This window comes from Hymenobacter jejuensis (assembly GCF_006337165.1).
GTDB classification, from domain to species: Bacteria; Bacteroidota; Bacteroidia; order Cytophagales; family Hymenobacteraceae; genus Hymenobacter; species Hymenobacter jejuensis.
Map to the genome: position 1 here is coordinate 2,420,469 of NZ_CP040896.1, position 229,376 is coordinate 2,649,844.

Annotated in this window: 206 protein-coding genes, 3 tRNA genes and 1 pseudogene (2 of these 210 cut by a window edge); 101 read left to right on the forward strand and 109 right to left on the reverse strand. The window is 56.7% G+C overall.

What is annotated here, in order from left to right; all coding sequences use genetic code 11:
* Together cdaA and folP are read right to left on the reverse strand one after the other, a co-directional pair.
* Positions 1-414, reverse strand: partial view of a diadenylate cyclase CdaA gene (gene cdaA / locus FHG12_RS09920; RefSeq protein WP_139515583.1) — the beginning only. Its footprint begins 423 nt before the window's first position; the window shows 414 of its 837 coding nt (coding positions 1-414); the start codon lies at positions 412-414; its stop codon lies off the left edge, out of view.
* A complete protein-coding gene (folP, locus tag FHG12_RS09925; RefSeq protein WP_139515584.1) occupies positions 411-1,298 on the reverse strand; it encodes a dihydropteroate synthase in 888 nt (295 codons plus the stop codon). The genes cdaA and folP overlap by 4 nt, the downstream gene beginning before the upstream one ends.
* A 155-nt stretch (positions 1,299-1,453) precedes the next feature.
* On the opposite strand from folP, the gene FHG12_RS09930 reads away from it, so the two are divergent.
* From FHG12_RS09930 to FHG12_RS09950, 5 genes are all read left to right on the forward strand, one after another.
* Positions 1,454-2,038, forward strand: coding sequence for a DUF1599 domain-containing protein (locus tag FHG12_RS09930; RefSeq protein WP_139515585.1), 585 nt, complete (start codon positions 1,454-1,456; stop codon positions 2,036-2,038).
* A 6-nt stretch (positions 2,039-2,044) separates the two neighbouring features.
* A complete protein-coding gene (locus tag FHG12_RS09935; RefSeq protein ID WP_139515586.1) occupies positions 2,045-3,145 on the forward strand; it encodes a BT_3928 family protein in 1,101 nt (366 codons plus the stop codon).
* A gap of 105 nt (positions 3,146-3,250) precedes the next feature.
* Positions 3,251-4,306 carry an ABC transporter permease gene (locus FHG12_RS09940; protein ID WP_139515587.1) on the forward strand — a complete coding sequence of 352 codons (1,056 nt, stop codon included), beginning with the start codon at positions 3,251-3,253 and terminating at the stop codon, positions 4,304-4,306.
* A 118-nt stretch (positions 4,307-4,424) separates the two neighbouring features.
* Positions 4,425-4,943, forward strand: coding sequence for a shikimate kinase (locus tag FHG12_RS09945; RefSeq protein WP_139515588.1), 519 nt, complete (start codon positions 4,425-4,427; stop codon positions 4,941-4,943).
* A 76-nt stretch (positions 4,944-5,019) separates the two neighbouring features.
* Positions 5,020-5,691 carry a sterol desaturase family protein gene (locus tag FHG12_RS09950; protein ID WP_139515589.1) on the forward strand — a complete coding sequence of 224 codons (672 nt, stop codon included), beginning with the start codon at positions 5,020-5,022 and terminating at the stop codon, positions 5,689-5,691.
* A 94-nt stretch (positions 5,692-5,785) separates the two neighbouring features.
* Here the strand turns inward: FHG12_RS09950 and FHG12_RS21000 are convergent, their stop codons facing one another.
* Positions 5,786-5,956, reverse strand: coding sequence for a hypothetical protein (locus FHG12_RS21000; protein WP_165699362.1), 171 nt, complete (start codon positions 5,954-5,956; stop codon positions 5,786-5,788).
* Positions 5,957-6,146: 190 nt separating this feature from the next.
* Between FHG12_RS21000 and FHG12_RS09955 the strand changes: the two genes are divergently transcribed.
* The 7 genes from FHG12_RS09955 (at position 6,147) to FHG12_RS09985 (ending at position 17,737) form a co-directional block, all read left to right on the forward strand.
* Complete coding sequence (locus FHG12_RS09955) at positions 6,147-7,067, forward strand: bestrophin family protein (RefSeq protein ID WP_139515590.1); 921 nt, start codon at positions 6,147-6,149, stop codon at positions 7,065-7,067.
* Between the two features lie 199 nt (positions 7,068-7,266).
* The gene (locus tag FHG12_RS09960) at positions 7,267-7,869 is read left to right on the forward strand and encodes an RNA polymerase sigma factor (RefSeq protein WP_139515591.1); all 603 of its coding nucleotides are present in this window, start codon (positions 7,267-7,269) and stop codon (positions 7,867-7,869) included.
* Between the two features lie 103 nt (positions 7,870-7,972).
* Positions 7,973-8,992: a FecR family protein gene (locus tag FHG12_RS09965; protein WP_139515592.1), complete on the forward strand. Its 1,020-nt coding sequence runs from the start codon at positions 7,973-7,975 to the stop codon at positions 8,990-8,992.
* A gap of 154 nt (positions 8,993-9,146) precedes the next feature.
* The gene (locus FHG12_RS09970; RefSeq protein WP_139515593.1) at positions 9,147-12,581 is read left to right on the forward strand and encodes a SusC/RagA family TonB-linked outer membrane protein; all 3,435 of its coding nucleotides are present in this window, start codon (positions 9,147-9,149) and stop codon (positions 12,579-12,581) included.
* A 21-nt stretch (positions 12,582-12,602) separates the two neighbouring features.
* Positions 12,603-14,240: a RagB/SusD family nutrient uptake outer membrane protein gene (locus tag FHG12_RS09975; protein ID WP_139515594.1), complete on the forward strand. Its 1,638-nt coding sequence runs from the start codon at positions 12,603-12,605 to the stop codon at positions 14,238-14,240.
* A 135-nt stretch (positions 14,241-14,375) separates the two neighbouring features.
* Positions 14,376-15,635 carry a YdcF family protein gene (locus FHG12_RS09980; RefSeq protein ID WP_165699363.1) on the forward strand — a complete coding sequence of 420 codons (1,260 nt, stop codon included), beginning with the start codon at positions 14,376-14,378 and terminating at the stop codon, positions 15,633-15,635.
* Positions 15,636-15,664: 29 nt separating this feature from the next.
* A complete protein-coding gene (locus FHG12_RS09985; RefSeq protein WP_139515596.1) occupies positions 15,665-17,737 on the forward strand; it encodes a glycoside hydrolase domain-containing protein in 2,073 nt (690 codons plus the stop codon).
* 40 nt (positions 17,738-17,777) lie between these two features.
* Here FHG12_RS09985 and FHG12_RS09990 read toward each other — a convergent pair whose 3' ends face one another.
* The 9 genes and pseudogenes from FHG12_RS09990 to pheS form a co-directional block, all read right to left on the reverse strand.
* Entirely contained in the window at positions 17,778-18,821 is a 1,044-nt protein-coding gene (locus tag FHG12_RS09990; protein WP_139515597.1) for a DUF1259 domain-containing protein, read from the reverse strand.
* A 47-nt stretch (positions 18,822-18,868) separates the two neighbouring features.
* Positions 18,869-19,504, reverse strand: a complete 636-nt coding sequence (locus FHG12_RS09995; RefSeq protein ID WP_165699364.1) for a chromate transporter — start codon at positions 19,502-19,504, stop codon at positions 18,869-18,871.
* An 83-nt stretch (positions 19,505-19,587) separates the two neighbouring features.
* Complete coding sequence (locus FHG12_RS10000) at positions 19,588-20,208, reverse strand: chromate transporter (RefSeq protein WP_139515598.1); 621 nt, start codon at positions 20,206-20,208, stop codon at positions 19,588-19,590.
* The gene (locus FHG12_RS21135) at positions 20,165-20,566 is read right to left on the reverse strand and encodes a helix-turn-helix transcriptional regulator (protein WP_230471392.1); all 402 of its coding nucleotides are present in this window, start codon (positions 20,564-20,566) and stop codon (positions 20,165-20,167) included. The genes FHG12_RS10000 and FHG12_RS21135 overlap by 44 nt, the downstream gene beginning before the upstream one ends.
* A 182-nt stretch (positions 20,567-20,748) precedes the next feature.
* Positions 20,749-20,940, reverse strand: a pseudogene (locus tag FHG12_RS21275) (chromate resistance protein ChrB domain-containing protein); the annotation flags it as partial.
* Positions 20,941-21,057: 117 nt separating this feature from the next.
* Positions 21,058-21,131 (reverse strand) — tRNA-Asn (locus FHG12_RS10010).
* Between the two features lie 95 nt (positions 21,132-21,226).
* Positions 21,227-21,670 (reverse strand): hypothetical protein, encoded by a 444-nt coding sequence (locus FHG12_RS10015; RefSeq protein WP_139515599.1) that lies wholly within the window; start codon positions 21,668-21,670, stop codon positions 21,227-21,229.
* Positions 21,657-22,529, reverse strand: coding sequence for a 3-hydroxyacyl-CoA dehydrogenase NAD-binding domain-containing protein (locus tag FHG12_RS10020; protein ID WP_139515600.1), 873 nt, complete (start codon positions 22,527-22,529; stop codon positions 21,657-21,659). Before FHG12_RS10020 ends, FHG12_RS10015 begins: the two co-directional genes overlap by 14 nt.
* A 188-nt stretch (positions 22,530-22,717) precedes the next feature.
* Positions 22,718-23,761, reverse strand: coding sequence for a phenylalanine--tRNA ligase subunit alpha (pheS, locus tag FHG12_RS10025; protein WP_139515601.1), 1,044 nt, complete (start codon positions 23,759-23,761; stop codon positions 22,718-22,720).
* 210 nt (positions 23,762-23,971) lie between these two features.
* Between pheS and FHG12_RS10030 the strand changes: the two genes are divergently transcribed.
* The 3 genes from FHG12_RS10030 (at position 23,972) to FHG12_RS10040 (ending at position 25,651) form a co-directional block, all read left to right on the forward strand.
* A complete protein-coding gene (locus FHG12_RS10030; protein WP_139515602.1) occupies positions 23,972-24,454 on the forward strand; it encodes a hypothetical protein in 483 nt (160 codons plus the stop codon).
* Positions 24,455-24,588: 134 nt separating this feature from the next.
* The gene (locus FHG12_RS10035) at positions 24,589-24,942 is read left to right on the forward strand and encodes a hypothetical protein (RefSeq protein ID WP_139515603.1); all 354 of its coding nucleotides are present in this window, start codon (positions 24,589-24,591) and stop codon (positions 24,940-24,942) included.
* A 136-nt stretch (positions 24,943-25,078) separates the two neighbouring features.
* On the forward strand, positions 25,079-25,651 hold the full coding sequence (locus FHG12_RS10040) for a hypothetical protein (protein ID WP_139515604.1): 573 nt from the start codon (positions 25,079-25,081) through the stop codon (positions 25,649-25,651).
* Between the two features lie 81 nt (positions 25,652-25,732).
* Here the strand turns inward: FHG12_RS10040 and FHG12_RS10045 are convergent, their stop codons facing one another.
* Complete coding sequence (locus tag FHG12_RS10045; RefSeq protein WP_139515605.1) at positions 25,733-27,013, reverse strand: M16 family metallopeptidase; 1,281 nt, start codon at positions 27,011-27,013, stop codon at positions 25,733-25,735.
* A 185-nt stretch (positions 27,014-27,198) separates the two neighbouring features.
* Here FHG12_RS10045 and FHG12_RS10050 point away from each other — a divergent pair, with 185 nt between their 5' ends.
* The 6 genes from FHG12_RS10050 to lipA all read left to right on the forward strand — a co-directional run bounded on the left by FHG12_RS10050 (position 27,199) and on the right by lipA (position 32,686).
* A complete protein-coding gene (locus FHG12_RS10050; RefSeq protein ID WP_139515606.1) occupies positions 27,199-29,181 on the forward strand; it encodes an alpha-ketoacid dehydrogenase subunit alpha/beta in 1,983 nt (660 codons plus the stop codon).
* A gap of 117 nt (positions 29,182-29,298) precedes the next feature.
* Entirely contained in the window at positions 29,299-29,613 is a 315-nt protein-coding gene (locus tag FHG12_RS10055; protein ID WP_165699365.1) for a hypothetical protein, read from the forward strand.
* An 85-nt stretch (positions 29,614-29,698) separates the two neighbouring features.
* On the forward strand, positions 29,699-30,019 hold the full coding sequence (locus FHG12_RS10060) for a hypothetical protein (protein ID WP_139515608.1): 321 nt from the start codon (positions 29,699-29,701) through the stop codon (positions 30,017-30,019).
* 8 nt (positions 30,020-30,027) lie between these two features.
* Positions 30,028-30,372 carry a bacillithiol system redox-active protein YtxJ gene (gene ytxJ, locus FHG12_RS10065; protein ID WP_139515609.1) on the forward strand — a complete coding sequence of 115 codons (345 nt, stop codon included), beginning with the start codon at positions 30,028-30,030 and terminating at the stop codon, positions 30,370-30,372.
* 373 nt (positions 30,373-30,745) lie between these two features.
* Complete coding sequence (locus FHG12_RS10070; RefSeq protein ID WP_139515610.1) at positions 30,746-31,534, forward strand: hypothetical protein; 789 nt, start codon at positions 30,746-30,748, stop codon at positions 31,532-31,534.
* A gap of 249 nt (positions 31,535-31,783) precedes the next feature.
* Positions 31,784-32,686, forward strand: a complete 903-nt coding sequence (lipA, locus tag FHG12_RS10075) for a lipoyl synthase (protein ID WP_222940546.1) — start codon at positions 31,784-31,786, stop codon at positions 32,684-32,686.
* A gap of 75 nt (positions 32,687-32,761) precedes the next feature.
* Here lipA and FHG12_RS10080 read toward each other — a convergent pair whose 3' ends face one another.
* Entirely contained in the window at positions 32,762-33,355 is a 594-nt protein-coding gene (locus tag FHG12_RS10080; protein ID WP_165699366.1) for a DUF4136 domain-containing protein, read from the reverse strand.
* A 210-nt stretch (positions 33,356-33,565) separates the two neighbouring features.
* On the opposite strand from FHG12_RS10080, the gene FHG12_RS10085 reads away from it, so the two are divergent.
* On the forward strand, positions 33,566-33,862 hold the full coding sequence (locus FHG12_RS10085) for a hypothetical protein (RefSeq protein ID WP_139515612.1): 297 nt from the start codon (positions 33,566-33,568) through the stop codon (positions 33,860-33,862).
* A gap of 156 nt (positions 33,863-34,018) precedes the next feature.
* Here FHG12_RS10085 and gcvP read toward each other — a convergent pair whose 3' ends face one another.
* Positions 34,019-36,940 carry an aminomethyl-transferring glycine dehydrogenase gene (gene gcvP, locus FHG12_RS10090; protein WP_139515613.1) on the reverse strand — a complete coding sequence of 974 codons (2,922 nt, stop codon included), beginning with the start codon at positions 36,938-36,940 and terminating at the stop codon, positions 34,019-34,021.
* A 133-nt stretch (positions 36,941-37,073) separates the two neighbouring features.
* Between gcvP and FHG12_RS10095 the strand changes: the two genes are divergently transcribed.
* Positions 37,074-38,288, forward strand: coding sequence for an NAD(P)-dependent oxidoreductase (locus FHG12_RS10095; RefSeq protein WP_139515614.1), 1,215 nt, complete (start codon positions 37,074-37,076; stop codon positions 38,286-38,288).
* Positions 38,289-38,344: 56 nt separating this feature from the next.
* Here the strand turns inward: FHG12_RS10095 and FHG12_RS10100 are convergent, their stop codons facing one another.
* The 5 genes from FHG12_RS10100 to FHG12_RS10120 all read right to left on the reverse strand — a co-directional run bounded on the left by FHG12_RS10100 (position 38,345) and on the right by FHG12_RS10120 (position 41,497).
* Positions 38,345-38,926: a DNA-binding protein gene (locus FHG12_RS10100; RefSeq protein WP_139515615.1), complete on the reverse strand. Its 582-nt coding sequence runs from the start codon at positions 38,924-38,926 to the stop codon at positions 38,345-38,347.
* Positions 38,927-39,068: 142 nt separating this feature from the next.
* Entirely contained in the window at positions 39,069-39,287 is a 219-nt protein-coding gene (locus FHG12_RS10105) for a CsbD family protein (RefSeq protein ID WP_139515616.1), read from the reverse strand.
* Between the two features lie 110 nt (positions 39,288-39,397).
* On the reverse strand, positions 39,398-40,015 hold the full coding sequence (locus FHG12_RS10110) for a hypothetical protein (protein ID WP_139515617.1): 618 nt from the start codon (positions 40,013-40,015) through the stop codon (positions 39,398-39,400).
* A gap of 84 nt (positions 40,016-40,099) precedes the next feature.
* On the reverse strand, positions 40,100-40,708 hold the full coding sequence (locus FHG12_RS10115; protein WP_139515618.1) for a hypothetical protein: 609 nt from the start codon (positions 40,706-40,708) through the stop codon (positions 40,100-40,102).
* A gap of 33 nt (positions 40,709-40,741) precedes the next feature.
* Complete coding sequence (locus tag FHG12_RS10120) at positions 40,742-41,497, reverse strand: hypothetical protein (RefSeq protein WP_139515619.1); 756 nt, start codon at positions 41,495-41,497, stop codon at positions 40,742-40,744.
* A 188-nt stretch (positions 41,498-41,685) separates the two neighbouring features.
* Between FHG12_RS10120 and FHG12_RS10125 the strand changes: the two genes are divergently transcribed.
* Complete coding sequence (locus tag FHG12_RS10125) at positions 41,686-43,203, forward strand: hypothetical protein (protein ID WP_139515620.1); 1,518 nt, start codon at positions 41,686-41,688, stop codon at positions 43,201-43,203.
* An 86-nt stretch (positions 43,204-43,289) separates the two neighbouring features.
* Here the strand turns inward: FHG12_RS10125 and FHG12_RS10130 are convergent, their stop codons facing one another.
* Positions 43,290-43,532, reverse strand: coding sequence for a hypothetical protein (locus tag FHG12_RS10130; RefSeq protein WP_139515621.1), 243 nt, complete (start codon positions 43,530-43,532; stop codon positions 43,290-43,292).
* 141 nt (positions 43,533-43,673) lie between these two features.
* Between FHG12_RS10130 and FHG12_RS10135 the strand changes: the two genes are divergently transcribed.
* A complete protein-coding gene (locus tag FHG12_RS10135; RefSeq protein ID WP_139515622.1) occupies positions 43,674-44,129 on the forward strand; it encodes a DUF6799 domain-containing protein in 456 nt (151 codons plus the stop codon).
* A 14-nt stretch (positions 44,130-44,143) separates the two neighbouring features.
* Here FHG12_RS10135 and FHG12_RS10140 read toward each other — a convergent pair whose 3' ends face one another.
* Entirely contained in the window at positions 44,144-45,970 is a 1,827-nt protein-coding gene (locus FHG12_RS10140) for a WG repeat-containing protein (RefSeq protein ID WP_139515623.1), read from the reverse strand.
* A gap of 139 nt (positions 45,971-46,109) precedes the next feature.
* On the opposite strand from FHG12_RS10140, the gene FHG12_RS10145 reads away from it, so the two are divergent.
* Both FHG12_RS10145 and FHG12_RS10150 read left to right on the forward strand, forming a co-directional pair.
* Positions 46,110-46,511 carry a hypothetical protein gene (locus FHG12_RS10145; RefSeq protein WP_139515624.1) on the forward strand — a complete coding sequence of 134 codons (402 nt, stop codon included), beginning with the start codon at positions 46,110-46,112 and terminating at the stop codon, positions 46,509-46,511.
* 154 nt (positions 46,512-46,665) lie between these two features.
* The gene (locus FHG12_RS10150; RefSeq protein ID WP_230471355.1) at positions 46,666-47,670 is read left to right on the forward strand and encodes a hypothetical protein; all 1,005 of its coding nucleotides are present in this window, start codon (positions 46,666-46,668) and stop codon (positions 47,668-47,670) included.
* A gap of 24 nt (positions 47,671-47,694) precedes the next feature.
* Here the strand turns inward: FHG12_RS10150 and FHG12_RS10155 are convergent, their stop codons facing one another.
* The gene (locus FHG12_RS10155) at positions 47,695-48,234 is read right to left on the reverse strand and encodes an RlpA-like double-psi beta-barrel domain-containing protein (protein WP_139515625.1); all 540 of its coding nucleotides are present in this window, start codon (positions 48,232-48,234) and stop codon (positions 47,695-47,697) included.
* 580 nt (positions 48,235-48,814) lie between these two features.
* On the opposite strand from FHG12_RS10155, the gene FHG12_RS10160 reads away from it, so the two are divergent.
* From FHG12_RS10160 to odhB, 3 genes are all read left to right on the forward strand, one after another.
* Positions 48,815-50,020, forward strand: coding sequence for an L-dopachrome tautomerase-related protein (locus FHG12_RS10160; protein ID WP_139515626.1), 1,206 nt, complete (start codon positions 48,815-48,817; stop codon positions 50,018-50,020).
* A 210-nt stretch (positions 50,021-50,230) separates the two neighbouring features.
* Positions 50,231-53,158 (forward strand): 2-oxoglutarate dehydrogenase E1 component, encoded by a 2,928-nt coding sequence (locus FHG12_RS10165; protein ID WP_139515627.1) that lies wholly within the window; start codon positions 50,231-50,233, stop codon positions 53,156-53,158.
* Positions 53,159-53,194: 36 nt separating this feature from the next.
* Positions 53,195-54,883, forward strand: a complete 1,689-nt coding sequence (gene odhB / locus FHG12_RS10170; protein ID WP_139515628.1) for a 2-oxoglutarate dehydrogenase complex dihydrolipoyllysine-residue succinyltransferase — start codon at positions 53,195-53,197, stop codon at positions 54,881-54,883.
* Positions 54,884-54,977: 94 nt separating this feature from the next.
* Here odhB and FHG12_RS10175 read toward each other — a convergent pair whose 3' ends face one another.
* The 3 genes from FHG12_RS10175 to FHG12_RS10185 all read right to left on the reverse strand — a co-directional run bounded on the left by FHG12_RS10175 (position 54,978) and on the right by FHG12_RS10185 (position 57,567).
* Positions 54,978-55,364, reverse strand: a complete 387-nt coding sequence (locus FHG12_RS10175; protein WP_139515629.1) for a group III truncated hemoglobin — start codon at positions 55,362-55,364, stop codon at positions 54,978-54,980.
* Between the two features lie 34 nt (positions 55,365-55,398).
* Positions 55,399-55,899 carry a hypothetical protein gene (locus tag FHG12_RS10180; protein WP_174805795.1) on the reverse strand — a complete coding sequence of 167 codons (501 nt, stop codon included), beginning with the start codon at positions 55,897-55,899 and terminating at the stop codon, positions 55,399-55,401.
* 180 nt (positions 55,900-56,079) lie between these two features.
* Positions 56,080-57,567: a DUF5723 family protein gene (locus FHG12_RS10185; protein ID WP_139515630.1), complete on the reverse strand. Its 1,488-nt coding sequence runs from the start codon at positions 57,565-57,567 to the stop codon at positions 56,080-56,082.
* A gap of 363 nt (positions 57,568-57,930) precedes the next feature.
* Between FHG12_RS10185 and proC the strand changes: the two genes are divergently transcribed.
* Complete coding sequence (gene proC / locus FHG12_RS10190) at positions 57,931-58,749, forward strand: pyrroline-5-carboxylate reductase (protein ID WP_139515631.1); 819 nt, start codon at positions 57,931-57,933, stop codon at positions 58,747-58,749.
* Positions 58,750-58,962: 213 nt separating this feature from the next.
* Here the strand turns inward: proC and FHG12_RS10195 are convergent, their stop codons facing one another.
* On the reverse strand, positions 58,963-59,913 hold the full coding sequence (locus FHG12_RS10195) for an EamA family transporter (RefSeq protein WP_139515632.1): 951 nt from the start codon (positions 59,911-59,913) through the stop codon (positions 58,963-58,965).
* A gap of 104 nt (positions 59,914-60,017) precedes the next feature.
* Entirely contained in the window at positions 60,018-62,027 is a 2,010-nt protein-coding gene (locus FHG12_RS10200; RefSeq protein WP_139515633.1) for a sialate O-acetylesterase, read from the reverse strand.
* Positions 62,028-62,206: 179 nt separating this feature from the next.
* Between FHG12_RS10200 and FHG12_RS10205 the strand changes: the two genes are divergently transcribed.
* From FHG12_RS10205 to FHG12_RS10225, 5 genes are all read left to right on the forward strand, one after another.
* Entirely contained in the window at positions 62,207-63,862 is a 1,656-nt protein-coding gene (locus tag FHG12_RS10205) for a M1 family metallopeptidase (protein ID WP_139515634.1), read from the forward strand.
* A 99-nt stretch (positions 63,863-63,961) separates the two neighbouring features.
* Positions 63,962-64,336 carry an endonuclease domain-containing protein gene (locus FHG12_RS10210; protein WP_139515635.1) on the forward strand — a complete coding sequence of 125 codons (375 nt, stop codon included), beginning with the start codon at positions 63,962-63,964 and terminating at the stop codon, positions 64,334-64,336.
* Between the two features lie 167 nt (positions 64,337-64,503).
* Entirely contained in the window at positions 64,504-65,910 is a 1,407-nt protein-coding gene (lpdA, locus tag FHG12_RS10215) for a dihydrolipoyl dehydrogenase (protein ID WP_139515636.1), read from the forward strand.
* Positions 65,911-66,007: 97 nt separating this feature from the next.
* Positions 66,008-66,400, forward strand: a complete 393-nt coding sequence (locus FHG12_RS10220) for a HEPN domain-containing protein (RefSeq protein WP_139515637.1) — start codon at positions 66,008-66,010, stop codon at positions 66,398-66,400.
* Positions 66,376-66,693 (forward strand): nucleotidyltransferase domain-containing protein, encoded by a 318-nt coding sequence (locus FHG12_RS10225; RefSeq protein ID WP_139515638.1) that lies wholly within the window; start codon positions 66,376-66,378, stop codon positions 66,691-66,693. Before FHG12_RS10220 ends, FHG12_RS10225 begins: the two co-directional genes overlap by 25 nt.
* Positions 66,694-66,883: 190 nt before the next feature.
* Here the strand turns inward: FHG12_RS10225 and FHG12_RS10230 are convergent, their stop codons facing one another.
* Complete coding sequence (locus tag FHG12_RS10230) at positions 66,884-68,494, reverse strand: RNA-directed DNA polymerase (protein WP_139515639.1); 1,611 nt, start codon at positions 68,492-68,494, stop codon at positions 66,884-66,886.
* Positions 68,495-69,034: 540 nt separating this feature from the next.
* Here FHG12_RS10230 and lepB point away from each other — a divergent pair.
* Complete coding sequence (gene lepB / locus FHG12_RS10235) at positions 69,035-70,183, forward strand: signal peptidase I (RefSeq protein ID WP_139515640.1); 1,149 nt, start codon at positions 69,035-69,037, stop codon at positions 70,181-70,183.
* 80 nt (positions 70,184-70,263) lie between these two features.
* On the opposite strand, the gene FHG12_RS10240 is transcribed toward lepB, so the two are convergent.
* From FHG12_RS10240 to FHG12_RS10250, 3 genes are all read right to left on the reverse strand, one after another.
* Positions 70,264-70,761 carry a hypothetical protein gene (locus FHG12_RS10240; protein ID WP_139515641.1) on the reverse strand — a complete coding sequence of 166 codons (498 nt, stop codon included), beginning with the start codon at positions 70,759-70,761 and terminating at the stop codon, positions 70,264-70,266.
* A gap of 181 nt (positions 70,762-70,942) precedes the next feature.
* Positions 70,943-71,932 carry a 23S rRNA (adenine(1618)-N(6))-methyltransferase RlmF gene (rlmF, locus tag FHG12_RS10245; protein WP_139515642.1) on the reverse strand — a complete coding sequence of 330 codons (990 nt, stop codon included), beginning with the start codon at positions 71,930-71,932 and terminating at the stop codon, positions 70,943-70,945.
* Between the two features lie 406 nt (positions 71,933-72,338).
* Entirely contained in the window at positions 72,339-73,496 is a 1,158-nt protein-coding gene (locus FHG12_RS10250; RefSeq protein WP_139515643.1) for an MGH1-like glycoside hydrolase domain-containing protein, read from the reverse strand.
* Between the two features lie 296 nt (positions 73,497-73,792).
* Here FHG12_RS10250 and FHG12_RS10255 point away from each other — a divergent pair, with 296 nt between their 5' ends.
* Positions 73,793-74,926 carry a putative sensor domain DACNV-containing protein gene (locus tag FHG12_RS10255; RefSeq protein ID WP_139515644.1) on the forward strand — a complete coding sequence of 378 codons (1,134 nt, stop codon included), beginning with the start codon at positions 73,793-73,795 and terminating at the stop codon, positions 74,924-74,926.
* 35 nt (positions 74,927-74,961) lie between these two features.
* Here the strand turns inward: FHG12_RS10255 and FHG12_RS10260 are convergent, their stop codons facing one another.
* From FHG12_RS10260 to FHG12_RS10280, 5 genes are all read right to left on the reverse strand, one after another.
* Entirely contained in the window at positions 74,962-75,516 is a 555-nt protein-coding gene (locus tag FHG12_RS10260; protein WP_139515645.1) for a cupin domain-containing protein, read from the reverse strand.
* A 210-nt stretch (positions 75,517-75,726) separates the two neighbouring features.
* Positions 75,727-75,936, reverse strand: coding sequence for an alkylphosphonate utilization protein (locus FHG12_RS10265; RefSeq protein WP_139515646.1), 210 nt, complete (start codon positions 75,934-75,936; stop codon positions 75,727-75,729).
* Positions 75,937-76,188: 252 nt separating this feature from the next.
* Entirely contained in the window at positions 76,189-76,644 is a 456-nt protein-coding gene (locus tag FHG12_RS10270; protein WP_139515647.1) for a cold-shock protein, read from the reverse strand.
* 220 nt (positions 76,645-76,864) lie between these two features.
* Entirely contained in the window at positions 76,865-77,449 is a 585-nt protein-coding gene (locus tag FHG12_RS10275; protein ID WP_230471356.1) for a pseudouridine synthase, read from the reverse strand.
* 153 nt (positions 77,450-77,602) lie between these two features.
* Positions 77,603-78,592 carry an aldo/keto reductase gene (locus tag FHG12_RS10280; RefSeq protein ID WP_139515648.1) on the reverse strand — a complete coding sequence of 330 codons (990 nt, stop codon included), beginning with the start codon at positions 78,590-78,592 and terminating at the stop codon, positions 77,603-77,605.
* Between the two features lie 255 nt (positions 78,593-78,847).
* Between FHG12_RS10280 and FHG12_RS10285 the strand changes: the two genes are divergently transcribed.
* Both FHG12_RS10285 and FHG12_RS10290 read left to right on the forward strand, forming a co-directional pair.
* Positions 78,848-79,453 carry a T-complex 10 C-terminal domain-containing protein gene (locus FHG12_RS10285; RefSeq protein ID WP_139515649.1) on the forward strand — a complete coding sequence of 202 codons (606 nt, stop codon included), beginning with the start codon at positions 78,848-78,850 and terminating at the stop codon, positions 79,451-79,453.
* A gap of 108 nt (positions 79,454-79,561) precedes the next feature.
* Positions 79,562-80,092: a GreA/GreB family elongation factor gene (locus FHG12_RS10290; RefSeq protein ID WP_139515650.1), complete on the forward strand. Its 531-nt coding sequence runs from the start codon at positions 79,562-79,564 to the stop codon at positions 80,090-80,092.
* Positions 80,093-80,122: 30 nt separating this feature from the next.
* Here FHG12_RS10290 and FHG12_RS10295 read toward each other — a convergent pair whose 3' ends face one another.
* Complete coding sequence (locus FHG12_RS10295) at positions 80,123-80,545, reverse strand: VOC family protein (RefSeq protein WP_139515651.1); 423 nt, start codon at positions 80,543-80,545, stop codon at positions 80,123-80,125.
* A 433-nt stretch (positions 80,546-80,978) separates the two neighbouring features.
* Between FHG12_RS10295 and FHG12_RS10300 the strand changes: the two genes are divergently transcribed.
* Entirely contained in the window at positions 80,979-82,478 is a 1,500-nt protein-coding gene (locus FHG12_RS10300) for a pectate lyase family protein (RefSeq protein ID WP_230471357.1), read from the forward strand.
* A 15-nt stretch (positions 82,479-82,493) separates the two neighbouring features.
* On the opposite strand, the gene FHG12_RS10305 is transcribed toward FHG12_RS10300, so the two are convergent.
* From FHG12_RS10305 to allB, 9 genes are all read right to left on the reverse strand, one after another.
* Positions 82,494-83,648 carry an MFS transporter gene (locus FHG12_RS10305; RefSeq protein WP_139515652.1) on the reverse strand — a complete coding sequence of 385 codons (1,155 nt, stop codon included), beginning with the start codon at positions 83,646-83,648 and terminating at the stop codon, positions 82,494-82,496.
* Between the two features lie 270 nt (positions 83,649-83,918).
* On the reverse strand, positions 83,919-84,593 hold the full coding sequence (locus FHG12_RS10310) for a head GIN domain-containing protein (RefSeq protein ID WP_139515653.1): 675 nt from the start codon (positions 84,591-84,593) through the stop codon (positions 83,919-83,921).
* Between the two features lie 304 nt (positions 84,594-84,897).
* Positions 84,898-85,857, reverse strand: coding sequence for a TIR domain-containing protein (locus tag FHG12_RS10315; RefSeq protein ID WP_230471358.1), 960 nt, complete (start codon positions 85,855-85,857; stop codon positions 84,898-84,900).
* 174 nt (positions 85,858-86,031) lie between these two features.
* Entirely contained in the window at positions 86,032-87,474 is a 1,443-nt protein-coding gene (locus FHG12_RS10320) for a DUF6986 family protein (protein ID WP_139515654.1), read from the reverse strand.
* A 217-nt stretch (positions 87,475-87,691) separates the two neighbouring features.
* The gene (gene uraH, locus FHG12_RS10325; protein WP_139515655.1) at positions 87,692-88,030 is read right to left on the reverse strand and encodes a hydroxyisourate hydrolase; all 339 of its coding nucleotides are present in this window, start codon (positions 88,028-88,030) and stop codon (positions 87,692-87,694) included.
* A complete protein-coding gene (gene uraD, locus FHG12_RS10330) occupies positions 88,027-88,533 on the reverse strand; it encodes a 2-oxo-4-hydroxy-4-carboxy-5-ureidoimidazoline decarboxylase (protein WP_139515656.1) in 507 nt (168 codons plus the stop codon). Before uraD ends, uraH begins: the two co-directional genes overlap by 4 nt.
* A gap of 107 nt (positions 88,534-88,640) precedes the next feature.
* On the reverse strand, positions 88,641-89,387 hold the full coding sequence (gene allE, locus FHG12_RS10335; protein WP_139515657.1) for a (S)-ureidoglycine aminohydrolase: 747 nt from the start codon (positions 89,385-89,387) through the stop codon (positions 88,641-88,643).
* On the reverse strand, positions 89,388-90,638 hold the full coding sequence (locus FHG12_RS10340) for an allantoate amidohydrolase (protein ID WP_139515658.1): 1,251 nt from the start codon (positions 90,636-90,638) through the stop codon (positions 89,388-89,390).
* A 4-nt stretch (positions 90,639-90,642) separates the two neighbouring features.
* Positions 90,643-91,977, reverse strand: coding sequence for an allantoinase AllB (gene allB, locus FHG12_RS10345; RefSeq protein WP_139515659.1), 1,335 nt, complete (start codon positions 91,975-91,977; stop codon positions 90,643-90,645).
* 59 nt (positions 91,978-92,036) lie between these two features.
* On the opposite strand from allB, the gene pucL reads away from it, so the two are divergent.
* Positions 92,037-92,879 carry a factor-independent urate hydroxylase gene (pucL, locus tag FHG12_RS10350; protein WP_139515660.1) on the forward strand — a complete coding sequence of 281 codons (843 nt, stop codon included), beginning with the start codon at positions 92,037-92,039 and terminating at the stop codon, positions 92,877-92,879.
* 185 nt (positions 92,880-93,064) lie between these two features.
* On the opposite strand, the gene FHG12_RS10355 is transcribed toward pucL, so the two are convergent.
* The 3 genes from FHG12_RS10355 to FHG12_RS10365 all read right to left on the reverse strand — a co-directional run bounded on the left by FHG12_RS10355 (position 93,065) and on the right by FHG12_RS10365 (position 97,879).
* Entirely contained in the window at positions 93,065-94,036 is a 972-nt protein-coding gene (locus FHG12_RS10355; protein ID WP_139515661.1) for an XdhC family protein, read from the reverse strand.
* Complete coding sequence (locus tag FHG12_RS10360; protein ID WP_139515662.1) at positions 94,002-96,308, reverse strand: xanthine dehydrogenase molybdopterin binding subunit; 2,307 nt, start codon at positions 96,306-96,308, stop codon at positions 94,002-94,004. The genes FHG12_RS10355 and FHG12_RS10360 overlap by 35 nt, the downstream gene beginning before the upstream one ends.
* Before the next feature lie 158 nt (positions 96,309-96,466).
* Complete coding sequence (locus FHG12_RS10365) at positions 96,467-97,879, reverse strand: FAD binding domain-containing protein (RefSeq protein ID WP_139515663.1); 1,413 nt, start codon at positions 97,877-97,879, stop codon at positions 96,467-96,469.
* Between the two features lie 416 nt (positions 97,880-98,295).
* Between FHG12_RS10365 and FHG12_RS10370 the strand changes: the two genes are divergently transcribed.
* The 3 genes from FHG12_RS10370 to FHG12_RS10380 all read left to right on the forward strand — a co-directional run bounded on the left by FHG12_RS10370 (position 98,296) and on the right by FHG12_RS10380 (position 102,758).
* The gene (locus FHG12_RS10370; RefSeq protein WP_139515664.1) at positions 98,296-99,747 is read left to right on the forward strand and encodes an aldehyde dehydrogenase family protein; all 1,452 of its coding nucleotides are present in this window, start codon (positions 98,296-98,298) and stop codon (positions 99,745-99,747) included.
* 332 nt (positions 99,748-100,079) lie between these two features.
* A complete protein-coding gene (locus tag FHG12_RS10375; RefSeq protein WP_165699367.1) occupies positions 100,080-102,125 on the forward strand; it encodes a GMC family oxidoreductase N-terminal domain-containing protein in 2,046 nt (681 codons plus the stop codon).
* 207 nt (positions 102,126-102,332) lie between these two features.
* Positions 102,333-102,758: a hypothetical protein gene (locus FHG12_RS10380; RefSeq protein ID WP_139515666.1), complete on the forward strand. Its 426-nt coding sequence runs from the start codon at positions 102,333-102,335 to the stop codon at positions 102,756-102,758.
* Positions 102,759-102,782: 24 nt separating this feature from the next.
* On the opposite strand, the gene FHG12_RS10385 is transcribed toward FHG12_RS10380, so the two are convergent.
* Entirely contained in the window at positions 102,783-103,571 is a 789-nt protein-coding gene (locus FHG12_RS10385; RefSeq protein ID WP_139515667.1) for an SDR family oxidoreductase, read from the reverse strand.
* Positions 103,572-103,862: 291 nt separating this feature from the next.
* Between FHG12_RS10385 and FHG12_RS10390 the strand changes: the two genes are divergently transcribed.
* The 7 genes from FHG12_RS10390 to FHG12_RS10420 all read left to right on the forward strand — a co-directional run bounded on the left by FHG12_RS10390 (position 103,863) and on the right by FHG12_RS10420 (position 110,465).
* Positions 103,863-104,555, forward strand: a complete 693-nt coding sequence (locus FHG12_RS10390) for an ABC transporter ATP-binding protein (RefSeq protein WP_139515668.1) — start codon at positions 103,863-103,865, stop codon at positions 104,553-104,555.
* Positions 104,556-104,676: 121 nt separating this feature from the next.
* Positions 104,677-105,186 (forward strand): hypothetical protein, encoded by a 510-nt coding sequence (locus FHG12_RS10395; protein ID WP_139515669.1) that lies wholly within the window; start codon positions 104,677-104,679, stop codon positions 105,184-105,186.
* Between the two features lie 42 nt (positions 105,187-105,228).
* On the forward strand, positions 105,229-106,470 hold the full coding sequence (locus tag FHG12_RS10400; RefSeq protein WP_139515670.1) for an ABC transporter permease: 1,242 nt from the start codon (positions 105,229-105,231) through the stop codon (positions 106,468-106,470).
* Between the two features lie 65 nt (positions 106,471-106,535).
* On the forward strand, positions 106,536-107,777 hold the full coding sequence (locus tag FHG12_RS10405) for an ABC transporter permease (RefSeq protein ID WP_139515671.1): 1,242 nt from the start codon (positions 106,536-106,538) through the stop codon (positions 107,775-107,777).
* Positions 107,778-107,827: 50 nt separating this feature from the next.
* Positions 107,828-109,057 carry an efflux RND transporter periplasmic adaptor subunit gene (locus FHG12_RS10410; RefSeq protein WP_222940514.1) on the forward strand — a complete coding sequence of 410 codons (1,230 nt, stop codon included), beginning with the start codon at positions 107,828-107,830 and terminating at the stop codon, positions 109,055-109,057.
* Between the two features lie 195 nt (positions 109,058-109,252).
* Complete coding sequence (locus FHG12_RS10415) at positions 109,253-109,783, forward strand: acyl-CoA thioesterase (RefSeq protein WP_139515672.1); 531 nt, start codon at positions 109,253-109,255, stop codon at positions 109,781-109,783.
* A gap of 103 nt (positions 109,784-109,886) precedes the next feature.
* Positions 109,887-110,465 carry a type 1 glutamine amidotransferase domain-containing protein gene (locus FHG12_RS10420; protein WP_139515673.1) on the forward strand — a complete coding sequence of 193 codons (579 nt, stop codon included), beginning with the start codon at positions 109,887-109,889 and terminating at the stop codon, positions 110,463-110,465.
* A 68-nt stretch (positions 110,466-110,533) separates the two neighbouring features.
* On the opposite strand, the gene FHG12_RS10425 is transcribed toward FHG12_RS10420, so the two are convergent.
* Positions 110,534-111,058, reverse strand: coding sequence for a DUF6992 family protein (locus tag FHG12_RS10425; RefSeq protein ID WP_139515674.1), 525 nt, complete (start codon positions 111,056-111,058; stop codon positions 110,534-110,536).
* 84 nt (positions 111,059-111,142) lie between these two features.
* Positions 111,143-111,829, reverse strand: a complete 687-nt coding sequence (locus tag FHG12_RS10430) for a porin family protein (protein WP_139515675.1) — start codon at positions 111,827-111,829, stop codon at positions 111,143-111,145.
* A gap of 198 nt (positions 111,830-112,027) precedes the next feature.
* Between FHG12_RS10430 and FHG12_RS10435 the strand changes: the two genes are divergently transcribed.
* Positions 112,028-112,102, forward strand: a tRNA-Val gene (locus FHG12_RS10435).
* A gap of 222 nt (positions 112,103-112,324) precedes the next feature.
* Here FHG12_RS10435 and FHG12_RS10440 read toward each other — a convergent pair.
* The gene (locus tag FHG12_RS10440; protein ID WP_139515676.1) at positions 112,325-112,603 is read right to left on the reverse strand and encodes a hypothetical protein; all 279 of its coding nucleotides are present in this window, start codon (positions 112,601-112,603) and stop codon (positions 112,325-112,327) included.
* 324 nt (positions 112,604-112,927) lie between these two features.
* Here FHG12_RS10440 and FHG12_RS10445 point away from each other — a divergent pair, with 324 nt between their 5' ends.
* Positions 112,928-113,833 (forward strand): histone deacetylase family protein, encoded by a 906-nt coding sequence (locus FHG12_RS10445; RefSeq protein WP_139515677.1) that lies wholly within the window; start codon positions 112,928-112,930, stop codon positions 113,831-113,833.
* A 6-nt stretch (positions 113,834-113,839) separates the two neighbouring features.
* On the opposite strand, the gene FHG12_RS10450 is transcribed toward FHG12_RS10445, so the two are convergent.
* The 3 genes from FHG12_RS10450 to FHG12_RS10460 form a co-directional block, all read right to left on the reverse strand.
* On the reverse strand, positions 113,840-114,547 hold the full coding sequence (locus FHG12_RS10450; protein WP_230471359.1) for a methyltransferase domain-containing protein: 708 nt from the start codon (positions 114,545-114,547) through the stop codon (positions 113,840-113,842).
* A 39-nt stretch (positions 114,548-114,586) separates the two neighbouring features.
* Complete coding sequence (locus FHG12_RS10455; RefSeq protein ID WP_139515678.1) at positions 114,587-115,768, reverse strand: type III polyketide synthase; 1,182 nt, start codon at positions 115,766-115,768, stop codon at positions 114,587-114,589.
* Positions 115,769-115,829: 61 nt separating this feature from the next.
* The gene (locus tag FHG12_RS10460; RefSeq protein ID WP_139515679.1) at positions 115,830-116,945 is read right to left on the reverse strand and encodes an NAD(P)/FAD-dependent oxidoreductase; all 1,116 of its coding nucleotides are present in this window, start codon (positions 116,943-116,945) and stop codon (positions 115,830-115,832) included.
* 259 nt (positions 116,946-117,204) lie between these two features.
* Here FHG12_RS10460 and FHG12_RS10465 point away from each other — a divergent pair, with 259 nt between their 5' ends.
* Positions 117,205-117,495, forward strand: coding sequence for a T9SS type A sorting domain-containing protein (locus tag FHG12_RS10465; RefSeq protein WP_165699368.1), 291 nt, complete (start codon positions 117,205-117,207; stop codon positions 117,493-117,495).
* A 367-nt stretch (positions 117,496-117,862) separates the two neighbouring features.
* Here FHG12_RS10465 and FHG12_RS10470 read toward each other — a convergent pair whose 3' ends face one another.
* Positions 117,863-118,927, reverse strand: a complete 1,065-nt coding sequence (locus tag FHG12_RS10470; protein ID WP_139515681.1) for a flavin-containing monooxygenase — start codon at positions 118,925-118,927, stop codon at positions 117,863-117,865.
* A gap of 216 nt (positions 118,928-119,143) precedes the next feature.
* Here FHG12_RS10470 and FHG12_RS10475 point away from each other — a divergent pair, with 216 nt between their 5' ends.
* Positions 119,144-120,025 carry a DNA/RNA non-specific endonuclease gene (locus tag FHG12_RS10475; RefSeq protein ID WP_139515682.1) on the forward strand — a complete coding sequence of 294 codons (882 nt, stop codon included), beginning with the start codon at positions 119,144-119,146 and terminating at the stop codon, positions 120,023-120,025.
* 410 nt (positions 120,026-120,435) lie between these two features.
* Here FHG12_RS10475 and FHG12_RS10480 read toward each other — a convergent pair whose 3' ends face one another.
* Positions 120,436-121,014: a DUF4468 domain-containing protein gene (locus tag FHG12_RS10480; RefSeq protein ID WP_139515683.1), complete on the reverse strand. Its 579-nt coding sequence runs from the start codon at positions 121,012-121,014 to the stop codon at positions 120,436-120,438.
* Positions 121,015-121,721: 707 nt separating this feature from the next.
* On the opposite strand from FHG12_RS10480, the gene FHG12_RS10485 reads away from it, so the two are divergent.
* From FHG12_RS10485 to FHG12_RS10540, 12 genes are all read left to right on the forward strand, one after another.
* Entirely contained in the window at positions 121,722-122,297 is a 576-nt protein-coding gene (locus tag FHG12_RS10485; protein ID WP_139515684.1) for an amino acid--tRNA ligase-related protein, read from the forward strand.
* A gap of 105 nt (positions 122,298-122,402) precedes the next feature.
* A complete protein-coding gene (locus tag FHG12_RS10490; protein WP_139515685.1) occupies positions 122,403-123,260 on the forward strand; it encodes a dihydroorotate dehydrogenase in 858 nt (285 codons plus the stop codon).
* Positions 123,248-124,009 carry an orotidine-5'-phosphate decarboxylase gene (gene pyrF, locus FHG12_RS10495; RefSeq protein ID WP_165699369.1) on the forward strand — a complete coding sequence of 254 codons (762 nt, stop codon included), beginning with the start codon at positions 123,248-123,250 and terminating at the stop codon, positions 124,007-124,009. The genes FHG12_RS10490 and pyrF overlap by 13 nt, the downstream gene beginning before the upstream one ends.
* A gap of 44 nt (positions 124,010-124,053) precedes the next feature.
* Entirely contained in the window at positions 124,054-124,653 is a 600-nt protein-coding gene (gene pyrE / locus FHG12_RS10500; RefSeq protein WP_139515687.1) for an orotate phosphoribosyltransferase, read from the forward strand.
* Between the two features lie 125 nt (positions 124,654-124,778).
* A complete protein-coding gene (locus FHG12_RS10505; RefSeq protein WP_139515688.1) occupies positions 124,779-127,811 on the forward strand; it encodes a phosphoribosylformylglycinamidine synthase subunit PurL in 3,033 nt (1,010 codons plus the stop codon).
* Positions 127,812-127,831: 20 nt separating this feature from the next.
* Entirely contained in the window at positions 127,832-128,722 is an 891-nt protein-coding gene (locus tag FHG12_RS10510) for a phosphoribosylformylglycinamidine synthase subunit PurQ (RefSeq protein WP_139515689.1), read from the forward strand.
* A 48-nt stretch (positions 128,723-128,770) separates the two neighbouring features.
* On the forward strand, positions 128,771-130,171 hold the full coding sequence (locus FHG12_RS10515) for a phosphoribosylaminoimidazolesuccinocarboxamide synthase (RefSeq protein ID WP_139515690.1): 1,401 nt from the start codon (positions 128,771-128,773) through the stop codon (positions 130,169-130,171).
* A gap of 12 nt (positions 130,172-130,183) precedes the next feature.
* Positions 130,184-130,567, forward strand: coding sequence for a nuclear transport factor 2 family protein (locus tag FHG12_RS10520; protein WP_139515691.1), 384 nt, complete (start codon positions 130,184-130,186; stop codon positions 130,565-130,567).
* 30 nt (positions 130,568-130,597) lie between these two features.
* Positions 130,598-131,881 carry a phosphoribosylamine--glycine ligase gene (gene purD / locus FHG12_RS10525; protein WP_230471083.1) on the forward strand — a complete coding sequence of 428 codons (1,284 nt, stop codon included), beginning with the start codon at positions 130,598-130,600 and terminating at the stop codon, positions 131,879-131,881.
* On the forward strand, positions 131,820-132,494 hold the full coding sequence (gene purN, locus FHG12_RS10530) for a phosphoribosylglycinamide formyltransferase (RefSeq protein ID WP_139515692.1): 675 nt from the start codon (positions 131,820-131,822) through the stop codon (positions 132,492-132,494). Before purD ends, purN begins: the two co-directional genes overlap by 62 nt.
* Positions 132,495-132,505: 11 nt before the next feature.
* A complete protein-coding gene (gene purF, locus FHG12_RS10535) occupies positions 132,506-133,996 on the forward strand; it encodes an amidophosphoribosyltransferase (RefSeq protein ID WP_139515693.1) in 1,491 nt (496 codons plus the stop codon).
* 193 nt (positions 133,997-134,189) lie between these two features.
* A complete protein-coding gene (locus tag FHG12_RS10540) occupies positions 134,190-135,302 on the forward strand; it encodes an AIR synthase-related protein (protein WP_139515694.1) in 1,113 nt (370 codons plus the stop codon).
* Positions 135,303-135,394: 92 nt separating this feature from the next.
* On the opposite strand, the gene FHG12_RS10545 is transcribed toward FHG12_RS10540, so the two are convergent.
* From FHG12_RS10545 to FHG12_RS10565, 5 genes are all read right to left on the reverse strand, one after another.
* A complete protein-coding gene (locus FHG12_RS10545) occupies positions 135,395-135,604 on the reverse strand; it encodes a heavy-metal-associated domain-containing protein (protein ID WP_139515695.1) in 210 nt (69 codons plus the stop codon).
* 216 nt (positions 135,605-135,820) lie between these two features.
* On the reverse strand, positions 135,821-137,977 hold the full coding sequence (locus FHG12_RS10550; RefSeq protein WP_139515696.1) for an ATP-binding protein: 2,157 nt from the start codon (positions 137,975-137,977) through the stop codon (positions 135,821-135,823).
* A gap of 49 nt (positions 137,978-138,026) precedes the next feature.
* Positions 138,027-138,545 carry a VOC family protein gene (locus FHG12_RS10555; protein ID WP_230471084.1) on the reverse strand — a complete coding sequence of 173 codons (519 nt, stop codon included), beginning with the start codon at positions 138,543-138,545 and terminating at the stop codon, positions 138,027-138,029.
* A gap of 107 nt (positions 138,546-138,652) precedes the next feature.
* Positions 138,653-139,240, reverse strand: coding sequence for a VOC family protein (locus FHG12_RS10560; protein WP_139515698.1), 588 nt, complete (start codon positions 139,238-139,240; stop codon positions 138,653-138,655).
* Between the two features lie 209 nt (positions 139,241-139,449).
* Positions 139,450-140,952 (reverse strand): nicotinate phosphoribosyltransferase, encoded by a 1,503-nt coding sequence (locus FHG12_RS10565; protein WP_139515699.1) that lies wholly within the window; start codon positions 140,950-140,952, stop codon positions 139,450-139,452.
* A gap of 105 nt (positions 140,953-141,057) precedes the next feature.
* Here FHG12_RS10565 and FHG12_RS10570 point away from each other — a divergent pair, with 105 nt between their 5' ends.
* Positions 141,058-141,744 carry a DUF1345 domain-containing protein gene (locus tag FHG12_RS10570; protein ID WP_139515700.1) on the forward strand — a complete coding sequence of 229 codons (687 nt, stop codon included), beginning with the start codon at positions 141,058-141,060 and terminating at the stop codon, positions 141,742-141,744.
* Between the two features lie 87 nt (positions 141,745-141,831).
* Here the strand turns inward: FHG12_RS10570 and FHG12_RS10575 are convergent, their stop codons facing one another.
* Together FHG12_RS10575 and FHG12_RS10580 are read right to left on the reverse strand one after the other, a co-directional pair.
* Positions 141,832-142,203, reverse strand: a complete 372-nt coding sequence (locus FHG12_RS10575) for an STAS domain-containing protein (protein WP_139515701.1) — start codon at positions 142,201-142,203, stop codon at positions 141,832-141,834.
* 884 nt (positions 142,204-143,087) lie between these two features.
* Positions 143,088-143,756, reverse strand: a complete 669-nt coding sequence (locus FHG12_RS10580; RefSeq protein ID WP_139515702.1) for a response regulator — start codon at positions 143,754-143,756, stop codon at positions 143,088-143,090.
* Positions 143,757-144,382: 626 nt separating this feature from the next.
* Between FHG12_RS10580 and FHG12_RS10585 the strand changes: the two genes are divergently transcribed.
* The 4 genes from FHG12_RS10585 (at position 144,383) to FHG12_RS10600 (ending at position 146,464) form a co-directional block, all read left to right on the forward strand.
* Positions 144,383-145,030: a response regulator gene (locus tag FHG12_RS10585; protein WP_139515703.1), complete on the forward strand. Its 648-nt coding sequence runs from the start codon at positions 144,383-144,385 to the stop codon at positions 145,028-145,030.
* A 205-nt stretch (positions 145,031-145,235) separates the two neighbouring features.
* The gene (locus FHG12_RS10590; protein ID WP_139515704.1) at positions 145,236-145,655 is read left to right on the forward strand and encodes a hypothetical protein; all 420 of its coding nucleotides are present in this window, start codon (positions 145,236-145,238) and stop codon (positions 145,653-145,655) included.
* 158 nt (positions 145,656-145,813) lie between these two features.
* Positions 145,814-146,134, forward strand: a complete 321-nt coding sequence (locus FHG12_RS10595) for a hypothetical protein (protein ID WP_139515705.1) — start codon at positions 145,814-145,816, stop codon at positions 146,132-146,134.
* A 57-nt stretch (positions 146,135-146,191) separates the two neighbouring features.
* The gene (locus FHG12_RS10600; protein WP_139515706.1) at positions 146,192-146,464 is read left to right on the forward strand and encodes a hypothetical protein; all 273 of its coding nucleotides are present in this window, start codon (positions 146,192-146,194) and stop codon (positions 146,462-146,464) included.
* Positions 146,465-146,572: 108 nt separating this feature from the next.
* Here the strand turns inward: FHG12_RS10600 and FHG12_RS10605 are convergent, their stop codons facing one another.
* From FHG12_RS10605 to FHG12_RS10620, 4 genes are all read right to left on the reverse strand, one after another.
* Entirely contained in the window at positions 146,573-147,877 is a 1,305-nt protein-coding gene (locus tag FHG12_RS10605; protein ID WP_139515707.1) for a cation:proton antiporter, read from the reverse strand.
* 199 nt (positions 147,878-148,076) lie between these two features.
* Positions 148,077-149,060: a YitT family protein gene (locus tag FHG12_RS10610; protein ID WP_139515708.1), complete on the reverse strand. Its 984-nt coding sequence runs from the start codon at positions 149,058-149,060 to the stop codon at positions 148,077-148,079.
* 189 nt (positions 149,061-149,249) lie between these two features.
* Entirely contained in the window at positions 149,250-149,603 is a 354-nt protein-coding gene (locus FHG12_RS10615) for a hypothetical protein (protein WP_139515709.1), read from the reverse strand.
* A gap of 197 nt (positions 149,604-149,800) precedes the next feature.
* A tRNA-Arg gene (locus tag FHG12_RS10620) sits at positions 149,801-149,872 on the reverse strand.
* Positions 149,873-150,005: 133 nt separating this feature from the next.
* On the opposite strand from FHG12_RS10620, the gene FHG12_RS10625 reads away from it, so the two are divergent.
* Positions 150,006-151,187, forward strand: coding sequence for a DUF2652 domain-containing protein (locus FHG12_RS10625; protein ID WP_139515710.1), 1,182 nt, complete (start codon positions 150,006-150,008; stop codon positions 151,185-151,187).
* Positions 151,188-151,231: 44 nt separating this feature from the next.
* Here FHG12_RS10625 and FHG12_RS10630 read toward each other — a convergent pair whose 3' ends face one another.
* From FHG12_RS10630 to FHG12_RS10660, 7 genes are all read right to left on the reverse strand, one after another.
* Complete coding sequence (locus FHG12_RS10630) at positions 151,232-153,406, reverse strand: bifunctional alpha,alpha-trehalose-phosphate synthase (UDP-forming)/trehalose-phosphatase (RefSeq protein WP_139515711.1); 2,175 nt, start codon at positions 153,404-153,406, stop codon at positions 151,232-151,234.
* Positions 153,407-153,703: 297 nt separating this feature from the next.
* A complete protein-coding gene (locus FHG12_RS10635) occupies positions 153,704-154,126 on the reverse strand; it encodes a response regulator (RefSeq protein ID WP_139515712.1) in 423 nt (140 codons plus the stop codon).
* 58 nt (positions 154,127-154,184) lie between these two features.
* Entirely contained in the window at positions 154,185-155,900 is a 1,716-nt protein-coding gene (locus FHG12_RS10640) for an ATP-binding protein (protein WP_165699370.1), read from the reverse strand.
* A complete protein-coding gene (locus tag FHG12_RS10645) occupies positions 155,893-156,231 on the reverse strand; it encodes a circadian clock KaiB family protein (protein ID WP_139515714.1) in 339 nt (112 codons plus the stop codon). Before FHG12_RS10645 ends, FHG12_RS10640 begins: the two co-directional genes overlap by 8 nt.
* A gap of 9 nt (positions 156,232-156,240) precedes the next feature.
* Positions 156,241-156,567 carry a circadian clock KaiB family protein gene (locus FHG12_RS10650; RefSeq protein ID WP_230471085.1) on the reverse strand — a complete coding sequence of 109 codons (327 nt, stop codon included), beginning with the start codon at positions 156,565-156,567 and terminating at the stop codon, positions 156,241-156,243.
* 4 nt (positions 156,568-156,571) lie between these two features.
* On the reverse strand, positions 156,572-158,317 hold the full coding sequence (gene kaiC / locus FHG12_RS10655; protein WP_139515715.1) for a circadian clock protein KaiC: 1,746 nt from the start codon (positions 158,315-158,317) through the stop codon (positions 156,572-156,574).
* A gap of 257 nt (positions 158,318-158,574) precedes the next feature.
* Complete coding sequence (locus tag FHG12_RS10660; RefSeq protein WP_139515716.1) at positions 158,575-159,813, reverse strand: Pycsar system effector family protein; 1,239 nt, start codon at positions 159,811-159,813, stop codon at positions 158,575-158,577.
* A 273-nt stretch (positions 159,814-160,086) separates the two neighbouring features.
* On the opposite strand from FHG12_RS10660, the gene FHG12_RS10665 reads away from it, so the two are divergent.
* The 3 genes from FHG12_RS10665 to FHG12_RS10675 all read left to right on the forward strand — a co-directional run bounded on the left by FHG12_RS10665 (position 160,087) and on the right by FHG12_RS10675 (position 166,811).
* The gene (locus tag FHG12_RS10665) at positions 160,087-163,992 is read left to right on the forward strand and encodes a metallophosphoesterase (protein ID WP_139515717.1); all 3,906 of its coding nucleotides are present in this window, start codon (positions 160,087-160,089) and stop codon (positions 163,990-163,992) included.
* A 138-nt stretch (positions 163,993-164,130) separates the two neighbouring features.
* The gene (locus tag FHG12_RS10670; RefSeq protein WP_139515718.1) at positions 164,131-165,273 is read left to right on the forward strand and encodes a DUF6268 family outer membrane beta-barrel protein; all 1,143 of its coding nucleotides are present in this window, start codon (positions 164,131-164,133) and stop codon (positions 165,271-165,273) included.
* A 299-nt stretch (positions 165,274-165,572) separates the two neighbouring features.
* Positions 165,573-166,811: a hypothetical protein gene (locus tag FHG12_RS10675; protein ID WP_139515719.1), complete on the forward strand. Its 1,239-nt coding sequence runs from the start codon at positions 165,573-165,575 to the stop codon at positions 166,809-166,811.
* Between the two features lie 162 nt (positions 166,812-166,973).
* Here FHG12_RS10675 and hmpA read toward each other — a convergent pair whose 3' ends face one another.
* Positions 166,974-168,182, reverse strand: a complete 1,209-nt coding sequence (hmpA, locus tag FHG12_RS10680) for an NO-inducible flavohemoprotein (protein ID WP_139515720.1) — start codon at positions 168,180-168,182, stop codon at positions 166,974-166,976.
* A gap of 161 nt (positions 168,183-168,343) precedes the next feature.
* On the opposite strand from hmpA, the gene FHG12_RS10685 reads away from it, so the two are divergent.
* A complete protein-coding gene (locus FHG12_RS10685) occupies positions 168,344-168,748 on the forward strand; it encodes a cupin domain-containing protein (protein ID WP_139515721.1) in 405 nt (134 codons plus the stop codon).
* Positions 168,749-168,857: 109 nt separating this feature from the next.
* Here the strand turns inward: FHG12_RS10685 and ppk1 are convergent, their stop codons facing one another.
* From ppk1 to FHG12_RS10710, 5 genes are all read right to left on the reverse strand, one after another.
* Positions 168,858-170,987 carry a polyphosphate kinase 1 gene (ppk1, locus tag FHG12_RS10690; protein WP_139515722.1) on the reverse strand — a complete coding sequence of 710 codons (2,130 nt, stop codon included), beginning with the start codon at positions 170,985-170,987 and terminating at the stop codon, positions 168,858-168,860.
* Between the two features lie 90 nt (positions 170,988-171,077).
* Entirely contained in the window at positions 171,078-171,572 is a 495-nt protein-coding gene (locus FHG12_RS10695; RefSeq protein WP_139515723.1) for a SixA phosphatase family protein, read from the reverse strand.
* Positions 171,573-171,747: 175 nt separating this feature from the next.
* A complete protein-coding gene (locus FHG12_RS10700; protein ID WP_139515724.1) occupies positions 171,748-173,010 on the reverse strand; it encodes a M43 family zinc metalloprotease in 1,263 nt (420 codons plus the stop codon).
* A 703-nt stretch (positions 173,011-173,713) separates the two neighbouring features.
* Complete coding sequence (hflX, locus tag FHG12_RS10705) at positions 173,714-175,042, reverse strand: GTPase HflX (protein ID WP_139515725.1); 1,329 nt, start codon at positions 175,040-175,042, stop codon at positions 173,714-173,716.
* 65 nt (positions 175,043-175,107) lie between these two features.
* Positions 175,108-175,500 (reverse strand): c-type cytochrome, encoded by a 393-nt coding sequence (locus FHG12_RS10710; protein WP_139515726.1) that lies wholly within the window; start codon positions 175,498-175,500, stop codon positions 175,108-175,110.
* 129 nt (positions 175,501-175,629) lie between these two features.
* Between FHG12_RS10710 and FHG12_RS10715 the strand changes: the two genes are divergently transcribed.
* Positions 175,630-176,769 carry a glycosyltransferase family 4 protein gene (locus FHG12_RS10715; RefSeq protein WP_139515727.1) on the forward strand — a complete coding sequence of 380 codons (1,140 nt, stop codon included), beginning with the start codon at positions 175,630-175,632 and terminating at the stop codon, positions 176,767-176,769.
* Positions 176,770-176,819: 50 nt separating this feature from the next.
* Positions 176,820-177,362 (forward strand): dTDP-4-dehydrorhamnose 3,5-epimerase, encoded by a 543-nt coding sequence (gene rfbC, locus FHG12_RS10720; protein WP_139515728.1) that lies wholly within the window; start codon positions 176,820-176,822, stop codon positions 177,360-177,362.
* A 206-nt stretch (positions 177,363-177,568) separates the two neighbouring features.
* On the opposite strand, the gene FHG12_RS10725 is transcribed toward rfbC, so the two are convergent.
* A complete protein-coding gene (locus FHG12_RS10725; protein ID WP_139515729.1) occupies positions 177,569-178,870 on the reverse strand; it encodes a UDP-N-acetylmuramoyl-tripeptide--D-alanyl-D-alanine ligase in 1,302 nt (433 codons plus the stop codon).
* A 92-nt stretch (positions 178,871-178,962) separates the two neighbouring features.
* Here FHG12_RS10725 and FHG12_RS10730 point away from each other — a divergent pair, with 92 nt between their 5' ends.
* Complete coding sequence (locus tag FHG12_RS10730; protein WP_165699372.1) at positions 178,963-181,212, forward strand: T9SS type A sorting domain-containing protein; 2,250 nt, start codon at positions 178,963-178,965, stop codon at positions 181,210-181,212.
* A gap of 22 nt (positions 181,213-181,234) precedes the next feature.
* Here the strand turns inward: FHG12_RS10730 and FHG12_RS10735 are convergent, their stop codons facing one another.
* The 5 genes from FHG12_RS10735 to FHG12_RS10755 form a co-directional block, all read right to left on the reverse strand.
* Positions 181,235-182,044: an amidohydrolase gene (locus FHG12_RS10735; RefSeq protein ID WP_139515731.1), complete on the reverse strand. Its 810-nt coding sequence runs from the start codon at positions 182,042-182,044 to the stop codon at positions 181,235-181,237.
* A 107-nt stretch (positions 182,045-182,151) separates the two neighbouring features.
* The gene (locus FHG12_RS10740; protein WP_139515732.1) at positions 182,152-183,312 is read right to left on the reverse strand and encodes a methionine aminotransferase; all 1,161 of its coding nucleotides are present in this window, start codon (positions 183,310-183,312) and stop codon (positions 182,152-182,154) included.
* A 60-nt stretch (positions 183,313-183,372) separates the two neighbouring features.
* Complete coding sequence (locus FHG12_RS10745; protein WP_139515733.1) at positions 183,373-186,114, reverse strand: PAS domain-containing protein; 2,742 nt, start codon at positions 186,112-186,114, stop codon at positions 183,373-183,375.
* A gap of 259 nt (positions 186,115-186,373) precedes the next feature.
* Positions 186,374-187,039 carry a peptide-methionine (S)-S-oxide reductase MsrA gene (gene msrA / locus FHG12_RS10750; protein WP_139517766.1) on the reverse strand — a complete coding sequence of 222 codons (666 nt, stop codon included), beginning with the start codon at positions 187,037-187,039 and terminating at the stop codon, positions 186,374-186,376.
* A 248-nt stretch (positions 187,040-187,287) separates the two neighbouring features.
* Positions 187,288-188,286: an aldo/keto reductase gene (locus FHG12_RS10755; protein ID WP_139515734.1), complete on the reverse strand. Its 999-nt coding sequence runs from the start codon at positions 188,284-188,286 to the stop codon at positions 187,288-187,290.
* 132 nt (positions 188,287-188,418) lie between these two features.
* Here FHG12_RS10755 and FHG12_RS10760 point away from each other — a divergent pair, with 132 nt between their 5' ends.
* Positions 188,419-191,397, forward strand: coding sequence for a TolB family protein (locus FHG12_RS10760; RefSeq protein WP_317129664.1), 2,979 nt, complete (start codon positions 188,419-188,421; stop codon positions 191,395-191,397).
* Between the two features lie 161 nt (positions 191,398-191,558).
* Entirely contained in the window at positions 191,559-191,993 is a 435-nt protein-coding gene (locus tag FHG12_RS10765) for a hypothetical protein (protein WP_139515735.1), read from the forward strand.
* Positions 191,994-192,091: 98 nt separating this feature from the next.
* Here the strand turns inward: FHG12_RS10765 and FHG12_RS10770 are convergent, their stop codons facing one another.
* Positions 192,092-192,448 (reverse strand): hypothetical protein, encoded by a 357-nt coding sequence (locus FHG12_RS10770; RefSeq protein ID WP_139515736.1) that lies wholly within the window; start codon positions 192,446-192,448, stop codon positions 192,092-192,094.
* A gap of 333 nt (positions 192,449-192,781) precedes the next feature.
* On the opposite strand from FHG12_RS10770, the gene FHG12_RS10775 reads away from it, so the two are divergent.
* Positions 192,782-193,198 carry a hypothetical protein gene (locus tag FHG12_RS10775; RefSeq protein WP_139515737.1) on the forward strand — a complete coding sequence of 139 codons (417 nt, stop codon included), beginning with the start codon at positions 192,782-192,784 and terminating at the stop codon, positions 193,196-193,198.
* Positions 193,199-193,289: 91 nt separating this feature from the next.
* On the forward strand, positions 193,290-193,700 hold the full coding sequence (locus FHG12_RS10780; RefSeq protein ID WP_139515738.1) for a hypothetical protein: 411 nt from the start codon (positions 193,290-193,292) through the stop codon (positions 193,698-193,700).
* Here FHG12_RS10780 and FHG12_RS10785 read toward each other — a convergent pair whose 3' ends face one another.
* From FHG12_RS10785 to FHG12_RS10800, 4 genes are all read right to left on the reverse strand, one after another.
* On the reverse strand, positions 193,701-194,447 hold the full coding sequence (locus FHG12_RS10785) for a hypothetical protein (protein ID WP_139515739.1): 747 nt from the start codon (positions 194,445-194,447) through the stop codon (positions 193,701-193,703).
* 158 nt (positions 194,448-194,605) lie between these two features.
* On the reverse strand, positions 194,606-195,052 hold the full coding sequence (locus FHG12_RS10790; protein WP_165699373.1) for an META domain-containing protein: 447 nt from the start codon (positions 195,050-195,052) through the stop codon (positions 194,606-194,608).
* Positions 195,053-195,229: 177 nt separating this feature from the next.
* Positions 195,230-196,246, reverse strand: a complete 1,017-nt coding sequence (locus tag FHG12_RS10795) for a YsnF/AvaK domain-containing protein (protein WP_139515741.1) — start codon at positions 196,244-196,246, stop codon at positions 195,230-195,232.
* Between the two features lie 62 nt (positions 196,247-196,308).
* Positions 196,309-196,782, reverse strand: coding sequence for a YsnF/AvaK domain-containing protein (locus FHG12_RS10800; protein WP_139515742.1), 474 nt, complete (start codon positions 196,780-196,782; stop codon positions 196,309-196,311).
* A 212-nt stretch (positions 196,783-196,994) separates the two neighbouring features.
* On the opposite strand from FHG12_RS10800, the gene FHG12_RS10805 reads away from it, so the two are divergent.
* Entirely contained in the window at positions 196,995-199,493 is a 2,499-nt protein-coding gene (locus FHG12_RS10805; protein ID WP_139515743.1) for a TonB-dependent receptor plug domain-containing protein, read from the forward strand.
* A 22-nt stretch (positions 199,494-199,515) separates the two neighbouring features.
* Complete coding sequence (locus tag FHG12_RS10810; RefSeq protein ID WP_230471086.1) at positions 199,516-200,334, forward strand: alpha/beta fold hydrolase; 819 nt, start codon at positions 199,516-199,518, stop codon at positions 200,332-200,334.
* Positions 200,335-200,354: 20 nt separating this feature from the next.
* Here the strand turns inward: FHG12_RS10810 and FHG12_RS10815 are convergent, their stop codons facing one another.
* On the reverse strand, positions 200,355-200,798 hold the full coding sequence (locus tag FHG12_RS10815) for an META domain-containing protein (RefSeq protein WP_139515744.1): 444 nt from the start codon (positions 200,796-200,798) through the stop codon (positions 200,355-200,357).
* 575 nt (positions 200,799-201,373) lie between these two features.
* Between FHG12_RS10815 and FHG12_RS10820 the strand changes: the two genes are divergently transcribed.
* Entirely contained in the window at positions 201,374-202,288 is a 915-nt protein-coding gene (locus FHG12_RS10820; RefSeq protein ID WP_230471087.1) for a glycoside hydrolase family 43 protein, read from the forward strand.
* A 67-nt stretch (positions 202,289-202,355) separates the two neighbouring features.
* Positions 202,356-203,045, forward strand: a complete 690-nt coding sequence (locus FHG12_RS10825) for a DsbA family oxidoreductase (RefSeq protein WP_139515745.1) — start codon at positions 202,356-202,358, stop codon at positions 203,043-203,045.
* A gap of 107 nt (positions 203,046-203,152) precedes the next feature.
* Here FHG12_RS10825 and FHG12_RS10830 read toward each other — a convergent pair whose 3' ends face one another.
* The 4 genes from FHG12_RS10830 to FHG12_RS10845 all read right to left on the reverse strand — a co-directional run bounded on the left by FHG12_RS10830 (position 203,153) and on the right by FHG12_RS10845 (position 207,563).
* Positions 203,153-203,770, reverse strand: a complete 618-nt coding sequence (locus FHG12_RS10830; RefSeq protein WP_139515746.1) for an HAD family hydrolase — start codon at positions 203,768-203,770, stop codon at positions 203,153-203,155.
* Between the two features lie 4 nt (positions 203,771-203,774).
* Positions 203,775-205,676, reverse strand: a complete 1,902-nt coding sequence (locus FHG12_RS10835; protein ID WP_139515747.1) for a M1 family metallopeptidase — start codon at positions 205,674-205,676, stop codon at positions 203,775-203,777.
* Between the two features lie 126 nt (positions 205,677-205,802).
* Complete coding sequence (locus tag FHG12_RS10840; RefSeq protein WP_139515748.1) at positions 205,803-206,300, reverse strand: YdeI/OmpD-associated family protein; 498 nt, start codon at positions 206,298-206,300, stop codon at positions 205,803-205,805.
* 3 nt (positions 206,301-206,303) lie between these two features.
* Positions 206,304-207,563: a dipeptidase gene (locus FHG12_RS10845; protein ID WP_139515749.1), complete on the reverse strand. Its 1,260-nt coding sequence runs from the start codon at positions 207,561-207,563 to the stop codon at positions 206,304-206,306.
* 140 nt (positions 207,564-207,703) lie between these two features.
* Here FHG12_RS10845 and FHG12_RS10850 point away from each other — a divergent pair, with 140 nt between their 5' ends.
* The 4 genes from FHG12_RS10850 to FHG12_RS10865 all read left to right on the forward strand — a co-directional run bounded on the left by FHG12_RS10850 (position 207,704) and on the right by FHG12_RS10865 (position 212,116).
* Positions 207,704-208,567, forward strand: a complete 864-nt coding sequence (locus FHG12_RS10850; RefSeq protein WP_139515750.1) for an aminotransferase class IV — start codon at positions 207,704-207,706, stop codon at positions 208,565-208,567.
* A 143-nt stretch (positions 208,568-208,710) separates the two neighbouring features.
* Complete coding sequence (locus tag FHG12_RS10855) at positions 208,711-209,712, forward strand: fatty acid desaturase (RefSeq protein ID WP_139515751.1); 1,002 nt, start codon at positions 208,711-208,713, stop codon at positions 209,710-209,712.
* Between the two features lie 204 nt (positions 209,713-209,916).
* The gene (locus tag FHG12_RS10860; protein ID WP_139517770.1) at positions 209,917-211,833 is read left to right on the forward strand and encodes a glycoside hydrolase family 13 protein; all 1,917 of its coding nucleotides are present in this window, start codon (positions 209,917-209,919) and stop codon (positions 211,831-211,833) included.
* Positions 211,834-211,840: 7 nt separating this feature from the next.
* The gene (locus FHG12_RS10865) at positions 211,841-212,116 is read left to right on the forward strand and encodes a S8 family serine peptidase (protein WP_317129665.1); all 276 of its coding nucleotides are present in this window, start codon (positions 211,841-211,843) and stop codon (positions 212,114-212,116) included.
* 118 nt (positions 212,117-212,234) lie between these two features.
* On the opposite strand, the gene FHG12_RS10870 is transcribed toward FHG12_RS10865, so the two are convergent.
* The 3 genes from FHG12_RS10870 to FHG12_RS10880 form a co-directional block, all read right to left on the reverse strand.
* Positions 212,235-212,750 (reverse strand): dihydrofolate reductase family protein, encoded by a 516-nt coding sequence (locus tag FHG12_RS10870; protein WP_230471088.1) that lies wholly within the window; start codon positions 212,748-212,750, stop codon positions 212,235-212,237.
* Positions 212,751-212,827: 77 nt separating this feature from the next.
* Positions 212,828-213,286, reverse strand: a complete 459-nt coding sequence (locus tag FHG12_RS10875) for a VOC family protein (RefSeq protein WP_139515753.1) — start codon at positions 213,284-213,286, stop codon at positions 212,828-212,830.
* A 180-nt stretch (positions 213,287-213,466) separates the two neighbouring features.
* Entirely contained in the window at positions 213,467-214,015 is a 549-nt protein-coding gene (locus tag FHG12_RS10880; protein WP_139515754.1) for a GNAT family N-acetyltransferase, read from the reverse strand.
* A 217-nt stretch (positions 214,016-214,232) separates the two neighbouring features.
* Here FHG12_RS10880 and FHG12_RS10885 point away from each other — a divergent pair, with 217 nt between their 5' ends.
* A complete protein-coding gene (locus FHG12_RS10885) occupies positions 214,233-215,021 on the forward strand; it encodes a nuclear transport factor 2 family protein (protein ID WP_139515755.1) in 789 nt (262 codons plus the stop codon).
* 38 nt (positions 215,022-215,059) lie between these two features.
* Here the strand turns inward: FHG12_RS10885 and FHG12_RS10890 are convergent, their stop codons facing one another.
* Positions 215,060-215,254, reverse strand: a complete 195-nt coding sequence (locus FHG12_RS10890; protein ID WP_139515756.1) for a hypothetical protein — start codon at positions 215,252-215,254, stop codon at positions 215,060-215,062.
* Between the two features lie 539 nt (positions 215,255-215,793).
* Between FHG12_RS10890 and FHG12_RS10895 the strand changes: the two genes are divergently transcribed.
* Together FHG12_RS10895 and FHG12_RS10900 are read left to right on the forward strand one after the other, a co-directional pair.
* Positions 215,794-217,191, forward strand: coding sequence for an FAD-binding oxidoreductase (locus tag FHG12_RS10895; protein ID WP_139515757.1), 1,398 nt, complete (start codon positions 215,794-215,796; stop codon positions 217,189-217,191).
* Between the two features lie 234 nt (positions 217,192-217,425).
* Positions 217,426-218,445, forward strand: a complete 1,020-nt coding sequence (locus FHG12_RS10900) for an aldo/keto reductase (protein WP_139515758.1) — start codon at positions 217,426-217,428, stop codon at positions 218,443-218,445.
* Between the two features lie 108 nt (positions 218,446-218,553).
* Here the strand turns inward: FHG12_RS10900 and mfd are convergent, their stop codons facing one another.
* Complete coding sequence (gene mfd / locus FHG12_RS10905; RefSeq protein WP_139515759.1) at positions 218,554-221,991, reverse strand: transcription-repair coupling factor; 3,438 nt, start codon at positions 221,989-221,991, stop codon at positions 218,554-218,556.
* 265 nt (positions 221,992-222,256) lie between these two features.
* On the opposite strand from mfd, the gene FHG12_RS10910 reads away from it, so the two are divergent.
* Together FHG12_RS10910 and FHG12_RS10915 are read left to right on the forward strand one after the other, a co-directional pair.
* On the forward strand, positions 222,257-222,997 hold the full coding sequence (locus tag FHG12_RS10910; protein WP_139515760.1) for a metal-dependent hydrolase: 741 nt from the start codon (positions 222,257-222,259) through the stop codon (positions 222,995-222,997).
* 556 nt (positions 222,998-223,553) lie between these two features.
* On the forward strand, positions 223,554-224,567 hold the full coding sequence (locus FHG12_RS10915) for an NYN domain-containing protein (protein WP_139515761.1): 1,014 nt from the start codon (positions 223,554-223,556) through the stop codon (positions 224,565-224,567).
* Positions 224,568-224,676: 109 nt separating this feature from the next.
* Here FHG12_RS10915 and FHG12_RS10920 read toward each other — a convergent pair whose 3' ends face one another.
* On the reverse strand, positions 224,677-225,147 hold the full coding sequence (locus FHG12_RS10920; RefSeq protein ID WP_139515762.1) for a PaaI family thioesterase: 471 nt from the start codon (positions 225,145-225,147) through the stop codon (positions 224,677-224,679).
* A 145-nt stretch (positions 225,148-225,292) separates the two neighbouring features.
* Here FHG12_RS10920 and FHG12_RS10925 point away from each other — a divergent pair, with 145 nt between their 5' ends.
* A complete protein-coding gene (locus FHG12_RS10925) occupies positions 225,293-225,523 on the forward strand; it encodes a DUF962 domain-containing protein (protein ID WP_230471089.1) in 231 nt (76 codons plus the stop codon).
* 71 nt (positions 225,524-225,594) lie between these two features.
* On the opposite strand, the gene FHG12_RS10930 is transcribed toward FHG12_RS10925, so the two are convergent.
* Positions 225,595-226,032, reverse strand: coding sequence for a GNAT family N-acetyltransferase (locus FHG12_RS10930; protein WP_139515763.1), 438 nt, complete (start codon positions 226,030-226,032; stop codon positions 225,595-225,597).
* Between the two features lie 213 nt (positions 226,033-226,245).
* Here FHG12_RS10930 and FHG12_RS10935 point away from each other — a divergent pair, with 213 nt between their 5' ends.
* Both FHG12_RS10935 and FHG12_RS10940 read left to right on the forward strand, forming a co-directional pair.
* Positions 226,246-226,737 (forward strand): YajQ family cyclic di-GMP-binding protein, encoded by a 492-nt coding sequence (locus FHG12_RS10935; protein ID WP_139515764.1) that lies wholly within the window; start codon positions 226,246-226,248, stop codon positions 226,735-226,737.
* Between the two features lie 116 nt (positions 226,738-226,853).
* Positions 226,854-227,618, forward strand: a complete 765-nt coding sequence (locus FHG12_RS10940; protein WP_230471090.1) for a TerC family protein — start codon at positions 226,854-226,856, stop codon at positions 227,616-227,618.
* Between the two features lie 86 nt (positions 227,619-227,704).
* On the opposite strand, the gene FHG12_RS10945 is transcribed toward FHG12_RS10940, so the two are convergent.
* The 3 genes from FHG12_RS10945 to FHG12_RS10955 all read right to left on the reverse strand — a co-directional run.
* Positions 227,705-228,526 (reverse strand): J domain-containing protein, encoded by an 822-nt coding sequence (locus FHG12_RS10945; RefSeq protein ID WP_139515765.1) that lies wholly within the window; start codon positions 228,524-228,526, stop codon positions 227,705-227,707.
* Between the two features lie 5 nt (positions 228,527-228,531).
* Positions 228,532-228,963: a hypothetical protein gene (locus tag FHG12_RS10950; RefSeq protein ID WP_139515766.1), complete on the reverse strand. Its 432-nt coding sequence runs from the start codon at positions 228,961-228,963 to the stop codon at positions 228,532-228,534.
* A 96-nt stretch (positions 228,964-229,059) separates the two neighbouring features.
* Positions 229,060-229,376: the 3' end of a T9SS-dependent M36 family metallopeptidase gene (locus tag FHG12_RS10955; protein ID WP_139515767.1), read on the reverse strand. It continues 2,326 nt past the right edge of the window; only the last 317 of its 2,643 coding nucleotides appear in the window; the start codon falls outside the window, past its right edge — the gene reads right to left on this strand; its stop codon occupies positions 229,060-229,062.

Consider the following 229,376-nt stretch of genomic DNA (forward strand, 5'->3'; position numbering starts at 1 on the left):
GATGAGTGCGCCGGTGTTTTTGCCCGCCAAGCTTTTGGCGGCCTCCACAAACGGCGTCACGCTCATACGCTCGGAGGGCGTGTCGCGGCGCCATGGAAACACCCGCACCCGGTCGAAGGCCGTAACCTTACCAATGTTGAGCAGGAAGCGGCGAATTTCCTGCTGAAACAGAATGATGCCGGCCAACACCCCTACGCTCATAAATTGGCCTAAGATGCTGGTTAAGAGTTCCATGCCGGCCGCTTTCACCACCAGATAGAACAGGTAAATGGACATGAAGCCCAGGAAAATCTTCAGCGCAACGCTTCCCGTCAGCAGCTTATACAGCTGATAAAATAGCACCGTGACGAGCAGCACGTCTGCCACGTCAATCCAGCCGATGCGCAGGAAGCCGATGGAGAAGGAGCCGATCACGAGGAAGAGGGACTGAAAGTGTTGGAAACAAGCCGGATGGTTTGCACCGCTTCGGCTACATCATGTACGCGCAACAAGCGGGCCCCGTTGAGCAAGGCCATGGTATTGACGGCGATGGTACCCGTCAGGGCTGCATCCGGCGCCAATCCTAAGGGCTTGTATACCATCGATTTGCGCGAAAGCCCGGCCAGAATGGGCCAGCCCAGCACTTGCAACTCATCGAGGCGCCGCAAAATTTCGTGGCCCTGAGTTGGCGTTTTGGCAAAGCCGAAGCCGGGGTCGAGTATCACGTCGGTGATGCCGGCTCGGTGCAGGGCAGTGATTTTGTCGCGGAAGTAACGCACGAGCTCCGTAACGATGTCGCCTTCGTACTTCGTGTGTTGCGTCATGGTTTGGGGCGTGCCGCGCATGTGCATGAGCACATACGGCACCCGGAGGCGGCCCACCGTTTCAAACATATCGGCATCCAGTTCGCCACCGCCGATGTCGTTGATGATGTCGGCACCCGCCGCTACCGTTTCGGCGGCTACGCCAGCCCGGAAGGTATCAATGGAGAGTAATGCTTCCGGGAATGTTTGCCGCACTGCAGCCACAGCGGGCAGCAAGCGGCGCTTTTCTTCCGCTTCGGAGATGTGTTCGGCACCGGGGCGCGACGAGTAGCCGCCTAAGTCCAGCACGGCGGCACCCGCCGCGAGCATGGCTTCGGCGCGGCGCAGCAACTCGGCCGTATCGGTGCCCAAGCGGCTATCGGCGTAGAAGGAGTCGGGGGTAAGATTGAGGATGCCCATCACCTGCGGCCGGCGCAAATCCAGCACGCGGCCACCGGGGCAAAGCAGCGTTTGCCTCGGAGAAAAACACGTATCTTTCGCGGCCTGGGTTACCATGGGAGTTGGGGGCTTAAGGACTCGGGAACCTGGTTTTTCCACCCTGAAACAGCCCTGCTGACGCAAGCCAAATGAAGGAGCAACAGCCTGCTCTAGCAGCGCCAATTCCCTACGTTCCCACGTTTCTAAGTCCTCAACAAAGTAGGCTGAAAATTTTGAGTAACCAAACCCAGCACGAGTACAACCGGGTTATCCAGCACTGCCGGACGCTGTTTCTGGCCAAAACCCACGACTACGGCACGGCCTGGCGCATCATGCGGCTGCCCTCGGTCACCGACCAGATTTACATCAAGGCCCAGCGCATTCGCTCCATTCAGGAGAAAGGCACGCAGCTCGTCGCCGATGGGATCAACGAAGAGTTTGTGGCCATCATCAATTACTGTGTTATCGCATTGATGCAGAGTCGATTAGCTGCGGATGCTCCGCATGATCTTCCCGCCGACGAAGTAGCCGCTGCCTACGACCGCGAGATCGAGGAAAACCGCCAGTTGCTCTTTGCCAAAAACCACGATTACGGCGAAGCTTGGCGGCAAATGCGCGTGGAGAGCATCACCGATATCATCCTGATGAAGCTGCACCGCACCAAGCAAATCGAAGACCTGGCCGGCCAGACCTACGTATCGGAAGGCGTGGAAGCCAATTACCGCGATATGCTCAATTACGCCGTATTTGCCCTGATTAAGCGCGGCCTTGCCAACGAGCCCGTGGCCGCGCAACCCGATTCAGAATCAGCTGTTTAAGGCACTATGAAACTCGTTACCCGTATCTGCTGGGCGCTGCTTGGCATCTTGTTTATCTTTTCGGGGCTAATCAAGCTCAACGATCCCGTCGGGACGGCCCTGAAGCTGGAAGAATACTTCGAAGTATTTGCCACCGATTTTGGGAGCTTCTTTCTGTATTTCAAGGGAATAGCCCGTACGCTTTCCATTGTACTAAGCTCTCTGGAAGTGATATTGGGCGTAGCGCTGCTGCTGCGCTGGCACCTGCGCAAAACGCTTTGGACGCTGCTGGCGCTGCTCATCTTCTTCACCTTCCTGACGTTCTACTCAGCAGCTTTCAACAAAGTAACTGACTGCGGTTGCTTCGGCGATTTTATCAAGCTCAATCCTTGGACGTCTTTCGCTAAAGATCTGTTTCTGTTGGGGTTATGGGGCGTGGTATTCACCAATCAACGCTACTTGCGGCGGGTATTTGCCAAAGGCCAACTGGGCGTGATGTACATCACGGTCGCGGCGGCCGTGGCCATTGGCATCGGGGTGTATGCGCTGGGGCACTTGCCGTACTTCGACTTCCTGCCTTACAAAGTCGGTAATGACATTGGCAAGCTCATGAAGCCCTCAGAACCACTGCGTTACAAATACATCATGGAGCGCAACGGCACGAGCCAGGAGTTTACCGAATACCCCACGGACACTACCTGGAAGTTCAAACAGATGGTGCCGCTTAACCCCAACGCCGGGCCCAAAATCACCGATTTCAAGGTCTGGAACGACGAGGGCGACTACACGCAGCAACTCCTGCAAGGCAACAAGCTGGTACTCATTATCCAGAACACCGACAAAGCCGATCGCGACCGCTTCACGCAGATTAACAGCCTGTTGCAGTCGGCCGACTCGTCGCAGAAGAAGATTATGCCGTTGGTCATTACCAGCACTAGCCCGGCCGAGTTTGATGCATTTCGGCACGAGGTAAACCTGTCGGCGCCTTTCTATTACGCCGACGCGACGGTGCTCAAATCCATGATCCGTTCCAATCCCGGCTTTATTCTCCTCAAAGACGGCGTGGTGAAAGGCAAGTTCCATTACCACGACATCCCAACCCGCGCCACCATCGAGGAGCTTCTGTAAAGGCACTGTGCCCACGCCGTCGACTAGTCGGCGGACCGGATTACGGAGAAACTTAAAGTGCTGTACCTTGATTCTGGAGCGGCAGCAAGCTGCTTCTAACTTCCAATGATTCAATTCGTTCTGCGCCGCCTGTTGCAAGGCCTACTCATTTTGGTGGGTGTGGCGCTCACGGTTTTCTTTCTGTTCAACGTGCTGCCCGGCGACCCGGTGGCGCTGCTCGCCGGGCAGCGCAGCGATCTGGCCACCCGTGCCGCCATCGCCGCCGATCTGGGCCTCGATCAGCCGGTACCACTGCAACTCGTTGGCTATCTGAATGATGTGTCGCCACTGGGTGTGCACGGTCGCGACTCGGCTAGTGTGGCCAAATACGGCGGCATCGCCCTGCTGCCCTTGGGGCAAAAGGCTCTGGTGCTCAAAAAGCCCTACCTGCGCCGCTCGTTTCAGACGAACAAAGACGTGCTCAGCATCCTCTCCGATCATTTCACCGGCACGCTGTGGCTGGCCTTGGCGGCGATGCTGCTGGCGGCGGTATTTGGCATTTTGTTTGGCATCGTGGCGGCGCTGCGCCCGCATTCGTGGCTCGACAGAAGCTTGATAACTATCTCAGTATTAGGTATTTCGGTGCCTTCTTTTGTGGCGGGTATTCTCATTGCCATCACGTTCGGCTTTTACTGGAGCTCCTGGACCGGTCTGAACCTGACGGGGCAGCTCTACGAAACCGACCCGTTTACGGGCACCCATTTGGTCCTGCGCAACCTGCTGTTGCCGGCTTTCGCGCTGGGCATCCGGCCGCTGGCCATCATTACCCAGCTCACCCGCAGCTCCATGCTCGACGTGATGAGCCAAGATTACATTCGCACGGCGCGGGCCAAGGGATTATCTGGGTATGATACGGTGATGGGGCACGCGCTCAAAAACGCACTCAATCCAGTTATTACCGCTGTTTCGGGCTGGCTGGCTTCGCTGATGGCAGGGGCATTTTTCATCGAGTATATTTTCAACTGGAAAGGCTTGGGCACCGTGACGCTGCGGGCCGTGGAAACCCTGGATTTTCCGGTGGTGATGGGCGCCACCATCTTCATCGCCTTCCTGTTTGTAGTCATCAACATTGCGGTCGATGTGCTGTACGCCGTTCTCGACCCGCGGGTAAAGCTATCCTAGATAGTTGTTGTTTTTTATATAAGTATTTGATATATAAGTACTTGTAAGTTATGTCGGCGTTGCTTTATAAGCTTTTGTAATCCGTACTTCAGCTTCCTCAATTTCTCAATCAGCTCGAATGCGTCTTTATCTCATTGGCATGCCCGGAGCCGGCAAAACCACTCTGGGTCGGGCCTTGGCTACGGCTTATCAGGTGCCATTTTTCGATCTGGATACCGAGATTGTGCGCCGCGAACGGCGTAGCATTACCGATATTTTTGCCGCTGAGGGTGAGGCGTATTTTCGGGAGCAGGAAGCGGCCATGTTGCGAGAGGTGGTGCAGGCCCAACCGGAAATGGTGCTGGCTACCGGCGGCGGTACGCCCTGCTTTCACCAAAACCTTGACATTCTGCTCTCTACCGGGCTTACTCTGTACCTGGAAGTACCCCTTGACGAGCTGGTGCAACGACTACAGCGCTCCGCCGCCAACCGGCCGCTGTTGGCGCAACTCTCCGACCCGGCTGCGCTGGCTGTGCGCATGCACGAAACCTTCGCGGCCCGGCAACAGTTTTACGAGCGCGCGCCGCTGCGCACCCCACCGACCAAATCGGTTGAGGCCGTGCGCCGGCTGATAGATCGCTACCAAACTACCAGTTAGGCTGATTGCCTACAGTTTGGTGCGTGATTTGCGCGCTGCTGCGTACTTTTGCTCCTTGAATCTGACGCCTGTTCATATGAATCCTGCTCCCGTACCCGACGTAAAACCAACGCCGGCCAAAACGCCCGATGCAATAAAACCCAAGCACAAAGGGTCGGCCCGGTTGTTTGAAAATCCTATGCTTGAGCGCTTGTCGCACACGCATATTGCCCTGCCCGTGGGCATTTTTCTGATCACGGCCGTCGTGAGCCTGTATTATGGCCTGACCCGTGGCTTGGTGACGGGGCTTTCGGCTTTCGGCCTGTTTCTGATAGGGTGGTTTTTGTTCACGTTCGTCGAGTACTTGGTGCACCGCTACGTGTACCACATTCCGGCTACATCGCCCGGCCGGGCCAAGTTTCAATACACCATGCACGGCGTGCATCACGAGTACCCCAAAGACAAGACGCGCCTGGCCATGCCGCCCATCATCACGGTATTTGTGGCGTCGCTGTTGTTCTTTATTTTCCGCTTCACGTTTGGCAATGCTTCTTTCGGCATTCTGGCGGGCTTCGTGTTTGGCTACGCGCTGTATCTGTTTGTGCACTACGCCATTCACGTGTATGCGCCGCCGAAAAACTTTTTGAAAGTATGGTGGCATCACCATGCGCAGCACCACTATCGGCAGGACGAGATTGCCTTCGGTGTGTCGTCTACGCTCTGGGATCACATCATCGGCACCATGCCCGACCGCGTCGCCAAGAAGTAAACGACCTTATTTCCTATCCAACAAAAAGCCCGACCTGTTGCAGGTCGGGCTTTTTGTTGGATAGAGTAGCCTATGAATGAGGCAGGCGCGCAGGCTAGCGACGCATTTTGCCCACGATCCACCACAGCAGCAGGACCACCAGGAAAATGCCAATGACGGCCGTCCAGGCGCCAGCTTTGAAAATATCAGCAATGGCCGCGCAGCTGCTCATGGAAAACGTCAGCAGCAACAGGCAAAAAAACAGAGGTAAACGGAAGGTTTTCATGGTGAGGTCGGCATGAGATGGGAGAGAGAAACGCCGCCAAGCAGCGCCATTGCCTGTTGATACTTGCCTAATTGAAAAAAGGTTGGCTTTGTGGGCCTCAGGTCAGGCGCCCCGGAAACACGAGGTCCTGTAGACTGCCTTTGTGCGGCGTCGGGCCGGAAGCTGCGTATAGGTAACTTTTGCTCGACTCATGATTATTCGGGACAAGAATAACTGGCTGCGGTTGCTGTTTGTGTGGCAAGGTTCGGTGCTGCCCCAGATTCTGCCGCGGCTAGTGGTATTGGTGCTGTTGTCGGTGGGTGTGGTATATGCTCACGGCAACCTGCTGAGCTACAAAGTCCCGCTGAATGCGGCGCCATTTACATTGTTTGGAGTTACGCTGGCCATCTTTTTGGGCTTTTACAACAACGCCAGCTACGACCGTTTCTGGGAAGGCCGTAAGCTGTGGGGTGCTCTGCTAAACACCACGCGCTCGCTGGCACGCCAAGCCCTTACCATGAGCAGCCACTCAGTTGATGCCCAACGGACCGCGTATTTCGTGCGGTTGCTGATCGCGTTTACGTACGCGCTCAAACACCAGCTTCGGCGTACCGATGCCGCTCCGGATCTGGTGCGGCTGCTGCCGGCAGCAGTGGCGCAGACCGTGCAAAAGGGTACTTACAAACCCATGTTGCTGCTCCTGGAAATGGGACGCTGGGTGCAGCAAAGCAAAGAGGCGGCGCAGCTCGACACGACTACGCAACTGGCTTTCGACCACAACTTCAACCAACTTTCCGACATCGTGGGTGGCTGCGAGCGCCTGGCCGGCACCCCGATTCCGTACACCTACAGCGTGATGCTGCACCGCACGGTGTATCTCTATTGCTTTCTGCTGCCGTTCGGACTCGTCGATAGCATTGGCTGGATGACGCCGCTGATTGTGGCTTTCATCGGCTACACGTTTATGGCTCTCGATGCCATCGTGCGCGAGTTGGAAGCGCCTTTTGGACTGGAACCCAACGATTTGGCGCTGAACACCATGAGCCATATGATCGAATCTACGTTGCTGGAAATGATCGGCGAACCGGTGCCCGAAGCGCCCCCGCGCCGCAGCCGCTACCTTCTCGATTAGGGGGCGACTCAAGCCGTGTGATGTTTTTGTTTTGACATGATTCTTATTAAGTGATTGATAGTCAATAGATTATAGCATATGAAAAACTGACCACACCAGCTCAGCACGTCAAAAGTCAATTTTTGCCGCTAATTGGTAATAATTCGATAACTAGTAGCACTGTACAAGCCAAGTACTTTTAGGCAAACGCAATTCGTGTATGAGTACTGAACCAGATGAAAGGGCATTGCTTCAGGCCGTAGCGGCGGGCAATCGGGTGGCTTTCACGTGTTTGTACAGCGCCCACCTGAACGATTTGTTTCGCTACGCTACTTTGTTTGTCGGCTCGACGGAAGAAGCCGAAGAGATAATCCAGGAGGTTTTTGTGCGCATCTGGGACCGGCGCGAGACGTTGCCGCACTTGGCTTCCTTCAAAGCGTATGCCTATCAGGTGGCCAAAAACCTAGTAGTCGATTACTGGCGCCAGCAAAAAAGACAGGTCACGGCCCACAAACGGTTGCAGGCGTTCACAACCGCCCCGGAATTTGCCGATGCCGCCCTGATTTACCAGCAAGATTACCAGATGGCGCAGCAGGCCATTGCACAACTGCCCCTCAAGCGCAAGCAGATTTTTTTGATGCGGACGCAGGAGGAGCTTTCGCTGGATGAGATTGCCCAGCAGCTTTCCATTTCGAAGTCCGTAGTCAAAAAGCAATTGTACGCCGCCACCGCCTTCGTAAAAGCCTACCTGCACCAGCACAGCGACTTGTCTGTCGGCGCCTTGTGCGTACTCACGCTGCTGGAAACGGTGAATCTGAACTAAGCCTTTATTTATAAATAACTGTACATCAATTAGTTGTAAATAAATTAATTTTCAGAGGGGTCCTTTCCCGCGGCGAGTGCGTCATAGGCGCGAACTCCCCGTTATGACACCCTCCGAGCGCCGCCTGTTTCTGGAAAAATTCGCTGCCGAACAGCACACGGCGGCCGAGCACCGAGCGTTTGTGCAGTGGCTCCGGCAGGCATCGGCCCAGGAAATGACGGCGGCGCTGGAAGACTACGAGCGGCAGTACAGTCCGAAGCGCCCGGCCGCGCCGACGCCGCAGCTGATGGCCAAAATCGAAGCCCGGCTCGACCAGTCTGCGCCCCGTGCTGCCACTTCCGTGCCCGTAACAAGGCCGCTCTGGCCGCGGATTTTTGCTGCCGCAGCCGCCGTCGTAGCGCTTTTGGTGTTGCTGGGAGGTAATTTCCTCGCCCGAACCAAGTCGTTTAAGGCGGTGCCGCTGGTGTATTTGCACAAGCGCGTGCCGGCGGGCCACACCGATTCGCTCACCCTGGCCGATGGCAGCGTCGTGGTGCTCAACGAGCGCAGCACGTTTACATATCCGGCGCAGTTTGCGGCCCATCGCCGCGATGTGTACCTCGAAGGCGAAGCCTATTTTCGGGTTACCAAGAACTCTAGGCGGCCCTTCGTGATCCATACTGGCTCGTTGCAAACGCGCGTGGTGGGCACCAGCTTCAACGTGTACGCCTATCCGCGGGCCGCGCGGCAGGAGGTGACGGTACTGACCGGCAAAGTAGTAATTTCCCATCCTTTTGATAACCAAAAGGTTACCTTGCTGCCTGCGCAGCACGCCGTCTTCGATCGGGCCAGCCGATCCCTGCGTGCTGCCGTCGTAGGCAATCCGGCCCTGAGCCTGGCTTGGCGCCGGGGGCAGCTGCGGTTTGAAGACGCGCCTTTGGATGAAGTGCTCGATAAGGTCTCGATTCGCTACGGCGTGGCGATTCGGGCGCGGGCGCCGCGGCTGCACCGATGCCGCGTCACCGTACGCTTCGGCACGGAGTCGGTGGCGGAAGTGGTGCAGGTGCTGGCCGCCCTCACGCACAGCCGCCCCCGCACCGATTCGCAACACACCATCTGGCTCGAAGGTCCTGGTAGTTCTTGAAATCTGCTGTAATTCAGATACTTAGCTTATCAATAATCCGGTGGCGCCCACTTGTCGGGCGCTCATTTAGTACCTGAAAGAAGTCGGACGCGCACCGGCGTACCCGGTCGCTCAGGCTTCACCGCATCCGCCTAACCCACTCATCCTCAACTGTATGCAAAACAAGTATTCTCCTTTTGCACAGGTGGTCCGTTGCCTGCGCCGGCCCGTGCCGGGCCTGCTGCTGACTACGCTGCTCACAGCCGCCTGGATTTCGCCCGATCTGCCGCAAGGTGCTCTGCAGAAACGCATTAGCTTTCAGGCAGAAAACGCAACGCTCCGACAGGTACTCCAAGACCTCAGCACGAAAGCTGCCGTGCCCATCGCGTTCACCAGCGATTTGCCTTTGGACGAAAAAACCAGTGTGCGGGCCAGCCACGAGGCGCTCGACGACGTGCTGTTGCGCCTGTTACGCCCTCTGGGCCTGAATTACCGGGTAGTGGCCGGGCAGGTGATCATCGAAAAGCAGGCCCCGACTTCTACCCTCAGCAGCCCCACGAGCAACGTGGCAATCGAGGTGAAAGGCGTGGTGCGCGATGCCGCCACGGGCGAGCCGCTGCCCGGCGCCACGGTTTTGGTCAAGGGCACGACTACCGGCACTTCTACCAGCGATGCGGGCGCGTTTACGCTGCAAGTGCCTGACGAAGATGCAGTTCTGGTGGTTAACTTCATCGGTTACGATGCCCAGGAAATTCGCGTCGGCAGCCAGCGTACGCTCAACATCGCCCTGAAAACCAATGCCACCTCGCTCGACCAGGTGGTGGTAGTGGGCTACACCACCCAGGAAGCCAAGGACGTGACCGGCGCCGTGGGCATTCTGCCGCTGGATCGGGTAAAAAACTTCCCGGTTGCCAGTGTCGATAAGCTGCTGCAAGGGCAGGTAGCGGGTGTGCAGGTCAGCAACGACGGCGCTCCGGGCGGCAACAGCGTGGTGCGGGTGCGCGGCCTGGGTACGCTCGGCGACAACGACCCGCTCTACATCATCGACGGCGTGCCGACCAAGGCGGGCCTTAATCAGCTCAACCCCAACGACATCGAGTCGATGCAGGTGCTGAAGGATGCTTCCTCGACGGCCATTTACGGCGCGCGGGCCTCCAACGGCGTCGTGGTGATTACGACCAAGCAGGGCAAGGCGGGCAAAACCCAGCTGAGCTTCGACTCTTACTACGGCGTGCAGTCGGTGTATAACCTGCCACATATGGTGTCGCCGGCACAACTCGCTCAGGTTGAGTTTGATGCGCAGCGCAACAGCGGCCAGACACCCAGTCACCCGCAGTACGGTAACGGCGCGCAGCCGGTGCTGCCGGAGTTTTTGCAACGCAACCCCGATGTGCGCGCTAATCAGTCGGGCACCAACTGGTTCAAAACGATTTTCCGGCCGGCTCCAATCCAGAACTACTCCCTGGGGTTGTCGGGAGGCAGCGAAAGCAGCCGCCACGCCATCAACCTGACCTATTTTGACCAAGATGGCATCTTGAAATACACGGGGTTCAAGCGCGTTTCGCTGCGCGCCAACACCGAGTACACGATATTAAAACGCCTGAAAGTAGGGGAGAACTTCACGGCTAGCTACGGCCGCTCGACGCAGGCTTCTTCCAATGCCGTAAACGGCGGCGTGGTGTTCGATGCCTTCCGGATGCCTTCCATTGTGCCCGTGCGTGATGAAGCGGGCAACTTTGCCGGTCCGGCCGCCGGTTTGGGCGACGCCAGCAACCCGCTGCGGGTGCTTTACAATGCGCGCGACAACCCCACCCGAACCATCCGGGCGTTGGGTAATGCTTATGCCGAATTAGAACTGGTTGATAATCTGTTTGTTAGGTCGTCCATTGGCGTCGATTATCTCTCGACCAATTTTCGGGGGTTCTCGCCTAGTTTCACCGAAGGCATTGCCACCAACCCTACGGCCAGCCTCACCAACAACAACGCTTACACCATCAACTGGACCTGGACCAACATTGCGCGCTACAGCCGCGATTTTGGGCAGCACAACGTGGCGGCGGTGATCGGTACGGAAGCCATTCAGAACACCGACGAAGGCTTCACGGCCTACCGGGAAAACTTCCTGATCAATAACCTCGATTTCCGCTACCTCGACGCCGGGCAGGGCCTGCAAACCAACGGCGGCACCGGGTCGGCGTGGGCGCTGTTTTCGCTGTTTGGTCGCCTCGACTACAACTACGCCGGCAAGTATCTGTTCTCGGCCTCAGTACGCCGCGACGGGTCCAGCCGCTTCCCCAGCGACAACCGCTACGCCGTGTTTCCGGCTTTCTCGGCGGGCTGGCGGCTTTCGGAAGAGTCTTTCTTTAAGGAGATTAGCTGGCTGAGCAACCTGAAGCTGCGGGCTTCGTGGGGACAAAGCGGCAACCAGGAAATCGGTAACTACCCGGCGTTCGACATCTACGGCATCAGCCCCACGAACACCAACTACCCCATTACCGGCAGCAACGGTACCGTGCAGACGGGCTACACGGCCCGGGCCATTGGCAACCCCAGGCTGAAGTGGGAAACCACTACCCAAACCGACATCGGCATTGACTTTGGCGTGATCCGCAACCGCCTGAACCTCAGCGTGGATGTGTTCGACAAAACGACCAAAGACGTGCTGGTGCGCGTGCCGCGCCCGGCCTTGGCGGGTGAGGTGCTGGTCCCTTACGAAAACGCCGGTCGCATCCGCAACCGCGGGCTGGAGTTTTTAATCAATTACCAGAGCGACGCCGCCAAAGATTTCCACTGGGGCGTGTCGGCCAACGGATCGATTGTGCGCAACAAGGTCTTGTCGTTGGGTGGAGGAAGTTTGTATATCCCTGGTTATGTGAGCAATAACCTCACACGCGGGCTGTCGCTTTCGCGCACCGAAGTCGGCAAGCCGGTAGCGTATTTCTACGGCTACGTCGTGGACGGTATTTTCCAAAACCAGAACGAAGTAGACGCCGCCGCCGCCCAGAAAGGCAAGGCCGTGGGCCGGTGGCGCTACAAAGACCTGAACGGCGACGGCACCGTCAACGAGCAGGACCAGCAGCAGATTGGCAAGCCAGAACCCGATTTTACGTACGGCGTGAACCTGAATGTGGCCTACAAAAACTTCGACCTCAGCGGCTTTATCCAAGGGGTGCAAGGGATCAGCATCTACAACTTCAGCAAGTACCACACGGACTTCGCCTTCGACCCCTTCAACAAGAGCACGCGCATTTTGGATTCCTGGACGCCTCAGAATACCGACGCCAAGCTGCCCCAGCTCAGCAAGACCAACGTCAACGACGAGCTGCGGCCTTCGACGTACTTCGTGGAAAACGGCTCCTATGCCCGCCTGAAAAACCTACAATTGGGGTATACGCTGCCACTGGCCTGGACCTCAGCCATTAAGGCCAGCAGCTTGCGGGTGTATGTACAGGCCCAAAACCTGTTTACGATCACCAAATACTCGGGCATGGACCCGGAGGTGAACCTGCAAAACTACAACTCCGCTGACCGCAACCTCGACCAGAACATCGACCGCGGCTATTATCCGCAGCCGCGGGCCGTGCTCTTTGGCGTCAACGCCCGGTTTTAACTTCCAACGCTCTTTCGCATCATGAAAAATAAGATTCTGCTGTTGGTTCTGGCCGCTACGTTTGCCAGCTGCAACAAAGACTTTCTCGACGAACAACCCAAAGCCAGCCTCTCGTCGACGGACCTAAACAACCTGGCGGCGGTGGAAGCCCTCATCACGGCTGCGTACGCCCCGCTGGGTGGCCAGATCGACGATGCCAACAACGCCTTCAACTCGCCCGGCACCAACTGGACGTTTGGCGATGTCGTGTCGGACGACGCGTACAAAGGCGGTGGCGGCGTGGGTGACCAGAACGGCATGCACCTGATGGAAATCTTTCTCACCAACGCCAACATCATCGATGTAGAGCGGAAGTGGCGGGCCTGCTACGAAGGCATTGCCCGCGTGAACCGCGCCATCCAGGCCGTCAACGGCTTTGCGGGCATGACCGACGCGCAGCGCACGACGCGGCTGGGCGAGCTGCACTTGCTGCGTGGCCACTATTACTTCGACCTCAAAAAGATCTACAACCACATTCCGTGGGTGGACGAAACGCCGCGCGCCGTCACCGAGTACGACATCCCCAACAACCTGTCGGATGCGGAATTGTGGAAAAACATTGAAAACGAGTTTCTGCTGGCACAGGCCAACCTGCCGGCCAAGCAAACCGACCTGGGGCGCGTAACCAAAGGCGCTGCCACGGCTTACCTAGCCAAGCTGTACCTCTACACCAAGGATTATCCGAAGGTGATCACGACTGTGGATGCTTTGCTGGCCACGGGCCTCTACCGCCTCAACGACAACTACCACGACAACTTCGACCCGACCAAGGAACACGGCCCGGAGAGCCTGTTTGCCATCGAGCGCTCGATCCGCGACGGTACGCCCAACAACTTCCGCGGTAGCCTCGACGAGCGTCTGCTGAACCCTGGCGGTCCTTACTACCCCGTCTACGGCTTCGATATGCCCAGCCAGGATTTGGTAAATGCTTTTAAAACGACGGCCGCTGGCCTGCCCCAAACCGACAAATCGGATGTGGGCGCCACGGATTTTGTCGATCCGCGGCTCGACCATACGGTGGGCCGGCCGGGGGTTCAGTTTCTGGATCTGGCACCGTACGCCGCTACCTGGGCCCGCGATGCCGGCACTTACGGCGTATTTGCCTTCAAGAAGCGCATGGTTAGCTCTCGTTCGGCGCTCTATCTCAATCAGTTTCCGTGGGTGAGTGCCCTGAACTACGACATTATTCGGCTGGCCGATGTGTTGTTGTTCAAAGCCGAAGCCCAAGCCGAAACCGGCAACCTGGAAGGCGCCCGCACCATCGTCAACCAGATTCGGCGTCGGGCGGCTAACGATCAGGTACTCAATGCCAACGGCACGCCCGCGGCCAACTACAAAGTGGCCGAGTACGCCGCCCCTTTTGCCAACCAGGAAGCCGCCCGGCAAGCCGTACGCACCGAGCGCCGCCTCGAAATGGCCCTGGAAGGCCAGCGCTTTTTCGACCTAGTGCGCTGGGGCATCGCCGACCAAGTGATGAACGAGCACTTCGCCCGCGAAAAAACCAAGCGCACGTACCTCGCTACGGCCCGCTTCGTCAAAGGCACCCATGAGTATTTTCCCATTCCGCAGTCGCAGCTCAACCTGAGCAAAGGCCTGTTGAAGCAAAACGCAGGGTATTAATTAGTTAACAACCAGCGCCGTGGTAAGTAGCCCTCGACCGAGGGTGTTGCCACGGCGCTGTTGTGTGGGTACTGCTGCCCCGCGCTTTCTTCCCGGCGAATGGGAAGCCACTGTCCGCACCATTCTCTCCCACTTATGTCTTGGCGATATCTTTTTAGGCTGACGGCGCTCCTGTGTTGCGTGCCAATTTTGGGCTCGGCGCAACCGGTGCTTCCCCGGCTGTCGGCCGCGCGTACCGATTCGGTAATCGTCGCCAAAACCTTTCCGCTGCTGTCGCTCTTCGAAACGCACCCCGCGCTTCGCCGCGCCTTGCAAACCGATCCGGAATTGCAGCGCATCAGCCGCCGACAGGCCGAACGCACGTACCAAGCGTTGCGCAAAGGCCCACCCGAGCCGCAGCGCTACGCCGATTCGTTGGCGTGGAACCCGCAGGAAATACAAGTTGTAGGTAAGTATTTGGTTAATAAATACTTACATAACAATGAATTGCATGCCGCGCTAGCTCCCGTATTGGCCAAAACCGGCCGCTACCCCGTGTATGCCGATAGGCCCGATACGGCGGTGCTGCGGTTGGCTTGGCGCGATGCAGCGCTTGGCCTCAACCGCATTGTGCGGGTGTATTTTGGTAATGCTGTGCCACGCTACCCGGCCATTGATTCCAGTAGCTTCCGGCGCCACGATGCAGCCTTTGCGAAGCAGGTGCGCGCTGATTTACGGCCGCTCAGCCGCAAAGCCCGGCGCCATTCAGATGGCTATTATACCTTGCCTCTGCAAGCTGCGCTGCTGGCCCTGCGCCTCAACCAGCGCGACGAAGCCGCCCGTTACGAGCCGCTGGAAGCGGGTCTGAATCAGGCCCCGCGTGCGGCTGTGGCCACCACAGCATGGGTGCGTTATCCTTACAGCCTGATTCTGGTGCCGGGGCACGGGCCCGAAGAAACCGGGGTGGCCCTCGACACGCTGGGTGCTTACCGTTGCCGGCTGGCGGCGGCCAGCTTCCGCAAAGGGCAAGCACCGTTCATCATGGTTTCGGGCGGCCATGTGCATCCTAACAAGACGCCGTACTGCGAAGCGGTCGAAATGAAAAGATACTTGGTCGAAAAGCTCGGTTTGCCCGATGCGGCGGTGCTCATCGAGCCCCATGCCCGCCACACAACCACCAACCTGCGCAACGCCGTCCGGATGCTCTACAATTTCGGCATGCCCACCGACCGGCCTGTGCTCACTGTCACCGACGCGGCGCAGAGCCGCAGCATTGTAGCCATGGCCGAGCGCTGCAAACAGGAGTTCGGCTACGTGCCGTATCGCGACATGCAACGGCTGTCGGATGAAGAAAGCGTCTGCTTTCCCGTTCCCGAAGCCCGTCAGCCCGACCCCTACGATCCGCTTGATCCATAGGGACTTGATCCATAGAGAGTTATAGACGCATGAAATACTTTTGGTGGGTATGGCTGGTTTTGCTGCCGCGGCTTGGCGGCGCTCAGTCCCTGACACCCGCGGAGCAGGTTAATGTGTTTTTGGGCTCCTCCGGCGACCACGGCCAACTGTCGCCGGCCGCTTCGTACCCATTCAGCATGGTCAGCCTGGGGCCGCAAACCTACCCGAATACGCACACGGGCTACGAGCACTTGGCGCGTAAATTCTTGGGTTTCACGCACAACCGCTTCGAGGGCGTGGGGTGCCAAGGCAGCGGCGGCAACTTGTTGGTGAAGCCATTTATGGGCGCTAACCCCGCGCAGACCGAACTGCTGAAAACCGCCGAACAAGCCGAACCGGGCTATTATAGCGTCGCATTCAAAAATGGCCAAAAGGCCGAGCTAACCGTCGCCCAGAAGGTTGGCCTGCACCGTTATTACTTTCCGGCCGGGGAGCGCGGCCTGTTTTTCGACCTGAGCCACTCCTTCGTCAACCGATTTAGGCAGGAGCAGCATACCACACAAGGCGCGACGCTGAGTGGCTGGATAGAGGCGGCAACTACTTGTGATGCAGGGGTTTATAAAATATATTATTACCTCGAAATCACGCAGTCGGTGCAGTGGGAAACCACGGACCTGCACCAGTTGATTGCTCGGTTGCCGGCTGGTGCAGCGGGCGAGGTGGAGATGCGGGTGGCTTTTTCTTCCGTCAGCGTCGAGCATGCCCGCGCGGCGCTGGCGGCCCGGCGCACGGCTACTTTTGAGGCCCTTCGGCAGGAGAGCCGGCAAGCCTGGAATGCGTTACTGACTCACGTGCAGGTGAAAGGCGAGCCGGCGCGCGAAAAGCTCTTTTACTCGTTGCTCTACCGCACGTTGCAATCGCCCTACGTGGTGTCGGAGCCGGATGGTACTTACCGGGCAATCGATGGCTCCCTGCAGAAAGCGCCGCGTCCCGTGTACAACGGCTGGGCCGTGTGGGATAACTACCATACCCAGCTGCCCTTGTTATCGTTGGTGTATCCTTCTGAATATCAAAATATTGCGTTTTCGCTTGCTAATCTGTATCGCTTTGGCAAGAAAGACTTTGCGACGGCCCACGAGCCTTCGCCCACGGTCCGGACCGAGCACACCATCGTGGTGTTGCTCGACGCTTACCGAAAGGGTTACGCCGTAGATCTGCGCGGCATCCGCGACTCGCTCCTCAGCGAAGTCAATCGGTTGGACTACTCGCACCCCGACAAGGCGCTGGAATCGTCCTACGATGCCTGGGCCTTGGCTGAAATTCTGGGGGAGTTGAAAGAGAAAAAACTGAGTGCGCAGTATCGTCGGAAGGCATTGCAGTACAAAGAGTTATGGCAAAAGGATTTTCAGGATTTGACCAAGCCCGATGTCGATAAGCTGCCGGCGCGGGGCATGTACCAAGGCACGATTTGGCAATACCGGTGGGCCGTTCCCTTCGACGTGAAAGGCCTGATGGAATTGATGGGCGGCGAGCCGGTTTTTCGGACCCAGCTCGATGCATTTTTTGGCGGCGATTATTATAACCACGCCAACGAAACCGATTTGCAGGCTCCTGCGCTCTACAACGCTACCCGCGAGCCCTGGAAATCGCAGGCCCTAATGCACCAGCTAGCCGTCGATACGGTAGTGCAGCACTACTTCAACGACAACAGCCGGGGCATCGACCCTTACATCGGCCGTATTTACCAGAACCAGCCGCAAGCCTACGTGCGCACCATGGACGACGATGCCGGCGCCATGTCGGCGTGGTACGTATGGTCGGCTTGTGGGCTGATGCCGGCCTGCGTAGGCTCGCCAGTGTACTACCTCACGTTGCCGCTTTTTCAGGAACTTACGCTCCAGGTTGCCGCGAAAAAACGTTTGGTCATACGGGTGGAAAACTATGCTCCGGCGCGGCGCTACATCCAGGCGGCGCGCCTGAACGGAAAAGCCATTGATCGCAATTGGCTTACGCACAAAGAGTTATCAGCTGGTGGCGAGCTTATGCTTGTGGCATCCGATACGCCCAACACCCAGTGGGGCCTGCAACACCCTTGGGTTACGGATGGGCAGGGAGCCAACTAGCGAGAAGGTGTAGTTGCAAAAATTGCTGATAACCAGCGTTTTAATGCTTCATGCCATCCATCGCGGGCATGGTGCGGGGCTTGCCTAGCTGGTCTAGCGCCGCCCGAAATCCGGTGGCCAGCTGCGCAGCAGGGCCTTGCCCATAGTAGTGCAGAAACATCATGCGCGGCTGGTCGAAGAGCATGTGGTTGTGCACGGCCACGACTTCGAGGTTGTGGGCACGAAGCGCCTTGATGACGGGGTTTACTTCGTGCTCCAGCATGGCAATGTCGCCGGCAATGTGAGCCGCCGCTGCCGCGCCCGCAAACGAAGCCCACGAGTTTAGGCCGATGGCGGCCGTCATCTCCGTATTCATCATTACTACCTGCAAATCATCGCGGCCGATGGTGTATTTGTAGGTAGGTCCGTTTACGGTGCCTGAGTATCCTACTATCTTATCCAAGGCAGGCAGGTCGAAAAGCTCTTTGCCCGTGGGCGTTGCTCCGGCCGCCGAGGTCGCCGTGTTGCCCGCTTGGGCAGCCGGGGCTGCTGGGCTCGGCGGTTGGTTGGCGGGCAACAGCTTGGAGTCTTTGAGGGTGGTGGCAAATTTGCGGGCCAAGTCGGCCGGAGTGCCCATGCCGTGAAGATGCATATAGAAGATGCGGGGCTCTTCGTAGAAGAAATGGTTGTGTACCGCCCCGATTTCCAGCCCATTAGCCAGCGCGGCCGACATTAGGGGCGCAACTTCTTCCTGCAGCAGCACCATGTCGCTCATGAGCATGGCCGATTTGCCGTCCAGCGTATGCTTAATGGCTACCCAGCCCCCAAAGCCAAACGGAATGGGTACGGGCTCACCTTTGATGCGCATCTTCAAATCGTTGCGCGGCAACGCGGTGTTGTGGGTCGCCTGTGCCTCGGCGTAGGTGCCTTTCTTGCCCAGGGCGGCCTCAATGCTGGCAATTTCGGCGGTCGTCAAGGCAGGCGTCTTGCCCTTGGCAAAGCCAGCGCTGGTGGCCGCCTCAATGGAACCGACGCGAAGCAGGGAAGACGCCCCCACAAGCGCCGTAGCCCGCAGAGCGTCGCGCCGAGAAATACAATGACTCATAACCCCAGAATTTACAAGAATGGAATGCTTATGTAATATACTTATAATCAAATGTTTATAGAGGTGCCCAGATAATAAAGCAACCCTGCTAACGCGCTCACGCCAATCCAGAGGATCATGTTGACCTTCATGCGATACAATGCCACAAGGGAAAGCAAAATCCACAGCAAGCTGGGCCAGTGCAGCGCACCGAGGCGCAACAACCCCGACGGAAAGAGCACGGCCTGCCCCAAATACACCGCCAAATTCAATATCACCCCAACTACGGCGGCAGTAATGATGCTCAGCACGGCCTTCAGGGGTAGGTTATGCTGGGTGCGCTCAATGAGCGGGGCCCCGACCAGAATAAAAACGAAGCAGGGCAGGAAGGTATAGTAAGTGGTGGTCAGCAACCCCAGCGACCCGGCTGCCAGCGAACCTCCGAAATGCGTGTAGCCGCCCATAAAACCCACGAAGGCCAATACCATAATGAGGGGGCCGGGTGTGGTTTCGCCCAAGGCAAGGCCATCGAGCATCTGGCCCTGCGTAAGCCAATGCAGGTTTTCTACGCTCACCTGCGCTACATAAGGGAGCACGGCATAGGCACTGCCAAAGGTTACCAGCGCCGCCTGCGTGAAAAACAGGGTGAGGGTGCGCCAGAACGAAAAATCAGTAGAAATGAGCGCCAGCAGCCCCAGCGGCAAAACCCAAAGCCCCAGTGCAACAGCCAGTTGACGCAGCAGGCGCGGCAGCGAAAAACCTGTACCCGGTATTGCCGAGCGAGTTGTCAGGAAATACCCTTCCTCCGCCTGCGCGGCTCGGGCTTGGCTCGCAGCCGTCGCAACGGGCGGCGAAAAAAACTGCGGGCCAGCAGGGCAATCACGCCGGCGCCAATGATGAGCAGCGGAAACGGCACATTCAGACAGAAGATGCCTACGAAGCTGGCCGCCGCAACTACGTAGTGCAATGGGCTCAGCAGCGACTTTTGCCCAATCTTCACCATGACCAGCACAATGATGGCCACCACGGCGGGCTTCAACCCCAAAAACACTCCCTGTAAGGCGGGCAACGTTCCTATCGTGACGTAGAAAAGGCTCAGTGCCAACAGAATAAATACTGAAGGCAGCACAAACAGAATGCCTGCCACCAAGCCGCCACGCGTGCCGTGCAGCAGCCAGCCGATATACGTGGCCAACTGCTGGGCTTCGGGGCCGGGCAGCAACATGCAATAGTTCAGGGCGTGCAGAAATTTGGCATCGGAAATCCAGCGCTTCTCCTCCACTAACACCGTGTGCATAATGGCAATCTGCCCGGCTGGGCCGCCGAAGCTGATGAAGCCCAGCTTAAGCCAGAAGCGTACCGCCTCAGCAAATGTAGGCTTGGCTATTGGAGTAATGGATTGATTCATAGATATATAGCCTCGGAGGTAAGTTGTGCTGCCGGGCCTTATCGATGCGCAGCTTGCGGATGTACTCGCCAAAGGAGAGGTTGTCGAAGTAGCGCGCAAACTCGCGGGAAAGATAAGTGGGATTGACCTTCAGCGTCTCGGCCACATCGGTCAGGCGCAGACTCAGGTTCGTATCCAGATTGTCCTGAATCAGATCACGCAGTTGCCCAGCCCATGCCGACGGCGGACTGCTTCGGTCTTTGTTGCGCTGCAAATAGGCAGTATATACTTGCACCAGCAGTTGCTCTTCGGGCTGCTGCGTAGGGGGCTGCCCTTGCAGGTGCTGCGCCCAGCTATAGAGCGCGTCATAAAGTACCAACCCCTGCTGTAGTAGCTGGTGGTCGTCGCGAATGTTATAAGCAAGCCCCGCCGAGATGGCCCAAAGTCCAGCCGCCTACTGCGCCAGCGCACGGTTATCCGTATCTGCTCCGCGCACGATGGGGTCAAGGCATGCAAGGCCGGGTCGGTGAGCTGGTATTTGCGCAGGAAGTAATCGAAGGTGCAGTCGGTGCCGTAATGCGTAAATTCTACCTCCGGCACATCGAAGGGGATAGCCCCTGTTTGGGCGGCCGTGGGCATAACCTCGGCAGCCGGTACATACAGGATTTGCGCCGCCGGGTCTATAAACCGTAGAATCAGCCACGGACAAGCCAGCCGATCAATCTTGGGACGTTCGCGGGTGATCCACTGCATCGTTCAAGTTGGGGTTTAACCTTTGTCACCGGCAATCAGGCACATCCAGCTCAATACCGTGGACAAAGAGAAAGCCCGCTAACATACTAATAAATAGTGCGTTAGCGGGCTTGTCTGCGCTCCCTCCTGGGCTCGAACCAGGGACCCTCTGATTAACAGTCAGATGCTCTAACCGGCTGAGCTAAGGAAGCGGTTATGGCGGCGTTTTTATGCCGTTGCGGGTGCAATATTAGGGCAAAGACTCGCGATGTGCAAGAACTTTTCTGAAAATTTGATGCAAAAACTGTTAGTTAATGATTGTCAGGATGTTGCCAGAGAGGGAAGTGGTGTACTGCCGCAGCGGCCTATTAGCGGGGCCACCTTGCACCTGGCCCTGCAAATTGAACACCGATCCGCAGCAGGAATCTGCCAAAAATAGCCGTGAAGCATCGATGTGAACGCGGGCGCAAGCGTCGTAAGGCTTGTAAGAGCAGTTACGGTCGAAGGCAAGGTAGCTGGACGCATTCTGGCGCACAATGACCAAGCCACGCACCCCGCCAGCGTGGTAGGCAACGCCGTTGTTGAAGCGCAGCGCTGAGTATTCCTGGTTCGTTAAGTTAAGCTGCTCGTTGAAGGCGACAAACGGAATCGCGGGCTCGGCGTTGTTGTCGGAGCCGCAACCAGCCAACCCGAGCTGGCTGCCGAACAAAGCAAGTACGGCGAAAGCGCGCAGCGTATTAAGAGTAGTCATAAAAGCCTTTGCCGGTTTTGCGGCCGTGATGGCCGGCGTCTACCTTTTGCTGTTGAATACGACTGGGTCGAAACTTTGGGTCGTAATGAAACGCCTCAAACATGGCGCTGGTGACCGAAAAGTTTGTGTCGACGCCAATCAAATCCATCAACCGGAACGGGCCCATTTTAAATCCGGTGGCCTCCAGCAATTCGTCCACGACAGTGAACGGTGCCACCTGCTCTTCCACAATTTTGAGGCTCTCGACATAAAAATGCCGGGCCACGCGGTTCACAATGAACCCGGGGGCATCGGCCGCGCGCACGGGTTTTTTGCCCAATTGCACGGCCAAATTAAAGACGGCCTCAGCCACTGCCGGAGCTGTTGCGGCCCCACTAATCACCTCCACCAGAGCCATAACGGGCGCCGGATTGAAAAAATGCATCCCTACCACTCGCTCTGGATGCGGCACGGGTGCGGCCAAGCGTGTGATGGGCAACGAAGAGGTGTTAGAGGCCAGAATGGTAGTGGCGGAGTTTAGGCCCGCCAATTCCTGAAACAGCTGGTGCTTCACAGTAAGCTTTTCTACCACAGCCTCAATAATCAGGTCGGCTTGTACCATCACTAGGTCTGTGGTAGGGTGCAAGAGGGCCAAAGCGGCATCTCGTGCTTCGGCCGTGAGCTTGCCTTTTTCGACCCCTTTCGCCAACCCGGCAGCTATGGCCTGCTGCGCTTTTTCGAGGATAGTAGGGTTAAGGTCGAACAGAATCGTTGGAAACCCGTGCTGTACGCAAATCTGAGCGATACCCAAGCCCATCGTGCCCGCCCCCACCACGGCAATGGTTCGGATGTCGATGACCGGGGGCTGGGTGGTTTCCATAGATTGTTTTGTAAATATTTGATTATAAGGAAATTAGTACAAATACTTTTGTCATCAGGAACGTAGTGAAGTATGTCTACCGCTTTGCTGCTACGCTACTTACTTAAAAGGAGTTAGCGCTCATGTAGCGTTCTTCCCTGCGTTCGTGCTGACGGGCGCAGGGGTAAAGGATAAAGGAATATATTTCCTTACTGCACGCTCTCAAACTGGCGCAGGAAGCGCATGTCGTTCTCGGTGAACAAGCGCAGGTCTTTGATCTGGTATTTGAGCATTGTGATGCGCTCGATGCCCATGCCCCAAGCGTAACCCGAGTAGCGTTCGGGGTCGATGCCGCTCTTCTCCAGCACGTTGGGGTCGACCATGCCGCAGCCGCCGATTTCAACCCACCCCGTGTATTTGCAGATGTTGCAACCCGTGCCTTTGCAAATCAGGCAGGTGATGTCGATTTCGGCGCTGGGCTCGGTGAACGGGAAGAACGACGGCCGGAAACGAATCTGGATATCCTGTCCGAACATCTCCTGCACGAAGTAATACACGGTTTGCTTCAGGTCGGCGAAGCTGACGCCTTCGTCGATGAAAATGCCTTCCACCTGATGAAACATCATGTGGGCGCGGGCCGAAATGGCTTCGTTGCGGAACACGCGGCCAGGCATAATGCTGCGGATCGGCGGCTTCTGCGATTCCATCACCCGCACCTGCACGGTGCTGGTGTGCGTGCGCAGCAGGTGGTCGTTGCCGGGATTGGCGGGGTCGCGGGTCACGAAGAACGTATCCTGCATGTCGCGGGCCGGGTGGTTTTCGGGGAAGTTGAGGGCCGTGAAGTTGTGCCAATCGTCCTCAATCTCAGGGCCTTCGGCGACGTTGAAGCCGATGCGGGAGAATATCCGCACCATTTCCTCGCGCACCAGCGACAGCGGGTGGCGCGTGCCCAAGGCATTGGGCACAACGGGCAGCGTATAGTCGAAATACGGGTCGGCGGGGGCATTTTGCGCGGCGGCTTCCAACTCCTGCTGGCGGGCGTTGAACTTGTCCAGCGCTTGCTGCTTGAGCTGGTTAAGCTCCTGGCCCACAGCGCGGCGCTGCTCCTGCGGCACCGTCTTGAGCTGGTCGAACAAATCGGCTAGCTGGCCTTTGCGGCCGGTGAAGGCGATGCGGAACTGGTCGAGCTGTTCCGGGGAAGTAACATCGTAGGCTTCGATTTCGGCCCGTAGTTGCGTGATATTCTCCTGCATAGTAAGGCAAAGGTACGGTTCGTAGGCCAACAAAACGCACGCCAGCCGGCCCATAAGCGGTAACGAGCCCGGAATAGGAAATTGGTACGATTGCTGTATTAAGTAGCACTACCAGCCGCGAAACAGATGGAAAGAGGAGGCGCCCCACACTCTATCGGAAGCACGTCGGCATGCTTAGTTCCTTTCTATCACGTTGATTTACTTCTTGTTATGAATCGCCTTCTTTCTTCCTTGTTGATACTGGCCGCGCTGTTTGTAAGTGCTGGCGCCAAAGCGCAGTCTGCTTCTTCAACGGTTGCTCAACCCGCCGCGGTTGACCCATGGGCCACGGCTGCACCTGCCTCCGAAGAGGCTTCTAAAGACTACAACACGGGTTGGATGAGTGCGCCCGGCATGAGCCTAAGCCTGCACGATAAACCCAGCACCGATTACAATGGCCGCCCCATCAAAGCGAAAGCTAAGGCGCGGCGCGCTAGAACTAACGTTGGAGAAATGCCCACCGAGGAAATGCCTGCTTATTACTCGGGCATCATGGTTGCGCCGGGCATGAGCATGACGGCCAACGAGCGGCCCAGCACCGATTACTGGGGTCGCCCACTGCGCCAGCCGGTGCGCCGCAGCAACTCCACGCTGGGCACCCAGCCTACCTCCCTGGAGCCAGTCGGAGCATCTGCCAGCGCCGATTCTTGGTAGGCTAAATCGCCTCTGCTACCGAAGCCGGGCCACCTTTCGTGGCCCGGCTTCGGTTGGAATAATCCATGGGCTGCGTTTCGCCGTATACCCCCTTACCGAGCGTCATTGTATTTCCTCTAGTCCGTCTTCTTCCCATGAGAAAGTTCCTCTTACTTGCGTCGTGCGCCTGCCTACTGGTCGGACTTAGTGAAACCCAAGCCCTGGCTCAACAAACCAAGACCAAGGTAAAGGGCGGTTACCACGGCACCAGCGCTTCGGGTACGCGCCGGGCGCGGTCGGGGGCGTATATGGCGTATAATCGGGCCAACCGCCGCAACGAAGAAGACATGAAGCTTGCTCCGGGAATGCGCATCAACATGCCAGCGCCTCCCACTACCGACTACATGGGGCGTCCGCTGAAGAAGAAAACAAAACCAGTATTGGGCGCAACGTCTATCTCTTCGGAAGTGCCGACCAAAACGTCTACTACTACCTCAAAACGCCGCTAACAGCTGTTTTCTGAGTTTTTCGAAACTCATCTTAGCATTTGCACTGATCGGAGAATCGGTTTGCAGAAGGCACTTTTAAAGACGCTCGTGCGTATAAAGCAGTAACGACCTCTCACTGCTAATGCACACCTTCTATATGTCACGTTTCTTCTTTCCGTGTTTATTGGCGGTAGCTACCCTCAGCAGCTCGGCTGCGCTGGCCCAGCAAACCACTACCACCGTGCCGGCTCAGCCTGCCGCCGCACCGGCAACTACCTCTACTAAGCCCGATGCTGCTTCTCAGTGGGCAACGCCGGCTGCCTCAGACAACGATTCCGACCCCATGTGGCGGTCAGAAGGTCAGATAACCGCACCCGGCTTCACGTCGTCGCCTCCGATGCGCGTGCGCTACGACTATCGGGGCCGCCCTATGGGTGGTCGTCCGGTAAATCGGCCTACGGTAAGATCAACTGCGCCTGCGCTATCGCCCGTGCAGAACGCTGCCGCCGCTACGGCGACTACGCCTGCTGCCGGAGCCGTTGCTCCTGAGGCAACTCCGACGGCTGCACCCGCAACTGCTGCTCCGGTAGCGGCACCTCAACCTACATCTACTGCTTCTAGCTTAAAGGCAACGCCCGCCACGCGCAAGCCAGCAGCTGCGCCGGCTAAAAAACCAGCACCCAAAAAGGTGACCAACGATGGTTGGGGCAATAGCAACAGCGGCTGGTAATCTGGCTTCCAGTATTCTAATTACCCCAACAAAAAGCCCCCCTGCTCAGCAGGGGGGCTTTTTGTTGGGGTAAAATTTGAGTTACTCGGCCTCCGCAGCCAGCAATAAGGTTTCAGCGGGAGCCTTAGGCTCGGCCCGGTAATACAAGGTGCTACTGTTCTCGGGGCGCAATACGTCCTGCGCGGCAGCTAATATCGCCTCCGGGGTAACTGCTTGAATATTAGCACTTTCCTGATTTACAAGATTGGCGTCGCCCATCAGCTTGCAGTAGGCGAGGTTCATGGCTCGGTTGAGCAGCTCAATCTCTCCGAAAACGATGCTGGACTCTGCCTGATTCTTGACCTTTTCCAGTTCTTCGGCTGGCACCAGCTCCGAGCGCAGCTCTTCTATTACTTCCTGCACGGCAGCATCGGCCTGCTCAAGCGTTACGCCAGCGTTGGGTTTGCCGCTGATGACCACCAGACCCGGCTCCAGCGAGCCCGTTACGGAAGCCGAAATGGAGTTGAACAAGGGCCGATCTTTCACCAAACGTTGGTACAGCCGCGACGATTTGCCCCGACCCAATACGTCGCTGAGCAGGTCTACGGTGTAGTAGTTGGGATCTTGGCGGCTGGGCATGTGGTACACTTTGTAGAGCGCGCTCAGCGGCACATCGGCAGTTGTTTCGAGGAAGCGCGGCTCGGTCTGGCGCGGCTCTACGGGGAGCTGGCGCTCGTACTTGGTGCCCCCCGGAATCGGGCCGAACCACTTCTCAGCCAAGCGCTTGGCTTCGGCCAGCGTAACGGCGCCGGCCACCACCAAAATCGCGTTGGCCGGTGAGTAATGCTTTGCAAAAAACGCTCGTACGTCGTCCATTACGGCGTTCTCGATGTGGCTGACTTCTTTGCCGATGGTGGCCCAGTTGTAGGGGTGTTTTTGATACGCGAGCGGCCGCAGCTTCAGCCACACATCGCCATAGGGCTGGTTGAGGTAGTTCTGCTTAAACTCTTCGACCACCACTTTGCGCTGCACTTCGAGGCCATTCTCGGAGAACGCCAAACTCAGCATCCGGTCCGACTCCAGCCAGAAGCCGGTTTCGATGTTGTTGGCGGGCAGCGTGAGGTAGTAGTTGGTAATGTCGGGGGAGGTGAAGGCATTGTTCTCGCCGCCCACCATCTGCAACGGTTCGTCGTAGCTCGGGATATTAACCGAGCCGCTAAACATCAGGTGCTCAAATAGATGTGCAAAGCCCGTGTGTTCCGGGTCTTCGTCGCGCGAGCCGACGTTGTAGAGCACGTTGAGCACGGCAATGGGCGTGGTATGGTCTTCGTGCACAATGCAGCGCAGACCGTTAGCGAGGGTGAATTCTTCGAAATGAATCATGAGGGCAAAACAGGGGTCAGGCTATAATAACTCGGCAGCAGCACCGAAGTTCCTGAAACGCAAAGGCAAGTTGAGAAGATATGCGTCGAATCAAAACCCTGCCGTCACTTGCTCTGAAATCAGAGTGGGCTACCTTTCTCCCAAACCCGTACTTTTGGCACCGCCAATCTTTCCACCCGCCCGCTATGGTCTTCAACCGTAAAGAGTACTCCCAAGATGTGCTGCTGCACCTCTACCAAAACCTGCTCAAACCGCGCCTGATTGAGGAAAAAATGCTCATTCTGCTTCGGCAGGGGAAGGTAAGTAAGTGGTTTTCAGGCATTGGGCAGGAAGCCATCTCGGTAGGCAGCACGCTGGCCCTGGAAGCCGATGAATACATTTTGCCGCTGCACCGCAACTTGGGCGTGTTTACGGGCCGCAACGTACCGCTCGACCGGCTGTTTGCGCAGTGGCAGGGCAAAACCCACGGTTTTACCAAAGGCCGCGACCGCTCCTTTCATTTCGGTACCAACGAGCACCACATCGTGGGCATGATCTCGCATTTGGGGCCGCAACTCGCTGTGGCTGATGGCATTGCGCTGGCTGATCTGCTGGATAAAAAGCAGAAGGTGACGCTGGTGTACAGCGGCGACGGCGGCGCTTCGGAAGGCGATTTCCACGAGGCGCTGAACGTGGCAGCCGTGTGGCAGCTGCCGGTCATCTTCATGATCGAAAACAACGGTTACGGCCTGAGTACGCCCAGCAACGAGCAGTTCCGGTTCAAGTCGTTTACCGACAAAGGTCCCGCTTACGGCATGGAGGCCGTGCAGATTGACGGCAATAATGTGCTGGAAGTGTACGACACGGTGCGCCGCCTCGCCGAAGACCTCCGCCAAAACCCGCGGCCTATCCTGCTCGAAGCCCTGACCTTCCGGATGCGCGGCCACGAGGAGGCCTCCGGTACCAAGTACGTGCCGCAGGAGCTGTTTGAGGAATGGGCTCAGAAAGACCCGGTCGAAACCTACGAAAAGTGGCTGCTCGACGAAAATCTGCTGGATCAGGAAGCCCGCATGCGCTTCCGCGAAACCATCAAGCGCGAAATTGAGGAAGGCCTGAAGGTGGCAGATGCGCTGCCTATGCCCGTAGCCGATGCGGCCACCGAAATAGCCGACATGTACCAGCCCTTCGAGCCAGCCAGCTCGGAACAACCCGCTGCCGACGCATCCACCACCGAAAAACGCTATGTAGACGCCATTTCCGACGGCCTGCGCCAGAGCATGGAGCGCTACCCCGAACTGGTGCTCATGGGCCAAGACATTGCCGAGTACGGCGGCGTGTTCAAAATTACGGACGGCTTCGTAGCGCAGTTTGGCAAGGAGCGCGTGCGCAACACTCCACTGTGCGAATCGGCCATTCTGGGTGCAGGCCTAGGGCTGAGCATCCGGGGCAAAAAGGCGATGGTCGAGATGCAGTTTGCCGACTTTGTAACTTGTGGCTTCAATCAGATTGTCAACAACTTAGCCAAGAGCTATTACCGTTGGGGACAACACGCCGACGTAGTAGTGCGCATGCCTACCGGTGCTGGCTCGGCGGCGGGGCCGTTTCACTCGCAAAGCAACGAAGCGTGGTTTACCCACACGCCGGGCCTGAAGGTGGTGTTTCCTTCTAACCCTCACGATGCCAAGGGGTTACTGAACGCTGCCATCGAAGATCCCAACCCCGTCATGTACTTCGAGCACAAGCTGCTCTACCGCTCCATTAGCGGCCCCGTGCCGGATGCTTATTATACCACGCCCATCGGCAAAGCGGCCCTGGTGCGCGAAGGGGAGGAAATGAGCATCATCACCTACGGCATAGGCGTGCATTGGGCCACACAACTGGCCGACGAGCTCAACCTTTCGGCTGATATTTTGGATCTGCGCACCCTATTGCCCTGGGACGAAGAGGCTGTGCGAAAGACAGTTAGCAAAACTGGTCGCGTAATCCTGCTGCACGAAGACACCCTTACAGGTGGCCTTGGCGGCGAAATTGCAGCCTGGATTGCGGAGCATTGTTTTCAGTACCTCGATGCGCCGGTGCAGCGCGTGGCCTCGCTGGATACCGCCGTGCCGTTTGCGCCGCCGCTGGAAAAGATTTTCCTACCGCAGCAGCGCCTGCGCGAGCGCGTCGAGAAGCTATTGGCTTATTAAGAAGTGATATTCATTAACTATTTGATTGACAAGTATTTGTGAATTATTGTTTAGGATTCTTCCGGAGTCGTTATCTTTCTGCTTGATTTCGTGCTTACTAACGTGCCAGTTGGCGTCATGAGTTTGAGTATTTCGCGTGTGTTGCGCCGGAGCGTAGGGTTTGTTTTGTTGAGCGTGTTGCTTCTCGGGGCGTGTCGGCCTTATCGGCTGCCTACTCCCACCGGGCCGCCTCAGCCTAAGGTGAAGGCCAGCAAAGTTCCGGCTGACCAAGCCGCCGACGGCCGAACTCTAGGCGGCCCGGCCACCGAAATCAAGCCCCAGAAAAACAGCTACGACAAGCACGGGCTGTTGAAAAAAAGCAAGTACGAGCGGCGGCGTCTGAAGCACAAAGTTGGTCAGCGCAAATTCCTGGGTATCACGCTGCCTTTCTAGTTATCGCGTTAGCCTGGGCGTGTCGTTTTGCGTACAACGAAAGGCTGCTACCCTCTCAATCCCCGTTTTTTTAGTGTATCCGTCTATGCGTCTGTTCTTGGTTGCGGCTGTGTTGTTCTGTGGTATGTCGGCTGCGGCGGCTCAAACAAAATCCATTTCGCCGGGCAAGCAACGGTCCGAAAACCGCAAGGCGCTGCGCGATGCTCGCCGTTCGTCTGCCGAATACAAAGACTCACATTTGGCCGTCAACAAAGCCACCTTCAAGCGGGGCGCCAGCGGCCGCCAAGTCACCCAGAGCGACGGCCGCGATAAGTTTAAGTTCGATAACAGCGGTATGCCGCGCGTAAGCGAACCATCGCATGTGAGTTTGCGTCTTCGTAAGAAGAAATCCACGCCACAAAACTGACTTTCCCCATGATATCTTGGCAACCACTCACCCAGCCCGAACAACTAACCGATATCGTACGCGAGTCGCACGAGCAGCCGGTCATGATTTTTAAGCACAGCACGAGTTGCTCCATTAGCGCGGCGGCCAAAAGCAAACTGGAGCGCCAGTGGGACGAAGCGGGCCTGCAAGAAGCAAAAATCTATTACCTCGACCTGCTCCGCTACCGCCCAATTTCGGCCGAAATCGCGCAGCAGTTTGGCGTTCGGCACGAATCGCCGCAACTGCTGCTGATCCAAGACGGCGAGTGCCGTTACGATGCTTCCCACATGGGAATTCGGTTGAGCGACATAAAAAACCAACTAGCGCAATAATCAGCCAATCAGTTAGTTATACATCGTAGCTGCCATGCTTCGCCGAATCCTTTTTCGCGCCGCATGGCAGCTATTTTATTCGGTTTGCAGCCGGCAGGAAAACTGAACCTGCTGCCGGCTTTGCGGGTTCAGAATAAGCGCCAGCGGGCACGTCCGGGCGATGTTTTTAAGCAAAGCCTAGTCTTACTCTAGCCAACCATCGGGCCTGGGCACGGCTTTGGGGCGCCGACTGGCCGCTACAGCGAGCAGCAGTGCAATTTGTAGTTCAAAAGATGACGATACGATGGCTATAAATTTACGTACTTTCGATAGCGTTGGACCTAACACGCCGCGCCCTTATTGGTTCTATTCCTTTCAAGCTTCGTTGTTAGCTGTGCGCACTTATCTCACTTCCGGATTCTTCCTGCTTGCTACTTTGGGCGCCGGTACGGTGGCGCGGGCGCAGGGTACTACTTCTTCCGACGAGCCCTCGTACCGGAAGGAATTCACGTACGGTGTGAATTTCAATACGCAAGGTGGCCTCATCGGTGGCGTAGCGGTGCGCTCGACCCACGTTCTGTCGCAGGACTGGGCGCGGTTCTGGAGCATTGAAGGCGTGGAAGTGAAGCACCCTAAGGAGCAGAAAGTGGTGAACCCCAATACCGGCGGCACCTTCGTGATCGGCAAGAGCAACTACCTGTTTGTGTTGCGGCCTTCCTTTGGTGCTCAGCGGGTTATCTTCCGCAAAGCTCCCGAATCGGGCGTGCAGGTGAATGCCTTGGCGGGGGCGGGCCCTTCCATTGGCTTGCTGATGCCTTATTACATCTACTACGATTATACCCAGCGCGACCCCAACGGGCGGCCCCTGACCTCCGAAGACATCCGGGCCGAGCAATACGATCCGTTTAAGCATTCCAATGGCAGCCTGATCGTTGATCGTGCGCCGTTGTTTTCGGGGGCGGGCGAATTCAAGGCCAACATTGGGGCGCATGTGCGCGGCGCGCTCAGCTTCGAGTACGGCCGCTACCGCGACGCTGTGGCGGGTATCGAAACGGGCTTTTTGTTTGAGATGTATCCTAACCGTCTCACCATTCTGCGCGCTAACACCGTGCCCGATAGCAAGCTCAACAACCGCTTCTTCCCTTCAGTATACCTGACTTTATATTTGGGTCACAGGAGTTAACTACATGATGTACAGATAATTATAAAATAATCTGTATTGTGCTGGCCTTGTCACGCTGAACGGAGCTTTGGCTCTTTGTTCGCGACGGACAAGGCCTTTTGCTTTTCTACACGAAGACGACGAACGCTCAATAGTGAAAACCGCAGCACAAAACGGCGGCTCTCTTTGTTGAGGGGAAAATAACTTCTCCCCGGGCCGGGTAACTGGCAACCGGCAACTGATAACTACCTTTGCAGCATGGACGAATTGTTGCTGACCCTGCCCATCATTCAGCCCGAAGCGGCTGCTCCGGCCGCTCCTGCCAAACCACGCAAGCCTGACTGGCTCCGCGTGAAGCTTCCCGTAGGCCCGGCCTACGCCAACGTTCGCCGCCTAGTGGACGAACACAAACTGCATACCATCTGCGAAAGCGGAAATTGTCCTAATATGGGCGAGTGCTGGGGTGCCGGCACGGCCACCTTTATGATTCTGGGTAACGTGTGCACGCGTTCGTGCTCGTTTTGTGCTGTGGCCACGGGCCGCCCGAACGAATACGATACCGACGAGCCCCGCCGCGTAGCCGAAGCCATTCAGCTGATGGGCGTGAAGCACGCCGTGATTACCTCTGTTAACCGCGACGAGCTCAAAGACCGCGGAGCCAGCATCTGGCTCGAAACGGTGGTGCGCGTGAAAGAACTTTCGCCTTCCACGACCATTGAAACGCTCATTCCCGACGTGAAAGCCAACTGGGAAGCGCTGGACACAATGATCGCTGGCGGACAGGAAGTCGTGTCGCACAACATCGAAACGGTGGGCAGTCTCTATCGTTTGGTGCGTCCGCAGGCCAAATACGATCGCTCGCTGGAGCAAATCCGGCGCACGAAAGCAGCTGGCAAGCGCACCAAATCGGGTATCATGCTGGGCTTGGGCGAGCAGAAAGACGAGCTGTACAAAGCCATGGACGACTTAGTCGAAAACGGCCTCGACATCCTGACGCTTGGCCAGTACCTGCAACCTACCAAGCGCCACCTGGAGGTAGCCGAATTTATTCATCCTGATCTCTTTGCCCATTACCGCGAAGAAGGCTTGCGCCGCGGCCTGAAGTACGTAGAGTCCGGTCCGTTGGTGCGCAGCAGCTACCATGCTGAGCGCCATGTAAACGTGCCGATTTAGCGCAGTGGAATTCATCAAAACAAAAGCCCGGTTGCACTGCAACCGGGCTTTTGTTTTGATAATCAGATCGTTGTATTAACGACGGGCTTGGTTGTCTTGGGGCGGATACGTGCCCAAGATGCCACCGACGATGCGGTACACTTCTTCCTGCGAAATGGTCTGGTTGTCTACCTGCGCCTGACCTTGACCGCGCCATGCTAGTTCTTTGCGCTTGGCGTCCACTAAGTCAATGATCACAGTGCCGGCTCGGTAGTTGGTAACCGGCGTGTAGCCACGGTAGCCATAGCCATATCCATAATAAGGATAGCCTAAGCCGTTGTAGTAAGGCGAGATTTGTTGCTTATCTTCTACTTTGGCATTGTAAGCGACGTACAAATCAGGGTTCGAATCGACGCGTGTCAGGCCTTTGCGCGACATCTCGGCCTCCACGGCAGAACGCAGGCGCTGATCCAAGAACGATTGGTAGCCTTTAGCAGGGCCGCCTTCTGCGTCCGTGACTTGTTGCGGATACCAAGCCCAGGTTTTGTAGTTCCGGAAGTTCACGCTGTGGTCAAAATCCGAGGTGACGCCAACGCGCGACGAAGTGCAACTGGAGGCGCCCAACAACAACGACAGACCAACCGCAGCCAGAGCGGCCGGGCGGGCAAAGAAACGGGTGAGACGGTTCATATAAGCTGGTTGCATGATTAGGTGAGGGGCTTACTTTGGCCGCTTCCGAAACTCGGAAAAAGGTGGCTTTTCGGCTTGTCTTATAAACGTTGCAGTATAGACCAACGTTCCCAGAATGCAAAAGTCGGCTGCTCTATTACACGTTAAATTTTCCTGAATATTGCTGGCTGAGCTTGATATTTTGCTATCTTACCCGCATAAACCTATCATATGACTTCACGCCTACTACTCCTGTTATCTCTTGCTGCACTTGCTTCGTGCAGCGCCGCCAACAACGAAAGCAGCAGCAACCGCAAAAATCAAGGTCCGGTGGCCCACAACACGGTAGTCGAGTGTATACTATACGACGGTATGACCAAGCAGTCGGCCCAACTCTCCACCATCGATTCTGGAGCAGAAGTGCAGGTTATGGATACGGTAGATTCGTATTTTGTCAAAGCCCGCGTCTCAAAAGACGGCAAGGTGCTGAACGGGTACATGTACCGCACTTGCTTCCCGCAGCGCTAGCCCGTTTGGGAGCAGTTCTCGGCAAGGTTTCTTTCTGAAAGTTGAGCTTCGCCTAACTGCTTATAATACAATAACATAGAAAGCGCCCGGCTTGTATAAGCCGGGCGCTTTCTATGTAGGATAATCAACTGCTGTTTGGCAGCCAAACCTTTGCTGCTAGTACGAAGGGCCTTTGTCGGTAGCGACCAGTTGCTCCTCCTGATCAACGTAGTCTTCCAACGGCGTGCAAGAGCAGATGAGGTTGCGGTCGCCGTAAGCCGAGTCGATGCGGCTCACCGAAGGCCAGAACTTGGCGCTGCGGGTATACTCGGTGGGGTACACCGCCTGTTCACGGGAATACGGCCGGGTCCATTCGTGCGTGAGGGCGGTAGCTGCCGTGTGGGGCGCGTGCTTCAAGACGTTTTCCTTGGCATCAGCACGGCCTTCTTCTACGTCGCGGATCTCTTTGCGAATCGAAATCATCGCCTCGCAGAAACGGTCAAGCTCTTCTTTGCTTTCGCTTTCGGTCGGCTCAATCATCAGCGTGCCCGCCACCGGAAACGACACGGTCGGGGCATGAAATCCGTAGTCCATCAGGCGCTTAGCAATGTCCTCGACTTCAATACCGGCCTTTTTGAATTGACGGCAGTCCAGGATCATCTCGTGGGCACAACGGCCTTTAGAGCCCGTGTACAGCACCGGATAATGCTCTTCCAAGCGGGCCTTGATGTAGTTTGCATTCAGAATAGCCGTTTGCGTGGCCGCTTTCAAGCCCTCACCGCCCATCATGGAGATGTAAGCGTAGGAGATAGGCAGAATGCTGGCCGAGCCCCAAGGTGCTGCCGAAACCGCACCCGTTGCTTTCTCATGGCCTACTTCGATCACTACGTGGCCGGGCAGGTACGGCGCTAAGTCGGCGACTACACCGATCGGGCCTACGCCCGGACCGCCGCCGCCATGCGGAATGCAGAAGGTTTTGTGCAGGTTCAGGTGGCACACATCGGCACCGATAGTGGCGGGCGACGTCAGGCCAACCTGCGCATTCATGTTGGCGCCGTCCATGTACACGCGGCCGCCGTGCTGGTGAATGGTCTGGCAGATGTCGATGATCGTTTCCTCGTACACGCCGTGCGTGCTGGGGTAAGTTACCATCAGGCACGAAAGGTTAGCAGCGTGCTGCTCAGCCTTTTGCTTGAGGTCGGCGACGTCGATGTTGCCATCTTCGGTGCTTTTCACTACCACTACCTGCATGCCGGCCATCACGGCCGAAGCCGGGTTGGTGCCGTGAGCCGAAGCCGGAATCAGGGCGATGTTGCGGTGCAGATCGCCGCGTGATTCGTGATACGCCCGGATTACGAGCAGGCCAGCGTATTCGCCCTGCGCACCGGAGTTGGGCTGCAAGCTAACGGCTGCAAAGCCGGTTACTTCGCACAACCAAGCCTCTAAGTCATTGAAAATCTGGGTGTAACCCTTGGCTTGCTCACGTGGGGCGAAAGGATGCAGGCTTCCGATTTCAGGCCACGTCACCGGAATCATCTCGGCGGTGGCGTTGAGCTTCATGGTACACGAACCCAAAGCAATCATGGAGTGCGCAAGGCTCAAATCCTTGTTTTCCAGCTGCTTCATGTAGCGCAGCATCTCGTGCTCGCTGTGGTGCATGTTGAAGACGGGGTGCGTGAGGTATTCGCTTTCCCGCACCAGGCCGGCAGGCCACGTCAACTCTACCTCTTCGGGCAATTCCACGCTTCCGGATGCCGTTTTGCCCAGTACTTTGGCAAACACCGCCACGATCTCGGCCACGTCGCTGGCTTCCGTATTCTGGTGCAGCGAAATGCCGACGCGGGCGTCGTCGAAATAGCGGAAGTTGATGCCAGCAGCTTCGGCTTCCCGCTTCACGGCTTGTTGCAACTCCGCGCTTTCCAGACGAATATTGAGCGTGTCGAAATACGCTGCATTGGTTTGCTCGGCGCCTAAGCTGGCAAGTTGCTTTTCCAGCAACTGCGTGTGCGCGTGAATGTTAGTGGCAAATTGCTTAAGGCGCTGTGGCCCATGGTATACGGCGTACATGCCCGCCAGCACCGACAGCAGTACCTGCGCCGTGCAGATGTTGCTTGTGGCCTTTTCGCGGCGGATGTGCTGCTCGCGGGTTTGCAGGGCCATGCGGTAGGCTTTGTTGCCCGCCGCGTCCACGCTTTGCCCAATGATGCGGCCCGGAATAACGCGCTTGAAGGCGTCCTTCGTGGCAAAGAAGCCGGCGTGCGGTCCGCCGTAGCCCATTGGCACCCCGAAGCGCTGCGAGTTGCCTACGCAGGCATCGGCGCCCATTTCGCCGGGCGAAGTGAGCAGCGTCAGCGACAAAAGATCGGTTGCCACTACCACAAACAAGTTATGGTCGTGTGCTTCTTTTATAAAATCTTGATAATCAAATACTTGGCCATCGGCGGCTGGGTATTGCAGGATGGCGCCAAACAGCGCTTCATCCGACAGATCAGCGGTGCGGTGGTCGCCGACTACCAGTTCGATGCCGAGCGGCGTAGCGCGCGTGCGCAGCACGTCGATGGTTTGGGGCAACACCAAGTCCGATACGAAGAACTTGGTCGCGTTCTTCTTTTTCGACTGGCTGTGAAACATGTGCATTGCCTCGGCCGCCGCCGTGCCCTCGTCGAGCAGGGAAGCGTTAGCGATTTCGAGGCCCGTCAGATCAATAATTACCGTCTGGAAGTTGATCAGCGCTTCGAGGCGACCTTGGGCAATCTCGGCCTGGTAAGGCGTGTAGGCCGTGTACCAACCCGGATTTTCCAGAATGTTGCGCTGGATCACGGCCGGCATTTGGGTATCGTGGTAGCCCAGGCCGATGTAGTTTTTGAAAATGCGGTTCTGACCGGCAATCTGCTTGAACTTGGCCAGGAACGCGCGCTCAGTGAGCGCGGTCGGGAGGTTGAGTTCGCGCTTGAGGCGGATGGCCGCCGGCACAGTTTCGTCGATAAGCTGATCCAGCGAGTCCACGCCGATGGTACGCAGCATGTCGGCTACCGCCGCAGCATCGGGTCCGTTATGACGGTCCACAAACACGTCGGCGGGCTTGGTCTTCAAAAGCATAAAAAGAAGCTAGAGGGTGGCGACAGAAAGAGGCCTACGGGGCCGAGTCCTAGACAAAGGTAAGGCGAAAACCCGACGCGGCATTGCCGTGAGAACGTGTAGTTTTGCCCACCACCCTCCCAACCCATAACCGATGCAAAAAGTTAAAATCGGCCTGATTCGCGAAGGAAAAATTCCCGCCGACCGCCGCGTGCCGCTTACTCCCAAAAAGTGCGTCGAAGTGCAAACCACCTTTCCCAACGTGCAGATTGTGGTGCAGGAAAGCCCGGTTCGAAGTTACTCCGATCAGGAGTACCGCGACCTCGGCATCGCAGTGCGGGCCGATATTTCCGATTGCGACATTCTGATGGGTGTGAAAGAAGTGCCTGTAGATCAGCTGATTGCCAATAAAACCTATTTGTTCTTTTCGCACACTGTCAAGAAGCAGCCGGCCAACCGGGAACTGCTGCGGCAGGTGTTGAAAAAGAACATTACGCTGGTCGACTACGAGTTGCTCACCAACGACCGCGAGGAGCGCATCGTGGCGTTTGGGCGCTACGCCGGCATCGTGGGGGCGTACAACGGCTTGCTCACGTACGGCCGCAAATTCAACCTCTACGAACTCAAGCCCGCTTGGCAATGCGTGGACATGGACGACATGCAGGAAGAGTTTTTCAAGGTGAAAAAGCTGCCGCCCATCAAGATGGCCGTGACGGGTTCGGGGCGGGTGGCGCAGGGCGCGCTCGAAGTGCTCGACCGCATGGGCATTCGGCGGGTGAGCGTGTACGATTATTTGTACCTAGATTTTCGGGAGCCGGTGTACGCGCAGTTGCGTTCTTCCGACTACAACGCCCGCCTCGACGGCCGCGTGTGGGATACGCCGGACTTTCATCACAACCCCCATCTCTACAAATCGACGTTTGATAAGTTCTTGCCCGTCACGGACTTACTGATTGCGTGTGCCTACTGGCACCCAACGGCGCCGAAGCTTTTTACGGAAGAAGACACGCGCCGCGCCGGCTTCCGCATCACCACCATTGCTGACGTGACCTGCGATGTAAATGGCTCGATTCCGTGCACCAAGCGAGCCAGCAGCATTGCGGATCCGGCCTTCGACTACAACCCCCAGACCGGCCAGCTCGAAGCGCCTTATTCGCGACCCGATAACATCACGGTGATGGCCGTCGATAACCTGCCGTGCGAGCTGCCGCGCAATGCTTCGCGCGATTTTGGCCGGCAGCTTATCGACAATGTATTTCCGCATCTGGTTGGCAGCCAATCGGATGAGGTTATCGAGCGGGCAACCATCGCCCGCAACGGCAAGCTGACGGAGCGCTATCAGTACTTAAGCGATTACGTCGCTGAGTGATAGTTTAGCCATTCATATAATCAATTGACATTCAGATATTTATAAGGATACATTGCTCAGTAATTCGGCTTGTCTGTGTCGCGGCCGAAGACGCCGTTAGGCTGCAAGGCTAGGAACGCGCCGCTGCGCAGGCGATCGCGGTTTTCGGGAATGTTGAGGGTGTAGACGGGCTTGTTCTGGGCGCTTGGGCTGAGCAGGAGGTGCTCCAGCGTACCGCCGGGGGTGACGTAGGGCACAAAGAACTTATCGGCTAGCTGCGCAATAAGTTGGTTGCGGATGTCGGCGGTTTCGGGGGTTACGGTCGTGGTATCGGACTCGAAGGGCGACACGAACAGCAGGCGCCCGGCGTCAATTTCAGGACCGTATTCAAACCGCAGCTTGGGCTGAATGCCCCGCCCCAACACGTACACAATTGGTTGGGCGGCGCCTTGCAGCAGATACCGAAATACCGACTGCTCGAGCTGCGAATGAAAGCCCGAAATGATGCAGTGGCCGCGGTAGCGCTGCTCCAACGCCCACAAATACGTGCCGCGCTCGGCGCAGGTAGGGTAAACGCGCGAACAGAAAAAAGCTGTTTTAGGCAGCTGAAGCAAGGCAGTGTTGCCCAAAGTGCGCAGTTCCTCCGGAGCAATGGTCATGCACAAATCTCAGTAACTCCCCATGCTGGCTGAAGCCAAGCACAAGTACAAAACAAACCTGACGTAAAAAAGCCCCGGGCTGGCGCAGGGCGCACGGCTCGGGGCTTTTTTAACCCGGAGTTATACTTAACTCCTTGAGGATTTAGAAGTTGCGGTGAAACCAATCTTTGATTTCGTCCACAGTATGACCGGTTTTCTGTTGTAGGCGGCCGAACCATTCGTCCTGCTGACCTTCCTTATATTCGAGGTCATCGTCGGTGAGGTTGCCCCACTGTTGTTTGGCTTTGCCTTTTACTTCATTCCAGCCGCCGCGGGCGCGCAATTCCGTTTGGTCATTGACATTATTGTTATTCAAGTCCATGGCAGTAAGGGTTTGGGTGGAAAGAAATGTATTTCTACCCCATACGATAAGCCTGGCTGTAAGGTTGAGGTAAGCAGTCCTTAAAGGCGACGCTATTGCCCCGGAATATCTCAACTAAAGCCGTCGCGAAGCAGATAAGCCAAGATGGCCACTGCCACTGCCCCAGTTCCTAGCGCAGCACCAAATCCGCCAATGGCGCTACCGGCCTTCTTGCGGCGTGCCTGCTTGCGGTAGGCAGCCATGTAGCTAGGATTGGCGCGCAGTTCGGGCGAGAGGATTTCAAAGTTTTTTTCGCTGGGTCGCACGCTGGCCAAGGTGGCGACCACGCCCACGCCAAGCACCGGGCCGACTACCGGAGCCCGGGAGCGCAGGGCTAGCAGAGGCACTGCAATTGTGGCGCCGTAAGCCCCCCAAAAGGTGCCGACGGTGGAGTAGTTGCGTTTAGCGTCCTCGCGGCCTTTGGTAGCCAGCTCGGCATCGGTGAGCGCAGGGGCCACTGTGCTATTGCCGGGCAGGGCGGGGTTGTGCAGAATGTGCTTTTTGCCGTCGGCGTACCGGATAAGGAAAACTACATCTGTATTCAAGTGCAGGGTGTCGGTGCTGCCCGCGGGCGTTTCAGGGAGGTACACTACTTCGGCCGGAGTCACCCGTACCACCTTGCCCAGCACCTCCACGCCGTCGGTGCGCGTAATGCGGTCCTGGGCGGAGGCGGTGGAAAGTGAAAACAAGCAAAGCAGGGTGGTTAGAAAAGCAATAAGCCGAGAGCAGACCATGTATTCAGTTGTGATAGAGTTAGTTATAGGATAATCAAATCAATGTGCGTTGAACAAGGCGGCTATAATCATCATTGTCACGAGCACGCCCGCTCCCATACCCGCACCGTAGCCGGCAGCGGCTTGGCCCAGCTTTTTGTTTTGGGCCTGCTTGCGGTAGCCGCTTACATAATCGGCATTGGTCAGCAGCCGGGCATCTGGCACCACGAATCGGGTCGCTGGAGGAGCGGTAGAGCCCACCACGGCCCCGGTCACGATGCCTCCCAGGCCGTAAGCCGGCAGCGTGACGAGCGTAGTGCCAAACGTGCCCCAGAACGCGGCCGGTGATTTGTAATATTTGCGGGCATCGAGGCGGCCCTGCTCGTACGCCTGGGCGCTTGTCAGAGTTGGCCCTTCCGAAGCAGTGGGCGCGGCCGGGTCGTGCAACACTTCCTTCGTGCCGTTGGCGTAGCGAATCAGAAATACCGAAGCGGCCGCCAGCTGGAGCGTATCGGTTTTGCCGGCTTCGCCGGAAACGTAGGTTACTTGCTCGGGGCTGATAGCCAGGACTTTGCCCTTGGTTTCTTCGCCGTTGGTCTGCAAAATTACGTCCTGCCCTTGGCTTAGCAGCGGCACAAAAAACAAAATCAGAAAATAGAAGTGTCGCATGGGGATTAAGTTAATCAATTGATAATCAAATGGTTAATTTCGCTTCGAGTTGAAGCCGAAAAGCAGGCTGAAGCGGGCCCCGCCGTTGCCCGGAACCACAGCAAAGTTGACCGGAAAGTTGACCCCGTTGGCGTGGAAAGAAGTGCCCACGGCCAAGGCAATGTTGGCCGACACCGGCGTCAGGTTGGGGCCCAGGCCAAACTCAAAGCCTTTGGGCCCGCGTATGCCAATCAAGCCGTTGATGCTCGGAATAAACTTACCTTGCTCAAGTCCGCCAATCAGCGGTACGATCTCAAACAAGCCCGCAGTGCCGTTGGGCATTCGAAAAATGCGGGTTTCAAACTGCCAGCCAAACTGCGTCAGAAACGGGTTGAGGTTGTGGTAGCCATCAATTCCCCGCGCTTTATTCAGCATGCCGCCCGTGAGCACGGTGAAGCCCAGGCGCGGCCCGCCCAGCTTGATGTGCTCGAAAGCCGGCTCTTCGTCGCCGGGCACTACCGGGCCGGTGATAGGCGCGGGGGCGCTACCCACGGAAGGCTGCGCGCCGGCGGGAAGCTGGCTCAGGATTTCCTTCGTGCCATTGGCGTAGCGAATCATAAACACCTCCGACTTGCGCACCGAAATCAGGGGGCCGTCGGGGTTGTCGGTGCGCTTATACTTGACTTCAGTGGGCGAAATCTCCAGCACTTTCACTTGGAGTTCGTCGCCGTTTTGTTTGGTAAGTACGTCCTGCGCCCACGCCGGGGCCGTCAGCAGGAAGGTCAACAGAAAGAGTAATGCGTGTCGCATGGGGGAGGGGGTTAAGAACGACACGAAGATGCAGAACCGGGACTGCGAAAATCTAACGGATATTTTGTTTATTTAGACATTGGAATCCAATACTATGTATTGATAACTCTCTTATAATAAGATAGTTATCTGAATAATATTAGACTTTCTAAATTGTTTTTTAGTCTGATTAATATTTCTTAGCCCCAATGGATGATTTGCGAACTACGCTCGCTACTTTTTCGCCCGACGACCGCAAGGATTTTGGGCGCTTCATCCAGCGGCAGGGCAAAAAGCAAAAGGATCGGCTAGACCTGCAACTCTATGAGCTGCTGCTCCAGCAGCGTGCCTACACCACCGAGCAACTCGTGAGCCGCCTCTACCCTGGCGAAGCCAATGCCGTGGCTTACTACGCGTTACGCAAACGGCTCATGCGCCACCTCACCGATTTTCTGCTGCTGCGCCAGCGCCAACAAGACCCTACGGCGGCCTCTTCGGTGCGCGGCTTTTTGTCGCTGGCGCAGTATCTGTTCGACGTAGGCGTACCGCGGTTGGCTTGGAACATGCTGCGCAAAGCCGAAAAACTGGCCAGCCAAAACGAACAATACGAGCTGCTGAACACCGTCTACAACCTCCAGATTGCACAGGCCAACAGCGAGCACGCCGACGAGCTGGCCGACATCATCCGTCGGCGCAACCAAAACAAGAAAGCTGCCGACGAAGAGGAGCGCGCCGGCATTGCCGATAGCCTCATCCGCCAGCGCCTGCGGCAAGCACGGATAAAGGGCCGCGCCGGCGAGTCATTCGACGCTATTTTGCAGGAAGTGCTGCGCGAGTACGATTTGCAGGAAGCCTTTGCCCGCCGTCCGGCGCTGCTGTACCGGCTCATGTCCATCACGCGCAGTGCCATGCTCGTGCGTCGCGATTTTGCTTCGTTTGCGCCGTTTGTGATGCGCTGCTACCACCTCATGGAAAAGCGCCACGGCTTCCAGCCCGCCCACCGCTACTACCAGCTAGGCCTGCTTTACATGGTGGCGCACGCCCTGTACCGCCTGCGTCGCTTCGACGAATCGGTGGCGTATCTGGAAAAACTTCGGGTGGTTCTGCACTCGGGGCCGCGCAGCAACTACGCCGAATTTCTGCCCAAGCACACGTTTCTGCTGGCAGCTAACTACGCTTTTCAAAGACGCAATGGTGAGAGTATCAAGCTGTTAGTAGAAGTGATCAAGGGCGCTGAAGGCACACTTTCACCCCGCGACCAACTCACGGCGCGCCTCGGCTTGGGCTTTCATTATTTTGCCGAAGGACAGTTTGCCAAAACCAACCAAGTGCTTATCGGCATCGGCCGCTCCGACCATTGGTGCGAGCAGCAAATGGGCATCGAGTGGGTACTCAACAAAAACCTGGGCGAAATGCTGACCCAACTCGAAATGGGCAACCCCGACCTTGCCTACAACCGACTGCGGGCCATCGAGCGAGTGCTTCGCGAGCAGTTTGCCGAAGGCGGCCCGTATCGTTACGTGCTGAGCTACTTGGCCTTGGTGCGCGAAATCATCGACGACCCTGCCGCCGCTACGCGTCCCGAGTTTGCCGAGCGCGTCGATCAGTTGCCTTCGTTTCAGCCCCTGGAGCGCGAAGATATCCACGCCATCAGTTTCTATGCCTGGTTACGGGCCCGCATGTTGCAGCGCCCCTATTACGACGTACTAATGGAGCTTGCAAGTTAAGTATTTGACAGTAAGATGATTGTGTATAAAAAAAGACCCGCTCCTGATTCAGGAGCGGGTCTTTTTTTATAAGCAGCAAGCAGAAATTACTTCTTCTCAGGAGTTTCTTCTACCAACTTATCAGCTTCCTTGTTCTGAACCACAGCTGTGTCGCCGGGCTCGGTTGCCATGTCAGCTTTCGCGCTATCAACGGCGTTGCCAGCGGCATCAGCCGTGTTGTTAGCGGCGTTTTCGGTAGCATTAGCAGCTTTGTTAGCATCACCACACGAAGTCATAGCAAACGTAGAGAAAGCAGCAGCAACGAACAGGGTCTTGAAGGAGATTTTCATGGCAGAAATAAAATGATGGAAATTCAACTTTAACTTTCCTTAATACCAGAATTCGGAAAAGGTAACCCGCGTTTCTTCGTACGCTCAGGTTGTGGTGCAGTTTCTGTACGCCATTGCCTTCCCTGATTTCCTTCTGTAAATATGGTTTTATATCGTATGCGCCTGATTGTCATCGTATTGTTGCTTGTGGCGTACGGTCAGCGCGCGGCGGCCCAAAAAACCGCCAACGACGGTTTTCTGCGGCTCAACGGGACCATGTACATCCTGCGCAACGGTGACAAACTGCCCATGGAACACGATGTGCACCTGCCCAACGGGCGCACTGTCACTCACGACGGCTTTGTGGTAAACGCCGAAGGCAACCGTACAGAATTATCTGAGGGACAAGGCTGTACGCTGTCAGGCTTGCCTTCTCGCGTGGTCACGAGCAGCGACGGGCAGCTGGCGTTGCAGACCAGTGGCGCAGGCACTCCGCAGATGCTGGCATTTCCGGCCGGCACGGGTCAAGTTCCCGAATACGAGGTTCGGGAAGGGCACCGGGGCCGCGGCTACTACAAAAAGCACGGCAAACAAAAGCATAAAAAACACGACGACTAAGCTGCAACGCGCAGTTAGTCAATGCGTTTGCCGTGGGTGTCGATGAAAAACGTGCGGCCTTTTTGCGTAACGCGGGCGCGGTGATCAGCAAAATCGCTGGCATGGGCATAGCGGCCGAACGGGGCGGTTCCTTCGCTGGGGTCGTCCAGATAATCTTCCGTGATAAAGGTGTACGCGCCCGCCAGTTTCACGCGGGCCAGCCCCTCATGGAAAGAGTAAGCTTCCTGAAAAAGGATCGGCTCAGCAGTAGTCTCGTCGTTGCCGGAAATATAAAACCAGCCCCGTCGATCGAGTACAGCGGCATGGCCTTCGGAAAAGTCTAACGCGTTGTAATAGTACGAGTTAAACTCCTTGCCGTCTTCGTCAATAAAGGTGTACAGGTTGCCGATTCGAGCGCGCGCATAGCCTTCCGCATAGGGGTTGAGTGCATCGTAGCGCGGCGGGATAACTTCGTTGCCCTTCTGATCGACGAATCCGAAGGCATGGTCTTTTTCCACCACCGCCAGCGCACCTTTGAAGTCGCTCACTGAGGCGTAGCGGGCCGGGATCACAGGGGTGCCGTCAGCGGCTGCAAAACCCCATTTGCCATCTTGCTCAAACCGCTTCAGCGGCTTGTCGTGGCGGGCCGCGATCGCCCAGATTACCACAACCAGCAGCCCCAATCCACCCGCGGCCAAGCGCAGCCGGGGTACCTGCCACCACGCCCGCAACTGTTTCGTGGCTAGGGGTAAATATTTGTTAGACAGTGACTTGTATCGTGAGCCGGCTGGCGCGTTCTGGATGCGCCGTAGCAGGCTTTCTAGGCGCTGGATCTTGGAGTCGAGCGCCTGGTTTCGGACCGCCGATTCGGCTTTGGAAGCCTGTATAGCTTGTTCAATGGCCGTTTTTTCCTGTTGCTCAGCGCTGAGCTGCTGTTGCAGTACCACGGCTTCTGGCGCTACGGGCGGGGCCTGCGCCAATTGCTCGCGTAGCTGATTAATGCTGCGCTCGCGTTCGGCCTCGCGGGCTTCCATGGCCCGCAGTTTCTCGTCGAGTTCGGCTTGCAAACTGGCGCGGAGCTGTTCGAGCTCGGCTTTTTCTTGGCTGCGGGCCGCAAAGCTGCGCTCATCTTCGCTGTAGGAGCGGTCTACTTCTTCCAGGTCGGCGGCACCCAACCAGCGCCATAGCTGCGAAACTTTTTGCCGGATAAAATCGCCGGAAGATTCCGGGTCAGCCGCCGCCACATGTTGTGTTGGCAGCCCAATGTCGGCTGGCACTTCAAAAGCCGGCGCTATGTCAGTCAACAGCTGCCATAAGTCGGCTTCCGTCAGGTCGATTTCGGGCGTGGCGACCTGCGCCAAAAGGCGGGTAAAACGCGCCGGGTTGGCCAACAGGTGGAAGCTGCTGGCCGCAGGTACGGCTGCCATCTGCGGCTCCACTTCGGGCCCAAATTCCACAGTTTCGCCGAACAGCAACATGCCCGTAATAAAATTGAAGTTAACGGCGCCCGTTTCTAGTAATGGTTGTAAGTAATTGGTTAAATGAGACTTATGATTTAAGAATTGCTGAAAAGGATTTACTGCCTGCTCCTTGGTTCTAACTGGCTCGTTATCAAGGCTCCAAGCGCCGTTGGCAAAGTCGGTGATGCGGAGCTGACCCCCACGCGGCTCCAGCACCAAAATGGTGATGCTGTGTGGGCGCACCACTACGGCATCGAGTTGGGCATGGGCGTGCAGGCTCAGATTGCCGAGCAGCAGGCTGGTGGGGCCGTTGGGCTCCGCGGCCAACGCCGCGCGCACGGCCTCAAATTGAAGCTGCTGCGCGGAATCGGAAAAAGGTGCGGGTAAATAAACGTGGAGCATGGGGCGCAAAACGAGTTCCCTGGCTACAAGCAAGAAGAACGGGCAACTTCTACGAACTTTTCGGCGGTCCGGTCGCCTTAACTTTTCAAGGGAGAAGCAAGTATACGAGGTACTTCTCTTTGCCTAATGACTTTTGATCATGGATTCGACTGCCCCCACGCCCCAAACTCCCGTTACGCCCACAGTGCCCTTGGATGTAACTGATCAGCAGAACACCGCCTTGCTCGACGATACCGTCGCGCTGCTCAACGACGGCGTTCCCGAACCGGGCAACAAGCACGGACTTGCCGAAATTGATCGGTGGGAAGCCGTGTTGCGGGCCTCCGAGCGGCCGGGCCTGGCCAAGATCATTCAGGAACTAGGAACGCTGCGCGAGCAGATTACTGCCGAAACAACCGAAGCCCACGCCATCGCCGAAACGCTGGCTACGCTGGGTGCCGAAACTACCAAAATTGCCGAAGAAGCCGATAATGGATACACCGGACCGCTGAAGAACCTAGGCAAATTGCTGATTAAGCTTGGCAATGCTTTGTCGCGCTAATAGTTGTAACTAGCTGTTAGCCACTATATAAAAGGCCTTCGCTCAAACGAGCGAAGGCCTTTTACTTTACTGCTTCCGGGCGTTGCATCAGAAATGGCACTACACGTCAGGGTTTGGCGCAGTACTTTTGCTCCTTACTTTTTCCCGCGCGCCCATGCCTACTTCTGCCGACGACCTCACGATTTATTATCCGTTCGAAGGGATGCGCTTTGGGCCGGAGCAGTGCTTCTTGTGCGGCCGGCCCACCACACCGCCCACAGATTCGGTGCCGGTGTTTGCGCCGTGGTTGCAGGAACGCTACCAACTAGCCAACCGGCAAATTCTGTTGCTTGATCAGAGTGTGGTCACGTACAGCGACTTACGAATTCCGTGCTGCCCCCGCTGCCACACCCAGCACGTCGCGCCGCTGGAAGCGACGGTAGAGAAGGCTGCTGCGCAAGGACTCGACGCCATACGGGCGCTCGACGAGAAAACGCTGTTTCTGTGGCTCGGCAAAATGTTTTACGGCGTGTTGGTCACGGAACTCTTGACCGAGCTCGATCCCTTGGTCAAGCCCCGCTACCCGCTAGCCGAAAATGCTCAGATGTTGCGGCGATTTCAGGCGTTCTTCCAAACGTTTCAGGCGCTTCGCGTCCCGATTGTATTCGAAGATTTCAGCCCGGCTTCGGTGTTTGTGCTAGAGGTTGACCCTCAGCAAGATACAGTTCCGTTCGAATACGACGACGATCTGACTACGATGACATTCAGCATCAAGCTCGACAACGTGGTTATCATGGCTTGCTTATTCGATAACGGCATTATCCGGCAGGCGATGCGCCGTGTGTATACCGATGCGCAGCGGCCGTTGCATCCGATTCAGGTAGCCGAATTCAAAGCGCGCGTATATTACGCGGCCTACTTGTTTAATGTGGTGCCCGATTACTTTCCGCGCCCGGTGCAGGCCGGCGACGACCACATCGTATACGATACGCTTATCGACGACATCACCAGCGAAGTGTTTAACCCGTGGGAAAACTCGGCTTACGGGCAGTCGCTCTTGGAAATGTGGAAACGGTGGCAGATTCCGCTCAGCGAAATATTGCGCGATCCTGCGCAGCCACTCAGCTTTCTCTATGACGCCGACGGTGTGTCGCGAAACATAGAAAAATACCCTGTTTAATTCAATATATTGATAATCAGATGGTTAGCTGGCTTGCCAAACTGCAGGCTTTGCCGGATTTACCTTGCTGATTTTTACTTTGTCCCACTTGCCGAAGCGCACCCACTCGTCATACAAGGCCTCGTGCCGGTTGACTAGGAGGTCGATGCGGTGGCGGTAGCGGCGGTTCATCGTATCGTGCACGACGTAGTTGCCGTCGAGAGCGGGCGAAATACCGCTTACTGTGATGGAATCGCCGTAATCAAATTTGCCTCCGTGCGACTTAAGCATGTCGCGTGAGAGAGCCATCCAGCGGTTTTTGCTGGTGTGATGCCGCGAAATTCGCGAGTTGTCGGCCGTAACAAAGGGCTCGGCGTCGGTCTGGCTGGGTTCGGCATTATATACCGTAGCCGTAACGGTATAGCTTGGTAAAGTCGAAGGAAGATGCGTGGGGGCCGCGACGCGCCGTTCGAAAGAAACGCTGCGTGCGCTCATGTGTGCAACTACCGGAGGAACAACGGCAACAGAGGTGGTAAGGGGGCGGGGCGGAAACAAAAAAGTCAGTAAGAATAGGGCAATGGACATGAGAATAAGGTTGGTGGACCCTTCTTTAGACCCGAAGAGGATGGGCGGCCAGCGAGTCTGGCAAATGAGAGCAAGGTTAACCTGATTAGTAGAAAAAAGGTTGCAGACGAAAAATCAGAAGTAGACGAAAAAGGCCTTGAGAGCCCTTTAAAAGCCCATTAAACTAGATAAAAAGAATAAAATGTTGTATTAATGAGGGTAAAAATAGCTAATTAATACCAATCGCCAACTTTTTGGAGAAAATCACGGGTGAGTTCAGACATTAAAATTGGACTTTCAAAGCTTTCGGCTGATTTGTTTGTGCTAATAATATTAGTAGAAAAATGAGGGAAATTTTTGCCTTTTGGGGCAAAAAATCGAGCTGACCTGAAAGGCTGAAGTGACGGTGCAGCGCTCGTCAGAACTCCTTCGCACGGGTTGTTAGGAGAAAATTTTCAGAAGTGGTTTTAGTAGCTGACACGTAGGCAATTAGCAAACTCAAGGGCAAAGCGAACGCAGTAAGTAATTGTGCGTAAAGAATAAGCTATAAACTCTGAGAGCCAAGCTGTTCCGTATCCACACAACCAAATCTAATCCGCTGATGCTATTTCTTACCCTTCCTTCTGCCGCCGGGCCCCTGCGCGTAGCTACTTTCGCCAGCCTGCTGGCGCTTTTTGCAGCCCAAGGTTGTTCTTCGCCTTCTCAGCCCACTTCTTCAACGGACGCTTCCGCTGCCGGTGCTACCGGTGCCGCTGCCGACTCGAGTGCCAACAAAGGCAGTTCGGCGTTGCAACTCGTGGCCGAATTGCGTGGTCCGCAGTTTGTGGGCGTAGCCGTTACGCACGACGGGCGCGTACTAGCCGATTTCCCGCGCTGGGATTACAACCCGGTGTACCCGATTGCGCTCGTTGGCAGCGATAATTCGGTGAAGCCTTACCCAGATGCCAGCTGGTGCATGTGGAATGACTCGGTGAAGAACGAGCCACAGAAGCACTGGATTTGCCCACAAAGCGTTCACGTTGATCAGAAAGGCACAATTTGGGTACTCGACCCAGCGGCACCCGGCTTGAAATACACGGTGGTAGGCGGACCGAAGCTGGTCAAAATTGATCCGAAGACAAACAAGGTGGTGCAAACCATTCCTTTTCCCGAATCGGTGGTGCCGCGCAAAGCCTACCTCAACGACGTGCGCATCGATACGCAGCGCAACATTGCCTACATCACCGAGTCAGGCATCGGGAGCCTGATAGTCGTTGATTTGGCCTCCGGAAAAGCCCGTAAGGCATTGAGCAACCATCCGTCGGTAAAGGCCGACAAATCGTTGCAACTCAAAGCCGACGGCCACCTCATGGTGGATGCGAAAGGCAAACCCATGCAGCTGAATGCTGACGGCATTGCCTTGAGCCGCGACTTTCAGTATCTCTATTATATGCCCCTGACCAGCCACAAGCTCTACCGCATCAAGACCGAAGCGCTGCGTAACGCCGCCCTTTCGGATGCGCAAGTTGGGCAACAAGTGGAAGACTTGGGGACAGTTCCGGCCTCCGACGGACTGGAAATTGATGCCAGCAACAATGTGTACCTGACCAGCTTCGAAACAAACTCACTCATGAAACGCACACCAGCTGGCAAAATCGAAACTCTTGTCCAGGACAAACGTTTGCAATGGCCTGATACATACAGTCTTACGCCAAATAACGAGCTATTCATAACTACGTCGGCTATTCACAAAACTCCCAATTGGAACAAGGGTGTAAGCATGCAGGATCAGCCCTTTCACATCTTTAAAATGGCGCTGCCGAAGTAATGACGCCGGTGCGCTGTAGAAAAGCCTTTCTATTTTCGGAAGGCTTTTCCTTTTATTTTGGATAGATTGGCAAATGAAACTTAGCGCCTGAGTAATCGGTTCAAACCTAAAGCGTTTGAGATAGAGGCATATTTGAGTAATCGAATTTAGGTTTTTGCCTTTAGCCGAAGCGCTATACATTTACCGCTGACTCACCTAGCTCCGCACTAAATGGACGCTTACTCTTACATCGCCAACGCCCACGGCGACTACATCAACCAACTGTACCAGGCTTACAAGCAGAATCCGGAATCGGTTGATTTTGGCTGGCGCAAATTTTTTGAGGGCTTTGATTTTTCGCAGGAATACCCTGCCGAAGGTCAGCCTGTCTCAAATGGTAAAGGCGCTACTGCCCAACCTGCAAGTCGCCCTGCTGTAGGCAGCGCCGGCGTAGCTACACCGGAGCAGCCTCAGGACTTCGGGGTGCTTAGTACCGTTGCGTCTACCAACAACGCCGGGGCTATCGAGCCGCTTGACACGCACGCCACCGATAAGGAAACGGCCGTCCGCAACCTGATTCATGCGTATCGGAGCCGCGGTCACTTGCGCGCCCGCACCAACCCGGTGCGCGAACGCAAAGACCGCAAAGCCCGCCTCGAGATCGCGGATTTTGGTTTGTCGGAGGCAGATTTGGATACCAAATTCCATAACGGTGATCTGCTGGGCTTGGGCAAAGAAGCAAGCCTGCGCGAAATCGTGGCGGCGTTGGATAAGATCTACACCGGCACCATCGGCTTCGAGTACATGTACATCCGCGATCCCCAGGTTCTGGATTGGTTCCGGGACAAAGTGGAGAAGGATTCGCTGAGCTTTAATCCCGGACCTGAGTACAAGAAGCGCATTCTCAGCAAGCTGAACGAAGCCGTTGTTTTTGAGAACTTTCTGCATACCAAGTTTTTAGGGCAGAAGCGCTTTTCACTGGAAGGCGGTGAAACCACAATTCCGGCCCTCGATGCCATCATTGAAAGGAGTTCGGAACTCGGCGTGCGCGAAGTCATGATCGGGATGGCCCACCGGGGTCGTCTGAACGTGCTGGCCAACATCATGGGCAAAACCTACGAGCAGATCTTCTCCGAATTTGAGGGAACTGCCGTACCGGACCTGACTATGGGCGACGGCGACGTAAAATACCACATGGGCTACAGCTCGGAAGTAGAAACGTCTGCTGGTCAGAAGGTTAACTTGAAACTGGCGCCCAATCCTTCGCACCTCGAAGCGGTAAACCCGGTTGTTGAAGGCTTTGTACGGGCCAAAATAGAGCACCAATACGGCGACGACTACCACCAGATTCTGCCCATCCTCATCCACGGCGATGCGGCGCTGGCAGGGCAGGGCATTGGCTACGAAGTGACGCAGATGTCGCAGCTTGAAGGCTACAAAACGGGCGGCACAATTCACTTTGTGATCAACAATCAAGTAGGCTTCACCACCGACTTCGAAGATGCGCGCTCCTCGATTTACAGCACCGACCTAGCCAAGATTATTGACGCGCCGGTGCTGCACGTGAACGGCGACGACCCGGAAGCGGTAGTGTTTGCCGTACGTCTGGCTACCGAGTACCGCCAGCAGTTCCACGCCGATATCTTTATTGATATGGTGTGCTACCGTCGGCACGGCCACAACGAGTCGGACGAGCCAAAGTTCACGCAGCCAACGCTTTACAACCTCATCTCGAAGCACAAAAACCCGCGCGAGGTGTACAACGAGATTCTGGTGCAGCGTGGCGATGTTGATGCCGAGCTAGCCAACCAGATGGACCGTGAGTTTCGCGAGATGCTCCAGGCCCGCCTCGACATGGTGAAGCAAAAGCCATTGCCTTATAAGTATCAGGCGCTCGAAAACGAGTGGCGCAGCCTGCGCCGCGCTACGCCCGAGGACTTCGACCAGTCGCCGGAAACGGGGGTGAGCGCAGAAGTGCTTGATAAAGTAGGCAAAGCGTTGACGACCTTGCCACAGGGCTTCCGCCCGCTCAAGCAAATCGAGAAGCTGCTGGAAGAGCGTCGCAAGATGTTTTTTGAAACGCGCATGCTCAATTGGGCAGCCGGCGAATTGCTGGCGTATGGCTCGCTCTTGCAGGAAAACCACATTGTGCGCGTCAGCGGGCAGGACTGCCAGCGCGGTACCTTCTCGCACCGCCATGCTGTGCTGCACGACGCCGAAACGTCGGCCCCGTACAACTCGCTCAATTACATGGAAGGCGAGCACGAAAACCTGCGCATCTATAACTCGCTGCTGAGCGAGTACGGCGTACTAGGCTTCGAATTCGGTTATGCCATGGCCAACCCAACGGCGCTTGTCGTGTGGGAAGCCCAGTTCGGCGACTTCGCCAACGGTGCTCAGACCATGATTGACCAGTTCATCGTGTCGTCGGAGAGCAAGTGGCAGCGCATGAACGGCATGGTGATGCTCTTGCCGCACGGCTACGAAGGCCAAGGCCCCGAGCACTCCAATGCTCGCCCCGAGCGCTTCCTGCAACTTTCGGCCGAAAACAACATCGTGGTAGCCAACATCACGACGCCGGCTAACTTCTTCCACTTGCTGCGTCGCCAACTTGCGTGGAGCTTCCGCAAACCTTGCGTGGTGATGTCGCCCAAATCGCTATTGCGTCATCCGCTGTGCGTGTCGCCGGCAGAGGAGTTCACGAGCGGCAGCTTCCGCGAAGTGCTCGGCGATGTGTATGCTGAGGCCAAGAAAGTAAAGCGTGTGCTATTGTGCTCAGGCAAAGTGTATTACGATCTGTTGGAAGAGCAGCAGAAGTCGCAGCGCACCGACGTGGCCATTGTCCGTTTGGAGCAATTGCATCCCTTCCCGCAAAAGCAGCTTAACGCCGAACTCGCCAAGTACCCGAAAGCGAAAGTGTTCTGGGTGCAAGAAGAGCCCGAGAACATGGGCTACTGGAATTACATGCTGCGCTTCCTGCGCCGCGAATTGGAGGATGTAATTGCGCGTAAGCCAAGTGCTTCACCAGCAACGGGTTACAACAAAGTGCACGTAAAAGAGCAGAAAGAAATTGTAGCGCGTGCTTTCGAAACGGCAACCCCCGCCATCGAAAACGCAAAGGCTACTGTGGAGCAGGCCGATAAAAAGGTGACTGATTAATTCTTGAACCGAACAAACTTCCCAACCACGCACCGTATGGGTCTGGAAATCAAAATCCCCGCTGTCGGCGAGTCCATCACCGAAGTTACCATAGCCAAATGGCTCAAGAAAGACGGCGACGCCGTGAAGCGCGATGAGGTAATTGCCGAACTCGAATCGGACAAAGCCACGTTTGAGCTGCCCGCTGAAGCCGATGGCACCCTGAGCATCCGCGTAGCGGAAGGCGAAACCATTGGCATCGGTACCGTCATCGCCGAGATTGGTGCAGATGGCGTTGAGGGTGCTGCTCCCGCTGAGAGTGCAGCCCCGACGTCAGCACAAGCTACACCAAGCAAAACCAGTGCACCCGCCAGCGCTGACCCCGTACAACAAGGCGAGCAAAATCCGCAAGCCAGCAACCAGTCGGGCTACGGTGGCTCGCAAGCCGGCTCAGCTAACACGCCTACTCCGGCCGCTGCCCCCGCAGTCGCTGAAGCAGGAAGCAGCAGCGTGAAGGAAATGATCATCCCGAGCGTTGGCGAATCTATTACGGAAGTAACAGTCGCGAAATGGCTGAAACCCGACGGCGCACAAGTGGCTCAGGATGAGATTATTGCAGAGCTAGAGTCGGACAAAGCTACGTTCGAGTTGCCGGCTGAGGCCAGCGGCACGTTGCGGCACGCCGTAGCCGAAGGACAGACGATTGCCATCGGCTCCGTGATTGCCCGAATCGAAGGAGGTAACGGCGCTGCCAGCGCGGCACCGGCTGCGCCAGCAGTGGCTCCCGCAGCTTCGGCTCCGCAAACGGCATCGGCCAGCGCTAGCACCTCTACCAGTTATGCCACCGGCACGCCTTCGCCAGCCGCCGGCAAAATTCTCGACGAGAAAGGCATTGCGGCAAGCAACGTACAAGGCTCCGGCCGCGACGGTCGCATCACGAAAGAGGATGCGCTGAATGCCCAGGCTCGCCCAGCGGCTCCGGCGGCTCCTGCACCGGCAGCAGCTCCTGCGGCCCAAGCGGCACCTGCCCCCGCAGCCAGTGGCAACCGCAACCAGCGCCGCGAGCGCATGAGCAACCTGCGCAAAACCGTAGCGCGTCGCTTGGTATCGGTGAAGAATGAAACGGCCATGCTCACCACCTTCAACGAGGTGAACATGCAGCCGATCATGGACTTGCGCAACAAGTTCAAAGACAAGTTTAAGGAGAAGCATCAGGTCGGCCTTGGCTTCATGTCCTTCTTCACGAAAGCCGTGTGCGTGGCCCTGAAAGAATGGCCCGCCGTGAATGCCCAGATCGACGGCGACAGCATGGTGTTCAACGACTTCTGCGACATCAGCATCGCGGTATCGGCCCCGAAAGGCTTGGTGGTGCCCGTGATTCGTAACGCCGAAGAAATGTCATTCGACCAGATCGAGAAGGAGATTGTGCGCCTCGCCGGACTCGCCCGCGAAAATAAGCTGACCATCGAGCAAATGACGGGCGGCACGTTCACCATCACCAACGGCGGCATCTTCGGCTCGATGATGAGCACCCCAATTATCAACGCGCCGCAATCGGCTATTCTGGGTATGCACAACATCGTGCAGCGCCCCATCGCCGAAAACGGCCAAGTCGTAATCCGGCCAATGATGTACTTGGCCCTGAGCTATGATCACCGAATCATCGACGGCCGCGAGTCGGTATCGTTCTTGGTACGCGTGAAGGAATTGCTCGAAGACCCAACGCGTCTGCTGCTGGGCGTGTAAATCGCTTGGCAAAGACAGCAAAAAGGCGGCCCCGGAAACGGAGCCGCCTTTTTGTTTAGTAGATCATCTGACGCTAACCCTGTGTGCTGGGCAACTACAAGATAGACAAGGAGTTGTGTTTGCGAATGCGGTATTCAAACATGGTCGCGATGTTCAACGCCCGCACTTTGGCTTCTTCGGCAACCGGACCGGCAAAGTTCTCATGGACAGTAGCATAGAACAATTCCAGCCACCGTTGGAAGTGGGCGGCATCGACGGGCAAAGGTAAGTGCTTGGGAAAAGGCCGGCCGCGGTAGCGCGAGGTACCCAGCAGCAGGCTGCTCCAGAAATCGTACATCGCCGGCAGGTGGCTGGGCCAGTTGACGTGCGCAAACCCGTTGAACACCGGCGCCAGCAAGTCGTCCTGATTGACCTTGTCGTAGAAAGAATCGACCAATATTTTAATGTCGGCTTCGGTGTGAATGTCCGGAAGTAATGCCATCACTGAGTATTGTAAGTGATTGATGGGTAATTAGTTATGCTGGTTGCCGAACGACGCTTTCGGGACTTGCCCAACTGCGTTGGCGGGCTACCTGTAAGGCCCAGCTTAGCGCGCCTGTACCCGTGCTCAACAACGTAAGGAGCTTAATTATTTCCAAACCGATGTAAATCGGGTGCAAGGCATTGGCAGGCGGCGCGTGACCTGCCAGCAACGCAAGGGCACGGACGTCGAGGGCAGGGAGCAGCCAGAAAGTTTGCAGCAGCAGAATGATGCTCACCGTTAGCAGGCCCACCCAAGTACGCAGCGGCACGCGCAGAAAAAAAGCGCTAACCAAAGCCACGGTGCCCAACATCAGCTCGGCTTTGTTGAGGGCCGCAAACACGATGCGTCCAATTCCTAACCCCAGCGGCACGGTGATGTGGGGTGCCGTGAATTTGAGAGGGGCTTCTAAAAAAGAAATGCCCGCTACCATTCCAGCCCAGACGAACAGGGCCAGAATCAGGAGCAGCGAACCTACCGTGTGGGAACGTCGCATGGGAAAGCAATCGAAGTGAGGCAAAGCAGCAGGGCCAGGAGCAGCTCTGGCCCCGCAACTGGAACAACAACTCAAAGATGCGGCCCTTTTGGCGCTACTGCGCTGAAATCAATCAGTGGGCTGCCTGATATTCGTCAGTTTTTATTGGTTTCCAGTGCTTCGGGTGTCCTCAGTCCCGCACTAGGAAGATTTGGCCGTTTTCGGTGGTTTAGGGCCTTTCGCAGGCTTATTTTTGTATTTTTTGTGCGCCCAGGCCAACACAGAAAGCTCGGCGTAGGCGTTGGCTCCGTACGGGTCGCTCGAATCGAACAAGGCCGACAAGTTATTGGAGCCCACTACCAGTGGCCCGATGCGCACCATGGCACCGTACGTGAAGGTTTGGTAACTATTGGTCATCGAGAAAGGCACGGCCACCTCTAGCCACCGGGTCTCGAAGCGGGGCGTGAGCGCAACGTACGAAAACTGCCGCATGCCGGTCGCGTAGTGGGTACGCAGGCCCTGGCTTAGGGCCAAGTTGGCGTAAATCTTGTTGCTGAGGTGGTAATCCACATCGACATTTAACGCCGTCGGGAGACCTACCCGAAAGTGGTTTTGCCGAGTAAGCGCATTGGTGCGCAGAATGCGATTGATTTTCTCATCGAAGTTATCGCCGCTGAGGTTGCCCAAGTCGGCTTCGCTCACGCCCACGTTGCGCGCTCGCACGGCATTGTACACCACGGCATTGTCGCGATAACGAATTGAGCCAATGTCGGTTACGGAAATGGATGCCCGGTACAAATACTTGTTGCGGCCCCGGTCGGCTTGGTCTACGCCGTGCGTATCGGTGTGCTGATACTGCGCAGCGTCGGGCCGGTACTCGTACACAATACCCAGATCGACGCCCCAGCCGGAGCCGGGCGCGTTGCGGGGCGTAAGCCATTTGGTGGCCTTTTCTACATCGACATCCTCGAAAGCCTGGGTGTTGGAATAAGCAAAAGCGCCATCTAGGTTATAAATCCGAACGATGGTGTCGCCGGTCGCCGCTTGTTTCTTACTTACTTCAAAATCAATGTTTTTGCCCTGTAAGTACCCCGAGCCTATGCCCATCAGCCGCTTGAGCGTAACGCCCGCTTTGAGGAAATGCAACCCGTCGTCCAGCATTACCCGGCCGTAGGTAGCGTCCCATTCGGCAAAGGCATTCATGTTGAGGTTGAAGGAGTTACCCTGCACGCGGTTGCCGATTTTGAACTCGTCCACGGCGTTCTGGATGGTCTCCGGCGACACGTTGTTTCCCTGAAACGCCGCCCGTACGCGCGTGCTTACGGCAAGGCTTTGCTTGGGCCCGAGGCCAATGAGCACGCCCGGCCCGCGTACGTTCAGGCCCGCACTGAAGAGCTTGGCCTTATCGCTGTCGTTGCGCGTAAGGTATTGGCTCGATAAGTCCAGCGGCTCGTTTAAGTGCCGCAGGCTCCAGGGGCCAGTGTAACGATATGCTGTGTTGGTGGCATGGCCGTCGACGGCAAAGAGCTGTATTTGAAGCGCATAGCGGTTGTCGGCAATGGTAGCCGGGTTCCAGGCAGCGGCAGTAAGGCCTGAATAATTGCTGCGGGAGATATTGAATAGCTGCTGGGCTGCCGCGCTGCCCGGCAACAAAGCCAGCGCAAGACCGCAAGTGGGTAGAATTCTCATCAAATAGTGAAGGGCTAGTTACAGGACGCGCTAATATCGGATAAGGAATATATATTTTATGTATAAAGTGAATATTTATCTATGAATAATTCAATGATTTTGCATTGCCAATCAGGCGGTGCAGGTGGGGTATCGAGGGGGCCGAACAATTGCAAAAGCAGGTGTTCAGTGTTATGCTAAGCAGAAACAGGAAATATTGGTTGTATAAGGCATTGATAGTCAATAATATATAGATTGGCGTAGTTGTCGGAGAAGTTAGGCTTTCCAGCGGGGTTCAGTATCTTGCCTGTTGCAAACTACCCTTGCCAAGAAGGCAAGGACGGACAGCCATTCAGAATGGAAGCGATTCAAACACAAGTAGATATGAAAAAGCCCGCCCAGCGCATCGCGATTTTGGGCAGCGGCAACATTGGCCTGTCGTTGGCCAAAGGATTGGTAAAAGCGGGCATTTTTGAGCGCAGCCACATCACCCTGACGCGCCGCACCAAAACGGCGCTGGCTTCGCTGGCCGACGCAGGCTTTCTGACCAGCACCGACAACCTAGCGGCCGTAAAACAAGCCGATATCGTGGTGCTGGCCGTGCTGCCGCAGCAGTTTAATAAGCTGCTGGAGGAAATCAAGAGTGGTTTTGACCCAGAGAAGCACTTGGTCATCTCGGTTATTTCGGGTGTGTGCTGTTCCGATATACGGGAGCAGGCGGGCTCGGAGCTACGCGTAGTGCGGGCCATGCCCAACACGGCCATTGGCATCGGCCAATCGATGACCTGCATTGCCACCGACCGGGCCACTGACGAAGATTTGGCCTTGGTGGAGGCGTTGTTTAACACCGTCGGGGTAAGCATTCAGATCAACGAAGACCTCATGACGTCGGCTACGGCCTTGTGTGCCTGCGGCATTGCGTTTTTCCTGCGCTCGATTCGGGCGGCCTCTCAGGGCGGCACTGAAATTGGTTTTCACGCCCACGATGCCCTCAAAATGGCCGCTCAAACTGCCAAAGGCGCAGCCGACTTACTCCTGCAATTATCCTCGCACCCCGAGCAGGAGATTGACAAAGTAACTTCGCCGAAAGGCTGCACCATCGCCGGCCTCAATGAAATGGAGCACAACGGCTTCAGCTCCGCCATGATCAAAGGCATCAAGCTCTCCGCCGAAAAAGCCGGCCAACTCTACAAAGACGAGTAAGTACCACATTCCCCTCCTCAGCCGAGGAGGGAATGCGGCAGCAACGCTGCCGCTGGGGTGGTTGGCTCGGTGCTGATGTTGTTTGTAATGAACAGCTTACAACGGGCGGTCATGCAGAGCGAGAGCGAAGCATCTCTCCCGCTTCGCTGCGCTCTGCATGACCGCCCGTTGTATATTTTGTAATAAATTGATTATGAGAACGTTACAGAATATCTATTTGCTTTTCACCAACTCTTCTTCTGCAACAGGCTCCGCTTTTTTCGCGCCGCCCAGCACCACCAGCACCACGGCCGTTACAATCAGAGCGGCCCCGCCCAGCATTTGCACGTTGAGGGCTTCACCGGCAAAAGCCCAACCCAACAAGACGGCTACCACGGGATTGACAAACGCATAGGTGCCTGCCAGCGCCGGCTCGACGGCCCGCAGCAGCCAGATATAGGCTGTAAACGCTACGATCGAGCCGAAAGTAACCAGGTACGCGTACGCCATCCAGGATTTGGCCGTGATAGCGGCTAAGTCGAAAGCAGAAGCTTCACCGCGCAACAGGCCCAGCAGCACCATCAACAGGCCGCCGCAGATCATCTGCATGCCACCCCCGACAAAGGGCGAGGGCGAAGCTTGCTTCTTTTTGGAATACAGTGAGCCAATCGCCCACAAAAACGCCGCCCCAAGCACCAACCCAATGCCAATAATCCGGTGCCCCGGCAAGGCCACGTGACTGGCCCCAGGGTTACGAGCCAGCAAATACACTCCGGCCATTCCGAAGAGCAAACCCACGGATACGCGCAGCGTAGGCCGGGCGGCTAAGCCACTCAGCCAGCCCAATAAGGCCAGAAATAACGGCACCGTAGCAACCAGTAGCGAGGCCATTCCTGAGGGGATATATTGCTCCCCGAGCGTAACGCCGCCATTGCCACACGTCAGCAGGCAGCTGCCGATGATCAGGGCTGTTAGCCAGCCGCTAAGCGGTAGCCGTGGTGCCCCGCGCAGGCGCATAAACCCGTACAGCAGCACGCCCGCCAAGCTATAGCGCGTACCCGCCATCAGTAGGGGTGGGATGCTTTCGATTGCGAAGCGAATGCCCAGATACGTGGAGCCCCAGATGAGGTAGACGATAGCAAACGCAAGCACAATGGCCGCGCGGGTAGGCTTAGTTTGAGACATGAGAGCAGCGCTTCAGGCAGAATTGACACTGCAAACGTACAGCAGAATTCTGGGGTAACTATTCGAATCCTTGCGCTTTGTCTTGGTTGGTAGGGGCGCTGGCTCTACTTTTTGCTAACGGTCAGGCCCGGCCACTGATCGGTGCGGAAAGGGGAAGCAGGCAGGCCTTCCTTGTTGTACAGATTCGGAGAAGGGTTGTTGCTCCAGTCGTAGCGCACGGCGGTGGGCGCCGGTACCTGGTCGCTCGACAGGACCAGCGTGTTGCCCTGCAACTCGCCTTTGGCCCACACAAACTTGTGGTCGGCGCCCGCAATTGCAAAGCCTTTCAGGTAGTCGCCGCTCTTGTCTTTCAGGATGAGGCCACTGCCCACGTTGTCGAAGGTGAGCCGCACCTGCTTGCCCTGCACTTGCATGCTCTTGAAGGTGGGGCCAGAAGCCACGATTTTGGTATCACCATACGCTACTTTTTGGGCGGCCAATGCCAGCCTTTTTCCCACATCCTGCTTGTTGAGCGGGTGAATGTCGTCGGGGTTGCCAATGTCGATGGTCGTCGCCATGCCCGTTTTGGGCAAGCTCAGGGTCATGGCTTGGGCCTCGCGCAGCTCCGCCCATTCGTATTCGGCAGGCTGCGGCTGATCGTGCTGATAATTAGCTAATTGCACAAATAGAAAAGGCAAGTCGCCCTGTTCCCAGCGCGTGCGCCAGTCCTTGATCATGGTGGGAAACAGGGTGCGGTACTGATAGGCGCGATCGGAGTTGCTTTCGCCCTGATACCAGATAAAGCCCTTCAGCGCATACGGGATCAGCGGCGCGATCATGCCGTTGTACAGCACCGTGGGGTTATTCGGCAGTCCTTTGGGAAAAGGCGTTTTCGGCACACTGGCCGGATCGTAGGCGGGCTTGTACTGCCAAGCGCCCGCCAACGAAACAGGCGTGCTGCCCGCCCCGGCAATCAGCTGAAAATCAGCCGTCAGGCCCCAGAGCCCGCCGCCTCCACCGTTGTCGACCACCCGCACCGCAACAACGTTGCGGCCTTCTTTGACCAGCGTTGCGGGCACGGTGTAGCGGCGCTTTTCGCTGTAGCCGGAAGTAGTGCCTACCAGCACGCCGTTGAACCAAGTGCTGTCGTTGTCATCAATCTGACCCAGTGCGAGTTGCAGTGGCCTGCCCGCGTTGGCTGCGGGCAGTGTTACTTCCTTGCGAAACCACACTACGCCGTCGAAAGTGCTCAGTTCGGGTTGTTGCTCCCAGAGGCCGGGGACGTTCATGGTCTTCCAATCCTGAGCGTTGAAATCGGGGTCGGCCCAGCTTTTGCTATCGGGCAAGCGGCCGTGATCCTTGCCAGCCGGACTATTTTGCCACGCCTTGAGGCTGTTTGTGTAGTCGGTTTGAATCTGGTTGATGTCGCGCTTTTCCTGTTGCATCGCCGCGATTCGGCTCCGGAAGTCGGGCAGTACTTTAAGTGCCTCGGCGCTGGTCCACGATTCCACTTCCGTGCCGCCCCACGTCGAGGAAATCAAGCCAATCGGGACGTGGTAGCGCTGGTACAAGTCGCGGCCAAAGAAGTACGCCACCGCCGAAAACCCAGCTACCGTTTGGGGGCTACACACTTGCCAACCAGTACTTTCGATATCGCGCTGGGGCTTGGAAGCCACCGTGTTTTTGACATCCAGAAAATGGATCTGCGGAAAATTAGCGCCCGCCACTTCCTGATCAGCATTGCGCACCGCGGAGTAGCCTCCGGGCTGGTCTTTGACCGGCATTTCCATGTTCGACTGACCCGAAGCCAGCCACACATCGCCTATTAGTATATTCTTGATCTGTAACGTGTTACTGCTCTTAATCGTCATGTCGTAAGGGCCGCCGCTGGGCGTGGCGGGCAGCATGACGGTCCACTTTCCCTCGGAGCCGCCGGGCTTGGCAGTATAGGATTTGCCCCGGAATGTGACCGTTACCGTTTCGCCGGCATCGGCCCAACCCCAAATCGGCAGTTTGGCATCGCGCTGGAGCACCATATTATCGCCTACCAGCTTGGGCAATCGAACAGTGGCCTGGGCAATGCGACCACTCAGGCAGCCGACGGACAGAAGTAACAGCGTTTTCGAAAGGCTCATGGGTGGGGGGAAGATCGGTTGAGGAAGCAAGCCTTAAGGTATGCTACTCAGCACGATAAAGGAAATGGGCTGGTTGCCCGACTGTCGGCGTGCTACTGGAAGCCGTGCAACGAGTGCGTAGCAACAGAGTCTGTAAAGCGCCTTAACTTCTCGCCTGATTTTCACCCCCTCCTTGTTGCATGATCCGCGCCTTCCTGCTTGCCTCCGCAATTTTCTGCCTGCCCCTGCTCTCGACGGCGCAGCTGCTCCAGCCCAAAACCGCTTTCACGCGGGCCGACTCGCTGCGGGGCAACCTGACGCCTTTGCGCACCTGCTACGACATCAATTATTACCACCTCGACATTCGGCTGGACATCGACAAGAAGTCGATTAGCGGCTCGAACCTGTTTCGCTTCACGGCCACGCAGGACTTCACGAAGCTGCAATTTGACCTGTTTGCTAACTTGCAGGTAGAGAAGGTGTTATATAAAGGCCAGGCTCTTCCCTTCACCCGTGAGGCCAACGCGGTGTTCGTCACGTTTCCGCAGCCAATCCGCAAAGGCAGCCGCGAGGAATTTACGGTGCAGTATTCCGGCAAGCCTACCATCGCCGAGCGCGCACCCTGGGACGGCGGCCTCGTGTTCGCCAAAGACGCCAAAGGCAAGCCCTGGGTCGCCACCGCCTGCCAGGGAGTGGGAGCTAGCATCTGGTGGCCGACCAAAGATCATCAGGCTGACGAGGTAGACAGCATGATGATAAGCATCAGTGTACCAAAGGGTTTGAAAGACGTGTCGAACGGGCGGTTGCGCAAAACCACGGCCGTGAAAGGGGGCTACACACGCTACGACTGGTTTGTGAGCAACCCCATCAACAACTACGATGTGGCAATGAACGTGGGGGATTTCCAGCACTTCGGCGACACCTACGACGGCGAAAATGGCAAGCTCACCCTGGATTATTGGGTGCTGCCCGAAAACGTTGAGAAGGCCAAAAAACAGTTCGGCGACAACGTAAAACCCATGCTCAAGTCGATGGAGCATTGGTTCGGGCCCTATCCCTTTTACAAAGACGGCTATAAGCTCGTGGATGCGCCACACCTGGGCATGGAGCACCAAAGCGCCGTGGCGTACGGCAATAAATACCTCAACGGTTACCTCGGCCACGACCGCTCGGCCACGGGCTGGGGCCTGAAGTGGGACTTCATCATCATTCACGAAAGCGGCCACGAGTGGTTTGGTAACAACATCACTAGCAAGGACATAGCCGATATGTGGATTCACGAGGGCTTTACCACGTACTCCGAAGCGCTGTTCGTGGAAAGCCAGTTTGGAAAGCCTGCCGGCCAGGAATACATCCACGGGCAGCGCCGTAACATCCGCAACGACGAGCCCATTATCGGCCCGTACAACGTTAACAAAGAGGGCTCTGGCGACATGTACGACAAGGGCAGCGTCTTGCTCAACATGGTGCGTACCATCGTCAACGACGATGAGAAGTGGCGCGACATGCTCCGCGGTCTTTCGCACACCTATTACCACCAGACCGTCACGACGCCGCAAGTGGTTGGCTACCTCAACCAGCAAAGCGGCCGCGACCTGACCAAGATTTTCTCGCAGTACTTGCTCTACAAAAACATCCCGACGCTGGAGTTTCGCTTCGAAGATGGCCAAACGCTTTGCCGCTGGGTGGCCGACGTCGATGGTTTCTCGATGCCCGTGCGCGTCCGCACCAAAGGCGGCGAATACCGCTTCATTGAGCCCGAAACCACGTTCCGCCCCGTCAATCTGCCCGGCGCCACCAAGGAAAACCTGGAAGTAGACACGCTCAATTATTACATCGGCGTACTCACAGATTAAAAACAAACTAGAAACTAAAGGCTAGTTCCCCTCCTCAGCTGAGGAGGGGCTAGGGGTGGTTGGCAATCGTTGTTTAGTATATAGTTAAAACTACCAAAGGTGGCAGATCAAGTACACAACCTAATTTACCAAAAGTCCATCCGCCGCACGTTGCGCAACCACCTCACCCCCGCCGAAGCTTTACTGTGGCGGGCGCTGCAACGCAGCCAGCTAGGTGGGCGCAAGTTTAGGCGTCAGCACGGCATTGGGGCTTACGTCGTAGATTTTTACTGCCCCGCTGAAAAATTGGTAATTGAGTTGGATGGCGCCGGACACTTCACAACTAGCGGCGAAGCTACTGACGTGGTGCGCACAGAGTACCTGGCTAGGCTAGGACTGCGGGTAATGCGTTTTGAAAATAAACTGGTGCTCAAGCAACTTGACAGTGTATTAGCGGCTATTGAGGCCGCCTTTCTGCCGGAAAGCGGCTCCTGACCTTTGGCCAACGATTATCAACCACCCCTAACCCCTCCTCAGCTGAGGAGGGGAACTAGCTCTTAGCTCTAGTTCTAGCCTTGGTTTTAACGCCAAATTTTGGAGATACCAGCCTAGGCTTTCTTGCCTACCTTTGCCCCGCTGATTTTCACTGAATTCATCTGAATATGAATCAATACGACGTTACCGTCATCGGCTCGGGTCCGGGCGGGTATGTAGCTGCCATTCGTTGCGCGCAATTAGGCCTCAAGACGGCTATTATCGAGAAGTACGACACCCTCGGCGGCACCTGCCTCAACGTAGGCTGCATTCCCAGCAAGGCCCTGCTCGACAGCACCGAGCACTACCACAACGCCCACACCACTTTCAAAGAGCACGGTATCGAACTATCTGATCTTCAGATAAATATGAACCAGCTTATCGACCGCAAAAACGGCGTGGTGAAAGCCAACGTGGACGGTATCGCGTTTCTGATGAAGAAGAACAAGATCGACGTCCTCAAAGGCGTGGGCTCGTTCGTGGATAAGAATCACATCAAAATTGTGCCGCTGGGTGGCGGCGAAGAGCAGCAGATCGAAACCAAAAACACGATCATCGCGACGGGCTCCAAGCCTACCGTGCTGCCCTTTATCAAGCAGGACAAGCAACGCATCATCACCAGCACCGAGGCCCTCAACATTCGCGAAGTGCCTAAGCACATGATCGTGATTGGCGGCGGCGTAATCGGGCTGGAAATGGCCTCAGTCTATGCCCGTTTGGGGGCCAAAGTATCCGTAATCGAATTCTTGGATTCGCTGATCCCGACCATGGACCGCGCCCTGGGCAAAGAGCTCAAGCGCATCCTGGGCAAAATCGGCATCGAGTTTTTCCTGAGCCACAAAGTAACCGGCGCCACCCGCGAAGGCGACACCGTGACCGTAACCGCGACCAACCCCAAAGGCGAGGAAGTGAAATTTGAAGGCGACTACTGCCTCGTAGCTGTAGGCCGCGTGCCCTACACCGCCGGCCTCAACCTCGAAGCCGCTGGCGTGGAGATGGAAGAGCGCGGCCGCGTCAAGGTCGATGAGCGCCTCCAGACCAACGTGCCCGGCATCTACGCCATCGGCGACGTGATTCGGGGTGCGATGCTGGCGCACAAAGCCGAAGAAGAAGGCGTGTACGTGGCCGAAACCATCGTGGGCCAGAAGCCGCACATCAACTACTTGCTCATTCCCGGCGTGGTGTACACCTGGCCCGAAGTGGCCGGCGTGGGCTACACCGAAGAGCAGCTCAAAGAAACGGGTCGCGCCTACAAAACTGGCTCGTTCCCGTTCCGCGCCTCGGGCCGCGCCCGCGCCTCCATGGACCTCGACGGCTTCGTGAAAGTGCTGGCCGACAAGGAAACCGACGAAATCCTGGGCATGCACATGATCGGCCCGCGCATTGCCGACCTCATCGCCGAGGGCGTTACGGCCATGGAGTTCCGCGCCTCCGCCGAGGACGTAGCCCGCATGAGCCACGCCCACCCGACCTATGCGGAAGCGGTGAAAGAAGCGTGCTTAGCGGCAACGGAGAACCGGCCGATTCATATGTGATTTTCGCACTTGCTGTGGAAACAGAAAGCGGCTGGGGCTACAAGAGCTTCAGCCGCTTTCTGTTGAGTGGTTATCGGGTTTTCTCTACTTTCGATATATGACCAAACAGGAACACGTTGCTTATTGGAAGGAAACTGCTGAACAGGATTGGTCATCGGCTCAGGTACTATTCGGGGCAGGCAACTATTTGAACAGTTTGTTTCTGGCGCATTTGGTTATTGAGAAACTCAGCAAAGCGCTGTGGGTACAAGAGAATACGGATGACTACCCGCCTCGTATTCATAATATCATTCGCCTGCTGGCGGCCACCAGCTATGCACTCAACCCAGCCGAAACGGTGCTCGTAGCTGAACTGAACCAGTTCCAAATGGAAGGTCGTTATCCCGACTATTCACGTACGGTTTACCAGCAGGCTACGGCTAGTCATACTCAGAATGTGTTGCGCGACACTGCTTCCTTACGCCAATGTTTACTCAACAAGCTGCTTTAGAACAGGTCCGGGCTTTCGCAGAAGAATTGCGCAAGCTCGATGTGCCGTTGCGACAAGTAATTCTTTTCGGCTCGTATGCCCGCAATGAGCAACGGGAAGAGTCGGATATTGATGTAGCGCTGGTCGCCGACGATTTTACGGGAGCAGGGTTTCTTGATGTTCGACGTTTTGCCAGCGTACTGGCCCGCTACCCCTATTTCTACATCGAGCCGCACACGTTTACTACCGAACAGTTTACCGACTGGAACCCCTTGGTAAAAGAAATCAAGCGCACTGGAATTCTAGCGGCGTAACCGCCATGGAGTTCCGCGCCTCCGCCGAGGACGTAGCCCGCATGAGCCACGCCCACCCGACCTATGCGGAAGCGGTGAAGGAAGCTTGCTTAGCTGCTACTGAGAACCGCGCAATTCATATGTAATTCAGCTTTAGCGGATAAAGAAAAAGAGGCAGAAGCTACTAGTAGCTTCTGCCTCTTTTTATGCACTAAAAATAGCTCGAGCTTTGAAATTTGAATAAATCAAACAAATCTTCAATGTTAGAATTATTGTCTTCCACTATTTGTGAAGATGGGAGCATATGCTGTTTTGATTTTGATTTAGACAAAACCCTTCTAGAATGGTAGAATGAAATATTGTTTTGTTTTAACAAACTGAAAAAAGGGTGTTTTTCAATGATTTTCGGGTCTTTCGGGGTTATCCATTTATGGAATATAGCCTCATATACCAGTAGCCAATACTCATTGTCTAAAGAATCCTCCTCAAATAGGTCTTGTAAATTACCAATTTTTGTATTTGATGCTATTAAGCCTTGTTTTCTTAAATCCAAAGCCATTATTAAGCAGCATGGATCAACAAGTTCAAATAGATTAGATGCTGTCTTGGCAGGGATTTTTATATTAAATACTTTGGCTAGCCATAATGCCCAAGTTATTTCAAATGAATGGCCCTTGTATATATGTTCATCTAACAGGGTATATACTATATCCTTGATTTTGCTCTTGTCAACAATTGTCCTGTTATGGTACATTAAGAAAGAGAATTCCTGTAGAGTTGCAGGCTCCGTAATAACTGTCTTCATTAATAATGATTCAAAAAAAGACCAATTACCTGCTTCTATCTCTAAACTATCTAAAATTTTCATGGAATATTTTAAGACACTGTCTGATGGGAATTCTATAGAATACTTGAATGAAATATCGAAAAATCTGATTATATCATAAAGCTGCTTTTTTTGGTCTTTTGAAAATTTGTAGTTCGCAAGTACATATGACCAGCCATTATCAAAAAAATGAGGAGAACGTGTTATCGATGTTTTATCATCATTCATGTCAAGGTTAAGAGAGGTAAATATTTCTTGTAGAGTCCTTATAGACTTCTCTGCTTTTTCAATGGACGAAAAGAAAAAATTAAAATCATCTACATATCTATATCCTACAAAGTCGCTGGTTTTCTTTGAAAACTCGGTGTCTATCCAGCAGCCGATTAGCTCTGAAACTATTAATGAAGTATCAGGTCCAACTGGAATACCTATTGTTTGTCCAGATTGACATTTTCTGAGTAATTTATCAATATTATTCCCTAGTAAAGTGCTGTCATTCCTTCTGGCTTTAGCGACAGGCTTTGTATGTAATACCCATGGAATAATATGTGTGTATATAGTGTTATAATACTTTGATATGTCGGTTTTGATCTCATAGATTTTAGAATATGAATCTAAGGTCCCCGATCTTCTGAAATCCCCGTATGTTAGTCTTGTTTTAATACTGCGATTGCCCTTTGGTGTGAATATGGGCAAACTTGCTGATGTTTTTGAAGAAAAGGATTTTTTTATTTCTGTATAATTATCGACAATGCATTTTGTAAGGAGCCATTGACTGAGTGGATTTGGTATGCTAATTCTTCTTCTGCTTAATCCTACTTTTGGTATATTATAGAATACACATTTTGTTTCACTGTGCTTATCTTGAGTCTTTTTATTTATTAAATTCCATTTTTCCTCTACGAAAGGTAGTTTGTTTGCAAAAGTAGAAGTGGTAAATACTGGTGGTAATTCTCTGGCAAAATACCCGCTTGAAAGAAATTTCTTTAATTCCATTAAGTTTGATTGATTTTAATGTTTATTTACTCAGCTATTGCCGGTATATTATCATGAATAACTATGTATTCATTTTATATTGTCGCATAAAAAAAATGTGTTTAAGCATTCTGTAGCAGCTTAAAGCCATGCTTTGTCACTTAGTACTGCTGGCCTGAATGGTGATGGTTTCACCTTCAAGCAGCTTGCTTATGCCTTGGTATTGCCCTCGATGGTGTACAGAGAAGCCGTGCTTGCGGGCCAAGGCGAGGTAGCGCGAGTTCTTCCAATTTCACTCCCGGTGTAGATAATAATTTGTGAAAGATTATATGCAGAGAAGATTTATAAAGAGGCCGAAGCTACTTGAGCTGCGGCCTCTTTCCTAACACTATACTATACCTGCAAATAAATACGTTGGAGATCGAATATAGACAGTTGCTTATGCTTAGTCGTCCCGTATAGCTTTACTGGCGTCGGCATGGTTGAGCGTGAGACTGAACGCTCTGAATAGACGGTAGGTAAGCAACTGTTAGTCAGTAATTTATAAAATACCTGAAATCCATGAACCTCTTCCGTTTCAAGCGCGACAGCGCCACGCCCCAGAAGCCGAAAAGCAAAGCCCGCGAATGGCGCGATGCCGTAGTGTTTGCCATTGCGGCGGCCACACTCATCCGCTGGTCGGCGGTGGAGGCGTACACCATCCCGACGCCCAGCATGGAGCACACGCTGCTGGTGGGCGACTACCTGTTTGTGAGTCGGTTGCACTACGGCCCGATCACGCCGCAGACGCCGCTGCAAATCCCGTTGACGCACCAGAAGGTGTTGGGCCTGAAAAGCTACTCCGACCTGATTCAACTGCCGACGTACCGTTTTCCGGGCTTCAGCTCCGTGCAGCGCAACGACGTGGTCGTGTTTCATGTGCCGCACGAGCAGCAACTGCCCGCCGACATGCGCACCCACCTGATCAAGCGCTGCATCGCGGTGGCCGGCGACACCCTGGAAATCCGCAACGGTCAGGTGTGGCTGAACCGGCAGCCCGGCCCCGTCGCGGGCCAGCTCCAGAACACGTACTTCATGGAAGTCGAAACCCCCGATGATGCCGTGCGGCAGGCGCTGCGTAGTCAGGGCGTAGTCGATTACGACGAGCCCGATGGCATTCCCAGAGCGAGCACCAACCCTGCAACCGGTAAGCCGGGCTTCTTCATAAGCTGCCCAGCCAGCGTAGCAGAGTATTTTCGTCAGCAGCCCTACGTCAAGGCCCTGACGGTGCCCAAGTTTCAGACGGATCTCTTCCCCGACGTAGCCGATTTCCACAATTCCGGGGCCGCCAGCGCCGTGCCTCACCACTGGCAGCTCGATACTTATGGCCCGCTGCCCGTGCCCAAGAAAGGCCAGACCATCGCCTTAACGCCCGCTAACGCCGCGATCTATTACAAAATCGTGGCCCAATACGAGCACAACACGGGCATCACTTGGAAGGATGGCATGATTCAGCAAAACGGCCGCCCGCTGACGCGCTACACCATCAAGCAGAACTACTACTTTATGATGGGCGACAACCGCCACAACTCGGAAGACTCACGCTTTTGGGGCTTCGTCCCCGAAGATCATATCGTCGGGAAAGCGGTCTTCGTCTGGCTATCCATCGACCCAAACGCCGACTTTCTGCACAAAATCCGTTGGGATCGCCTGTTTCAGCCTATTAGCTAAACTATTGATAGATAAATAGTTGTCGAATGGGCTTGGCTTCGGCTTCGATTATACTGGAATCTAGGTGAATCGCGAAGTCACTATTTAGCTGACCGATAGTAGCGAGCGGCGCCAATAGCGATTGGCAGGCCAATGCAAACGATGATAATCAGCCATTCCAACGCCGCTTTGGCCGGGTCGGAAGGCAGGCGCCCAATGCGCGAAGCCGGCACGACGACCAGGTTCATGACCATCCACACGAAGCTGCCATAGAGCACGCCCCGCACGACGGGATGCGACCAGCGTTGACCCAAACGGGGAAAAAGCCAGAAATAAAAGGCCGTAAAAACAAAGGCAAACCCGTAGTGAAACACGAAGCCCCAGCCCGCCGCTGCCAGGCCGCCGGTGAGCGCCTCTTTCCCCAGCAAGCCGCTAGCCACGTAGCGCGGCACGCCGAGCGGATCTCGCCCCGTGGGGAGGGCATACTTGGCCATTGCCACGCTGATGTCCAGCGTCCCGGCTACCAAGGCGGTCAGCACTACTGCCCGGGTGCGGCTCAGCCGACTAGGTGGGGCGGAAGCAGGCATCGAATAAGACATGGCAAAAGGCAGTAAGTAGTGGAGGAACTTGCCTTAAGGTAAGATTTTCACATCTAATTGAGCAACAGGGCTGGCTGTGTAACTAGTTAGTATAGTGAGTATTAAGCGGCGGGTATTTCGCCAAGTGCTCCGCGTGCATAAACCCAGTTTTCAACAAGCAAATGCCCAAAGCCGTGCAGCTCTAGGCAGTGGGGGCCGGCTTATTCAGCCACCGCTTCGCGCGCCAAGCCTGCTGTTGCTCCGCGTCCAGAAACGTCCAGGCTACGATGCGGCTGGTTTTCTGGCCCTGCGACATGTTGATCGTGCGCACTTCTACGGCTCCCAGCTTTTGCAGCGATTTATACAGGCCCGGCAGGGTTTCCTTCTTGGAAACCAGCGCCGTAAACCAAAAGCACGTTTCCCGCACCAGATGGGCGCTTTCTTCGGCCATGCGCCACAGGAAAGTAGCCTCGCCGCCGGGGTACCACAGTTCCGCCGACTGGCCGCCGAAGTTCGGCTCGGGCTTGGGGCCTTTGCTGGTGCCCAGATTGTGCTCCTTGCGGCGGCTGGCGGCTTCGGCTTCGGCCTGCGACCCGTGAAACGGCGGGTTGCACATTGTCAGGTCGAAGACCTCCTTGGGCTTGACCATGCCGCTGAAAATATTGGTGGAAGCGGGTTGTAGCCTTAGCTCCACCGCACCCGACAAGCCCGTATTGCTGGCCACAATTTGCTTGGCAACCCGAATGGCGACCGGGTCTACGTCGGTGCCAACGAAGCGCCAGCCGTATTCGTGGCGCCCAATGATGGGGTAGATGCAATTGGCGCCCACGCCCACGTCGAGCACCCGAATGCCCTTGCCCGTCGGGGTTACGCCTTCGTTGACGGAGGCGATGAGGTCGGCTAGGTAGTGAATGTAGTCGGCGCGGCCGGGGATGGGCGGGCTTAGGTAGCCCGCCGGAATATCCCACATCTGAATGTTGTAAAACTGCTTCAGCAACGCCTTGTTGAGCGCTTTCACCGCCTGCGGGTTGGCAAAATCGATGCTGGCGTCGCCATACGGGTTGTCGGCCACAAATTGCGCCAGCTCCGGCGAGGTGCGAATCAACTGCGGGAAATCGTAACGGCCGCGGTGGCGGTTGCGCGGGTGCAGCTGGTCTTTGTCGGCAGTGAAATCCTTGGGCGGCTGAGTCATCGGGCAATGGGTTTAGGGGAAGCGGCGTTGGTGCTGAAAAGCAGGCGGGCCGCCATCAAAGCTAATGAGAGTTGCGGCAACGGAAGTTTGAGGTAGTTCACGCAGCCAGATTCGAAAGTGTTGAAAACGCAGTTTCAGTCAGTGCAGCGAAGTCCATTGCCCTCTACGTCCGTCATCCAGAGCACAGCGAAGGATCTCTACTGCTTCGTTGCCATGCTATATGAATTACTACTGCGGGAGAGATCCTTCGCTGTGCTCTGGATGACCCGATCAACAAGTTTTAAGTAGGGTAGTCGGAACTGGCTGGGTTGAGGCTGCTGTGGTCAGGGTAAATATGGACTTAGCATAATATATTGATAATCAATATATTATGCAGTGTACACGTGCTTCTCCTATACGTAACTCCTTACTTCACAGAATCATACAGCCGTGCCATTTCTATCAGCGGGTTGTGGCCGAGGTAGTCGCGGCAGGGCGTATTGTACTTAGTGTTGGGCTTGCGCTTTAGGTCTTCGGGTTTGCCGCCCAACGGGTTGTAGAACTCCCAGATGGTGCCGGTTCTTTTAAACTGCTTCGCCGAATCATCGAGTGCTTTCTCCAATATGATTTTGGCGGCGTCTTTCCGCCCATAGTTCAGGCACCCACGGGCGGCCCAATAGGCCATGCTGTTCCAAGCGGGGCCGCGCCACATGCGCAGCTCAAATTTGGGGTCGCGGCGGCCTACCGTCGCAATTGGGTGATTGGTCAGAAAGACTGATTTGTTCAGCAGGTAAGTGTCGATGTAGCGGTCGGCTTGCTCCTTGGTCGCGGCGCCGGTTACCAAGGGCCACATGCTTTCGAAAGGGAGGTTGCGCAGCTTGGCGTCTTTCACGGCCCAGCTATCATAAAACATGCCGTCGGCTGGCACATACAAACCCGTCTGAATAAACGACCGCAATTCCTGGGTGCGCTTTTCGTAATAGTCGGCGTTGAGGCCAAGCTGCCGGGCCCACTGCGCGGCAATCTGGTAGAGCGCGTACACGTGGCTGGTCGCATCGACGCAGGCCAGGGCACCCTTCGCCACTTCGTCGAAGCGAATGCCTTCATCGACGCCGCTTTCCCACTTTTTCAGCAGAATGTCGTTGTAAAAAAAGCCTTCATTTTCGGCTTTTCGGTTGTTCTCAAACCAAGCGATCTGTCGGATCAGCGGGGTGTAGAAAGTCCTGACTACGCTGCTGTCGTGGGTGACTTTCACGTATTCCTGCACGGCCAAGGGCCACAGCGGCGGGTGGCCCTGCGTGTTTTTATTCCAGGTAATAGAGTCCCGCTTCGACAGCCCGCCGGGCATATAAATGGAGCCCGGCAGCAAGCCAGAGGGCTCCTGGTTCTTGATGTCGTTAAGGAGCTGATGGAGAGCATGTTCTGGGTAGGAAGGCAGTACATCCAAAATCTCGTGTACCACGTCCCAGTGCCCAAACGCGTTGCCGTACACGTAGCCGGGGCCTAGGTCTTCCCATTCGTAATCGAAGGGCCAGGTAGCCGGATGCGTGGCTTGTTGGTGCAACCCGGCCACGTAGCCAAGCATGGGCCGCCAAGCGGTTTTCCCAACACGGGCAGCGTCGGTGGCGAGCTTCGCCCAGCTACCGCTTTGTGCCGCCTTGCTTTCGGCAGGCTGGGGCCTCTGGGCGGCCAGCGGAGGCGAAAGTGCGACCAGGAAAAGTGCGATGGCCAGACGGGGTAATCAAGTTGTTTTCACAGAATAGAATAAGGCTGATGAGTAAGGCGGTACCCTGGTAAGTGTAAGCAAAAAGCCGCGGAGTTGCCCCACGCTTATCAGGCCACCTATAGACTCTCATCTCAAAAGCTGCGTACTTGCCGGTTATGCTTTCCGAACCTACCTACCTGGCGGCGCGCGTGGTGGCGCCCATGATTGAATCGCACTTTGCCCGGCACCGGGAGGCTGCTACCGCCCACGACCCAGCCACTTTTGCGCCTATGCCATCGGCTAGCTTGGTAGAAGTCGTCATCGACGCGGCATTTTGGGCTAGTCTGCGACGCGAGGAGGGGCATCCGCCTAAGATTTCGCTGGCCCTGCTCCAGCCCCACCAAGCCACGCAGCCGGTAGTGTTCACGAAGCGCCGCCTCATCCCGTACAACCTGCTCAAGCTGGCTCCGGCCGTCGAGCAGCCCGGCATTCACCTGGGGGTGTGGCACGACGACGAAGGACTGTATGTGTGGGGCACGGCCACTGGCATTCCGCCGCTGTGCTTTGTGCTGGAAGTGGTGGAGCCGGGCTTGCTGGTGGTGAAGCACCGCCGCGCCGACGGCTTTGGCAAGTTTGTGAACGTGGCCATCCTGCGCGGCGACCAACTCCAGCTCGTAGACGCCGAAAACGCCGCCGTTGACGACTGTCCGGCGCTGCAAATGTTTCTGCCGGGCCAAATCCTGCCCGCTTCCGGCACTGGCGAAGTCGATAACGTGCTCGTGGAGCTGGCCGCCGTTATGCGTGCCCACGGCCGCGGCGGCTTGGTGCTGGTCGTGCCTTCCGGCTCAACGCAGTGGCAAAATTCTATTGTTCAGCCTATTACGTATCCGGTGCTTCCGGCTTACACCGGCATTGCCGAAGGCCGGCATCTGGAACAGGCCAAGTGGAAGTGGCGGGAAGAAATTCAGCAAGCCATCGGGATTGTGGGGGGCTTCACGGCCGTCGATGGGGCTACCGTTATCACCCGCGACTACCATTTGCTGGCCTTCGGGGCGAAGGTGGCGCGGGCCGAATCCAGCACCCCCGTCGACAGGATGGTGCTCACCGAACCCGTGCTCGACAGCGTGGCGCGCTACCTGCACCCGGCCCAGAACGGCGGTACGCGCCACCTGGCCGCTGCCCAATTTGTGTACGACCAACGCGATGCCCTCGCGCTAGTAGCCTCACAGGATGGCTTCTTCACGGTCTTTGCCTGGTCGGAGTCGTTGCAAATGGTGCACGCCCATCGCATTGATGTGCTGCTTTTGTAACTATCTGATTGCTAAACAATTATACAAGATAGATTCTAATCGACGGCCAGCGGCGGGCCGACTACCTGCATCTCGTGGGCGGCAAATATTTTGGCTATTTCTTCGTTTGTTGGCGTGGCTTTTAAGGCAGCCATCGCCATAAAGAATCCCTCGAGCTTGCCGGCGGGTTGCAACGTGACGGTCATCTTGCCTGTGTCACTGACCTGCGTCCAGGCGTGCGGCACTTTGCGGGGCAGAAAAATACTGTCGCCGGCGTGGAGGCGGTACTTGTCGTCGCCGACCTGGAAGTAATACTCACCGGTCTGCACAAAAAAAACCTCATCCTGAAAATGGTGCAGGTGCAAAGGCGTGCCGCGCTTGGGCGATACGCTGGTTTGCTCAAAAATCGCCAGCAACCCGCCCGTATCCTTGCCCGATACCTTCACATCCAGAATGTTGGAATTGACGCCCTTGAGCTGAATATGGCCGTGAAAGCGGCCTTCTCCGGCCTTCGCCACAAAGCCCTTACTGGGAGAGGGCAAACCGGCTTGTGCAGTCGTAATAAATGGCACCGCGGCCAGGGCCGAGAAAACGAATTGGCGTCTTTGCATAGGAATTTGGACTTAGGTAGGAGTGAAATCCGAAGGCACAAAGTGCGACTATTATTATAATAAGTTCTTTGTAATATTCTGATTATTAATACTTTGCATAAAACGAAATCTACTCAGAATTTCGATTATTCCCAGGCTGGCCTTGCCAAAAAAATAGGCCCGAACTTCGAGAGAAGCTTGGGCCAGTCAGTATTCAGGTGGTAAGTCGGTTTATGCTTTCTTCAGGAACGCCGCTTTCAGCACCATCACGGTCCGGTCGACGCGGCCTTCAACCTCGTCGGGGCTGGAGGTGAGGCGGATATTCTTCACGACCGTGCCGCGTTTCAGTACCGTCGAAGAGCCCTTGACTTTCAGGTCTTTGATGATCGTGACCGAATCGCCTTCGCTGAGCAGTGTGCCGTTGCTATCCTTTGCGTCCATGAGGTTGTGAGTAAGCGTTATGCCTCAAAGGTAAGTACTTGGTGTTTTGCCAATGGGGCCTATACAGCAAAAGGCTGAAGACGCAAGCGCTTCAGCCTTTCATATGTGTGATGAGGGTAGGGAAGGGGCCGGCTTGGGCTCCGGCGCTGTAATGCAAACGGCCTACGGCAAGCGAAATACGCTACCCGCAGCGTGCTGGCCGAAGCCGGCGCTCAGGTCCATAAGCAACACAGACTACCGAAAAGAAAAACCTTATACGTCCAGCTTAACCGAGATTGCGTTGAGGCCTTTCTGCCCCATTTCCACCTCAAAGATCACCTTGTCGTTCTCCTTGATTTGGTTGATCAGGCCGTTGGCGTGCACAAAAATGCTTTCCTGGCTCTGCGAATCCTTGATGAAGCCGTAGCCCTTGGAGTCGTTGAAGAACGTGACCGTGCCTTTGCGGATGGCGTCGCCGGGCTCCGCCTCTTCGCGCTTGGCCGCGCCCAACTGAATGTCTTCGGTCTTGATCTCCCGCTTCTTCTTCGGGTCCGGAGGCGTCGACGAGATGTTGCCGTTTTCGTCCACGTACGCGAGCAAGTCCTCTAGGCTCTGGCCCTTCTTGGCGTTGGCCTGGCGCTCTTCCTTGCGCTCCTCTTTCTCTTTCTTCTTCTTTTGTCTGTTTTTCTCGTTTTCCTTTTTACCAAAGGTTTCTTGCGACCTACCCATATTGTTTTTTGAAGGTTATTCCTGTTGGCGTATCCGAAGCCGGACGTGACACAGAAGACTTATTTAAGACAGCGAAGGAAAGATTAAAGTTCATGAATATTATTCACTAGCCTGGCTTCTTTCCCAGCGCCCCGCGCCGGTTTTAGTAAAGATATGGCAAAAGCGCACAGGTTGTAGGCCCACCGCACTGGCGCGGCCTTTCGGGCACGCGCCGCTTTCGTCAGTCGGCTTCCGAAAAGCTGGTCATCGCGCGCACTTCGCCCGGCTGCAAGTCGCTCAGCCCAATCGCGCCGACGCGCACCCGGATGAGGCGCAAGGTCGGGAAGCCCACGGCCGCCGTCATCTTCCGGATCTGCCGAAACTTGCCTTCCGTGAGCGTAATCGAAACCCAGCTGGTGGGCCCGTGGCGATCGTCGCGGATCTTGCGGCCCCGCGCCGGAAAGTCCGGCACGTTTTCTACCCGGAAGGCCACGCACGGCTTCGTTTGGTACTTGGCGTTTCGGATGCCGATTTCCACGCCTTGCCGCATCTGTTCCAGGGCCTCGTCGGTAATCAGGCCATCAACCTGCGCGTAATATTCCTTCTCGATGTGGCGGCTACGGATGTGTTCGCTCACCAACCCGTCGGTGGTCAGCAACAGCAGGCCTTCGCTGTGCTCGTCGAGGCGACCAATAGCCATTGTCCCCTCCGGAAACGCGTACAGCTCCCCGAGCAGCTTCTTCTTTTTCAGTTCGCACACAAACTGGCTGAGGTAGCCGTAGGGCTTGTAAATAAGGAAGTGCTGATGGTTGGTTTCGATCTGCAAGTGTTTGAGGGTGAGATATTTATGTGTTTATATAAGTCTCTGGTAATCAAGTGCTTGATGCTGGGCGTCTCGTCAACTCAGCACATTACTAGGTAGCGGCTAAAGTAAGGAGGAATATCTGCTTGCTGAGGCTGCACCTACTTCGGCCGTTGCTCAGGCGAAGCCGGCTACGGGGTGGGGCACATACGCCTCTTCCAACAACTTAACTTCCTCAGCAGTAAGCTTTACGCCCAAGGCCGCCACCGCGTCGTCGATGTGGTGCGGTTTGGTGGCGCCTATTATCGGAGAAGTCACCATTGGTTTTTGTAGCAGCCAAGCCAGCGCGATCTGGGCGTAGGGCACGCCGCGAGCGGCGGCCAGCTCGCCTACCCGCTCCACTACTTTGCGGTCGGCTTCCTCGGTGGCGCTGTAGAGGGTTTTGGCAAACTTGTCGGTTTCGGCGCGCTTGGTGCTCGGCTCGGTTTCCCAGGGGCGGGTAAGGCGACCGCGGGCCAGAGGGCTCCAGGGCAGCACCCCGATGTTTTCGGCCTCGCACAGCCCCATCATTTCGCGTTCTTCTTCGCGATAGAGCAGGTTGAGGTGGTTTTGCATGGTCACGAAGCGCGTCCAGCCGTGTAAGTCGGCCAGGTACAGGGCTTTGGTAAACTGCCAGGCGTACATCGACGAGGCCCCGATGTAGCGCACCTTGCCCATTTTGACCAAGTCATGAAGGGCTTCGAGGGTTTCTTCAATGGGTGTTTCGTAGTCCCAGCGGTGAATCTGGTAGAGATCGACGTAGTCGGTGCCAAGGCGGCGCAGGCTGTTGTCGATTTCCTGCAGGATGGCCCGGCGCGACAAGCCGCGGCCGTTTGGGTCGTCGGGGCGCATCACGCCGTGCACTTTGGTGGCAATCACCACTTCGTCGCGCTTGGCAAAATCGCGCAGTGCCCGCCCGACTACTTCCTCACTGACGCCCACCGAATACACGTTGGCCGTGTCGAAAAAATTGATGCCCGCTTCGAGCGCTTGCTTAATAAACGGCCGACTCTGCTCTTCGTTAAGCGCCCAAGAATGGGTGCCTTTTTCCGGCGAACCATACGTCATGCACCCCAAACAGATGCGCGAAACCTTAAGGCCAGTTTTTCCTAGTCTGATATAATCCATTGTGTGATAAGTAGTTGTGAAGATAGGTCTTCTTTCTGCATGCCAACGCTGTAAGCCGTGCGGCTGTGGCCTCTTCTTCTTACGCTCTGAAAGCGGCTAAGGATAAAAGTTAACCATGCAGGCTGCTCGAAGCCCTGAGTTGCCGCAGCCTAGAACAAAGCGCTGCCCGGATAACCGCACCGCAAGCGCGTCCGTATAGCGCCCGGTACCTAGTTTGGGTCTCACAGTTCCTATTGCACTTCGCTTTCCTTTGTCATGCAAAAAATCATTCTGTTGTTCTCCTGCGCTGCTGCGCTGAACCTTGCTTCCTGCACCCCGGACAAAACCACCGATACGTCGACGACTACAGTCGTGACGGATTCTACCACCACCGCTGCTACCGACACTGCGGCGGCTGGCACCACCGCCACGACAACTCAATACGATACCACCACACAAGTCATTGATCCGGCCACGATAAAGGACCCGGCCAAGGCGGCGCAGGTGCGCGCGGCATATCAGAAACGCGACCGCCGCATTCAGGACGTGCGCACCCGCTACACCACTGACACCGTGGGCCAACACGCCGCCGTGCGCAATGTCACGCTGGAAACCAACTCGGAGGTCCGCAACATTCTCGACGGCTCGGCGCAGCCGCAGGCCTACACCGCCGAGGGCTCGGGCACCGCAACGCAAGCAGCACCTGCACACCGCCGCGGCCCGGCCATCGTGAAATACGAGCGCGACGGCGGCAAAGTGAAAATTGAATACGCCAACGGCACTAAAGTCAAAATCGACAAAGACGGCGAACGCAAGACCAAGCGTGCCAACGGCACCAAGATCAAAGTCGATGAAGACGGCGAGCGTAAGGTAAAAGATTAATAATCAATAAATTGAATACGTGGTTTTCGATCAGCTTGAGCATCCGGCTCAAGCTGATCGGGGACTTAGGCAAGCAACCTGCCTTGCGGGGCTGCGTTAGCAAAAGGTATGAGCCGAGCTTTTGCCAAAGAAGATGATTCGCTGGAGGCGCCGATTATTCCGCCGCGCGCCGCGTTGCCACCGGGCACACCAAACTACGTTACCCCACGGGGGCTGGAGCAGCTTCGCGCCGAACTGACGGCCTTGGAAGTGGAACGCTCGCAAGTCGAAGCCAACCGCGACAACGAATCGGACCGCACGCGGCAGCTCACCGTTCTCAACGCGCGCATGAGCGCGCTCACGGCCCGCATTGCCAGCGCCAAAGTGGTCGATTTGCATACCCAACCCGCCGACGAAGTGCGCTTTGGCGCTACGGTTACGCTGCGCACGCGTAGCGGCAGCAAGCCCGGACCAGAGCGGCACTTCACCATCGTGGGCGTCGATGAGGCAGCGGTGGCCGAGGGGCGCGTGGCGTTTGTGGCACCCATTGCCCGCGCCGTGCAGGGCGCTAAGCTGGGTCAAACGGTTGCGTTACGCCTCGGCCCGAAAGAGGAAATGGTTGAGGTCGCAGCCATTGCCTACGCCAACGATCACCTTTAGAACTTCCTGATTCCCTTTCGCTTGGCGCAATCAACTGGGTTCCCAGAGTTCGATCTTGTTGCCTTCGGGATCCAGAATATGGACGAATTTCCCGTAGTCGTAGCTCGCAATGTCATCAAGGATGGTTACTCCTTTTTCCCGGAGTTTGGTTACCAATCCTTCGATATTCTGAACGCGGTAGTTGATCATAAATTCCTTCGTGGAAGGGGCGAAATAGTCACTTCCTTTTTCGAAAGGGCTCCATTGCAGGGAGGTTATCTGGTCTGGGCGGTTCGCGTCCCTGGATTCAAAACTCGCACCCCATTCGTTGATTTCCATTCCTAAATACTGGGCATACCAATCTTTCGTTTGCTGCAGGTTCTCTGCAAAAAAGAAGATTCCTCCAATGCCGGTCACTTTAGGGTTTGTGTCGTTGGCAGACGGGGTCTTCGCCGTTTCATCCTGTTCTTCCATTCTTTGGTTTTTTATCGAGTTGCTACTTGCCAGAATTGTTACGCTCGAGCATTGTCATCGTAGTCTACTCATTTTGTCTTTCTGTTTTTTACTGCCGCGTCATCTTTTAGAGCCTGCTGGAGAACGGCAGCCAAAACAAAGCAAAACCAGTCGTAAGTGGCGGGCAGAGTTCCTAGGCTCCCGTCTGCATCATGGTTGACTGCTATCCACCCCTTGTGGACTCGCAACCGCAAGCTCGCGCCAATATTGGTGCGGGCTTTTGTTGTTTCAGGAGGACGCGCCGAAAAAGCAACTCGCGTCGGCAACGTTCCCGACATCGATTGCACAAATAAAAGCGGGCCGCAAGCGTACTTTCTGCGACGGAAGGCACTACTTATGAGCTTGAAGCAGCATGCCCAACCGTGCTTTGCCACCCACCAATCGGCTTCCACCCATGCAAAATCCCACCGCGTTTAAGGCTTTTATAACTGGTTTACTGTCAATTGTTTGCGTAGCGGGTGCCTGGCCGGCATCTGCTCAGCAGGTAGCTTTCCCCGGCGCCGAGGGGGCCGGACGGTTCACGTCTGGAGGGCGGGGCACGGCCAGCTCACCGACCACAGTTTTTGAAGTCACCAATCTCGCCGACGACACCAAGCCCGGCAGCTTGCGCTACGCCCTGACGCAGCCTGCTGAGCACCGCACGGTGGTCTTTCGCGTATCGGGCACGATTCACCTGAACTCACCCCTGACCATCAGCAAATCCAACACCACCATCGCGGGCCAGACTGCCCCCGGTGATGGTATTTGCCTGGCCGATTATCCGGTTAGCATAAAAGCTAATAACCTGATTGTGCGGTTCATGCGCTTTCGGATGGGCGACAAAAACCAAAATCAGGGCCAGGTAGATGGAGCCGGCGGCGACGATGCTTTCGGGGGCTTGCACAACTCCCGCCTGATCGTGGACCATTGCACCATGAGCTGGTCGACGGACGAAGCCTTTTCGGTGTACGAAGGCGACAGCACAACGCTGCAATGGAACCTGATGAGCGAGCCGCTGAATTATTCGTACCATTTCGAAACCGGCGACAAAGACTTTGAGCATCACGGTTTCGGCGGCATCTGGGGCGGGCAGCACGCCACGATGCACCACAATTTATTTGCGAGCTGCAACAACCGTACGCCGCGCTTCAACGGCAGCCGCTACACGCATCCGGCCGGGTATGAAAACGTCGATTTTCGCAACAACGTCATCTACAACTGGGGCGAAAACAACGTGTATGCGGGCGAGGGCGGCAACTACAACATCGTCAACAACTACTACAAATACGGCCCATCAACCAAAGAATCGGTGCGGGCGCGGGTGCTGAACCCTTATAAAGTAGCGACGGGCAAAAATCCGCTGCCTTACGGAAAGTTCTATCTGACAGGCAATTATGTGGATGCCAGCGCCGATGTCACGCGCCACAACTGGCAGGGCGTAACCATGAACGGCGGCGCCCCCGCCGACACGGTACTCTCCAAAGTAGACCGGCCTTTTGACATTGCCCCGATTGCTACCCAGACGGCGCAGGAGGCTTACGCCGCCGTGCTGCAAAGTGTAGGGGCCAGCCTGCCCAAGCGCGACACCTTGGACCAACGCATCATCCGCAATGTGGTGACACGTACGGGCCGCCTTATTGATGTGCAGGGTGGCTATCCGCACGGCACGCCGTACAGCATCTCGCAAAAAGCTTGGCCGGTGCTGCATTCCGCGCCCGCACCCGCCGACACCGACCACGACGGCATGCCCGACAAATGGGAAAGCAGCCACGGCCTAAACCCCAAAGACGCCAAGGACCGCGGCACTGTGACTAGCAATGGCTACACCGCACTCGAAAATTACCTCAATAGCCTCGCTGTCGTTGCGGCTCCTGCGCCTGGTAAATCGGGGCCCCCAGCTACGCAGAAGAAGTAATTGATTTTCAACTGATCAGTCCAGTTTGCTGACTAGCCACACCATCACGGCACCCAGCGTGGCCATGATGGCAAACGACCAGCGCAGGTTGGCGGCGTTGGCGATAAAACCGACTACCGGCGGCACAATCAGAAAGCCGAAATAGCCCACCGTCGACACAGCCGCAATGGCCGAGCCGCTGCCCATTTTGGGCGATTTGCCCGCCATGCTGAACACCAACGGAATCACGCACGACACGCCAAAGCCCACCATGATAAAGCCCAGCCCCGCCGCAACGGGCGTGGGCAGCAGGGCCGCCAGCAACAGCCCGGCCGCTATCAGCAGGCCGCTGCTGCGGAGCATTCGCTTGATGCCCAAGCGCCCCACCAGCCAGTCGCCGGTGAAGCGCCCTACCGTCATGGCTATCATGTAAATGGCAAAGCCGGCGGTGGCAATGGCCTTGGGCGCGTGCACGGCTTTTTGAAAATAAATGCCGCTCCAGTCGTACATGGTGCCTTCGCAAGCCATGGAGGCAAAAGCAATGAAGCCAAACTTGAGCAAGGTTTTGTCGGGGAGCGTGAAACCGGACTTCTGGCTTTGCGGGGTAGGCAATATGTCAAGGGTGCGCGGGAAAAAGGCGAGCGCCAGCCCCGTCAGCAGCATCCCGACACCCACAAAATGGTAAGCCGTGGGCACCGATGCCCCTACTACTACGGCCCCAACGGCTGCCGCCGCAAAGCCGGCCACGCTCCACATGCCGTGAAACGTGGCGATAATCGAGCGATTGTATAATGCCTGCACGCCCACCGATTGGGCATTGACAGAGATGTTGAGCAGGTTGCGCGACGAGCCAAAGCAAAACAGCAACACTACCAGCTGCCACGTGTGAGCCGCAAAGCCCAGCAGCGCCAATGCCAAGTTGTAGAGCACGGCCCCTACCACCATCACCTGCCGGCTGCTGAAGCGCTGCAACAAGAAACTTGTCACGGGCAGCGTGAGCATCAGGCCGATGGGCAAAGCCAGCAACACGCCCCCAAGCTGCGCGTCGTTGAGGCCGAGTTGGTGCTGAATGGTCGGAATACGCGACGCCCATGTCGAAAAGCCAAACCCCGATACCAAGAAAAACACCGTGATGGCGATGCGGGCCTGCGTGGGGGAAGCAGCAAGCGTAACTGTAGAAGTAGAGGCCATAACTGTTGGAAAAGCCGCGTCCGCGCCGGGCGCATAACGGCAAAACTAGGCGTTGGCCGCTGGATACTCGTTACCAAAAAGCAGGTAATTCTTGCTGTGCGACGGTATAGTTCGGCTTGAATAAAGTATGGCCGAAGCTAACACCGACAGCTATAAAAGCCTAATAAACGGTTTGTAAAACAAAGACGCTGAAGCATTTACTGCTTCAGCGTCTTTGTGCGGGGCATTATCAATATCAAAAAATATGCGCTCAGTAAGGCGGGGGTTGTACTAGCGCATTACTCCCGACTTGCTCTTGTTATGGATATCGCTGGAGCCCGACGTGTGCGAAGAAACCAGCTCGTCGGTGGCGAGGTAGGCATCACTGGAGCCGGAGGCCTGTACGCTGGCTCGTTTGCTTTGCAGGTTGGAAGCCCGGTAGTCGCTGCTGCCACTTATGGCAACGTCTTGGCGCTCGGTCTTTCCGGAAAGCGTAACGTCACTGGCGCCGCTGGCGCGAACCGATAAAGATTTGGCCTGCAAAGCCATCGTTACATCGCTAGCGCCACTGGCGCGGATGGCAAAGGTTTCGGCCTCAAACGTCGATTCGCTTTTTAAGTCGCTGGCGCCGCCAACTTCCACGCCGCGCAGGCGAGGGCAAGTGATGTACACGGTCACTTTTTGTCCCTTGTCCGACCAATTTATGAGCTTGTCGTAGTCCCGATAAATTTTCAGCACGCCGTCCTGCACCTCCGTTTTGAGATGGGCCAGCACCTCGGGCGAGGCTTCTGCTTTCACAGTTGTCTCGGACCCTTGCTTGAGCAACACGTTGATGGCTCCGCTGGCCTTTATTTGATCAAAAGAACCCACCGAGCGGGTTTCCTGCTTTTGGGCGTACGCTGTGGGGCCAAACAATGCCAGCAAAGAGGCTACCGCCGTGATTTTGAGTACGATTGGAAGTTTCATGACATGAGCAATTTGGTTGAAACACTGGGATAGATGATGTTGCCGCCGCAAGCGTTGTCCACAACCGAAAGTATTTCCTGGGGCTCCTCAATCACGATCCGCAGGTTGTTTAATATATGCCTTCTAGTCGATATACTTTCCTGGTTCATCCTGCGATATGTTTGTAAATCAATTTCTTAGTCTTGAAGCTGCGCTCTGATTGCTGAGTAGGAGTTTAAATAAAAAGGTCCGGCACGTAAATCGCACCGGACCTTTTTAAACTAGTCTTTGATAATAAACTGATTATCAAAGACTTATATGCATACTAGTTTGGGCCGAAAAGTCGGTTGGTATCAATGGCAAAGCCGGCATGGAGAAGCTCCTTGAGTAAATCAACTTTCCAGTTGCCACCCAACGGGATATACACCACCCCGCTGATGTCGCTGGGCAGTTCGAGCTGGCTGTTGTCGACGAGGCAACACACATTTCCCCGCCCCAAAATGCCGGCGAAGTACCCGAGTTCCAGTACCACGTTTTGGCGAGCCCGCGGGCGGGTTTTCTTTTCGGCCAGTGCCTTGCCCTGGTCGTCGGCAGTGAGCAGGATGATGGCGTACTGCACCCTGGAGTAGCGCTCGATTTTTTCGATGATGGTCTTACCTTCGCTGGCTTGCTCGTGCAGAATAATAGGTTGAAGATCAAGTTGTTCTACAAAACGCGCTACCTCATTCTTAACCGCGTTGTTGTGCCCGTGCACGATAAAAATGCTGCGGTTTTCCAACTTGGGCGGTGCGCTTTCCAAGGGCGAGTCGGGGCGAAGCGTTTGCAGGAATTCTGCCACGCGAGCCAACCGATCTAGGTAAACAGGCACCAGCAAGGCGGCATCTTTTTGCAGCAGGTCAGCATCGTGCGGCTCGTAGAAAGACAGCGACAAACGTCCGCTGACGGGCGTAATAATGTGGGCGTCGCCGCGGGGCTCGCGGGGGCGTAGGCGCCGACTTTTGGCCAGCACATCGATCACTTGATTTTCTACTTCGGCCTCGGGATAGCGATCTATCTTCTCGCGCAGAATGCGAAGGAAGTGCTGTTTTACTTCTGGTTCGTAAACAAGTAAGTGGTTGTAAACGTGATTTTTAAGTGCATTAATATCTTCAAGAGTGGCGCGAATATCGTGCAAGTCGTCCTCGGTGAGGCCGGTGGCCATCAGGTAGTGCCGACGAATCGGAGTGAAATCGAAAACGTGATGATCGAGGATATTATAGACGTGCTCGGTTACTAAATCCAGCATAAGAGGGTAAGCGATAGAAGAAAAGCGGAGGCCAGACGAGGTTCGCGGCTCCCTCTTTTACGACAAAGGCCCTTGGGTTGAAGTTCCGCTCGCAAAGACCCGCGAATTCTAACTAGCAACCCCAAACAAAAAGCCCCGTTTTAGGCGGGGCTTTTTAAAAATAGAAGCAAGAGTTTACGCTGTTGCTTTTTGCTTGCGCCGACTTTCCAGAATCCGGAAGAAGGAGCGGGTATGAATTTCCTCGACCGTCAGGCCGGTGGCCGTGATTTCCTCTTCCGTGATGGCGCCGCAGTTTAGGGCTTTCAGGAAGAAGTTGAGCAAGCCCTGGCCCGTAGCCGCGTCGTCGAAAATATCGCCAGTGAGGGTTGAGATCGCGGCCCGCTCCACGAAGGTTTTCAGGCGGTGCAGCGCATCGTCGTAGCTGCTCAGGAAAAAGTTGTACGTGGCCGCGTAGCGCATCGGCAGCTGCGCCGGGTTTAGGTCCCAGCCTTGGTACAGGCCGTTAATCAGCGAGTGCGTGGTATGATGAAAGCCTTGGCGCCAGGCGTTGTGCACCGATTCGCGGTTTTCCTGCTGCTGCGCAAACGTCAGATTATCACCCCGATGTGGGCCAATGGGCATGACGTTGGTAGCGCCATCGGAGAGGAAAATGCCAGTGCCGCCGAGCGCTACTTTGGTCATGTGGTGGGCAAAATCGCAGACCGGGTGCGCCATCGTTTGGTATTTGGCCGTGATGCCCGCCGAAGCTGTGTAGTCGTAGGTGCCGAAGTGGGCCGCAATGCACCGCCCTTCGCTGGCCCGAATGATGCGCATCAGCGGGTTGCGGCCTTCTTCGTCCATGATGATCTGGGTGGCTTCCACCATCGTCTCCATTTTCAGGGTGCCGGGGGCGAGGTTGTTCGCTTTTTCCAGCATCTCGAACAGCCGCACCATCGTCGTCATCTGCTCCGGGATGGTCACTTTGGGCAGCATCACCACGAAGTTGGGGGGCAACTGGCCGCCGGTTTTTTCGAGCAGCGTCGTCAGAAAAATGTCGAGCGTGCGCACGCCGCGCGCTTTCAAATCTTCCGTGAACGGCTTGATGCGAATGCCGATGAACGGCGACAGCGTGCCATTTTGCATGCCCACGGCCACTTCGCCCGCAGCTTGCACGGCGGTCGCGTCTTCTTCCGCGTCGGGCCGGTTACCGAAGCCATCTTCAAAGTCAATGCGGAAATCCTCGACGGGCTCGGTCTTCAGCTTGTTAACAATCTTATTATAAACCGAATACGCCAGCCACGCGTGCTCCCGTTTGCGTTCTTCCGCCGACATAGCATCGAGCCGAGTGGTTAGCTCCGCGATGTCTTTCTCCAAGGTTGGCAAATGCTCGTAGCCCTTGAGCTGCAATACCTTAGCCAGCTCCACGAAATTGGGCGCGTAGGTCCGCAGGTTGTTCAAGGCGATGTCGCCCATGCGCACGCAGGTATCGGACTTAAACAGGTTGGCGCCGCCGTATACCGTATGCACCGGCTGGCGGTCAGGCTTGTCGCCGGGGTACGTCTGCTGAAATTGGCGGTTCGCCACGCCAAGCTGATTTAGAAGTTGCTCTTTATCAGAGTCTTGTATGCTGAGCTTCATGTGATATTGTACTGAGTGGGAAACAGAGGTGAGCGCTACAAATTTAGAGCTAAGGCTAGTTCCCCTCCTCAGCTGAGGAGGGGCTAGGGGTGGTTGAAACACTAGCGCTAAAAACTAAAACTAGATACGTTCTGACGGGCATCAACCACCCCGCCCTTCGGGCACCCCTCCTCAGCTGAGGAGGGGAACTAGCCTTAGCTCTAATTCTATATTTTAATCAGGAGCCGCGATAAGTGGAATAACCGAAGGGGTTGAGCAGCAATGGGATATGATAATGTTCTGGTGTGGCAATGTCGAAGACGATCTCCACGAAGGGATAAAACGTTGGCGTTTGCTGCTGCTCGAAGTAGCTCTTGACCAAGAATTTCATCTTGTAAATGCCCAGCGCCAATGGCATTGAGTCCGGCAGCAAATTGGCGATGCGGCCATCTTGGTTGGTCACGCCGCGCGCGATTTCCTGCCAATCGTCGGCCTGCTGCGCATATAACACGATGGTCACGCCCGGCGCGGGCTTGCCTTTGGTTGTGTCCAGGATGTGGGTCGTGATCTGACTCATGCGGCTAGCAGTTTTTCCAGGCGGATTTTGGTGATTTTGTCTTGCTCGCCCATGGCGATATGGATCTCAGTTTCAGGTGAGTTAGGCAGCCGCGCTTGCAATAGCGCCAGCATTTCCTCCGCCGATTTGCCCGTCGCGCAGACGATAAAAATGTACCCGAACTTTTCCTCGTAGCGCCAGTTTCCTTCGGCCAAGTCTTCCAAAACTTGCTGCGAGGCCTGCTTCACAGCCCCTTGCTCGCCCGCAGCCCACGCGCTGGTACTGGCAAATTTTTCCTTCAGCGCACTGGCATCGCCGATCTTGGGATGATGCGTAAACGCCTCTCGCCAATCGCTTTCCTGCAAGCCATACCAAATGTCGTGGGCCCGCGAAAACAGCGTTGCGGCGTCTGCCACGGGGAAAATCTCGCTCATCGCCTGCACCCACGCCGTGGCACCACAGCATTTGCTCAGCGCTTCGGCTAGTGCAGGTTGGTCGAGGGTGTTTAACTCGGTTAATGTCATTATAATCAAGTAGTTAGCAAAAGACACCAGAAAGCGGTCATGCTGAGCGTAGCCGAAGCATCTCTACTACTGCGGCTACGCTCAGTATGTGACGTTCTTTGCAGGGTCTAAACCACTGTTGGAAAGCGGTTTACGTTCTTATAATAGATGTACACCGAGGGCTCCTTACCCATGGTCGTAGCCCATTGCTGACAGTACGGCGCCATCCAGATCGAATCGCCTTTTTTGACTGGATACCATTGCTGGTCAAGCATATACACCGCCTGGCCTTGCAGGTACAGCAGGCCGTGCTCCATGATGTGCGTTTCGACCATCGGTAGGTGCCCGCCCAAGTCATAAGTAAATATATTGACGGCCATATCGAAGGCTAACTCGTTGGGCAGCAGCTCCTGAATGCGCAGCGCGGGATCATTCATGTACACCGGTGCTTTGCTGTCGTCCTTCTCCCCAAACACCACGCCGGGCGTTGGATGGCCCTCCAGCGGCTCGTACACCTTATGGAAAGTCAGGAGTTGTGTGCCTTCCGCGGGGTTTTTAAACAGGTATTCCTGGCCGATGGGTACGTACACAAATTGGCCTGTAGCCAGCGTGCGTTCTGCTCCGTCTATCGTCACTTGGCACTGCCCTTCCACGACGTAGAAGAAGATCTGGGAGGCCTGAGTTTTGCCAAACAGCTGACCATCAGCGCGTAGCGTAATGATCGTTTGGCACAGGCGAGCACCCATCTGCTCGTTGATGATGACGTTGACCGTGCAATTGGTCCACCCCGGTACGTTGCTGTTGATGTAGCCATCGGGGGCAATGACAGCGTGGTTGCGCTTGACGACGGACCGGGTGAGGGCTGATATTTCCATCTAATGGGTTTGGAATTGGGTAAAAAGAAGGGTCAGAAAACGGTCGGCTACGGCAAGGGCGGCGGCCAGATCATCCAATTCCACGTCTTCCAACGGGTTGTGGCTGATGCCTTTAAAGCACCTGATAAAGAGCATAGTAGCCGGCGAAACCGCCGAAATCGGGACGGCATCGTGGCCCGCCCCGCTAACCAGCGACACGACCTCGTAGCCGGATGCGGCAATGGCTTCGGCGAGCAATTTATTCATTTCGGCATCGCAGGCAACGGGCGCAGTTTGCTGAATCAGGTTCCAGCTTAGGCCAAGATTTCGCCGATGCGCAATGGCCTCGGCTTGCTCGCGCAATGCCTCGTAAGCTGCGGCCAGCTGCCCGGCGTCTGCGCTGCGCAGGTCGAGGCTGCACGTTACCTCGCCCGGAATCACATTGCTAGCGGAGTTGCTGACGCCAAGCTTGCCCACGGTAGCCACAACCTCGGTTTTGCGAGCCAAAGCAAACTGCTCCGCCGCCAGCACAAACTCCGCGGCGCCGGCCAGCGCGTCCTGGCGCATGTCCATTGGCACGGTTCCGGCGTGGCCCGCCATGCCTTGCCACGTCAGTTCCACGCGCTGCTGCCCCGCAATGGCCGTCACCAGCGCCACCGGGATGTTGCGCTCGTACAGCACCGGCCCCTGCTCGATGTGCGCTTCGAAGTAGCCCAGCCAGTCGTGGGATGCAATTGCTTCATTAGCAAGCGATTGCGTATTGCCGCCCATCGCCGCGATGGCTTGCGCCAAGGAAATGCCAGCCGCATCCTTCTTTTCCAGCAGGCTCCGATCGAAAGAACCAGCAACTACTTTGCTGCCCAAGTAGGTGGTGTGAAAGCGCACGCCTTCCTCGTCGCTGAAGGCAATTAGTTCAACGTGAAATGGTAAGTTAACTTGTTGCTTAACAAGTGTTTCTAGCAGATCAAGTCCTAGCAATACGCCCAACGGCCCGTCGAATTTGCCGGCGTTCACGACGGTATCGATGTGCGAGGCCAGCACGAAGGTTTTGGCCTGTGGGTTCTGGCTCACCAACCGGGCACGCAGGTTGCCGATGCCGTCGGTGCGCACCGCCAAGCCGGCTGCTTCCATCCACGTTTGCACCAAGTCGCGACCAGCCAAAAATGCCGCCGTGCCGAACGTGCGCGTGACGCCGTGCGCGTCCTCGCTAATGCCTGCTAATGTATTGATACGCTGCATGATACGGGCAGCGCGGGTTTGGTATGTTTCCACCCAGCTATCGGGTTAAGATTTCGCCTTGATTTAGGTGCGTGAATGTCGGTCGCTGGTACACAAGCTGTCCTTTCAGAAAGGTTTGTTCGACTACACCCCGCAGCTCCCGGCCAAGATAAGGCGACACTTTGTGTTTGTGCTGGATCAAATCCTCACTCACGCGGAAGGACTTTTCCAGATCTACCACCACCAAATCGGCGTCGTACCCTTTCGCGATCTTACCCTTCTTGTGCGCCTGCCCAATCAGCTTGGCAGGGTTGGTACTCAGCCACTTGGCTAAGTCCTGCACGGTAGCGCCCCGCGGCTGCGCCGCCGTCCAGAGCACCGGCAAGGCCAGCTGCAACGACGCGATGCCGCCCCAGGCCGTGGTAAAATCACCGGTTTCAATTTGCTTGAGTGCGGGCGGCGCCGGCGAGTGGTCGGTGGCCACGAAGTCAATAATTCCCTCTTGCAGCGCGGCCCACAGCTGGTCGTTGTTGGCCTTTTCGCGGATGGGCGGGGCGCACTTAAACTGCGTCTGGCCCTCCTTTATTTCTTCGGCGGTGAAAAACAGGTAATGCTGGCCCGTTTCCACCGTCAAGGGCAGGCCTTTCGCCTTGGCCGCCGCAAGGGGCGCAATGGAGTTGGCCGACGACAGATGCACAATGTGCGTCGGGCAATTGTACTCCTCGCACAGCCGAATCATGAGCGCCACGGCTTCGTCTTCCCAGCTTTTGGGCCGCGAGGCAAGGTAATTCTGGTACGAGCGCTGGTCGTGTTTTTTCCACTCGGCGTCGTCGGTGGTTAGCTCGCAGTGCACCAAGAGCGGCAGTTGGTGCCGCGCCAGAATGGGCATCACCTGGCGCAGATCGGCTTCGGTGGCGTTCGGAAATTCGTCGATGCCCGAGTGCGTCAGGAAAGCTTTGAAGCCCAGCACGCCCCGCGCAATCAGCCCTTCGACCTCGGCCGCGTTGCCGGGTACAATGCCGCCCCAAAAGCCGCAGTTGGTATGTAGTTGATTATGAGTTGCTTGTAGTTTGGCTTCGAAATTCGCCACCGATGTCGTGACGGGCGACGAGTTCAGCGGCATGTCCACGAGCGTGGTGAGGCCACCGGCCAAGGCGGCTTTGGTGGCCGTGTCGAAGCCCTCCCAGTCGGTGCGGCCGGGCTCGTTGATGTGCACGTGCGGGTCGATCACGCCGGGCAGCAGCGCCAGGTCGTGCGCGTCGATCACGGGGCAGTCGACGGCAGTATCGGGCGGCGCTACGTCGGCAATTTGCCCGTTTTTTAGCAGCACCAGCGCCGGCCGAACACCCTGTGGCGTGACGGTTTTATTACTTTTTATCGCTAAATCGAACATGAGGCATTCGCATTTTGCCCCAAATTCAGAATCTTTCCCCGACAACCAACTACGCGCACATGAATATGAAATTGGGCCTCAACGCCTACGGCAAAAACGCGGTCAACTTGTCGAAAATCATCCGCCACGCCGATCACCACGAATTCCGCCAGATTTCGGTAAATGTGCAGCTAGAAGGTGATTTTGAAACGGCCTATACCCTCGGCGACAACACCAAGATATTACCTACCGATACCCAAAAAAACACCGTTTACGCGCTGGCCAAACAGCATTTTACCGGCACCATCGAAGAATTTGGCTTGCAGCTGGCGTACCATTTTTTCTCGCGTAACCCGCAGGTTTCGAAGGCCAAAATTGAGATTACGGAGCATGGTTGGCAGCGCATGGCGTTCGACGAGCAAGCACACCAGCACGCTTTTACGGGTGGCGGCGCCGAAAAGCGCACCACGGTAGTCACTCAGACCGCAGGCGGCGCCACCGTTTCGTCGGGCCTAAAGGATTTATTGATTCTGAAAACCACCGATTCGGCCTTCGAAAACTACATAAAAGACGAATACACGGTGCTGAAAGAAACCTCCGACCGCATTCTGGCTACGCAATGCGAGGCCGTTTGGGATTACACCGCCACCGACCTCGATTTCGAAGCGACGTACCAGAAAATCCGGACGACGCTGCTGCGCACGTTCGCGTTTCACAAGAGCCTATCGGTACAACAGACCTTGTTTGCCATCGGCGAGCAAATCTTGCGGGAAAACGACGTAGTGCGGGAAATCCGCCTCATCATGCCCAACAAGCACCACATTCCCTTTAATCTGGAGCAATTTGGGCTGGACAACAACAACGAGATCTTTATCGCCACCGACGAGCCATTTGGTTATATCACCGGAACGGTAAGTCGTTAATAATCAACATTTTAATATTTTTATAAGCTACAAGCTAGTTCCCCTCCTCAACTGAGGAGGGGCTAGGGGTGGTTGAAAGATTAGAGTTAGAAGCTAGAACTACTAATTGTCTGGGTGCTCCGACCAATCACCCCTAACCCCTCCTCAGCTGAGGAGGGGAACTAACCTTAGCTCTAGTTTGGGTCTTAGCTCTTGTGGTTTTTTACCGCAATAAGCTGAGCCGCAATGCTGATGGCGATTTCCTCGGGCGTTTGGCTGTGGATGGGCAAGCCAACCGGCGCGCATAGCTTTGCCAGATATGCGGGCGAAATTCCTTCGGCACGGTAGTCGCCCAGCAGCTTTTCAATCTTTTTCTGGCTGCCCAGCACGCCCAGAAAGCGCAGGTTTTTGGGTAGCAACGCCCGCACGGCAATATCGTCGGTGCGGTAGCCGACGGTCATGATAACCACGTACTGGTTGGCGCCGTCGGGGATATGGGCGGCCATTTCGTGGTAGGTTTCGACTACTGTTTTCTGGTGCGCCGCGTCGTTTTCCAGAAAAGTATTTAGCTGCGGCCGGTCTTCGTACAGCGAAATGCGAAAATCAAGCGTGCGCATCAGCCGCGAAAGCGCCAGCGAGCAGTGCCCACCGCCAACGATGTGCAGGTGCTGCTTATAGCCAAGCTGCTCTTGGTACAGCCAGTCCGTTTCCGATTGTTGGCGAAACGCAAATCCTTCCGCTAGTCCCTGGCCCGGTGCGAAGGCAAGGCCTGCTGGAGAAAGCATCAGAACACCTTGCTGTTCGTGCTGTAAGCAAGAGATGATATCCGTAATTAATTCATAATCAGATGATTGCAAAGGGTAGAGCAGGATGGTTTGCTCCCCGGAGCAGATCATGCCGCTTTGGTCTTTGGGGGCGGTTTTGTTGTGGATCTGTTTGCGGACTGCGCTTTCGGCCACGCCACTCGCCAACTGTTCGCGGGCCAGCTGCACGAATTTGTGCTCCATAATGCCGCCGCCAATGGAGCCTTGCATGGCCCCGTTGGCATTTACTCCCATCACAAACCCTTGCCGACCGGGGCTGCTGCCGTGGCTTTCCAACACGTACAGCAGCATGGTCGGCAGGCCGGCGCCTACGCTTTCGCTAAGAAACTGCCACGTGGCTAACGCTCTGTGCATGTGTTACTTTCACGCCGGTAGCCGGCTGCGGATACAGGGCCAGCAACACCTTTTCGGGCGTCATGGGCGCGTTGAAACCGATGGGCGAATCGGGGTTGAAGGCTTTGATGGCGTTGCGCAGGGCGAAGTACGTGCCGATGCCGTACATAAACGGCGGCTCGCCCACGGCCTTGGAGCGGAAGATCGCCAGGTTGTCGTTGTCGGTTTGCAGCGCCTCAATCGCGATTTCCTTGGGTACTGAATAGATGTCGGGCACTTTGTAGGTCGAAAGCGTATTGGAGCGCAGGCGGCCGGTGTGGTCGTAGAGCAATTCCTCCATTGTCATCCAGCCGATGCCCTGCACGATGCCGCCCTCAATCTGGCCGCGGTCGATGTTGGGGTTCATGCTCCGGCCGAAATCATGGACGACTTTTACGGCGTCCACGGTGTAAGTACCTCGTATGCAGTCGATTGTGGCTATCGTAATGGCCGTGCCGTAAACGTGGTAAGCAAACGGATGGCCCTTCTCGGTAGCCTTATTGAAATGCACTTCGGGCGTGGCATAGTGCGCGTGTTCTGAGAGGCTGATGCGCTTGAGGAAAGCCGCGGTCACCAGTTTCTTCCAGTCCAAAGCCGTTTCCTCGCCGTGGACGAGCACTTTTTCGTCGCGCAGTTCCACGGCTGCTTCGGGTACCTGCAACTCTTGCGCGGCCACTTCTTTGAGGCGCTGCACGATGGCCTGGCAAGCAAGCTGCACGGCTTTGCCGTTCAAATCGGCGGTGGCGCTGGCGGCGGAAGGCGAGGTGTTGGCGATGCGGTTGGTGCTGGTGGTCTGGAGGCGAACGCGGCTCGGGTTGATCGAGAACGTCTGGGCTGCTACCTGCAACAGTTTGGTATTCACGCCTTGGCCCATTTCTACGGCGCCGGTGCTCACCTTCACACTGCCGTCGTAGTAGACGTGCACCAAGGCGCGAGCCTGGTTCATGGAAGTGTTGGTGAAGGAAATGCCGAAGCAAATCGGCATAAACGCCAAGCCTTTTTTGCGCACTGTGTTCGAGGCATTGAAGTCCTGCACCTGCTGGCGCAGCGCCTCTACGTCGTAAAGCGTTTCTGCTTTGTGCCAACACGCATGGGACTCACTCACAGCCTTTTGGCCGTACGGAAACTCGTCGCCGGTTTTGTTGAGGTTCTGCTTCTGAATCACGCAGGCGTCGATGCCCAACTGCTCGGCGGCTTTGGCGATGGCGGCTTCCATTACAAACTTCGCCTGGGGCCCACCAAACCCGCGGAAGGCCGTATTGGGCGGCAAGTGCGTGCGGCAGCTGAAAGCAGTGGCCTTGACGTTGGGGATGAAATACGTGCCCGTTGCGTGAAACAACGTCCGCTCCATAATGGCCGGCGACAAATCGGCGGCCGCTCCAGCGTTTTGGTAATACGTTGATTCGTAAGCGATTATATTCAGGTCTTTGTCCAGACCCAGCTTGAAATCGGAAGAATACGGGTGCCGCTTGCCGGTCATTTGCATGTCTTCGAGGCGGTGCAGCACGTACTTGACCGGCTTGCGCAAATGGTGCGCCGCCAGCGCGCACAAAGCCACCCAGGCATTAGCCTGATCTTCTTTGCCGCCAAAGCCGCCGCCCAACCGAATTACATCGACTTCTAGTTGGTGCATGGGCACGCCTAGCACCCGCGCCGCCGCCCGCTGGCTGGCCGTGGGGCTTTGGGTAGAAGAGTAGATTTTGAGGCCTTCGTTTTCCTCCGGAATCGCGTAGGCGCACTGCGTTTCGATGTACAGATGCTCCTGCCCGTTGGTGTCGGCACTGCCTTCCACCACGTAGGCGCATTGGTCCCAAGCGCGCTCAGGATCACCAAGTTGGAAGGTGCGCGGCGGCACAATCAGTTCGCCTTGGGCCTGGGCTACGCGCGGGTCGGTGATGATGGGCAACGGCGTAATTTCTGCCGTGATTTTGCGCACGGCGGCGCGGGCAGCTTCGTCGGTTTCGGCTACCACGAAGGCAATGGGCATGCCGCAAAAATCAACTTCGTGCTCGGCCAGCAGCGGCTCGTCGGGGATAATGCCGCCAATCTGGTTTTCGCCGGTGATGTCGCGGTGCGTGAAGATGCGCACAACGCCTGGATGTTGCGCGGCTTCTGCGAGATCGAGGCGCTCAATATGTCCGTGCGCCACGGGCGAGATAAAGGCCGCCCCAAACAAGGTTCCGGCCACGAGCGGAATATCGTCGAGGTACAGAGACTTGCCCGTGGTATGATTGCCGGAATCTATGTTTTTCATGGTTGGTAATGTCCTCGGTATAAAGTGCTTATCAATTCGTTTGTCATGCTGAGCGGAAGCGAAGCATCTCGCGTGCTGAGACTGGATTACTGACCAGTAGAGATGCTTCGCTTCCGCTCTGATGACGCCTATAGTATACTGGCAGCTATGATCTCGGACTATTGCAACAGCTCCTGCGGACTTAGATGTGGGAAAAGCGTTAGAAAATGCGCTTTTAGTAACTGACTCAATAACAAGCGTTTATACGTTTCGGTGCCGCGGGCGTCGCTGATGGGCGAGATCTCGGTTTGGGCCAGTTCGGCGGCTTCCTGAACGAGTTCCTCGGAAATCGCTTTGCCGGTTAAAAACGCCGAAGTTTTGGCCAGAAACATCGGCGTTGGGCCCACGCCGCCGGCCGACACACTGGCCGCCGTAATCAGGTCGCCGCGGGTGCTGAGGCAGCAGGCCGAATTCACGCTGGCAATGTCGAGGTGTGTGCGTTTGCTGACTTTCTCGAAGTTGAATTGCGTGCGTTCGTCGGGAAGCGCAAAGCGGATGCTGGCAATGGTTTCGTCGGGCGTTTTGGCCAGCAGCTTGTAGCCCTGGTAAAACTGCCGCAGCGGGATTTCGCGGCTCGTGTGGCCGTCGCTCAGGGTTAGGGTGGCGTCGAGGGCCAAAAACATGATGGTCAGGTCGCCGATGGGCGAAGCGTTGACGAAGTTGCCCGCTACCGTCGCCATGTTCCGGATGGGCGTGGACGACACCAACCGCAGATACGGCCGAAACTCTGGGAAAAACTCCTGCATCACCGCCGACTCGGCCAAGTCGGTAACCGTAGCCGCGCCGCCAATAACGCAGCGATTGCCTTCCCTAGTAATACCTTGTAAATCAGACTTGTCTAGTAAAAAGTGATTCGCGGTTTCCACCATTTCCGTGTGCTTTTGCACGTACAGATCGGTGCCGCCGCCTACACGCTGCACCTCCTGGGCGCTGGCGTGGCCGTTGGGGCTGGCCGTGGCTGCCAGTGCGTGCAAACGCTCTTTGATGGAGGCAAAATACCGCGGCAGAATCTGCTGTTGGGCCACAAACTCGGCGGGCTCGGTGCCGTTGCGGTCTTCTAGCAATTGGGCCACGCGGGCGGCGGCCCGCTCAATGGATTTGTAGCCGGTGCAGCGGCAAATGTTGCCGTCGATGGCCGCGATGGCATTTTGCTGGGTAGGTAATTTATCGCTGAGGCAGAAGCCCGCCAGCGACATCACAAAGCCCGGCGTGCAAAATCCGCACTGCGTAGCCGACTCATCGACCATCGCTTGCTGAATTGGGTTAAGTCCTTCTGTATTAATGCCTTCTACCGTTACTACGTGCTTGCCCTGCACGTTGCCCAACGGCGTCAGGCACGACGTGAAAGAGCGGTAGCGGAGCCGGTCGTGGCAGGAGTCGCCGACCAGCACTGTGCAGGCGCCGCAGTCGCCCTCGCGGCAGCCGATTTTGGTGCCGGTCAGGTTCTTTTCGTAGCGGATATAATCGAGCAGCACCGTGCCAGGCGGCAACGCTGTGCTTACTTCCCGATCATTCAGAATAAACTTAATCAAGGCTAAAAATCTTCAGGTTGACAGGTAAGATATTGATTTGAGCGCGAATAAAAAAGAGCCCGCTATTGCACTCTAAACCTGGGTACGAGGTGCCGTTCTGCGCAAAACAACCCAACCACGCCAGGAATCAGGAACCACAACGCCGCCATTGGTGCAGGACCAATAGCCCGGCTTGGAGCAAGGCCGTGCGACGGATTCCGGGTTTCGGAAGAAGCTGCCCAAAGCCCAATGGTGACAAAGCCGTGGATAAAAAAAACATTTTGTTGGTAAGTATTTGATTAACAATAATTTATGAGAAGAGCGCGCGGGAGAAGTGTACGCTTCTTTTGGCTCACAGGCAAAGCTGGGCGCCACATTGGGTTTTCGCTGTGGGGTTTCCGAACTTGATTGCCATTCCCACTTGTTGCTGCTCCGCTATGGAAAACCCCGCCGTTGAAATTTCCGCGTTGCCTACTGTAAATGAGGCCGCCATCCAACAACTTTTTCGAGCGCAAAAGGGCAGGAGCGAAGCGTTGCGACGCGAAGTAATTCGCGAGCGGTCGGCACGACTACGCAAACTAGGTAACTGGATTGAGCAGAACCGCCCTGCTATTCAGGCGGCCCTCCAAGCCGATTTTCGCAAGCCCGCCGAGGAAACTGACCTCACCGAAATCTGGCCTAGCCAAATTGAGATCAAGCACGCAATCAAGCACTTACGAAAGTGGACTAAGCCGCGGAAAGTTGGTACACCGATGGCCTTGTTGGGCACCAAATCGTGGGTGCAGTGCGAGCCCAAAGGAGTTTGCCTCATCATCGCCCCCTGGAACTATCCCTTCTACCTCGCCCTCGATCCGTTGGTGTCGGCGTTGGCGGCCGGCAATTGCTGCATAGTGAAGCCTTCCGAGATCACGCCTCACGTGGCGGCCCTGCTCCGGCGCATGGCCGAAGAGCTGTTTGATCCGGCCGAAGTGGTTGTGGTAGAAGGCGATAAGGAAGTGGCTACCGTGCTGCTGCGGCTGCCTTTCGATCATATTTTCTTTACCGGCAGCCCCGCCATTGGCAAAGTGGTGATGCGTGCCGCCGCCGAACACCTGACCAGCGTCACGCTGGAGCTGGGCGGCAAGTCGCCGGTGATCGTGGACGAAACCGCCGACCTGCGCGATGCCGCCGAGAAAATCGTGTGGGGCAAGTGCATCAACGCCGGCCAGACCTGCGTGGCCCCCGACTACCTGCTTGTGCACGAAAACGTGAAAAGCGACCTGGTGCAGCACATTCGGGAGGCCATACACCGTTTCTACGACCCCGCTGGCGAAGGAGTGGCCGCCTCGGCGTCGTATGCACGCATCGTCAACAAGCATCATTTCGAGCGCTTGGCAAGCCTGCTGGAAGAAGCTCAGTACCAAGGTGCTACCGTAGAGATGGGCGGCATTGTCGAGGCTAGCCAATGCTTCATCGAGCCAACCTTACTGATTGGTGCGGCCCCTAACAGCCGCCTGATGCAAGAGGAAATATTTGGGCCGCTGCTGCCCGTCCAAACCTTCAGCACCCTCATGCAGGCCACCTCCTTCGTAAACGAGCGACCCCGGCCGTTGGCGTTATACGTGTTCTCGGGTAGCCGCGAAAACCAGAAATATCTTTTGCAAAACATACCGGCCGGCGGCTCCTGCGTCAACGAAACCATCCTTCATTTGGCGCACCCCGAGCTGCCCTTCGGCGGCATCGGCAACAGTGGCATCGGTCGGGCGCACGGTTATTCTGGCTTTCTGGCCTTCTCCAATGAAAAATCTGTGTTGAAGCAACGCACTGGGCAAACGGGAATAAAAACCATGTATCCGCCTTATAATGACAAGGTTAAGCGGATGATCGGCTGGTTGCTGGCTTGGTTTTGATAGAGCGCCAAGGCTAGCGTTAAAAGCGAGCTCCCCTCCTTTTTTCAAGGAGGGGTGGCCGGAGGCCGGGGTGGTCAGCTAGAATTAGAAGACTAAATGCCAGTCTTTGTTCAACGGGTTTTACCACCCCCAACCCACGCCGCTTGATGCGCAGAATTTAAAAAAGGAGGGAAGCTTAGTTCTAGTTTTAATTTTTAAATGCCCTTCTTTCCCTCCCAAAAAGTTGAGGAAAGCGAAGCAGTGTAAAGCGCTGCATGACGACTATCTGGAAGAAAATGCCGATATTTTGAAGCGGCTTTACGATGGGTAAAGCGCCTGTTTCTGACCTTTCCATGCTCCTTCCTGCTGCCCACCGCGAAATTCTCCAGGCTCTTGCCGATACTTTTATTCCGGGCTTCGCTGGCAAGCCCGATCACCCCGAATATTGGGCGCGGCACGGCTCCGAAGGCGTGGATATAGACAAGGTGGCTGAGGTATTGTCGGCGCAACCCGTTGGCGCGCAGCAGGAGTTTCAGCAATTGCTGGGGCTGCTGGGTAGCCCGATGCTGGGCCTGACGTGGTTTGGTAGTCTGAAGCCCTTTGTGCGGCTCGATGCAGCGCAGCGACAGCAAATGCTGCAAAGCTGGGCCCAGAGCAACGTGCCGCAGCTCCGGAAGGGCTTTCATGCGTTGCGTAAACTCCTGACTTTCTTGTACTACGGTAGCTCCTCGGAGCAGGCCGGCAATCCCGTGTGGGAAGCCATCGGCTATCCGGGGCCGTTGCCGCAAGAGGAAATCGTAGACACTGAAAAGCCCATTCGCACCCTGCACCCGACCTCTGACGTCACCTACGAATGCGATGTGCTCGTGATCGGGAGCGGCGCGGGCGGCGGCGTGGTAGCTGGTGAGCTGGCTGCGGCTGGCTACGATGTACTGGTGCTGGAAAAAGGCCCGTACTGCCACGGCTGCGACTTTACCCAGCGGGAAGTTGACATGATGGGCAAGCTCTACGATGCTAAGGGCGCGCTCACCACCCAAGATGGGAGCATCGCGCTGCTGGCCGGCAGCTGCCTCGGCGGGGGCACTACCGTCAACTGGGCCGGCGCTTTCCGCACCCCCGATTACATATTGCAGGAATGGGCCCGCGAGCACCAAGTGCCGCATTTTACATCCTTGGAGTTTAAGCGCAGTCTCGATGCCGTGTCGCGCGCTTTAAGCGTAAACATTGACTACGCGCGCCACAACGGTCAGAACCAAGCCTTGTGGGACGGCTCCAAAAAGCTAGGCCAAGAGGTAAAGCTCATCCCCCGCAACGAAAAAGGCCTCACCGACTCCGATACGCATTTTCAGGGCCTTGGCTACAGCACCCTCGGCGACCGCTTTGGCGTGAAGCAGGGCACCCTGAACACGTACCTGCTGCAAGCCTTCGAGCACGACGCCCGCATTCTCTCTGATACTTACGTGGAACGCGTAACCGTACAGGACGGCCGCGCTACCGGGGCCGAAGCCGTTCATACCACCCCCAACGGCCAGAAGGTGAGGGTGACCGTGCGGGCCCGACGTGTGGTGGCTGCCGGGGGCTCCATCCAGACGCCGGCTTTGCTTTTGCGCAGCGGTCTGAAACATCCGCACTTGGGCCGCCACCTGCACTTACACCCTACGGTGGCCGTATCGGCCTTGTACCCACACCGTATCGATGCCTGGCACGGACCCAGCATGTCGGTCGTGAACGATTGCTTTTCGATGCTCGACGGCACCAACTTCGGCGCCAAGCTCGAAACGCCTCCTGCCCACGCCGGCCTGATGGCCATGGTACTGCCGTGGCTTTCGGGCGAGCAGCATAAGCAATTGATGCTCAATGCGTCGCACTTAGGGAGCTTTATTGTGCTCACCCGCGACCGCGATGGCGGCCGCGTGACCATCGATAAAAACGGCGCGCCGCTGGTTGATTACTCCCTCAGCGATTTCGACCGCAACCACCTGTTGCAAGGCGTGCGGGCGGCTGCCGAAATTCACGTAGCCGCCGGTGCTACCACCGTGTATCTGCCGCACGGCACCTTGCCTACCCTGTACGCCCAAGACGGCGTGCTGCAAAACCCAGAAGTGCTTGACCGACTGCCGCATCTGAGTTGGAAACCCAACCAGTTTGGCCTGTATAGTGCCCACCAGATGAGCACCTGCCGCATGGGCGGCGACGCGGCCACGCACCCGGTCGCACCCAATGGCGAAACTTACGAGGTCAAGAACCTGTTCGTGGCCGACGCTTCTGTTTTTCCGGCGTGCAGCGGCGTCAATCCCATGCTCACCATCATGGCGTTGGCGCATTACACAGCGCAAGGCATGAAGGTCGCCGGGGTTTCGTCAGCCGCGGCCGGCAGTTATTCGAGCAAGCTAGTGTAAGTATTTGTAAATACTTGATAATCAAATATATATGCATCAAATGCGGCTGGGCGTACATTGCTTAGCTGCTTTGAACTGTTAGGTGACGTAGTCAGCTTATATAAAAGCTTGTGGGCTAGGGAGTTGCTTCAAGATCCAGCAATAAATAACCACGCACAGGCATTTTCGCGTATGTAGGGCGCACTCCACCTCCTGCTAACGCTTCCTATGCGCCCTACTCGTCCTCTTCTCGCTCTTTTCCTGCTTGTTCTGTTGACTTTCGGCTGTGCCCGCCACAAGAAAGGCAAAAACGCAACGGCTACTGCCGAGCCTGTTCGGACTGAGGCGGCGGCGCCCGCCGTGGCCCCAACGGCCGCCCGCGACCTCACCGACGTCATGACCGACGAGCTACAGCTCCGCCCCGATCAGCAGGTGAAAGTGCGGGCCATCCTGAGCAGTACCGTAACGCAGGTAAACGACGCGCAGAAGCAATTTGCCGGCAACCGCATCGGCCTCATGACCGAGCTCAAGCGCATCAATGCTTCTTCTGAAGGCCAGCTACGCCAGGTTCTGACGCCTACGCAATACAAAAACTACCAAGTAAAGAAGCGCGCTATGCAAGCCGAAATGCAAGCCCGCAAATCCAATCAATAAGCTGGTAGACAATCCATTATCGTATTAGCGCACTTTGGCGCGGCCGACAAATTTGGCAAAAAGCCCTGGGGCAAAACGCTTCAGCAGGACGCCCCACGTTTCGCGCCCGCCGATATAGACTTCGTTGCGACCCTGCGCAATGGCGCGCACGGCGCGCCTGGCAAATACGGCGGGCGGCAGGCCTTTGGCCGTGGCCTCGTCCATGGTGCGCAGGGGCGTGCCATCGCCGGTAAGCGCATTCACCGAAATCCCGGTCCGGACAAAGCCTGGACACAAGATGCTGACGCCCACGCCCGTAGCTTCCAGCTCGGTGCGGAGCGAATCGAAGAATCCGTGCAGCGCGTGCTTCGAGGCGGCGTAGGCACTGCGATAGGGCGTGCCGAATTTGCCCACCAAGCTGCTCACGACTACCACTCGGCCGCGGCCCTGGCTGATCATCGTCGGCACTACGGCTTTGGTTAGGGCTACCGTACCAAAATAATTGATTTCCATCAGCCGCCGGTCTACGTCGAGCGCGGTTTCGAGGGCCAGTGAGCGTTGGCTGATGCCGCCGTTGTTCACCAGAATATCGATGCGGCCGTAGCGCGCCAGCACTTCCGCAACCTTGCCCGGAAAGCTGGGCGCATCTCCCAAATCTAATGGTAATACCAGCGTCTCGGCCGGGGCGCAGGCAGCGCCGACGCGCGCCAATTCGGCCGTGTTACGGCCCGAAAGCACAAGGCGTGCGCCGTTGCGGGCAAATTCGCGGGCCAGCGCTTCGCCAATGCCCGACGAGGCTCCCGTTATCCAGACGACTTGCTTCGAAAAATTCATGCTTTGGGACAAAGGGTGAGAGCACTAGCGCAGAAGTTTAAGGTGCGTAAAGTGCTAGCTTCTAGTGCTTAAGAGTTAAATTAGATACTTGCAATAGTCTTTATCAGTTTTGAGGCAACCCTTGCTTCTCGGATGACATCTATTCCGATACTTCCCGGCGCTGGCGCCTAGCTTGGGCGAATGGTAACAAAAAAATATCCCGTTTTCTTTTGGAATAAGATAAAAGAAAGCGTAGTTTGTATTGCCTACTACTAGGTGACACCCTAAAGCGCAGCCGAGGGCTTAGCGGTTATGATAAAGCTGAGAAATATTCAGAAGAGTTACGAGGTGGGCACCAACCGCCTGCGGGTACTGAAAGGCATTGACTTGCACGTACGCGAAGGCGAATTGGTGAGCATTATGGGCTCGTCGGGGTCGGGCAAAAGCACGCTGCTCAACATCTTGGGCATTCTCGACGACTTCGACCACGGCGAGTATTACCTGGCCGGCACGCGCATCGACCGCAGCCTCTCGCAGACGCGGGCGGCACAGTACCGCAATCAGTTTTTGGGTTTTGTGTTCCAGTCGTTCAACCTGCTGAACTTCAAGAACGCCATGGAAAACGTGGCCCTGCCGCTCTATTACCAGAAAATGAGTCGCAAGGAGCGCAACCGCATGGCCCTCGAATACCTCGACCGCGTGGGCCTGCGCGAGCGCGCCGATCACTTGCCTTCGGAGCTTTCGGGTGGGCAAAAGCAGCGCGTGGCCATTGCCCGCGCCCTGATCAGCCGGCCCAAGCTCATTCTGGCCGACGAACCTACAGGCGCCCTCGATACCCAAACGACCCAGGAGGTGATGGACATCTTCAAGCAGGTGAACCGCGAGGGCATGACCGTTGTGATCGTGACCCACGAAAACGACATCGCTGCCCAAACCGACCGCTGCATCCGCATCCGCGACGGCTTGATTGTAAACGAAGAGCACGAATACGCTATTTATAAATAGTTAATAATCAGATACTTGAGTTATTGATTTGGTGTGATGCTACGTCGTGAAAACAAGGCCGTTTGAGCTGGTTCGTGGTAGCATTTGAGCTTTCGTTTTCCACCTCTTTTTGCTGGTTACAATGAAAAAGCTAGTTTTTATTCTTGCCCTAGTTGGCAGTGTGAGCACGGGCCGCGTGGTCTTGGCCCAAACCACCGGCACCGAGATGCAAGCGCTGCAAAAGCGCATGAATCAATTGATGCGCAACCCCGCCAAGCCCAAGCAGGACGTGCGTATTTCCTTGACTAACTGCCACTTAGAACAAATCATTAGCGACCGCGACGCCGACGTGAAATCTTCCACTCCCATCTCGGTGAGCTATAACAAGGGCAACGCCGGCTGGGCCGCCAAAGTGGCCGACGGCATGTTTGAGCTGAAGATGGGTTTTGACTGGGATGAGGTTACGGGCATCACCTACCAGCCCACCACCGACGACGGGCAGAAGCACTACGAACTCAAGATCAAGCGCCACAAGAAAGACAGCGACACCTCGCTGGAAATGCCACTTTACACTACCGACGAAAATGCCGTGCGCGAAGTGGTGCGCCGCCTAAATGCCGTGCGTCAAAATTGTACGGGTGCAAAAGGCTGATATACTGTATGTTATCGAATACTCTGGTAAAGTCCCTATTTCATGTTTGACCTCGATAAATGGCAGGAAATTCTGGGCACCATGCGGCGCAACAAGCTCCGCACCTTCCTGACCGCGTTTGGGGTGTTCTGGGGTATTTTCATGCTGGTGCTGCTGTTGGGCGCGGGCAAGGGGATGGAAAACGGCATCTTCAACGAGTTTGGGGCGGGCGCGCAGAACAGCTTGTTTATCAGCGGGGGCCGCACGGCTATGCCCTGGGCCGGCCTGAAACCCGGCCGCGACATTAAGCTTTCCAACACCGACATGGAGGCCATTCGCCAGCAGATTGAGGGTGTGGAATTGCTGGCTCCGCGCAACCGCCTAACGGGCGAGTACACCATTATGCGAGGCACCAAAAACGGCTCGTATCAGGTGTTCGGGGCCAACGGCGAGTTCTTCAAAATCAACGGGGAAACTTTGCTCAAAGGCCGTTTTCTGAGCCCTCTGGACATAGGCGAGCAGCGCAAAGTGATGATCATGGGCGAGAAAGTACGCAAAGTGCTTTTCGGTGATGAAGAAGCCCTGGGCCAATATGTGCAGGTCAAAGGCGTGTTTTTCAAGGTGGTAGGCATTTTTACCACCACCCAAAATCAGGGCCGCAACGAGGAGCGGGCATACGTGCCGTTCAGCACTTTCCAAACCACGTTCAACCAATACAACCAGGTGCAGCTGCTGGGGCTGACCACGACCAACGGCACGCCGGTAAAAGAGATCGAGGGCCAAGTACGAATCCTGCTGGCCCGTCGGCACCAGTTCGATCCGGCCGATAAGCAGGCTCTCGAACTTAACAACAACGAGGAAGAAGTAGCTCGCTTTCAGGGGCTGTTTCGGGGCATCAAGCTGTTTGTATCCATCATTGGCGGGCTCACGCTGGTAGCGGGCGTGGTGGGCGTCAGCAACATCATGCTCATTATCGTGCAAGAGCGTACCCGCGAAATCGGGGTGCGCAAAGCGCTGGGTGCCACGCCCTGGAGCATCATCAGCATGATCGTGCAGGAGTCGATCGTGATCACCGGCTTGTCGGGTTACTTGGGGCTGCTGGCCGGCGTGGGACTGCTTGATAGCATTCGTTACGCCATCCAATCGACCGGGGCCAAGCTGCCTTACTTCGACCGGCCCGGCGTGGACGTGACCGTGGCCGTGAGCGCCGTGCTGCTACTGGTAATCGCCGGTGCCATCGCCGGCCTGATACCCGCTACGAAAGCTGCGAACATCAAACCTATTGAAGCTTTACGAGCTGACTAAGATGTCTGATAATGGGCTAGAACTAGTTTCTAACCCAAACCCCCAAGACCCTAAGACCCAACAACATGTTTGACCTCGATAAATGGAGTGAAATCTGGGGGACGGTGCGGCGGCACAAGCTGCGCACGGGGCTCACGGCATTTGGCGTGTTCTGGGGTATTTTCATGCTGGCTGTGTTGTTGGGCGCGGGCAAAGGCTTCCGCAACGGCGTCGAAAAAGAGTTTAACGTCGCCAAAAACGCCATTTTCGTCTGGACGCAGCGCACCAGCGTTCCTTACATGGGCCTGAAAGCCGGGCGTTTTGTGCAGCTCACCAACGACGACGTAACCGCCCTCGAGCGGCAAGTACCGGAAGCAGCGCTGGTGCTGCCGCGCACCTCGCTGCACGGCACGTTTACGGTGCAGAATGGCCCGAAAAGCTCTTCGTTTTCGGTAAACGGCGAGTACCCTGGTTACCCCGCCGTGCGGGCCGTGGACATGCAGCAGGGCCGTTTCATCAACGAGCCCGACATCACGGGCCGCCGCAAGATTGCCATCATCGGCAACCGCGTGGTTGATATACTTTTTGGGACTACTAACCCAATGGGTAAGTATATCAATATCAAGGGGATATACTTTCAGGTGGTGGGCGTGTTCAAAGGCTCGGGCAAGGCGGAAGAAGCCCAGCAGGACGGCCAGACTATTTACATCCCGCTGACCACGTTGCAAGTGGCTTTTAACCAGACCAATAAGATTGACTACTTCTCTTTTATTCCTAAAACCGGCATTCCGGCCGCTGTTGTGGAAACGAAGGTGAAGGAAGTGCTGCGCCGCCAGCACAAAGTAGCACCCAACGACGACCGCGCTTTCGGCTCGGCCAACGTCGAGGAGGAATACGCCCGCGTGCAGGGCCTATTTATGGGCATCGCGGGCTTTAGCTGGCTGGTGAGCATCGGTACCATCTTGGCCGGCATCATCGGGGTGAGCAACATCATGCTGATCGTGGTGAAGGAGCGCACCAAGGAAATCGGGATTCGCAAGGCGCTGGGCGCTACGCCTTGGAGCATCATCAGCCTGATCGTGCAGGAAAGCATCGTGCTCACGGCCGTGGCCGGCCTGATCGGGCTGCTGTTTGGCACGGCCCTGATGGCGGGCATCGCGTCCATGATCGAGGGCAAGGACGTGGGCTTTTTCGCCAGTCCGCAAGTTGATTTGGGCGTGGCCGGCATGGCTGTGGCGCTCCTGGTAATTGCCGGCGCGCTAGCCGGACTAGTGCCCGCCACCATCGCGGCCCGCGTGCAGCCAGTAGTGGCGCTGAAAGATGAATAAACAACTGTAAATCAGCTAGTAAACGATAACCACCAGCCAGAAAATTTGCCATGAACAACGACATACTGCCCGACGAACAAGTGGCCGTCCCGCGTACCAGCTTGCAGGACAACCACCGGCACCCAGACGAGGAACAGTACATCGCACCGAAGAAACCCGCAATCACGATCAAGCGGATTTTTCTGGGCTTGCTGGTGCTCATGCTGCTGGCGGGCTTCGGCTGGCTGGCCCGCTATTTCTACAGGCAGGCCCACGCCGACCCGATCACTTACAAAACCGAGCAGCCCATCGTGACGGATATCGTCAAGAAAACGGTGGCCACGGGCAGCATTGTGCCCCGCCGCGAAGTGCTGATCAAGCCGCAGGTATCGGGTATTGTAGAGGAGCTGTACGTAGAAGCTGGTCAGCCAATTAAGGAAGGCGAGCTGATTGCCCGCATCCGGACGGTGGCGAATGCTGCCAGCGTCAACAGCGCCCAAACGGGCATTCAGGCAGCTCGCATTGCCCTGGAAACCAGTAAGGTAGCTCTGGATCGGCAGAAAGCGCTCTTCGACCAGAAAGTAATCGCGGAGCAGGAGTACCTCAACTACCTGTCTGATTATCGGGCCAAAAAGCAAGCCCTGGACGCTGCCGAAAGCAACCTGCAAATCGCGCAGAAAGGCGCCTCCCGCAACACCGGCGGCTCGCTCAACCTGATTCGCTCTACCATCACCGGTTTGCTGCTGGATGTGCCCGTGAAAGTAGGTTCGTCGGTAGTAGAGCGTAACAATTTCAACGAGGGCACCACCGTAGCCAGCATCGCCGACATGAAAAGCCTCGTTTTCGAAGGCAAAGTCGACGAAAGCGAAGTGGGCAAAGTGCGCGAAGGCATGGACCTGAACTTGAGCGTGGGCGCGCTGGAAAACCAAACCTTCCCAGCCCAACTCGAATACATCGCTCCGAAAGGCGTGGTGGAAGAAGGCGCCACGAAGTTTTTGGTGCGCGCTAAAGTTGACTTGAAGCCCGGTCAGTTTCTGCGGGCTAACTACTCGGCTAACGGCGACATTGTGCTGGGCCGCCGCGAGAAGGTGCTGGCCATCCGCGAAAGCCTGTTGCAGTTCGGCAAAGTCAACAAAGACAGCGTGTTTGTAGAAGTAGAAACCGGCCCGCAGCAGTTTCGCAAGCAATTGGTAAAGACGGGGTTATCCGACGGCATCAACGTTGAGATCCTCTCCGGCGTCAAGAAGGGCGACAAGATCAAAGTGCTTGGCCCGCCCGCCGATGCGGAGAAGAAAAGCTAGCGCAGGAAGTGGAATAGAAATGCCATAAGGCGGTCATCCAGAGCGCCGCGAAGGATCTCTACACGAGCAATAATTACGCACGGTAGAGATCCTTCGCGGCGCTCTGGATGACAGTCTGATCGGAGGCTTACTGCTGGAAAAATCAAACATCCCACGCGCTTTGCAGTTCTTGCGGGCACACTCACCTCCTGCACCATGTCCTCCTCCCACACTCCGTTGGTCCAGACGCCTGAAACCACCTACCGCGTGCATTTTCAGGACTGCGACATGATGGGCCACCTCAACAACGCCCGTTACCTCGATTATTTTTTGAACGCCCGCGAAGATCACACCACCGAACACTACGCCCTCAACCTCGGCCAAGTGGCCAGCACGCTCGGCGCCTCGTGGGTGATTACGAAGCATCATATTTCGTATCTGCGGCCGGCCTTGCACAGCGAAACCGTTCGTATCAAGTCGCAACTTATTCACTTCGACAACTCTAACCTCGTGGTAGAGATGCAAATGCTGAGCGAAGACGGCACCCGTCTGAAGGCCTTGTTGTGGTCGGAAATGACGTTTGTGAAGGTCAGTACGGGTACACGCACCGACCACTCCGACGACCTAATGGACATGCTCGACGAGGTGGACGTGGAAGATGTAAGCTACGACCCCGACGGCTTCGACGACCGCGTGCGTAGCCTGCGCAAGCAACTCAAACGCGAGCGTGCCGGCCACGACGATTGATAACCCCTCCGTCCAGCCTTACGTTAAAGAAAAGCCGGAGCCGCTACACGCGGTTTCGGCTTTTTTATTCCCAATATCCCATAACCACAACACCCACAACAAGATGAGCATTTTTGGTAGTGATAAATTGAAAGGCAAAAAGATCGCCATTGTAGCGACCGATGGTTTTGAGCAGGTAGAGCTTACCAAACCCAAAAAGTTTCTGGAAGACGAAGGCGCCGAGGTCGATGTGATCTCGTTGAAAAGCGGCTCGATCAAAGGCTGGGACCAAACCGACTGGGGCGACAAGGTCGATGTTGACAAAGTAATTACGGACGTGAAAGCCTCGGACTACGACGCGCTGGTGTTGCCCGGCGGCCAGATCAACCCCGACAAACTGCGCATCAACAAGGACGTAGTGAACTTTGCCACCGAATTTATGCGCTCGGGCAAGGTGGTGGCCGCCATTTGCCACGGCCCCTGGACGCTAATCGAAACGGGTTTGGTAGAAGGCAAGAAAATGACCAGCTGGCCCAGCCTCCAAACCGACCTACGCAACGCCGGCGCCCACTGGGAAGACAGCGAAGTAGTGGTAGATAAAGGCCTGATTACCAGCCGAAAGCCCGAAGATATCCCGGCATTCAACAAAAAGATTGTGGAGGAGATTCTGGAAGGCAGCCATGCGCCAAGGGTAAATGTTTAATATTCAATTTGTTGCACAAAAAAGGCCCGCAATTTATTGCGGGCCTTTTTTGTGCTCAAAGTTTCGTGTTACAGCAATGCTAACAGCGCACCTGCGTAGCGGTGGTACACAAAGTAAAAACCGGTATCGAAAAGCAGCAGAAAGCCGCCTTGCAGCCACAGCGAGCGCCCAAAGCCGAAAAGCCGCTCGGGGCGCAGGGGCGCCGACGCTGCCCGGGCCCGTAACCAACTTCCAACGGCCAGATAGGCTACGTCGAGGCCCGCATTTATCAGCAGGATTTTCTCAAAATTAAACTGCGCTTCCAGGCTGTCGGCGAGCGTGAGACCGGCTACTTGGTTGGGGTGCGCCCGCAACATGCCCACCACGGCCAGCACCGCATTGATGATGTTCCAGCCCACGTTCATCTGGTGAAAGTAATGCGCTTCCGTACGCGGATCGGTGCGGGCGACGTAATAGCCGCTCACCAGCAGGTTGAGCAACGCCCAAGCACCCAACACACTCATGCCACGCTCAGCCAACAGCTCGCGGGCATGGTTTAGGGCGGGCAACATGTTGAGCGCAGTCGAAGTGGCGGGCAGAAAGAGAAATGGCACAGGCAGAACGAAAAGCTGTAGACACAAAAAAGGAAGCCCGGCCTGGGCTTCCTTTTTGAGACAGGGACAAACGCAAAATGTTAACTATTGCGCAAACCCAATGCCGACGTACACTTGGAATACGCCATTCTTGATATTGGTAATCGATTGATTGACAGTTGATTTGGGGTCTTCGAGAATGTCGGCAAAGCCAGCCGTGTAGCGAGCACCAACGCGGCCCGGACCTACACGTGCTTCCAGGCCAGCCGCCAAGCCGTAGTCGAGGCTGCTGTAATTGTAGTTGTACTGGCTGTCGTTGATTTTGCGTTCCACCGAGCCTTCTTTCACTTTGGTGAGCAACGAAACCTGCGGGCCTACGTGCACGCTCACGTTGTCGAGAAAGTTATACACCAGCAGCACCGGCACTTGCAGATAGTCGAGGCGGGTGGTGTAGGGGCTGGTCATGGTGGTATTGCCGGGGTTAGAAGCCTTAAAACCCTGGCGGCTATACAGGAATTCGGGTTGGATGGAAAACTTGTCGTTTAAGCCAATCTGAGCATAAACGCCGGCGTGAAATGATTTGTAGTTGCTGTTGTCGCCGAAATTTTTCTTGTCGCCGCCGCGGAAATCAGCCGCGTTGAAGCCGCCTTTGATACCGAAGCCGGAGTTGCGAGAATCGCTGCCGCCCGATGGATAATCTGTGGATTTGCGCTCGCCGATGTGGCCATCCTGCGCCTGAACTGCCGTGAAGGAAGCCGCGCAAAAAGTGAGAAGGAGGATAATCTTTTTCATACTACTGTAAATTCGGTGGTGAGGGAAAAAGGAGCGTGATTGGAGTGCGTATGTAAGCCGCTATACTTCTGGCTGGCCGGAAAGTTGCACAAGGCGGCGTGCCACCGATAAAAAAACTCCCCCTCTCGATCCAACCAATACCCTTCGCGTGTATATTTGATTTTTTACGGCCGCCGCCAGTACGAGTGGTAGGTTTGCGGGGTGTTAGCTCAGTTGGTTCAGAGCGCTACCTTGACAGGGTAGAGGTCACTGGTTCGAGCCCAGTACGCCTCACGGAAACCTATTTTTACCGCCTGATTTTGGGGCCTTCCCAAATCTGCCAACGGTTTTGCAACTGAAAACCGACCTAAACAGGCACCAGAAAGCCCGGCTACGCAGCCGGGCTTTTCTTATGTATAATCTTGATTGTGAAGCAGTTATCTGCAACAAATGCAAAAGCCCCAACCGATCTGATCGGTTGGGGCTTTTGCTTGGGCTCCGTGCGCTTCGTGGGCCTTACAGCGTAGAGCGCGTTGGCAGGACGGCCCGGATGGTGGAGCCCTTCTTTTTGCGTTTTGTGTGGCGATGCGCTTTCCGGAAAGCGCGCATCTTGAGCCGGCTTTCGTGTCGGTTTTTCTTGGCGTAGAAGCGTCGAGCCCGCGAATCGCGACGCGCGGTTACGCGTTGCTCATGGTGAGAGTAGCGGCGCATAAAGCGCGGCGAAGGTTTGGAGTATGCCGACAACCAACTGCTCAATAGCAGCAGAAACGACAAGCACAGAACGCGCAACCACATGATGTTTAGTATTTAAATTGTACTAAAATATTATCAAATTGCATTTGCTTTCAAAAGCGGAAAAATGAAATAAATGATTTGATAACTCATTACAAAACAAGTAATTGATACGAAAAGTCAATTTGTGTCTGACAATTTTGCTGTTTCGATGATTATTGATCAGACCCTAATTTATTTAAAAAATACAATAGTGCAATATTTCAGAAAAAATTATGTGCGAGTCAGTCAATAAGGAGGTTGGATTGTTAAGCGTAAGCAAATTCGGTGCTGCCTCCTGTCTGGGCCCAGCCTGATTCCGTAGGTTCGCATTCCCAGATTATTTCTATGCTTTCTATCGCTTGGGCACCGCTGTACGCCCACCCATTGCCGGCCGGCCACCGTTTTCCTATGCTCAAGTATGAGTTGCTGCCCGAGCAGTTGCTGCGCGAAGGTGTGGTGGCGGAAAGCAATTTTTTCGTGCCCTCGCCCCCGCCCGCGGCCGAAATTCTGCGCACTCACGATGCCGGTTACTTTCAGCGGCTGTGCCAGGGAGAGCTGACGCGGCACGAAGAACGCGCAACGGGCTTCCCCTGGTCGGAGCAACTTGTTGAGCGTGAAGTAACTATCCTGGGCGGCACGATTGCGTGCGCTGAGCGAGCGCTTCGGCATGGAGTTTCGCTCAACATTGCCGGCGGCACGCACCATGCATTTGCCGATCGGGGCGAGGGCTTTTGCTTGCTCAACGACCAAGCCGCGGCGGCCAACTACTTGCTGGCCCACCAGCCAAGCGTTCAAAAAATTCTGATCGTGGACTTGGATGTGCACCAAGGCAACGGCACGGCCGCAATTTTCAGGCACGAACCACGGGTGTTCACTTTCTCGATGCACGGCGCCCGCAACTATCCGCACCGCAAGGAGCAATCGGACCTGGATCTGCCGCTAGCCGACGGCACCGACGACGCTACGTATCTGCGCTTGCTGCGCGACACCCTGCCGCGTCTGCTCGACGAAGTACAGCCCGATTTCGTTTTTTACCTCAGCGGCGTCGATGTGCTGGCAACCGATAAGCTAGGGCATTTGGCTCTTACGCGCGAAGGCTGCCGGCAGCGCGACCGCTTTGTGCTGGAGCTGTGCCACCAGCGTGCCCTGCCGGTCGTTGTGTGCATGGGCGGCGGGTACTCCGAGCGCATCGCCGACATTGTAGAGGCGCATGCCAATACCTTTCGGGCCGCAGCGGAGATTTTTAGCTAATACCTGTCAAGCAGCTGAGATAACCACCTGCCACCGAAATGCCCATTGCCACCGCAGGGTATAATGCTCTATATGAGCATGTTGTAGAATGCGCTTCCAGTCACTGCGCGTAAAGGCCCGCGCAACCGACAGCGGCGCGTCGTTTTGCACCAGATAAGAGCCTCGAAAAATCTGGGTAAGCGCCTTGATGCTGTAGTAAGCCAGCGGATTGCGGTGCAAGTCGTTGATAATGATCGCAGTGCGGGCTTGGTGTTGCAGTTGCTGCAATAAGTCCGACAAGGATTCGTCGCTGAAATGGTGGCAAAATAAGCTGCAAGTGACTACATCAAACTGCTTTTGCCGGAACTCGGGGGAGAAGATATCCTGCTGCTCGAAGCTGATTTCGGGGTAGCCTTGGCACTTGCTGGCGGCATAGTCCAGCATAAAGGCATTGGCGTCGATGCCCACGAGTTGCACCGCAATCTGGTGGCGACGGGCCCAACGGGCAATATAGCGCAACGTGTCGCCGCCGCCGCTGCCGAGGTCAGCTAGCCGCAACGGCCGATTGGTGGGTAACCGGGGACGCAGGCGCTGCAAGGCATCCAGCACCACGCGGTAGCCGCCTAGCCACTTGTTGATAACTTCCAGCTCGTCGAGGTTTTGGCGCAGGGCATCGGAGGCCAGCGTCAGGTCGTCCATCAACTCTTCCTCGGTGGCGCGCTGGCTAAAGTTCATCAACTAATTGATTGTGAGATACTTGTTGGGTGTTCTATTCTATTCCTTACTCAGCGCGATTGCTTCGCTAGTGTGCTTGGCGTACCCATTGCTCCGAACGAAAGGTTGCGGGGCCACAGCCACTTTCATCAACATGGCTTCCAGCGTCAGGCCCGGCCCGAAAGCAAAGCTCAACACAGGCGCCCCGGCATCGGCAGCCGTAAGGGTATGCAGCAATTCGCGCAGCACAAAAAGCACCGTAGCCGACGACATATTGCCGTAATCGCGCAGCACTTGGTAGGCAAAGCGGTTGTCGTGGGTGGTCAGGCATAGCTCTGCTTCGATGGTTTCCAGGATTTTGCGTCCGCCTGGATGGATGGCAAATGAATGAATATCAGCTAGTTTGATGGGTAAGTTCTCTAGCAGGCGGTCGGTAAGCTGCCGAATGCCTTTCTGGATCATGCGGGGCACGTAGGAGGAGAGCGTCATCTCGAAGCCCAGATCGTTGATGTGCCACGCCATGTCCTGGCGGCCGTCGGGCTCAAGGCCACAATGAAATGCATCGAGCGCCAAGCTGGGCTGTTGCTGCGCCGGGTGGCCCTGCACCAACACCGCCGCCGACCCGTCGCCAAACAGCGCATTCGACACCAAGTGATCGTCTTCGGGGCGCTTCTGGAAGTGAATGGTACACAGCTCGGTACACACAATCAGTACGCGGGCTTGGGTATCGGCGCGGCAGAAGGCATCGGCCAGCTTCAGGGCATTGAAGGCGGCGTAGCAGCCCATAAAATTGACGCAGGTACGCTGAATGCTCAGGTTCAGTCCCAAGGCTTCGACCAACTCAATATCCAGTCCCGGCGCGTACATGCCCGTGCAGCTAACCGTAACTAAGTGCGTAATGCTGCTGATTGCTACTTCCGGTAATTGCTCCAGACAATCGCGCACGGCCTCCACCGACAACGGCAACGCGTGCTGGCGGTACACGCTCATGCGCTGCCCAACCGTAGGAAAAGGCTCTAAATCAGGCGTGTTTGGGAAAAACTCGAATTCGCCGTTGGCGCGGCCGTAGTCCGGCAGCACGGTGTAGCGCTGGCCAATGCCCGATACGCGGTACAAGGCCCGCAGCCGGCGGGTATCGGATTCGTCAAATTGCAATGCCCCGGCCATGAAGCTGGCAATTTGGGGTTGCGGGATGCGGTGCGGTGGATTAGCAGTGCCGATAGCACACAGATAGCTGGTCATTGAGCGAAGTATACGCAATTTAGGGCCGAGCGGCTTGCCCTAAATGTGCATAATATCGGCGTTAGAATGCGGTGCCGTGGGTGCGTTGCATCAGGGCCCGCACGGCCCCCGGCAGGTAGCGCAACCCACTGACTACCATCTCACTCAGCAGCGGCTGCCCAAACAGGTGCTGCACCGCCCGGCCCACGCGCAGGCGCTGCCCGAAATGCGCCTGCCAAGTAGCGTGGTAGCCGCTTTCCAGAGTGGCGCGGTCTGTATGACCGGTGAGGAATGCATGTATTTGATTAGAAGCCAGTTGCGCGCCATGAATTGCCATGGCCATGCCATTACCACAGAGCGGCGTAATCAGGCCAGCGGCGTCGCCGCACATCAGCACGTGCTGTTCTACGCACTGTTTGGGGGCGAAGGAAATTTCGTTGATGACTTCCGGCTGATCGTACAGAAATTCGGCCTCGCGGAAAATGCGCGCCAAGTGTGGGTTTTGCGCCAGTACGTGCTGTTCCATCTGCCCGATGGTGCCGTGCTGCTTGAGGTTTTGGCGCGTGGTGAGGTAGCAAAAGCAATACTTGCCGTCTTCGATGGCCGAAATGCCTGCGTAGCCATCGGCAAAGTTGTGCAGAGCAATGAGGTCGCGCGGAAAATCCAAGCGCAGGTGGTACTTCACGCCGAGGTAAGGCGAGCGCTGGGTGAAAAACGTGCGCTGTAGCTGGCGGTCGAGGTTGGTGCGCTTGCCGTACGCGCCCAGCACGACACGCGCCCGCAACGTTCGGCCATCGGCCAGCGAAACGTCATGAAGGTTGGCGCTTTCGTCGAAGGCTACCTGCGTGACGGTGGCCTGCTGGTAAAACTCCACGCCCCGCGCCACGGCTTGCTTGTACAGAAACTGATCGAGCGTGTAGCGACTCACGCCAAAGCCGCCCAAGTCGAGTGGTACCGTGAGGGTGCGGCCCGCCGGGGAACTCAATAAAAATCGCGAAATATTGGCGGGCCCAAGCGGCGCCGGATCAACGCCCAGCCGCCGCAGGTACGGCAACACTTCATTGGAAACGTACTCACCGCAAACCTTATGAAAGGGGTAGCTGCGGCGCTCAATAACCGTCACGTGGTGGCCCCGGCCGCACAAATCGAGCGCAGCCGTAAGTCCTCCTAGTCCTCCACCAATAACGATAACGTCCAACTTTTTTTATGCGTTAAATGCGTGAGTGCGAGATGCAAAGTGATATATTTATAGAGGTTTCGTTATATTGTATTGTCCTTTGTCAAATTAGGAGCGTATTTTTGTAAACCTAATTGAGTGCCAGACGTTAACGAAGTTATTGTGGTTGTGCACTTTATCACCCCTACACGACGCTATGATGAGACTCTTACGTACTTTACTTTTAATCATCGTATTTGGTGTGGGGCCAATGCACAGTAGTTTTCCGCAAGCGAAAGCATTGTCCATTCCATCCGCAGCAAGTGCCCGGCCCGCCGAAGACAAGGCAGTGGTCGTGTACCCCAACCCCAGCACTGGAATTGTGCACATTGCCATCAACGGCTTCGAAGGCCGCAAGATGGAACTGCGAATCCTGAACGTGATAGGCTCCGTGATTTACCGCGAAACCCTCACCGAACTCAACGACCGCTACACCAAAACCCTTGACCTGAGCAAGTTCGCTACGGGTTTATATTACGTAAAGCTCGAATCGGAGAATGCCAGCGAGATGCGAAAGCTCGTTATTCGCTAGTACTCCAAAAGGGATATTTTAAACAGCGTTGCGCAAGCAAGGCTGTTTTTTTATGCGCTTGCTAATCAAAAGGTTATAAAAAAGCCGCTTTCTACACAGAAAGCGGCTTTTTTATTTCCGATAAAGGCAGATTAGCCGTTGTTCCGCACCGGAATAGGCTCAGGAGTAACCATTGCCTTGATGTTGTCGACGGTGTTGAGAGCCAATAGCGCTGTGGCTATGATGAGCCCAAAGAAAATCAGTAAAAGCATGGGAATTAGATTAAAGACGAAAGAAAACAGGCCGGAGGCCCCGCACGCATTCGTATGGCTCCGCTTGTTGTGACTTCTTATTCAACCTGAAATCAGGCCGTTGGGTTTCAGCATAATTATGGCCTTTTCAACAACTGCTCTACCACGTAGCGGGCGTCGCGCCCCGCGCCACCCATCAGGGCTGAGCTGCGGCTGTTGAGCCACGGCAAACCAAGGAAAGCCAAGCCGGGAACGGAGGCGAGGCCGCGGTAGTGTTTGGGAGAGCCTTGCGCGTCGAAGATGGGCGCTTCAATCCAATTATAATCAGGAGCATAGCCCGTAGCCCAAACCACAGCTTCCAGCGGCGGGGTGGTAGCTTGACGTCCGTGCAGCCTTGTTTCATTCGCAACGCCCAGTGCTCGCCCGATAAACTGCGCGTTCGAGAATTGCCGCAACCGCGTCAGGTCGCTGCTTACGACAGGATCGGGCCGGCTCAACATGCGTCGGCCCAAGGCTGTATGGCGCGAAACGTTCATCATGCCCGTTATCTTGAGCAGCGCCCACATCAGGTTGTTGTTGGGAAGCGTAGGGGTGTTTTCGTCGTAAGCCACAAACACCGGCCGGCCGGTTGCCGCCACATCAGCAGCAATCTGCAAGGCCGAGTTGCCGCTCCCCACTACGGCTACGGCCTCTATGCCGAGCAGTTGAGATGGTCGGCGGTACGCTTGGCTGTGGAGCTGTACCACAGTCGGCGCTAGTTCCGCGGCAAACATGGGCATGTGTGGGGCCGTGTACGCTCCGGTGCAAATGATGGCGTTTTTGCAGATATATGTCTGATTGTCAGATGTATATATTTGAAAGCCTTCACTGCTGTCTGAGGTAACTAGCAGGCGGGTAACGCGTTGGCGCAGCCGAACCGGAAGCTTAAAATGTGCGGCATACTGCTGCAAGTACTGGGCGGCTTCGGCTTTGCTGGGGTAGCGCAGCGGACTACCCGGCGGCCAGCTCAGGCCCGGCAGGTTGCTGGCCCAAGGCGGCGAAAACAATTGCAGCGCGTCGAAGCGGGTTGCCCACACGTCGCCCACTGTTTCGCGCTCGTCGAGCACGACAAACGAAACGCCGTGCTGCTGCAAATAATAGGCGGCGGCCAGCCCCGCCTGTCCGGCGCCGATGACCACGGTATGGAAAGTTTCGATAGGCATAGGAACTGTAGCACAAGCTAAAGGTTGCGCCGCAGTTTTCGGACTGCCGGAAATCTGCGCTTCAGCTTCAGCCTAGATCTCTTGTGATTTGAATACTTAAATTCGTAATCAACCGTATTACGGCTATCTTAACTTGAACCGGCCGTTGCTATTAAGTACAAATAGCAGTGCCTGCTGCTCGGTTCAGGGTTATTTCTTTTTCCGGAAGCTGCCTCTATGACGCCTACTTTTCGACGCTACTTAAGCTGGTGCTTGCTGAGCCTGCTGGCTTTTTCCTGCTCACACGACGAGTTGGTGGCACCCGGCAGTGATACTGCCACCGGCGGTAACGGAGCCGCTACCCGCGACCCCAACCTCGCCTTTGGCAACCCCAGCGGTGCCACCGCCGACGCCAGCAACTACACCAACTACCTGTTGGTCAAGCCCCAATACACGCTTAGCTACAACCGCGATCGGGGCACGCCCAATTGGGTGAGCTGGCACCTGAGCCGCGCGTGGCTAGGCAGCGCCTCGCGACAGGATGATTTTCTGGCCGACAACAGCTTGCCCGCTAACTGGTACCACGTCACGGCCGGGAGCTACGTCGGCTCGGGCTTCGACCGGGGGCACCAGTGCCCTTCGGCCGACCGCACCGGGTCGGGGGCCGACAACTCGGCCACGTTTCTGATGAGCAACATGGTGCCCCAGGCCCCGCGCAACAACCAGCAAACCTGGGCCGGGCTGGAAAACTACTGCCGCACCTTGGTCGACGCGGGCAACGAGCTCTACCTCATCTGCGGCAGCTACGGCAAAGGCGGCACCGGCTCGGCCGGCCCGCTCAGCACCCTCGACAACGGCCACGTGACCGTGCCCAACCGCCTCTGGAAGGTCATTGTGGTGCTGCCCAACGGCACCGACGATGTACGACGGGTTACGAGCGACACGCGCATCATCGCCGTCAATACCCCCAACGACAACGGCCTGCTCTCAACCTGGAAAAGTTATCGCACCACGGTCGATGCCATTGAGCGGGCCACCGGCTACGATTTGCTTTCGGCCCTGCCAACCGCTGTGCAGGCCGTGGTTGAGGCGCGAGTTGACGACGGTCCGACAAGCTAAAGGGGGTTGTAACAACACTTTGTGCATTACTCAAAAAAAGTCTATTGGGCTGTTGATGCTAGCCAGACTTTTTGCATATTGTTAGGCTAATTGGCAGATTAATATTTTGTTATCTGCTACGCGAGGCTAACCTAGGCTTCTCCGAAATCGTACCTTTGACAGTGAGTGATGGGAGTGAAAAGTGAAGAAGAAAGGAAAGCCGTGCTGCAACGCGGCTTTCTGCTTTTTTAGAAGCCTCCCCGATGCAAACGCGTTTTAGCTGAATCGCCTTGCCTACCCATCGGTAGTCTCAAAACCAAGCCGGGCGTGAGTGAAACAGCCATTTTAGAAATTTACAAAATCCTATAAAGCAACAGCGCCGCTGACTCAGTCAGCGGCGCTGTTGCTTTGGCACCAACGAAACGCCAAAATTAGTTTTCACCGGCCGCGTTTAGGCCTACGGCAGCTTCTTGGGAACTGGGCATACTGTTCATATACGAACGGAAGCCGAGGGCAATTTCGCTGGCCAGAGAGTTGGCCATGGCCGTGGTGCGGCGGTCGTTGTGCGTGCGGTCGTTGCCTTTCTCGGCAGCCAACTGGGTTACAAACTCATCCAAAGGCATCGACTCTTCCACCTTCTTCGGATCGGGGATGATGCGGAAAGAGCCTACGCTGTATACATAGCCGTTGTCGGTGGACTGAAATACAAAATCAAAGCGCAAGGTGCGCTCGGAGGCGGGAGCATTTCCTTGGGCCACCTTCATCTTGGCCGTGCCGGTAAGGCGAATGGAGCTGGTGCCCGCATCGGCTTTGATCCCTGTTTTGGGGCCGTAAGCAAAATGATTTTCAGTCCAGTCGAGGGCGCGGCGGTAGAGTTCGGTGCGGCCGGCTCCTTCCGACGGAACACGCTCGCTGTACTCAATGGGTTCGGGAGCGCTGGTTTGGGCCAGCAGGGGCGAGGTAGTGGCCAAAAGCCCGCCAAACAGGAAACAAAGTATCAGTCTTTTCATAATTGCAGTGAAAATGAAGAAGCGTGAAGACAAAGGTACGATCAACAGCTAAATTGAACTTTGTAGAGTATGTTATGATTATTTTAAGAAATGCACGTCATCCTGCCCAAAATCATCGAAGTCAGGCATGGAGCACTGAGCTTTTGGTATTATGAAAGAGCTAATACCCATTCTAATTGTCTAAGCTAGTACACAAAATTGTATTTTACAAGGTCAGTGTGCTGAGGCTATATGTCTTGTTGCTCAGAGATGAGCTTTGACAATAAGGAAATACGACATCTTAGCTTTACATCAAGCATATAAGTGTTTATTCACAAGTAATTGATATTCAATAGTTTATATATTATTTAAAAGAATCATTTATATACTATGGGCTTCGAAAATTCTCTGAAGAGGTAACGTTTTGGTAACATAAACTTAACACATGCCTTAGTACGACTTCAATAAGAATTAGTACTTTTGCGACATGCTTCACTTCAGCCAGCAGAACTAATGAAGTGCAGAACGTTGCATAACGCCGTTCTGCGAGAAGACCGGAAGGTCTTTTCTTCCATTGGCTCTTCTATTTTTCTCGTTTTCACCCCGTTCACCGCTCCGGTTCCCGAAGCGGTTTTTTTATGTCCTGCCGGCTGGGCAGGATGCGGGGAAGTTGTGCGCCAGGCTTAACTCAACCACCTTTCATATAAACCGACTAACCCAACGGTAGCATGCAAGACACGACCACCCTCGCCCAACAAATTTCGGCCGTCGCTCCCGCCGCCGTCCGCAACGTGAACCTGAGCACTGACCCCAAGCGCATAACCTACACCGACGCGGTAGAGCTCCTGAAAGGCGAAGGCTTCTCCGAACTGCAGTGGGGTGACGACCTCGAAGCCCCGCACGAAGGCCGCCTGACCGAGCTGATGGGCCCGATGTTCGTGACGCACTACCCCGCCGACATCAAGTTCTTCAACATGCGCAACAACGACGACGACCCCCGCGTAGTAAACTCGTCGGACCTGTTGCTGCCGCTGGCCGGCGAAAGCGCTGGCTCGGCCGAGCGTGAGTTCGACGCCGCTAAGTTGCGCCATAAGCTCGAAACCAGCTCGATGCTCGATGGCCTCATCCGCCAGGGCATGAAGCTGTCGGACTTCGACTGGTATCTTGACTTCCACAAGGAGAACGAAGTAAAGCTGCACTCGGGTGCCGGCGTAGGCATGGCACGGGTGGCGCAGTTCATCCTCGGCCAGACCGACATCCGCGACTGCGTACCGTTCCTGATCAACCGCGAGAACGTTATCTAACTTGCAGCCAGACAAAGCGCCCGGTGTAAGCCGGGCGCTTTCGCTTTTAGGACAGGTTCATTTCCCTTTGATGTTGATTGTAAGAGAGTTACTAAAGAAAGAAACATGCAACTCGGCTCACTCACTCTTAAAAACCCCGTCTGTGTGGCGTCGTGCCCGTGGCACCTTGATGGGTCCGGCTATGAGCAGCTGGGTGCCATATTTACCCGTACCGTTACGATGGAGCCCAAACCGGGCCGTTACGAAGAAGGCATCTGGCAGGTCGCGGATCAGACCTTGCTGAATGCCACCAACATGCGCACCGAGAACGCCGAAATTTTGGTCAGTGAGTACCTGCCCAATCTGCTGCGCTACGGCGTGCCGGTACTGGTGAGCATCACGGCGCCGGGCATTCCGGGCTTTCGCAAAATTGCCCGTTTCCTCAAGCGAGAAGTGGGCCACCTGATAGCGGGCGTGGAAGTCTACATCGCCGCGTTCGATTCGGCCAAGGGCGCCGACATCACGCCGCGCTTCGTGCGCGAAGCCACCGAGGCTGTGCGCAACGAGCTGGGCGAAGACGCGGCTGTGGTGGTGAAACTACCGCCGTGGCCCGAGCACATTCGCGGTCTGGCTTTGGGCGCCCAGGAAGGCGGTGCTTCGGCATTGGCCGCCACCAACATCATGAAAGGCTTGCACCTGCCCGACGACGCCACAGCCGGCCCCGTAATCGGAGGGTTGTCGGGCGAAGCGTTGCGGCCGGTGGCGCTACGTTGCGTGTACGAACTAGCGCATGATGAACGCATTACTTTGCCTATCTTCGGGACGGGCGGCGTATTTGCGGCGAGTCATGTGATTGATTACTTGAGGGTTGGCGCCAGTGCCGTGCAAATTGCCAGCGGCGAATGGCTGGAACCCGGTGTATCTGCGCGGCTGGCCGCCGAGTGTGCAAACTTCCAACCCGAAACCACCTTATGGAGAAACTAACCCAACGCGTCAGCAAGTCGCACTCGCTGCTGTGCATCGGCCTCGACCCAACCGGCAACGACCAATCCGTTGCAGCTCGTTTGCGTGAAGTCGTGGCCCAAACGGCCGAGTACGCTGCTGCCTACAAACCGAATCTGGCCTTTTTTCTTTCCCGCGAAGGCGGTGTAGAATTGTTGCGCCAAACGGTTGCCTCCGTCCCTGATGGCATTCCGGTTATTCTGGATGGTAAATTTGGCGACATTGCCAATACTGCCGAGCACTACGCGCGCTTCGCCTACGACGTAATCGGGGCCGACGGCGTGACGGTGAACCCCTACATGGGCGACGACGCCATTGTGCCTTTTGCCCGGCCCGGTAAAATGGTGTTTGTGCTGGCCAAAACGTCCAACAAGCCTGCGCATTCTCTTCAGGATGTGGCCCTTACGCGCGGCGGCTACCTCAGCGATCTGGCCGCCGGCGTCTGCCGCAAACTGGACGAAGAGCACCACAACATCGGGTTGGTAGTGGGAGCAACCCACGCCGATGCCATGGCCCGGATGCGCGAAATCAGCCCAGAGCAGTGGTTTCTGGTGCCCGGCATCGGCGCCCAAGGCGGCGATTTGCAGGCCACGTTGCGCGCCGGGCTGCGCGCCGATGGGGCCGGACTCCTTATTAATGCATCGCGCAGCATCTGGCAAGCCGCCGATGCCGGAGCAGCTGCCCGGGATCTGTTTCAGCAAATTAATGAACAGCGCTCCGTGCTTGCGTAACGGACTTTATCCTTCCGTAGTAAATGATTGACAGTCAGGTAGATATGAGTTCAACTAAAGAGAGGTTAGAAAGCCAGTTGCAGCAGGAAGATGCGTTGCTACGTGGTCATTTCCGGCTGTCGTCGGGCTTGCACTCCGACACGTACGTGCAATGCGCCCGCTTTCTGCGCCGCCCCGATCTGGCCGAACCGGCTTTAGCGGAACTTGCCACGCAGATTCAAGCGGCTGGCTTACAGCCCGATGTGGTAGTTGGCCCCGCGATGGGCGGCGTGGTGGTGAGCTACGAGTTGGCCCGCCAGCTGAAAGTACCGGCCATTTTCACCGAGCGCGACGACACCGGCGCGATGACTTTGCGGCGCGGCTTCAGCATCCGGCCCGGCGAACGCATTATCATCGCCGAAGACGTGGTGACCACCGGCAAGAGCACCAAAGAGGTAGCCAAAGTGTTGGAAGCGCTGGGTGGTAAAATTTTGGCCGTTGCCAGTTTAATTGACCGAACAAATGGGGAAGCTGAATTATCTTTCCCGACCTTTGCCCTGCTGCCCGTAACGGCAGCCACCTACGCACCCGATGATTGCCCGCTGTGCCGGGCAGGTATTCCGGTGGTGAAGCCCGGCAGTCGGCCGGAGAAAGCGTTTTCTTAAACCTACCCACTCGGCGGACGGCCATTGGGCAAGGCATTTTCGGCGTACTCTGTGCGGGTATGCTTCCTCATGTAGGTATTTCGCCTAAGCGTGGGAAACCCGAAAAATAGATAACCACCTCCCTTTTGGAATCTACCCAAAGAACCATTCAGCTCCTGCTCAAGCCCGGCCAACACGATGGCGAGGGCCAACGTGTAGCCGAAGCTGCCCAACGCCACCTCGGCCTGCATACGGGCCGGGTGCAAAGCACGGCACTCTACACCGTGAACTACCCGGTGTCAGACGAACAACTGCACCGCTTCGCTACTAGCTGCCTGCAAGATCCTGTGTTACACGATGTTGCACTGGACGAAATTCGGCACGATCCGCAATTCAGGAGTTATATCTTGGTCGCCAAGCTGCCCGGCGTAACCGACGACGAGGGCACCTCCGCCCAAAATGCGCTCGGCGACTTCCTCAACCAGCCCCTCGACACGCGCACCCAGCACATCTTTAGTAAGAGGCTGTACCTGCTCGAAGAAGCCCTTCCGGAAGCTAGTTTGCGCCGCCTCGCCGAAGAACTGCTCGGCAACAAACTCATCAACCGCTTCGAACTCGGCCCCCTCACCAACCTCCGCGACTTCACGCCGCGGCCCGGTGGCGGGGCCGAAATCATTACGGACCAAGTGCCCCTCACCGGCCTCTCCGACGAGCAGCTCGTGCAGTTGTCGAAAGACAACCTCTACGCTCTGAACTTGGAGGAGATGCGGGCGATTCGGGACTACTATACCAAGCCCGAAACCCAGCATCAACGTCGCGTCGCGGGCCTGCCCGCCGAGCCTACCGATTGCGAGCTGGAGATTCTGGGCCAGACGTGGTCGGAGCACTGCAAGCACAAGGAGTTCAGCGCCATCATCAACTTCCGCGACGCCGACACCGGCGAGGAGCGCCAGGTTGATTCGCTGTTCAAGACCTATATAAAGGATGCGACTGCCGAAGTCGATCGGCAGCTGCGCGCCAACGGCAACGACTGGCTGATCAAGGTGTTTTCGGACAACGCCGGCGCCGTGCGCATCAACCCGGAGTCGCTGTTTGTGTGGAAGGTCGAAACACACAATTCGCCTTCCGCCATCGACCCGTACGGCGGAGCAATTACCGGCATTCTGGGCAACAACCGCGACCCCTTGGCGACTGGTATTGGTGGGGCGCAGTTGTTGTTCAATACCAATGTGTTATGCTTTGGTAATCCGGATTACAATGGTCCATTGCTGACCAACCAGCTGCACCCGCGCCGCATCTTTGAAGGCGTGCGCAAGGGCATCGAGGATGGCGGCAACAAGTCGGGCGTGCCGACGGTGAATGGGGCAATCATTTTCGACGATCGCTACCGCGGCAAGCCGCTCGTGTACTGCGGCACCGGCGCCGTAATGCCGATGCAGCTCGCGGGCGAAGATTCGTGGGAGAAGAAAATAGACGCCGGCGACCGCATCATCATGGCCGGTGGCCGGGTGGGCAAAGACGGCATCCACGGCGCCACGTTCAGCAGCATCGAGCTCGACGAATCGTCGCCGGCTACGGCCGTGCAGATTGGTTCGCCAATCACGCAGAAGTTGGCGATGGATTTTCTGATCATCGCCACGCGCCGCGGCCTCATCAAGTGCAGCACCGACAACGGCGCGGGCGGCCTGTCGTCGTCCGTAGGCGAGCTGGCCGGCATCAGCGGCGGCGCGGTGGTCGATCTGGAGAAGGTGCCGCTGAAGTATAGCGGTCTGCGGCCGTGGGAGATTTTCCTGAGCGAGTCGCAGGAGCGCTTCACCTTGGTAGTAGAGCCTGATAAACTCGATCAGCTGCTGGCGTTGGGCGAAGAAATGGAAGTTGAACTAACCGACATCGGCCATTTCACCGACGAGGGTTTCCTCGACGTGCGCTTTGCCGGTGGGCCCGTTGCGCAGCTTTCGCTCGACTTCCTTCACGACGGGGTGCCTCGCAAAATCATGGAGGCCGAGTGGCAGAAGCCCGTTTCGCAGGAGCCACAACTGCCTGCTAATCTGGATTATAACGACGTGCTGCGGCAGCTGCTCGGCAGCCTGAACATTTGCTCGCGCGAGTCGGTGATCCGGCAGTACGACCACGAAGTGAAAGGCCGCACCATCATCAAGCCGTTGATGGGTGCCACGGGCCAGGCTCCGCAGGACGCGGCCGTAGTTCGCTTCAACTTCGAGTCGTGGGAAGGCGTGGCCGTGAGCAACGGCATCCTGCCCCGCTTCGGCGATCTGGACGCGTACCATATGTCGGCGGGCGCCTTTGACGAAGCCGTGCGGCAGATCATTTCGGTGGGTGGCAAGCTGCCCAACCTCACGCCCGGCGACAACATTTTCTGGTCGGTCAACGACAACTTCTGCGTGCCGGATTCGCTCTACGATCCCGTAGCGAACCCCGACGGTAAGCTCAAGCTGGCCAAGCTGGTACGCATGTGCGAAGCCCTCCGCGACGCCACAGCTGCCTATTGCATTCCGCTCACCAGCGGCAAGGATTCGATGAAGAACGACTTCAAAGCCGACGGCGTGAAAATCTCCGTTCCGCCCACCGTTCTGTATTCGATGACCGCCAAAATCGAGGACGTGCGCCGCACCATCACCAGCGACTTCAAAGCCGAAGGCGACGTGGTGTACCAGCTGGGCACAACCTACGACGAGCTGGGCGGCTCGGAGTTCTACCAGCTTTATAATGAGCTGGGTGCCAACGTGCCGCAGGTTCGTTTTGCCGAAGCTAAGGAGCTCTACACGCTCATGGGCCAGGCCAACGACCAGCAGCTTATCCAATCCTGCCACGACTTGTCGGATGGCGGCCTGGCCGTAGCACTGGCTGAGGCGACGTTTGGCAACGGTCTGGGGGCTTATGTGCAAGTATCTGAACAACAATCAGTTGAAGTTCAACTATTTTCTGAATCCCACTCCCGATTTGTGGCCACGGTAGCGCCGGAAGACGTAGTAGCTTTTGAGAAGCTGCTCGGCAAAAAAGCCACTCGCCTAGGCGTCGTATCCGGCGATGGTGAGCTGACGGTGCTGCACGGTCAGCGCGTCGTGATCAAGGCCAACACCGCCGAGCTGCGCGAAGTGTGGACGAACGGGCCTGTGAATCAAACGATTGGCTTCGGTCAGCAAGTCGCAGCGGAGTAGGGGAGATGACACACGAAACCATGAATCAATCAGCCGCTCCGGCCGCCTCCAATAAGGTACAGGCCCTCATCCTGACGGGCTTCGGCATCAACTGCGAAGAGGAAATGGCCGCCGCCTACCGCCTCGCCGGTGCCGATGCGACCATCGTGCACCTCAACCAGGTGCTGCACGGCCACGTCAGCATCCACGACTACGACGTGCTCAATTTTCCCGGCGGCTTCTCCTTCGGTGATGATTTGGGCTCGGGCGTGGTGCTGGCCAACAAGCTGCGCTACCGCCAAAACCCCAACGGCCGCACCCTGCTCGACGACCTGCGCGAGTTCATCGCCAACGGCAAATTCGTGCTGGGCATCTGCAACGGCTTTCAGGTATTGGTGAAGCTCGGCTTGCTGCCCAACCTGGGTGGCGACTTCAACCCCGAAGTCACGCTCACGCACAACGCCTCCAGCCGTTACGAAGACCGCTGGGTACGCCTGAAAGTCAACTCAGCTACGCGCACGCCTTTTTTGAAAGGCATTGATAGTCTGGAAGTTCCAGTGCGCCACGGCGAAGGCCGTTTGGTAATTCCGGATGCTGCGACCCGCAAGCGCATTCTGGCCGAAGGTCTGAACTGCCTGACCTACTGCGACGCCGACGGCTGCGAAGTCACCCAATACCCGCACAACCCCAACGGCGCCGACCTCAACTGCGCCGGCCTCACCGACACGGCCGGCCAAGTGTTCGGCCTGATGCCCCACCCCGAGGCGTATCTGACGCTCTACAATCACCCGGACTGGGCGCGCCGCAAACGTGCCAACCCCGGCATTCCGGAGGAAGGAGACGGCCTGCGCATGTTTCAGAACATTGTGGAACACATTGAGCAGCAACGTCATGCGGCTGTGTTGCTAGAAACCAATCAGTATTCATCCTGACTCCAGCGCGCTTTCTTACTCAACCTAAGGAAGAGAACATTACGAAGCATGAACACCCTCAACCACTTCGCTACCCCGCAACTCGAGCTCCTGCACCGCGGCAAAGTCCGTGACTCGTACCGCGCCCCATCCGGCGAGCGCCTCATCGTGGTAACCGATCGGTTGTCGGCCTTCGACTCGGTGCTGGAAACGCCCGTGGCCCACAAAGGCGCGGTGCTGAACGGGCTGGCCGCTTTCTGGTTCGACAAAACCCAGCACATCATCCCGAACCACGTGATTTCGCTGCTCGACCCGAACGTGACGCTGGCCAAGGAGGCCGAGCCGATTCGGGTGGAAATGGTCGTGCGCAATTATATCACCGGCTCCATGCTGCGCGGTTACCAGAAAGGCCAGCGCACGTTCTCGGGCGTGACCGTGCCCGATGGCCTGACCAAGCACCAGCAGTTTCCCGAGCCCATCGTGACGCCGACGACGAAAGAAGAGTCGGACCGCGAAATCACGCCGGAGAACCTGGTGTCGGAAGGCTGGGTGTCGGCCGAGCTGTACGAGAAGATGCGGGTGAAGGCGCTGGAGCTGTTCAACTTCGCTTCGGCGTGGATGGCCGAGCGCGGCATTATCCTGGTTGATACCAAATATGAGTTTGGCTTGCTGAACGGGGAGCTAATCCTGATTGACGAAATCCATACGCCGGATTCGTCGCGGTTCTGGAGCGCGGAAGACTACGCCCGCAACCCCGAAACGGCCGAGCAGATGGACAAGGAATACGTGCGTCAGTGGCTGATTGCCAACAAGATAGACGGTCAGTATCCGCGCTCGCTTACGCCCGAAGTTTCGGCCGAAGCCAGCCGCCGCTACCTCGATATCTTCGAGCGCATCACCGGCGCCCCGCTGCCTATCGGCACCGAAATGACCACCGGCGGCGACGTCCGGACGCGCCTCGTGGGTAACCTCGTGCGAGCTGGCGTTATGAAGGATGCCTGGGTGAGCATCGTGATGGATTCGCCGGCTGACCGGGAGCACTGCCAGAAAATCCGCCAGAACTTTGAGGGCTACAACCTCTTCACCCAGCTACGCGTGACCTCGGCCCACAAAAACGGCGAGGAAATCGCGGGCATGGCCGAGGTGTGGAACGACTCGGTAGAGCCCGGCGTAATCATCGCCGTGGCCGGCCTGTCGAATGGCCTGGGTGGCGCGTTGGCCGCCAACGTGAACGTGCCTGTCATTAGCTGCCCACCTTGGAAAGACTTTGCCGAACTGGCCGCCAACCTGAATTCCTCGGTAATTATGCCCAGCGCCACGCCCAACCTCACCGTCGTGCGCCCTGATAACGCGGCTCAAGCGGCAGTGCGCGTCCTGAATCTGCCTCGCTTGCGTGAGCAGTTGTCCAAAGAAATTGCCGCTACCAAAGCCAAGCTGCGCGCCGCTGACGCCGAGCTGCGCGTGCTGTAACCAAGAAAATTAGTGGAAACCCCTGACCTAAAACAAGTTGTGGAAGCCTACGTCGAAGCGTACAACCGCTTCGACGTAGACGGGATGGTAGCCCATCTCCATGATGATGTGGTGTTCCGGAACATTTCCAATGGGGAAGTAAACCTAACCACCACTGGCAAAGAGCGCTTTCGGCAGCAGGCCGAGCAGGCCACGCAGTATTTCTCCCAGCGCGAGCAGCGCGTTGCTGATTGGAAAATGGCTGATAATCAGGTAGAAATGTCGATTGACTACACCGCAGTCGTAGCCATTGACTTGCCGAATGGCTTGAAACCCGGTGATACGTTGCACCTGCTGGGTACTTCCATTTTTCGATTTGAAGACGGAAGAATTATTTTAATCGAAGACATCAGTTGAGTCACGTTCCTCGCCTAAGCACCTATTCCCTTGACCACCAATAAAATAGTAGTTCTTCTTGGCTCCGGCGCCCGCGAACACGCCCTGTCGTGGAAACTGACCCGCGACGGCGCCACTGTGCACGTACTGCCCGGCAACGGCGGCATCCCCAACAGCCATCCGGAAATCAATCCGCTGGACTTTCCGGCGGTGCAGCGCTTCTGTGACGAAGTGGGCTCCAAGCTCATCGTGGTCGGGCCGGAGGCGCCACTGGCGGCGGGCGTTTCAGATTACTTCGCCGCTACCGACATCAAGGTATTCGGGCCTTCGCGAGCGGCGGCGGTGCTCGAAAGCTCCAAAGTATGGTCGAAGAGCTTCATGCGGCGGCACGGGGTAGCCACGGCCAAATCGTGGCAATACCGCAGCGACAAATTCGCGGACGCTCGTGCTAAAGCACAAGATCTTGATGGTCAAGTCGTTGTGAAGTACGATGGATTGGCGGCCGGCAAAGGCGTGTATGTCTGCTCGTCGGTGCAGGAAGCCGAAGCGGCGCTCGACGACTTGCAGGCGCAGTACACCGGCTGGTTTTCGTTTTTGCTCGAAGAAAAGCTCTCCGGCCCCGAAATCAGCATCATCGGCGTGACCGATGGGTACCGCATTCGCTTGCTGGCGCCTTCGCAGGACCACAAGCAACTGCTGGCCGGCGACCAAGGCCCCAACACCGGCGGCATGGGCGCGTACTGCCCCGTGCCCTTCGCCGACGACAACGTACTGGCTGCCATCCGCCGCGATATCATCGACCCTACGCTACAAGGCATTCAGGTCGAACAGTTTGATTTTAAGGGCTTTCTGTACTTCGGCATCATGCTCTCGCCCCAGGGACCCAAGCTGCTCGAATACAACGTGCGCCTCGGCGACCCCGAAGCCGAAGTACTGCTGCCGGCCCTGGACAGCAGCCTGCTGGAGCTGATCGAATCGACGCTCAATGGTTCGCTGGCCCGGGTGGGAGTGCGCCACCGCCCCGGATTTTATGTGGGCGTGGTGTTGGCGTCGGGTGGCTATCCGGCCGCCAATTTTCCAACGGGTTTTCCCATCCACGGCCTCGACCAAGTTCATCCAAGCACGCTGGTTTTCCACGGGGCGACGCGCCGCCAAGACGACGGCCAGATGGTAACCAACGGCGGCCGCGTGCTGGTGCTGGTTGCCCACGGAAGGGAGTTGGAAGATGCTGTCGCTCAGGCGTATAAAGAGTGTGAAAAGGTCACGTTTCAGGATGCGTATTTCCGAACCGATATCGGCCAGCGGCCGGCTCCCGTCCTTGCAGGCATTCGCTAATCCGTCGCCGGCTGGTCGTAAGCAGCGACTGGCCATCTTGTTGTCGGGGCGCGGCTCCAACATGGTGGCGCTGGTGCATGCGGTGCAAAAAGGCAAGCTGCGCGAACTAGCGGAGGTCGCGCTGGTGTTCAGCAATATTCCGGAGGCACCGGGGCTGGCAACAGCCGCGGCGCTGGGGTGCCAAACCGCAAGCTTACCTTCGAAAGGCCGCAAGCGAGCGGAGTATGATGCAGAAGTGGTTAAACTATTGAATTCGTATCGGGTTGATTATGTAGTGCTTGCGGGATTTATGCGAATCCTCTCGCCCACCCTGATTCGTGCTTATGCCGGTCGCATTCTCAACATTCACCCCGCCGATACGCACCAGCACCAAGGCTTGCACGCCTACGAATGGGCTTTCGACAACCACCTGCCGGAAACCAAAATCACCGTTCACCTCGTCGATGAAGGCCTCGACACCGGGCCCATCTTGGCACAGCGTCCCGTCGATTTGCGCGGCGCAACCACCCTGGCAGAAGTAGAGCGCCGCGGCTTGGCCGTGGAGCACGAACTGTATGCCGATACCCTGGCCTGCTTGCTGGCAGGCCAGCTTCACCCCACCCCGAATCCTTAATCCCACGACTTATGTGCGGAATAGTTGGTTTTTTTGGTCCCGATGATGTTGTGCACGATATCGTCTTTGGCCTCACCGCCTTGCAGCATCGCGGGCAGGATGCCGCCGGCATCGCCACTTTCGATACAAATTTTCATCTGCGCAAAGGGCAGGGCCTGATCAACGATGTGTTCCGGCCGAAGCACGTCAAGAAATTGCCCGGCAACATTGGCATCGGGCACGTGCGCTACACCACGCAAGGCTCCAACGAAACTGCTCTGGCTCAGCCGTTTACATCTAGCTATCCGTTTGGCTTGGCGATGGTGCACAACGGCAACGTGATCAACTTCCGCGAGCTGGCCAAGCGTCTGCACGACAAGTACCACGTGTTGCCCAAAACCAGCAACGACCTGGAGTTGATCATGTATACCTTCGCGTCGGAGCTGCGCACCAAAGACCTTGATCATCTGTCGGTTATCGATATTTTCGACGCCGTCGAGACGACGCAGGAGTTGGCCAAAGGTGCCTACGCAACTGTTACCGTGATCGCGGGCCACGGCCTGCTGGCCTTCAACGACCCCAACGGCATCCGGCCGCTGGTCATGGGCCGCCGCGATACGCCTGAAGGACCTGTTTACGCATTCGCCTCAGAATCAACGTGTTTCGATTATCTGGGCTATGAGTTTATCAAGGACATCGGCCCTGGGCAGGCTGTGTTCATTGACCAGAATTTCAAAGTCCATTACAAAAACGCCTACGCCAAGCCCAAATCTTTCTGCGCGTTCGAGTACATTTACTTCGCCCGCGAAGACTCCTCGATTCATGGCCGGTTGGTCGCCCGCGAACGCGTGCGCCTGGGTAAGTTATTGGCTCGCAAGGTATTAGCCGCAGGTATCGCGCCGGATATGGTGATTGATGTGCCGTCGTCGGGGTACTTTGCGGCTTCTGGTTTGGCGGAAGCCATCGGGGTGCCGTACCGCCGTGCGCTGGTGAAAAACAACCACATCGGCCGCAGCTTCATTGTCAGCAGCCAGGTGGGGCGCGAAGACATCGTCAAGAAAAAGCTCAACCCGATTCGGGCGTTTGTGGAAGGCAAAAAAGTAGCCGTTGTCGACGACAGCATTGTGCGCGGCACCACATCCCGCCGCATCGTGAGCATCCTGCGCGAAGCCGGTGCCGCCGAAGTCTACTTCATCTCGTCGGCGCCGCCCATCATTGCCCCCTGCATCTACGGCATCGACATGGCCATGAGCACGGAGCTGATCGCGGCCAACTATACCGAGGAGGAAATCTGCAATTACATCGGTGCTGATAAAGTTATCTATCAGGATTTGAGCGACTTGCAGGATCTATTCAGCGAAGACCGCGGCCACGGCGGCGGCTGCTTCGCCTGTTTCTCAGGTAAGTATCCGACGGGCGACGTGACTCCTTACCTGCGGCACATTCAGGAAGAACGCCAGAGCCAGCGCCGCGATAAAACCTTGTCTGTCAGCCCCAAAGCTCCGGCTCCTACTGAGCACTAAGTACTATGCGCGGCGGAAGGGTAGAAATTAGCAGCTAGTTCCCCTCCTCAGCTGAGGAGGGGCTAGGGGTGGTTGACCGGAGCGCCCGGACCATTACTAGCCCTAGCTTCTACCTCTAGCCTTTCAACCACCCCCAGCCCCTCCTCATTTGAGGAGGGGAGCTAGAATCTAGAATACATCACTACTTCCTACCATGTCCGATTCTTCCTCAAAACCTGCCGGTTACGACATCGACCTTGGCAACGAATGCTCCCGCAACGCTTACGGTTGGGCCAAAAAAACCTTCGCCAACCGCCAAGGCAAGCCCGGCGAACCAGCGCAGGACCTCGACGGTGGCTTTTCGAATGAAATCCGGTTTGGGCAGGAGCGGTTAGGCATTTCTTCGGATGGCATCGGCACCAAAATCGAGGTGGCCGAGCGCGTAGGCAAGTTCGATACGCTGGGGTACGACCTCATCGCGATGGTAGCCGACGACCTGATCGCGGGCGGTTTCGTTCCTACTAATTTATCGAACATCATCGACGTGCATACGCTTGATTACGAGGTGATTGACGAGCTGATGCGCGGCCTGCACGATGCGGCCAACTTCAGCCACCTCGCCGTAACGGGGGGGGAAATTGCGGAGCTTGGCAACCGCATTGGCGGCTGGCCCGGTGCCCGCATGAACTTCAACTGGTGCTCGACGGCCGTAGGTGCGCTACACCCCAGCCTCCAGCGGCCGATTAGTGGCGCTACCGTGCGGCCAGGGCAAGTGGTCGTGAGCCTGAAATCGCCTTCTTTCCGCTCCAATGGCTTTTCGCTGGCGCGTCGCACGCTACAAAACTTATTCGGAGATAACTGGCACACAGCCCCTTACGATGGCCTCGATGCTACGCCGCATGGCTCGGCTGGCCACACGTGGGGCGAAGTGCTCTTGATGCCCTCCCTCATTTATGCGCCCGCCGTGGCCCGCTTGCTCGATAGCGGCTTGTCGTTGCACGGCGTGGCCCACATTACCGGCGGCGGCATCGCTGACAACTTCAAGCGCGTGCTGAAAAACGGAGTAGGCGCAGAGCTGGATGCGTTGTTCGAGCCGCTGCCCGCGATGCAGCGCCTGACCGAGCTGGCCGGCATCGCGCCCGCCGACGCGTATCTCTACTGGAACATGGGCAACGGTATGTTGCTCGTAACAGAAGAATCTGATGCTGAAGAAGTTGTGAATCAGCTTCAAGCCGATGGTTACGAAGCAAAGGTTGCGGGTCGTATTACGACCGAACCGGGCATTGTACTGAAAGTGGGCGCTGGGGAGTTGACGTACGAAGCCTAACCGAAGTAAAGCATACCCACAACAAAACGCCTATCCTCCTGAGCTTTGCTCAAGAAGGCAGGCGTTTTGTTGTGTAGTAACCGATCTTCTGCTTACGCAGGCTCAATTTCAAACCCGGCTTCCTGCACGGCCCTGATGACCTGTTCGGGCTGCACTTGCTCGCCTTCCACCGTGAGGATTTTGGCGGGGTTATCGGTATCGACTTGCCAACGGGTTATTTCTTTTTCCTCGTTTAGCAGAGGAGTCACGGCACGCACGCAGCCGCCGCAATTGATGTTGGTTTTGAATTGTAGGGTAGGCATGGAGGGCAAAAGCTTAAGCCGCTGAAGCAAATAAAGAATGGGCTCGCGGCAGGTGAATTGGTGGTATAACAACGAATGCACCGCAAAAGTACCCATGCGAACCGGCCTACATCGTATAGACTTTGGCTGGTGAAGTATAGAGTTTTGGGGGTATCAACTGGGCAGGGCCAGTGTTGTATCATGTAAATGTTTGATATACAGACTGTTATTGTTTGGCTATGCGGGCAGACAAATCAATATTTCTGTGCCTTTGCCTTCCTCGCTGCTCACCGTTAGGGTTCCGTTGTGGCCTTTGGTGATGATGTCATAGCTCAGAGACAGCCCCAAGCCGGTTCCTTCCCCCGGTGGCTTAGTCGTGAAAAACGGCTGGAATACCTTTTGCTGAACTTCAGGGCTCATCCCACTGCCGTTGTCGCGCACGCTGATCTGGATTTGGTTGGCCAGCCTTTTCGTGCTTACGCTTAATTCGGGTGTGTACCCTGCTTCGCCGCGCTGTTGCCGTTGCCGGAGCGCATAAAAAGCATTCGTATACAGATTGAGTAGCACTCGCCCGATGTCCTGCGGAACCACGGTCACTTGTGCGACCTGAGCGTTGAAATCACAGTTGAGTGTGGCCGTAAACGTTTTGTTCTTTGCCCGGAAGCTCTGATAGGCCAACGACAAGTGTTCGGCTACCAAGGCGTTGAAGTCGGTGGGCTCACTTTGCCCAGGTGCGCCATGCGAATGCTGCAACATGCCCTTGACGATGTTATCGGCCCGGCGCCCGTGGTGAGTGATTTTCTGCAGATTCTGCGTTAGGGCGTCCAGCAGCTCCGTCGCGTACAGCTTTTCGGCTTCGGGTAGCTGCTGCCAAGGGCCGTCCATAAACTCATCGACCAGCTCCACGCTCACCTCAGAAAAATTATTGACGAAGTTGAGCGGATTTTGAATTTCGTGGGCAATACCCGCCGTCAGCTCGCCTAGGCTGGCCATTTTTTCGCGCTGAATTAGCTGGGCCTGAGTGGTCTTTAGCTCGGCCAAGGTGCGCGTGAGGTCGTCGCGCTGCTGGGCAATCTGTTCGTTCTTCTCATTGAGGTGGCGGTTGGCGCGCTGCTTGATGTAGATGTTGCGCCAGAGCAGGCCTGCCAGCGCCACCAGTCCGCCCAAGCCGGTCAGCAGCCACAAGAGCTGCGCGCGCTGACGAGCGGCGGTCTGGGCTTGCAGCTGGCGCGTTTTGTCGAGCAAGGCAATCTGGGTTCGTTGCTTATCCAGTTCGTAGCTGTTGCGCATGTCACTGGTTTTGCGCTGCGTTTCGGCGCCGGCCAGCGTATCCTGGTAGGCCACAAACAGGCGCTCGTACCGATACGCATCCTGAAATTTACCTACCGCCGCATACGCTTGGGCCAGTATGTCACTGGCCTTGCTGATGTTGCCGTTGGTGCGGGTTTTTTGGCTGAGCTGCAAGGCGTGCTGGGCCAAGGCAATGGCGCTGTCGGGGCGCTGCGTAAGCAAGAAGGAATTGGCCAGCAGCAACTCTACGGAGGGCAGATTGAAGGCGTCGTGGTTCTGGCGCACCAGCGTGCGGGCATAGGAGCCGTGTTGCAATGCCTGCGTCTGGTCGCCTTGCTGGCTGTACACCTCGGCTTGGCCAATTTCGTTTACGGTCTCGTTTTGCACGTCGCCCATGCGGCGGCTGACCTGCGCTGCTTGGCGAAAGTAGCGTAAAGCCTGAGGCCAGTTTTTTTGCTCCTGGTAGGCCTTGGCCAGGCTGTTCAGGGTGGCCGACACTACTTGTAGGTCGCCCATTTTCTGACCGTTATGCAACGCTATCCGCAAGGTCCGGGTGGCGTTTTTGTAGTCGCCTAGTTCGGAATAGACGCCGCCCAAGGTAGTGCTTAGCTGGGTTTGCAGCGGCAGATTCTGGATGTTTTCTGCCAGTTTTAGGCCTCGTAACGCCCACTTCTGCGCCGAGGCAAGGTTGCCCTGCATCTGGTCAATCAGGCTTAGCTCTAGGTACGATTGAGCCTCCCGGCGGCGGTCGTGGCGATGGACGGCTAGCTGCTGGGCAAACCGGATGTAATAGCGGGCCGAATCGTAGTTGGATTGGCGCCGATGTAAGATGCTGAGCCACACATAGCTACGAACTATGCCTGTGGAGTCAGAAATCTTCTGGGCCATCGCTAGCGCTTGCCGGCTCAGCAAGCAAGCCTGCGGCGCATCGTTGGCGGCCAGCTCGATGATCAATGCAAAAAGCCGTCGCACGTGCAGGGTGTCAGCCTGCGGATGCGTGCGCAACAAGTTCCGCAGGCTGTCCGCTGCCCGACTTTGCGCCGTGGCTGGGCTTGCACTCAGGCCAAGGCTCAACACCAACAGGAATGCACAGAGGCTTTTCATGGCGGTAACGCATTATAATGGCACAAGCGAGCGCAAGCCCAAGCAACGGCTATTTCTTTTTGCCAGGCGGATAAATCGGGTTGTTGGCCACGCCCACCTCGTTGCCGTCGGGGTCTTCGGCAACGAACCTAAGCGCCTCGGGCTCCGATCGGTGCAGCTCCTTAGACGACGCGTCACTTGGCTTGTGCCTGTCGAGCCTTTTCGGCTTTTTGAAAAATAGAAACCCTTTGAAATGCGTGCCGATCGAAGCCAGCTCGCGGTACTTGCTCTGTACAGCGTCGGGGTTAGGCACCGACCAGTAGAATACGGCCCGCTTGAGTTGCACCTGTTCCGGATTGGTGTCCAAGATGACGGTCGTCGTACCGATTTTGTACACGGCGTACGCATACGAACCCCCGTCGTTAACCACCCGATCGGGTTCGCGGCCGAAGAAACTGTTGTACCATTTTATCGCCCTGTCTATGTCCTTAACGGGGTAGATGATCGTGTCCTGCTCCTGCGGCTTGATAACGACGGGGGGCGGATTGCCTCCACTTACCTTAGACGGGCGGCACCCGCTGCCTAACAAAACACCAAGAAGTATTACTGCGATAAGTAGAATATTCTTCATCTACCTGACAATGAGCAAGATATGTGAATAAGAATTTTGAAGGGGCTTCTTAGCAGGGTATCTTCTTATTCCTCAGTGATCAGTGAAGGAACGTAGATTGGGTTGTTGACGACACCCGCCCGGTTGCCGTAGGGATCCACCACGATAAAAGCCTGTACCTCGGTTGGTTTTTGTGTCACTTCTCGCACTCCCAATATGCCTTTGGGCTTTTTAATACTGTGAGGCTTCTTGTCAAATTCGCTGCCCTTGTCCTTCAGCTTTTTATATTTTATATCTACATCCTTCACGTCGGGCAGAACCCAATAGAAGACGGGTTCATTTAGCTGTAGGTATACAGGATCTGTGGAAAGCAGCACTGTAATAAACGATTTGCTGCCGTTCGTGGTCTCAATCTTGAAACTCCGGTAGGGTTTCTCACCGGGACCGAGCACAGGTTTATCCTCCGCTTTTGTCAGAAAGAAATCTTCATACCACTCCACAGCTTTATCAAGCTTACTTGGATCGGCAATGAAATAGACAACTGTGTCTTGTGAGGCAACAGGCTTATCTTGCCCATCAAACCCGTGATAGTGATGGCGCTTGCGCTTGCGGCGCCCTAGTACCAAGGCAGCTCCCGCCAGCAGCAGGGTTGCAACTAGGAAATTGTTTTTCATGGATACCTATAATCTACTTCAATAACCAACCAGATAGTACCCTGCAACTCACCGAGAAGGAGCCCTTGTCAGGACGTCGTCACACGAAGGCTACTTCCGAATAAGCGCAATAGGATCAAGATAATAAAAAATATACTATATAAAATATACAAATGTGCACCTTCATTATCTCATGAAGGCCACAGAACGCTGAAAATAAAGTACTTGCGTTAAGCCGGTCGCAGCGGCCGCTTCTCCAGAATCAGGTCGGTGCGGAAGTGGTGCAGGGAAGCTTCCAGGCCCACCGGATACGTGTGAGGATTGAGAAAGCGCCGGATGCTAGGGTCGAGGCTATGTACTTCGCGCTGAGCATATTGCCGGATCTCCTCCAAGGTCGGCAACTCACAGACGCGTTGGCCCGCGCGGAAGATAGGCTCCAGCAATTCGCGGTAGTCGGAGTTGGCGCGCACCGCCCGGCGACGGGTAATATCTTGAGGGTCAATTATTTCTAATTTATCAGGAAGGGGTGCGGCGGTGTTGTAGAGCATGTCGGCGCGGGGTTGGCCTTTTTCGCTGACAAAGCGCCGCACTTGCAGGATGCCGGGAATGCTGGTTTTGGCCAACTGCTCGGAGAGCTTGATGGTGAATTCCCAATCCGAATCATCGGCTTTGCGTAGCGCGGCCAGCTTGTACACGCCGCCTAGAGCGGGCTGGTCGTAAGCCGTAACAAGCTTGGTGCCGATGCCCCAAGTATCGATCTGGGCGCCTTGCAGCTTTAAGCTGGTAATCAGGTTTTCGTCGAGGTCGTTGCTGGCGACGATGCGAGTGTTCGGGAAGCCAGCTTCGTTGAGCAGGGCACGGGCCTCGCGGCTGAGGTAGGCCAAGTCGCCCGAGTCAAGGCGAATGCCGGCCAGCTCGTGGCCTTGCTCGCGCATCCGGCGTGCCACGGCAATGGCGTGCCGCACGCCCTCCAGCGTGTCGTAGGTGTCGACCAGAAAAACCGAATCGTCGGGGAAGGCATCGGCGTAAGCAGCGAAAGCAGCCTCTTCGTCCTCAAACGACATCACCCAGCTGTGCGCGTGCGTGCCCCGCACCGGAATGCCGAATTTCTGTCCGGCCAGCACGTTGGATGTTCCATCAGCCCCGCCCAGATACGCCGCGCGGCTGGCTGACAGGCCACCGTCGATGCCTTGTGCCCGGCGCAGGCCAAACTCCAGAATCTGGTCGCTGGGACCGGCGGCCTCGCGGATGCGGGCGGCTTTGGTGGCAATTAGGGTCTGGAAATTGACCAGCGTCAGCAATGCCGTTTCCAGCAGCTGTGCTTGCAGCAGCGGTCCTTTCACCCGGATGAGCGGCTCGTTGGCAAACACCACGGTGCCTTCGGCAATGGCATCGACGTCGCAGGTAAACTTGAGCTGCCGCAGATATTCCAGAAAGCCCGGCTCGAACAAAACAGCGCCTTTGCTGCCACGCAGGCTGCCCAAATACGCAAGGTCATCTTCGGTAAAATGCAGTGTCTCAAGCCAATCGGCAACGTACGCCAGGCCAGCGCATACCGCATAGCCACCCTCAAAAGGGGGCCGCCGAAAGTACAGGTGAAACACGGCTTCCCGGTCTTGCAGGCCCTGCTTCCAGTAGCCATACGCCATGGTGAGCTGGTACAGATCGGTGAGGAGGCTGAGTGAAGACGCGTAAACGTCGGCGAGCGGGCGCGTAGAGGAGGCTGAAGTCATAAAAAGCAACTGAGTCCGAGGCCTCATACGTAAGTCATCGGAATGGGCTCACGAAGGACGTAAATCCACGCTAATTCCGCACCTTGAGCTGCCTTCCTTCTGTTTATGCCTCGTTCTTCTTCCTCTTTGCTTCAACTGGTGCACCGTGCGGGCATGCTATCGGCCACCGTGCGGTTTCTGGCCGCCACGGCACCGGGCATACTCGTTTTTTTGCTGACGGCCGCTATTCTGCCGCTTCTGGGTCGAGCCATAGCCGGCTGGGACGCTTTCGTCCTGAGCTGCTTAGTGCTGATGTGGGCCTCCATTCTGACCGCCGAGCCCCGTCACATCCGCAGCGTGGCAACTGCCGAAGACCCTGGGCGGGGGTTTACGTTTGTGCTGGTGTTGGTGGGGGCCGGCGCCAGTTTGCTGGCTGTTATTTTTATGTTGGGTGCCTTGCACGGCATGGCGGCTGGCCCTCGCAATCTGCACGTTACGCTGGCAGCTGTGGCAGTGCTCGGTACTTGGCTGCTGCTGCACACTATTTTTACGCTGCGGTACGCGCACCTCTACTACGATCCGCATACCGACGGGGCCGAAGGCGGCCTGGAATTTCCCGGCACCAGCATCGAGCCCGATTACCTCGATTTTGCCTATTTCTCCTTCGTCGTCGGCATGACGGCCCAAACCGCTGACATCGGCATTAGCGGCCGCACGCTACGCCGCATCGCGTTGCTGCACGGCATTTTGTCGTTCGGTTTTAATACGGCCGTGATTGCCCTGAGCATCAGCGGCTTAAGCAGCATTCTCTAGCCCGGATGCTCCGGCGTGGCTTGCTTTTTAGCGAAGCATTGCCTAGCTAATGGCTGGTATAAATATCTGATAATCAAATATTTGTGTTTATGCACTGGCGCGTGGCGCCCCAGCCAAATGGGCATGGCAGTACAGGTCCGCATCGAGCAGGGTTGGCACCACGGGCACTTGCGTAGCCGCCGAAGTCTGGCTGAAGGCGTGCTGAAGGCTGTCGTCGAGGTGGCAAAGCACCAGCTGTACGTTGCGCTGTTGCAAGCGCCTATAATAGCCTACCAGCAACGAAATAGTAGGAGCCGGCAGGCGGTGCAACTGGCTGCAATCGACCCAAATGCTGGGCTTGCCGCTGCGCACGGCGCTTCGCAGCGCCAAGGCCAAAGTTTCCTGGTCCAGTAACGAATTTTCCTCATCGGTGAGGATCAGCAAATAGCTTTCAGGTAAAATTTCGCGTTGAATTTCCATTATCACCAAAGCAGCAGGTTAGTTACTTCTGCAGACCCGCTCCAAGGCTGAAAGGACGGCTCTACTAGTAAGTCGGTTGCTTGCAGAAACTCCGCGCAACCCAGAAGGCAGAAGTTGTAAAGTCAGGTAGTAGCTACTTCCTTGAAGTACTGGCAGGAAAGATAGCGATCTGATTTACAGAACATTCAGGTGTGACAGCTGATAATCAAAGCTACAGAATTGTATGCAAAAACGAAACGCGTGAAATACGGCTTTTGGTCTTGCACTTTCACATTTTCAGAGCCAAGCGTTCCAAACATGCCTTTCCTGCAATTTAAACCTTGAATTTTTGTATAATACTCAGTATCAAGGCTTAATGAAAATGCATGCAGTTGTGAATTTTAGAACATCGGATTTGGATATTTGTGAATAATTCAATATCATTTAGGACAAAAATATAGTCACTAATAATTCTGCTCTTGAAATATTCGCCTTTGCTCCGAGCGGTGCGGGTTTGTTCTCGAACGAAAATACGTAGTTACCGAAGTGAAAACCGGTATCTATCCCGCCATAAAATCGTGAATCTTGCTTGGCCTAGTAGCCGGATCACCTGCCATTGGGGTGGTAAGCAACCGGAACCGGCGGCCTACCAGCGGCCCAAGCCGCATGCTACTGCTCTTCTGCGCTATGAAAATGCCGTGTCGTACTTCTTTCAGCGGAAGAACGCCCCCAACCGGACCCTGGCTGAACAGTTGCGGCAGTTGGCCAGCTGGAATTTGTGCTTTCTTGATACCCTTCGACTTTCCGCTGTAAGCTCACCCTTTTCGTGGCGCCATACCGTGTTTAGCAGCCCCGCTTCAGAAAGCGGTGGTGGCTGGGTATAGCATTGATTATCAAAGTGATGCTTATTCAAGCAAGCCGTTGCTCACGGCGAACTTGATGAGGGCGGCCGTGTTCTTGGCCTGGGTTTTCTCGATGATGTTCTGGCGGTGGGTTTCCACCGTGCGCTTGCTGGTGAAGAGCTTGTCGGCGATCTCGGCGTTGGTCAGGCCCTCGGCGATGAGCTTGAGCACCTCCAATTCCCGCTTCGACAGGTCGTTGGGGCGCTGCGAGGAACCCGCGTTGCCGGTCTGATAAGCGCTAAGCGACGTGGAGCTTTGCATAATGCGCTGCAACAAGCTCAGGCCCAAGTGGGTACAGATAAAAGGCCGACCCGCAGCTACCATCCGGATGCCAAAGCTGATCTCCGAAATGTCGGCGCTTTTCAGCACGTAGCCCAGTGCCCCGGCTTCCAGCATGCGGTTGACGTAATTCTCGTGGTCCAGCATCGACAGGATCAGGATGCGCACCTCGGGATGCAGCGTGCGCAGCTCGGTCACCGTTGCAAATCCATCCATGACGGGCATATGGATGTCCATGACCACCACATCGGCGGACGTGTCGGCCAGCAGGTCGAGGAGTTCGCGTCCGTGGTTTGCTTCGCCAACTGTCTGTAAATCAGGTTCTTCGTCGAGTAAGGCTTTTACGCCATCGCGCAGAATGGTGTGGTCGTCGGCGAGAACTACCCGAATCATGGAAAACAAACTCCTTTGTTAAAGCTCTAAAAAAGAACGGATTACATCTGGATTACTATAAGCTGTAACCGGGCAAAATGTTTGGTGGCCGGCTAATTACTTTGCCCAAACGCGGCTGACTTGTGGCGATGTGGGAGCGCCCGCCACCCCTGCGGTAAGTTGCGCCGACGGTTGGGTTTGTACTGAGGTAGCTTCCGTAAAAAGCGGTATTTTAGACACTGAAGGCGGTTTTTCGACGAAATGGAGTGCTCATTTGCCAGCGCTATACGTTTACTGAACGGTACTTTTTTTCTCACCCTAATCCCCATAGCTCTATGACCGACACCTCATTGAAGTAGGGTAGGAGCGGGGCCCGCCAGCCGGCTCACAGGCGGCAATAGCCACCCGCGGCTATCGGCCCTTCTTGTACTTGCTTTCCTGTTTCTACCGACTCGCAGCTAGGTAGCCTAAGCCCTCGGAAGATGCTTTCGAGGGTTTGGTGTTTAAAGCCGTTAACTTGCCGACGTCGGAAACCAGCTGGCCGGCCGTGTTTGTCTTTTGCCCCCAATGCCGTATCTTAAGATAAATAGGTCCGGAACCCAACCTCGGCCAACTGGTTATCCCACAGTACTTTCAGCTCTGTTGTCATGATCCGACTTGTTCTCACCGATGACCATGCCATTATTCGCGATGGCATCCGGTCTTTGCTCCGTGACCAACCCGACTTGGAAGTAGTGGGCGAAGCATCCAACGGCCTGGAATTGTTGGAACTGCTGCCTTCCACCCCCGCCGATGTAGTGGTGCTCGATCTGAACATGCCGGGCATGGACGGCTTCGAAACCCTTACGCACTTGCAGCGCGACTTCCCCGAGGTACGCGTGCTGGTGCTTTCAATGCTCGACCACGAGCGCTACGTGGCTCAGGCGCTGAACGCGGGCGCTTCCGGCTACGCGCTCAAAAACTCGCGCCGCGCCGAGCTGGTGTTCGCCATTCATTCGGTGGCCGAAGGGCAGCAATACCTGTGCTCGGCCATCGGGCTGAACCTGCTCAACAAAATGCAGAATTCCGACGGTGTCAGCAGTGATGGCCCCCGCCCCAACGGCAACCTGTCGAAGCGGGAATTGGAGGTGCTCAAGCTCATCGCCGAGGGCCTGACCAACGCCGAAATCGCCGACAAGCTCTTCACCAGCAAGCGCACGGTGGAAACCCACCGCCAGAACATCATCGAGAAAACCCAGGCCAAGAACACGGCCGCCCTCATCAAGTTCGCCATGAGCAACGGCTTGTTGGGGTAAGATAACGCAGGAAAAAGACGCGGATCAGAGCTGTTGCTGAGAGGTGATTTTATAACACATTGTATATCAATTGGTTATGAGATTAAACAATTTTAATGGATATTGTATTTTACTATCTCCCATCCGAACGCTTTCCGATTAAGAAGCGCCGAAGGTTAGGAAGTTTTCGGCCGCCTTCTTTTTGCTCTTCTGCTCACCCCGTTGCATGCTTTCTTCACCCCGCCTCCACGAGACTCTTTACTTTCGAAATCCTGCCGGCACCATCCTCTACCACAGCGCCGGTTACGTGCGCCTGTCTTGGAATGCCAGCAGCCCGCAAAGCGCTGAAGTGATGGGGCTGTACGAACACGCGCTCACGTTGCTGCAACGCACGGCCGCCACCAAGATTTTGTCGCACCACGGCCAGCGCCAATCCCTGTCGCCGGAGTTGCAGCAGGCCCTCACGCAAGATTGGATTCCGCGGGCCGTGCGCCAGGCTGGCTTGTCGTATTGCGCCATCGTGGAGGGCGAAAACCCGGTGCAGCGCCTTTCGGTGCAAGCCATCGTTGCGCAGTCTGCTACTGCTCCGGTATTTAAGCGCTTCCGCACGCTGGAAGAGGCCGATTTGTGGCTTAAAACGCTGTAGCTGATCGCCTTTGCCCGGATTCTTTGCTCCGGCCGGGACCTTTTTTGCCGAAATATTCCTTTTGCTTCCCGATGCAGGACCGGCAGTTGGCGGCCCAGAAAAAATATCCTTGTTAATTCTGCGTAACTTACAGAATGACAGAGCAATATTTAAGGAGTTTGGGTTTTAACAAGATCACCGACGGCAGCGGCGCAAAGCAGGAGAAACTTTTTTTAGACTCTTGGGTGTATCAACACAGCCGGGATGCGCAGGACGGTAGCCACTTGTTTGTAGCCCATCCGTTCGGAATCCCGACTTGCCGCGTGAGTGCTTTGCAAAGCCCCCTCGATAGCAAGGACGTGTTTGCCGACCTCGGTCTGGATGATACGGTTGGTTTGCAAAACGCTGTCAATCAGTTTTTTGTGTTGCACGGCGGCATGGGCCGCGAAGTTGTTCCTGCGCCTGGCAATACGTTTCGGCCTTACCGTCGGCAGCTCTAACCTGCTGGCAACGAGGCCTTCACATTCGATAACTTAGTTAGAAAATACCCTTGTAATATGGAGTACGAAGTTGGGAATCTGAGTCTGCAAGAAGCCACACGCCACGCCCCCGTAGTCGACTACGCCCGGTGCATCGACGTGAGCAAACGACCCGCCAACCACGCCGGCGATTGGCCCGAAGAGGGCAAGCTGTACCCCGTGCGCGTAGTCAATTCGCTGCTCGAAGGCATGCCCCTGATTCACATCCTGGGTTTTCAGGCCGAAGCTCCTTATTACAATGCCTACGCGCCGCATCGGTTTCAGATGCTGTATACCATGTGGCTTAATTAAATACTTGTAAATCAGATATTTGCAAACAAAAAGCGACCGCCTCGGCTTGTAGCCGAGGCGGTCGCTTTTTGTTTGAGCGGAAAGGAGTTCGGGGAAGTACTACAGGGGTTATCGGGCGCTCTCCAGGGCACTCTCGGCGAGTTGCTCTTCCGCGGCCGCATCGGTTAGTTCGGCGGAGGTTTTGCGACCGTGGCGACGGTCCAGCCAGTTCATAACCGGCGTGGCCAGCGTACCGTGCAGCACCACCGACACCAAAACGGTAAACCCCAAGATCGACCAGAGCTGGCGGGCATCGGCGAAATCGGCTTTGTCGAGGGCGAAGGCCAAGTAAAAAATAGAGCCAATGCCGCGAATGCCGAAAAACGAGATGACGCCGCGCTCAGCCCACGTTACCCGCTTCGAGCGGGCCAGGGTGAGCATTCCGCCCACGGGGCGCAGCACCAAAATCAGCAGCAGCGACAGCCCGACGCCGGCCCAGGTAAGCGACGACAGCAAGCCGCTGACAATGGCGCCGCCAAGCAAGATCAGAATCACGACGATGAGCAGCCGCTCGAGTTGGTCGGTGAAGGCGTGCATTTGCTTGTGGTACTCGTGCTTGCGCTCGTAACTGCGCAGCGTTACCGCCGCAATAAACACGGCTAGAAACCCATAGCCGTGCAGCAGTTCCGTTACGCCGTACGTGGTCAGGGTAACCGCCAGCGCGATAAATCCATACGCTGCCGCCTTAATACTCACGCGCTTGGGCAGGCTAAAAATCAGGTAAGCCAACAGCTTGCCCGACAGCCACCCCAGAAACAAGGCAGCCACAGTCCGGTACAGAATATCCATCCAGAGCCAGTGGATAATCCGGTCGGCGAGGGGCGCGGCGGCCACCGGCAGTAACGCCAGAGCCAGGTACACAAACGGAAAGGCGAGGCCGTCGTTCAGCCCGGCCTCACCAGTAAGAGAAAAGCGCACATTGTCTTCCTGGCCCTCGCCCGGATCGCCCACCTGCACGTCGCCGGCCAGCACCGGATCGGTGGGAGCCAACGAGGCCGCCAGCAGCACCGCCGACGCCGGCGCCAGTCCCAGCAGCCAACCCGCCACTGTAAACCCGGCAATGGTCAGCACCATCAGCACCAGCACGAGCAGCAGCGGCGTGCGCCACGTGCGCAGGGAAAACGGCCTGTCGATTTTGAGGCCGGTGCCCGTGAGCGCCACAATCACGCACAGCTCGGAGAGGTGCGTAACCAGTTTGGGATGTTGAAACGGATCGGCGGCGGGCATGCCCAACGGCAGCCAGTACACCAGCATGCCGAGCCCAATGTAGAAAATGGGGTACGACAGCGGGTATTTTTCCAACAGCGAGGGCAGCCAAGCCACTCCCAAAATAGCGATCCCCATCAGGACCATCACAATATTGTAAACTGACATAGGTCGTCGTTAACGCATTAAAAGTCAGTTGATTGTGGCGTATTTATTCTTGCCATCCATTGGCATGCCACTTCAAACTGGTCGCCGCCGCAGTGGGGCGAGCGCCGCAGTAGGGCCGTATACGGCGAGCCGGCACAAAAGCACAACAATTACTCTTGTGCCGACTGTGGGCTTACCGCGTGTCTTGCGAGGCCGGCGCTTAGTGCAGCGGCCGCTTTTTTACTAGGCCGCCTTTGGTATCGCGCACGCTGTGCATTACGACAAAGGCCTGATTATCAATCTTGTTGATCTCGTCGGTGAGCTGGGTTACCTCCAAGCGCGTGACTACCGTAAAGATGACGTCGATGGCTTCTTGGTTGTGACCCCGGGAGCCGTAGCCGCGCTTGCCTGAGTAGATGGTGGCCCCGCGGCCGAGCTTTTCCGTGACCATCAGGCGGATGGCCTCGCTCTGCGAGGAGATAATCGTGACGCCGGTGTATTCCTCGATGCCTTCGATGATGAAATCCATCGTTTTGGCCGCCGCCAGATACGCCAAGATCGAGTACAAGGCCGTTTCGACGGACAGCAGCAAGGCCGCCGCCCCAAAAATCAGGATGTTGATGACCAGCACCACATCGCCCACCGACAGGGCCGTGCGCTTGCTCACGTACACGGCCAGCACCTCGCTGCCGTCCAGCACGGCCCCGCCGCGCACCGTCAGCCCGATGCCTGCTCCCAAGAAGAAGCCGCCAAACACGGCAATCAGCAGTTTGTCCTGAGTGAGCGTAGGAAACGACACCACCAGCAGCACCAAGGCCAGCGCCAGAATGGTGGCTAAGGTCTTGAAGGCAAACCATTTGCCCAGCTGAAAATACCCCAGAATGATGAATGGGATGTTAATCAGTACAATCAGGATGGATAGCGATATGCCTGTTAACTGACTCACTAACAGAGATATACCCGTAACGCCGCCGTCGATAAACCCGTTGGGCAACAGGAACGCTTTCAGGCCGAGCGCGGCCGAGAAAATGCCGGCAACCAGCATCGCAACCTGAATCAGCTGGCGCTTGATCCACCAGCCGGCAAAGGGAAATACCCAGTTTTCCGGGGTTGGCGGAGCAGAAGGAACAGGCAAACGGCTGGACGCACCGACCGCCCGTTTTTTTTCCGTCAGGCGGTGCATCAAAAGTTGTTGAAGAAACATGTAACTATTGGTAGGTCAAGGTCTGGATTCTTGTCGGACCACGCTTTGTGGCTTAATGGCCTTGTTGCAAAGCGCTGATTGACAAGATGATACCCCGTAATGAAACAAACACGAAAAGGTAGCTGCCGCATCTCCTGACCCTAGTAAGAGGACGCTGGGAGCGCGGCACCTGCAAGAGGTGGTTTGTAGTTAGGGGGCGTTCGGCGAAAGGGCCGTCAGCAGCAGCCGGACCCGAAAATAGTTGGGCAGGGCCGTGGGCCGCGGCGCCGGTACCAGTGCCGCGGCTACCCACGTGGGGGCAAACCCCGGTAGCAAGGGCACGAGCGCCGGACCAAGCCCGCCGAGCGGCAGCGGTCCGGGCTCGGGCGGGGCGACGGCCTCGCGGTTGAGCTCCGAGCCGCTAGTTAGTTGAGCCGGCTGAGCAGAATTCTGCTCGTGGGCACGTACGACCGTTGCCGGTACGGTAGCCTTGCCAGCCGCCAGCACCCGTTGCTGACTCAGACCGGCCGCCCACAGCAAAATGGCGAGCAGCGGGAGGCGCAAACGAGGCAGTATGGAGGCGAAGTGTAGCAAGCGAAACCGGATAGCGGAATATGTATATACGCAGATTCTCTGAATTTTAACCACCAGTTGTGCTGCGCTGGTTCCCTGCTTCGGCATCTTGACGAAGCGTTACTGAAGAAGCCAAATTACGGCCGGAACAAAAAAACCTTCCTTACGAAGCGTAAAGAAGGTTTTAGTAGCCCCGGCGGGAATCGAACCCACATCAAAAGTTTAGGAAACTTCTATTCTATCCGTTGAACTACGGGGCCAGCAGCGGGAAGTAATACAAAGGTAGCCCGAAAGCCGCCTCTCTCCCAAACCCCGCGGCTTGCCGACCGCGTATAGCGACCTAACTTGCGGCTTGCTTTCCCCTCCTCTATTACTGTCGACCTTCCGTTTTTTATGGGCTTACTCGACGATTTGCGCGCCGCGCGCCGTGCTGCGGGTGGCCGCTGGAAAACGCCGAACCCAGGCACCGACTACATGGTGCCGGCCCTGCTGTTCATTCCGGATATCAGTGGTTTTACGCGCTTCATCGAGGCTTCCGGGAGCCGCTTGGCGCCGTATCTGATTGCCGATTTGCTCGAGATCCTGATCGAAGCCAATTTGCTGGATATGCAAGTGAGTGAAATTCAGGGCGATGCGATTTTGTTTTATCGTTTGGGGCCGCCGCCGTCCATCGCGGATATGGTGATGCAGTGCCGCCGCATTTTTCTGGATTTTCAAAATTATTTGCGCCTCGTGGAGCGTGACACCGACTCCGACCTGGGCGCCGCCCTGCGCAACAACGACCTCACGCTCAAGATCATCGTGCACTACGGGCGCGTGAGCATCGCCCAGATTCGGGAGCATACCAAACTCATGGGCCGCGACCTGATTGTGGTGCATCGCTTGCTCAAAAACGATGTGACGGGTAGCGAATACGCCCTGTTTTCCGAAGACTACCTCCAAACCCAAACGCCTGCCGACATCACTCGCAGCTTCACCTGGACGCGGCTGCTGCGTGGCAGCACCGTCTACGAGCATCTGGGACGCATCGAGTATCGCTACGCCCACCTCACGCCGCTGCGCCAACTGCTCGAAAGTGCCGATGCCGGCCCTTCGCCCAGCGGCCAGCAGAGCAACGCGTTGCAGGTGCGGCGGGCCATTCGGGTGCCGGCTTCCTATGCGCTACGCGTCATCAGCAACTTTCGGCTGCGCTCCCGCTGGATGCAGGGTGCTACCGGCGTGCTCTACGACCTGACCAAAGCCGGCCGCCTCGGCACCAGCTACAAAGTCGATCTCAACCGGGGCCAGATCGACTTTCAGGCCGTGCAACTATTTGAGGATGAGGAAGAACGCACGGAATACGTCGAGAAGATCTCGCTGTTTCGGGTGTTTCCCAACTCGCTGCTGTTCTATTTCATTCAGCCCGTCGATGCCCATTCCTGCCTCGTGACCTTGGAGTTTCGCTACGGGCATGTGGTGGGGAGCCGGGTAGTGCAGTTTGGGCAGCTTCGGCGGATGCACCGGTTTTTGGGCGCCTCCATCCGACAGTTGGCCGCCCTCTGCGAACGCATGAACAGAAAACAGCTAAGCAGATAACTAATTTATAATCAATTGATTACAAAGAGGTCTGAATCTGGGCTTTACAGCAGGCTGCGTAACAGGTTGCGGACTTCAGTGACGCTGGTCACGTGGAAGCGGGCCAGCGAACGCGGCATGATTCCCACCTTCACGGTATAGGCCTCCGGTGGCATGGCCCCGAAGGTATCTTCGTCGGTGCGGTCGTCGCCGATGGCCAGGATGAAATCGGGCTGGTAGGTGCTGAGCCAGCGCGCCGCGGCCGTGCCTTTGTGAATGCCCGCATTCTTAATTTCGACGACTTTATTACCCTCCATGACCTGCAAATCGGTGTTGGCGGCCAGAAATGTGAGGTGACTCATTAATTCCCGCGTCCGGATGGCGGCTAGGCCTGGGTCGGCGCGGCGGTAATGCCAGGCCAGCGAATAGTCTTTCTCCTCGATGAAGGCGCCGGCCGTGCGGTTGACGTACAACTCCAGCACCGCACGCATGCTGTCCTTCCAGTCGGCTTTCAGATCCTGAAACATAGTCCAGTCCTGGCCGGCCGTGCGCAGCCACACGCCGTGTTCCGCAATGATGTCGAGCGGCAGATGCCCCAGCCACGCGGCCAAAGTCTCGCGGTCGCGTCCACTGATCAGCACCACCCGGTTCTGCGGAATGTCGGTCAGGGCGCGCAATAGCAGGCGCAGTTCCTGGTCGGGCTGGGCACGCTTCGGGTCGCGGTGAAAAGGAGCCAGCGTGCCATCGTAATCGAGCAGGAGCAAGCGCTGCGAGGCCTGCTCATACGCCTGCACCAGTTCCTGGCTAATCTTGGCATCGAGTAAGGTAGTGGAAAGGGTGAATTGCTGGCTTTTGCTTTGCGTTAACTGGTTCATAAACAGATCAGTCCAGGCAAAAACGTCGTATTGGCGTACCAGTGCCTGCATCATCCGCATGCGTTGCACTTGCTCTTCTTCGGGCATGACCAACGCCTCGTGCATGGCCTCGGCCAGTTGGCCCATGTCCGTCGGGTTGATGATGAGAGCATCTGACAACTCACGGGCGGCGCCGGCCCGCTCACTCAAGATCAGGACGCCGCGTTGGTCGGCTTTACTGGCAATGAACTCCTTGGCTACCAAGTTCATACCGTCGCGCATGGGCGTTACCAGGGCCACGTCGGCCATGCGGTAGAGCGTGGCCAGCTCATGCAACGGCAGCGAACGGTAGAAGTACTGAATAGGATTCCAGGAAATGGTACGGTACTGCGCATTAATGCGGCCGACCAATTCATCAATTTCTTCTTTAAGTGATTGATATTGAGGTACTTGATCGCGAGAGGGTACCACTACCATAATTAGGCAGACTTGCCCGCGCCACTCGGGATAGCGCGTCAGGAGCAGTTCAAACGCCCGCAGCCGCTGGGCAATGCCCTTGCTGTAGTCGAGGCGGTCGATGGACAGGATCACGCGGGCGTCCTGCAAGGCTTGCCGGTATTCTTGCTCGTGCTGCCGGGCCTCTTCCGACGCCGCGGCTTGGGCATAGCGCTCGTAGTCAATGCCCATCGGGAAGGCATCAACCAGCACCGTGCGGGTAGCCGTTTCGATCCGGCCGTTCTGGCTGGAAAGCCCCAGTAGCTGCGACACCGAGCTCAGAAAATGGCGCATGTAGCCGAAGGTGTGGAACCCGATGAGGTCGGCGCCCAGCATGCCCTGCAACAGCTCGGCCCGCCACGGCAGCGCTCGCAACAGCTCATAGGAAGGAAAGGGGATGTGCAGGAAAAAGCCGATGGTGGCCTGGGGCCGCGCCTGGCGCAGCATCTGCGGCAGCAAGAGCAATTGGTAGTCGTGCACCCAGATGGTGTCGTCGGGGCCGGCCAGCTCCAGCACGGCCCGGCAGAATTTCTCGTTTACGGCCACGTAGGCCGCCCAGAAAGTGTCGTCGTAGACGGTGTATTGCGGGAAGTAATGGAAGGTGGGCCAGAGCGTCTCGTTGCTGAAGCCCTCGTAGTAATCCCGGATTTCGGTTTCGGTCAGAAAGACCGGGGCCATGCTGTCGGTGCGCAGCTGCTCGGTCACGAATTCCTGTTCGGCCACGTCCTCCACAAACAAGCCTGGCCAGCCCACCCACACATTGTTGTCGGCGCGGTAAATTGAGCCCAGGCCCGTGGCCAGCCCGCCTTCGCTGGGCTGAAACGTGAGGCCTTCTTCGGTGCGTAGTACTTTGGTAGGTAGGCGGTTAGAGACGATAATCGTTCGGGTCATAACGTACTTTACGGATGATACTCCCTAATACCTACGGAAGAAAATCCGATTCCGCCGTAAATCCGCCGGCCTCCGGTGCGGGTCCATGCCCGCAGAATCTGCTCGCAAATGCCGCGAAAAGGCCGGCCGATTCCAAGGCTCAGCGCGCCTCGCTGCGGATTGTCATCGCGCGGAGCGAGCGCAAGAGCCGTCTTTTGGCTTATTTATAAGTAATTGATAATAAGATAATTATAAAATATAAATTATTGCACTGTAACCAGCCGAGCGGTTAACCAGCCCCCAACTGCTGCTTACCGATTACGCCTTCGGCAGTTGGCGCGCGAAATGCTTGCGCAGAATGCTGTCAATTTTTTCCTCGGTGAGCGGTTTGTTGACGAAGTCCGAGATGTTGAGGTGTTCCAGCCGTTGCACGTCTTGGGGGTGCAGCGATGTGGTAAGCATCACAATGACAATGGTTTGCCCCTGCGCAAACGGAAGCTGCGCGTACGCTTCCAGAAACTCGAAGCCGTTCATGATGGGCATTTTCACGTCCAGCAGAATCAGCACGGGGCAATCGGGGGTGGCAGTGTGGCAGTGCTGCTGAAGCAGATCCAGCGCCTCCTGGCCATTGTTGGCGATCAGGAGCTTTTCGGTTACGGCTAAGCGCTTCAGTAGTAACTGATTAAGATAATTGGTGGTCTGATCGTCGTCAACCAGAAGCGCGCAAGTCAGCTTTTGCATGAAACGGAAAGTTGGGCGTAAACTATTGATTAATAAGGTTCTAATTTCAAGGCCAGCTTTAACGCCGGAAGTACACCGAGAACGTGGAGCCGATGTCGAGCTGGCTGGATACCTCGATCTTGCCGCCGGCATTTTCTACCATTTTCTTCACCATGTATAGCCCAATGCCGCTGCCATCGACGTGCGAATGAAAGCGTTGGAACATCGAGAACAGCTTGAGCTGATTGGAGGGCGTCAGGCCCAGGCCGTTGTCGTGGACTTCCAGCACCACGTAGTCGGCTTTGGTGTGGCAGAGCAGGCGCACTTCGGGCACGCGGCCGGGGGCGCGGTACTTGAGGGCATTGCTGAGCAGGTTGTAGATGACGCTGCGCAGATTTTTCTCGCTAAACGCAATGGCCGGGCAGGCTTCCACGTCCACGATGAGTTGCGCGCCGGAGGCTTGCACCAGGGGCGCCAAGTCGAGGGTAACTTCCTGAATAACATCGGCTAGCCGCATCCAGGCGGTGGGCTGCGCATGCTCCTTTTGCAGCTTCGACACTTCGGTCAGGTGCTCGATGGTGCGCTTGAAGCGGTCCACCGAGTCCTGAATCATGTTCATGATGGGCTCTACTTCCCCCGAGCGCTTCTCCTTGGGCAACTCCCACAGCAAGGCATGCAGCAACCCTTCGATGTTGCTGATCGGCGCTTTCAGGTCGTGGGAGGCCGTATAGATGAAGTTATCGAGGTCGACGTTGGCGCGGCGCAGCTGCTCGTTGTTGTCCTGAAGCTGCCGTTGGGCCTGGTCGATGCGTTCGAGAGCCAGCTTGTGCTCGTGAATGTCGGTGCAGGTGCCTATCCACTCGATGATGTGGCCCTGCTCATCGTAGGAAGGCAGGGCGCGGCCCAGCATCCAGCGGTAGTCGCCGTCTTTGTTGCGGAAGCGGTATTCCATTTCAAAGGTGGCGCCCGTGCGCAAGCAGGTTCGCCAGCGCACATCGGCCGGGCCGTGGTCGTCGGGGTGCAGGTGTTCCAGCCAGCGGATGTCGTTTGTTTCGGCTGATTCCCGACCGATAAAGCTAAACCAGCGCCGGTTCAGCGATGTGTTCACGCCTTCGGGGCTGGCCGTCCAGGCGATGTGCGGAATGCCTTCCAGCATGCGGTTGGCTTCGGCCGCGGCTTGCTCACTCACCAGGCGCGCGGCTTCCTGCCGTTTCAGCTCCTCATTTTTGCGGTCGATGACGGCGTTCTGCTCCGCTACCTGGGCCTGGATGGTGTTGATCTTGCGCTGCGCCGATAAGTCCGTGACAATCACGGCCAATACGGAAGCGCTGTTGAAGGTGAGCACGTTCATCGAGAGCGCAAACGGCACCAACACACCGGCATACGTCATGAGTGGCAACTCACCTTTGGCCTTACCCACGGCCCAGCCGCTTTCACACAGGGTAGTCCAGTAAGTCCGAAATTCGGCGGGCACAAAGCGGTCGAAGGTACCGCCAATCATTTCTTCCAGCGCCCGATCCAGCAGCTCGGCCATGCAGGCGTTGCAGTACAGCACGGTGGCGTCTTCGCCGAGCAGCAGCGCGCCTTCGTTCATCTGCTCAATGAGCGTGCGGTAGCTTTGGTCGGCGCCTTCCAAAGTGAAGATGCGCGGGCCATCGGCACCCTGTACAGCCAAGGCATCTACCGCTCCCGTCCGAATGGCAGTAATCAGCTCTTCGGCTTCCAGAAGTTGCAGGCGCAGCTCCTCGTTTTCGCGGGCTAGCGCAGCGGCAGTAGGCACAGAAGCTTCATTCATTGGCACCATCTGGGTTGGGTAGTAAGGGCAGCTGCAAGGCCGCCAATACCTGTTCGCGCTGCGAAAGATCGCCGACCAAGCGGCGCACCGGCAAGGGGTACCGCTTGATGAGCGTAGGCGCCGCGATGATTTGCTCCCGCTGGGCCAAGTTGGGTTGCTGGTAAATATCTACGATGAGCAGCTCGTACCGGCCTTTCAGGTACTGCTCACAGATTTCCTTGATGTTGCGGACCGCCCGAGTGGAATTGGGCGTGGCGCCGGTGATGTACAGGTGAAGCACGTAATCGGGCTCTGCTGAAATAGGGGATTCTTCTGATTCCGTGGCTTCCATTCGGGCGGGTTATTTGAGATCAATCGGCCGGATATCCAGCCCAACCAGCACCCGTTCTTGGTTGGACAAGTCGCCGATGATCTTCCGGATGGGTACGGGTACTTTCCGCACCAGGGTCGGGATGGCCAAGATCTGATCGCCCTCCGCTAATTGTGGATGTTGCAGTAAATCAATTACTTCCAGTTTATAACGTCCCTTCAGATACGTCTCGCAGTATTTTCTCAGATTGGCCAGGGCGGTCACTGATTTGGTAGTTTGGCCGGCTACGTATAGCCGTAGCTCCCAGGTTTCGTCTTCCATTACGGGCGAGGTGTCGGTTAAGGTGTTCTTTTGCAAGGGATTACGAATTGGGCTTCTTGTCGCCTGATTGGAAATTCTTTTCGTTGGAGGAAGCGCCCAAGATGTGTTCGCGGCCGGTCGCGAGCGCCTGTTGGCGTAGCAGCTCCTGATGGTTGATCTGGCGCAGTTCCTCTTCCACCGACTCAAACTCGGTACGCAGGTTGGCAATCGTCGATTCCAGCACGCGGCGCTTGCGGTCGAGCTCGCGGTCCTTGCGGTCCATCTCCGCCTTGGCGGCCAAGGCTTCGGCCTGCTCCTGCATCTGCTGGGTCAGGCGGCCGGCGCCGGTCACGATGCCTGCTGGCCCAATTACCACATCGAGGAGCTGCACGCCGTGCTCGGTCACCAGAAACTCGCGCACCTGGTTGGAGTGTGCCATGCCCCGCGACTTCAGAATACTGATGCCCCGGTTGCGTTCCCCGATGCCTTCCAGATCGCGGACGCTTAGCCACGTATCCACTAACGAAGAAACGCCCTCTTCGGTCATCTCTTGCTGAATGTTGCGTCCGCTGAGCAGCGACGTAAACAGCGCCGTGATGTTATTGACTTTCAGGTAGTCGATCAGCCGCGTGAGCATGCTGCGCACTTCCGCGATGTTGCCGACAGTAATCAGGTTGCTGATCGGGTCGATCACGACGGCGTCGGGGCGAAACTCGCTTACCTGCTTGTGCAGCGTGACGAGGTGCTGCTCCAGCCCATTAAGGGTCGGGCGCGACGCTTCAATGCGCAGCAAGTCTTTGTCTAGCCAAGGCCCCAAATCCATGCCCACCGAGCGCATGTTGCGCACCAACTGCTGCGGCGACTCCTCGAAGGCGAAATACAGGCAGCGCTGGTTTTGCTGACAGATAGCGTTGGCAAATGAAGCCGCCAGCGTGGTTTTGGCCGTGCCCGCTGTGCCGGTGATCAGGATGCTGCTGCCTTGGAAAAAACCACCCCGCCCAAACATCTTGTCCAGAGCAGGTACGCCCGACGAAACAATTTTGTCGGATACGTCGTGGTCCAGCTTCAGCGAGGTCACGGGCAGCACCGAAATGCCGTCCTGCGTAATCAGGTACGGATATTCGTTGGTGCCGTGGGTGCTGCCGCGATACTTCACGATGCGCAGCCGCCGCGTCGTGATTTGGTCGATCACGCGGTTGTCGAGCAGAATCACGCAGTCCGAAACGTATTCTTCCAGACCTTGGCGCGTGAGGGTGCCGTCGCCGCGCTCGGCCGTGATGATGGTCGTGACGCCCTTGTCCTTCAGCCAGCGAAACAGCCGCCGCACCTCGGAGCGCAGCACCGCTTCGTTGGGGAAACCCGAAAAAAGCGATTCGATGGTATCCAGCACCACGCGCTTGGCCCCAATGGAGTCGATGGCGTATCCGAGCCGGATAAACAGGCCTTCTAGGTCGTACTCTCCGGTTTCTTCGATCTCCGACCGATCGACGTGCACGTGGTCGACCTTGAGCTTCTTTTGGGCCTGCAAGCCCGCCAAATCGAAGCCCAGCGACGTGACGTTGGCCGTCAGCTCTTCCGCGGTTTCCTCGAAGGCCATCAGCACGCCGGGCTCGTCGTAATCCAAGATGCCGCGCACCAGAAACTCGATGCCCATCAGGGTTTTGCCGCAGCCCGCGCTGCCGCACACTAGGGTAGGGCGCCCCGCGGGCAAGCCCCCTTCCGTGATCTCATCCAGCCCTTCGATACCCGTCATCACCTTGGGCAACCGGGGCAAAACAGCGGCGGAAGAAGTTTTTTCTTCTTGCATGAAGTAGTAGTTTAAGCTAAAGATAAGCCTTTCTGCAGGGAGTGCTGCCGAAAGCAGCAGCAATCAGGGTGCGCAACGCCGCTTGCTAGGCATTGCGTTCGGGATTCGTCAGAAAAATAAAAATGAGCGGCACCGTACCAGCGCCGCTCAACAAGAAGGCTGCCCAAACGCAACCGTTGCCGCTGCCCTAAAAGCAAAAATCAGAAACCGGCTTTTCTATACAGATAGTTGATTATCAATTAGTTATATAGAAGGTATTATGCCTTGTACAGCAAGGCAATGCCAAACGAAAGCGCCGTCAGAATCAGGCCGACCATGAAGATGGTGTAGCTGATGCGCAGCAGCCGGTACTTGCGCGTGAGCACCTCGCCGAGGTAGTAGATGTCGGTCACCATGTTGGTGTAGAGCTTGTCTTTCTGGCGCATGATCTCAGTCATGCCACTTTGGAAGTCGTCGAGGCTGAGCTTGTTGAAGTTGCCGAAAAACAGCAGGTTGACGCGGCGGTTGGTGGCAATCTGCGGGCTGCGCTCCAGCCACTTAAAGCTCGTGACGTCGGGTTGGGCGCACAAAATGGCCGATACCACCGAGCCCAAGGCCGTAGCCAGCAGCAAGCCCATCGGGATGGTCAGGATGGGGTTGCGGATGAAAGCCGGATTGATGACCGTAGACTTGCCGCCGATCTTGGCGCCTAAATAAGTGATGATCAATGAGATAAGCACCGCGTTGAGGCTGATCATCATGTTGGCCTTTTTGTCGGCCATGTCCGAAAGCTTCATGTGGTTGCTGTACATCGTCCGAAACATCGTTTCGATGCCCCGCTTGGGCTCGGCGAAGGTTTCGGTTTCGGCTTCCTCTTTCTTCTTGTGCTTCTTCTCGATCTTCTTGAGCACCTTGCGCTGCTCCTTGATATTCTCTTTGAATTGCTCTTTATAGCGGTCGGCGGCCACTTCGGTGAGGAAGTTGGTAGTCATCAGAAAATCGAGCTGACTTTCGGCCCACTCCACGTTCGAGTACGTTTTGCCCAGCATCGACTCCCATTCCACGCGCAGCAGCTCGGCATTGGCAAAAAACTCCGGCATGCCCAGGTTGCTCATGTCGGCATCCACGAGCAGCTTTTGCAGCTCGGTTTCGCGCGAGCCGTCGCGGTGCGTGGCCGCGATGGTGTCTTTTATTACGGCAATGCGGTCGGCGGGGTAGCCCTGTTCGGTCAGCCACTGCTCGGCCAGTTCCATGCTGCGGTATTCGTGGCCGTCGTAGGCGTCGATGTAGCCCGAATCGTGAAACCAGGCGGCCAGCACCAGTGCTTCGAGGTCGGCTTCCGACAGGCCGGCCGCCTGCCCCAGGGCCCGCGCTTCTTTTACGGTTAAGCTAGTGTGTTTCAGCGTGTGATATACGAGCTGACGCGGTAGCTTTTCTTCGAAAAGCGTTGTAATATATGCCTTGGCTTGCTTGATGATTTCGGCCTTAGCGGGTTTGAGTGTGGCAATGGTTTCCATAGGGCGGAACGAGTAAGGAGCAGCCGGGAAAGTGTAGCAACAGCTCCTGATTCGCTTAGAACGCGAACTGTGCGCTGAAGTTTTTTACGGGCCGAAGCTGAACCGACGCGTGAATGTTTGCGTAGGGCAGCGCACCACAGCCCGCAACGGCTGCAAATGAATGATGGAGACGAGAAGGTAAGTTATACAATCTTTTACCCCAACATTTTCGTTTCCTTGCTAACACTTAGTGCGAGCCGAAAGCTCCGTCTGTATTTTGATTCCTGCTTCTGTATGAGAAGATTTTTCCTGTCCTGCTGCCTGCTGCTACTTGCTGGTTGGGGTGCACCGTCCGCCTGGGCCCAGAAAAGTGCCCAAACGCCGCACCCCACCCGCCCCAACTACCGCCGCGGCGGCGAAAAGTGGGAGTCGAAAACACCACCCGACAGCAGCCACATCCGCTACTCGGTCTTTCTGATCGGAGATGTGGGCAAGCCCATTGCCGAAGCCGACGGCGGAGAGCCCTCCCTCAACTTTCTGCGCAAGCAGATGCTGGCCGCCGGCGATAAGAGCACCGTGGTGTACCTCGGCGACAACGTATACGAGTACGGCATGCCCCCCGAAGGCGCCCTCGACCGCAAAGTGTCAGAGGAGCGCATGACGCGGCAGCTCGATATTCTGCGCGATTACAAGGGTGAGAAATACATGATCCCGGGCAACCACGACTGGAAGCAGGGCCTCAACGGCGCCGTTGATCAGGTAAACCGCGAGCAGCGCTTCGTGGAAGACTACCTGACCAAAGATTCGGCGGCTTTCGAGTATACCGGCGACTTTTTCATCCCGCAGAACGCCTGCCCCGGCCCGTTTGAGGTGCGCTTGCAGGACGACATCGTGATGATCGCCATCAACTCACAGTGGTTTTTGCAAACCCAAGAGCGGCCCTACGGCTCGAACAGCGGCTGCGGCGTGGCCAACGAAACCGACTTTTTCACGCAGCTCGAAGACATTATTCAGCGCAACGCCGGCAAAAACATTGTGGTGGTGGGCCACCACCCGCTGTTTTCCGACGGCATTCACGGCGGCTACTTCACCCTCGCCGACCACTTTTTCCCGCTTTCCATCGTCTTCAAATACGCGTTTCTGCCCCTGCCCATCATCGGGTCGGTGTATCCGTTTGCGCGCAAATACGGTGGGGTTAGCCAAGACATTCCGCACCCGCTCTACCAGGCTTACCGCAAGGGGTTGCTGGATATCTTCAACAAGTACCCCAACATCGTGTATGCGGCCGGGCACGAGCATAACCTGCAATTCTTCAAGGAAGGCAACCTGAGCTGCATCGTGAGCGGCTCGGGCTGCAAAACCCAGCACGTAAAGCCCGGCCCCGGCGGCGAGGCGCTGTTTTCGGACAAAGAGAAAGGCTTTGCCCGCGTCAACTATTACGACAACGGCGAGGCCTGGACTGAATTCTGGATTCCGAACGACAAAGGCGAAAACGGCCGGCTCGTTTTCCGGACGCCGTTGTACGCGCAGCAGGCTGCACAAGTGGCTGAAATACAAGGCAATAAGAATGTAAAGCGCCCCAACTTCCGCGACAGTACCGTGACGGTGGCCGTGAACCCCGAATACAACGAACACGGCAAGTTTCACCGCTTTCTGTTCGGCGAGCATTACCGCAAGGAGTGGAGCACGCCCGTTACCTTTCCGGTACTCGACATGGCTACCGAGAAAGGTGGCCTGATGCCCTACAAAGTGGGCGGCGGCAAGCAAACAGCTTCGCTGAAAGTGCGCAACGAAGAGGGCCGCAACTATACGTTGCGCGGCATCAACAAAGACCCGGCGGCCGTGTTGCCGGAAGCCCTGCGCGAGGGTGCAGCCAAGGACATTTTGCAGGATCAGATTTCGGCGCAGCACCCGTTCGGCGCCATCGTGATTCCGCCGCTGGCTACGGCGGCGGGCATTCTGCACACCAACCCCGAGATCCGCTACATCCCGCAAGACCCCTTGCTGGAACAGTACTACGACCGCTTTGCCAACACGACGGGCTTTTTGGAGGAAGACGCCAAGGATAACCAAAGTGACGTTGCGTCGCTGGGCAATGCCACCAACCTCGTGGGCACCGACAAGGTGCTGGAACGCCTGCGCGACGACAACGACAACCGCGTGAACGAGAAAGCATTTGCCCGCTCGCGCCTCTTCGACATGTGGATCGGCGACTGGGACCGCCACGAAGACCAATGGCGCTGGGCCGAGAAGAAAGACAATGACGGCGACCGCAAGTTTACGGCCGTGCCCGAAGACCGCGACATTGCCTTTTTCAAGGGCGACGGCCTGTTTCCGTACCTGGCCTCGCGCAAGTGGGCCATTCGCAATTTCCAGAACTTTGGCTACGACTACGCCGATTATAAAGGCCTGAATCTCACAGCGTTAGCAAATGACCGGGTTTTCTTGGCTTCCGTGACGAAGGAAGACTGGGTGAAGATTGCGGAGAAGATGAAGGCCAGCCTCACCAACGAGGTGATTGACAAAGCCCTGCGCGACAACTGGCCCAAGCAGATTTACGATGAGCACGGCCCCGAAATCGCGGCCAAGCTCAAGAGCCGCCGCGACTTGCTGCCCCAACTGGCGGCCGATTATTACGACGTGCTCAACCGCGTGGTGGAAGTGAAAGGCAGCTCAAAGCGCGAAAAGTTTGAGGTGCGCCGCCTGGATGGCAACAAAACGCAGGTAATCGTTACCAAAATCAACAAGGAAGGGGAACTCAGCAAAACCCTGTTCGACAAGACGTTCGACGGCAATGTAACCAAGGACATTCGCCTGTATGGCTTCTCGGGCAAGGATATTTACACCGTGTCGGGCAGTGCACCGAGCGGGCCGTTGGTGCGCATTATCGGGGGCACCGAGCGCGACTCCATTGTGGATACGTCGCACGTCGGCGGCTTTCTGCGGCGCCACAAAACGCAGGTTTTTGACGCCGATACCAACAACGTGATCATTCCTGGCCGCGAAACGCGCCTGCGCTTGGAGCCCGGCATCGACGTGAGCCGCTACGATTACCCCAACCGTACCGACCGCAAAGACTATCAGCTCAATTACTTCGGTCCGACGGCTTACTTCGGCTACAACATCGACGACGGCCTGTTTATCGGCGGCGGGGCTACCTATCGCACCTACGGCTTCCGCAAAACGCCGTTTGCCACCGAGCAGTCGTTGGCCGCCAACTGGGCGCCCTCGCGCGATGCCTACAACGTGCGTTACCTCGGGGCCTTCACCGACATCATCGGCAAGTTCGACCTGAAGGTAACGGCCCAACTCTACGGCCCGCAGCTGCTCTACAACTACTTCGGTGAAGGCAATGATACACGCAACGTGCTGGCTGACAACGGCGAAGAACGCGTGCGCAACCGCGACATCAACGATACGTACCGCATCCGCTTTTCGCGGTTCTACTTCTCGCCGGTGCTCGAAAAGGATGTGTTTAGCTTCCTGAAAATCGGCATTGGGCCGCAGTACGACCAATTCCGGGTATCAAGCCAAGACTTGGGTAGCGAAATTCAGAAAGGGCTGGACGCCAACGGCAACGGCGTAAGCGGCGCAGCCATCGGCGTGCGGGCGTCCGATTTTCAGCTCAACCGCTACCTCGGCGGTCGGGCCTACATTAACATCGACGCGGCCAGCTCGCCCAAAAACCCGCGCATTGGCTTGCGCTGGTACAACGAAGCCCAATACAACCGCCAGCTCAACGGCGATAAGCTCAACTACGGCCGCCTCACTTCCGAATTCCGCTTCTACATCAGCCCCAATTTCCCCTTCCAGCTGACGTGGGCAGGGCGCTTGGGCGGCGCGCACAACTTCGGCGACTACCGCTTTTACCAAGCCAACACGTTGGGCGGCACCACCAACTTACGCGGCTATCGGCGCACGCGCTACGCCGGCCAAAGCTCGCTGTACGGCAACTTAGAGGCTCGCATTCAGCTCTTTACGTTCAATGCGTATCTGCTGCCCGGTAAGTTTGGCATTCTGGGGCTGGCCGATGCGGCGCGCGTATACAGCAACAACGACGAGCGCACCGGCCTAAAATCCCTACACACAGCGCTGGGCGGCGGCGTCTGGGTCGACATCCTCAAACAAGCCGTTGTCAACGCCACATACTCAGTAGGCGAAGAAAAGCTCGTGTTCATCGGTTTTGATTTTCTGTTCTAGGTAAATAATTGATTATAAATCAATTGTAAAAATGGTATAGTGAAGCAAAGCCGTCGGTTTTTAGCCCGAAACGGCGGCTTTGCTCACTGACCCAGTAACGGACCCGACTTTCCCTTCGCAGGCTACACCCGCTGTTTTATGAGTCTTTCTACCGCTTTCCGCCGCTCTGCTTTCCTGTTGCTGACTTCCTTGGCTTTCGGGGCGGCTTGTCCGGCCTACGCCCAGGTAACCCGCCCCACGACGCCCGTGTACCCGCCGCCGGCACCGCTGGCTACTGATACCGCTGCCGTTGATCAAGTGGGTAGTAATAAGGAATTTGCAACCCCTACCGTCGTGGGCATGGGCCCTAGCAAAGGCGTGGTGGCGCACTTGGAAGGACTGGCGAATTTCTCCGTTAAAACCGACCTGCGCGACCGCGACCCGGCGGCCAAAACGAGCACCACAGCCGTCAAAAACCGGCGGGCGTTTATCAAAGGCTATATCCCGGTCTGGAACCACCCCCATCTGAAGGTGATTTTGGGCTTCAACTATGACCGGGAAGAATTTCAGTTTGCGGCCCCCGACAATTCGGCGTTCTATCGCAACCTTGAAGATAAGGGCCTGAAAACGCTCGGCACGCAGCTGGCCGTTATCCGCCCCATCGACGAGGTGCATTGGTTTCTGGGCCGCGTAAAAGGCGAACTCAACGGCGACTACACCTCCTCGGAGCTAACCATTCCGGATTATCTGAAGGTATCAGGCGAGTTTTTCTACGGCTGGAAGCGGAGCGCGACGTTTTCGTGGGGCGTGGGTCTGCAGCTGGGCTACACATTTGGCCGGCAAAGCATTTATCCGGCCGTAATCTACAACCGCACTTTCAACGACCGCTGGGGCGTGGAAGCGTTGTTTCCGGCCCGCGTGACCGTGCGCCGCAACCTGAGCCCCCGCACGCTGCTGCTGGCGGGCTACACCGTCGATGGTCTTAACTACAACATCAACCTGCGCGAAAAGCTGGCCAACGGCCTCCAGACCCTGATCGTGCGTGAAACAGAAGTGAAAGGGCGGTTACGGCTGGAGCGCGAAATCTATGATTTCATCTGGTTTGGCCTAGAAGGCGGCTACCGCTACAACTACTCGTTCAACGCGTTCGACAAGGAGGGCAACAAGAGGAGCATCTTCAGCCTAGGCGGCGGTACCCGGCCCAAGATCATTTCCAACTCGCTGGGCGGTGCCCCCTACGCTGCCGTTGAGCTGTTTTTGGTACCCCCGAGAAAATTTCTGAAAAAGACGGCAAGCGAGTAATAATTCGGCGAAAAATTACAAACGTTTGAAATGCCCCGCACAGCATCCGTACGGGGTTTTTCAGACCTTTACGGTTGCGTTTAGTTACTGAATACAGGTTTGTTATTAATAATATTCAATTATATATTGCAATTATTATACGCCCTGATCTTACTGAACTATAAACACTTATTTGCATGAGCAACGGACTTCAAGCCTCCGCTCCCTTCGCACCCCCTAAAAGCACAAAAAGTTACCCCATAAAATCAGTCCGTTCCAAAGGGTGGCCCAATAGCCGGTACTTTGCCATAGGGTTTGCGTTGCAGGGCATCCTGATCGTGGGGGCATTAGTGGCACTCTATCTGTCACTGGGCCAGCAGCATACAAGCTTGGTAGAATGGGATGCCAAATGGTACGATTCGATCCGGGCCAATGGCTACGAATTCAAGCCGCGCGGCATGAGCAACGCGGGCTTTTTTCCGCTGCTTCCGGTGGTGTGGCGTATGCTCTCGCTTAACGCCTTGGGAATGAGCCTCTTGAATATGGGGCTTGCCATAACGGCTATGTGGCTGTTGCGGCGGTATCTGCAGATACGCCTCACCACGCTATGGCTGTATTCGGCGCTGCCGTCGGTTATGTTTTTGTATCTGCCTTATACTGAGGCACTTTTCTTTCTAAGCTCTTCTCTAGTTCTGATTTCGCTGGCTTATTCGCAACGGGTAGGGCAGGGAGCCGCAATGCTGATGGGGGCGCTCACGCGCGTTACGGCCATCTTCTACCTGCCGGCTCTGGTTGTGGTAGAAGCCGTGGCGGCCTGGCAGGAGCCGCGCTCGTTTTGGGTGCGGGCGCGGCGCATAGTCACGTACGGCGCCCTAACCGGCCTGGGCCTGGTGAGCGTAATGGTGTACCAGTGGTCTCAGACCGGGGTGTGGTTTGCGTACAGCAAAGCGCAGTCGCTGGGCTGGGACCATCACTTGCGCCTGACCAAAGTGCCTTTTATCAGTGCCAGCAACAGCATCCTGTGGCTCGACGGGCTGGCCTTCCTGACGGGCATCTCGGCCGGCCTGTGGGCCTGCTGGAGGCTGTTGCTGGTGGTACTACGCGACAAACAGGAAGCCCCCACGCCGGCCGAGCTGTTTTCGGCGGTCTTTTTGGGTACGGCTACGGTGCATGCCGTGCTGTTTGCCTCAGTTGGGCCGGAGGGCAATACCTCCCTGATTAGCATGCACCGCTACATCTTTGGCACTCCGTTCTTCCTGGTTCTGCTGAATAAGTTTCTGCCAACGCAGGCTCCCAACTGGCGCTCGGCGCTGCGGTTGCTCGTGCCGATAGCGATCATAACGGGCCTGCTGGGCATGCTTAGCAAGCGCGAATTCGTGATTCAGCTATCGCCGGTTGGGCCGGTACCAGGCTTGCTGTACGCCTTGTTTGTGCTCGTGTATGGCTCGATGTGGGTGGTAGCGGGCACGCGCTGGGGGCGCGTACTGCTTTACGGCTGCAGCCTGCTGATGCAAATGGCGTATCTGTGGTCGTTTTCGGTGGGCCGCTGGGTGGGCTAGCGCAGCAGGGCGAAATTCGGAACCTAGAACACGGGTTACTCCCGGTTTCTTTTGGGTTGCATGGCTAAGTGTCAGATTATCAGGTGATTACGAAAAGGGCCGCCCAAGTTAATTGGGTGGCCCTTTTCGTCTTCTAACCTACCATCGGCTATCGAGTCGGTGCTAAATGCTCAGCGTCGCCGGTCCGAATTCCTCAAAATGGATGGCCGCCCGCGGGACGCCCAGTGCGTCCAGGTCCTGCACCTGCTTGCGGATGAAAGGGGCCGGGCCACACACGTAATGGTCGGCTTCCTGGAGGAGTGTGCCGCCGTTGAGCTGTTGCAGGTCTACGATGCCTTCGTAGTGGCCCTCGACCTGCAGGTCGGGCTCGAGCGAATCATAGAAAATGTGCTTGTGTACGTTGCCGTGGCGGGCGGCCAGCTGCGCCACCGGCTCGCGGAAGGCATGCACTTTGGTGTTGCGGCTACCATGCACCCACACGATTTCGCGGTTGCTGTCCGTCGTGACGAGGTATTCCAGCATGCTCAGCAGGGGCGTCTGGCCCACGCCGCCGCTGACGAACACCACGGGCGTCTGCTTGTCGGTTTCCAGCGTAAAATCGCCGGCCGGCGGGGCTACCTCCACGATGTCGCCCTCCTGTACGTGTTGGTGCAAGCGGTTGCTAATCATGCCGCTAGGATGGCTGGGGTTGCCGGCTTCCTTTTTCACAGAGATGCGGTAGTATTCTTCGTTTGGGGCACTGGAAAGGCTGTACTGGCGCGGCTGAAACAGGTTCAGCTCGGGCAGAAACAGCCGCAGGCTTACGTACTGACCTGGCTGGAAACCGGCCACTTTGCCCCCGTCAGTGGGGTAGAGGTAGAAGGACGTGATTTCGGCTGACTCTTCCACCTTGCGCTTCACCGTGAAGGGACGCCAGCCCGTCCAGCCGCCATCCTGGCTGACGGCTTTCTGGTAAAGGCCGCTTTCCAAGCCACTCATCAGGGCGGCCAGCTCGCCGTAAGCGTTCTCCCAGGCATCGAGTAGGGCCGGTGTGGCTGCTTCGCCCAGCACTTCCGCAATGGAGGCCAGCAGGTGCTTGCCCACGATGGCATAGTGCTCGGGCCGAATGTCGAGGCTGACGTGCTTGTGCCCGATTTTGGTCACGGCCGGCACCAGCACCGACGGATCTTCGATGTGCTCGGCGTAGGCCAGCACGGCCAGCGCTAAGGCCATTTGCTGCTTGCCGTTCTGTTGGTTGCCCATGTTGAAGACGTTTTTCAACTCGGGGTTGTGCTCAAACATGCGGCGGTAAAAATGAGTGGTCAGGGCCACGCCGTGCTCTTTCAGGGTATCTACGGTAGCCGTAACGAGGGCTTTCTGGTCGGGAGTCATAAGGGGCAATTCAGGTCGTACTGTTCAATGACGCCGCAAAGGTCGGGGCGCCGCCCAGGCCGGAACCTGACAAAAATCATCCTCCTGCCTGATCTTCCACAGGGAAACGGAAAACCGGAGGGGCCACCTTCGCAGCGCTTTTCTACCTAACGCGTTCTGCTATGACCTCCGCCTCCGAAGCTTCACCTCGCCTTAACAACGCCCCGCAACCTATTTTGGCTGCCGACCTCACTGTACTGGATCTGGTGGCGGCCAAGCTCCAGCTCCTGCAAGCGCCGGCCTGGCAAACCAGCGACCGCAGTTCTTCCGTGCTGTTCAAATCGGAAGGTATAAGGCTGGTAATGATGGTCTTACGCAAAGGAGCGGAGTTGAAGACGCACACCGCACCGGGCACCCTCAGCGTACAGGTGCTCGAAGGCCACATCAGCTTTTACACCGAGCAGCAGTCGGCTGACCTGCAGACGGACCACGTGCTGACGCTGCCACCGGGCGTTCCGCACAGAGTGGTGGCCCGGCAGGAATCCGTGTTTCTGCTGACCATAGCCATACCCGTGAAAACGATATAATTACCTGCTAGTACTGGCTGGCAGGGCCGTGGCGGTGCTTTTTCCGGGGCAGCATTTAAACAGTCAAGCCCCGAACCTACTAGGTTCGGGGCTTGACAAAAGTGGGGCGTTACTTGGCTTTATGACTGCGTTTCGGGGTCTCAGGCGCTGGCAGGGCCGCTTTGGGCTTGGGAGCCGGTTTGCTGCCTAGCTTTTTTAGATAGTCGTAGGTGGCAAACTGGGCCCGCACCTGCGGCGCATTAGGGTCTTCCTGCCCCAGAAAGTTGTTGTGGCAATCGCGCGACTTGACGTTGTCCTGGCGCTGTAAATCGAGGAGGTGGCGGACTTCGGCGCGCAGCTTGGGGTCGAGAATGGGGAAGGCGACCTCCACGCGGCGGTCGAGGTTGCGCGACATCCAGTCCGACGAGGCTACGTACACTTTCTCCTCGCCGCCGTTGCCAAACACGTACACGCGGGCGTGCTCCAGGTAGCGGTCTACGAGGCCACGCTGCTGAATATTAGCGCTTTGGCCTTCCAACCCCGGCACCAAGCACGAAATGCCCCGGATGAGCAACTCCACCCGCACGCCAGCTTGGTCGGCTTCGTAGAGCTTCAGAATCATTTGCTCATCCTGTAACGCATTGAGCTTCAATATGATATAGGCATCTTTGCCGGCTTTGGCTAGTTTTATCTCCTTGTCAATCAAAGAGTTGAGCTTTTTGCGTAGCTCAAAAGGCGCAACCAGCAATTGCTCGAAGCCGGTTTTGGGCTGGTGGTCGTGGAAGTAACGGAACACCTCGCCCATTTCACGGGTAAGGCGCTGGTCGGCTGTGAACAGGCCGTGGTCGGCGTAGATCTGGCTGGTGACTTCGTTGAAATTGCCCGTGCTCAGGTAGGCGTACTGCTTGGGACGGTCGTGCTCGTTGCGCGTGACGAGGCACAGCTTGGAGTGAACCTTCAGCTCGGGCATCCCGAAAATGACGTAGGCCCCGGCTTTTTGCAGCTTTTCGGCCCAAAACATGTTCGATTCTTCGTCGAAACGCGCTTTCAGCTCCACGACTACCGTTACCTGCTTGCCATTTTTGACGGCTTTGAGCAGGGCTTTCGCCACTTCGCTCTTGGCCGCTACGCGGTAGAGCGTGATCTGGATGCTGCTGACGTGCGGGTCGACGGCGGCTTCCTGCAAAAACCGCGTTACGTACTCAAACGACTGGTAGGGCAGGTTCAGCAGGTGGTCGCGCTCGGCAATGGCAGTCAGCATCTGGCCTTTGCCTTTTGGCAGCGTGGGATGGGGCAGGGGCGGATGCGCCGGGTATTTGAGGTGCGACAAGCCCAGATCGGGGAACCCAAAAAAGTCGCGGAAGTTGTGGTAGCGGCTGCCTTCCACCAACTCGTCTTTGCCGATGCCGGTTTTCTGCATCACGGCCCGCAGCACTTCTTTGGGCATGGTGGGGTCGTAGAGCAAGCGGGCGGGGTAGCCGGTTTCGCGCTTCTGCAAGCTGCTCTTGATTTTGGCCATCAGGTTGCCCGACACCTCCTCCTGAATGTCCAGTTCGGCGTCGCGCGAGAGCTTGATGGCGTGCACCTGCACGCGCTCGTATTTCGGAAACAGCTCGTGAGCGCCACACCGGATTACGTCGTCCAGAAACATCACGTAGCGCTCCTCGCCCTCGCTGGGCAGTTGCACAAAGCGGCTGCCGTGGCGCTTGGTGGGCAGTTCCATCACCAGCACCCGCTCGTCATCGTCGTGCTTGCGGCGCTCGATGGGGTGCGTGAGGTAGAAGGTGAGGTACACGGTCTGGTCTTTCAGAAACAGGTGGTGCAACAAGTCGTCGAGCACCACGGGCGAGAGCAGGTCGCGCACGTTGTCGCGGAAATACTGCCGCACCCATTCGCGTTGCGGCTCGCTCAGGTCGTGCTCCGAAACCAGGTGGATGTGCTGCTGCTGCAAGGCGGGCAGGATGCTGTTGCGAAACGTATCGCCAAAAGCCTGTTGCTGCCGCTTTACTTCTTCCAGCAAATGGTCGAGTTGCTCGGCCGGGTCTTCGCCCAGCTTGGCGCGGGTTTTCTTCTTGAGCTTTACCAAGCGCCGCAGCGTGGCCACGCGCACCTTGAAATACTCGTCGAGGTTGGACGAGAAAATGGCCATGAACTTGATGCGTTCCAGCAGCGGCACGTTGGGGTCTTGCGCCTCCTGAAGCACGCGGTAGTTAAAGGCAAGCCAACTCAGCTCACGGTTGAGCAGCACGGGAGAATTCATAGGAAACTCAAAAAATGAAATGGTACATGAGTAATTATAAGTTATTGTATATTAATGAGTTACATTGATAGTGTCCCGTCCAGCCGAGGTTTAATTCTGGTTGCGCGGATAGTCGTAGAAATAGAATTCGGTGTTTTCCGGTGCCACGTCGGCCCAGTGGTCGACGGCAAATTTCAAGCACACTACCGCGGCCGTCGGCATTTCGGGTATCTGGTTGGGCGAGAGTGAGTTAGCAAAATTTGTAATAATGGGGTTGTGCCCCACCAGCAGCACCGAATCCGCGTCGTCGGGGCATTGGCGCACGATGTCCAGCAGGTCGTCTACTTCGGCCTGGTAGATGCGGTCCAGCACCTCAATGCGGGCGTGCGGATAGTGCAGCTCGCGGGCGACCAGCGCCGCCGTACTCATGGCCCGCACCGCCGACGAGCTGATCAGTAAGTCGAGTTGAATGTCGCGCTTGGCCAGCGCCTGGCCCATGCACGGGGCGTCGTCGCGGCCCCGGTCGTTGAGCGGACGTTCTTGGTCGCTCAGGTCGTCAAAACTCCAGCTCGATTTGGCGTGGCGCATCAGATACAATGTTTTCATGCGGCAGTAGGTAGGTGCGGGCAGGCCTCTTTACTCCTGCCTCCCGCAAATGGTTATGATGAAGGTGGGAGTTAGCACAAATTAGAATAGGAACGCAAAAGACCCGCCCCATGGGGCGGGTCTTTTGCAAAAAAGCAGAAGCGGATCGTCCAACACAACGGCTCTACAGCTGAGCTTATTCCTTCTGGAACCGCTGCCGAATGCTCTGCTGGCCGTTGGTCAGGGTAAGGTAATACAGGCCTTTGGGTAAAGCGCTCACTTGCAATTGCTTACCATCGAAGGCGACGTTCTTTACCTCGTAGCCGCGCAGGTCATACACTTTCACGGTGTAATCCTGGCCGTTTTTTAGGGGCAGGTTTAGCACGTCGCTGGTAGGATTAGGATACGCATCGAGGCGCGTAGTGCCGGCCACAAGCGGGGCCGTATCGCCGGGCGAATTCACGAGCGAAGCACGCGCCCCACCACTGGCAAACAGGGCATTCATGCGCGCCGCCTGGCCGGTCGTGAACATATACATGCACTTGTCGTCGGTGTAGTCCATGTAGTTCATCGACATATCGCCGGAGTTGGAGCAGGTCACGTGCGGATACGTGGGGCAGCCGTAGTTGGCTGTTTGCTGGGTAGGCGTATCGCCGACCAGATCGTCGCCGCAGCTGGCGTCGCCCCAGATGTGGCGCAGGTTCAGCCAGTGGCCCACTTCGTGCGTGGCCGTCCGGCCCAAGTTATATGTCTGGATGAGGTTGCCCGTGCGGCCGAATGCCGAATACAGAATCACGACGCCGTCGGTAGCGGCTTTGCCGCCCGGAAACTGCGCGTAGCCCAACAGATTTTGCCCCAGATTGCAGGCCCAAATGTTGAGGTACTGCGCGGCCGGCCACGCGTCGTCGCCGCCGCGCTTGGCATTTTTCACCGCATCGTTGGTGCCCCACGAAGCGGTTTTAGTGGCCGTCCGCACGATGCCGGTGCTGGGCTTGCCGGTGGGGTCCTGCTTAGCCAGCACAAACTGCACGCCTGCGCTCGCCGCCACGCCCGCAAACGCCGTTGGCGTCTTGTTGGCATCGCGGTTGAGCTTTTGGAAGTCTTCGTTGAGCACGTCAATCTGCGACTGCACCTGCGCATCCGAAATGTTCTGTGCCGCCGTGTTGTACACCACGTGCACCACTACCGGAATAATTATGGGCCCTGTAGGGGTTCCCGCAGGCTTGCCGCTCAGCGAGGCAGCCCTGAGCATGCGCTGGGCATGCGCCTCGATGGCTTCCATGCGCTTGGCCTGATCGGGGTCGGCCTTTAGCTGCGCCTCCAATACCTCCATCGTGGCGCATTGGCGGCCCGGCAAACTGGGTTGTGGTGGGGTATAATGCCGGTCTTGGGCGTGTCCTGACACGGCTAAGCCGAGTCCACAGAAAGTCAAGACAATTGAGTAGAACGCTTTTTTCATAATAGTAAGAACAAGCGAGTTGGAGGTTGAAAGAAAATTAGGGCACATGCATGATAGTATTGTAATATACACAATAGCTCTTATGATATTTATCATTTTATCAATTGATTATGTCGATAAAACACAAATATTATAAACTTCGTATTGAGTGCGTTTTTAGATTAATTGTACTTAATAAATACAAATTGCATTCTGGAGCTGGCTTTCCAAGTACTTGACTTACCCCTTCCCAACGGCAGAAAACGTTTGCTGATGGGCATAAAAAAGCCTCCCGATGATGAGAGGCTTTTTTATGGGTGGTGAGTGAAAGATAAGGCACAGGGAGTGCTGCAACACTGGCCATGCCTAGGAGCGGAAAGCTGGGTTATCTGGAGTGGTAGAGTAACGGATAATCAGCGCAGAGGCCGCGCATACACGAGGGGAAATTATAAGGAGCATAGCTTGCCGGGGTGCTGCCAAGAGCAAAAAACGAACGACCGTTCGCAGCACGCCATGCAATCTACAAAAAAAGTTAACTCTGCAATTCTCTATGCAAGCAGTTAGGCGAAAAATAGCATTTTTAGTACTTGTGGTTTGATCTAATCTAGTTTGCTGAGATGAGTACCGGCTACCAATCTAAATGTACATAATTTTGAGCATAATATTTTGATATATAGGTAGATATAAAAAAGCCCGCTGTTTAAGCGGGCTTTTGTCAAGGCGGTTAATCTAGGTCGGGAACGGGTTGATTGGGGTAGCGCTTTTCGTGGATGGCTTGCACATGGCGCACCAGCAAGGCCCGCAACTCGTCGATATTCTGCCGCTCCTGGGCCGAAATAAAGATAACCGGGTCGTGCATTTTGGCCATGTACGTGGCTTGCAGCTGCTCCAACGTAGGCCGAGGCACGTGATCTTCGTCGGGGTTCATGCCCTCAAAGTTGCTGTGGTAGTCGGCGGGGTTTTCGTGGTTGTATTGATCGATCTTGTTGAATATCAGTAACATAGGCTTATCGGCAGCCCCAATATCCTTGAGGGTATCGTTCACCACTTCGATTTGTTCTTCGAACGTGGGGTGCGAAATGTCCACGACGTGGACCAGCAAGTCGGCCTCCCGGATCTCGTCCAGCGTCGATTTGAAGCTCTCGATCAGGCGGGTGGGCAGCTTGCGGATAAATCCAACCGTGTCGGAGAGCAAGAAAGGAATGTTCTCCAGCACCACCTTGCGCACCGTCGAGTCGACAGTCGCGAAGAGCTTATTTTCGGCAAACACGTCGGAGCGCGACAGCAGGTTCATGATCGTGCTCTTGCCTACGTTGGTGTAGCCTACCAAGGCCACCCGCACGATGCCCGAGCGCGACTTGCGCTGGGTGTTGCTCTGTTTCTCAAAGTCTTCGAGCTTCTCTTTCAGCAACGCAATGCGGTCGCGCACAACGCGGCGGTCGGTTTCGATCTCGGTTTCACCCGGTCCGCGCTGGGCTACGCCACCACCGCGTTGCCGGCCTAAGTGAGTCCAGAGGCCAGTGAGCCGGGGTAGAAGATATTGATACTGAGCTAGTTCCACTTGAGTGCGAGCCGTGGCCGATTTTGCCCGTCGGGCAAAAATATCGATGATCAGCAGCGAACGGTCCACGATCTTAACCTGCAATTCGGCCTCAAGGTTACGCAGCTGCGAAGGCGACAAGTCGTCGTCGAAAATAACCATGCTGGCCTTCGTGTGCCGCACATACGCCTTGATTTCGGCCAGCTTGCCTTCGCCCACAAACGTGCGGGTATCGGGCTTTTCGAGGCGTTGCACGAAACGTTTAGTGACGATAGCGCCTGCAGTTTCGGTCAGGAAAGCTAGCTCGTCGAGGTACTCTTGGGTTTTGGTATCGGCCTGGCGCTTATCCGGAACGGCCACCAGCACGGCAGTTTCCTGCTCGGTAGAAGTTTCGTAAGTGCCCTTCGTGGGGTCTTTGGTAGGAAGGTAGGCGCCTGCTTTGGCATCGTCGGCGTTGGGGTGCCGGGTGCTGTTGGTGGGGCTCCAGTTATGTGACTTGGTCTTTTTTGCCATTAGATTTAGATAAAAGGATAAGCTCCGTCGCTGGAAAATGCGTGCGGCGGAGACCAGGCAACCAATTAGCGAAGCGTCAGAGAATAAGCAACGACCTGCTCAATCTCCTGTTCGCTGAGGCGGCCTTTGAAGGGCGGCATCTTGCCCAAGCCGTTGGTAACAAGGTACACGCGACCGGCGGCCGTTAGGTTGCTTTTGCTGAGGTCGTGGGCACCGTTGAGACCTTTTCGGCCGTCGTCGCCGTGGCACACAGCGCAGTTGCTCGCGTATAGCGTCTGGCCCGCCGCTAGGGCATCGTTTTCCAGCGTATTGACGATGGCCGCCGGGGCGGCAGGGTCAGGGGTGGTGACGGCGGGCTCGGCTCGGGTAGTGTCGGTAGAGCTGCAGCCCCAAAAGGCAACGGAGGCTATGCCCAAGGGCAGTAAGCCACGCAGCAAGGCTGGAAAGAAGCATTTCATAAGGGCTGATCGCAACGTTCAAACAGACTGCAAAGTAACCAAAGCGCCGCGGCCCGCGCATTCTTCGGCGGGGTACGCCGCGGCTTGAGTTGCTGACCGTTACCTTTGCCGACTGAAATACCCTGTTGCATGCGCGTCGCTATCGTCATTAATACCTCCTGGAATATCTGGAATTTTCGTCGCAGTCTGGTTAAAGCCTTGCAGGCGGCCGGACATGAGGTGCTGGCCATTGCGCCGCCCGATGCCTATTCCGCCCGCCTTGAAACAGAACTTGGGTGCCGTTACGTGCCCATTGTGATGGAAAATAAAGGGACTAATCCCGTAAAAGATGCGCTGCTCACGCGGCGCTTCTACCAGATTTACCGGCGCGAGCGGCCCGACGTAGTGTTGCAGTACACCATCAAGCCTAATATTTATGGTACGCTGGCGGCCCGGATTGCGGGTATCCCCAGCATTAATAACGTATCGGGGTTGGGTACAGTGTTCATTATTAAGAACTTGGTGAGCCGCGTAGCCTTGGGGCTGTATCGCTTTGCGTTTCAGTTTCCGTACCGCGTGTTCTTTCAGAACGACGACGACCGGCAGCTTTTCCTGCAAAATGGACTGGTGAAGCCCGGTATCACCGATCTGCTGCCCGGTTCGGGCATCGACACCGAGCGATTTCAACCAGCTGCGCAATTCGTTCGCAATGAGCCTTTTACGTTTCTGATGATTGCGCGCGTCCTCTACGAGAAGGGCGTGGAAGAATATTTTGAAGCCGCCCGGCTGGTGCGCGCCGCCGTGCCCGGTACGCGGGTGCAGCTTCTGGGCGGCATCGACGAATCGGGTAACATCGGCGTGAAGCAGGCTGTGCTGGCAGAATGGCTGCGGGCCGGCAACGTCGAATACCTGGGCACTTCCGACAACGTGGCCGAGCACATCCGGCGCGCCGACTGCGTGGTGCTGCCGTCATACCGCGAGGGCACGCCCAAAACCTTGCTCGAAGCCGCCGCCATGGGCAAGCCCATCGTGACGACCGACGTGCCCGGCTGCCGCGAAACCGTAGTTAATGGCCTGAACGGTCTGCTCTGCAAAGTCCGTAACGCCGCCGATCTGGCCGAAAAAATGCAGCAGATTTTGCACCTAGCACCCACTCAGCTAGCCGCTATGGGCAAAGCCAGCCGGCAGCTGGCCGAGCAAAAATTCGACGAGCGAATTGTGCTTGAGAAGTACCTTCGCCTCGTCAGCGAAGTCGGTGCAAAAGCCAAACCAGCCGCGGCAGCAGTGTAGTAGAGATTTGTAAAAACCTGATTGATAATAACTTAGAATAACGTAGCTACATGCAAGTCATCCAACACGCACTGGCAGGTGTCGTAGAGTTTATTCCACGCGTCTTCGGCGATGCCCGTGGCGCTTTTTTCGAATCGTTTAGCGACCGCCTGATGCGTGAAGCCGGCGTCGTAGGCAATTGGGTGCAAGACAACCAGTCGAAGTCGGCGCGGGGTGTGTTGCGAGGCCTGCATTTTCAGCGGCCGCCGCACGCGCAAGCCAAGCTGGTGCGCGTAGCTGCCGGTCGGGCTCTGGACGTGGTGGTGGACATTCGGCGCGATTCGCCTACGTATGGGCAGCACCTGGCCGTGGAGCTGGATGCTTCCCGCTATAACATGCTGTACGTACCCGTAGGCTTTGCCCACGGCTTCGCCTCGTTAGAGGACGACACGCTTTTCTTGTACAAATGCACTGATTATTATCAGCCTAGCGCCGAAGGTGGTCTGCGTTGGGACGATCCGGCGTTGGGCATCAACTGGGGTCTCAACAACGCCACCGTTTCCGATAAAGACCGTATCCTGCCTCTGTTGGCTGATTTCGACTCGCCTTTCTAAACCACAGATTGCGGCGGAGGCGCCGAATTCCGCGGATTTGGTGGACGGCGCAATTTATTGTTAATAAAAAAGTCCCCGCTGCACATGCAGCGGGGACTTTTTTGCAACTACCTGATTTGACAAATGTCTAATTATCAGATGCTTGTAAATTATGTCAGACTGTCCACCAAATCCGTGAAATCCGCCGCCTCCGTCCAATCCGTGGTTCAGACAAGCTCCATGAGCGTTTCTAAGCCCATGCCTCGTGACCCTTTTATTAAAATGAGCTTATTTGTAAGTTTCTGATTAACAAGGTGTTGTGCGGCTTCAGCTTTCGTGGGGAAATATTGAAAATCGGGGCGTAAGGCAGCATAGCGCATATCGGAGCCGCAGAGTAATACGGTGCCAAATTGCTGATTAGCAAGTAGTTCGCCAAGGGCGCGGTGTTCGGCTTCGCTTTCCTGGCCCAGCTCAAACATATCGCCCAGAATCACAACCTTATCTGCGGCTGCCGCGCCGGGGCGGCTGGCAAAGCTGGTGATGGCTGCCGCCATCGACGAAGGGTTGGCATTGTAGGCGTCCAGTACTACTTCGTTGCGAGCCGTGCGCACAAGCTGCGAGCGGTTGTTGGTAGGGGCGTAACTGGCTAACGCTGAAGCAATATCGGCGGGAGTAACCCCAAAATAGGCTCCCACGGCAGCGGCGGCCGCCAGATTCAGAAAGTTGTAGCCACCGGTGATTTGCGCTTCTACTTCGGTGCCGTTGAAGAGGCGAAATACGACGTGCGGAGCCGCCGCCAGCAGTTCTGCGGGGTACGTATCGCCGGGGTTTGGGTACGTGATGCGGTCGGCCACCGCGGCCGCAATGGCGGGCAGCTTCGCATCGGCGGTATTGACGAAGGCTGTCCCGCCCGTATCAGCCAAGTAGCGCAGCAGTTCGCCTTTGCCTTTTGCCACGCCCTCTTCGCCTCCGAAGCCTTCCAGATGCGCTTTGCCGATGTTGGTAATCAGGCCGTGCGTGGGCTCGGCGATCGAGCAAAGCAGCGCAATTTCGCCCTGGTGGTTGGCGCCCATTTCCACAATCGCCAACTCATGTTCGTGGGGGCGAATGCTGAGCAGCGTCAGCGGCACGCCGATGTGGTTGTTGAGGTTGCCCTTGGTGTATTGTACCTGAAATTTGCGGCGCAATACGCTGTAAACCAGTTCTTTGGTGGTTGTCTTGCCGTTGGAGCCCGTAATGCCCAACACCGGAATCTGGAGTTGCTGGCGGTGGTGGCGGGCCAGCTGTTGCAAGGCCGCCAAGGGGTCGGGGGCGTAGGTGTAATGCGCCGGGTCAGTAGCCACCAAGTCGGCATCGTCGACGACGGCGTAGCGCGCCCCTTTGGCCAGGGCTTGCGGCGCAAAATCACGGCCCCGAAACGAAGGTCCGTTTAAGGCAAAAAACAGGGTATTCGACTGCTCTTGACGCGAATCGGTGCTGACGGCGGAGCATTCCTGGAACCGGGCGTAGAGCGCCGCTGTATCTTCCATATTGATTCTGGTACTTTAGGCTTTAGTTGTTGTTACGAAGAATAATCCTGTTGTCAATGCTGCGGTGCCAACTATTTGTATTTCAATTATTTATGGCGATGCTGCCTGGCATGGCCGCCGCGCAGTCGGTACCAGCGTTTGGCTTTGAGCCGCAACCGCAGCTGGCAAAAGTAGTGCACGGCACCGAGACGCTGCGCAACCCCTGGGCCGGCGGCCTCAACTCGCCGCAGTTTTCCAGCATCGACCTGAACGGCGATGCCCAGCCCGATCTCTACGCCTTCGACCGTGCGACCAACCGTTCGCTTACGTTTCTGAGTGTGGCCGATGCCACCGGCGCGCGCACTTGGCAGTACGCCCCCCAATACGCCGGCTTGTTTCCGGCCGACCTGCGCGGGTGGGTGCTGCTGCGCGACTACGATTGCGACAACCGCCCCGATATCTTCACCTTCGCCAACGGCGGCGACATTCGGGTGTTTCGGAACGTAGCCGGAACCGGCGGCGCACCTACATTTCAGTTGGTTTCCGATCAACTCCTGTTTTATAACAACTCGGTCAACCAAGGCAACATCAACACGGGCGGCTACAACATGCCCGCGGTGCAGGACATCAACGGCGACGGCAAGCTCGATATTCTGACCTTCGACTTCGTCAACAGCGTGTATGTGGAGCTGTACCTAAATGCTTCACCAGCAAGTACTTGCGGAGGACTGCAATTTGCGCAGGAAAGCACGTATTGGGGCAATATTTCAAATTGCTTTACGTCGTGCACGTCGTTTTCTTTCAACGGTGCCTGCAAGCTGGCCGCCAAGCCCCAGCATACGGGCGGCCACAACCTGCTCACCTTGGACCTCGACGGCGACGGCGACCAAGATATTCTGACCGGCCGCGACAACTGCGCCGAACTTGTGAGCCTGACCAACCAGGGCACCCGCACGCTGGCCGCCATGAGCAGCAGTAGCCTAAACACCAGTTTTCCCTCAAACACTACCCCGGCGCGCGTGCCCAATTTTCCGGCGGCGTATTCGCTGGACGTGACGTTTGATGGCCGCCCCGATCTGTTGGTGGCGCCTAATTTGGTCGACAATACCGATACCGTCAGCACAGCACAATCGGTGTGGCTGTACGAAAACACGAGCGCGAGCAACGTGCCCAACTTCGTCTACCGCCAGCCCGATTTTTTGCAGCGCGACATGCTGGATTTCAGCGAGGGCGCAGTTCCCACCTTCGGCGACCTTGACAGCGATGGCCTGAAAGACATGCTGGTGGGCAGCACCAACCGCACCAACGCCGGTGGGTTTTACCGGGCTTCGCTTGCGTTTTACCGGAACACGGGCACGGCAACCTCGCCTGTGTTTCAGCGTCAATCAACTGACTACCTGGGGTTTGTGGCAAGAAAATATGCAACCTTGAAACCCGTATTAGTTGATTTGAACGGCGACGGAGCGCTCGATCTGGTCTTTTCAGGACTGCGACTGGGCGCGACTTCTAACCAAATTGGCTACCTGCTCAACAAAGCGGCGGCGGGCCAAGCAGCGGTATTCGATGCCGCTGCACCCGAATATTTCACCACGATTACTACCGCCACGCCCAACGATTCGCCCTGCTTCACCGACGTAAACGGTGACGGGAAACCGGACATGTTGCTGGGAACCAATGCAGTAGACGTTACCAATTCGGGGCTGCGTTATTACCGCAACACGGGCACCGGCTCGCTCGGCCAAGCCTTTGTGCTGGCGGATGCCGACTACGGCAAAATCCGGTCGACGACAGGCACGCAGCCGTACAATCTGGCCCCGGCAGTAGCTGATTTCGACGGCGACGGCACCCCCGACTTGCTGATTGCCGACGGTGAAGGGCAGGTAAAGCTGTACGCCAACTACCGGGCGCAAGCGGCACCCTTTGTAGCCCGTACCGATTTGTTTTACAATGCCTTAACCGATCAATACCAAGCCGCTCGTTTGGGTCAGGGCTTCAAAAACCGCTTGGTGCCAGTAGTTGCCGACCTGAATAGTGACCGGGCACCGGAGCTGTTTGTGGGGCTGGAAAGCGGCGGAATTTCGGCCTTCAGCATCCGCGGGCGAGTGCTGAGTTCCCCAACGGCCGCCGCGCTGGCACTGGCGTTGCGCATTTATCCGAACCCCGCGAGCACGTCTTTTACCGCCGAAACGGCCCAGCCTACCCGCCTGACGCTACTCGCTGTTACGGGCCGCACCGTTCGCTTAGTGCCGGCGCTGGCGCGCACGCACACAGTGGACCTAATGGGTTTGGCGGCCGGCGTATACTTGCTCCGTGTCGAATCAGCTAACGGCGTGCCGGTGGTACAACGCGTTGTGGTGCAATGAGTTATGTTTCTTGTAAACGCCTTTAGCTCCGCGGCTTAGGCTGTAGCGCCAAGTCGTGCAGCTCGAAGGCGTCGGCGTCGAGAAAGGCGGCGAAGCGCTCGCGGAAAGAATCCAGATCGGTGCGGCGCAGGGTGCGCGTGATGCAGGTTTCTTGGTTGCCAACTTCCACGAGGTATTCGCCACGCATGTCGATGAGGGCCGAATCGCCGGTGTACACCAAGCTGTTGCCATCAACGCCTACGCAATTGACGCCGACCGTATACGCCAGGTTTTCGATGGCGCGAGCCCGCAGCAGCGTCATCCAGGCGGTGCGGCGGGCAGCGGGCCAATTGGCCACGTAAATCAGCAGATCGTAGGGCTCCTGGGCCGGATTGCGGCTCCACACCGGAAAACGCAAATCGTAGCACACCAGGGGGCAGATGCGCCAGCCCCGCCATTCTTCAATCAGGCGTTCCGAACCCGGCGTGTACACGGCAGTTTCGCCGCCCATCCGAAACAAATGGCGCTTGTTGTAGTAGCTGAGTGTGCCATCGGGGCGCACCCACAGCAGGCGGTTGTAGTAAAAATCGCCTTCGCGCACCACGATGCTACCCGTGACCACGGCGTCGCGTTCGGCGGCCCATTGGCGCATCCAGGCGATGGTGGGGCCATCCATGGTTTCGGCCACGGCGGGCGCTTCCATGGTAAAGCCCGTCGTAAACATTTCCGGTAGTACGATCAGGTCGGTGGGCACGGAAATACCGCTGATGCGGCGGCCTAACTCGGTCCGGTTGGCTTCCGGGTCATGCCACTGCAAGGCCAATTGCACGAAGGAAACAGTAAGATCAGACAAGGGAAGGGAAACTAATAAGTGGACGGATTGCTGAATATTAGCGAAAAATAACGTCAAGTTCGGCTATGGGCGGCCAGCTATTTTGCTGGCTCGGGCTGCTGCCGCTTCTAAAGGTTGCGCAGCCGTTCGGCGGCGGCGCGCAGGGTTTCGTCTTTTTTGGCGAAGCAAAAGCGCACCAGCCCGTGGTCGGTGCCGTCGTGGTAAAAGGCTGACATGGGCACCACCGCCACGCCGGCTTCCTGCGTCAGACGGCGTGCAAAGGTAACGTCGTCTTCGTTGGGTGCAATAGCTTGATAACGAGCCAATTGGAAATATGATCCCGGCGAAGGCAGCAACTCAAACCGGGTGGCACGCATCAACTCGCCGAATAAGTCCCGCTTTTGCTGATAGAAACCGGGTAGCGACTGGTAATGGTCGGCGTTGGCGAGCACATCGGCAAGGGCGTGCTGCGTAGGCGTGCTCACGGCAAACGTCAGGAATTGATGCACCCGCCGCACCTCGGCTGTGAGCAGTGGCGGTGCAATGCAATAGCCTACTTTCCAGCCCGTTGCATGGTAGGTTTTGCCAAACGACGACAGCACAAAGCCCCGCGCGGCCAGCTCGGGGTGCTGCAATACGCTGCGGTGCTGCTGCCCATCAAACACCATGTGTTCGTACACTTCGTCGCTGAGCACGAAGGCCTCGGTTGGGGCGAGCAGGTCCGCCAGCGCATTCAGGTCGTCGTCGGTGAGCACGGCGCCGCTGGGGTTGTGAGGCGAGTTCACCATGATTAGGCGGGTGCGTGGGCTAATGGCGGCGGCCACCCGCTCCCAGTCGGGGAGAAAATCGGGGAGCGCGAGTGGCACGTACACCGGCACACCACCTTGCAGCCTAATAGCGGGCCCGTAGAGGTCGTAAGCCGGTTCGAGCACAATGACTTCATCGCCGGGGCGCACTACGGCGGCCAGCACGGCATACAGGGCTTCGGTGGCGCCGCTGGTAACGGTGATTTCGGTATCGGGGTTAGGGGCCGACACGCCGTAGGTAAGGGCGGTTTTCTCGCTGATCAGGGCGCGCAACCGCGGCAGACCCGGCATGGGGGCGTACTGGTGGTGGCCGGGCGTTTGGGCATGGCGGGCCAGCGCGTCGGTGAGCACCTGAGGCGGATCATAATCCGGAAAACCTTGCGCCAGATTGATCGCGCCGCATTCGGTCGCCAATTGCGACATCACCGAAAAAATGCTAGTGCCCACGTCGGGCAGTTTGGAAGCAAGAGAAGGCAAAACCATGTTCAGAAGCTAAATGCGGGTGTGATGGCTTTTATTTGTAATATATTATATATCAATAGGTTATAAAGAGTGCAGAATAGGCTCGCGGGGCGCGGCAAGGGCGGCTCCGGCGGCGGCAAAGTGCACCCGAAACGCGGTGCCTTCGCCTACCTTGCTGTGTACCTCGAGCCGGCCGCCGTGGCTTTGCACAATGCGGTTGACCAAGTACAAACCCATGCCGCTGCCTTCGACGTGCACATGAAAGCGCCGGAACATCTGAAACAGTTGGCTTCCGTAGCGTTCCAGGTCGATGCCCAGGCCGTTGTCTTGCACTACCAGCACCGCGTGGTCTTCTTGCCACAGGCTCTGAATGGTGATGCGCGGCGTGCGGTCGGTGGCGGAATACTTCACGGCATTGCTGAGCAGGTTGTAGAGGATGCTGCGCAGGTTGGGGCGCACAAATTCGAGCACCGGCACCTGGGCCACGTCCAGCTCGATGATGGCCCCGATGGCAGATGTCTGATCGCGAATGCTGTCGAGCACTTCGTAGGTGAGGCCGGCCAGCGGGATGGGTTCGGCCAGAATTTCCTGCCGCAGCTTCTGCACCTGCACTAGGTCGGAGAGGTTGTGAATGGTGTCGAAAATCTGCTGCAAAGCCCGCTCAAACATCGAAATGAGTTTCCCGGCGTCGGGGTCGCTGAAGTGGGCGCTCCCGACGAGTTCGTGGAAGATGCCGGCCATGTTGTTGATGGGCTGCTTGAGGTCGTGGGAGGCGGTGTACACGAAGTTGTCGAGGTCCTGATTGGTGCGCGTCAGTTCTTGGTTCTGCTGCTCGAGGCGCTGCTGAAGCTGGCGCAATTCCGTGATGTCGGTGTTGGTGCCAAACCAGCGCACGATATTTCCCCGCACATCCAGCTCAGGCATCGTTTGATTCAGAAACCAGCGGTACTCGCCATCGTAACGGCGGAAACGTATTTCGAAGCTCCAGCCCCGCTTTTCTTTGCGGGCCTTGACATATTCTTCCTCCGTTCGGGCCAGGTCGTCGGGGTGAATGACCAAGCGCCACTGCTCGTCGATGCCCGCCGTACCGGGCAGGCCGGTGTAGGCGTACCACTGCGGGCTCACGTAATGGCCCACTCCCGACGCTTCGTTGATGTAGCTTATGTTGGGCAGCGCCTCCATCATGCGCCGCAGCCGCTCGTCGCGGCGGCTGATTTCCGCGCCTAGGTGCTCGGCCTCGCGGCGGGCCAGCACGCGTTCGGTGGCTTCCACGGCAAACATCAGCACGGCCTGCGACTGGCTTTCTTCGTCGAGCAGCGGCTGGTACGTAAAATCGTAATAGTGCAGCTCCGGCTCCTGTGTGTCGGGGTTCAGAATGGTGAAGGGAGCTTCCAAGACCGAAAAAGTCTCCTTGGTAACTATCAGATTATCAAGTATTTGTAATAATCCGCTTTGGGCTATATCGGGCACTACCTGCGTAACGGGCAAGCCCCGCCGGCCGTGACCACCCAGCAGCTTATTCAGATTGTCGTTGATAAAGCTCAGCACGTGGCCGGGGCCCGTCATGAGGGCGATGTAGGCCGGCATCGTGTCGATGATGCGTTGCAGTTGCTGGTCTTTTTTCTGCAAAAGCGCCAGCGCCTCCCGCCGGTCGTGGATGTCAGTGGCCGTCCCAACCCACTGCGTGATGCGCCCGTTGGCGTCCCGGACGGGTGAGGCACGGGCCAGAAACCAGCGGTAGTCAGCCGAAGTCGTATTGCGCAGCCGCAACTCGACTTCGAATAGCTCACCTGTGCGCAAAGTCCGTTCGCGCTCTTGGCGTGCGTACTCAATGTCGTCGGGGTGCGCGTGGGCACCCCAGCCCCAGTTGCGGGCCTCCGCCAGCGACACGCCCATATATTGCTCCCAGTACGGGTTGATGTAGTCGAGTTCACCTTCGGCGGTGGTCGTCCAGACCATGTGCTGCTGCGCTTCCGTCAGCACCCGGAAGCGGGCCGCGCTCTGCTCCAGTTCGCGCTCGGCCTGGCGCTGGTCGGTAATGTCCTGCATGGCGCCCACCAGCCGGATGGCCGCGCCTTCGGCATCCCGCACTATAAACGCCCGGTCAGCCACATACGCCCAGGTGCCGTCGGCTTTTCGCAGACGATACTCCACGTTCAGCAGGTCATCTTTTCCGGTCAAAGCTTCGTTCATCCGGGCTTCGAGCTGCGCAAGATCGTCAGGGTGTACACAGCTGCGCCAGAACTCTATGGTCGCTTGTTCGGGCCCCAACGGATAGCCAAAGCGCTCGGTAAACAGCTCGTTGCGCCAGATGCTGCCGCGGCGCAGGTCCACATCCCACACCGTGTCGTGGGTGGCGCGGGTCAGCAGCTCGTAGCTTTCTTTGCTGAAGGCCCCTTCCTGTTCCATGCGCAGGCGGGCGGTCACGTCCTCGGCCCGGCACAGCAAGTAGCGCAACGCCCGATCGGCACCGAGCACAGGGCGCACCGTGGTTTGCCAGTAGCGCACCTCCGTCCGGCCGTTGGTCCGTGGCAAGTTATAGCGCTGCACGGGCATCGTGACGGGGCGCAAGCGCGCGCGTACTTCCTCGAGGGTAAGCTCCCATTGTTGCAGCACGGCGTCCGGGTCGGAGAGCGGATTGGTGGGAAACACCTCGTGAAAATGCCGGCCCAGCAACGCTTCCCGCGGCTGATCCACGGCCCGGCACATCATCTCGTTGACCGCCACGAGTACGAACTCTAGGTCGAGCGCCAGGTAAGGGACAGGCAGCGCATCAAACAAGAGCTGAAAATCGACGGGCTCGGCGGGGGTGGGATGCTGCATAGAATGGAACGCTAACCTTGGGAAGCCCGGCCGCGGTGCATAACGGCTCTGCGCACCCAAGCAAAGATAGCCGCCCAGAGCGGCGTTTGCGGCACCTCCTGCGCAAAAGTTGCACGCCAACGCTGGCTACGCAAAGCCGTTTAAGTACCCCCTGTGCTTTGAATGATGCTTAATGTAAAATACTGATAGCCAAGTATTTGTAAAATAAACCTGCCCGTGCTTACGGGGAGGCTTTTGCGTAGTATTGACTACCAAATTACTACAAAGGGTTCTTCAGCAGTTGCGGATAAGCCGCGCGAAACTTCAGAATCTTGGGCGTCGAAACACTTTGCACATAAGGGTTGTCGGGGTTCAGGCGGAAATAGCCTTGGTGGTAGTCTTCGGCGGGCCAAAACTCGGTGAAGGGCAGCACCTGCGTTACGATGGGGTCGGAGTAGTGCTTTGAGGCGTTCACTTTCTGAATGGTGGCCTCGATTTGCTGCTTTTCTTGGGGCGTGCGGTAGAAGGCAATGGAGCGGTACTGCGTGCCGGCATCGGGACCTTGGCGGTTGAGCGTAGTGGGGTCGTGGCCAGCCAGGAAAAATACATCGAGCAGCTGCTGGTAGGTGATTTCTTTCGGGTCGTAATACACCTGAATCGATTCGGCGTGGCCGGTTTGGCCGCTGCCCACTTGCTCGTAGGTTGGGTTCTGTTCCTTACCGCCGGCGTAGCCCGAGACCACTTCGCGCACGCCCCGAATCTCCTCAAAGATCTCTTCCGTGCACCAAAAACAGCCCCCGGCAAACGTGGCCACCGCCAAGCCTGTCAGGTTGGTGGGCGCCTTGCCCGCCGTGGAACGCATGGCCGTCTGCTTTTCAGAATGACTTTGCGAGCAGGCCACTGCTAGCAGCAACAGGCCCACCCAATAGAGTTTCAACTTGATCATCATGGCGAGATATACGAAGTAAAAGCACGCTCGGAGCAGCCGATATAAGGCCGCGCCCAAACTGCTCACGCACACCCTAACAGGTGAGGTGGCCGATTGGTGGCCTTCTCAGAATCGGACGGTACAAGATTCAACGAAATAGCAGTGCGCGTTTTTGTATAAGATATTGATAATAAAAATGTTATAAAAAGCACAGGCTCGGCTGCATGCAGCCGAGCTTGTGCTTAAAATTCATTACGGACGATGCGCTAAGCCGCGACTGTATGCAACTCGTTGAGGTTCTGAGAGATAAAATGCGTCTCTTCTGGGGAGAGATTTACGTCGGCGGCTTTGGCGTTTTGGGTGGCTTGTTCCGGGTTGCGGGCCCCGACTAGCGCCACCGTGATGCCGGGCTGCTTCAGCGTCCAGGCAATGACGAGCTGCGCCAGAGTGGCGTTTTTGCTTTCGGCCAGCGGGCGGATCTTGTTGAGAAAGGCGTTGGTGCGGTTGATGTTTTCGTCGGTGTAGAGCGGGTGCGTGTTGCGCAAATCGCCTTCGCCAAAATGCTGTCCCGGCTTGATTTTGCCCGTAAGCAAGCCCAGCTGCAAGGGGCTGTAGGCCAGAATGCTCTTGTAGTGGGCCAAGCAATACGGCACTACATCTTGCTCGATGTTACGGCGCAACATGCTGTACGGCACTTGGTTAGAAGCCAGCGTGAGCGTTTTTTCGGCTTCTTCCATTTGCGCGACGGAATAGTTGGAAACCCCCGCGGCGCGTACTTTGCCTTGCTCAATCAGCCGCGACACGGCCTCCATGGTTTCGGCGATGGGCGTGGTCACGTCGGGCCAGTGCTGCTGGTAGAGGTCGATGTAGTCGGTGCCGAGGCGGCGCAGGCTGTCTTCGCACTCCTTGATGATGCTGTCGCGGCCGCCGTATTTGTACACGTCGAGGTCGTGGCCGTTGTTGTCTTTGCTTTTGAAGCCAAAGTCGCCCTTTTTCTCATCCCAGCGCATGCCGAACTTGGTGAGAATCTGCACTTTGTCGCGCGGCAACCCTTTGATGGCTTCGCCCACAATTTCCTCACTCAGTCCTTGCCCGTAAATAGGCGCTGTGTCGATGGAGGTGATGCCCAGGTCGTAAGAGGCCCGAATGGCGCCTACGGCGTCGTTCTGTTCGGTGCCGCCCCACATCCAGCCACCCGCTGCCCAGCTGCCAAATGCAATCCGCGACACCTGTACGTCGGTGGTGCCTAGTTTTTGATATTCCATGTAAGTGTTTGATTTGTAAGTATTTGCGAAAGCATGCTATCCAGCCGTGAACGAGCAGTTGCCCTTCTCCGGCTGGCCTCGGTCTTGTTACATTCTGTGAATACCCCAAAAAGGCCCCGTAGGTTTGTACGGTTGAGCCTGGATAACTGCCGCGCCACCTTGTTTTCGGGGCCGCGCTTGGATTACTTAGCCAACCCAAACCTGCCGTTTATTCTGCTCTCGATGCGTAAAGCTCTGTTAATAAGTTTATTGGCCTGTGTAGGCGTTGTGCCGGCGATGGCACAACCCACGTTGCCGTTGCTCAACCAGGCGCCGGGCAACCTGCATTGGTATCGCTTGCGCACGGCGCATTTTCAGGTGCTGTATCCGCAAGGGTTCGAGCAGGCGGCCCAGCGCACGGCCCGCCGTCTGGAGCAGGTGTATCTGCCGGTGAGCGCCTCGCTGGAGCGGCCGCCGCGCCGCCTGTCGGTGGTGCTGCAAAACCAAACGACCAACAGCAACGGCTTCGCGACGCTCACGCCACGCCGCACGGAGTTCTACACCACGCCGCCACAAGATCCGTCGCTGGCCGGCACCCTCGATTGGCTCGATTTGCTGTCGGTGCACGAGTTTCGACATATCGTGCAGTACGAGAAGGCGTTGCAAGGCCTCTCAAAGCTGGCGTACGGCGTGGCGGGCTACGGTGGCCTGAGCCTGATGACGCTGGGCGTGCCCGACTGGTTTTTCGAAGGCGACGCCGTGGGCACCGAAACCGTGCTCACGCGCAACGGCCGCGGGCGCATCCCCAACTTCGACCTTGGCATGCGGGCCAACCTGCTGGCCGGGCGGCGCTTCAGCTACTCCAAAGCCGTGGCCGGCTCCTACCGCGACAATGTGCCCAATCATTATGTATTGGGTTATTTCTTAACGACTTACGCCAAGCGCCACACCGACCCCAACGTGTGGAGCGGCGTGCTGAACCGCTACTATAACTTCCCGGTATATCCGTTTTCGTTTTCCAACGGCCTAAAGCAAGGAACCGGCCTTACGGTCGAAAAGCTCTACCAACGCACGCTCAACGACCTCGACTCGACGTGGCACCAGCAGCAACAGCACCTGACGCTCACGCCAGCCACAGCTTTTCGGGTAGCCGCCAACCCGAAGATTTTCACCGAATACCAATATCCTCAGTATGTGAACGATAGCACAGTGCTGGCCGTCAAGACCGGCCTCGGCGATATCTCGCAGTTGGTGCTGCTGAGCCGAGACGGGCAGGAGCGACGGGCATTTGTGCAGGGCTTGGTCAATGATCCGGGTATGCTGTCGGTGGGCGGCGACAAAGTGTGCTGGCCCGAATACGGGTTGCACACGCGCTGGAGCCAGAAAATATATTCGGAGCTACGGGTGCTGGATTTGACTACGGGCCACCTGACGCGCCTGACCACCAAGAGTCGCTACACGGCCGCTGCCCTTTCTCCCGACGGCACCAAGCTCATTGCCGTGCGCAGCGACTCAGCTTACCACAACCAACTGGTGGTGCTGGATGCCCGCACCGGGCAACCGCAGCGCGTACTGCCCAACCCCGCGGGCGATTTTTATCAACAGCCCCGCTGGGGCGCCGATCAGCGGACAGTAGCCGTGGTGACTTTGAAACCAGCTGGCAAAACCATTGAGCTTGTTGACACCGAAACCGGCCAGCGGCGCGCCGTGCTGCCCGTTACCAACACCAACCTCAGCCAGCCGCAGCCATGGGGCAACTACGTGCTGTATAGTTCGCCGCAGTCGGGAATCGACAACCTGTATGCTGTGGAAATTAGCTCCGGCCGCGCATTTCAGGTGAGTTCGCGGCCCTTGGCAGCCTATCACGCCGCCGTTTCGCCCGACGGCCAACGACTTGCTTTTCAGGATTTTCGGGTGGAAGGCTCGCGCGTGGCCGAGATGCCGCTGGTACCTGCCAAGTGGCAGCCCGCCACCAACCAACCCGCCGCGCCGGTTGGCTACGCCGAGCCCTTGGTAAACCAAGACGAAGGTGCCCGCCTGGTCGGGGCCGTGTTGCCCGATTCAATTCCGGGAACGCAGCCGTTGCCCGCCGAGCGCTACCGGCGCCTGCCGCACGCACTTAATGCCTTTGGCTGGGGCCTGGTGCAAACTCCTTCTGGACAAGGAGTTACGCTGGGCGTGCGGTCGCAGGACTTACTGAGTACTACGCAGGCGGTAGCCGGGGTGAGCTACGATCAAGTGGAGCGCACCACCGGCTACTCCGCCGACGTCAGCTACCAAGGCTGGTTTCCGGTGCTGGATGCAGGCTTCAGCGGCGGGCAGCGCCGCACCAACATCCCCACCGCCGACGGCTTTATTAATGATAAATGGTCGTATAACCGCTTCACGGCCGGCGTGCGGCTGCCGTTGGCACTCACGCGCTCCAAGTACCAGCAGACGCTTTCGCTCGGAGCCTACTACAGCGGCGAGCAAGTGCGGGGCTACGATTCGCGCCTGCGCTACCGCGACCAGATCGGCAACAATTCGCTGCATGCGCTCAACTACACCCTGAGCTACTACCACGTGCTGAAGCAAAGCTACCGCGACGTGGCCCCCCGGTGGGGGCAAGTGCTGAGCGCCTCGTTTCGCAATACTCCTTTCAGCACGGGGTTGCAGGCACAGCAGTGGGCCGTCACGGGCGGGATGTACTTTCCGGGCCTGTTGAAGCACCACAGCATCCGGGTGCGCGGCGGCTACCAGCGCCAGCAGCAAAACAGCTACAATTTCAGCACGGCCACGATTTACCCGCGCGGCGAAGGGTACGTCAGTTACGATCGGCTGCGGGCCGGCAGCTTCGAGTACCGAATGCCCATTGCCGACATGCACCTGGCGCTCGGGCGGTGGCTCTACATCCAGCGCCTGAAAGGAGCGGGGTTCTTCGATCTGGCCACCGGCCAAAGCAAAGTCATTCGGCCCACCGACGGCCAGCAATTCAACGTGCAGCGCTACTCCCGCACCACCGGCCTGGATCTGTCTTTTGTGTTCAACGTGCTGCGGCTGCGCACGCCTTTCGAGGCTGGCGCCCGCACCATCTATAACGTGCGCACCGGCAGCTGGGAAGTGCAGCCGCTGGTGCTGGACATTGGCTTTTAGTCGTTTCGACCAGGCCGTAGGCGAATGCCTTGCCGTCGGTCCCTCACACCTGGTGCTCAGCCGGACACAACAACAATTACGGCATATACGCACTAAACTCCCGATTTATACTTAGACTGCCTCAGAATCAGATGCCTACATTTGAAGGATACTGACTGAGCATGGCAATTCTTTCTACCACTCCTTTTCTGCGCATTCATCTGCACGAACCAACGGCCTTGCTGGAAGTGGAGTGGCTTGACTTTGTCCAGGGAGAGCCGCTGCGCGAAGCCCTGTTGGATGCCCTGCGCCTGGCACATCTGCACCACGTTCGGGCAGGGCTGTGCGACACCAAACTCATGCGCACTATCCGCCCCACCGATCAGGACTGGATTGTGCAGCGTTTCATTCCGGAACTGGCCACGCTGCCGCTGAAACGCCTGGCGCTGGTCTGGTCGAGCGATGCGCTCAATCGCATGGGTGTCAGCCACGTCATGCAGCGGTGCAGCCACCTGCTCACCTGCGAAACCGAGGCCTTTGATAGCCGCTCGGAGGCTTTTCTGTGGGTAACCGCCGGCAGCGCCGCCCCGCAAAGCGCTGTTTTGTCAGAAATCTGATCAATATATAAGTATTTGTAGATCAATTAGTTATAAAAAAAATGCCCGACCGCAGGTTGTGCATTTTTGTTATAACTAACTACTCGAAAGACGCAAGATTAGTGCTGGCCGCTCGGCTTCGACTTAGACGTGTTTTTGGTGCCAGCGGCGTTTTTGCTCATGGTTTCCTGATTGGTCGAGCCAGTAGCCGAGGCGTGGTTGGAAGGCGTTGTGGGCGCCATCTTGATTTTGTTCGGCGAGGAATGGGAGTTGTGTCCCTGTCCGCCCTGCTGAACGGTGTGAGCCGTGTTGGTCGTGGTTTTCTTCGCCGACTCCGACTTGCTCATCTTGGTAGTCGTGTTGGGAGCGGTGGTTTGGGGCGATCCCGTGCTGCTCGATTGAGGCGACGATGTTTGGGCCGCGGCCGTTGAAAGGGCTGCGGCAAATGCGGCCACAAGGGCAAAAGCAATTTTCATAGCGAGTGGGATTGGGTGGAGAAGTGGCGAAACTTGGTTCCGCGCAAAAGCTTCTTTACTTACGGCCAAACAAGCACCGGTGTTCGGGCTAATGCAGCATAGAAGGCCGCAGGAATGTGGTTTCGCTGCAAATTTTGATGAAGATTTGTGTGTTCATAATATATTGATAATCAGATACTTGCAAATGACCATTTCTAATATGAGTCAAACCTGACTTGCGCTTGTGGCGCGTTGGGGCTGGCTGGCGTAACATTCTGACGGCGTTTTACGGTTTAAACCCCCAGGCGTACCTTCGTCCGCGTGAGGCGCTCACAACAGCGTGGCTTGTATCGAATGAAAACTGAGTTTCGGCGCCCAGACGGGTATGTGTATTTGAGCGTGGAGCGCAACCGCGAGCACAATTGGGTGCACGCGCAATGGTCGGGGCGACAGACGCTGGAAACCATCATGGCCGGTGGCATGACCTACGTCGAGATGTTGCAGCAGGAGCCTTGCCCCAAGCTGCTCAACGACCACCGCGAGCTGGTAGGGCGCTTTACCGAAGCCAACGACTGGATCGCGCAGGTCTGGACGCCGCTGATTATCGGGGCGGGGCTACGGTATTTTGCGCAAGTGCTGGCGCCCGGCATCTACGGGCAGCTCTCGATGCAGGAGCTGCACCAGCGCATCGGCGATCAGTTCGAAATCAAGCTTTTCGAAGATCTCGACTTGGCCAAGCGCTGGCTCGACGAACAACCCAACAACCTATAGGCTGCGGTTGGCGCAAAAACGGCGCGGCCCGGGCGGCGTTCATGCAGCCTACATCCAACGAGTTGTAATGTAGGGTCATACCGCTTTTCGTATGATCTGTCAGTTCGCTTCCGATGTTTTGCGCATTCACCTTCATCAGCAGGAAGGAGTATTGGAAACCGAATGGCTGGGCAGCGCCAAAGGCGAAGCCTTGCGGCATGCGCTCAGCGAAACGCTGCGGCTGGCACGGCTTTACCGCGTACACGGCTGGATCGCGAACCACCGGCAGCTCGGCCCCATTACCCCCGCCGACCAAGACTGGATTCAGGAGCAGTATATGCCCGTGTTTCGCCTGCTGCCGCTCCAACGGTTTGGGCTGGTGTATTCGGGCGATCCGTTTGGCCGGCTGTCCATCCACAACATCATGGCCCGCGCGCAAGGGCAGCTGGGGTGTGAAGTGCAGCAGTTTGCGCTCGTAGAAGAGGCGCGTCGGTGGGTGCTGGAAGCAGTCGCGGTTCGCTAACTAGTTATTAGTCAATTGATAAGGAAAGCCGTGAGCTGAGTTGTGTACCAGCGCTTTGGCCAGCGTACCAGGTTTGGCCCCGAGGTTGCCGACCACCTGCTGATCAAATTTCCAGACCAGCTTGCCGTTGTTGCAATCGTGAATGGTAAGGTTGGCTGCGATGTGGCTCGGCGGTATCCCGACGTTGGTCATCACGCTCATGGCAGCGGCGATGGGTTTGGGAAGTGATTGATAGAGTGTGACTTGTCCCGAGAAAATGGCGTCGACGCCCAGCGCCGATTGCAGCTCCTGCATGGTGTGGTCGGGGAGGTTGTCGTAGGTGATACCGGCCTGTTGCAAGCGGCGGTTGGTTTCGAGCACCTCCTGAAACGCGACCGAATAGTGGTGCCCGCGCTGGCGCTGCAACTGCTCCTGCACGGCCTGTTGCATCTGATACGAAATCAGGCGCTGGCGCAGCTCGCGGCTGGCAATTGCTGCCTGCTTGCGTTGCTCGATCTGGGCGGCTGTGAGGTCGGTGCCGGCGTACGCATCGTTGACCACCAATTCGACTTCCTCAGGCGTTGGCACAACGCCACCGATAGTCAGGTCCGCCATTTTTACGGTTTCGATGCGCACGTCAAAGGGCAGAATGGCGACGGTTTTGTGCTGGTGAAGCGCCTGTGCGTCCAAGGCCTGCGAAGTGTATAAGCTCCGGCCGCAGCCCGAAACAAGCAGCGCCAGCAGCGGCAGCAAAACAGAAAAGCGCATCACAACACCGTAGAAAATACTTCCAATTACTATCCTAATACGTTCGGCCGGAAGCCCCACGCCTCACGCGTCGCCCCTGCCGATAAGTAAAAGTAACCGAAAGCACTTCACTAGGAACTGCCACTGTGCCGATGCCAAACGTTGAGGAGCCAGTTAGGCTACGGCTCCAGCCGAAATACCAGCCGCGGGGCTGTCTGCTGATCGTCGTAGAGGCGCAGCACATTGCCCTCTATCTCGTAGCGTGTTACCTGAGGAAGCGCCGATAAGTAGTTGTTTTCTAGTGCATTGGCGGGGCAGCCAATTTTGGTAGCCGCCTGTGCGCTGATCGAGATTTGGTTGCTGCCGGCCTTCAGCGCAAAAGTGCCATTGTAGGAGTTGCAAGGTGCTAGGCCGCGCGTCGTATTGTTACTAGACACAAATTCGATGTAGGATTTGGCCGACTCGGAGTAGCTGGAGGCAAGCACCGGAAAATCACCCACCTGCTCTACCTTCCAGCGCCGGTCCAGTAAGCCCGGCGCGGTTGCCACGTCTTTATCTTTCTGGCAACACAGCAAGCCCAGTCCACAGCTTATCCACAGCGAAAGCAAAATAAGTAGCGATCTCATTCGCGATTCCTTCAGTTTGAAAGCAAGAGGCATAGGTGGCAAAAAAGGTTGCAACATCACAAAGTAGTAACAGGGTGTTTTTATATAAATATTTAATAATCAAGTGATTATATAAAAAAAGAGGCGGCCAAATACTGGCCGCCTCTTCAACTTTATCTATTAACTGAAAGCCGGAGCTTACACGCGCGAATTCTGATTGGGGTCGTCGGTGCGACGCGTGGTGCCGCCGTCGAGTTTTTCCACGTCTACTTCGGTTTTGCGGACGGTGTCGCGGATGGTTTCTTCGCGCTCCGTCACCTCTTTGCCGAGCGAAACTTCCTCCACTACGCGGGCTTCTTTGCCCACAACTGCCCGTTCGGCGCTTTCCGTAATCTCCACGTCGCCTTCTTTAAAGGCGGCAAAATCGGCATCCGTAGCGGGACGGTCAACGGGGTTGCGCTGCACGGTTACGTGCTCTTCACGAAGGCGCACGTTGGCTTCCACGGGGCGCTCCACGATGCGGCTGCGCAGGCGGGCACCGCCGGTTTGCTCCACGCGCTTGCCTACTTGCAGGTTTTCTTCAATGACCTGCGCCTTCATGCCGCCTTCGGCATTGCCAGCTTGGGCGGTGGTGTTCAGGCTGTTTCCTTGCGACTGGTACCCGTACTGCGCGGCCCGTTCGTCTACGTCCACGGCACCGGCATCGTCCATAATTTTGGCTGCTTGGTGCGCGCGCTCGGCCGAGTCAGCGTGCACCGTCACAATGGAACCTGCCCGACGGGCTACATGGGCGTAGCGCTTAGTGTCGTCGTTGTCGTCGCCGCCAAATAAGTTGCTGAAAAAGTTGCTGATGCTGTCGCCCGTACGGCCGGCGGCATCGGCTACACCTTCAGTAGCGGTGCCACTAGTATTCTGATAATCAGAAGGGTCACGGTCGGGGCGCAGGGCATTGCTGGCCGCATTGCCAGTGCGGTCGGCAGTGCGGCCCACGGCGTCGGCGGCACCCTCTACGGCCGTGCCGCTGCTGTTGCGGTAATCCGAAGCGTCGCCGCCCACTCCGCTGCCACTGCCGCTGGTGCTATTCGTACCGTAGCGATTGCCGCTCTGCGAAGCCACATCAATATTATCGAGGCTGAAACCAGCTGCTTGCAGTTGTTGTGCTGCCTGCTGCGCTTCGGCAGCCGAATCGAACATTCCTACTACTGTGTGTGCCATGGTTGTTAGATTTGGTTAAGGGGTGGGTAAAAAAAGGTAAATAATTGATAGTCAATATATTATCATGATATAGGGGTTGTTGGATTGGGGTTCGTTGCACGATTTACGGTCACTTCTTCCTTGCGCAGCGTGACTTGTTCGGTCTGCGTCGTCTGGACTTGCAGCTTGGTCACATGCAACTCTTCCACGAGCACGAGCCGCTTTTGCACCACCACTTCCTCTCGCAAAATCGGGATGACCATAGTCGTGCCTTCGTAGCGCACGGCGGGCGCCGTATCCACGTATTGGTTGATCACCACGCGCTCGACTTTCACCTCTTCGTGGACGAGCGGAATGTTAAGGGTCTGGTCCTGAGAACTTACGCTCTTGGAAATGTGCACCGTGCCCGATTCCACCACCTGCTTGCCGACGCGCGCCTGCTCCTCAATCACCGGGATGGTGCCAAGCGGGGTGAGCGGTTGGGGTTCGAGCGGCGGTTGCGGCGCAGCTGGGGCTGATTGGGGTCGGGTGGGTAGTTCATCGGGCGGGTTGTCCATCAGGACTTTATGCTTAAAACTTTACGATGGCTACCCCATTACGTTATGGTTGAGCTTGGCGCAAAAGTCGTTGCCAAAGGGTGCCAAAAGCTGGGTTAGATGTCGTTAAAAAGCCAGCATCACGGCGTGCGTTTGCAAGGTCATTGGAAGCAGGAAGAATCCAGTATCTTCCTGCGGTTTTAGGTAATCAGAAGATACTAGCTGTGTTTTTTATGTCGCGTTCGCGCTTGGTTGTTACCCTGTTAGGCAGTGTATTGATCCTGGCTTTGGTCTCCGCTTTTCGCCCCTCCGACGACGAAAGTTTTCTTCGGAAGATCGCGGCGCAATTGACAAAGTTCTACACCGGGGCCTTCCCCGAAAAGAGCTACCTGCACCTCGACAAACCGCTCTACGCCACTGGCGAAACCATCTGGTTTAAGGCCTACGTGGTCGATGCCTCGCAGCACCGCCCCGATACGCTGAGCCGCGTGGTCTACGTCGATCTGCTGTCGCCGACCCAGAAAGTGGTGATGCAGCGCGTGTTACGGCTCACCAACGGCACCGCCCACGGCGACTTTGCCCTCCCCGACACGCTGACGCAGGGCCTATATACCGTGCGCGCTTACACCAACTGGATGCGCAACCAGGGCCCCGAGTATTTCTTCACCAAGCAGATTCCGATCTGGCTGTCGGGGCTAGGGGCAACGGCCGTGCCTACCCGCCGCCTGACCAACGCCAAGTCTGTAAACCCCGGCGCGGTCGCGAAACCCGATGTGCAGTTTTTCCCGGAGGGCGGCAATCTGGTGGCCGGGCTGGAAAGCATCGTGGGCTTCAAGGCTACTGACGGCAGTGGGCACGGCCTCGACGTGGAAGGCTTCGTGGAAGACGAGCAGGGCACCAAAGTGGCCGTGTTTAGGAGCAAACGCCTGGGCATGGGCCGCTTTGCCTTCCGACCCGAAGCCGGCAAACGCTACAAAGCCAAAGCCAGTTGGCCCGGCGGAGCGGTGCAGGAATACTCACTCCCGGAAGTGCGCCCCACGGGCTTTGTGCTGAGCGCCGGCGAAGCCTTGGGATATATCAACGTTGCCATTCGGCGCAAGTCGGGAGCCGGAGTGCCGGCCGAACAGGTGGCGCTGGTGGCCCAAGTTCGGGGGCAGCTCGTCTACGCCGGGCGGGGGCAGCTCGACGACGAAGCCGGGTTTGTGGCACGGATTCCCAAAAGCAAATTCCCGGACGGCGTCGTGCATTTCACCTTGTTCGATGGGCAGCAAGCCGCGCAATGCGAACGCTTGATGTTTGTGCAAAGCGCTCAGAATATGCGTGTTACCATTACGCCGGATAAGCCCGTCTACGCAACCCGCGAGAAAGTAGACCTGAGCGTAGAAGTGGCCGATGCGCAGGGCAAGCCCGTAGCAGCGCAGCTTTCGCTGGCTGTAAACAATACCCAGTTGGTAGCCACCAACCCCGGTCAGGCCGACATCCGCACGCACCTGCTGCTCACATCCGACCTGAAAGGCTACGTTGAAGATCCGGGCTATTATTTCGCCTCCTTCAACTTTGAAACCAGTCAAGCCCTTGATAATCTGTTGCTTACCCAGGGGTGGCGCCGTTTCGTCTGGAAAGAGCTGCTGGCCGATCAGTTCCAGCCTTACGATTTTGCGCTGGAGCAAAGCCTGAGCATCGGCGGTCAGGTGCTACGGACGACTAACAAGCCTGCACCTGCTACCCAAGTAGTGCTGTTTCGTTCCAAGCCGACGGCCAGCATCTTGTTGACCGAAACCGGCCCAACGGGCCGGTTTATTTTTGGCGGCTTCGATGGCAAAGACACTGCCCGGATTGTGGTGTCGACCAAGCCGGGTAAAGGCATTCGCAACCCGGTCATCCGGCTCGACGGCCGTTGGCCGGCCGCGGCACCTTTGCTGGGAGCGCGGGCATTGGAAACAGACCTTCAGGCCATCGACTACCTCCAGCAAAGCCGCAAACAGCAAGTCGCTGACCAGCAGTATCATCCCGACCCAACCCGCCGCATCATGCTGGGCAACGTGACGGTGCAGGGCCGCAAAGTGGTACCGCCCGATGCCCGTCGCATTTACGGTACGCCCGATGCAGCAATCAGAGTGAGCCAGCTGCCCTTTGCAACAAGGAATTTCAGCGTATTTCAGATGTTACAGGGTCGGGTACCAGGCGTGGTCGTGAGTGGGTCGCCACCTTTTATGCGGGCCGAAATTCGGGGCGCGACTTCCATCATGGGCAGCAACGAACCGCTGTATCTGCTCGATGGTGTTACCGTCGATGCGGATGCCATCAATTCGCTCACCGTGGCCGAAGTGGAGAGCATTGAAGTGCTGAAAGGCCCTTCGGCTGCCATTTTCGGTAGCCGAGGCGCGGGCGGTGTCATTGCCGTCCTGACCAAGCGCGGCTCGTCGGACGACCTGCCGCGGGAATCGCAGCTGGCCCAAACCGTGACGGCCATCATTCCGAAGTACTACCAAGCCCGCGAGTTTTACGCTCCGAAGTACGATGGCTCGGCCAAATTGCCCCGCGATTCGGATTTTCGCAGCGCCACTTTGTACTGGAATCCCAACGTCGCTACCGATGCCACGGGCAAAGCACGCGTATCGTTTTACTGCTCCGATGCGGGCGGCACCTTCCGGGTTTCGGTCGAAGGAATAGCCGCCACTGGCACGCCGCTTATCGGCCACAGTGAATTTAAAGTAGTATTAAGTAATTGATAATTAAGCAATTGCAAACAGCTTGACTCTTGTTAATCAATCCGAGAACGACACAGGCCTGATTATATCCGACCAAGATGTGCGCCTAGACGGCGTGGCGCTTCGGGTGCGCAGTATCCGGCACGAACCGGAAACGCCCCGGTCGGCGCTTGTCTTTCTGCACGACTCGCTGGGCTGCATCGCGTTGTGGCGCGATTTTCCGGAACGCCTGGCCAGGGCTACCGGCTGTAATGCACTCGTCTACGACCGGCGCGGGTACGGGCAGTCGGCGCCATTTGGGGAGGCCAAGCGCACGATTCATTACCTCGAAGACGAGGCTCAGGTGTTGGCTAACGTGCTGTCGCAGTGCGGCGTCGAGCGCGCCATTCTGTTCGGCCACAGCAACGGCGGCTCCATTGCCTTGGTTGCGGCCGCCGAGTTTCCGGACCGCATCGCCGGCATTATTACGGAAGGGGGGCACGTATTTGTAGAGGAGCTTACGCTGGTCGGCATCCGGGCGGCGCAGGAGCAATACCGCACCACCGACCTCGGCGCGAAGCTGGCTAAGTATCACGGCATCAGGACCGAAGCTGTATTTCGTGCCTGGGCCGACACTTGGCTCGCGCCGGAATTCCGGGCTTGGAACATCGAACCCTACCTCCCTCAGATTCAGTGCCCGGTGCTAGTGCTGCAGGGCGAGCGCGACGAGTATGGTACTGCCGAGCAGGTAGCGGCGGTGGTGAGTCAAGTCCAAGATGCACGGCCAAGCAAGCTGCTGCCGGGCTTGGGACACACGCCGCATAAAGAAGCCGCGGAGCTGGTGCTCGAACTCGCCGCCGCTTTTGTAGCCGCTGTTCAATAGCCGCGTTTTTTGCAGGAATGTTACTTCGTTTCGGCTTCGAAAGTAAGCCGCGCCTCGGTGTGCTCGTCGTCGTAGAGGCGGAGGGTACGGCCCGTGATTTCGTAATGCGTGGTCAGCGGCAGCGTCAGCAAGAAAGTAGCCTCCAGGTTCTGGTTAGGGCAATTTATGTAAGTCGAGCCCTGTTCACTGATGGTGAGGCGCTGCGTACCCTCGGCCAACGCGTACGAGCCGCCAAACCAGTTGCAGGTGCCTTGACCGCGGGTGTGGTTGGCCGCGGCAAGCAGCGTCAGGTCGGGCATGTGCGCGCCTTTTTCGGTGAGCAGCGCCGTTTTGCCATCAACCTGGCGCAGTACCCAATGGGTATCCAGCAGGGGCAAATCGTCGGGTCCGGTGGCGTCTTCCTGGCAGCTCGCCGTAAGTATCAGAGTAGCAGCAACTAATAAAGAGGGTAGAATACCATGCATAGAGTATGGCTAAAAGGATAGAACTACACAACCAGATGATCTGTCGGGTCTTACGATAGTTGCACGATAACAGTAAAAGTTTTTAGAAAAAACTAGGCGCGGGAGCCAGTAAGTGGTTCAGGATGAGATTATTAGGAAAGTTATAAAAGGTCGCGAAGCCAAAGGCAATAGTAATAGAATAGAAAGGCCACCGGAGTATGTATATACAGTAGTGCGCCCCGTGAAGGGCTGCACTACTGTTGAAACACGTGGGAATTGTTTCGCTCCTAGGAGGGGAGCTGGTGGGGCGGGGTGCGTCTCTAAAACGCCGGTTCAAGTTTCTGAAATTCTGCTGACATTACCCAGAAATCGTTTGATTTTTTTATGCAAACGTTTCCAAAAGCAATTTTTTGCTGCTTTTCGCTGTGTTTTTATTTTCTAAGGCTCTGGCGGTAGCAGGTCGGTGCGGGAGAGTTGCCGGGGTGCTTTTGTAGTACTTACTCCCTTCAACGGCTGGCAATTGCAAAGGCAAATAGCTGGAATATACTTCTGTAATGATGTTAAATATCAGATTAACAATTAGTTGTCTGCTGAGTATGTTGGGCTGCCTGAGCCTGTCGGGGATGGCGCAACAGGCGACGCAGCCTGTGCTGGTTTTTTCCTATTTCAAAGGCAACGGCGACGGCTTGCATTTGGCCTACAGCCGCGATGGCTACAACTGGACGGCCCTGCGGCACGACAGCACGTTTCTGCGGCCAACGGTGTCAAAAGACAAGCTTATGCGTGACCCGTGCATCATCCGGGGCGCCGATGGAAAGTTTCATATGGTCTGGACGGTGAGCTGGAACGACAAAGGCATCGGTTACGCCAGCTCGCTGGACTTGGTGCACTGGTCGGAGCAGCAATTTGTGCCCGTAATGCAACGGGAGCCCAACGCCCGCAACTGCTGGGCACCCGAAATCACGTACGACGCCAAGCGCAAGGAATACCTCATTTACTGGGCGACCACCATCACGGGCCAGTTTCCGGAAAGCCAGCAGCCGGGCGATAGCGGCTACAACCACCGCATCTACTACGTCACGACCAAGGATTTTAAAAAATACAGTCCTGTGAAACTGCTTTATAACCAAGGGTTTAATGTGATTGATGCCACGATTCAGCCGGATGGCAAGCGCTATGTGATGTTTCTGAAAGACGAAACCCGCGAGCCCGCCCAAAAAAACCTGCGGGTGGCCTTCAGCGACCAGTTGCTAGGCCCGTACAGCAAGCCTTCGGCCCCGATCACCGGGAAATATTGGGCGGAAGGCCCCACGGCCACGCGCTTGGGCAACCAATGGATTGTGTACTTCGACAAATACACCGAGCACCATTACGGCGCTGTCACGTCGCCGGACTTGCAGACGTGGACCGATGTTTCGGATAAAGTGCACTTCCCCGACGGCATACGGCACGGAACCGTGTTTCCGGTGACGGAAAAGGAGTTGCAGGTATTGCTAAAGGAAGAGAAGTAAGAACCTAAGGGTTGGTGCGCTAAACTTTTTTCGGGCTAAAAAGCTTATTGCGCCAAATCCTAAGAATATGAAAGTAGAAATCTGGTCCGATATCATGTGCCCGTTTTGCTACATCGGCAAACGGCGCTTCGAGCAAGCTCTGCAACAGTTTGACCATCAAGAAGCTGTAGAAGTGCAGTGGCGAAGCTTCGAGCTAGACCCCAACATGCAGACGGTGCCCGGCCAAAGCATTCATGAGCTGTTGGCCGCTCGTAAAGGCGTGTCGGTGGCGCAAGGCAAGCAAATGAACGATCACATGGCTGGTATTGCGAAGGAAGTGGGCCTCGACTACGACTTCGACCGCGTCATCCCGACCAATACCTTTTTGGCACACCGCTTCATTCATTTGGCGGGTGAGCATAACCTCCAAGACGCAGCCAAAGAGCGCGTGCTGGCGGCTTATTTCACGGAAGGCCGGAATGTTGGCGACCTCGACACGCTGGCTAAGCTCGGCGCCGAACTCGGCCTGGATGCTGCGCAAGTGCATGCCACGCTCGAAACCGACGCCTACACTAACCAAGTCCGGCTCGACGAGTACTTGGCCCAGCAAGTAGGCGTGCGCGGGGTGCCGTTCTTCGTCTTCGACGAAAAATATGCCGTGTCCGGCGCGCAGCCCAGCGAGCTGTTTCTGGAAGTACTGGAAAAGGTATGGAGCGAAACTCAACCTGTTGCACAAGACATGGAAGGAGCTTCCTGCGAAGTCGACGGCGACTGCTAAACGCAGTTGAAATTAGCCTAACTACAAAAAGGCCTTTCTCCTGTGGGAGAAAGGCCTTTTTGTATAGTGCTGATAATCAGATGCTTGTGATTTTTATCTGGCTGAGGCTATAGTACGCCAAGCGCTTGCAATTCCGCACGCAACTGCTCCGGCGACTCGAAGTGAATGGTTTGCAAGCCCAAGGCTTGCGCGGCGTGGATGTTGCGCAGGTTGTCGTCGATAAACAGGGCTTGTTGCGGCGCCACGTTGTAGCGGGTGAGCAGCAGGTGGTAAAACTCGGGAAACGGCTTGCGCGATTTCTCTGTGCCCGATACCACAATGCCCTCGAACCAATGCAGAAACTCAAACTGCTCCAGCGCCACCGGAAACGTCTCCGCCGACCAGTTGGTGAGCGCGTACAGATGGTAGCGCTGGCTGCTTTTGAGCTCCGTCAGGATATCGACGGTGCCCTGGATAGCGCCGCCGAGCATTTCCGACCACCGGCCGTAAAAGTGCTCGATTAGCTCTTTGTGCTGCGGATGCTGGGCCACGAGCAACGCCGTACCCTCGGCCAGCGAGCGGCCGGCATCTTGCTCTTCGTTCCAGTCGGGCGAGGCGACATCGGTGAGAAACGCAGTCATTTCCTGCTCGTCCGGAATGAGTTTCTGGTACAGGTAGCGCGGGTTCCAGTCGATGAGCACGCCACCCAGATCGAAGATGATGGCTGTGATGGGAGATGACAACATATTGTTAGCGAATGACTTGTGTGATCTGTTTGCCCGGCGTCCACTTGTTGTTTTTCTCGTCGGCATCCATGAAGATACCGCCGGTCAGCTCCACTGACTGAATGGTTTTCTTGGTCGGCACTACGACGGTGGCGTGGCGTTGGTCGGCGCGCCAGATGGCCGGCGACTGGTGCAGCACCTCGTTGCTGCCGTCGGCGTACGTCACTTTCACATCGAAAGGCACTGCAAAGCCCCCGATGTTATTGATGGTAATGCCCTGGCCTTTTTTGGCCTTGCCGACTTTTTCCACGGCCAGATCGATGTAGTTGTTGGTGAAGAACCAATTGTTGAAAAACCAGTTCAGATCTTGGCCCGACGCGCTGGTAAACGAATTGAAAAAGTCCCACGGAATGGGGTGCTTGCCGTGCCAGCGGTCCATGTATTCGTGCAAGCTTTTCTTGAATAGCTCGTCGCCTAGCATGTCCTTAAGGGCCAAGTAGCTCAGCGATGGCTTGCCGTAGGCGTTGTTGCCGTAGCCCCGGCGCAGCTCGCTGGCCGGCGTGATGATGGGCAAATCCTGGCTCGAAGAAGGGTCATGGATCCAGCCGTTTACCCGAAACTGCTTGTAGAATTTGTCGGCTGCCTCCACCGATTTTTCGGTGCGCCCGATCAGCAATTCCCAAGTCGTGGCCCAGCCTTCGTCCATAAAGGCGTAACGGCTCTCGTTGATGCCCATATAGAATGGAAACCAGGTGTGTGCAATCTCATGATCCTCAACTAGTTGCGCAAATCCCAAATCGCTCTGCGGACTGTCGTTGACCATCATCGGGTATTCCATGTCGGCAAAGCCCTGAAACACGGTCATTTTCTCGAAGGGGTAGGGCACGCCGGGCCAGTTGCGCGAAAACCAGCCGAGCGAGTATTGCGCGTTTTTCACCGCCTGCCGAAAATCGACGGTAGAGTCGGCGTAGGCAGCCTGCACGCTGGCGCGGCGCTTGGTGGCATCATCGACGACTACGCTGGCGGCGTCCCACACGTAATGATCGCTGAGGCCGACGGTCATGTCGGAGATGTTGTTGGCCCGCCATTTCCAGATGTTGACTTTCTGCTGGGCCGTGACGCGGTGCTTGGCCAAGTCGTCGGCGGTGGCAATGTGCATCACGGCATCGCTGGTCATGGACTGCGCCAGCCGCTGCGCGAAAGGCGCCTGCAACACTTCCTGCGGATTCAGCAGCGTGCCCGTCGACCACACCACGTAGTTGGCCGGCACTTTTACCTGGAGCGTGTAGTTGTTGAAGTCGTTGTAAAACTCCTGCGCATCCGTGAAATCGAGGCGGTCCCAGCCGTTGTAGTCATCGTATACCGAGACTCTGGGGTAGAAATACGCCAGGAAGAACGTGGTCTTGTCGATCATGCCCTCGCGGCCGCTTTCAACGGAAAGCGGAAAGTGCCAGGCTACCGACATCCGCACCGAGTCGTGCGGCATCAGGGGCTTGGGCAGCGAAATCGTCTTCCAGGTGGCCTGCCCGGTATTGTTGGGGAAAGGCAGCGTTTTGCCCGCCACGGTAAACGTATCGACTTGCAGGCCGGAAGTCAGGTATTGCTCCGAGGCGTCGCCGTTGCGCGTTACACCGGGCTTGTGAATATTCTGTATGACCCTGATTACAATGCGTTTGAGCGTATCCGGGCTGTTGTTGAAGTACGTAATTTGCTCGCTGCCTTTGATGTTGCGGTCGGGCGGCAGCGCCTGTACTTTGATGCTGTAGCGAGCCGTGTTTTGCCAGTACTTTTTGCCGGGCCGACCGTCCGGCGACCGGGTTTCTTTTTTGAATGCCTGCTGAATATCCCGCGGCATGTACAGCGATTGGGCCTGTGCACTCAGGCAAGCAGCCGACAGCAAAAGCGCTGCCGATAACGAACGAATCATATAAACGGGGTTAGAAACAAACTTGTGTGTTAGGCAAAGGCAGCAATAACCGGCGGACGTTGCATTGGCGGCCAAAGGAAGCAGTTGGCTGCCATTTTGTGCCCTCACCAACTGCCGGTCTTGCGCTCAACCTTCGTCCGCAGGCTTTCGGAACGGATGACCGCCTGTAGCCAACTGCTTCAGTATCTGCATGCTACGTTCAAGCCGGGTTTCGGTGCGCTTGGCTCCGCCAACGTGCTGGGCGATAGCGCGTTTCATACTAGGCCGAAGTTTCTGAAAGCCGGCGTCGGCTTCCGGCCACGCGTCCAGCCCTTCCGCCAGCTCCTCGGGCAACTCAATATGGTCGGGATCAGGGTCGGGGGCCAGCGTAAGGGTGATTTCTTGGCCCATCTCTACGCCCGAGGCTTGACGTAACTCTTTGCTAATCATGAGGTAGCGCTCGCCAGTGCGCATGGGTTGCAGGCCTAGCCGAAACGGATGGCCGTTGAGTGTGCCCATTACCCGCCGCACCGATTTGCCACCCAGCGCTTCCACAATTTCCAGCGGCACGATGGCAATGGTCATGGGCATGAAGCTCGGCCCGCCCGGCTCGAGGCGGGCACGAAAGGTAAGCGTGCCTTCCATGTGCTAAAGCGTTGAGGGTTTGAGGTTTACTGCTTTGCTTTTGCCGTGCTCCACGGCCCGCATCACCCGGAAGAGGTTGCCACCCCAGATCTTTTCAATGTCTTTGCGCGAATAGCCCCGGCGCACCAGTTCGCGGGTAAGATTAGGAAACTCGCCCACGTCGCGCAGGTCGGCCAATTCGGTGCCGCCGTCGAAGTCGGAGCCAATGCCCACGTGGTCGATGCCGGCAATTTTTACGGCGTGATCTATTTGATTGACAGCATCTTGCACGGTAGCCAGCGGCACCGGAAACTGCTCCCTAATTGTGTTGAACTCCGCTAGTGCTTGCTGCTGGCTGGCTTCGGGCAGGCCATAAATGTTTAGGAAGCTTTTGATGTTCCATTTCGCAAAAAACGACTGCTCGGCGGCCTGCCGCTCGGGACTTTTGCTCTCCGTCTTGACGTAAGGACTAAACAGGTTCATCTGGATGACGCCGCCGTTTTTGGCCAAGGCCCGCAACATGTCGTCGCTGAGGTTGCGGGGCACGTTGCTGAGGGCTTTGCAAGCCGAATGGGAGGCAATAACCGGCACCTTCGAACGGCGCACCACATCGTAAAACGTGGAATCGGAGGTGTGCGAAATATCGACCATCATGCCCAGGCGGTTCATTTCATCGACCACCTGCTCGCCAAACGGACTCAGGCCTTGGTATTCCGGTCCGTTGGGATCAGTGGAGGAGTCGCAGATTTCATTGTTGGACGAATGGCACAGCGTCATGTAGCGCGCCCCCAAGTCGTAATAGGTTTTCAGCAGCGACAAGTCCTTACCCACCGGATAGCCGTTCTCGATGCCGATGAAGATGGCGTGCTTGCCGGTTTTGCCGATGCGCAACGCCTCGTCGGGCGTGGTAGCGAGCGCCAACTGCTCAGGGTGCTTTCTGACGGCAGACCGGATGCTCTCAAAAATGGCCAGCGCTTTCTGTTTCGCGGCCTCGTGGCCAGCAGCCGTGCGCGGGCCCTGGCCCATGTACACGGCCCAGAAAGCCGCGTCGAGGCCGCCGCGCTGCATTTTGGGCAAATCTACCTGCGCCACCTTGGGGTCGTGGTCGATGGTAAGGTCGAAGCTGGGGTTGACTAAGTTTTCCGGGGTGTCTTCGTGGGTATCCACCGTAAAGGCGCGCTCGTGAATTTTCCGGGCCTTGGCCTCCAATGCGGGGTCGGAGGTCTGGGCAGTGGTGGTAAATGCCAACATAGACAGCAAGCCAAGCGCGGCAATTTGTTTCATCGGGAACAAAAGCTAGGTAAGGCGCTTAAGGTAGCGAACGCCGCGCTCGCGACGGAAGCCCGCGGGCCGTATTCTTGAGAAAATGCCTTACTTTGAAATAGGCTTGTTTCATAAACATCTTATAATCAAATAGATAGTACATGGCTGATCCTGCTGATCTCTTTGCCTACGTTCGGGGCGAAATTGTGCCGCTCGACCGCGCCTTTCTGCATGTGAGCGATTTGGCCATCCAGCGCGGCTACGGCGTGTTCGATTTCTTTAAAGTGGTGGATGGGCAGCCGTTGTTTTTGGAGCAGCACCTCGATCGCTTCGAGGCGTCGGCGCAGCAGATGGAGTTAGCGGTGCCCCTTTCGCGGGCGGCCCTCGAAAGCGCCATTCGGGAGTTGATTACGCGGCACGATTTACCGGTTTCGGGCGTGAAAGTGCTGCTTACGGGCGGCTACTCAACCGACGGCTACACGCCCGCCGAGGCCAATTTGGTCATGCTCCAACAGCCTTTTGCCTTCCCGACGCCGGCTCAAGTAGCGCAAGGAATCAGCATCATTTCCCACGACTACGTGCGGGAAATGCCCCCGGTCAAAACCATCAACTACACCATGGGCATCCGGCTGATCAAAGAACTAAAAGCCCACGGTGCCGACGACGTGCTCTACCACAAAAACGGCTTGGTAACGGAGTTTCCGCGCTCCAATTTTTTCATCGTCAAGCACGACAACACCGTAGTGACGCCCGCGCAGGATGTGCTGTGGGGCATTACGCGCCAAAACCTGCTGGGCCTGTCGGGTACGCCGTATCGCATAATGGAAGCGCCTGTAAATCTGCAAGATGTGCGCGAGGCCAAAGAAGCCTTCCTGACCAGCACCACCAAGCGCGTGCTGCCCGTCGTGCAGCTCGACGGTGCCCCCATCGGGTCGGGCAAGCCCGGTGCCGTTACGCTGGCGTTGCTGGACGCGCTGGTGGAGCTGGAAGAACGGCAGCTCAAAACCCTGCTGGAGAAACAATAAAACGGCAAAACTCACCCGAAAATCACCCGAAAAGCCGACCTTTAACGCCAAAGCACAACAGGGAAGTACGCTCAGCCGACCACGGCATTGGAGCGTCGGCGGACGGGAAGGTGATTTTGTAAAGATTTGATAAGTAAGTAGATATGGCTCAAAGAATTTCTTCCTTCGTTGAAGTAGACACGACCGAGCCGCACCGCATTCGCACGCGGCAAATCGTGAAGGCGCATCCGGAGGTAAAGCAGCTGATGACGCGCAACCCCACCACCTTCCTGATTGGGGTGGCCTGCGTAAGCGCACAGGTGCTGCTGGCGTACTTGCTGCGCAACCAAGCCTGGTACTGGACGCTGCCGGTGGCGTATCTGGTGGGCGCCTTCTTCTCGCACACGCTCTTTGTGGTGATTCACGAAGCGGCTCATAATCTGGTGTTTAAGAAGCTGTGGCAAAACGTGGCGGTGGGCATTATTGCCAACTTTCCTTCGGTAGTGCCCACGGCGATTTCTTTTAAAAACTTCCACATCAAGCACCATGTGTTTCAGGGCGTGCACGAACTCGACGCCGACCTGCCCGACTGGTACGAGGCCCGATTGATTCGCAACTACTCCTTGGGCAAAGCGATCTGGCTGTTTTTCTTCCCCCTGTTTCAGGTAATCCGCACGGTGCGGTGCCGCGAGGTGGCCGCCGTCGACCGCTACGTGGTGGCCAACTTTGTGGCGCAAGTAGCTTTTGATGTGGCCATTGTGTATTTCTTCGGCTGGACGGCCATGCTGTATCTGTTCCTGAGCTTCTGGTTTTCGGTGGGCCTGCACCCGCTGGGTGCCCGCTGGATTCAGGAGCACTACCTCACCCTCGACCCCCGGCAGGAAACCTACAGCTACTATGGCCCGCTCAACGGCATCAACCTCAACGTAGGCTTTCACAACGAGCACCACGACATGCCCTCCATTCCGTGGAACAACCTGCCTAAGCTCAAGGCGGTAGCGCCTGAGTTCTACGAGCCGCTCCTGCACCACACGTCTTACACCAAGCTGTTTTTCCGTTTCCTTTTCGACCAAGAAATCAGCCTGTTTTCGCGTATTACCCGCAAAGCCCGCGGTCGCGCCACCCTTCAGGACAACTCCACCCCGGATTTGCAGCTGGTGAAGTAAGCCCCACGCGTAGCACGAGCATTGCAAAGGCGCTGTTTCGCAAGAAGCAGCGCCTTTGTATTTATTTGACTATCAAATAGTTATGTAGAAAGGATAATGCTGCTACGCACATCCTGTTTTGGCAGTGTCGGCTAATCCGCATTCCGGCTTATCTTACCTGATCCCATCGGCTTGCCGCTTTTTTCACTCAACCCCATTCCCACCATGCGCGATCGCTACCTTAATTTGCTGAAACAGTGCCTTTTGTGGCTCCATCTTTCCGCAGCTTTTCCGCTGGCCGGCCTGTTGCCATTGACTGTGGCGGCACAAGGAACGCCAGCCATTCAGCGCGTGAACCCAACCAACTGGTGGGTGGGTATGAAGAAAAACAACGTGCAATTGCTCGTCTATGGTCCGGGCGCTGGTACGCTGAGTTATGCAGTGGCCTATCCGGGTGTGAAACTGGTGAAAGCCAGCACCGTTGAAAATCCCAACTACGCGTTTCTGGACCTTACCATTGCCGCGACGGCCAAACCCGGTACGGTGCGCCTCGTGGGCAAAAAAGGCGGCCAAACCATCACGCGCAATTGGGAGCTAAAGGCCCGCGACACCTCGGTGAAGGCCCAGGGCGTGACGGATGCCGACTTTATCTACTTGGCGATGCCCGATCGGTTTGCCAACGGTGACCCCAGCAACGACAAGTTTGCCGACATGGCCGACCCTAGCTCCGACCGCGCTAATCCCTTCCTGCGCCACGGCGGCGACCTGATTGGGGCGGTGCAGCGCATTGGCTACCTGAAAGACCTCGGGGTGACGGCGGTGTGGTTTACGCCCGTCATCGAAAACAACCAGCCCTTGACCGACGAAGGCGGCGCCAAGCGAGCTTCGTACCACGGCTATGGCTTCACCGATCATTATAATGTAGACCGCCGTTTGGGCGGCAACGAGGCGTACAAAGCCTACGTGAAGCAGGCGCACGCGGCCGGCCTGAAGGTGGTGCAAGATGCTGTATATAACCACGTTGGCAACAACCACTGGTTTATCAAGGACCTGCCCATGAAAAGCTGGCTGCACCAGTGGCCCACCTACACCAACACCACCTACCGCTACCAGCCCATCACCGATCCGCACGCCGCCCCCAGCGACCGCAAGGTGACGCTTGATGGCTGGTTTGTGCCTTTTCTGCCCGACCTGAACCAGCAGAACCCCTATGTGGCCAACTTCCTGATTCAGCACGCCATCTGGTCGGTGGAGACGTTCGGCATCGACGCCTGGCGCATCGATACGTATCTGTATAACGATCAACCGTTTATGAATCGGTGCAACCAAGCCTTGCTCACCGAGTATCCGCGCATCCACATCTTCGGCGAGTCGTCGGTGAATAACGTGATTGACCAAGCATATTACGTTCGCAACAACATCAACTTTCCCTTCAAGTCCAACCAGCCGGGCGGCCTCGATTTTGTGTTGGAAAGCGCCCTTTTGGATGGGTTGAAGCAGCCCGTAAGCTACGATGGCGGGGTGCAGCGCGTCTACCAAACGTTAGCGCAAGACGCTGTGTATCAAGATCCTGATAAGATGGTCACGTTTGTCGATAACCACGACCACGACCGCTACCTCTCCGTGATTGGCGAAGACATCGCCAAGTACAAGATGGGCCTAATCTGGCTGCTGACGACCCGCGGCATTCCGTCGATGTACTACGGCACGGAAATCTTGATGAAGAACTTCAAAAACCCTTCCGATGCCGAAGTGCGCCGCGACTTCCCCGGCGGCTGGCCCGACGACAAGGAAAACAAATTTACGGCCGCCGGCCGCAACGCCGCCGAAAACGACGCCTTCCAATTTGTGCGCACGCTGGCTACCTACCGCCGCGACCATGCGGTGCTGCACTCCGGCAAACTCATGCAATACCTGCCGCAAGATGGCCTGTACGTCTATTTTCGCTACACCCCCAACGGCACCGTGATGGTTGCCACCAACTCAACCGACAAGCCGGCTTCGCTGCCCACCGCCCGCTTTGCCGAGCGCACCGCCGGCTTTACCAAAGCCCGAAATGTGCTTACCAACGAAGCGCTAAACGATATTTCCACGATTTCGCTCCCCGCCAAGGCAGCTGTTGTGCTGGAGTTGCTCCGGTAAGGCAGGCGTGGGCAGCTTCTCGAACTACGGCGCCACGACCGTCGATTTGGGCGCTCCGGGTCAGGCTATCTGGTCGAGCACGGCTTACAACATCTATGAGTCGTACAGCGGCACTTCGACGGCTACGCCGCACGTAACGGGTGCCTTAGCGTTGTACGCGGCTTCTCACCCCGGTCCGGATGCTGCCACCATCAAAGCTGCTATCCTGAACAGCGTAACACCAACTACCTCACTGGCAGGCAAATGCAGCACGGGTGGTCGTCTGAACGTGAGTGGTTTCTAACTGCTTTCGGGTAAGGAAAGGCTTTCCAGCCAACTGTACTTCAACAAAAAAAGCCTCGCCAATTCGGCGGGGCTTTTTTGTTAAGAATTCATTTTGGAGCAGGAAAACGGAGCAACTGTTACGCGCGAACAGGGGCGTAAATGAGTCCAACTACGCCTTTGTCAAGTGGCTTACTGTCAAGAAGTTGCAAAGTAGCCTGAACACCTTCCTGAAACAGCCGCTTGCCGCTGCCCAGCACCAGCGGATACACCATGAGGTGGTATTCGTCGATGAGGTCGTGCTGCATGAGGGTGCGGATAAGCTCGCCGCTGCCGTATATCAGCAGGTTTTGGTCGGGTTGCTGCTTCAGGCGCGCTACTTCTTCCGGGATGTTTTGCTTGATCAGGCTAGCGTTCCATTCGGCGGTATCCAGGGTAGTGGAGGCTACGAATTTGGGCAGGCTGTTCATGCGGTCGGCACCAGGCTGGCCTTCCATCTTAGGCCATGCAGCAGCAAACCCTTGGTAGGTCACCCGGCCCAGCAGCAGCGCGTCGCACCCGTACATCAGATCAGACTGAAACTTGGCGATACTGTCGTTCCAGTAAGGGGCGGTCCAGGCGGGGTTTTCCATGACGCCATCCAGCGATAGGTACATGGCAACGGTTATTTTTCCCACGATGCTTGTCTGATTACAATACGGCTAGCATAGCAAATCCCTGGTACAGACGAAATTTAGTGAGCAGCAACCGCGTGATTATCTGTTGATTGCGTGGCGGGCTCTTTGTCGTAGTTGAGCATCCAACTCATACCGTAGCGGTCGGTAAACATGCCGAACGTCGCGCCCCAGAAGGTGTCGGCCAAGGCCATGGTTACGGTGCCACCTTCGGAAAGCTTGGCAAACAACGTTGCAATTTCCTCCGCGCTGGGGCAATCGAGGCTCAGGGAAACGGAATTGCCGTTGGTGACCTTTCCCATGCCAGAATCCGAAGCCATCAGCACGAGGTCGCCGCTCTTCAGGATGGCATGCATGACGCCCTGCTGTGCTTCGGCGGGTATCTGGTCGGCCACTGCTGGCGTGTCGGCAAACGACTGGATCTGCAAATCACCGCCCAGGCAGTCGCGGTAGAACGCCATGGCTTCCCGGCAGTTGCCGTTGAACGTCAGGTAGGGGATGAGTTGGAGGGTTTTCATGGTATTGAAGTATAAAAGGTGAAAAATTGCCCGTAAGCAGTGCAGACTTTGTGCTAATAAAATTAGTTAAAAGTTGCTATATTTCAAACTGTATATCCAATTATATTAGTAGTTATTTTTCGTGATGTTCCTTTCTGCATTCGACAGGAGGAACCCGCTTCGAGGGCTTGCCGAACGCGGCTAGGGTAGCACCTGCACCTGCGACTTGTCATAGAGTTGTATCCAATCGCGGCGCAGGATGGCGTAGAGGTATTCGTCTTCAAACTCACCGCGTTCGTTGATGCCGGATTCGCGCATGATGCCCTCAAACTGGAAGCCCCGCGTTTTTTCAATAGAGCGTTTCGACGATAGGTTGGATACCCGGTGTCCGGTTGCTATTCGGTTCAGGCCCAACAGCTCGAACGCCAGATAAAACAGGTGCGGTTTGCTGCGCGGCGTCACGCCCCGGCCGCGCATGTGCTTAAAAATATCAGCTCCCGTCGAGGCGTATTGTTCCTCCCAGCTGTCCACCGTCAGCACCGTCATGCCGGCCAGCTCCGGGCCCAGCATGGAATAGAAGCCAAAGTTGGTGCGCCGGCCTTGCTCGTAGCGGGGCAAGTAGTTGCGGAACAGTTCCTCCAGCATTTCCCGCGAATCGGGGTGGCCTTGAAACAGCTCGTACACCTCGGCCAGATTGTCCTCATTGATGAGATGCAGCGTGATGGAGTCGGAATAGAGTGCTTTAAACATATGATGTATAATATCTTGATAGTCAAATTATTACTGTCGGGTAATATATCGCTTTCCGGGCAGGTGGCAAAGCTTGCGCGCCGCAAAATGATGCCTGACCGCCTACTAAGTAAGCCGCTCCCTAGCTCAGAAAATACAGGTAGTAAATGCCGTACTATTTCGCTATATTCATATATGTTTTTCGGGCATAATCAATTGATAATCAATGACTTATATTATGGAAAACAACACAGAAAAAACAGCCGAAAAATCCATCACTGGGTATGCGATGTTTCGGCGAGCCCTATTGGCAGCGGTCCTGCTGATTTTGCCTGCCTCCCTAACAATGGCCCAAACCAATGAGGATGAGGTCCTTAAATCGGTTATTCGCAACGAAACCAGTGCTTATTTCAAGCGCGATGCGAAAGCTTGGCAGGCCACCTGGCTTCAGGAGCCAAAGGCAACCCGCACAATCATCGGCAACGGCCGTTATTTCACCGTAACGGGCGGCGACAAGATCAGGGACGACATACTGAAAGACATCAAGGACAACCCCAAAAACATTCCGGTGCAGGTAACTTCCCGCAACTTCCTGATCTCCAACGACGGCAACATGGCGTGGGTCGAGTACGACCAGACGCTGATGCTGCCCACGCTCGACCCCAAATACAAGTCGGAGACCAGGGAGCAACGCTTGCTGCTGAAGCGCGGCAATCAATGGAAAATTGCCACCCAGATCACAACGGACAAGAGCCTTGGCGGCTCCGACCCGAAAGCCATTGAGGCCAGCCTGAGCTCCGTGGGGTACCGGCTGATGGCGGCCAAGCGCATGAAGGAAGCGATCGACGTTTTTAAAATGAACGCCTCGCTCAATCCGCAGTCCGCCGACGCCTTCGACAGCCTAGCCGAAGCCTACATGAAAGCCGGCAACAAGACGCTGGCCGTGCAGAACTATGAAAGATCGCTCCGCATCAACCCCGCCAGCGAAAGCGGCAAAGAAGCCTTGGCTAAGCTCAAGCAGAAGTAAGCGGGAATGCCGGTTATAACTATTTAGTATATAAGTAGTTAGCGGTCGTGATGGCGATACCGATCGTGGTGGTCGTCATCGCCGCGGGTTCTGCCAGTATGAGCCCATCTCCCGTCGCGGTCGTGGTGCCGGTGGCGACCGTTGTAGCCGTAGGTGCGATGATGGCCGCGGTTTCCGTACCCATAGCCCCGGTCGCGGGACACGCCGAAGCAGTTGGCAAGCAGGAAACACATTGCGATAAACAAAAATAAGCGGGTGGTTTTCATAACGCCGAAATGTGTGGAATGCGTTGACGGATAAGGTATTATATCGCTAAACACTTGCGCAAACGGCGTGGTGCACAGCAAGCCGTTTTATTTTGTGACCCGTGGTCGGGCAGCGCGTTTTTGAAAATCCGGCGAGGTAGCAGGCAGTCCTCGGGCCGAAATACTTCGGGCCGAGGCGTGGTTTATTGACCGCAATGTGCTAACTTATATTAGTCTATCTCTATATGCGCGCCCACAGCCCGCTATGGCCCGATTGCGCAGCAGCGGAGGCTGCCGGAAATAGACGTGGTCCGCTTTCGTTACCGGTCAATTCCGGTTTTCGCCCGAGGTAGTACTGTCCCGCCGCGACCTGATTTGATTTTCATTCTGAAATACCGCCCACCAGAACCGGGGAAGCCCCCGGTGGAGCAATTCCTTTCATTCTGACCAAGCCTGTTGCCAAGGCCCGGAAGCGCGGGCCGGCGACGGCTGCCTGCTGCATTTCCTTTTTCACCTAAGAATGCGCCATGTTAACAGAAGAACTCATTGCGGAACCCCACCTGAACCTGCGGGGCAAACTGATTCGGCGCCGCGATGCGGACTATGATACGGCCCGCAAGGTCTACAACGGCATGATCGACAAATACCCCGATCTGATTGCCCGCTGCGCCGACGTAGCCGACGTCATTGAAGCCGTGAATTTTGCCCGCGAATACGACGTGCTCGTGGCTGTGCGGGGCGGGGGGCACAGCGGCGCCGGCCTCGGCATGTGCGACAAGGGGCTGGTAATTGACCTGAGCATGATGAAAGGCATCCACGTCGACCCTGTGGAGCGCACAGCTTTGATAGACGGCGGCTGCACCCTCGGCGACGTTGACCATGCCACGCACGCGTTTGGGCTGGCCCTGCCCAGCGGCATCATCTCGACTACGGGCGTGGGCGGCATTACGCTGGGCGGCGGCTTGGGCCACCTCACGCGCCAGTGCGGCCTCACCATCGACAACCTGCTGGAAGCCGACGTGGTGCTGGCCGACGGCCGCTTTGTAAAAGCCTCATCTTCGCAAAACCCCGATCTGTTTTGGGCGCTGCGCGGGGGCGGGGGCAATTTTGGGGTGGTTACGTCCTTCCTATTCCGCCTGCACCCCATCAACAACGTGTACGCCGGCCCGATGCTCTGGCACGTGAGCGAAACCAAAGCGATGATGCAATGGTATCGCGAATTCATCAAGAGTGCCCCGGAAACGATCAACGGGTTCTTTGCCTTCCTGTCGGTGCCGCCTGGCGCGCCGTTCCCCGAAGACCTGTGGAACAAAATCATGTGCGGCGTGGTGTGGTGCTACACTGGCCCCATGGAGCAGGCCGAAAAAGTATTCGAACCCATCCGGGCCGTCCGCAAGCCGGCTCTGGATTTTGTCGGGCCGCTGCCGCTGCCGGCGTTGCAGAGCATGTTTGATGGGGTGTATCCGCCCGGCCATCAATGGTATTGGAAAGCCGATTTCGTCAACGAACTCAGCGATGAAGCCATCGACATCCACATCAAGTATGGCACTAGCTTGCCAACGCCGCTTTCGAGCATGCACCTCTACCCGATCAACGGCGCGGCTTCGCGCATGGGCAAGAACGACACCGCCTGGAACTACCGCCATTCGACGTGGTCGATGGTGATTGTGGGCGTCGACCCTGACCCGGCTAACAAGGGACTCATAACCGACTGGGCCAAAGCCTATTGGAATGCCCTGCATCCGTACTCGGCGGGTGGGGCCTACATCAATTTTATGATGGAAGAAGGCGAAGACCGCATCAAGGCCACGTACGGCGAAAACTACGATCGGCTGGTCGCCGTCAAAAACAAATACGATCCCGAAAACCTGTTTCGCATCAACCAAAACATCCGGCCCAGCAAACAGGGACACGTCTTTACCTAATGGGTAAGTGTCATATTATGAGATACTTATAGTGTGCGCCCGAAAGGCCGTCTGTTTCCGCTGGGGCAGGCGGCTTTTCGTTGGGGTGGGGCTGTGGTTTAGGGTTACCTCGCGGGGCCAACAACTAACGGCGGCTTGGCTGGTTGTTACCCTTACGCGTGAAGCAAGCGGCCTGATGCCGGCCCGTGCGCCGCGGACTGTCGCTGCTTTGCTCATCTCACAACCTCTATTCCTATGAAGTACAATCTGTTAGGCAATACCGGCCTGAAAGTATCGGAACTCTGCCTGGGCACCATGACTTTTGGCGGCAAAGGCTGGGCCGAAGCCATTGGCTCGCTGGCCCAGCCTGCCGTCGATGCGCTGGTAAAACGCTCCGTGGAAGCGGGCATCAACTTCATCGACACGGCCAACGTGTATTCGGAAGGCTTGTCGGAAGAAATGACTGGCCAGGCCATTCGCAACCTGGGCTTGCAGCGCGACGACCTGATCGTAGCCACCAAAGTGCGCGGCAAAATGGGCGAAGGCCCCAACGATTCGGGCCTGACGCGCAAGCACATCATGCAGCAGGCCGAAGCCAGCCTGCGCCGCCTCGGCACCGACTACATCGATCTCTACCAAATCCACAGTTACGACCCGCTGACGCCGCTGGAAGAAACCCTGCGCGCCCTCGACGACCTGGTGCGTAGCGGCAAGGTGCGCTACATCGGGGCCAGTAACATGGCCGCTTGGCAATTGATGAAGGCGCTGGCGTACTCGACCTACAATCACAAAGAGAAGTTTGTGTCGTTGCAGGCATACTATACCATTGCCGGTCGCGATTTGGAGCGCGAGCTGGGTCCCTTGCTGCTCGACCAAAAGCTGGGCCTGATGGTCTGGAGTCCGTTGGCGGGTGGCTTGCTGAGCGGCAAATACACCCGCGAACAGCACCAGGAGGAAGGTCGCCGCGGCCGCTTCGACTTCCCACCTGTCGATAAGGATCGCGCTTTCACCATTGTGGATAAGCTGCGCCCAATGGCCGAGGCAAAAGGCGCCACAGTGGCCCAGTTGGCGCTGGCTTGGTTGCTGCAACAGCCCGTCGTAAGCAGCGTCATCATCGGAGCCAACAAGCCCGAACAGCTGGAAGACAACCTAAAAGCCGTAGACATCAGCTTCAGCGCCGAGGAGCTACAGCAACTCGACGAAGTAAGCAAGCTCGCCCCCGAGTACCCCGGCTGGATGCTGGACTTCACCGGCGGCGACCGCCGGGCTAATTAAAGCCGGTAAGGCATTATATCCGCAGTGAGGATGTTAAAAACCAGAATGCAAAAGAGCCCCGTTTCCAAGGAAACGGGGCTCTTTTGTAATTAATTGATTGTCAATTAATTATACACCGACCTTCTCTTCGCTGCCCAACTCCGCCAAAATCCGCTTGGCGGCCTGCACGTTCTTCACCTCCTCAATGCTGACGATGAGTTGGTCTTTGCGCTCCTTGACTTTGGCGGTGCGCGGGTGCGTTTGCACGTAGTTGAGGATGTGGCCGAAGGTCTCGCCCTGGAAGTAGGCCTCGTTGTTTTCGGCCGGAATGTAGCCTTTGAGCAGGTTTTTCTTCAGCGTGAGCTTCTCGAATCCTGCCTGGCAACCCTGCCACCGCAGCTTCACGATGTCCACAAGTTGCCCTACTTCGTCCGGCAGCGGCCCGAAGCGGTCCACGATGCCGGCTACCAATTTGCGCAGCTCAGCAGGGTCTTTTACGCGGTCGAGCTTTGAGTAAAGCTGCAAGCGCTCCGACACGCTGCTCACATATTGCTCAGGAATAAGGATTTGCAAATCGGTTTCGATGTTGCACTCCTTGGGGCGGGCCGTGCCAGCAGCGTCCTGCAAGCGGCCCGTCTGGTCGCCGATAAACAGGTCGCGGAACTCGGTTTCCTTCAGTTCCTGCACCGCATCGTCCAGAATCTGGTGGTAGGTCTCGAAGCCCAGATCGTTGATAAAGCCCGATTGCTCACCGCCCAACAGGTTGCCGGCTCCGCGGATGTCGAGGTCGCGCATGGCCACGTTGAAGCCCGCGCCCAGGTCCGAAAACTCTTCCAGCGTGCTCAAGCGTTTGCGGGCGTCGGAGGGCAGGCCGGCCACGGGCGGCGTAAGCAGGTAGCAATACGCTTTCTTATTGGATCGGCCCACGCGGCCGCGCATCTGGTGCAGGTCGCTCAAACCAAAAAGGTGAGCGCGGTTGATGATGATGGTGTTGGCATTCGGAATATCCAAACCGCTCTCAATCAGGTTAGTAGAAACCAGCACGTCGTATTCGCCGTCCACAAATTTCATCATGCGCTTTTCGAGCAAGTCGCCTTCCATCTGGCCGTGGATGTAAGTTACGCGGGCGTCGGGCACGAGGCGCAGCACCATGTTGGCCATTTCTTCGATGTCCTTGACGCGGTTGTGCACCAGAAACACCTGCCCGCCGCGCTTGATTTCGCGGGCAATGGCATCGCGAATCAGCAGCTCGTCAAATACGTGCAATTCCGTCTGAACGGGTTGGCGGTTTGGCGGCGGCGTGGCGATCACCGACAGGTCGCGGGCGCCCATAAGCGAGAAGTGCAGCGTGCGCGGAATCGGCGTGGCTGATAGCGTAAGCGTATCCACGTTCACCTTCAATTCCTTGAGCTTGTCTTTGGTCTTGACGCCAAACTTCTGCTCTTCGTCAATCACCAGCAAGCCTAAGTCCTTGAATTTGATGTCTTTATTGGTGAGCCTATGCGTTCCGATCAGAATGTCGGTTTTGCCCTCGGCCACGCGCCCCAGCGTCTCCTTGATCTGCTTGGTGCTCTTAAAGCGGTTGACGTATTCCACGTTCACCGGCAGGTTGGAAAGCCGGTCGCGGAAGGTTTTGTAGTGCTGCATCGCCAGAATGGTCGTCGGGACGAGCACGGCCACCTGCTTGCCGTCGGCCACGGCTTTGAAGGCCGCCCGAATAGCAATTTCGGTCTTGCCAAAGCCCACGTCGCCGCAGATGAGGCGGTCCATGGGGTGCGGCACTTCCATGTCGCGCTTCACGTCCTCGGTGGCCTTGCCCTGGTCGGGCGTGTCTTCGTAAATGAACGACGATTCCAGCTCGGCCTGCATAAACGAGTCCTTGGCGAAGGCGTAGCCCGGCGCCGTTTTGCGCTTGGCGTACAGCCGAATAAGCTCGGCTGCAATATCCTTAACCTTCTTCTTAACCGACTTTTTCTTGTTTTCCCATTCCGGGGAGCCCAGCTTACTCATGGTGGGCGGCGTGCCCTCGGCGCCCGAGTACTTCGCAATCTTGTGCAGGGCGTGAATGCTGACCGTCAGCACGTCGTCGTCGCGGTACACCAGCCGAATGGCCTCTTGCAGCTTGTCGTTGATCTCGATCTGCATCAAGCCCGCGAAGCGCGCAATGCCGTAATCTTGATGCACCACGTAGTCGCCGGGCTTGAGGGTGCGTAACTCTTTGAGGGTGAGAGCTTTATTCTTAGAGAATTTTCGGGTTTCCTGCGCTCGATAAAACCGCTCAAACAGTTGGTGATCCGTGTATACCGTCAGTTTCAGCGTTTCGTCGATGTAGCCTTCGCGCAGGGCCAGCAGGATGTGATCGAAGCGGACGTTGTTGTCGAGCTCGTCGAAAATGGTGCGCAGCCGGTCGGCCTGCCGCACCGAGTCGGCGCTGATGATGCACGTAAAACCTGCCTGCTGGTGCTTGTGCAAGTCCTTGACAATGCGGTTGAAGTCTTTGTTGAAGCTGGGCTGCGGCTTGCTGGAGAAGTGAAATTCCTCGGCGTTTTTGAAGTGAAAGCGCTTGCCAAACTCCACCACCGCGAAGTTGTCGAGCAGCTTTTTGAACGAGCGTCCGGTCTCGAACAAATCTGCTGGCTTGCTCACAATCTGGGTGCCGCCAGCCGCTTCCAGCACCAGTTGAAACCGTTCTTCGGCCTTGTCGTACGACTCGCCCACGATGTCGATGGTCTGGCGCACGTCCTTGGCCCAAACGGTCGTGTTGCGCGGAATGAAATCCAGGAACGCCTCGCGGGTTTCCTGCAACAGCTTGGTTTGTACGTTCGGAATGATGCTCACCTGCGGCCGCTGCTCTACCGAAAGCTGTGTCTCGGGGTTGAACGTCCGGATCGTTTCGACCTCATCGCCAAAGAGTTCGATGCGATAGGGCAGCTCGTTGGCGTAACTAAAAATGTCCACGATGCCGCCGCGCACCGCAAACTGTCCCGCCTCATACACAAAGTCCGTTCGTTCGAAATCGTATTCGGCCAGCATCTCACTGATAAAGTTGACGTCCAGCTTCTCGCCTACCTTTACCAGGAACGTATTGGCTACCAAAGACTTGCGGTTAATAACTTTTTCGAATAGCGCTTCGGGATAAGTCACGATCAGCTCGCCGCGCGTAGGTTTCGAGTTTAGGCGGTTGAGGACCTCGGCTCGCATCAACACGTTGGCATTTTCCGTTTCGTCGAACTCGTAGGGCCGCTTGTAGGAACTCGGGAACAACAACGGTTCGTGCTCATTACCAAGCAGATGCCGCAGGTCGGCCTGGAAATAATTAGCTTCATCCTTGTCGTGCAAAATGAACAAGTGATGCTGCTCCGGATACAATCCATGCAGGGCCGCCGCAATCACCGCATCCTGGCTACCCACGAGGCCACGCAGATGCAAACGCAGCTGAAGGGCTTCCTCCGTCGGTTTCGGTTCGGGGGCCCGCAACGAGTGGCGAGTGGCAGGGTTCAAGCGGGCTCCCACCGTCATGACGGTGGGGTCGAGGCGGTAGAGCTGAAGAAAATCAGTGACTTTCAAAATGTATCGGCTAGGAGGGAGGACAAAGGTAGAAGCCCGGCCGGAGGATTTTCCGGTCGGGCAGCGCTATGTCAATACCACCGGAAGCGGGTGAAAGTTTCCGTCCGGGCCTATGTATGCCCATACGAGCTGATTTAGATCTCTGGCTCGGTATAAATGCTGACCATGCAATACCTCAACAGCTGCTAAAAAGCCTTGGTGCTCGTCGCCAAAGCTGAGCACTAGATAGGTATCTTCGTGCTTTGTAGTACTTGCATTTTACTTCGTGCGCGGCTCTTCTCATCTTGCCATTGGCCTCATTACCGGGGTGGCCGTAGGCGGTCTGGTTACCGGAATTCCCTTTTCTCCTGCGGGCATTGCGCTGGCGGGGTTTTCGGCCCTCGCACCCGACCTCGATCACCCGGAGTCGCGGCTGAGCCAGCGCTTAGGGTTCTCGCGCAACTACGTTAGGGTGGCATTTGTGGTAGCGGCAGGCGGGTTGGCGGCGTATACGCACTTCATGCTGCCACAAGGCCCTGATCGCCGCATGGGCTTCACGGCGGCCCTGTCGTTTGGGTTGATCGGGATTGCGATGCAGGGCGGTTCGGCCCGGCGCTTGGCGTTGGCTTTCACGGGCATCCTGACGGTGCTGGCCGGACTGTATTTCGAGTTTTTATGGTTGAGCTTGCTAGGCGCTTTTGTAGCTTTGGCTCCCTTCACCTCACATCGGACATGGACGCACACGCTCTGGGCTGCCGGCCTCTGGACGTATATTGGGTATCTGGCCAACCAAACGCTGGGGTGGCACGGGGTAGCGCAGTTTGCTGGCGCGGGTTACGCATCGCATCTCGTCGCCGATTCGCTGACTAAAGCGGGAGTAAAATGGCTGATGCCGTTCTCCGAAACGGCATTCAAAATTCCGCTTATCCGCACCGGCTCTACTTCGGGGAACCTCTTGGAAGTAGGAATTTGTACTATATACGCAGCGCTGGTACTAAGCTTAGTTGTCGCGCGAATGTCGTTTTAAGTGAGTTAAACTAATAAAAACGCAGTTTACTCAAATTTATTGCTAGTGGAGGTAGCATTCACATAACCGTTTTAGTAGCCCCAGCTTTGGATAAATCAATTATTGCGTTGTAGTTGTATCTACACTATGAAGCGGTTAGCTTTGTTCAGGGCTGTATAATTATGGGATTTAGTATTCGTATTATTGGCTATTTATAAATATATTTCATTTAATATTGCTGCCTAGTTTATGTAGGATGCGACAATAGAAAAGAGCTACAGGGCCTTGCGTTAATTGATGGTTTGCAGGTGTTGGTACCGAGTTTTAGTTCATAAAGAGTTCATTTCTATTCCGCCACTTTACGCTGCTCAGCAAGGGAAATCCACCGTTATTAGCACGTTTCAGCCTAGGTTGCTAATCGGGACAAGTATTTGGTGCTACTGTTGCCTTTCAATGATTTGTATCTTTGCCAAGTCATGTTTGGCCGCACCGCCCCGAACCTGTTAGTACCGAATACCCGCTCTCTGTTTACCTGCTCTTTAGTACACCCTTTGCGCACAACTCTTAGTCTCTTTGTATGAACCAGATGAATAGCCCCCTGATCAGGATAGGTGTCTTCTACGACGGCAATTATTTCCTTAAAATCAGTGATTACTACTACTTCCAGCACGACCGTAAGGCTCGCATTAGCTTGGAGGGCTTGCATGAATTTATTCGCCACCAAGTGGCTGAAGAAGAAGATGTTGACGCTCGCTTAAGTCAAATTACGGATGCTCACTTCTTCCGAGGCCGCTTGAGTGCTACCGAAGCCCGTGACAAAGACCGTCTGTTTCACGACCGTCTGCTCGACGATATTTTGATGAATCTGGGTGTCACGACCCACTACATGCCTCTGAAAACCCGCGACGGCCGGTTGCAGGAAAAAGGCATCGACGTGTGGCTGTCACTCGAAGCCTTGGAACTTGCCCTGCACAAAAGCTTCGACGTCGTCGTGCTCATCGCTGGCGACAGCGATTACGCTCCCCTGATCAAAAAGCTTAACACTATCGGTACCCGGGTGATGCTACTGAACTGGGACTTCAAGTACACCGATTTCAAAGGCGAGAATCGCGTTACACGCGCTTCGCAACAGCTGCTCGAGTTCGCTACCTACCCCATCTCGATGCACGATATCATCGATCAGGGTTTAGCTAGCGGTGAAGAACTTATTGATAATCTGTTTGTTAGCCAGTCTGACAGCACGCCTTATACTCCCACCGCTCCCAAGTCGACGGTTGTGCGCCCAGTGGGGCCAACGGCGGCTGGCCCGGTAGGTACGGTAGGTATTAGCACCATCAAAAACCTCAAGAACGGCTTTGGCTTCGTCGTGATGCCGCCAAACAACCTGTTCTTCAGCTACGCTGATATGTCGGAGGGCGACTTCAACGACCTGCGCGAAGGCGACTGGGTGGAGTTTACGGTGGGCCGCAACCACCGCGACGAAGATTGTGCCCGCAACGTGCGCAAAGTGCAGCCCCCCCAGATGGAGGACGGCGATGAGTACGAAGAGGAGCACGAGCACGAGTCGATCGACTCGCCCGACCACTTGTAATACCGCTTTCGCCGTTCGTTATACGATTCGGGTTAGACTGACGCCGCCGGATGTGCTCCCCAGCCATCCGGCGGTCTTTTTTTGTGGCTGCCGGAAGCAGCAAAAGCCGTTATTCTTCGCTTTTCGTTTTCAGCATGTGGTAGAAGTCGCGCTTGTCGGCGGGGTAGCGGTTGAAGGTGCCCAAGGCGCGCGCAACGACTAAGTCGCGGCTGGGGCAGATGATATCGGCACTGGCCACAATGAGCGTTTTGCCAGAATGTTCGACGTGGCCGCGCGCCTCCAGATAGTCGTGCAGGCGCACGGGATGCAAGTAGTTGATCTTAAACTCAACGGTAGAAACCAGATCGCCGGCCGTAAACGACATCGTGAGCGCGGCCGCTCCCAAGGCGGCGTCCATGAGGCCCGCGATCACGCCGCCGTGGCAAGTGCCCGGCGAAGAAAGGTGTTCCTCCCGCACCGTCATGCTATATACTACTTCGCCGGGGGCGCTTACGGTCAGCTCCATGCCGTTGGCGCGTCCGTACTGGTTAATCTGGTTGTAAATCGCCACGAGGGTGGCAACTTCGGGTACTTGTTCCATGAAGTGAGGAAAACGCAACTGCGGCGATAAACTGGATATTGGCTGAAAAGTTAGGTTGCTTTACCTGAACTGTCCCAACCTATGGCTACATCTTCCGCCCATCCCACTTTCGCCGAATTCTACCCCCGTTACCCGGGGTACGCGGGTGCTGCATTTCATCGGCACCACCCTCTTTTTCGTCGCGTTGGTAGTGGCTGCGGTGTGGCAACGCCCCTTGCTGATCTTGGCGGGTGTGGTAGCGGCCTATGGTTTTGCTTGGGTGGGCCATTTCTTCGTCGAGCACAACCGGCCTGCTACTTTTCAGCATCCGTGGCTTTCGCTGCGCGGCGACTTCCGCCTGTACTTCGACCTGCTACGCGGCCGCGAACATTTCTGAACCACGGATTCTTACGGATTGGGCGGATTTCTTGAATTTTGTAAATATATAACCAGTTGGTTATTAGAATTTTATAAATATTTCTGCATTAAAAAGTGCGGGATAGTTCCGAAGAGCGTATGCGAAGGTGCCACTACCGAGTAGCCCGCGCGTTCGTAAAACGGCACCGCTGCCTGCCGGGCGTGCAGAATGCTTTCGGTGAGGCCGCGCCGGCGGGCCTCGGCTTCTAAGTAAGTAAGTACTTGTTGGCCAATCCCTTGTCCTTGCCAATCGGGGTGTACGGCCATGTAGCGCATTTGCCCCTGCTGCGGCCCAGAAGCGTGCAAGCGGCCCACCCCAACTACGGTGCCGTCATCAGCCACGAGCATGGCGTGGAAGGTGGCCGGATCGGGGTCGTCGTCGGCGCGCTCCGAGCCTTCGGGCTGGTTCCACGGCTGGCGCAACACCTGGTAGCGCAACTGATAATACGCCGCGAAATCGGCGGGGGTATGGGGCTGGGTGAGGTGCATACAGCGGAAAAGAAGCTTAAAAACATTGGTAAACAAATCAAAGCCACGCAGTTACGTACTGCATTCTGTTGACCTTTTGCGACCGCTTTGGAGTTAAACATGCAAAGTCGGGCCAGTTTGCATCCGTAAATTATCAGAAATCCTACCTTTGGCGCCCGCCCGAAGCCTAAGGCGGCCCCATCTTTTTTCTCGTTTCCCAACGATTCATCTCCCATGGCATCCTTCGACATTGTAAGCAAAGTTGATCCGCAAACCCTTGAGAATGCGGTCAATACGGCCAAAAAAGAACTCCAGACCCGCTACGATCTGCGCGATACCAAAGGCGGCATCGAACTCGACAAGAAAGCCAATACCATTCAGCTTAGCTCCGAAAACTCCATGCGCGTGAAGGCGCTGGAAGATATTTTGCTTACCCGCGTGGTCAAGCAAGGCATCGACGGCACCTCCCTCGACTTCTCGGCGGAGGAGCAGCCCAGCGGGGCGCTGGTCAAAAAAACGGTGAAAGTGCGGGCCGGCGTCGACAAGGAGGCGGGCCGCAAGATCATCAAGGCCATCAAAGACGCCAAGCTGAAAGTCGAGGCGCAGATGCAGGACGATCAGGTGCGGGTGTCGGCCAAGAAAATCGACGATTTGCAGGCCGTAATTGCGCTGCTGCGTCGCACCGACATCGGGCAGCCGCTGCAATTCGTGAACATGAAATCGTAGAAATGTTGAGTTCTGAATGCCCGATGCTGTATATGTAAGCAATTTATAGTCAAACACTTGCATATTCGACATCCAGCACAATCTATCTAACATACAACATTCAATATTCCCCTTCTGTGTTTGATATTTCTGCCTTTTCCAGCGTCCATACTTGGGTCAGCCTGCTTACGCTGACGTTTATGGAAATCGTGCTGGGCATCGACAACATCATTTTCATTTCCATCGTCGTCAACCGGCTGCCGCGCGAGCAGCAGAAGCGCGGCCGCACCATCGGCTTGCTGTTGGCGCTGCTGTTTCGCATCGGTTTGCTGCTGAGCATCACTTGGATTGTGGGCTTGAAAGAGCCACTTTTTACCCTGAATCTGCCTTTTGAAAGTGGGCCATTTGGGGTATCGGGCCGCGACCTGATTCTGCTGGCCGGAGGCTTGTTTTTGCTGGCCAAAAGCACCACCGAGATTCATACCAAGCTGCAAGGCGAGGAAGAGGAAGTGGGCGCCGGCAAGTTCGACAGCCTCACCCGCGTGATCATTCAGATCGTTATCATCGATATCGTTTTCTCTTTCGACTCGATTCTGACGGCTGTAGGACTCGTTGATAATGTGTTGGTTATGATTCTGGCCGTGATCTTTGCCATGGGCATCATGCTGGCCTTCTCGGGCTACATCGCCGATTTCGTCAACAACAACCCTACCATCAAGATTCTGGCGCTGTCCTTCCTGATCATGATCGGCATCATGCTCGTGATGGAAGCGTTCCATAAGGAAATCGAGAAGGGTTACGTGTATTTTGCCATGGCCTTCTCGTTGGTGGTGGAACTGCTGAACATGCGCTTGCGCAAGAAAACACAGCCGGTGCACCTGCGCGATTCGCAGTACGATTAAGGTATTGATATTCACTATGTTGCAAACAAGGCCCGTTTCTCACTGAGAAACGGGCCTTGTTTATTTTACTTGCACTTCAGCGTAAGCTAACGGTAGAAGAATAGCATGATGAGCGTCAGGAGGGCTAGCAGCACGGCCACCACGCACGCATCGACGCGCCGTTGGTTGGTGCTGGTCGGCAACACTCCGAGCGCCGCTGTCAGGGCCATGGCAAGCGGCAACGGCGCAAAAAGATTATAGATGCTGGGCGGGTGCAAGCGCGCCTGCGGCGCCGCAGAATCGGCGTCGGCCACGCTCGTGACAATGCCGAAAACGGGCGTTCGGGCAACGGCAATATGCTGATCAACGGCCGGCCACCCGATGGTATCGTCGTAGATGCGAAAGGTAGCGTGCGGCGTTCGGATGGAATGCCAAACCTGCGTAAAGTTGCGCCCTGCAAAGGAGTGAAATTCCCGGCTCTGCACCACTTCGTTGGGATAGCGTTGTACGGCCAGCCGGTCGAGCGCCATTAGGGCAAACCAAGTAAGCAACATTAGGCACACAAGCCGAGCCTTAGGTGCGTAATGGGCGTATTCGGCCGCGTAGGGAGCCGGTCGCGGGCCGGGCCGCGTAATAATTGGGCGGGCTGCACGGCGGGTGCCGTAATGCCGGTCGCGGGGATGAGGGGGCTGAGCAACAGGCGCCGCCACCGGCGGATTGCGCCAGGCCCAAAGCTGGGCATCGTAGTATTGCCGCCGCGTCGGATCTATTAATACGTCATATGCTTGATTAATAGATAGATAGCGTGCGTGGGCGACAGGATCGGGGGTGCGGTCGGGGTGGGTGAGGAGCACCAAGCGGCGATATGCCCGCCGAATTTCGTCGGGGGTGGCCTGCTCGCTTACTTCCAGCGTCTGGTAATGCGTCATCCTACTCAGATAGCTTCGGTGAGCATGCCGACTAGGCGGTCTGCCTGATCCTGGGCGCGGCGGGTTGCCAATTCCAGAATACGCCTATTAAGTTCGGCGCGCTGGCGGCGGTAAAAGGTAGTTTCGCCGCTCGTAAAGAGGCCGGTTATCAAGCCGATCACGGTGTAGCGCAGCTTTACGTTGCGCGTCAGCAACTCGTCCAGCCGCCGTTCCCGATCGGTGGGGCTGGCAGTGGCCAGCGGGATATGGTGGTCGCGTACAAAATCGGCTACGGCCATCAGCAGCAGTTCGTTTTGCATCTTCAGCACGGGGCGCAGCGTGCGGTGCAGAAAATCACCAACGGTATCATTGGCAGGCCCAGGCAATTCGGCTAGCGAAGGGCGCAAAGCCAGCAAAGCGAGATCGTAGGCGGAAACGGTGGGAGTGGAAGGGGGCATAGGGCACAAACAATACGTAAAAATGAATCAGTAAGAAAAAACCCGCTCAGCAGAAAGCCAAGCGGGTTTTGTGAGCAACCAACAACGGAACAGGTATTAGTGTTGAACGACCAGCTTCCGCGTCACGGTACCTTCGGAGGTCGTCAGGCGAACGATGTACACGCCCGCCGCCAGAGCCTGCGTGTTAACCCGGACGCCATCTTGGCTAGCCTTGGTCGCCGATGCGGTGGTAGAGCTTACGGTGCGGCCCATCGCCGTGAGTACGGTGATCTGGACCGGGCTGGCGCTACGCGCAAACGAGCGGATCGTGAGCTCGTTGTTGGCGGGGTTAGGGTACAGCTCCAACGACGACTCGTCGAGGGCAGTTTTGGTCGCGAGGGCTGCGGGCTCCGCAAAGCCTGCTTTGTTGTCGT

Excerpts from the sequence above, each read along its gene's own strand:
- FHG12_RS10015 (WP_139515599.1), bottom strand. The coding sequence starts at position 21,670 with ATGACTACTCTTAATACGCTGCGCGCTTTCGCCGTACTTGCTTTGTTC.
- FHG12_RS10310 (WP_139515653.1), bottom strand. The coding sequence starts at position 84,593 with ATGAAACTTCCAATCGTACTCAAAATCACGGCGGTAGCCTCTTTGCTG.
- FHG12_RS09970 (WP_139515593.1), top strand. The coding sequence starts at position 9,147 with ATGCAAAACAAGTATTCTCCTTTTGCACAGGTGGTCCGTTGCCTGCGC.
- FHG12_RS10795 (WP_139515741.1), bottom strand. The coding sequence starts at position 196,246 with ATGGCACACACAGTAGTAGGAATGTTCGATTCGGCTGCCGAAGCGCAG.
- FHG12_RS10830 (WP_139515746.1), bottom strand. The coding sequence starts at position 203,770 with ATGTTGTCATCTCCCATCACAGCCATCATCTTCGATCTGGGTGGCGTG.
- FHG12_RS10890 (WP_139515756.1), bottom strand. The coding sequence starts at position 215,254 with ATGTGTTTCCTGCTTGCCAACTGCTTCGGCGTGTCCCGCGACCGGGGC.
- FHG12_RS10295 (WP_139515651.1), bottom strand. The coding sequence starts at position 80,545 with ATGGAAGAACAGGATGAAACGGCGAAGACCCCGTCTGCCAACGACACA.
- FHG12_RS10205 (WP_139515634.1), top strand. The coding sequence starts at position 62,207 with ATGATCCGCGCCTTCCTGCTTGCCTCCGCAATTTTCTGCCTGCCCCTG.
- FHG12_RS10855 (WP_139515751.1), top strand. The coding sequence starts at position 208,711 with ATGGCTCAAAGAATTTCTTCCTTCGTTGAAGTAGACACGACCGAGCCG.
- FHG12_RS10665 (WP_139515717.1), top strand. The coding sequence starts at position 160,087 with ATGAGAAGATTTTTCCTGTCCTGCTGCCTGCTGCTACTTGCTGGTTGG.
- FHG12_RS10385 (WP_139515667.1), bottom strand. The coding sequence starts at position 103,571 with ATGAATTTTTCGAAGCAAGTCGTCTGGATAACGGGAGCCTCGTCGGGC.
- FHG12_RS10105 (WP_139515616.1), bottom strand. The coding sequence starts at position 39,287 with ATGGACTTGAATAACAATAATGTCAATGACCAAACGGAATTGCGCGCC.
- FHG12_RS10085 (WP_139515612.1), top strand. The coding sequence starts at position 33,566 with ATGACTTCACGCCTACTACTCCTGTTATCTCTTGCTGCACTTGCTTCG.
- FHG12_RS10140 (WP_139515623.1), bottom strand. The coding sequence starts at position 45,970 with ATGCTCCACGTTTATTTACCCGCACCTTTTTCCGATTCCGCGCAGCAG.
- FHG12_RS10625 (WP_139515710.1), top strand. The coding sequence starts at position 150,006 with ATGGGCTTACTCGACGATTTGCGCGCCGCGCGCCGTGCTGCGGGTGGC.
- FHG12_RS09945 (WP_139515588.1), top strand. The coding sequence starts at position 4,425 with ATGCGTCTTTATCTCATTGGCATGCCCGGAGCCGGCAAAACCACTCTG.
- FHG12_RS10850 (WP_139515750.1), top strand. The coding sequence starts at position 207,704 with ATGGCTGATCCTGCTGATCTCTTTGCCTACGTTCGGGGCGAAATTGTG.
- FHG12_RS10730 (WP_165699372.1), top strand. The coding sequence starts at position 178,963 with ATGGCGATGCTGCCTGGCATGGCCGCCGCGCAGTCGGTACCAGCGTTT.
- FHG12_RS10585 (WP_139515703.1), top strand. The coding sequence starts at position 144,383 with ATGATCCGACTTGTTCTCACCGATGACCATGCCATTATTCGCGATGGC.
- FHG12_RS10240 (WP_139515641.1), bottom strand. The coding sequence starts at position 70,761 with ATGTCTTATTCGATGCCTGCTTCCGCCCCACCTAGTCGGCTGAGCCGC.
- odhB (WP_139515628.1), top strand. The coding sequence starts at position 53,195 with ATGGGTCTGGAAATCAAAATCCCCGCTGTCGGCGAGTCCATCACCGAA.
- FHG12_RS10115 (WP_139515618.1), bottom strand. The coding sequence starts at position 40,708 with ATGCGACACTTCTATTTTCTGATTTTGTTTTTTGTGCCGCTGCTAAGC.
- FHG12_RS10575 (WP_139515701.1), bottom strand. The coding sequence starts at position 142,203 with ATGGAAATTCAACGCGAAATTTTACCTGAAAGCTATTTGCTGATCCTC.
- FHG12_RS10895 (WP_139515757.1), top strand. The coding sequence starts at position 215,794 with ATGTTAACAGAAGAACTCATTGCGGAACCCCACCTGAACCTGCGGGGC.
- FHG12_RS10725 (WP_139515729.1), bottom strand. The coding sequence starts at position 178,870 with ATGGAAGATACAGCGGCGCTCTACGCCCGGTTCCAGGAATGCTCCGCC.
- FHG12_RS10475 (WP_139515682.1), top strand. The coding sequence starts at position 119,144 with ATGACGCCTACTTTTCGACGCTACTTAAGCTGGTGCTTGCTGAGCCTG.
- FHG12_RS10450 (WP_230471359.1), bottom strand. The coding sequence starts at position 114,547 with ATGAACTTTAGCCAGCGCGCCACCGAGGAAGAGTTGATGGACGACCTG.
- pyrF (WP_165699369.1), top strand. The coding sequence starts at position 123,248 with ATGGAGAAACTAACCCAACGCGTCAGCAAGTCGCACTCGCTGCTGTGC.
- ytxJ (WP_139515609.1), top strand. The coding sequence starts at position 30,028 with ATGATATCTTGGCAACCACTCACCCAGCCCGAACAACTAACCGATATC.
- FHG12_RS10550 (WP_139515696.1), bottom strand. The coding sequence starts at position 137,977 with ATGAAAAGCCTCTGTGCATTCCTGTTGGTGTTGAGCCTTGGCCTGAGT.
- FHG12_RS10780 (WP_139515738.1), top strand. The coding sequence starts at position 193,290 with ATGATCTGTCAGTTCGCTTCCGATGTTTTGCGCATTCACCTTCATCAG.
- FHG12_RS10570 (WP_139515700.1), top strand. The coding sequence starts at position 141,058 with ATGCCTCGTTCTTCTTCCTCTTTGCTTCAACTGGTGCACCGTGCGGGC.
- FHG12_RS10590 (WP_139515704.1), top strand. The coding sequence starts at position 145,236 with ATGCTTTCTTCACCCCGCCTCCACGAGACTCTTTACTTTCGAAATCCT.
- pucL (WP_139515660.1), top strand. The coding sequence starts at position 92,037 with ATGAATATGAAATTGGGCCTCAACGCCTACGGCAAAAACGCGGTCAAC.
- FHG12_RS10710 (WP_139515726.1), bottom strand. The coding sequence starts at position 175,500 with ATGAAATGCTTCTTTCCAGCCTTGCTGCGTGGCTTACTGCCCTTGGGC.
- FHG12_RS10545 (WP_139515695.1), bottom strand. The coding sequence starts at position 135,604 with ATGCCTACCCTACAATTCAAAACCAACATCAATTGCGGCGGCTGCGTG.
- FHG12_RS10635 (WP_139515712.1), bottom strand. The coding sequence starts at position 154,126 with ATGCAAAAGCTGACTTGCGCGCTTCTGGTTGACGACGATCAGACCACC.
- FHG12_RS10225 (WP_139515638.1), top strand. The coding sequence starts at position 66,376 with ATGTTTACTCAACAAGCTGCTTTAGAACAGGTCCGGGCTTTCGCAGAA.
- FHG12_RS10715 (WP_139515727.1), top strand. The coding sequence starts at position 175,630 with ATGCGCGTCGCTATCGTCATTAATACCTCCTGGAATATCTGGAATTTT.
- FHG12_RS10820 (WP_230471087.1), top strand. The coding sequence starts at position 201,374 with ATGTTGGGCTGCCTGAGCCTGTCGGGGATGGCGCAACAGGCGACGCAG.
- FHG12_RS10785 (WP_139515739.1), bottom strand. The coding sequence starts at position 194,447 with ATGCGCTTTTCTGTTTTGCTGCCGCTGCTGGCGCTGCTTGTTTCGGGC.
- FHG12_RS10560 (WP_139515698.1), bottom strand. The coding sequence starts at position 139,240 with ATGAAAAACAATTTCCTAGTTGCAACCCTGCTGCTGGCGGGAGCTGCC.
- FHG12_RS10540 (WP_139515694.1), top strand. The coding sequence starts at position 134,190 with ATGTCCGATTCTTCCTCAAAACCTGCCGGTTACGACATCGACCTTGGC.
- allE (WP_139515657.1), bottom strand. The coding sequence starts at position 89,387 with ATGGAAATATCAGCCCTCACCCGGTCCGTCGTCAAGCGCAACCACGCT.
- FHG12_RS10255 (WP_139515644.1), top strand. The coding sequence starts at position 73,793 with ATGCTTTCCGAACCTACCTACCTGGCGGCGCGCGTGGTGGCGCCCATG.
- FHG12_RS10390 (WP_139515668.1), top strand. The coding sequence starts at position 103,863 with ATGATAAAGCTGAGAAATATTCAGAAGAGTTACGAGGTGGGCACCAAC.
- FHG12_RS10000 (WP_139515598.1), bottom strand. The coding sequence starts at position 20,208 with ATGAATCAATCCATTACTCCAATAGCCAAGCCTACATTTGCTGAGGCG.
- FHG12_RS10395 (WP_139515669.1), top strand. The coding sequence starts at position 104,677 with ATGAAAAAGCTAGTTTTTATTCTTGCCCTAGTTGGCAGTGTGAGCACG.
- FHG12_RS10360 (WP_139515662.1), bottom strand. The coding sequence starts at position 96,308 with ATGAAAAACATAGATTCCGGCAATCATACCACGGGCAAGTCTCTGTAC.
- FHG12_RS10060 (WP_139515608.1), top strand. The coding sequence starts at position 29,699 with ATGCGTCTGTTCTTGGTTGCGGCTGTGTTGTTCTGTGGTATGTCGGCT.
- FHG12_RS10950 (WP_139515766.1), bottom strand. The coding sequence starts at position 228,963 with ATGCCCCCTTCCACTCCCACCGTTTCCGCCTACGATCTCGCTTTGCTG.
- FHG12_RS10695 (WP_139515723.1), bottom strand. The coding sequence starts at position 171,572 with ATGAAAACATTGTATCTGATGCGCCACGCCAAATCGAGCTGGAGTTTT.
- FHG12_RS10740 (WP_139515732.1), bottom strand. The coding sequence starts at position 183,312 with ATGGTTTTGCCTTCTCTTGCTTCCAAACTGCCCGACGTGGGCACTAGC.
- FHG12_RS10685 (WP_139515721.1), top strand. The coding sequence starts at position 168,344 with ATGACCTCCGCCTCCGAAGCTTCACCTCGCCTTAACAACGCCCCGCAA.
- FHG12_RS10805 (WP_139515743.1), top strand. The coding sequence starts at position 196,995 with ATGTCGCGTTCGCGCTTGGTTGTTACCCTGTTAGGCAGTGTATTGATC.
- rfbC (WP_139515728.1), top strand. The coding sequence starts at position 176,820 with ATGCAAGTCATCCAACACGCACTGGCAGGTGTCGTAGAGTTTATTCCA.
- FHG12_RS09985 (WP_139515596.1), top strand. The coding sequence starts at position 15,665 with ATGAAATACTTTTGGTGGGTATGGCTGGTTTTGCTGCCGCGGCTTGGC.
- FHG12_RS09935 (WP_139515586.1), top strand. The coding sequence starts at position 2,045 with ATGAAACTCGTTACCCGTATCTGCTGGGCGCTGCTTGGCATCTTGTTT.
- FHG12_RS10150 (WP_230471355.1), top strand. The coding sequence starts at position 46,666 with ATGCCTACTTCTGCCGACGACCTCACGATTTATTATCCGTTCGAAGGG.
- FHG12_RS10815 (WP_139515744.1), bottom strand. The coding sequence starts at position 200,798 with ATGCATGGTATTCTACCCTCTTTATTAGTTGCTGCTACTCTGATACTT.
- FHG12_RS10840 (WP_139515748.1), bottom strand. The coding sequence starts at position 206,300 with ATGGAAGGCACGCTTACCTTTCGTGCCCGCCTCGAGCCGGGCGGGCCG.
- hmpA (WP_139515720.1), bottom strand. The coding sequence starts at position 168,182 with ATGACTCCCGACCAGAAAGCCCTCGTTACGGCTACCGTAGATACCCTG.
- FHG12_RS10945 (WP_139515765.1), bottom strand. The coding sequence starts at position 228,526 with ATGACGCATTACCAGACGCTGGAAGTAAGCGAGCAGGCCACCCCCGAC.
- FHG12_RS10230 (WP_139515639.1), bottom strand. The coding sequence starts at position 68,494 with ATGGAATTAAAGAAATTTCTTTCAAGCGGGTATTTTGCCAGAGAATTA.
- msrA (WP_139517766.1), bottom strand. The coding sequence starts at position 187,039 with ATGATCAAGTTGAAACTCTATTGGGTGGGCCTGTTGCTGCTAGCAGTG.
- uraH (WP_139515655.1), bottom strand. The coding sequence starts at position 88,030 with ATGAGTCAGATCACGACCCACATCCTGGACACAACCAAAGGCAAGCCC.
- folP (WP_139515584.1), bottom strand. The coding sequence starts at position 1,298 with ATGGTAACCCAGGCCGCGAAAGATACGTGTTTTTCTCCGAGGCAAACG.
- FHG12_RS10165 (WP_139515627.1), top strand. The coding sequence starts at position 50,231 with ATGGACGCTTACTCTTACATCGCCAACGCCCACGGCGACTACATCAAC.
- FHG12_RS10415 (WP_139515672.1), top strand. The coding sequence starts at position 109,253 with ATGTCCTCCTCCCACACTCCGTTGGTCCAGACGCCTGAAACCACCTAC.
- FHG12_RS10430 (WP_139515675.1), bottom strand. The coding sequence starts at position 111,829 with ATGAAAAAGATTATCCTCCTTCTCACTTTTTGCGCGGCTTCCTTCACG.
- purN (WP_139515692.1), top strand. The coding sequence starts at position 131,820 with ATGCGTATTTCCGAACCGATATCGGCCAGCGGCCGGCTCCCGTCCTTG.
- FHG12_RS10040 (WP_139515604.1), top strand. The coding sequence starts at position 25,079 with ATGTCACGTTTCTTCTTTCCGTGTTTATTGGCGGTAGCTACCCTCAGC.
- FHG12_RS10870 (WP_230471088.1), bottom strand. The coding sequence starts at position 212,750 with ATGTACCTATCGCTGGATGGCGTCATGGAAAACCCCGCCTGGACCGCC.
- FHG12_RS09975 (WP_139515594.1), top strand. The coding sequence starts at position 12,603 with ATGAAAAATAAGATTCTGCTGTTGGTTCTGGCCGCTACGTTTGCCAGC.
- FHG12_RS10035 (WP_139515603.1), top strand. The coding sequence starts at position 24,589 with ATGAGAAAGTTCCTCTTACTTGCGTCGTGCGCCTGCCTACTGGTCGGA.
- FHG12_RS10900 (WP_139515758.1), top strand. The coding sequence starts at position 217,426 with ATGAAGTACAATCTGTTAGGCAATACCGGCCTGAAAGTATCGGAACTC.
- FHG12_RS10030 (WP_139515602.1), top strand. The coding sequence starts at position 23,972 with ATGAATCGCCTTCTTTCTTCCTTGTTGATACTGGCCGCGCTGTTTGTA.
- FHG12_RS10645 (WP_139515714.1), bottom strand. The coding sequence starts at position 156,231 with ATGGAAGCCACGGAATCAGAAGAATCCCCTATTTCAGCAGAGCCCGAT.
- FHG12_RS10775 (WP_139515737.1), top strand. The coding sequence starts at position 192,782 with ATGAAAACTGAGTTTCGGCGCCCAGACGGGTATGTGTATTTGAGCGTG.
- FHG12_RS10375 (WP_165699367.1), top strand. The coding sequence starts at position 100,080 with ATGCTCCTTCCTGCTGCCCACCGCGAAATTCTCCAGGCTCTTGCCGAT.
- FHG12_RS10825 (WP_139515745.1), top strand. The coding sequence starts at position 202,356 with ATGAAAGTAGAAATCTGGTCCGATATCATGTGCCCGTTTTGCTACATC.
- FHG12_RS10400 (WP_139515670.1), top strand. The coding sequence starts at position 105,229 with ATGTTTGACCTCGATAAATGGCAGGAAATTCTGGGCACCATGCGGCGC.
- purF (WP_139515693.1), top strand. The coding sequence starts at position 132,506 with ATGTGCGGAATAGTTGGTTTTTTTGGTCCCGATGATGTTGTGCACGAT.
- hflX (WP_139515725.1), bottom strand. The coding sequence starts at position 175,042 with ATGGCAAAAAAGACCAAGTCACATAACTGGAGCCCCACCAACAGCACC.
- FHG12_RS10640 (WP_165699370.1), bottom strand. The coding sequence starts at position 155,900 with ATGAATGAAGCTTCTGTGCCTACTGCCGCTGCGCTAGCCCGCGAAAAC.
- FHG12_RS10470 (WP_139515681.1), bottom strand. The coding sequence starts at position 118,927 with ATGCCTATCGAAACTTTCCATACCGTGGTCATCGGCGCCGGACAGGCG.
- FHG12_RS21000 (WP_165699362.1), bottom strand. The coding sequence starts at position 5,956 with ATGAAAACCTTCCGTTTACCTCTGTTTTTTTGCCTGTTGCTGCTGACG.
- FHG12_RS10260 (WP_139515645.1), bottom strand. The coding sequence starts at position 75,516 with ATGCAAAGACGCCAATTCGTTTTCTCGGCCCTGGCCGCGGTGCCATTT.
- FHG12_RS10290 (WP_139515650.1), top strand. The coding sequence starts at position 79,562 with ATGAGCCGAGCTTTTGCCAAAGAAGATGATTCGCTGGAGGCGCCGATT.
- FHG12_RS10835 (WP_139515747.1), bottom strand. The coding sequence starts at position 205,676 with ATGATTCGTTCGTTATCGGCAGCGCTTTTGCTGTCGGCTGCTTGCCTG.
- FHG12_RS10380 (WP_139515666.1), top strand. The coding sequence starts at position 102,333 with ATGCGCCCTACTCGTCCTCTTCTCGCTCTTTTCCTGCTTGTTCTGTTG.
- FHG12_RS10920 (WP_139515762.1), bottom strand. The coding sequence starts at position 225,147 with ATGGAACAAGTACCCGAAGTTGCCACCCTCGTGGCGATTTACAACCAG.
- FHG12_RS10125 (WP_139515620.1), top strand. The coding sequence starts at position 41,686 with ATGGATGATTTGCGAACTACGCTCGCTACTTTTTCGCCCGACGACCGC.
- proC (WP_139515631.1), top strand. The coding sequence starts at position 57,931 with ATGAAAAAGCCCGCCCAGCGCATCGCGATTTTGGGCAGCGGCAACATT.
- FHG12_RS10220 (WP_139515637.1), top strand. The coding sequence starts at position 66,008 with ATGACCAAACAGGAACACGTTGCTTATTGGAAGGAAACTGCTGAACAG.
- FHG12_RS10930 (WP_139515763.1), bottom strand. The coding sequence starts at position 226,032 with ATGCACCTCACCCAGCCCCATACCCCCGCCGATTTCGCGGCGTATTAT.
- FHG12_RS10270 (WP_139515647.1), bottom strand. The coding sequence starts at position 76,644 with ATGGGTAGGTCGCAAGAAACCTTTGGTAAAAAGGAAAACGAGAAAAAC.
- allB (WP_139515659.1), bottom strand. The coding sequence starts at position 91,977 with ATGTTCGATTTAGCGATAAAAAGTAATAAAACCGTCACGCCACAGGGT.
- FHG12_RS10515 (WP_139515690.1), top strand. The coding sequence starts at position 128,771 with ATGAACACCCTCAACCACTTCGCTACCCCGCAACTCGAGCTCCTGCAC.
- FHG12_RS10370 (WP_139515664.1), top strand. The coding sequence starts at position 98,296 with ATGGAAAACCCCGCCGTTGAAATTTCCGCGTTGCCTACTGTAAATGAG.
- uraD (WP_139515656.1), bottom strand. The coding sequence starts at position 88,533 with ATGACATTAACCGAGTTAAACACCCTCGACCAACCTGCACTAGCCGAA.
- FHG12_RS10305 (WP_139515652.1), bottom strand. The coding sequence starts at position 83,648 with ATGGCCTCTACTTCTACAGTTACGCTTGCTGCTTCCCCCACGCAGGCC.
- FHG12_RS09950 (WP_139515589.1), top strand. The coding sequence starts at position 5,020 with ATGAATCCTGCTCCCGTACCCGACGTAAAACCAACGCCGGCCAAAACG.
- FHG12_RS10885 (WP_139515755.1), top strand. The coding sequence starts at position 214,233 with ATGGAAAACAACACAGAAAAAACAGCCGAAAAATCCATCACTGGGTAT.
- FHG12_RS10045 (WP_139515605.1), bottom strand. The coding sequence starts at position 27,013 with ATGATTCATTTCGAAGAATTCACCCTCGCTAACGGTCTGCGCTGCATT.
- pyrE (WP_139515687.1), top strand. The coding sequence starts at position 124,054 with ATGAGTTCAACTAAAGAGAGGTTAGAAAGCCAGTTGCAGCAGGAAGAT.
- FHG12_RS10300 (WP_230471357.1), top strand. The coding sequence starts at position 80,979 with ATGCAAAATCCCACCGCGTTTAAGGCTTTTATAACTGGTTTACTGTCA.
- FHG12_RS10410 (WP_222940514.1), top strand. The coding sequence starts at position 107,828 with ATGAACAACGACATACTGCCCGACGAACAAGTGGCCGTCCCGCGTACC.
- FHG12_RS10700 (WP_139515724.1), bottom strand. The coding sequence starts at position 173,010 with ATGAAAAAAGCGTTCTACTCAATTGTCTTGACTTTCTGTGGACTCGGC.
- FHG12_RS10935 (WP_139515764.1), top strand. The coding sequence starts at position 226,246 with ATGGCATCCTTCGACATTGTAAGCAAAGTTGATCCGCAAACCCTTGAG.
- FHG12_RS10565 (WP_139515699.1), bottom strand. The coding sequence starts at position 140,952 with ATGACTTCAGCCTCCTCTACGCGCCCGCTCGCCGACGTTTACGCGTCT.
- rlmF (WP_139515642.1), bottom strand. The coding sequence starts at position 71,932 with ATGACTCAGCCGCCCAAGGATTTCACTGCCGACAAAGACCAGCTGCAC.
- FHG12_RS10050 (WP_139515606.1), top strand. The coding sequence starts at position 27,199 with ATGGTCTTCAACCGTAAAGAGTACTCCCAAGATGTGCTGCTGCACCTC.
- FHG12_RS10355 (WP_139515661.1), bottom strand. The coding sequence starts at position 94,036 with ATGCACAGAGCGTTAGCCACGTGGCAGTTTCTTAGCGAAAGCGTAGGC.
- kaiC (WP_139515715.1), bottom strand. The coding sequence starts at position 158,317 with ATGCAAGAAGAAAAAACTTCTTCCGCCGCTGTTTTGCCCCGGTTGCCC.
- FHG12_RS10145 (WP_139515624.1), top strand. The coding sequence starts at position 46,110 with ATGGATTCGACTGCCCCCACGCCCCAAACTCCCGTTACGCCCACAGTG.
- FHG12_RS10915 (WP_139515761.1), top strand. The coding sequence starts at position 223,554 with ATGAACCAGATGAATAGCCCCCTGATCAGGATAGGTGTCTTCTACGAC.
- FHG12_RS10095 (WP_139515614.1), top strand. The coding sequence starts at position 37,074 with ATGCAAAAAGTTAAAATCGGCCTGATTCGCGAAGGAAAAATTCCCGCC.
- FHG12_RS10745 (WP_139515733.1), bottom strand. The coding sequence starts at position 186,114 with ATGCAGCATCCCACCCCCGCCGAGCCCGTCGATTTTCAGCTCTTGTTT.
- FHG12_RS10195 (WP_139515632.1), bottom strand. The coding sequence starts at position 59,913 with ATGTCTCAAACTAAGCCTACCCGCGCGGCCATTGTGCTTGCGTTTGCT.
- FHG12_RS10455 (WP_139515678.1), bottom strand. The coding sequence starts at position 115,768 with ATGACCAGCTATCTGTGTGCTATCGGCACTGCTAATCCACCGCACCGC.
- FHG12_RS10155 (WP_139515625.1), bottom strand. The coding sequence starts at position 48,234 with ATGTCCATTGCCCTATTCTTACTGACTTTTTTGTTTCCGCCCCGCCCC.
- FHG12_RS10480 (WP_139515683.1), bottom strand. The coding sequence starts at position 121,014 with ATGAAAAGACTGATACTTTGTTTCCTGTTTGGCGGGCTTTTGGCCACT.
- FHG12_RS10200 (WP_139515633.1), bottom strand. The coding sequence starts at position 62,027 with ATGAGCCTTTCGAAAACGCTGTTACTTCTGTCCGTCGGCTGCCTGAGT.
- FHG12_RS09955 (WP_139515590.1), top strand. The coding sequence starts at position 6,147 with ATGATTATTCGGGACAAGAATAACTGGCTGCGGTTGCTGTTTGTGTGG.
- FHG12_RS10100 (WP_139515615.1), bottom strand. The coding sequence starts at position 38,926 with ATGACCATTGCTCCGGAGGAACTGCGCACTTTGGGCAACACTGCCTTG.
- FHG12_RS10020 (WP_139515600.1), bottom strand. The coding sequence starts at position 22,529 with ATGGAAACCACCCAGCCCCCGGTCATCGACATCCGAACCATTGCCGTG.
- FHG12_RS10600 (WP_139515706.1), top strand. The coding sequence starts at position 146,192 with ATGGAGTACGAAGTTGGGAATCTGAGTCTGCAAGAAGCCACACGCCAC.
- FHG12_RS10135 (WP_139515622.1), top strand. The coding sequence starts at position 43,674 with ATGGTTTTATATCGTATGCGCCTGATTGTCATCGTATTGTTGCTTGTG.
- FHG12_RS10285 (WP_139515649.1), top strand. The coding sequence starts at position 78,848 with ATGCAAAAAATCATTCTGTTGTTCTCCTGCGCTGCTGCGCTGAACCTT.
- FHG12_RS10405 (WP_139515671.1), top strand. The coding sequence starts at position 106,536 with ATGTTTGACCTCGATAAATGGAGTGAAATCTGGGGGACGGTGCGGCGG.
- FHG12_RS10660 (WP_139515716.1), bottom strand. The coding sequence starts at position 159,813 with ATGGAAACCATTGCCACACTCAAACCCGCTAAGGCCGAAATCATCAAG.
- FHG12_RS10880 (WP_139515754.1), bottom strand. The coding sequence starts at position 214,015 with ATGTTTAAAGCACTCTATTCCGACTCCATCACGCTGCATCTCATCAAT.
- lepB (WP_139515640.1), top strand. The coding sequence starts at position 69,035 with ATGAACCTCTTCCGTTTCAAGCGCGACAGCGCCACGCCCCAGAAGCCG.
- lpdA (WP_139515636.1), top strand. The coding sequence starts at position 64,504 with ATGAATCAATACGACGTTACCGTCATCGGCTCGGGTCCGGGCGGGTAT.
- pheS (WP_139515601.1), bottom strand. The coding sequence starts at position 23,761 with ATGCAGGAGAATATCACGCAACTACGGGCCGAAATCGAAGCCTACGAT.
- FHG12_RS10160 (WP_139515626.1), top strand. The coding sequence starts at position 48,815 with ATGCTATTTCTTACCCTTCCTTCTGCCGCCGGGCCCCTGCGCGTAGCT.
- FHG12_RS10080 (WP_165699366.1), bottom strand. The coding sequence starts at position 33,355 with ATGAACCGTCTCACCCGTTTCTTTGCCCGCCCGGCCGCTCTGGCTGCG.
- FHG12_RS09980 (WP_165699363.1), top strand. The coding sequence starts at position 14,376 with ATGTCTTGGCGATATCTTTTTAGGCTGACGGCGCTCCTGTGTTGCGTG.
- FHG12_RS10875 (WP_139515753.1), bottom strand. The coding sequence starts at position 213,286 with ATGAAAACCCTCCAACTCATCCCCTACCTGACGTTCAACGGCAACTGC.
- FHG12_RS10490 (WP_139515685.1), top strand. The coding sequence starts at position 122,403 with ATGCAACTCGGCTCACTCACTCTTAAAAACCCCGTCTGTGTGGCGTCG.
- FHG12_RS10315 (WP_230471358.1), bottom strand. The coding sequence starts at position 85,857 with ATGCTGGATTTAGTAACCGAGCACGTCTATAATATCCTCGATCATCAC.
- FHG12_RS10790 (WP_165699373.1), bottom strand. The coding sequence starts at position 195,052 with ATGAGATCGCTACTTATTTTGCTTTCGCTGTGGATAAGCTGTGGACTG.
- FHG12_RS10130 (WP_139515621.1), bottom strand. The coding sequence starts at position 43,532 with ATGAAAATCTCCTTCAAGACCCTGTTCGTTGCTGCTGCTTTCTCTACG.
- FHG12_RS10445 (WP_139515677.1), top strand. The coding sequence starts at position 112,928 with ATGCTTTCTATCGCTTGGGCACCGCTGTACGCCCACCCATTGCCGGCC.
- FHG12_RS10610 (WP_139515708.1), bottom strand. The coding sequence starts at position 149,060 with ATGTTTCTTCAACAACTTTTGATGCACCGCCTGACGGAAAAAAAACGG.
- FHG12_RS10510 (WP_139515689.1), top strand. The coding sequence starts at position 127,832 with ATGAATCAATCAGCCGCTCCGGCCGCCTCCAATAAGGTACAGGCCCTC.
- FHG12_RS10420 (WP_139515673.1), top strand. The coding sequence starts at position 109,887 with ATGAGCATTTTTGGTAGTGATAAATTGAAAGGCAAAAAGATCGCCATT.
- ppk1 (WP_139515722.1), bottom strand. The coding sequence starts at position 170,987 with ATGAATTCTCCCGTGCTGCTCAACCGTGAGCTGAGTTGGCTTGCCTTT.
- FHG12_RS10250 (WP_139515643.1), bottom strand. The coding sequence starts at position 73,496 with ATGCTTGGCTACGTGGCCGGGTTGCACCAACAAGCCACGCATCCGGCT.
- FHG12_RS10860 (WP_139517770.1), top strand. The coding sequence starts at position 209,917 with ATGCGCGATCGCTACCTTAATTTGCTGAAACAGTGCCTTTTGTGGCTC.
- FHG12_RS10770 (WP_139515736.1), bottom strand. The coding sequence starts at position 192,448 with ATGAAAATTGCTTTTGCCCTTGTGGCCGCATTTGCCGCAGCCCTTTCA.
- FHG12_RS09940 (WP_139515587.1), top strand. The coding sequence starts at position 3,251 with ATGATTCAATTCGTTCTGCGCCGCCTGTTGCAAGGCCTACTCATTTTG.
- FHG12_RS10185 (WP_139515630.1), bottom strand. The coding sequence starts at position 57,567 with ATGAGAATTCTACCCACTTGCGGTCTTGCGCTGGCTTTGTTGCCGGGC.
- FHG12_RS10605 (WP_139515707.1), bottom strand. The coding sequence starts at position 147,877 with ATGTCAGTTTACAATATTGTGATGGTCCTGATGGGGATCGCTATTTTG.
- FHG12_RS09990 (WP_139515597.1), bottom strand. The coding sequence starts at position 18,821 with ATGAGTCATTGTATTTCTCGGCGCGACGCTCTGCGGGCTACGGCGCTT.
- FHG12_RS09960 (WP_139515591.1), top strand. The coding sequence starts at position 7,267 with ATGAGTACTGAACCAGATGAAAGGGCATTGCTTCAGGCCGTAGCGGCG.
- FHG12_RS10280 (WP_139515648.1), bottom strand. The coding sequence starts at position 78,592 with ATGGATTATATCAGACTAGGAAAAACTGGCCTTAAGGTTTCGCGCATC.
- FHG12_RS09965 (WP_139515592.1), top strand. The coding sequence starts at position 7,973 with ATGACACCCTCCGAGCGCCGCCTGTTTCTGGAAAAATTCGCTGCCGAA.
- FHG12_RS10800 (WP_139515742.1), bottom strand. The coding sequence starts at position 196,782 with ATGGACAACCCGCCCGATGAACTACCCACCCGACCCCAATCAGCCCCA.
- FHG12_RS10320 (WP_139515654.1), bottom strand. The coding sequence starts at position 87,474 with ATGAAGCTCAGCATACAAGACTCTGATAAAGAGCAACTTCTAAATCAG.
- FHG12_RS10755 (WP_139515734.1), bottom strand. The coding sequence starts at position 188,286 with ATGGAATATCAAAAACTAGGCACCACCGACGTACAGGTGTCGCGGATT.
- FHG12_RS10630 (WP_139515711.1), bottom strand. The coding sequence starts at position 153,406 with ATGACCCGAACGATTATCGTCTCTAACCGCCTACCTACCAAAGTACTA.
- FHG12_RS10765 (WP_139515735.1), top strand. The coding sequence starts at position 191,559 with ATGGCAATTCTTTCTACCACTCCTTTTCTGCGCATTCATCTGCACGAA.
- FHG12_RS10120 (WP_139515619.1), bottom strand. The coding sequence starts at position 41,497 with ATGCGACACGCATTACTCTTTCTGTTGACCTTCCTGCTGACGGCCCCG.
- gcvP (WP_139515613.1), bottom strand. The coding sequence starts at position 36,940 with ATGCTTTTGAAGACCAAGCCCGCCGACGTGTTTGTGGACCGTCATAAC.
- FHG12_RS10580 (WP_139515702.1), bottom strand. The coding sequence starts at position 143,756 with ATGATTCGGGTAGTTCTCGCCGACGACCACACCATTCTGCGCGATGGC.
- FHG12_RS10845 (WP_139515749.1), bottom strand. The coding sequence starts at position 207,563 with ATGAAACAAATTGCCGCGCTTGGCTTGCTGTCTATGTTGGCATTTACC.
- FHG12_RS10265 (WP_139515646.1), bottom strand. The coding sequence starts at position 75,936 with ATGGACGCAAAGGATAGCAACGGCACACTGCTCAGCGAAGGCGATTCG.
- FHG12_RS10440 (WP_139515676.1), bottom strand. The coding sequence starts at position 112,603 with ATGTGGTTGCGCGTTCTGTGCTTGTCGTTTCTGCTGCTATTGAGCAGT.
- FHG12_RS10180 (WP_174805795.1), bottom strand. The coding sequence starts at position 55,899 with ATGCGACGTTCCCACACGGTAGGTTCGCTGCTCCTGATTCTGGCCCTG.
- FHG12_RS10670 (WP_139515718.1), top strand. The coding sequence starts at position 164,131 with ATGAGTCTTTCTACCGCTTTCCGCCGCTCTGCTTTCCTGTTGCTGACT.
- FHG12_RS10175 (WP_139515629.1), bottom strand. The coding sequence starts at position 55,364 with ATGGCATTACTTCCGGACATTCACACCGAAGCCGACATTAAAATATTG.
- FHG12_RS10485 (WP_139515684.1), top strand. The coding sequence starts at position 121,722 with ATGCAAGACACGACCACCCTCGCCCAACAAATTTCGGCCGTCGCTCCC.
- FHG12_RS10055 (WP_165699365.1), top strand. The coding sequence starts at position 29,299 with ATGAGTTTGAGTATTTCGCGTGTGTTGCGCCGGAGCGTAGGGTTTGTT.